Source organism: Rhodoferax sp. ZS1R25, from assembly GCF_056521335.1.
In genome coordinates this window covers 1,125,619-1,348,515 of the sequence record NZ_JBWMAZ010000001.1, presented here as the reverse complement: position 1 = coordinate 1,348,515, position 222,897 = coordinate 1,125,619, and the positions used below count along the sequence as shown (strand labels likewise).

The following is a 222,897-nucleotide window of genomic DNA, read 5'->3' as shown; positions in this document are numbered from 1 at the left end:
ACGAGGAGTACGCCAAGGGCGCGGGCATCTCCAGCCTGGGCTTGAGCGACAAACCTGAAGAAACGCCTGAATCTTTGCCCGCCGCCGATGAAAAGAAAAAAATCATCGACCTCTTCAAAAACTGATCAGGCCGTGAATTCCAATGCCATGCCGCCCTGCGCACTGGCATTGGAGGTCAGTGCCGCAAAAAACTCACCCTGCCCTTTGGTGTCCTGCCACTGTCCGTCCACCCAGCGGTAGTGGTAGCCGCCAGACTTGGCAGCCATCCATACTTCGTGCAGCGGCTTTTGCAGATTGATGATGATCTGGCTGCGGTTGGCAAAGGTCAGCGTGACCATGCCGCCGACCCGCTGGTTGTCCACATCGGCGTCGGAATCGTCGTTGATACGGTCACAGCACATCTCCACCGCCTTGAGCAAAGTTTCTGCGCGGTCCATGAATTCCGGGTCGGTCATTACAATTTCACCATGTTGAAAGCAACGCAAATTTTAGTCAGTCGCCTTGCCCTTGCCGCCAGTGTGCTCACTGTGGCCGCGTGCGGTCAGACCGGCTCGCTGTATTTACCCCCTTCCCAGGCCGCGCGCAGCACCAAGGCGAGCGCAGTCCCTGCAGCCGCGCCTGCGGCTTCCAGCACCTCCACGAACACCACCCCATGAGCCAGCCCACGCTTCCCGGACACCCCCATATTCACTACGCCAATGGCCAGCTCCACGTTGAGGGCCGTGCCGTTGCTCCACTGGCGCAGGAATATGGAACCCCCTTGTTTGTCTATTCCAAGGCCTCCATGCTGGCCGCACTGGCCGCTTACCAAAAGGGCTTTGCCGGGCGCAACGCGCAGGTCTGCTACGCCATGAAGGCAAACTCCTCGCTGGCCGTACTGCAACTCTTCGCCAAGGCGGGCTGCGGTTTTGACATCGTGTCCGGCGGTGAATTGGCCCGTGTGCTGACCGCCGGTGGCGATGCCAGCAAGATCATCTTCTCCGGTGTGGGCAAGACCCGCGCAGAAATGCGCGAGGCCCTGCGCGTGGGCATTGGCTGCTTCAACGTGGAAAGCGAGGCCGAGATCGATGTTTTGAACGAGGTGGCCGTCGGCGTAGGTACCCAAGCACGCATCAGCATCCGGGTGAACCCCAACGTGGACCCCAAGACGCACCCCTACATCTCCACCGGGCTCAAGGGCAACAAGTTTGGCGTAGCACATGAACGCACCCTGGCCACCTACCAGCGTGCAGCCGCCCTGCCCGGCCTGCAGGTAGTGGGCATTGACTGCCACATCGGCTCCCAAATTACCGAAGAAACGCCCTACCTGGACGCCATGGACCGCATGCTGGACCTGGTGGAATCCATCGAGGCCGCCGGCATTCCCATTCACCACATCGACTTTGGCGGTGGCCTGGGCATCAACTACAACGGCGACACCCCGCCCGCCGCCGATGCGCTGTGGGCCAAGCTGCTGGCCAAGCTGGACGCACGCGGCTTCGGCCAGCGCCAGCTAATGATCGAGCCCGGCCGCTCGCTGGTGGGCAATGCGGGTATCTGCGTGACCGAGGTGCTCTACATGAAGCCCGGCGAGCAAAAGAACTTCTGCATCGTCGACGCCGCCATGAACGACCTGCCCCGCCCCGCGATGTACCAGGCCTTCCACAACATCGTGCCCCTGGACGCCCGCAAATTGGCGGCCCCGGGAGGCGAGGTATTCGACGTAGTGGGCCCCGTGTGCGAGAGCGGCGACTGGATTGGCCACGACCGCGCGTTGAACGTGCAGGCCGGCGACCAGCTGGCCGTGCTGTCGGCCGGCGCCTACTGCATGAGCATGTCCAGCAACTACAACTCGCGCCCCAAGGCTGCCGAGGTGCTAGTGGACGGCGACCGCAGCTACCTGATCCGCGCGCGCGACACCCTGGCAGACCAGATGCGGGGTGAGAACCTGCTGTGATTTGCTACTGATTTAATAGCTACTCGCGCATATCCCACGGGGGCTAGCGCTGCTTTTTCTCTATGAAACGCAGCACACGCCAACCCAGCAAGACACCCAGAATAGCGGCATACACCGCCACCTCGGCAAAGTTGTGCTTGCCAGCCCGCATCCAGAAGAAATGCAGAATGGCCAGCCCGGCCACCGCATAGACCGCGCGGTGCAGGGCCTGCCAGCGCTTGGCACCCATGGCCTTGATCACACGGTTGAATGAGGTGGCTGCCAGCGCAGTTAGCAGCAGCAACGCGGTAAAGCCCACCAGAATGAATGGCCGCTTTGCGATGTCGGCCGCAATATCGGCCACATCCAACCCCATGTCGAACCAACTGTACGACAGCATATGCAGCACCGCGTAGGCGAACGTCCACAGGCCTAGCATGCGCCGCAACCTGGCCAGTGAGGGCCAGCCGGCGATGGTGCGCAGCGGTGTGACGGTCAACACCACACACAGTGCGCGCAGCGTCCAGTCACCGGTGGCACGCACCAGTGCTTCGGCAGGATTGGCGCCCAGACGATCGGCAAACGCCGCATATACCAGCCAGACCAGCGGCAAGGCGGCAAGGCAAAACACCACCGGCTTAGCCGCTCGGTGGGCTAGCCAAGAGTTCACGGACGCCACGGTTCAGTAAAACTTTTTGAGGTCCATACCGGCGTACAGTTGCCCCACTTGGGCCTCGTAGCCGTTGAACATCAGGGTCTTGCGTTTTTTGGCAAACAGGCCGTCTTCGCCAATGCGGCGCTCGGTCGCCTGGCTCCACCGCGGGTGGTCCACATTGGGGTTCACGTTGGAGTAGAAACCGTACTCGTTGGCCGCGGCCTTGTTCCAGGCCGTGCCAGGCTGCTTCTCGGTGAAGCGGATTTTGACAATGCTCTTGCCGCTCTTGAATCCGTATTTCCAAGGCACCACCAGGCGCACCGGCGCGCCGCTCTGGTTGGGCAGCACTTCGCCATACATGCCAAAGCTCAGCAGCGTCAGCGGGTGCATGGCTTCGTCCAGGCGCAGGCCTTCGGTGTACGGCCAGTCCAGAACGCGGGATCCCACAAACGGCATGGTCTTGGGGTCGGCCAGGGTCACAAACTCCACGTATTTGGCATTGCCCAGCGGCTCCACCTTCTTGATGAGTTCGGCCAGCGAGTAGCCCACCCAAGGAATCACCATGGACCAGCCCTCCACGCAGCGCAGGCGGTAAATGCGCTCTTCCATGGGGCTGAGCTTGAGCAGATCTTCCAGTGCCAACTTGCCGGGCTTCTTCACCAGCCCTTCGATCTCGACCGACCAGGGCGATGTCTTCAGGGTGTGGGCATTGACGCCGGGGTCGGCCTTGTCGGTGCCGAATTCGTAGTAGTTGTTGTACGAGGTAGCGTCTTTGTAGGCCGTCACTTTCTCCATGGCCAGCGCTGCCGCCACAGCAGAGGGTTTGGAGGCCAGCGGTGCGAGCTTGCCGGGACGATCCCCCCAGGTGCTGCCTTCGGCCAGGGCTTGGCGCGATGCCCAGCTGGCCATCCCTGCCCCGGCTACCCCCAATGCCATCTGCTTGAGCAATGCACGACGACCTTCGTAAGCCCGTAGCGGGGTGATGTCACTGCTGACGGCGTGTTGAAAGCCGTCGTTCCGGGTTTTGATCAGCATGGGGACTCCTGTTGTGGTCGTTGGTCGTCCGACAGTGCTTTTTCTTACAAAGTTCCGTAGCTGTGCAATCCGCTGAGGAACATATTCACGCCGATGAAGGCAAAGGTGGTCACCGCCAGGCCACCCAGCGCCCACCAGGCCGCCACGGTGCCGCGCAGGCCCTTCATCAGGCGCATGTGCAGCCAGGCTGCGTAATTGAGCCAGACGATCAGGGCCCAGGTCTCTTTCGGGTCCCAGCTCCAGTAACCGCCCCAGGCCTCAGCTGCCCACAGCGCGCCCAACACGGTGGCAATGGTGAAGAAGGCGAAGCCCACGGCAATGGACTTGTACATCACGTCATCCAGCACCTCAAAGCTCGGCAGCTTGGCCGCCAGGCGCTTGCGGCCAAACAGGATGCTGGCCACGATCAGCGCAGAAACACCAAAGTACACCGCCCAGTAGTCGCTCATACCACCCACGGCCGACTTGCGAAACACGATGGGCTCAAAGCACAGCACCACACCCAGCAACCACAGTGGTGCCAGCTTGTACCAGCGCGACTCTGTGGCCTGCTGTTTGATCAGGTAGGCAAACGCCACCATCGCCGCCAGGGCAAACGTGCCATAGCCAATGAAGTTGGCCGGCACATGCAGCTTCATCCACCAGCTTTTCAGTGCAGGCACCAGGGGCTGAATTTCATGCGCTTGGCGCACCACCGTGTACCAGAGCAAAAAACCAACGGCCGCACTAACCACCAGCATCACAAACGCACCCATGGCACGGGTTTTGTACTGGGCTTCAAAGTACAGGTAGAAGGTGGCAGTCAACCAGCAGAACAGCACAAACACTTCGTACAAATTGCTGACCGGGATGTGGCCGATGTCGGCACCCAACAGGTAGCTCTCGTACCAGCGCACCATGGTGCCGGTCAACGCCAACGTCACCGCAGCCCACACCAAACGCGAGGCCACGCTCTCCACCCCATCGGCCCGGCCCTTGGCAAATACGCCAATCCAGTAAAAGGCGGTGGCCATGAAAAACAGCATGCTCATCCACAGAATGGCCGATTGGCTGGACAGGAAGTACTTGAGCCAGAACACCGTCTCGGCCCTCTCCAGCGTACCCTGGTAGGACGCAATGCCCAGCAGCGACAGGCCTGCCACCGTCAGCATCAGCACCTGCAACGGCCGCCAGAACCATCCCATCCAGATAGCCGCGGGCATGGCGGCCAGCAAGATGCCTTTTTCATAGACATCCATGCTCTCGTGGTAGCGGCCCAGGGCAAACACGCCGCCTGCCACCACAAGGAGTGCAAACAGCCACTCGCCCCAGGCCCGCTGGTCGAAGTAACCAACGTTCAACGTCACGCTTGCGCCCGGGGTTGCCGTGGCGCTATTGCCAGAAATCGTAGTCATTCAGAGTCCTTCAAACCTAACAAGCGGGATTTCAAATGCTCGAACTCCCGGTCTCCATCCATGGTCTTGCGGTTGGTCGACAGCGCCATCGTCGCCTGAACATGTCCAGGCGACTGGGTATCCGGTGCCAACCACACCCACAGCCGCCGCTCCCGCACATAGAGCATGGCAAAAACACCCAAAATCAGCAAGGCACAGCCCAGATAGACCACGGTCTTGCCGGGAGCGCGTGCCACCTGGAAAACACTGGCCTGCACCTGCGTGAAGTCCGACAGCATCAGCGCCACCGGTGCAGGGTACAGCGGCACATCGCTGAGCGCCAGCACGGCCTGCGTCATAAAGGCTTGGCCACGCGCATCGGGCTCGAACGCGGGCAGCCCTGCTTTTTCACGCGCCACCAGCTCCAACTCAAACAGCGTGCCGTTGAGAATGCGCACCAAGACCTCGCCCGCCTTGTTGCGCTCGGCCTCGGGGACATTGGCCTCGATGAAATCTGCAATGGCCTGCAAGCCCGCTACGGGCTTGGCAGAGTTGCGGCTCTCCACGCCAGCGAAGAGGGCCAGCGCGCGTGCGGCGGAGGCACTCAATTGCTGCGCCAACTCAGGGCGCTTGGTGTCCACGGCCTTGGCCGCATAACGCTGCACTGCCTTGGCCCGCAAGCTGGCATCGGAGAGGGCATTGCTGAGCCGCACAAACTCATCCGGCGACCCCTTCTCGTCGGCAGGTATGCGTAAGTAGCGAAATGGTTCCGCGGGGCTTTCGCGCATGCCCAGCAAAAACAGCGGCACGCCATCGCCCATGTCCACGGGCAACATGTAGTTGTTGAATTCGCGCGCCTGGCCCGCCGCATCGCGCAGCTTGTAGCTCACGCTGGGTCCCACATTGCGCAAGTTCTTCTTGTCTTTGGTCTTGTTGGCTGCGCCTAACTGGGCATCCATGGCCGACCGCAGATCCACCGCACGCACATCCGTGCCCGCCGCAGGATCGCCTGCAAAATTCTCCACGTTGATGACGCGCAACCCGGTGTACTCCACCGTCAATGCCTCCGCACCAACCCCCTTGGTCAGCTGCGAGGCACCGCCCACGGTGCCCTCCAACTCAAAGGGTTGCACCTGACCGTTCAGCGAGACCGAATGCAAACGCAGGCTGGAGCCACCATCGTCAAAACTGGACTGGTAAATCTCGACACCGCGGTAACTCGCAGGATGATTCACCTCCACGCGCGCCGGGATGGTCTCTCCCGTCTCCTTGTCGTGGATCACGATGTCACTGGCAAACAACTTGGGCATGCCGGTGGAGTAATACTCCACGATGAACTTCTTGAGTTCCACCGCAAAAGGCAGCTCCTGCAACAGAATGCCGTCTGACTGATTCACGATGGCCGTGCTGGACTGGGTACCTTCAGCCACCAGCAAATTGGCGCGGAACGTAGGGTTGCGTTCACTGAGCCGATGCTGGGGCGCCACATCGGCAATCATGCCGCCACCGGTGTAGGGCGTTTTGCCCCCCAGCAGCATTTGCGCACGCACAATCAGATCCCCATCCAGTAACCCACCCAGGCACACCAGCACGATGGCGCTGTGCGCGGCGATGTAGCCGACCTTGTTCACCGCGCCAGCCTTGGCCGCCACCATCCAGCCTGGGCCACTGGGCGTCTCGCGCTGCTGCAGCTTTACGCGCCAGCCACCGCTGACCAGTAACTGGCCAATGCGGTGAGCCGCTGGTTCCGCGGCCTCTTGCAACGTGGCCTGGGCACGGTGGCCAAAGGCCTTGAGGCTTTGCTCGCGGATATTTTCCTTGTAGGACTTCAGGTCGCTGATGATCTTGGGGGTGTTACGGATTACACACAGCGACGTGCTCAGCACCAAAAAGCCCAGGATCAGCAGAAACCACCACGCGCTATAAACGTTGTACAAGCTCACGGCACCAAAAAATTCGGTCCAGAAAGGGCCGAACTGGTTCACGTAGTTGTTCAGTGGCTCATGCTGCTTGAGCACGGTACCAATCACCGAGGCGATGCAAATCACCGTCAGCAAGGAGATGGAGAACCGCATGGACGACAGCAACTCCACCGCGGCGCGCCAGGTGCGCGAGCCGGATCGCAATTCAAAACCTTCGGTGGAGACAGTCATACAGGCAGAGGCAATAACTCAAAAAAAAAGGCAGGCCATCGGAGGATGGTCCCGCCCAGTTAGGGTGAATTCACGCGCTTTGGTTCCGCAGAACCCGTGAAGTCTTCCCCGGGTTTAACGCAAGCCCGCCACGTAATCGGCTACGGCCTTGATCTCGCGATCGTTCATCTTGGCCGCCACCTGGGTCATTTGCACGCTGTTCTTGCGCACGCCATCGCGGAAGGCTGTCAGCTGGGCCACAGCGTAATCCGCATGTTGGCCGCTCAAACGGGGGTATTGCGAGGGAATGCCAGCACCGTTGGGGCTGTGGCAGCCAGCGCAGGCTGGCACCTGGCGGTCAGCAATGCCGCCGCGGTAAATGCGTTCACCCAAGGACACCAATTCCTTGTCTTTGGCGAATCCGGGCTTGGCCTTTTTAGAGGTCACCCAGTAGGCAATGTTTTTCATGTCCTCGTCGCTCAATGCCGAGGCAAAGCCCTTCATGACCGCGTTGTTGCGCTTGTCGGACTTGAACTCTTGCAATTGCTTGACCAGGTATTCAGGGTGTTGCTGCGCCAGCTTGGGATATGCGGGCGTGCCCGAATTGCCATCTGCACCGTGGCAGGCGGCGCATACCGCGCCGAAGCTTGCCTCGCCCTTTGCCAACTCAGGCTTCACCACCTTGGCGGCCTCGTGCTTGGCTTCTTCCGCAAAGGAAGAAACAGAAATAACGGCAACGGCGGCCGCGAAAAACATGTGGGCAATCAACTTCATAGGGATGTTGTGTCTGGTGAGCAAAACAGCGCCATTCTACAGTGCGGCGCTTGTTTCAAATTGAGCCAGCACGCGTGCCTTCAACTCGGGGTTGTACGTGTCGCCCTCAATGCCCGCGATTGCTGCCCACTTGATTGGGTCTTCGCCAATACCCATCGCCATGTGTGCCGCCATGGTGGGGCTTAGCTTCCCGCGCTTACGTGCCTGAGTGATAGCACTCGGGTCGAGATGCATCTCTTCACACCAGCGGACGGCGCGCTTGTTTTCGAGTGCTCGGTTTAGCAGTTCCATCGTGTTGGGCATGGTCGCTCCTTGTTGACGTGAAGTCAGTTTATGACCAAAGGTCAAAAAATAAGTTGACGAAAGATCAAATGTTGACGTTTAATCCATTTATTGATTTTTCGTCAACAACTGGAGTCGTCAACCATGCAAAACCCATGCGCCGCGGCCAATGCCGCGCTCAGTGAGCTCAATGATGGTCTCGCTGAGCTGTTGAGTGAATTCGATGCTGACCGCAAGGCGCGGCGCAACAGTTGTCCTCCCGTGGGTGCAAAAGAGGGGCCGTCCAGTTTGACGACTCCCGGTCTCTCCGGCCCACGGGTGGGCACCAATCAGCCCCGTAGTTCTTTCTCAGACACCAGCACCCACTTGAAGCCCTCGGGTGCAGGTTCTCTCCCTCCCCCCGATTGCCAGGACACCGGTTCCGGCTTTGCGCCAAAGAACACGATCAGTCCTTTGATTACGCCAAGTGCCAGTAGCACGGCAACCCCCCAGACCACGCTCGATGCGATGCAGATTTGTCCTACCTTGCCGCACGAGCTGACAAGTGCGCTGGTAACGAATTCAACGGCCATTACTGGTCCCTCCTTGTTGTCACGAAAGTCTAGCGCCCGCCTCTCCAACCTCGATATGAATGACCGCTTGGTCAAACGCGGCGTAACCATCTCCTTTCACGGCCTGCGCTACGTCGTGAGCAAGACCAATCGCGGGTACTGCTATTGCAAAGTCATGTCGATCTCTGGCCGCGTGCTTCCAAACACGCTGCTGGTCATGTATCGGTGTGAGGCCGTCCAAGTCGTCGCATGAGCACAGCCACTAGCCCATTCCAGCAGTGGGCCTGTGGCCGTGCTTACACGGCGTCAATCAATTAACCAATCGAAAGTCAACATGCCAAAAATCCAAATTCTTCTCGTCAACGAAATCCGCGACCTGCCCACAAAAGCCGGTGGCACCTTCCAAGTGCAGGACGCTGAAACAGTCATCCTCGATGACGCTGGCCAGCCCGTAGTGGTCGGTCCATTGGGCGTCCCTCGCGATCTGATCGGCAAGGTCAAGCCCGGCCTTTATGACGCAGTTTTCAAGTGGGAACGCCACTACAAAACCGGACGCCTTGAAAACGCCCTGCAGGCCCTTACTGAGGTCACCAAGACCCCGGCATCCCGCGCGGCCGCGACCCCTGCAGTAGGCGCTTAAACGGCCATGGCTGACACCGTAATCACCTGCACGGTGTCGCCCTGCACCGTAGTCCTGCAGCTCTCACACCCTCTGCTCGACATCACCCCCGAGCAAGGCGCGGAAATCGCGATTGCCGTCATCGCGGTGTGGTCCATAGGAGTGGTCTACCGACTGCTCTCAAAGGCCATCAATTCAGACGGCGAAACCTTAACCATTGAAAGAGAGTGAATATGAAATTGAAGACATTGGTCGCTGCCCTCGTGGTCGCTATGGGCACTGTTGCACTGCCTGCATTCGCGGTCGATCCCACGCCACCCGATGGCGCCAACATCGTGACTTACATCGCGGCTGCAGGCGTCACCATGGGCCTCGTGGCTAGCTCCAAATTCCTCATGGAGCTGGGCATCAAGGCATGGCACTGGATTCGCAAAGCGCTGGCCTGATCGATTGATCCTGTAGGTGATTGGGGACGCCCAGTCGCTTATGGAATCAAAGGGAGTGGCACACATGGGCTGGTTCGTAATCATTGCAATGCTGGGGTGCGCATGGCTCGTATTCAACGACTGATAGCGGCGCTGTTGCTGTCACTGTGCGTCAGTGCATACGCGTCCTTCCCGGCCACACAAACCGGTGGCGGTGATGGCTATTCCGTGAAGGACAGCAGTGGGTCCACGATCCTCGCCGGGCCCTACGCAACTGCGGATGCTGGCTGCAACGCTGCAGCGGCGAAATACCAGTCGACAACGCCTTACGCAAATATCACGGCATTGGGTGTGGGATACAGCACACCAGGTGCGTGCGCCATTGGCTACAACGGCGGCTTCTGGTTCAACGTGTATTTCGTGGAGGTCAGCAGCCCCGCCACGTACAGCTGCCCTGCAGACGCAACGCTGAGCGGGTCGACGTGCTCATGCGGCACAGGGTTCACGCAATCCGGCAATGCCTGCGTTAACAGCAATGTTCAAAAGTGTGCGGATGCAAAGGACGGTGTGGATCTGTTCACGGGGTTCAAGACACTGCCGACATTCGGGGGGTCGTTCTGTCCTAGCGATGGTGCTGCGTCTAGTTGTGCGGCAAAGGTGTCTGGGGGCTTCTGCGTGGTCAAAGCGGGCGTTAAAACCTGTACCCATGAGGTGACTTACACAGGCGGGACCTGCACCCCTCCAGCGCCTGCAGTGGGGGAGACAAGTCCAACACCAACGCCGTGCAAGGGCACGTACGGGCAAGTGAACGGCGTCGACGTGTGCTTACCCCTTGGTACTGACCCAGGTGCAACGGTCGAGACTGGCAAGAAAACTGAGACAACGACCACGCCCAGTGGTGGCGGTGGGTCCACTACAACCAGCACAGATGAGAAGGCCACGTGCATCGGTTCGATGTGCACCACGGAAAAGGCCACGACGACAACCGGCCCCGATGGCGTGCCCAGCACAACAACGGAAAAGAAGACTGAGAGCAAAGATGACTATTGCAAAGCAAACCCGCGTGCGCCGGTCTGCATAACGTCGAGTTACGGCAGCGGCACATGTGGCACACAGTCCAGCTGTGACGGTGACGCGATCCAGTGCGCAGTGGCGTCGTTCACGTTCAAAACACAGTGCGCGTTGACCACTGCGCCTAGCTCGGCGGAGATTACGAAATACACCACGGAATCCGCAAAGTCGCAGGGCGATCAGACGGGGGATATCACTGCCACGGTGAACATCGGCGCAAGCAACTTCGATCAAACGGATGTGCTGGGCGCAAGTGCCGGGTTGCAGGATCAAGTGGTCAGCATCGCGGGACAGTCCGTGACCATCCCATGGTCGCAAATGAACACGCTGTTAACGCGTATCGGGCTGGTCATGCAGGCGTGCACGTTCCTGCTGTGCGCCCGTATCGTCATGAGGGGGTAACGTATGCCGTGGCTTGGTGCATTGATAGCAGGCGCGCTGCTCAACATCGCGGGGTCGCTGGTTAGCCGGGTGCTGACGGCGTTGGGGTTGGGTGTGGTGAGCTACGTCGGCATCAACACCACCATGGGCTGGCTCAAAACCAATTTCGTCAGCGCAGCGCTGGCAATGGACCCGACCGTCATCGCAGTCATGTCGATGCTGGGCGTGGGTCGCATGGTGTCCATGGTGTTCTCGGCAATGATCGTGCGGGCAACCCTGCAGGGCATGCAGTCCGACACCATGAAGGCATGGGCTAAAAAGTAATGCTGTACCTTCGCACCGGGGGCAATGGCTCCTGCAAAACACTGTTCACGCTTGAGGACGTGCGCAAGCTCCAGCTGGAGACAAATCGGCCCGTGTGCATCAACGCGCGATTCAAGATGTACCCCGAAAAGCTGGCTGAGTTCGGATGGCGCGTCATCGAATTCAAGGATTGGCAAGACCAGCCCGATGGCACGATCTTCCTGATCGATGAATGCCACAACGACCTGCCGCTGCGCCCCAATAGCGCACCGGTGCCGGAGCCTGTGCGTATGCTGGCTGAGCATCGGGCACGCGGGTTTGACTTCTTCCTGCTCACGCAACACCCGATGAACATCGACGCGTTTGTGCGCAAGTTGATCGCAGCGCCGGGCTGGCACCAGCACTTGAAGCGCCGCTGGGGTGCGAGCGATACAACGACGGTGCTGCAGTGGCCAGCGGTACGCACCGATTGCGAGAAGGACGGTTCGGGAAAGAACGCGCAGTCATGGGCACGCAAGCAGCCAAAGCACGTGTATGACTGGTATCAGTCCGCAGAGCTGCACACGGGTAACGTACAGATTCCCAAGCAGGTGTACGTCGGCATCGCGTGTTTGGTGGGGATGGTCATTCTCATCTTCGCGGCCTACCTGCGATTGAAGCCGGCCGACAAACCGCAGGCAAAGCCCGCAGAGGCCCACAGTACGCTGCAGGTCCCTACACCCCCGGCCCAGTCCACACAGGCCAATGGCGGCCCGGAAAAGCGCATTGCCACGACCGCTGAGCTGGTAGCCAGCTATCAACCGCGCATAGAGGGCTTGCCGCAGACTGCGCCGCGGTATGACAGCCTGACCGCACCGACAACAGCGCCCTACCCTGCGGCCTGTGTCCACATGAAGCCGCGGTGTCAGTGCTATAGCCAGCAGGGGACAAAGATCGATGTGCCGATGGCCACGTGTGTGCAGATCGTGGAACGCGGCTTCTTCGTCGACTGGCAGGCCGGGCCAACCAATGCAGCACAGCCGGTGAACCACTCGGTATCGACACCAGTGCAGGTACAGCAGTCAACCGCAGCGGTGCCGGTGGCCATCGCTATGCAGGTTGGCTCCAAGGCCTCGCCCTGAGCATGTCCACGAGGACGCCAATGCCCTATGCGCCCTCTTACTGATAGACAGATGGCCCCACTGCGTCAAATACCGTTCCTGATGGCCTTTAGGCCATGTGGCGAAGCCTAAACAACCTGCCTTTGGAGCTGCTACGCAAGACACAAAACGGCGTAGCCGTCCTCACCCCCAGAAAAACACAAATGCTCCGCTTCCCAATGCCACTTAAGACACAAAACGGCGTAGCCGTCTTCACCCCCAGCAAAGCAAAAATGTTCCGCCCACGGGCTCCCGGTTGCGAGCGTGCGGCCCGGCCAAAGCGCAGCGGACGGGCCGCGCGCAGCGCGGCCCTAATTCATTACTAGGACACTTTCCGACACAGCGGTATTTCCGGCGCGAAAAAAGGCCCAGCGTGGATTGCAGTCCACCCGGGCCAGTGACTGATTCAAAAAGAGGTTGAACCAATGAAAAAGATTATTACTGGTTTCGGCGATCCGATCCAGCTTGAGGGCTCCTACAACCCCACGTCATGGGTTGTTCGTGTCTTTGAAGTCAATGGGCATCGGGAGATATCGGCCCGCAATACGATTGACTGGGAAGAGGTGCCCTACAAGCCCGTTCTAGACCTTTTCCCAGACCAGCCATCCCTGCAGCAGCTGCAGGACGCTGAGGACCGTAGGCAGGCCAATCTCAAGCGCTCGGCCAGCAGAGCACAGACCACAGCCCGGCGCGTGATTAAGGCTGAGGGTTTCAATGAGATGCTGACGCTGACGTACAGGGAAAACCAGACCGATCGCGGCCTGTGCAAAGCTCACTTTGAGAAGTGGGTTCGGCGGATGAAAAAGGCACTTGGTGACTTCCGCTACTGCGCGTCATTTGAGGCTCAAAAACGGGGTGCAATGCATGTCCACATCGCTACGCACAAGCTGCCCCTGCACGCTGAGTACAAGGGTGTGAAGATCAAGGCATGGCAGCTTGGCACGCGGATTTGGCGGGACATTGTTGGCACTGACAACGGCCTGTGTTACGTGGGTGGCAAGAGCAAGTTTGGTGCGCCTCGGCGTGAAACGCTGTCGCTCGGGAAGATGGCTGCATACGTCTCCAAATACATCATAAAGGACTTCGCTGAAGCGCCCGAAGAATCAAACCGTTACAGCAGGTCAAACGGTACGCAATTGCCAAAGCCGGTCACGATGTACTTTGCAAATCTGTCCATGATGGAGATTCTCGAAATGGCCTTTGAGTGCGGTGAAGGCGACGTGATCCTGTCGCACCGTGTTGACATCGAGCGCGGTTCGTACTGGCTTTGTACAGAGCCAGCTCCACCACCGTTACACTAAGCTACAAAATAGATAGCAGGGGGTGATTTCGTACGTGCGAATGATCGGCTATGCCCGCGTGTCCACTACGGCGCAAGATACCGCGCTGCAGCTCGACGCGTTGAAGGCTGCGGGTGTTAAGACTGTCTTCTTTGAGTCGGCGTCAGGCGCTGGTCCGCGTCCCGAATTGCGGCGTGCGCTCTCGTCGCTGGTCGTTGGTGATGTGCTCGTAGTCTGGAAGCTCGATCGCGTGGCGCGTGGCCTGATAGACCTGCTCAACATCATGTCAAGCGTGAAGGCTGCGGGGGCTTGTGTGAAGTCGCTGACAGAGCCGATTGACACCACCACGCCGCTTGGTGAATTTACGGTCCAGATACTCGGTGCTGTTGCGCAGTTAGAGCGTTCAATGATCCGCGAGCGCGTGGTAGCCGGTCAGACTGCGGCAAGGGCCAGGGGGAAGAAATGGGGTCAGCGTCCGCACTTGACCCCCGATCGTGAAGAGCAGCTAATAGCGCTATTCGTAGAGGGTGGACACACCATTAAATCGGTTGGTGCTGTGTTTGGTGTGGGGGAGTCTGTGGCTAAGCGAGTGATTGCAGCGCGTTTTCCGCCCTCGCTGTTTAGCAGGCCTGGTAGACCCCGTAAAACTAGCGTCTAAGTACAATGCGGCTCTGGGTTTACCTTTCAAATCAATGACCAACACCTCAAACCCACCCGGCACGCCGCCCGCTAAATCGGTCGCCGACGCTCCCGCCAAATCCCCCGCCGTCGTGGCCATGGGTTGGTTGCATACGGCGCGCTTCCTCACCACGGCGCCCCAACTGCACTTTTTGCCCGAACTGGATGTGCCGGAAATTGCATTCGTGGGCCGCTCCAACGCGGGCAAATCCACCTGCATCAATACGCTGACCCAGCAGAAGCAACTGGCTTTTGCCTCCAAAAAACCGGGCCGCACCCAGCACATCAACCTGTTTGCTTTGGGCAAACAGGGTGTGACCGATGCCGTGCTAACCGATTTACCAGGTTACGGCTACGCCGCTGTGCCCAAGCAGGACAAGATCCGCTGGCAACAGGTCATGGCCAACTACCTGGTCACCCGCAAGAACCTGCACGCCATCGTGCTGATGTGCGACCCACGCCAAGGCATGACTGAGCTCGACGAAATTTTGTTGGACGTGATTCGCCCCCGCGTACAGGCAGGCCTGAAATTCCTGGTCATCCTCACCAAGGCCGACAAGTTGACGCGTATGGAGGCCGCCAAGGTGCTGTCCATCACCAAGCTGCAGGCGGGTGGTGGCGAAGTCAAATTGTTCTCCGCCACAAAACGGATCGGCGTGGAAGACGTGGCCCAGCTGCTATGGCAATGGGCCCACCCCGCAGGCGCCCCCGCGGCGGTCACCGCAGAGCCCACTGCCGAGGCATGATCGAAACCTTTCTCCAGCCGCTGGAACATGGGATTACCCTGAGTTGCCGGGCTGCTGGGGAACGGGGGCGCCCAGTGCTGCTGTTTTTGCACGGCTTCCCTGAAGGGGCTTTTGTCTGGGACGCTTTGCTGGAGCACTTTGCCCGCACTGAACACGGCGGTTACCGCTGTGTGGCCCCCAATCTGCGCGGGTATGAGCGCTCCAGCGCCCCCGATGACGTGCAGGCCTACCGCCCCAAACACTTGGTACAGGACATTGCAGCCCTCGCGCGCATCGAGGCCGGTGCGGACACCCCGCTGGCGGCTTTGATTGCCCACGACTGGGGCGGTGCCGTGGCCTGGAACTTTGCCAATCAGTTGCCAGAGCATGTGCGGCAACTCATCATCCTCAACTCGCCCCACCCTGGCACATTCTTGCGCGAGTTGAAAACCAACGCGGCGCAACAGGCCAGCAGCGCTTACATGAACGCACTGGTTCTGCCCACCGCAGAGGCCCATTTGGAAGCCAATGATTTCGCGGCCTTGTGGCCATTTTTCAGCGCCAAGGGCCCTGCGGGCCAGCGTCCTGCGTGGCTCACACCCGCAGTGCAAGACCAATACCGCGCGGTGTGGTCCCACGGGCTCACAGGGGCGTGCAACTACTACCGGGCCTCACCCCTGCGCCCTCCCCAAGCCCATGACCCGGCTGCGTTAGCCATCGTGTTGCCACACAGCATGTTGACCGTGAAGGTGCCCACCCACGTGATCTGGGGCATGGAAGACTGGGCCCTGCCGCCCGCACTGCTGGACGGCTTGGACGAGTACGTACCCCAACTGATGCTGCACCAGGTACCAAACGCTGGCCACTGGATCGTGCATGAGCAACCAGCGCAGGTGCAGCATTTGATTGCCCACAGCTTGGCTGCGTCCGCAACCCTGCCGCCCTAGTACGGAGCGGCTTCGCCCGCGGGGCGATCCTTGAACCGCTTGTGCACCCAGTAGTACTGGTCTGGCATGCCGTTGATATAGCCTTCCAGACGCTGGTTCATCAGCGCCGTGTCCGCCAGCAAATCCCCCGTCGGAAAATCGTCCCAAGCGGGTAAGACGCGCACCTCATAGCCGTACTCCGTCAACCGCGTCACCACGGGTATCACCTGGGCACGCCCCAGTCGGGCGAAGCGTGAGAGCGATGGCACAGTGGCCGCGGGCACACCGTAGAACGGCACGAACACCGACTCTTCGGGGCCGAAATTCATGTCTGGCAGCAGGTACAACGGCTCGCCGGCTTTGAGGCCCGCCAGGATGGGCTTGACCCCCTCAATGCGGCCAAACAGGCGCGCATGGCCATAGCGCTTGCGCCCCGCCAAGATCCAGGCGTCCGCCACCTTGTTGGCCTGGTCCGTGTAGATGGTGGTGAAACGGCGCGGCAGCTGCTGGGTCAAGGCGGTCCAGCCCGCGTCCAACCCCACAAAATGCGGCGCGAAAATCACCGTGGGCGCGTCCCCCGACAGTGCGCCCACCTCTCCCACCAATCGCAAACGGCGCAGCGTGGTCGACGCAGACGCATGCCACAACCAGCCCCGGTCCATCCACGCCTGGGCAAAGAAGACAAAGGCGCGCAGCGCATGCCGCCGCCGTTCAACAGCGCTCCAGTGCGGGAAGCACAGCGCCAAGTTGATCTGCACCACCCTTCGGCGAGAGGGCACCAAGCCGTACAACACGCACCCAAGAATGGCGCCCAGAAACCGCACCACGGGCAACGGCAAGTAGCCAATCACCACCAGACACTGCAAGACCAGACGACTCCACATAGGCAAATGCTCAGCTCCAACGGTTACGCCGCATCACGCGGCGTTTTGTAGCGGGCATAGCCCCACAGGTATTGTTGCGGGCACTGCGCGATCAGGGATTCCATGGCCGCGTTCAGCTGTGCGGCGGCGGCCGTCAGGTCTTCGTCCAAGGGCTGCCCCAAAGGCAGCACATGCACCACATAGCCACGCCCCCAGGACAAGCGCTCGCCCCAGGCCAGCAACACACTGGCACCGGTCTGCTGCGCCAGCCGCGCTGACAATGTCATGGTGTAGGCCGACTTGCCAAAGAATGGCACCCACACACCCTGCGACTGGGGCGGCACCTGGTCAGGCAGCAGGCCCACGCATTGGCCCGCCTTCAGCGCTTTCAACATCTGTTTGACGCCCGCCAGCGTAGTCGGCGCGGTGTGCATACCGGGGCGGGCACGAGAACGGGTGGCCACCTCGCGTAGCCAAGACTGGCGCGGCGGACGAAACAGCACGGTGATGGGCTGCCCACCCTGGCCAAATTGTTGCGCATAGGCCTGCGCGGTGATCTCGAAACAGCCCAAGTGCGGGGTTAGAAACACCACACCGCGCCCAGCTTGCAGTGCGGCTTCTACATACTCTCGCCCTACCCATTGCACGGCCACCGGCCGGCCCAGCCACAGCCGCGGCAGCTCGGCCGCCAGTTGGCCCGACTGGCCGACGGCCCGCCGCAATTGGGCGCTGGTCAATCCCGCTTGGCGCGCGTTGGCAAAAAAACGCTTGCGGTAGGTGGCAGACCCCAAAAACGCCAGCCAGCCCACGCCCCAGCCCAGCCCATGCAGCAGCCACAGCGGAAAGACAGCAAGCAATTTGAAAACAAGGGTCATTGGCTGGGATAAAATCGCGGATGTCGCTGAGTTACGGAACTACTTGCAGGGCGACACCCACAGGGCGGTCCTGAAAGGAACGCCATTGTGCCTCGTCAATTCTGGCGAATCTGCTAAAGCGTTCGCTGTAAGCTCCAAGGCCCAAGCAACGCGACTTGATGTTTTTTTGGAGACAAAACTATGGCGAACGATTTTCTCTTTACTTCCGAGTCTGTTTCTGAAGGCCACCCCGACAAAGTCGCCGACCAGATCTCTGACGCAATCCTTGATGCCATCTTCAAGCAAGACCCGCGCAGCCGCGTCGCCGCTGAAACCCTGACCAACACCGGCCTGGTCGTGCTGGCTGGTGAAATCACCACCAACGCCCATGTGGACTACATCCAGGTCGCGCGCGACACCATCAAGCGCATCGGCTACGACAACACCGAATACGGCATTGACTACAAAGGCTGCGCCGTGCTGGTGGCCTACGACAAACAATCCAACGACATCGCCCAAGGTGTAGACCACGCGTCCGACGACCACCTGAACATTGGCGCTGGCGACCAGGGCCTGATGTTCGGCTACGCCTGCGACGAAACACCCGAGCTGATGCCTGCGCCTATTTACTACGCCCACCGTCTGGTGGAGCGCCAAGCACAGCTGCGCAAAGATGGCCGCCTGCCGTTCCTGCGCCCTGATGCCAAGAGCCAGGTGACCATGCGCTATGTGGATGGCAAACCCCACAGCATTGACACCGTGGTGCTGTCTACCCAGCACAGCCCTGACCAGTCCGAGAGCCAGCACAAGATGAAGGCCAGCTTCACCGAAGCCATCATCGAAGAGATCATCAAACCCGTGCTGCCCAAGGAATGGCTGCAGAACACACGCTACCTGATCAACCCCACCGGCCGTTTCGTCATCGGTGGCCCCCAAGGCGATTGCGGCTTGACCGGTCGCAAGATCATTGTGGACACCTACGGCGGCGCTTGCCCCCACGGCGGTGGCGCGTTCTCCGGCAAAGACCCCTCCAAAGTGGACCGCTCCGCAGCCTACGCCGCACGCTACGTGGCCAAGAACATCGTCAAGGCCGGTCTGGCCAAGCAGTGCCAGATCCAGGTGGCCTACGCGATTGGCGTGGCCAAGCCCATGAACGTGACCGTCTACACCGAAGGCACTGGCGTGATTTCGGACGAAGCCATCGCTGCGCTGGTGAACGAGCACTTTGACCTGCGTCCCAAGGGCATCATCCAGATGCTGGACCTGCTGCGCCCGATCTACGAAAAGACAGCCGCCTACGGCCACTTTGGCCGCGAAGAACCAGAGTTCACCTGGGAACGCACCGACAAGGCAGCGGCCCTGCGTGCGGCTGCGGGCCTGAACTAATGTCTTTGCGGGATAGATCTTTAGCTCTGTCCCCCACTGACTAGACGCCTATGAATATCCAGACACAACGCTTCATTGACCGCTGGGCTGGCCAGCTCCTGTGTGGCGCGGTGTCGGGATGGGTACGGCTCGCCGGCGCGTTCGGCGCACCGGCGCGCATGCAAGCGGCGCCCAAGAACATCCTGGTCATCCTGCTCTCCGAGATGGGCAGTATCGTGCTGGCGGGCCCCATGTTTGCTGCGCTGCGCAGGCAGTACCCGGGTGCGGCCATCCACATCCTGCAACTGAAGAAGAACCAGGAGGTCTCCAGGCTCCTGTCGCTCACCGCGCCCGAGTACATGCACACGCTGGACGACAGCTCTGGCGGGGCTCTGATTGGTGACATCCTCAAAGTCAGCCTGGCCATGCGCAAGCTGGGGCTGGACGCGGTGATTGACTGCGAGTTGTTTTCACGCGTGAGCGCCCTGCTCTCGTTCAGCACCGGTGCCCCCGTGCGCGTGGGCTTCACGCCGCACACGCAAGAAGGCCTGTACCGCGGCAGCTTCATCAACCACAGCATTCCGTACAACCCCTACCAGCACATCAGCAAACAGTTTTTATCGCTGGTGGATGCGCTGCAGTCGCCCGAAGGCATGCCCCGCAACCGCGCGGGCCCCATCCGCGAGATTCCGGCCGAGCCTGAGCTGCATGTAGCCTTCACCCCCGACGAGCTGGCCACCTACCGCGACAAGGTAGAAGCCGACCACCCGGTAACCCAGGCGCGCCCGCTGGTGCTGGTGTATGCGGGCGGCGGCATCCTGCCCGAACGGGCCTGGCCCGCCAGCCACTACGCCCGCGTGGTGCAAGGCCTGTGTACCTCTGGTTACGCGGTGGGCTTGATCGGACTCAAGGACGATGCCGTGCTGGCGCGTGACCTCAAAACCCAGGTGGGCAGCGAGGCCTGCATCGACCTCACCGGCTACACCAAGAGCATCCGCGAGCTGCTCATGCTCATGCATGCCAGCGCCCTGCTGATTACCAATGATGGTGGCCCCAGCCATTTCGCCACGGTCACTCCCATCCAGACCATGGTGTTCTTCGGCCCCGAGACCGGCAAGCTCTACGGCCCGCTAGGCAAACGCACCATCATTCTTGAATCGGGCATTGCCTGCTCACCGTGTCTGACCGCCTACAACCACCGCCTGACGTTTTGCGATGGGGACAACCAGTGCCTCAAGCGCATTGCGCCGGACCCCGTGCTGGACCAGGCCCTGGCCTTTTTGCGCAGCAGCGTGGGCGCTGCCGCATGAGCGCCGTGCAGCGACTGGTGCTATGGGCACTGGGCTGGATGGAGCGCTACCGCTACATCAAGTTCGGCATCGTCGGCGCCAGCGGCACAGTAGTGAACCTGGTGGTGCTGCACCTGGGGCACGAATTCCTGTTCAATGAACTCGAAGCCGCCTACAACAAACCCTATTTCTCGCTGGCACTGGCCATTGCCGTGGCCACGCTGAACAACTTCACCTGGAACCGGCTGTGGACCTGGTCGGACCGCGTGAAGACGCTGGAAGCCGAAGAAGCACAACCCGTCAGCCTGCGCCTGCTCGGGCTGGAGTTTGGCCAATACATCACGGCCTCGGCCTTCGGCAGTGGCCTGCAGTACGTGCTGACCCTGCTGCTGTCGGGCAGCATGGACTACCGCGTGGCCAACATCATTGCCATCGTCGCGGCCAGCGTGAGCAACTTTCTGGCCAACGACCGCTGGACCTTCAAGCGCAACCAAGACTGAGCGCGTTCAGCGGCACCATGCAGGCCCACGCTTTGTCACACCGCGCACCGACCTGGCCCTGGCTGGCCCTGGTGTTGTTGGCGGCCGCCCTCTACCTCTTCGGCCTGGGCAGTTTTTACGCCCCCACCAATGGCGATGAGATGGTGTACATCCACATCGCCCGCATGACCGCCGAGAGCGGCCATTGGCTGCCGCTGCAGTCCGAGCTGGTGGGCACGCGCAATACCAAGCCGCCGTTGCTGATCTGGCAGGCCATGGTGGCCGGCGGCTGGGGCCAGCACTGGAGCCTGTTCGCGCTGCGCCTGCCCAGCATCGTCTACACCTTCGCCACCGCCACCCTGCTGGCCTTCTTTGCCCACCGCATGGCACCCGTGCCTGGCAAGCTGCGCACCGCCTGCATTGCCGCCGCGCTGTACCTGCTGTACTTCTCGACCTTCCGCTACGGCCGGGTGTACCTGACGTCGGCACCCGAGACTTTTTGGCTCGCGCTACCCATGTGGTGGCTGCTGTGGCTACACCTGCGTGCGCCCATTGCTGCGTCGCCCGCTCAGCAGCTGGGCACGCTGGCCTACACGCTGATTGGCGTTGCCATGGGTCTGGGCGCGGCCTACAAGTCGTTTGCGCTGGTGGCGCCCACCGCCGCCGCGCTGTGGTGTGCTGTGCTGCTGAGCGAGCCCTGGAGCTGGCGCAGCGCGCTGCGCACCACCGTGGGCGTGACCTGGAGCGCCCTGCTGGGCTTGGGTATTTTTGCACTGTGGTTTGTGCTGGACCCCAACCCCGCCGAGGTATGGCAAGAGTTTGTCGTGGCCGAGAACGCCGGCAAGATGTCCAGCAGCCTAGGCTACTGGCAGGCTGCACTGTACGGCGCCTACCCCATGTGGACGCAGCTGCTGGCCTACCCCGCCAATGGGGGCCTGCTGGCGCTACCGGTGCTGGGCTTTTGCCTGTACGCCGTGCGGCGCGGCTGGCGCCCGCGTCAGTACGCACACCTGAGCCCCACGCTGTGGGTGCTGCTGGCCTGGCTGGTGGTGTGGCTGGTGGTGTTCACCATTCCCAACCAGCGCTCCGAGCGCTACGTGATTCCTGCAATGCCCGCACTGGCCATTGCCATGGCACTGCTGTGGGACCGGCTGCATCGCGTCTGGTTTGCCGCCACGCTGCTGATCACCGTGCCCGCGCTGGTGATGCTGGGCCGCATCGGCTGGGTCATGGGCAGCCTGGGCATGGCCAGCCCGTTCGAAGTTGCTATGACTTTGCTAGCTGCTGGCGCAGGATTGGCGGGGGCTACAGCTGGATTTATTCGATTTTCCTGGGTGCGCAATGCGACACTGCTGGCCTGCCTGGCGGTGTATGGCTGCTTCACACTCATGGTGCAACCGATCTCGGGCGATCGCGCCAGCTACAGCACCGACGTGCAACAGCAGATGCGGGGCCAGCGCCTGGCCGTGCCCAATGGCTTCACCGGCCAGTACGAACGCTTCCACTTTGTGCTGCCCGGCGCGCGCATCACGCCCTATGACGCCGAAGGCCGTAACACCGGCGCGCTCTACCCCGAACTGCCGCCCACGCAACGCCTGGACCGCTTGCTGAAAGAATTCGACGCCGTGGTATGGCTGCAAGACGACCTGGATGAACAATCCAGCTGCCTGCCCCGCTGCGTGCTAGTCGCCCAGCGCTGGCATGTAAAAAGCCGCCACAAGGACGGCGAAGTGACGCTGGACAACCTGTGGCAACCGCAGCAGTGGCTGTTCCGCCGCGAATGGTTGCTAACCCCCGCCGGGGGCGGCTGATCAGTACTGCAGCGTAGCCACTGCGCGCAGCTCCTCGGGCGTGGTGCTGGGCAAGCCAAAGAACTCCAGGTAGGCGGGGATCTGCTCGAACAGCATGTCTGACCCGACCTGCACCCGGCAGCCGCGCGCCTGTGCCGCGGCCAGAAAGGCCGTGGTCTCTGCTTTCATCACGACCTCGCCCACAAAGGTGCTGGGCGACAGGCGCGACACATCCAGTGGCATGGCATCGCCCGCGTTCATGCCCAGCGGCGTGGCGTTGACCACCAGGTCAAAACCCACAGGGTCGGTGGAACCCGTCGTCACGTCCAAAGCTGGGTAGTGCTGGCGCAGCCGGTCCGCCAGCCCCTCTGCGGCCTCCGGGTTGACGTCGAACAACGCCAGTGCCGATAACCCTTCGGCCGCCAGAGAGGCTGCGATGGCTGAGCCCACGCCGCCACTGCCCACCACCAGCGCCCGTGCGCCCTGCAGCACCAATCCCTTGCGCAGTACGCCGCGCACAAAGCCGGCACCGTCAAACATATCGCCCTGCAGCTGCCCGTCCGCCCCCAGGCGCACCGCGTTGCAGGCCCCCGCAATGGCTGCCGTGGGCGACAGCTCGTCCACCAGCCCCGTGGTGGGCACCTTGTGCGGCATCGTGATCAGCGCGCCGCGGATGTTGGAGAGCTTGAACACGCTGCGCAAAAAATCCGCGTAGTCCGGGCTCCTGCAGCCCATGGGCACCACCACCACATTGGCCCCGGCCTTTTCAAACCAGGGGTTGTAGATCATGGGTGCCTTGAAAGCATGCGTGGGAAAGCCGATGTGCGCAATGAGTTCGGTGTGGCCGGTGATGGTCATGGCTGTGCGGCCCCCCAAGCCATTACTTGCGCAGTTTGGCCAGTTCGGCCATCACTTCATTCACCGTGGCTTCGCCCACGTTCACGCTGTACTTGGCAACCACAGGCTTCATCTTTTCACGCAACTTGGCCAGTTCGGCTGGGGAGAACTCGCTCACCGTCATGCCGCCTTTTTTCAGGCCATCCACAGCCGCTGCGGCTTGCGCACGGGACTGCTCACGCTGGTACTTGGTGGCGTCGTCCGCGGCATCGTCAATCAGCTTCTTTTCAGCGGCGTTCAGCGAATCCCAGAACTTCTTGCTGATGATTACCGACTGGGGGTTGTACTGGTGGTTGGTCAGCGTGACGTACTTCTGCACCTCGTACAGCTTGTTCGCATTGATCACAGTCAGGGGGTTTTCCTGACCGTCAATGGCCTTTTGCTCCAGTGCGGCATACACCTCGGGGAAAGGCAGTGGTGTGGGGTTGGCACCCAGTGCCTTCACCCAGTCCACGTTGATGGGGTTGGGGATCACGCGCAGCTTCAGGCCCTCAATGTCTTCCACCTTGAGGATGGGGCGCTTGCTGTTGGTGATGTTGCGAAAACCCAGCTCCCAGTAAGACAGCCCCACAATGCCTTTTTCTTCCAGCTTGGCATGCAGTTTCTTGCCCACGGGGCCGTCCACCAGCGCATCCGCCTCCTGGCTGGTGCTGATGAGGAAGGGAAAGTCGAAGATCGCCAGCTCTTTGGCCACGCTGGCCAGGATGCCGGTGTTCAGCACCACCATCTCCAGCGTGCCACCCTGCAGGGCCGACACATTGGCCTGGTCGCCCCCCAGCACGCCGCCGGGGAACAGGTTGACCTTGATCTTGCCGCCCGACTTCTTGCTCACATTCTCGGCAAAGCGCTCCATGCCCAGCACCATGGGGTGGCCCTTGGGATTTTGCGTGGCGAACTTGATCGTGTGCTCGCGAATCTCTTGTGCTTGCGCCACGCCGAAGGTGGCGAGTACAACGGCTGCGGCAATGGCTTTGAGGACGGTACGTTTCATGGCTTGTCTCCTGAATAAAAGTAAAGGCAATGGGTAGGGAAAGCGGAATCAATAGAACCAGCGTGCGGGCACCATCACCAGCTGCGGGAACAGCACCATGAGGAACATCACCAGGAACTGCACCACCATGAAGGGCAGCACACCGCGTGTCACATCGTCCATGCGCATGCGCCCCACGCCAGCCACGACGTTGAGCACGGTGCCCACGGGCGGCGTGACCAGGCCGATGGAGTTGTTGATGATGAACAGCACACCGAAGTACACGGGGTCGATGCCCGCGGCTTTGACGATGGGCATCAGCACGGGCGTGAGGATCAGAATGGTGGGCGTCATGTCCATGGCGGTACCGACCACCATCACCAGCACCATGATGGCCATCATCAGCAGGGTCGGGCTGCCCAATAGCGGTTCCAGCAAGGCGACGATTTGCGTGGGCAGCTGGGCCACCGTAATCAACCAGGCCGAGACCATGGCCGCGGCCACCAAAAACATCACCACCGCGGTCGTTTTGGCCGCTGCAAGAAACACTCCCAAAAACTGCGCCCAGTTCAGCTCGCGGTACACCACCCCGGCGACAAACATGGCATACACGGCCGCCACCACGGCAGCCTCGGTCGGGGTGAACACGCCCATACGCAGCCCCACCAAAATGATGACCGGCAACATCAGCGCCCAGCCCGCGCTGCGCATGGCGACCAGCACCTCCTGCCAGCTCTTGCGGGGGGGTGTTGCCAGTTGCTCGCGGCGCGTCAGAAACCACCAGGTGCCCCAAAGCCCCACCGCCAGCCATATGCCGGGGAAGATGCCCGCGAGGAACAGTTTGGAGATCGACACGTTGGCCGCCACCCCAAACACCACAAAACCTATGGACGGCGGGATGATGGGGCCGATCACGCCGCAGGCCGCAATCAAACCGCCACTGCGCGCCTTGTCATGACCGGCTTTCACCATCATGGGCAACAGCAAGGCCGTCAGCGCGGCCGCATCGGCCACCGCGGACCCTGACAGCGCCGACAGCAGGCACGCCGCAATGATGGCCACATACCCCAGTCCACCGCGGATATGGCCGACCAGGGCCATCGCAAAGTCCACAATGCGCCGGGACAGGCCACCGGTGTTCATCACCTCGCCGGCCAGCATGAAGAAGGGCACGGCCAGCAGAGGAAAGCTGTTGGCGCCCTCCATCACGTTTTGCGCCAGCACCTGGGCATCAAAAATGTCCAGGTGCCACATCAGCGCAGCACCGCACAACAGCAAGGAGTAGGCAATAGGAATTCCCAGCGCCATGGCGGCGAGCAAGGAACCCAGAAAGACAGCAATGGTCATGGTCTTGTTTCTCTGGAGGTTGTTATTTCAGCGGTTGCGGAATGTCGATGGGCTCTTCTTCAGATTCGCGCACCCCAATCAATTCATCGTCCGCCAGTTGGCCGCTCAGCAGCATCCACAGGTGGTTGAGCAGGATCACCGCACTGAGCACCGCGCAGGCCATGCCGCTGGCGTAGAAGAAGCCGACCGACACCTCCATGGCGGCGCTGGTGGTGTCCCAGTTGATCTTGACTTGGTCCCATGCGCCCCGGAACATCAGCCAGCAGATGAACAGCATGAGCACGTGCCCGATGGCCAGGCAGGCCTTCTGGCCACTCACGGGCAGGCGCGACACCAAGGTATCCGTCCCAAGGTGAGAGCGCTCGTTCAAGGCGATCACGGCGCCCAGGAAAGTAATCCACACAAACAACCAGCGCGACAGCTCTTCGGACACGGTGAAACCCGAGTTGAAGGCGTAGCGCATCACCACATTCCCAAACACCAGCACCACCATCACTGCCAGTGCGGCGGCGATCAGGTAGCCCAGCCATCGGCAGTACCCATCAATGATTTTTTTAACCACGCACGTCTCCAAATATTCGTACTTTCAATAATGTACGAACTAGTTAGTTTTTAAATCTGCGGGTTTTCCCTGAACCTGCTGTGCATAGCAGGGAAAGCTGTTATGCCGAAAGTGAATTACGCGCGCACGAAGCGCACCACCATCTCGGTGACGCTGGCGCGGCGGGCCGCAGACTGCGCGGTTTGCGCCTGCCCCTGGAAGATCAGGCCAAAGGTGTGGCGGTTGGAGACATTGAAAAACGCCAGCGCCGAAATGGAGGCGTGGATATCTACCGGATCCAGCCCGCGACGGAACACGCCCTGTTGCACGCCCCGGTCATAGAGGAAGCGGATCGCCTCGATGGCCGGCACATTGAGCTCCTGGATAGTCCGGCTCTGGGCCAGGTAGGTGCCCTGCTCGATGTTTTCATTCATCACCAGGCGGATGAAGTCTTCGTTGCTCGCGTGCTGGTCGAACGTGAACTCCACCAGCCGACGCAGCGCTGCCTCGGGCTTCAGGTCTTCCAGGTGCAGCGCCCCTTCAATCTCGCGCATGCGTCGGTACGACTCTTCCAGCACGGCCAGGTACAGGCCTTCCTTGTTGCCGTAGTAGTAGTAAATCATGCGCTTGCTGGTGTGCGTGGCTTCGGCAATCGCGTCGATGCGCGCGCCGCTCAGGCCCTTGGCCGCGAACTCTTGCGTCGCCACATCCAGAATGCCAGCCATAGTGCGCGCAGGGTCGTTCGTGCGCGAGGGGGCACTGGCCTTCTTCGCCGCCGCAGGCGCTTTGAGCTTGGCCTTGGTCGTCCCTACAGAATGTACTGACTGGTTCATTCCGCGAGTATAGGAGGCCGCCTGCCTAGCCCCAAAGCACCGAACGCATGGAAATGGATGCCGACTGAAACCCCGTGTTGAAGAAGCGCGGCATCTCGCTGGCGCGGGCCGCACCCGCCGCATAGAGCAGCGGCAGGTAGTGGTCATGCGAAGGGTGGGCCTGCTGCGCCACAGCGCCCAGCGACTGGAAGTTGGGTAGCGCGTCCAGCTGCCCCTTTTTGATCTGGTTTTGCACCACGGTGTCGAATTCGGTGGCCCAGTCGTAGGCCTCGTTGGCGGCCGTGCCGTCGCGCGTGGCGCGCAGGTTGTGCACGATGTTGCCGCTCCCCACGATCAGCACACCGCGCTCGCGCAGCACCTGCAGTTGTCGACCCAGCGCATAGTGCTCGGCAGGGGCACGGCTGTAGTCCATGCTGAGTTGCAACACGGGAATATCCGCTTTGGGAAACATGGGCTTGAGCACCGACCAGGTGCCGTGATCAAAGCCCCACTGCTGCGTATCCACACCCAGAGCCGCGCCCGTGGCGGGCGACTTGAGCGCGTTGGCTAGACTGCGGGCCACGGCGGGCGCTCCGGGCGCCGGGTATTGCTGGTCCATCAGCGCCTGCGGAAAACCGCCAAAGTCGTGAATCGTCTTGGGGCTCGCCATGCCCGTGAGCTGCCAGCCTGGCGTGAGCCAGTGGGCCGAGATGCAGAGAATGATCTGCGGCCGCACGCCGCGCGCCAGCAGCTCCGTGCCCATGGCCTGCCAGCTGCGCCGCCAGGCGTTGTCATCAATCGCGTTCATCGGGCTGCCATGCCCCACAAACAGCACAGGCATGCGCGGCGAGGGCTTGAGCGCCTGCAGCAGTGGCTGGCTTGCGGCGCTGGCGAGCGAAGTAGTGATGAGGCTGGGGAGTGCGGCCAGAGCGGCCAGAGTGCTTCTGCGTTGCATGGGTGGATGGAGCACGGCCGAAGGGGTGAAGTTCCCGCATCTGCACATCTGGCGCATCCCACGGCCTTGCCCAGACGTAAAAAAGCCGACCCAAGGTCGGCTTTTTCTTAGCAAGAGCTAACGGGAGGTTAGCGCTTAGTAGCGGTTGCCGCCACCGTAACCACCACCGCCACCACCTTCGCGACGGCCACCGCCACCGCCGCCGCCAAAACCGCCGGTACGGGGTTCCATGGGGCGCGCTTCATTGACCACCATGTCGCGGCCGTCAACGTTTTTGCCATTCATGCCGCCGATAGCCGCTTGGGCTTCTGCGTCGCTGGACATTTCCACAAAGCCGAAGCCCTTGGAACGGCCGCTGTCGCGGTCCATCATGACCTTGGCCGACGACACAGTGCCGAACTCGGAGAAGTTTTGGTTCAGGGATTGGTCATCTACCGAGTAGGAGAGATTGCCGACGTAAAGTTTCTTGCCCATGGTGGGATCTTTCAAAAGGCGTCCGCAGTTTCAAGGAACCACGCAACGCAGGGGGAATGACGGTCTTGGTTAAAAACCATCGCATGCTGAAGGACTAGAGCCTCTGCGCCGGAAGTGCATCCGGTGCTTGGGGCTCAGGTCAGGAATTTTGGTGAAGAGGAAAAATAGAACCGGAGTAAAGCTCGCCGCTGGGGGAGTTTGACAACCGGGAGGGCCGAGACGATCGGCCAAAAAGGTGCGGAGGCGGCGTGTGGGGTGCCGCAGACCGTGTCAGACTGCAGACACTGCAAAGGTAAGCAAATTGCAGCGTCACCCGCGATTTTACCCTTGATCCGGAGCGCCAGGCCACAGGCAGCCCATAGCCACGAGCATTCTCTGCAAAAAAACAGATGAAACATCCCCTAAGCCCCCGTGGAATATGCGCGAGCAGCTATCAATTCAATAGCGCCGAAACACCACCCGTACGAGGTATCCGTGCAGGCCCAGCCAGAGCCAGGGGTCCAGCACGGCATCCCACACATTGCCGGTGGGCAGGCGCAGCGCCACAAAGGCCACCACGGCCAGCGGCACGGCCCAGGCCACGGGCCGGCTGCCCACCTGGGTGCTGGACAGCACCAGCCCCAGGCTCACCCAGGCGACCAGCGCTACCGCCAGCGGGCTAAAGCCCAAGGCGTACAGCGACAGGGGCAATGGCAATAGCGCGAAAGAATCCAGCAGCAACGCCCAACCCAGCACCACACCGGCAAACGCCAGCGGAGCCAGTCCCCGGGTGGGCTGCGGGGGGCGGCGCATGGCCCAGGGCGGTGCAGGCTTGCGCAGGCGCCGCAACAGCAGGCGTGTACACAGCAGCACGAGCACGAGGCTGGGGTGTTGGAAGGCCAGCCCCAACCAATAGGCCGGCGACCAGGGATCGGGCAACCACACGCTGACCAGCAGCACCGCAGCCACCGTAAGCAAGGCGGCACGGTGCGGCTGCCACCACCCCACCAGCACGCAGCCCAGCCAGGCCAACACCAGGCCCCAGCCCAAGTGCAACCAGAGCTGCGTGAGCCCCAGTGCTGGCAGCGCGGGTGTTTCGGTGGCGCCCACCGCGGCTACCAGGTGCAGCAGTCCGCTCCACAGGCTATCGGGGCTCATGGTTTGCCTCCTGCTGGGGTTGGGGCAAAGCGTTGCCAGGCCAGGCGCTGCCGGTCTACCGTGTAGCTCACCCACAGGTTGCCGTCGGCCCAGGCCAGTGCGGGGTAGGAAAACTCGTCTTCGCCGCGGCCCTTTTCCAGCGTCTGCAACAGGTCCCAGTGCACGCCGTCAGTGCTGTGGCTGAGGTCGAGCTGGGCGCGCGTTCCGGGGGAAGAGTTGTGCGCCAACAGCAGTTGCCCTGGTGCCAGCGCCAGGCCGCCCACGGAGGCATCGGGGTTGTCCAGTGCCAAGTCTGGCAAGTCGCGCCAGTGCCTGCCGCCGTCGTCCGTTTGTGCGGCCAGCACCTTGCCTTGCGCACGTTCGTCACGCAGCAGTGCCAGCCACTGCGTGGGCGATTGGGCCAGCAGCGTGGGCTGCAGCGCGTAGGGCCGGGACGACATGCGCACCAGGCCCTTGAAATTGCCGTCGGCGTCAAAGCGCAGGGCCGCCGGGTACTTGATGCCAAGCTCGAAATGCACGGGCAACACCATGCCACCATCGGCCAGCGGCAGCGGCGCATTGCGCACCAGGTAGCTGGTGTTCCACAACCAGGACAGCGGCAGCACGCCTACCGGTTCGAAGCGCAGGTCTTGCAGGCCTTGCTGCGCGCTGCTCTGGCGCAGGTGCAGTACCCGGCTGGCGGCCCAGCCACCCCAGCCAGTGGCCACCACAAACAAGTGGATGCGGCCCTGGCCATCGCGCCAGGCCACGGGGTTGCCCAGGCGGCGCAGGCCAAAGCCGATGTCGTCGCCCATGCTGTGGCGGTTGACCACAAACTGCGGGGGCGACCAGGCCTGCGTGGCACGGTCAAACTGCGAGGCCGCAATCTGCACCAGCGGGCCACTCTCGCGCTCGCCCGAAAACCAGAACACCGTGAGTGCGGACGGGCTGTCGGGCGGCATCGCCAACAGGCTGCTGGCGTGCGCCGCCTCGGTGCCCGCCGGCATGGGAATGGCGCCTTGCGCCACGCGGTGCAAGTTGGCCGCAACGGGTGCGGTACCCGTTGCCACGGGCAGCACGGCCTGCGCCACACCCGGCACGGCCGGGCGCTGCACCAGCTCGGCCACCAGCACCGCCGCAGCGATGGCCAGCGCACCCAGGCCGCGGAAGAAACGCGATGAAAGCAACATGGGCCGATCTTAGTAGCAGGGCTGAGGGCTTTGGCCACGTCGCCGGCAAAAAGTGGTGCGGCCAGAGACAATGGCGTCAGTCTCTTGTCTTGACCATCCTTCACCCTGGGGTTCTCTACATGTCCACCATCCTTTCCGTCGCACCGCTGGGTTTTCCCTGGCAAACGATCGACCCGTTTTTGTTCTGCGTGCACCACAACGACGCCTACCCGGCCGGCGACGCCAACATGGCGCCCCAAGCCTCATTGGCCGGCCGCAATATCGGCCAGGACTTCGCGGGCAAAGACGGCTGGAGCATGTACCACGGCGACACCGTGCCAGGCTTCCCTTCGCACCCGCACCGCGGCTTCGAGACCGTCACCATCGTGCGCAGGGGGCTCATCGACCACTCCGACTCGCTGGGCGCCACCGCGCGCTTTGGCGGTGGTGATGTGCAGTGGCTCACCGCGGGCAAAGGCATCGTGCACTGCGAGATGTTTCCGTTGGTGAACGCCGACCAGCCCAACCCTACTGAGCTGTTCCAGATCTGGCTGAACCTGCCCGCCAAGAGCAAGATGGTGGAGCCGCACTTCACCATGTTCTGGCACGAAAGCATTCCGCGCACCACGGCCACCGATGCCAACGGCCGCATGACCGAAGTGGTGTGCATTGCCGGCGCGCTGGGCGACCAACGCGGCCTTCCGCCTCCACCCGACTCCTGGGCCAGCGAGGCCGACAGCGACCTGGCCATCTACACCATCAAGCTGAGCCCCGGCGCCAGCTGGACCCTGCCCGGCGCAAGCAACGCGGCCACCCGACGCCAGCTGTATTTCTTCCAGGGCAACACGCTCACCGTGGCGGGCGAGTCGGTGCCCGTCAAGTCTGTGTTGGAAGTGCGCGCGACGGATGATTGCACCTTTGTGAACGGCGATGGGGAGAGCGAGTTGCTGGTGCTGCAAGGCCGCCCGATTGGTGAACCCGTGGCGCAGTACGGCCCGTTTGTGATGAACACCCAGCAGGAAATTCACCAGGCCTTTGCCGACTACCGCCGCACCGAGTTTGGCGGCTGGCCCTGGGGTGCGAATGACCCCGTGCACCCGCGCAACAAGGGCCGCTTTGCCAAACACGCGGATGGCAAGGTGGAAGAACGCTAAAAGGCGCTAGCCCTTCTTCGCGTCCACGCCAAACGCACCCACCAGCCCTGCCATCGCAGCGCCGGCTTCGTTGCCCAGGCCGTGCAGCCCCTGCTGCACGGTGGCCTGGTTGGCCTCGGTCTGGTTCTGGCTGACTTTCCATTTGCCCACCAGTGCATCGATGGGGATCTCAATGCCCACCACCGCGCCCAGCAGTTTGTCGGTGTAGTCAGGCGGTGCATCGTCCACGCGCCAGGGGTGGGCCATGCTGGCTTCCTGCTGGCCGGTCAGCTCCACCATTTGCGCGCGTATCCAGGCCGCGTCGTCGTGCACCTGCAGGCTGCCCTTCGCATGCACCACCGCATAGTTCCACGTAGGCACCACCTTGCCGTGCTCGGCCTTGCTGGCGTACCAGCCGGGGCTGATGTAGTGCTGCGGGCCCTGGAAGATGGCCAGCACGGGGGTGGCCAGGTCGGTGTCTTGCCACAGGCGGTTGGCGCGTGCCACATGGCCCACCAGGGTGGGTCGCTCCACGCCCTTTGTCCGCAGGTACAGCGGAATGTGGTTAGCCTCCAGCCCCCGTGCGGTCAGGGTCACCAGCGTGGCCAGCGGGTGGCTGCGCAGCAGCGCGTGCAGCACCTCGGGGCGGGTCTCTTCAAATTGGCTGTTGTTGTACATGGGCCCTCGCCTATTGCATGGTCAGGTTCAGCTCGGCCTGTGGCTTGGCATCGGCCACCGAGCCACTGGTCTTGATGGCCCCCAGAAACAGGCGCTCGGCAGGCACCTTCTGCGTGGCCAGGTAGTCCTTCACGGCCACGCCGCGCTGCAGCGCCAGCTCGCGGATGGTGTCGCCAGTGACCGTGATGTTGGCCAGCAGCAGGGCCTCCATGTCGGGCACCTCGATGTCCTTGGTCAGGCCCATCAGGTTGCGCGGCTTGGTGATGTCGGCACGGCGGTACACGGCCCGCAGCAGCACGGGCATTTCTTCTGGCGTGTAGCTGGCCACCGTGGCGGCGTCTTCGCCCTGGCCGCTGGCGCGGCGCCGTTTTTCGGCCAGCAGCAGGCCTTTGAGTTTCTCGCGCTTGACGGCTTCGCGTTCGGCCTCCAGCTGGGCCTGACCCACCACGGTGAGCGTGAGCGCGGGGCGCTCCACCAGGGCCTTGGCCACCTTGTCCAGGCCCGAGCGCGCGGCATCGTTGAGTGCACCACTGCCCGGGGCAAACGCCACGGTGCTGAGCTCGGCACTGCCGCCACCGCCGAACGCATTGGCCAACAGACTGAAGGGAGAAGTGATGGCCTTGACCACCAGGTTGGTGATGACCTTCCAGATCACTGGGCCGATGCGGAACTGCGGGTCGTTCAGCGAGCCGCTGATGGGCAGGTCCAGGTCGATCACCCCATTGCGGTCAGCCAGCAGGGCTACGGCCAGTTTCACGGGCAGGCTGTTGGGCGCGCCCTCCACCTTGTCGCCAAAGCTCAGCTGGTTCAGCACCAGCTTGTTGCTGGCGGTGAGCTGGCCATCGGGCTGCACGGCGTAGCGCACGTCCACACTCAGCTTGCCGCGCTCGATGCCATAGCCCGCGTACTTCACCGCGTAGGGCGAGAGCGGTGGCAGCTCCAGGTCGCGCACCTTGCCTGCAATGTCCAGCGCCAGCGGCTTGGCCAGGGGGTTGAGCTTGCCGGTGATCTCCAGCGACGCTGTGCCCTCGGCGCGGCCGCGCAGCTCCAGGTCGGCCAGCTGCACCACGCCATTGCTGGGCTGGCTGGAGAACTGGCTGAGCTTGCCGGTCAGGTCGCTCAGGTCGGCCGTGTAGTTGGGCTGGATAAAGCGGTCCGAGAACAACACCTTGCCGTTGACCAGGCTGATGGGGCCCACGGTGATGATGGCGTCGGGTGCTGCAGGGGTAGCCGCCGTTGCGGCCGAGGCGGCGGGCGCGGGTGCGGTAGGGCCGGTGGTGGCGGCTGCATCGGCCTGCGCCGGCGTCTTCATCAGATCCTGCAGGTTCAAGCGACCTGTGGGGCTGACGATGAGCCGCGCATAAAAGTCAGACAAGGCCGCCTCACGCACGCTGACGCGCGTGGCCGTTCCGGGCACCATGGCCAGATCAATACCGGGCACGTTGAGCGCCTTCCAGCTCAGCAGCTCTTCGGCAATGCCCCCGCTGGGGCTCTGCACGGTGTTGGCGCGAAAGTCTTCCAGCTGCGCATCCCCCTTGAGCGCCACCTCAGGCCCTTTGGGCGTGCTGGCAAAGCGCAGTTGGCCCTTGAAGCTGGCATCAGCGCGCAGCACGTCCAGGTTGATCTGGTCAGCAAAGTACGGGATCAGCGCGTGCAGTGGCAGCTCCAGCAGCTCCACGCTGCCCTGGGCCTGCACCGGGTCCCAGGCGGCGGTGCCCTGGTAGCGCAGGCTGCCAGCCTCGGCCTGGCCAGACTTCACGCGCGCAGTCAGCGTCACCGGCACGGGCTTTTTGCCATCCAGCTGCGCGTCCTTCACCAGCAGATTCAGGGCCGACAGCTCCAGCCGCACAGGGCGGGCGTGGGTGCGGTCTGACACCACGGCGCTAGCGTCCTGCACATTCAGTTCGCCCAGTGCCACCTTCCAGGGGGCCGTTGCTGCGGCGGCTGGTTTGTCGGTTGTGGGCTTCAGCCAGCTCTGGAACATCCACTGCCCATCGGCATCGCGCCGCACACCCGTGCTGGCACGTTGCAGCAGCACCTTGCCCACGCGGGCGGTGCGCGCCGTGGGGTCGGCCTGCACATCGGTGATCTCCAGCAGCTTGAACTGCGGCAGATCCGACGACGAGGGACCGTTGGTCGCGCGGGCCGTGCCATCGCCTGCCGCGGGCTTGCTGACCACCAGACCGGCGTCGCGTACGGCCAAGCGCTGCACGGTGGCCTTGACCTGGTCGCCTTGCCAGTTGGCGCCCACTTGGGCATCCAGCAGGCCACGCACCGCGGGTTCGAGAAACTGCGCCGTGTAAGGCGCGGCCAGTGCCAGCGACAGGTCATTCACCGTGGCCTGGGCGCTGCCTTGCTGCAGCGTGCCATCCAGCTTGAAACCCAGGCGGGCTGGTGTGCCCTTGCCGGGCACCGTGGCCGAGCCCTCGGCGGTGACCGGCTTGTCCATGGGCCACTGCAGGCCCTGGGCGGTAAACGCCACGTCCGCCAGTGTCAGCTTGGCTGCTGGCTGGGTCTGCTGGTCCAGCCAGTCCACTGCGCCACCCGTCAGGGCCAGGCGCTCCAACTGCAGGGTCCAAGGCGCCGGGGCAACTGCCGCAGGCGATTGCGCATCTTTTTGGCCTGTAGCCCCCGTGGAATCTGCGCGAGTGGCTCCTTTTTTAGGAGCATTCTCCGGTGACTTGCCACTGGCCAGGTCCAGATTCAGGTGGCCGTTGCGGGCGCGGGACACTTGCAAATGCGGGTTGGTAAGGGTAATGGCCGAGAGCTTGACGACTTGTTCCAGCGGCCGGACATCGGCCAGATCGGCGCGCACCGTGTCTACCGCCAACAGCGGCGCACCGGCCGCATCATTCACGGCCAACTGGCTGACCGTCACCACGCCCGACAGGCTGACCGTGGTTTGCGGGGTTTGTACAAAGCCAAGCTTGAGTTCGGCGTCCACCACCGCGTTTTGCGGCTTCACCGGCAGGCTGGCAGGCAGGTAGGCCAGGTAAGGCTTCAGGTCGAACTGGCTGATCTTCAGTTGCGCCTCGCCCTTGCGGGTCTGCGCAAATGGTGTGCCCTGGGCCGCCGTGTCAAACGCGCTGCCATTGAGCACAAAGACCAGGCGCGGCGAGACCAACACATCGCGCTGCGAATCGAAGTTACTCAGAAACGGCACGCTGAGTTGCAGGTCGCGCAGCGTGTGCTGGCGTGCAGGGCCCTTCTGGCTCTGGTCCGCGTAGTCCACACTGCCCCCGCTCAGCGTGACGTTGTAAACCGCAAAGCGCGGCAAGGGGCCAGGCGGCGTGTCCGACGGCGCGCTCAGGCGCTGCACGATGTCGTCGATGTCGTAGCGGCCATTGCCCAGATGGGTCAATTGCAACTTGGGGCCCTCCACCGCCACCGCGTCCACCACAGGCGCCAGGCGCAGCAGCGACTGCAGCTCGCCATCCACATAGATGCGTGCCACGCTGAACTGCGGGCCGCTGCCGTCCGCCTTGGCCACGGCCAGGTCGCGCAGCGTGAGCTCCAGCGACCAGGGCGCAAAGTCCACCCCGCCTACCGTGACAGTGCGGCCCAGCAGCGCCGACAGGCGGGTTTGCGCCTGGCTTTTGAGCAAGGGCGGCACGGCCAACCAGGCCAGGGCCCAGAGCAGCACCAGCCCCGCGGCCGTCCAGGCCAGTCGGCGCAACCAGGTCAGGGTACGGGGGGAGAAAGAGGTCATGGCACAACGATTCCTAAAGGCTTGGACATGGCACCACCGTGCCCAGCCATGATGGTAACGGGCGACGGCGACCACGACCGCCATTGACCTGCATCAAGTGCGCAGGCCGCCTGCCGTGGGAAGCTGGTGCGCCCCACCCCGGAGACCCGCCATGCACCAAAACAGCCTGCAAACCATCAAAGACGAACACGCAGCCCTGCGTGCCATGCTGCAGTCGCTGCTGCTGATGCTCGACCGCGGGCCGGGGGACGCGCCCGAGTGCTTCTTCGATGTGCTGCGCGCCATGCTGTTCTATATCGACGAGTTTCCCGAAAAGCTGCACCACCCCAAGGAGTCCAACCTGCTGTTCCCCCGCGTCGCGCGGCTGGCTCCGCAGACCATGGACGTGGTCGTGCAGCTGGAGCAGGACCACGCCCAGAGCGAAACGGCGGTGCGCGAGCTGCAGCACCTGCTGCTGGCCTGGGAGCTGGTGGGTGACAGCCGCCACGTGGCCTTTGACAACGCCGTGCGCCGCTACGTGGCCAGCTACCTGGCCCATATGGCGCTGGAAGAAACCGCCATATTGCCGGTGGCGCAGGCCATGCTGACCAAGGCCGACTGGGCCGCACTGGACGCGGCCTTTGCCACCAACTGCGACCCGCTCACCGGCAAGCAGCCGCGCGACCCGGTCTACGACCGCCTGTTCACCCGCATCGTCATGCGGGCACCCGCGCCCATTGGCGTGGGCGGTGGCTAAGCGATATCCAGACTAGCGCGTCAGCTTGAGCCCCAGTACCTGCTGGGCCACACAGCGCCCCTGCACCTTGCCGCTCTCGATGCCGCTGCGAAAGTGGATGCCTGCGTACATGCGTGAGATGGCCGCTTCATCGGCCGCCACGCGGAAGCTGGCGAAAGTGCGCGGGCCCCAGCCCCGGTCGTTGTGGGTGTTGTCGGTGAAGGGCTTGTTGGCGCCAAACGCTGCCTCCAAAATGTCCGCCGCCGCGCTGGACTGCACCGAGTGGCCCGACGGGAATTCCGGGAAGGCTGGCGTGTGCATCAGCGTGGGCACCCAGTTGCTGTCAATCACCAGTTGCACATAGGTGACCGGGCGCAGCAGGCTCACGGTGTATTTGGTTTTCCACCCCGCGATAAAGGCATCGGCCATGGCCATGTTCAGGCGCACCATGGTTTGCGCGGCCTGGGCCAGGCTGGCCTTTTGCTGCTTGAGCAGGTCGTTGGCAATGTAGACCCAGTGGCCCGCGGGTGTGGGGGTCTTGAGAGGATCATCCGCCCAGTACAACGCCACCTGACGCTGTTCTTGCGTGGCCTTGTTGCTCACCTGGTAGACCTCGTTGGCCTCTTTGTAGAAGGCCGATCCGGGGCTCTCGGAATACGGTGGCGGCAAGGGTGCTGCGCAGGCACGGCTGGTCTTGAGCACAAAGGGACGCACGTCACCCCACCAGGGCAGCAGCGCGGGCGCAAATGCCGGCGGTGTGGCCGACCACTGGCCCTCGCCACTGGGCGGCACGTAGTTTTGCTGGCTGCGGCGCAGCGGGCCCCAGGCCTCGTGGCCCCCGTCGGTGCGGGCCCAGGTCATGATGGCCATGGCCATGAGCTTGCCAAAGGTTTCCGAGCGGTTGGTGATGTCGGGCGTCACCGTGTTGGGGTCAAAGTCCTGGCTGTACTTGAGAGGCAGGCTGCGCTCCAGCAGGTCAATGCGCGCCTTGTTCTCGACACTGGCCGTGGGGAACATCATGCGCGTCATCGTGGCCATCGAGGCATTGGCCACGGTGGGCCAGTGCAGCACTTCATCGGGCTGGGCCCAGGGCAGCGACTGCAGTTCGTTGAGCTGGCCCGCCAGGCTCTGCTGCTGCGGCATGCCGGGTACCACCGATTCATACAGGGTCAGCCCCATATAGGCAAACGCCCGGGACGCGACGGGCGGGCTGAAGCCAGGCGTCTGCTGGGTCAGCAGCAGCGCCAGGCTGAACCACTCGGTGGCCACACTGGCGCTGTAGGCACTGGCCGGGCGGGCTTCGGGTGCGGCCTGCTGCGCATGCACGGGCAGGAGCGCGCTGGTCCAGGCGCAGAGCCCAGCCAGGCACAAAGAGAGCAATCGGGTTTTCATGGGGCTTTCCAATTCACGAGACCTTGGGGGCTGAGGGTGTAGAGGGCGTTGGCCTTGGCAGGCGTCCAGTCGCTCCAGCCGCCGTGCGGCCACTGCACGCGCAGCTGCACGTCGCTGGCGGCGCCCAGGCCAAAGTGCATCCAGCCCAGGTGGCCGCTGGCGTGGCCACCGCCCACCGTGAGCTCCTGGCGGATCACGCGGGCGGCATCGCCCTCGCCCAGCTTCACTTCCACCCAGGCGCCCACGGCGTCGCGGTTGCCGTCGGGTTGCTGCAGGCGCAGCTGCAGCCAGTGGCCGGCCTCCGCAGAGGCTCCGCTGTTTGTTTGGCGCCAGACTTGCGCCTTGTCCCAGCGGTTCACCACCAACACGTCCAGCAGGCCATCGCCATTCAGGTCCACGACCATGCCGCCGCGTCCACGCTTGAAGCTGGCCAGGCCCGCTTGGCTGCCGGCTTCCATAAAGTTGCCGTCCGCCTTTTGCAGCAGCAGGTTGTTGGGGTCCAGCGTCGCGAAATCAGGCATGGTGGACACATTGCCCTTGACCACAAACAAGTCGGTCAGGCCATCGTTGTTCATGTCCGCAAACTGCGCATGCCAGGCGGTGCTGGGGTGCACATCGCCGCCCACATAGGGCCGGTGGGCTGTCACGCCGCGCTTGAATGCGATGTCGGTGAAGCGGGGTTGGGCCGCACCGGCTTCCAGCGTTTGCAGCTTGTTGTCGGACATGCTGGTCAAGAACACCTCCGGATAGCCATCCCCATTGAGGTCGTGGCTGGCAATGCCCATGCCCCAGATTTGCAGCGGCTTCCACCCCTGGGCCGCGGTGTAGAGCGCGGGCGCGGCACCCGCAGGCACTTGCCAGAGCTGCTCTTCGCCGCCCTTGTAGTACTCGCGGTCGTTGCTCACGCGCAGCGCCGCCGTGCCGGAACGATTCCAGTCCGAAAACAGCATGGACAGTGCGCAATGGCCGGGTACCAGAGGCAGCGCGGGCTGGTAGCCGCCGCCCTCTTTGGGGCGCAGCAGCAGGCCGGGCGTGCAACTGCCCCAGGGAAACTCGGGCTTGCTGCGGTCCGTGTAAGTGCCGATGGCCAGCGAGGGCCAGCTTTGGCCTTTCTCCCAGGTGGCAGAAAACGCGGTGTGCCAGCCGTTGCCCGTGTGAATATTCCAGGCATCGTTGGCTTTCTCGAACTTGCACTGGCCCAGACCCTTGAACACCTGCACCTCGCCCACACGCAGCACCACCAGGTCGGTCCGACCATCACCGTCGATGTCCAGCGGGTAGGCGCCCACGGCGTTGGTCAGCTCCAAACCCGAACGCTCTTCCTGCAGCTTGAGCGCGCCACCACGCGCACTGCGGTTGCGGTAGAACTTGGCCTTGTTCACGCCGGCGGTGACATAGACCTCGGGCAGGCCATCGCCATCGCAGTCGAAGGTGGCCACACCGCCGCCCACCATGTATTCGCCTTCGCCTTCAAAGCGGCTTTGCAGGCCGGCAGTGTCGGTTTCTTCGACGAAACGGGGGACCGCAGGAAGTGGTGCGGGGTCGGCCGCGTGTACCAGGGGCGCGAGGTACAGCGCAAGCAACAGCCAGCCCGGCCGGGCGCGCAAACGAAGTGGCGGGAGTTTCACAAAAAGCCTTGTGCAATGAAGTGACAGGCACTGAATGTAATAAATTCGACCAAAAAACTAAGTCGGGTTTACACCAATACCTTCGGCGCCCCGCGCCTTGACAATGACCTCCACCTTCGCAGCGGCCCAAGCCCGCGCGGCACATAAGTTGGAGATGCAGACATGAAGTTGAGGACCCAAATCATTGCGTTTGGTCTGGTGGGCACCTGCCTGACGGTGGTGGTGGGCGGCATCGGCCTGCTGTCGGCCAAGCGCATGGACCGCACGGTGCAAAGCACCGCCGTGGCCTCCGGCGCCATGGAAGCCAAAGAGGTGCTGAGCCGCATGCACATCGCCATTCGCAGCGATGGACAACTGGCCCTGTTTGGCGCACAACAAAAAAGCCCAGAACGCATTACCGAAGCCGAGAAAAACCTGAAGGGCCACATCGAGGCGCTCAACCAGGCGTTGGCCAAACTCAAGGCACAGGCCGTGGACGAGGCGACGCTAACGGCCCTGACCACACTGGAGCCGCTGCTGAGCCAGTACGTGGACATGGCCAGCCTGACGGTGGACTCGGCCAACATTGATATTGGTATGGCAGAGAACAAGCTGGGTGGTCTGCAGAACACCTATGGCGAAATCGACCAACCGTTAACCGACCTGGCCAAGATCATCGAATCCCACGCCCAGGCCGTGGCGCAGGATGCCCAGCAAAGCGTGAAACAAACCACCGTGGCCATTGGCATGGCGGTGGCGGTGGCTGGGCTGACCATGACCCTGGCCGCCCTGCTGCTGGCGCAGCACATGACGCGCCCCATGGCGCACGCCGTCAGTGTGGCCGCACAGCTGGCCGATGGCGACCTGACCACCACCATCGTTCCCAGCGGGAACCACGAGACCGTGCAAATGCTGGAGTCCATGCAGCGCATGCTGGGCAGTTTTCAGACCATCGTGCGCAATGTGAAACACAACGCGCAGGCCGTGGAGAACGCCAGTACCGAAATTGCCCAGGGCAATAACGACCTGTCCGAGCGCACCGAGCAGCAGGCCAGCGCACTGCAGGAAACCACCTCCTCGGTAGAGACCCTGAGCGAAGCCGTACGCCACAACGCCGACTCTGCCCAGCAGGCCAACCAGATGGCCATGAGCGCCTCCAGCGTGGCCCACCAGGGCGGCACGGTGGTGGGCCATGTGGTGGAAACCATGCGTGGCATCAACGAATCCAGCCGCAAGATTGCCGACATCATCAGCGTGATCGATGGCATTGCGTTTCAGACCAATATCCTGGCGCTGAATGCTGCGGTGGAAGCGGCCCGTGCGGGGGAACAGGGCCGCGGTTTTGCTGTGGTGGCCAGCGAGGTCCGGGCTTTGGCAGGACGCAGCGCCGATGCCGCCAAAGAAATCAAGCACCTGATCTCCACCAGCGTGGAGCGCGTGGAACAAGGCACACGGCAGGTAGACCAGGCCGGTGCCACCATGGCTGAAGTGGTGGAGGCCATCCGCCGTGTCACCGGCATCATGCAAGAGATCAGCGTGGCCAGCAGCTCCCAATCGGCCGTGGTGGCGCAGGTGCGCGATGCCCTCTCGCAGTTGGACCGCGTGACCCAGCAAAACGCGGCACTGGTGGAGGAAATTGCGGCCTCCGCCGTAGGCCTGCGCAACCAGGCCGGAGAGATGGTGCTGGCCACTACCGCCTTCCGCCTCGATGAGGCCACCCTGCTGGAGTCGCCTGCCACAGCCATGCTGTCGTTGGCTTAGCTATTTTGTTTGATTAACAAACTAATAAAAAAGGAACACACCGTGCGTATCAATCGAAGAGCAATGGTCAGTGGCTTGCTGGCTGGACTGACCGGCCTGCCCGTCCGGGCCCAGCAAACCAAGGCCGAAGTCGGCCTGTCCATGCCCACCCTGGCCTTGCAGCGCTGGGTGGTGGATGGGCTGGCGCTGGTGCGCTCGCTGGACAAACTGGGTTATTCCTCCGACCTGCAATTTGCCAACAACGAGGTGCCCACCCAGATTACCCAGATCGACGGCATGCTGCAAAAAGGCATGAAGCTGCTCATCGTGGCCCCCATCGATGGCAGCACCCTGGGGCCCATTCTGAAAAAAGCGGCAGAACAAAAGGTCAAGGTCATCTCCTATGACCGCCTGATCCGCAACACACCCCATATCGACTACTACGCCACCTTCGACAATTTCCAGGTCGGCGTGCAGCAGGGGACGGAAATCGTCAAACGGCTCAAACTCGAAGAGAACAAGGGGCCACTCAACATCGAGCTGTTTGCGGGTTCGCCCGACGACAACAACGCGTTCTTCTTCTACGACGGTGCCATGTCGGTGCTCAAGCCGCACCTGGACAAATGGGCATGGACAACGTATCGACCAAGGCATGGAGTGGCGCCACAGCACGCCTGCGGTTTGAAAAGCTGCTGGACAAGGTGTACGCCAAACAGCGGCTGCATGCGGTGCTGTCGCCCAATGACGGCATTTCCATTGAACTGCTGGCCGCACTAAAAAAGGCGGGCTATGGCACGGGTGGTATGCCCCTGCCCATCGTGAGCGGGCAAGACGCGGATTTGCAATCGGTGCGCTCCATCATTCGCCAGGAGCAGGCGTTCACCATCTTCAAGGACACGCGGGAGCTGGCCCAAGTGACCGCCACCATGGCCCAGGCCATCCTGACCCACAAGAAGCCGCTGATCAACGACGAAAAAACCTACAACAACGGCGAGAAGCTGGTCCAGTCCTACCTGCTCAAACCCGTGGTGGTGGACCTGGGCAACTGGCGCGAAGCCCTGGTCACTTCGGGCTACTACAAGGACTACCTGTTCCGCTAGACCGACCTGCCCAGGCTCGGGTTGACGCAAATATATTGTTCGATCAACAAACTATGTCGGGTTTTCACTAATAGAATTTGCCGCATTCCTGCAGACAATTAGTTTGTCGCTCTAACTAACAAAGTCCCCCAAGGCCTGGTCATAGCGATGACTCTTACGAGCCTCACACAACCCCAAAAGGCCTTCCATGGCCACTATCCGGAGACAAGAATGAAACTGAAGACAACCCTGACCGCCTTTGCCTTGAGCATGGCAGCTGCTGGTGCATTTGCCCAAGTCGTGGGCGTGAGCTGGTCCAACTTCCAGGAAGAACGCTGGAAAACCGACGAAGCCGCCATCAAGGCGCAGCTGGCCAAGTCAGGCGCAAGCTATATCAGTGCTGACGCCGGCGGCTCCCCCGAAAAGCAATTGGCTGACATCGACAGCTTGATCGCCAAGGGTGCCAAGGCGTTGATCGTTCTGGCCATGGACAAGGACGCGATTCTGCCCGCCGTGAACAAGGCTACCCAGCAAAAAATTCCCGTGGTCGCCTATGACCGCCTGATCGAAGCGCCCGGCGTGTTCTACATCACCTTCGACAACGTGGAAGTGGGCCGCATGCAAGCGCGCGCCATCTTGGCCGCCAAGCCCAAGGGCAACTACGTGATGATCAAGGGCTCCCCTACGGATCCCAATGCTGACTTCCTGCGCGGTGGCCAGCAAGAGATCATTGACGCTGCGGTGAAAAAGGGCGACATCAAGATCGTGGGCGAGGAATACACCGACGGCTGGAAGCCTGAAGTGGCCCAGAAGAACATGGAACAGATCATCACCAAGACTGGCGGCAAGATTGACGCCGTGGTGGCTTCCAACGACGGTACCGCCGGTGGTGTGGTGGCTGCTTTGACTGCCAAAGGCATCAAGGGCATTCCCGTGTCCGGCCAGGATGGTGACCATGCTGCGCTGAACCGCGTGGCCCTGGGTAGCCAGACCGTGTCGGTGTGGAAAGACGCACGTGACCTGGGCCGTGATGCAGCGGCTGCGGCCGTGGCACTGGCCAATGGCAAGAAGGTTGCCGGCGCCGTGACCTGGAGCGGCGGTGCGAAGAAGGTGCCTTTGGAATCCCAATTCCTGAAGCCCATTCCTGTGACCGCAGCCAACCTGGACCTGGTCGTGAAAGCCGGCTGGATCAAGAAGGATGAACTGTGCAAAGGTGTGGACGCCGCCAAAGGCCCTGCAGCTTGCAAGTAATTCACACATCGGTCTGAGTCAGTTGTAGCCCTTAAACCGCGGGCTGGGGTCAGCCCGCGGTTTTTTTATGTCCTGCGGAGAACGCATGTGAATCCCGTTTTGAATTCGCTCAAACAGGCCGCCATCGACTGGCGCCTGGTGATGATGGGCACGGTACTGGCAGCCATTGCCATCGTGTTCAACATCCTGTCCGGTGGACTGTTTCTGTCCCCTGAAAACCTCTACAACATTGCCCAACAAACCGCCGTCGTCGGCGTGGTGGCTACTGTCGTCGTGCTGATCATCGTGGCCCGCCATATCGACCTCTCGGTGGGTTCTGTCATGGGCTTCGTGGGCGTGCTGATTGCCACCCTGATGTACACCGCCGGATGGCACTGGGTGTCCGCTTCGCTGGTGGGCCTGGCCGTGGCCATTGCCGTGTCCATGTACCAAGGCGCATTGACCGCCATGCTGGGTGTGCCCTCCTTCGTGGTCACCTTGGGCGGCCTGATGTCGTTTCGCGGTGCGGCCTTTCTGGTGGCCGATGGCAAGACCCAACCCGTGAACGACCAGTTCTTCCAGCGCCTGGGCGGCGGCTTTGACGGTGCCATTGGCGTGAACGCCAGCTGGATGTTGGCCGGCGTGATTGTGCTGGCCCTGATCGTCCAGATGTGGGCCAAACGCCGCGCCAAGGCCTCGTACGACGTGCCCAACAACCCGCTGTGGCTGGACGCTGCCATTGTGTTGGTCCCCGTCGTCATCGTGCTGGCCTTTGTGGCCTCCATGAACAATTACCAAATTCTGAACAAGGACGTGCCCCAGGGTGTGCCGATTCCCGTACTGATCTGGGGTGCCGTGGCGCTGGTGCTGTCCTTCATCGTGCACCGTACCCGCTTTGGCCGCTATGTCTTCGCCATGGGCGGCAACCCCGAGGCTGCGGCGCTGGTGGGCATTCCCGTGCGCCGTGTCACCCTCATGCTGTTTGCGCTGATGGGCGTGCTCATCACCATCGCCGCGATGGTGTCCATTGCCCGGCTGAACGCTGGCACCAACTCGCTGGGCACCAGCATGGAGCTGTATGTCATTGCGGCTGCCGTGATTGGCGGCACCGCACTGGCCGGAGGCAGTGGCTCGATCATGGGCTCCGTGCTGGGCGCACTCATTATGCAAAGCATTGACAGCGGCATGCTGCTGCTCGACGTGTCCATCGGCGTGCGCTACGTGATCATCGGCCAGGTGCTGATTGCAGCCGTGGTGTTTGACGTGATTTACCGCCGCCTGACAGGAGACACCGTATGAGCGCCGTGAACGCAAAGCAGGCGCTGGTCGACATGCGCAATATCGGCAAGTCCTTCGGCGGCGTGCACGCCGTGGACGATGTGAGCATCCAGCTCTACCCTGGCGAAGTGGTGGCCCTCTTGGGCCACAACGGCGCGGGCAAGTCCACGCTGATGAAGATGCTGGCCGGGGCCTACCCCATCGACAGCGGCGAGGTATTCATCAACGGCGAAAAGGCCCACATTCGCACCCCCGTGGATGCGCAGCGCTGCGGCATCGAGTCCATCTACCAAACCCTGGCCCTGGCCGACAACCTGGATGCCGTGGCCAACCTGTTCCTGGGCCGTGAATTGCTGACCCGCTGGAACACGCTGGACGACCACCGCATGGATGCGGACGCCCGCAAGGTGTTCCACCGCCTGAACAAGAACTTCAAGAACGTGCGCACGCCGGTGCGCCGCCTCTCCGGCGGGCAGCGCCAGGTGGTAGCCATCTCCCGCGCAATTTACTTCAACGCCAAGATCCTCATCATGGACGAGCCCACGGCGGCCCTGGGGCCGGAGGAAACCGCGATGGTGGGCAACCTGGTGCGCCAGCTCAAGGCCGACGGCGTGGGGATTTTCCTGATCACCCACGACATGCCGGACGTGTTTGGGCTCAGCGACCGCCTGGCGGTGATGAAAAACGGCAAATTGGTGGGAAGTTATCGCACCAGCGATGTGAACGAGGACGAAGTTCTTGGCATGATCATCGCTGGCAAACAACCTGAAGGCAAAGCGCAGACCCACAGCCAGTGAGTGCTGCGCCCCTCCCCCACCATGAAAACCACCGGCGACCAACAACTTGTCAAACGCATCAACCGCAGCGTGCTGCTGCGGCTGCTGCACAGCCAGAGCGGGCTCTCCCGCGCCCAGCTGGCGGTGGAAAGTGGGCTGACCAAGTCCACGGTCAGCCTGCTAGTGCGGGAGCTGATTGACGAAGGCTGGCTCACCGAAACCGACGTGACCGCTGCCCAGGGCCTGGGCCGGCCGTCCACCCCGCTGCAGATCGATGGCCGCAGCCGCGGCATGATCGGTGTGGAAGTGGCGGTGGAAGCCCTGCGCGTGGTGGGCGTGTCGCTCACCGGCCAGGTGCTGTGTGCGCTGGAAGAACCGCTGACCGGCACCCAGGTAGAAGACGTGTGCCGCCAGGTGGCACGCCTGGTGGCCCGCACCCGCACGCAACTCAAGCGCCGCGGCGTGCAGTTATCGGGCGTGGGCGTGGGCCTGCCCGGTGCATTTGACGAAGCCACCGGCATGCTGCGCTTTGCCCCCAACCTGGGCTGGCGCAATGTGGACTTTGTGCCCCTGATCACCAAGGCCCTGGCCCAGGCGGGCGTGCTCCAGGTGCCAGTGCATGTGCAAAACGAAGCCGACACCGCCGCGCTCAGCGAATACGAGTTTTCCGAAGGCGATGCCAAAGACTCCCTGATCTTTGTGACCTGCGGCGCCGGTGTGGGCGCGGGCATTGTGCTCAACGACCGCCTGTTCACTGGCATCCAGGGCATGGCCGGCGAAATTGGCCACAGCATTTTGCAGATTGACGGGCCGCTCTGCTCCTGCGGCCGCAAAGGCTGCGCCGAAACCTTTTTTGGCGCGCGCACCCTGAGCAAACTCAAGCAACCCGCCCAGGGCGGCCACTACCTGGGCGTGGTGCTGCAAAACCTGTGGACCACCTTCAACCCCAGCGCGCTGGTGGTGGGCGGCCCCTCCTGTGAACAGTACCCCGGCATTGTGGAGGTGGCCAAGGCCACGCTGCAAAGCTATGCAGACAGCGCTGGCATGGCCGCGCCCGCGGTGCGCACCGCGCGCTACGGGCTGCTGGCATCGGCCGTGGGCGCGGCCGCCCTGGTGCTGCACCACGACCTGCGCCCCATGCATACCCGTGCCCCCGCGTCGGTGGCCCAACCCAGCGACGCGACCGACCCGATTTCAACCACCACCCCTGAAACTGCATAACCATGTTTATCGGCATTGACATTGGCACCTCCGAAGTGAAGGTGCTGCTCCTGGCCCCCGACCACACCGTGGTCGGCTCGGCCGGCAGCGCCCTCACGGTGCAGCGCCCGCACCCCGGCCACAGCGAACAAAACCCGCACGACTGGTGGGCCGCCACCCAGTCCGCCCTGGCGCAGCTGCGCGTGGCTCACCCCAAGGAATACGCGGCCGTGCAAGCCATTGGCCTGTCGGGCCAGATGCACGGTGCCGTGCTGCTCGATGCGCAAGACCAAGTGCTGCGCCCCGCCATTTTGTGGAACGACACACGCTGCGCCGCCGAATGCACCGAAATGATGGCCGAGCTGCCCACGCTGACCGACCTGGCCGGCAGCCTGGCCATGCCCGGCTTCACCGCGCCCAAGCTGCGCTGGGTGACCAAGCACGAGCCCGCGATCTTTAAACAAGTGGCCAAGGTGCTGCTGCCCAAGGACTATGTGCGCCTGCAGCTGACCGGTGAGTATGTGAGTGATATGTCAGACGCCAGCGGCACGCTGTGGCTGGATGTGCAACAACGTACCTGGTCGGACGCCCTGCTGGCGCTGACCGGGCTGACACAGGCGCACATGCCACGCCTGGTGGAAGGCAGCGCGCCTGGCGGTTATTTGAAAGCCGATGTGGCGCAGGCCCTGGGCCTGCCCACGGGCATCGTGGTGGCCGGTGGCGCCGGTGACAACGCGGCCAGCGCCGTGGGCATGGGCGCGGTGGACGCGGGCCAGGGCTTTTTGTCGCTGGGCACCAGTGGTGTGCTGTTTGTCGTCACGCCCAGCTACCAGCCCAATGCGGCCAGTGCCACGCATGCGTTTTGCCATGCGGTGCCCGGCCGCTGGCACCAAATGAGTGTGATGCTCTCGGCCGCCAGCAGCTTGCAATGGGTCACCGATTTGTTGGGCGCACCCAACGCCGGTGTGGTGGCCGGCAAAGCCGCCGATCTGTCATTGGCCGACCGTGCGACCTGCCCCCTGTTTTTGCCCTACCTGGGCGGCGAGCGCACCCCGCACAACGATGCGAATGTGCGCGGCAGCTTTCACCAGTTGAGCTTTGACACCGACGCTGCCCGCCTGGGCTACGCGGTGATCGAAGGCGTGACCTTTGGCCTCAAGGATGGCCTGGCCGCACTCAACGCCGCGGGCAGCAGCGTGAAACGCCTGTCCCTGGTGGGCGGTGGTGCACGCAGCGCCTTCTGGGCACAGCAATTGGCCAGCGCTTTGGATGCCGAGGTGGTCACGCATGGCAGCTCCGCTGTGGGCGGCGCCCTGGGTGCCGCACGCTTGGGCTGGCTGGCCACCGGCGCGGCCCCAAGCACCGTGTGCCAGAGCCCCGAGGTGGAAGCCAGCTACCACCCCAACGCCGCAGAACAAGACCTGCTGGCTGCGCGCTATGCGCAGTTTCGCAGCCTGTACCGCGCTTCGTAATTTGACCTTCTGCCCCCATTTTTTCAACCCGAGAATCCCATGAGTACCTATTTCTCCCCCGTCTCCCCCATTGCCTATGAAGGCCCCACCTCCAGCAACCCGCTGTCGTTCAAGTGGTATGACAAAGACCGCATCGTGCTGGGCAAGCGCATGGAAGATCAATTGCGCTTTGCCGTCTGCTACTGGCACAGCTTCTGCTGGAACGGGCTGGACCCGTTTGGTGGCGACACCTTCCAGCGCCCCTGGCAGCACATGGCCGACCCCATGGCTGCAGCCAAAGCCAAGGCCGATGTGGCGTTTGAGTTTTTCAGCAAGCTGGGCGCGCCCTACTACTGCTTCCACGACCGCGACATCGCCCCCGAAGGCGCTACCCCGCGTGACAGCGTGAACAACTTCCGCGAGATGGTGGACGTGCTGGGCAACAAGCAGGCGACCACCGGCATGAAGCTGCTGTGGGGCACGGCCAACCTGTTCAGCCACCGCCGCTTCATGTCGGGCGCCGCCACCAACCCCAACCCCGAGATCTTTGCGCTGGGCGCCCTGCAGGTCAAAGAAGCCATGGACGCCACGCTGAAGCTGGGCGGCGCCAACTACGTGTTGTGGGGCGGCCGGGAGGGTTACGAGACCCTGCTGAACACCCGCATTGGCCACGAGCTAGATCAGATGGGCCGCTTCCTGAACATGGTGGTGGAGTACAAGCACAAGATCGGCTTCAAGGGCACCATCCTGCTCGAACCCAAGCCACGCGAACCCTCCAAGCACCAGTACGACTTTGACAGCGCCACGGTCTACGGCTTCCTGTGCCGCTACGGCCTGGAGAAGGAAATCAAGGTCAACATCGAAGCCAACCACGCCACACTGGCCGGCCACAGCTTCGAGCACGAAATCGCCACCGCGGTGGACCTGGGCATCTTCGGCTCCATCGACATGAACCGCGGCGACATGCAGTGCGCGTGGGACACCGACCAGTTCCCCAACAGCATTCCCGAAACCGCGTTGGCCATGTACACCATCCTGCAAGGTGGCGGCTTCGTCAATGGCGGTGTGAACTTTGATTCCAAGGTGCGCCGCCAGTCCATCGACCCCGAAGACATGTTCCACGGCCACATTGGCGGCATGGACGTGACCGCCCGCGCACTGCTGATCGCTGAGAAGATGATCAACGACGGAAAACTGGCCAAGCTGGTGGACGACCGTTACGCGGGTTGGAAAGCACCGTTCGGCCAAAGCCTGCTGGACGGCAAGATGAGCCTGGACGCATTGGCCGCCCATGTGGTGGGACACAACACCGACACCCAACCCGTGTCGGGCCGCCAGGAGCATCTGGAGAACCTGCTGAACTCGTACATCTGACGTCCCGTCGGGCTCAAGAAAAAACCCCGGGTGCCTACGCCCCCGGGGTTTTTTGCATCAAATAGGCCTACCGCCCCCGTAAACAAAGCACCGGCAGCTACTCAATTGATAGCAACGGTCCTTACTTTGCGGTGGGCATCACAAACTCCGCACCCTTGCCAATGCTCTCGGGCCAGCGCTGCATGATGGACTTTTGCTTGGTGTAGAAGCGCACGCCCTCTTCGCCGTAGGCATGCATATCACCAAACAGACTCTTCTTCCAACCGCCAAAACCGTGCCAGGCCATGGGCACGGGAATGGGCACGTTGATGCCCACCATGCCCACCTGCACGCGGCGGCTGAACTCGCGCGCCACATTGCCGTCGCGCGTGAAGCAGGCCACGCCATTGCCGAACTCGTGGTCGTTGATGAGCTGTAGCGCCTCGGCAAAACCAGGCACGCGCACACAGGCCAGCACCGGGCCAAAGATTTCTTCCTTGTAGATGCGCATGGCGGGTGTCACATGGTCAAACAGCGTGCCACCCAGCCAGAAGCCTGCGCCACAGCCCTCACCCGCTGCGCTACCGTCAAAGCCACGGCCATCGGCCAACAGCGTCGCGCCTTCCTGCACGCCCAGATCGATGTAGCCGCTGATGCGCGCATGCGCCGCAGGCGTGACGATAGGGCCCATCTCGGCGGCCAGGTTGGTCCCGTTGAGCACCTTGAGCGTCTTGGTCCGCGCCAGCAGTTTGGGCATGACCTTGTCAGCCACATCGCCCACCAGCACCGCCACGCTGATGGCCATGCAGCGCTCGCCAGCCGAACCGTAGCCCGCACCGATGAGAGCGTCGACGACCTGGTCGATGTCTGCATCCGGCATGACCACCATGTGGTTCTTGGCGCCGCCCAGGGCCTGCACGCGCTTGCCATGGTGGGCGCCGGTCTCGTAGATGTAGTTGGCGATGGGCGTGGAGCCCACAAAGCTCACGGCCTTCACGTCGGGGTGCACCAGCAGCGCGTCCACGGCTTCTTTGTCACCCTGCACCACGTTAAACACGCCGTCGGGTAGGCCCGCTTGTTTGAGCAGGTCGGCCATGAACAGGCTGGCAGAGGGGTCGATCGGGCTGGGCTTGAGCACAAAGGTGTTGCCCGCCGCAATGGCGACCGGAAACATCCACATGGGCACCATGACCGGGAAGTTGAAGGGTGTGATGCCCGCCACCACACCCAGCGGCTGGCGCAGCGTCCAGTTGTCAATGCCGGTGCTGACCTGGTCGGTGAAATCCCCCTTGAGCAGCTGCGGAATGCCGCAGGCGAACTCGACGATGTCGATACCGCGTGAGACTTCGCCTTGCGCGTCGGTGAACACCTTGCCATGCTCGGCGGTGATGAGGTGGGCCAGTTCGTCCTTGTGCTGGTTGAGCAGCTCCAGGAACTTGAACATCACGCGCGCACGGCGAATGGGCGGCGTGTCCGACCACTTGGGGAAAGCGGCTTGGGCCGAGGCTACGGCCGCATTCACCTCGACCACGTTGGCGAGTGCGACAGAGCCGGTGACCTGGCCGGTAGCGGGGTTGAAGACGTCCTGGGCGCGCCCGCTGGTGCCGGGCGTCACTTGGCCGTGGATGTAGTGAGCGATAGAGGTAACGTGGGACATGCAGTATGTTTCTAAAAAGGATCAGGTGCTGGCGGCAGGGGCCAGCATCCATTCGTGGGCGGGGTCGTTCTTGAAGACCCAGAAGCGGTTGGGGCCCGCCATCACATTGAGGTAGTACGAGTCATAGCCATGGGGCGCCACGACGGGGTGGTAGCCCTTGGGCACCATCACCACGTCGTGGTTCTCCACGGCGCAGGCTTCGTCGATGCTGCGGTCGTCGGTGTAGACGCGCTGAAAGGCAAAGCCCTGCGGCGGGTTCAGGCGGTGGTAGTAGGTTTCTTCCAGCAGGGTCTCTACCGGGGGCTGCTCCACATCGTGTTTGTGCGGCGGGTAGCTGCTGCTGTGGCTGGCCGGTGTGCGCACCTCCACCACCAGCAGATGCGCGGCGGTGGGGTCATCGTGCGGCAGGATGTCGCAGACATAGCGCGTGTTGGTGCCCTTGCCGCGCACGCTGCGACGCATGGTGACCGGATCGATCACACGCACCGCGCGGTCTGTGGCATCGCTGGGCGCGCTGCACAGGCCGACTTCGGCGTTGCGCACGGCGCGCACCGTCACGATTTTTCCGGCGGGCACATACACAGCCGCAGGCGATGTGTCGTCAAACACGCTGTCGCGCGTGCCGAGGTTGGCATAGGTAGTGCCATCAATGCTCACATCAACAGCGCCCGTGAGCACCACCACGCACAATTCACGTGCGCCGGTAGCGACTGTTTCTATAGCGCCAGCTTCCAGGCGCACGGCCCGAAAGCCCACGTGCGTCCAGCCCGCGCGCTCCGGGGTGACGTTGACAATCTCACGGCCCGTCGGGGCGGCTTTGGCGAGTAAGGGGCTAACCATGGCGGCGTCCTTTGCAAATCAGGCCAGGCTTTTGACCAGGCCACTCAGGGTCTCGAAACCCTTCTTGGCGTACTGGTAGCTGGGGGCGACCGCCGGGTCTTGTTCCGCTTCCACCACCAGCCAGCCTTCGTAGTTGGCGTCACGCAGCACCCGGAGCGCCGCGGCGTAATCAATGCTGCCATCGCCCGGCACAGTAAAGGTGCCGTTGATGACGCCATTCAAAAAGCTCCAGCCATCGTTGCGGGCCTGTGCAATCACCGGGGTGCGCACGTCCTTGCAGTGCACATGCACCACGCGCTTGACATGCTTTTTCAGCAGCGCCACCGGGTCGGTGGCCCCACCGAAGTAGGCGTGGCCGGTGTCGAACAGCAGAAACACCTTGGCCGGGTCGGTCAGTTGCATGAGCTTGTCCACATCGGCAGGCGACTCCACATAGGCGCCCATGTGGTGGTGGTAAGCGAGCTTGATTCCGTACGTCTTGAGGAGGTGCTCGCCAAAGGCGTTAAGGCGCTCGGCATAGGCCAGCCACTGCGCATCAGAAGAAAACTTGGGGCGCTTGCTGACGGGCGTGTCAATCTGGCCCTGCACGGTACCGGCGCATTCGCCATAGACCACGACCGTTACTCCGTTGTACTGCAGCTTGGCCATGTGGGCCTTGCAGCGCTCGATCTCTGCAGCGACTGCTTGTTCGCTGGTCTGGCCGATTTCCACTTCGGCGAGAAAACCGGAGTACCAGCCCGACACGCAGGCCAGACCGAATTCGTCCAACTTGGCTTTCAGGCCGGGGCCGTCTTTGGGGAACTTGTTGCCCAACTCAAAGCCTTCGTAGCCAATCTCCTTGCCTTCGCGCAGCGCGGTTTCCAGCAGCGTCTCACCGCCCAATGAGGGCAAGTCATCGTTCATCCAGCTCAAGGGGTTGATGCCGATTTGTACATTCCAAGTCATGGTGCTTCCTGCAGATCAATAGAAAAAATTAACGAAACTGACCACTGAACCGCTCGACTTTGTCGACGTTCAGCTTGTTCACAAACCCCGGGCCGGAGTGAATGTGGCGGCCCTCGCCCGCCTTCAGGGAGAGGCCATAGCGGGCCATGCGCTCATGCAATTTTGGAAGGGAATACAAGATCAGCTTGCGCATGCGCATGCTGCTGGATTCGTCTCCTCGCAATTGCTCGGCCAACATGCCCACCGACAGATACCCTTGCAAATACGGCTGCTGGTCGATAGCAAATGCCACCTTGCTAGACCGAATACCGCCCACAATGTCCGATGACAAATCGAAGGTCACCAGCATGGGAGCCCGAGCTCCGGCGGTGTGTGCATAGGCCAGAAAAGGGTGCGCCGATGTGGGCCCCAAGGCCAAGGCCACGTCAAAGGGATCGTTTTGCCGCAACACATTGGAAACAGTGGCCTGGTTTTCACCAGGGGTTCCGGTGAGCTTCACCGTGAGCATGCTTCCCTTGCCAAGCCCTTCCCGAAACCCATCACAACGCTCCATGGACGCCGGGTTCGAGGGGTAGTGGTTAAAGCAGACCAGGGCTGCGCCGGGCTTAGCAAAGTACATGCCGGCCTCTCGCCCTGCGACGGACTCGGGTTGCCCGATGTGCATCAATGCGCCGACCTGTTCACTCTGCGTTTCTGTACCGGAGTTCACGGTGATCAAGGGCAGCTTCTTGCGCACCACACCACGCAGGGGTTCTGCCAGTGCCGAAAAATCTGCGATGGTGGAGACCACCGCCGAATACGTCGACGGCGACAGGCCGTCCAGAATGTGGGCCATTTTGGCAATGCTGCCGTCGGCAGGATTCAAATAATCCACCGCTACCCCGAAGTCCTGCGAGGCATGGCCCAGCGCATTGCGAATCGTGTTCCACCAGGTGTCAGTGTCTGGCGCATGGCTGACAAAGGCAATGCGGGGCACGCGGGTCTGCGACCAGGCGCCGGAAGAAAAGGCAGACGGCAATACCAATCCCAAACCTTTTAGCACCTGCCGGCGTGCCAAGGCATGCGCCATGTCTTTCACCTCAAACACGCTGCACTTTCTTGTCGTCCACGTAGCGCGCGTGGGCGTCGAGCACCTCGGGGCGTTCAGACACTTCGGGAATGGCAACCTCCCACCAGCAACCACCCTCTGTGGTGCGGGTGTGGGTGGTGTCAATCACCAGCACCTGGCTGCGCTTGGCAGCCCGTGCTTGCACCATGGCGGCCTTGAGCTCGGCCACGTTAGCCACATGCACCGCGTCGGCCCCCATGCTGCGGGCGTGCATGGCGAAGTCGATGCTGCTGGCCTCGCCGCCTTCGGGCACACAGTCGTCCAGCAGGTTGTTGAAAGCGGGGCTGCCCGACGCCGTTTGCAGGCGTTGGATGCAACCGTAGCCGCGGTTGTCCAGCACCACCACAATGATCTTTTTGCCCAGCATGACCGAGGTGGCCAGCTCGGAGTTCATCATCATGTAGGAGCCATCGCCCACCATGACGATGACTTCCTGTTCGGGCCGTGCCATCTTCACGCCCAGGCCACCGGCAATCTCGTAGCCCATGCAGGAGTAGCCGTATTCCATGTGGTAATTGCCCGGCCTGCTGGCACGCCAGAGTTTGTGCAGCTCCGCCGGCAAGGTGCCTGCGGCGCAGATGGCCACGTCGTGCACACCGCTATCGCCACCGGCATCGTTGAGCGAGTCGCGCACCGCGCCAATCACCTCGGCGTCGTAAGGCAGCACACCGGCTTGCGGTGCGGCGGTGGTCAGTTCGGTCACCCGGGCATTCCACAGCGCGGCCTGTTGCCGGGCGCGTGTGGTCCAGGCGGAATCGGCCTTCCAGCCGGTCAGCGCGCTGCTCAGGGCTTGCAGGCCCACCAGCGCATCGGCTACCAGGGCGGCTCCGTTCCACTTGCTGGCGTCAAAGCTCTGCACGTTCAGGCTCAGCAGCCGGGCATTGGCAAACAGCGCATGCGAACCGGTGGTGAAGTCTTGCAGGCGGGTGCCTACGGCAAACACTACATCGGCCTCGCGTGCCAGCAGGTTGGCATTGGGCGCACCGTCCACGCCGATGGCGCCCAGGTTCAGCGGGTGGTCCCAAGCCAAGCTGCTCTTGCCACCGTGGGACTCCACCACGGGCACGCCATGCGCTTCGGCAAAGGCGCGCAGGGCTTCGCCCGCATGGCTGTAGAGCACCCCCCCGCCGGCCACGATCAGGGGCTGCTTGGCAGTCTTGAGCAGGGCCATAGCCTGCTGCAGCTCGCGCGCATCGGGCGGAGGGCGGCGGAACTGGATCAGCGCGGGGTGCAAAAAACTTTCCGGGCAATCAAAGGCATGCGTCTGGATGTCCTGCGGCAGGGCCAGACACACCGGGCCGCAGTTGGCGGGGTCCGTCATGATCTGGATGGCGCGGGGCAAGGCCGTCAGGATCTGCTCGGGCCGAGTGATGCGGTCAAAAAAGCGCGTGACGGGGCGGAAGCAATCGTTGGCACTCAGGTCGCCCTGCTGAAAGCTCTCCACCTGCTGCAGCACTGGGTCGGGTGCGCGCGAGGCAAAGGTGTCGCCGGGCAGCAGGAGCACGGGCAGGCGGTTGACGTGGGCCACCGCGGCGGCGGTGACCAGGTTGGTGGCACCGGGGCCAATGCTGGTGCTGACCGCCATGATGCGCCGGCGCAAATGGGCCTTGCTGTAGGCAATGGCCGCATGCGCCATGCCCTGTTCGTTGTGCGCGCGGTAAGTGGGTAGCGCCTGGCGCTCGGCCCACAGGGCCTCGCCAAAACCAGCCACATTGCCGTGGCCAAAGATGGTGAACACCCCGCCGCAATAGGGCTGGATGCTGCCGTCGTGCATTTCCACGCGCAGGGCGGCCAGATGTTTCACCAGCGCCTGCGACAGCGTGAGTCGTTGGGTTGTTGTCATGGTTAGGGTTGTACCGAAAATTCAGGCGGCCGCGCGCACCGGGGTCCGGCGGTTGCGCCAGGCATCGACCAGGATGGTGAAGTTGCGCGCCACCTCGCCCACAAAAGACTGGTCATTGATGTCGCCCGCCAGCCAGCGCAGCGAGGCATCCACCCACAGGCTGCGCCCCACCATAAAGCCTTTGACGACCGGGTTGGTGGCATCGCGAAAGCTGTCCACCAGATGGTCGATCGGTTGGTTCAGGCCCAGGATGACGGCGCCACGGCAATACGGGTCGCGCTCGGCCAACATGGCCTCCAGGGCGGCCCAGCCTTGGGGCTGCATCGGGGCCAGCTTCCACCACTCGGGCTTGACGCCGAGGTTGTAGAAACGCTTCACAGCGCGCAGCACAGCCTGGTCCTCGGCACCGGTCACCGTCAAAGCTTTGGGCAGAATGATTTCGAGCAGCAGTTCGTTGCCGCTGGCGCGGGTTGCCTCCCACAGTTCCAACACCTTTTGCTCTTGCTCCAGGCGGAGGCTGTAGTGGTCGTCCGGGTGGTAGTGCACCAGGCACTTCACCACCTGCTCGCTGGGCCAGTGCGTCAGCGCACTGCCCACGGAGCGGGTGCCATCAAAACGCAGCGGGCGCGAGCCCGGCAGTTCCACCGGGCGGCCCACCCACCAACCGCGGCCAGTGGCGCTGGCCAAGGCATCGGCGCCGTAGCTGCCACCATCCACCAGCACGCCCGTGCCGCCCTGCAACTGCGAGCGCTCTTCCACTTGCGCGGCCGCCTGCACCAGCAGTTTCTTGAGCGCAGGAATGCGCGATTCGGGCGCACCTGCTTCCACACACAGGTCGTAGAACTGGCTGCGGTGGTCAAACGCCATCACACACAGCTCATTCCACTCGGGCCGGGCCGCACTCACGCGGTGCAGATGGGCGAGTTGCGCGTCGGCATCCACCTTGGGGTTACGCGTTCCACCAAACCAGTGGGCTAACTCCGCGGGGGTTGGCATGGCGTCGGAACAGGCATGGCGCGACACCACGATGGCACCACAGGCATTGGCCGTTTGCGTGGCTTCTGCCCAGTCCTTGCCCTGCAGCAGGCTGGCCATCAGGCCCGACAAAAATGCATCGCCCGCGCCCAACACGTTCAGCACCTCTACGCGTTCGCCCTGGAAGGTAGGCGCATCGTCAATGGCAGTGGGAACCGCGCCTTCGATCACCGAACAACCTGCCGCACCGCGCTTGACCACGAGGACGGCCTGGCTCAGCGCGCGCACCGCGCGCAAGCTGGCCATCAGGTCATTGGGTACCCCGCCAGCAATAAAGAATTCTTCTTCGGTGCCCACCAGCAGATCGAACTGCGGCAGCATCTCCTGCAGCTGCTGTGTCACGGCCGCATCGGGCACATACCGGTTCTCGCCCGCGCCGCGGCTGGTCAGGCCCCAGAGCACCGGGCGGTAGTCAATGTCCAGCACGCGGACGACGCCGTGCTTGTGGGCGAACTCCAGAGCGCGTGTGGACGCGGCGCGTGTGCCCGGTGTGGAGAGGTGCGTGCCGGTGATGGCCAGTGCGCGGCAGCGGGCGAGGAAGGCCTCGTCGATCAGCGTGGCGTCGATAGCCATGTCGGCGCAGTTTTCCCGCACAAACAGCAGCGGGAAGGTGTCGCGGTCCTTGATGCCCAGCAGCACCAGGGCCGTGAGGCGCTGGGGGTCCACCTGCACCTGGCTGGTGTCGCAGCCATTGGCCTGCAAGGTCTTTGTCAAAAAGCGCCCCATCTGTTCATTGCCCACGCGCGAAACCATGGCGCTGCGCAGCCCCAGGCGCGCCACGCCAAAGGCCAGGTTGGCAGAACTCCCGCCCAAGTACATGGCCATGCTGCGGGCGTCTTCCAGCGCACTGCCAAACTGCTCCGCATACAGATCGACCGCGAGGCGGCCCAGGCAGGCCAGGTCGATGTCCCGCCCCTGTGGAAATTTCAAGTGTGTCATGGTGTCTTTAAATCGTTACGCCTTCAAGGTCGGCCATGAGTTTTTGCATTTCTTCGCCACCGGCCATCATGTCCAGCACTTCGTCTTTGCTCACGTCTTTTTTCAGGTAAGTGCCCAATGACTTGCCACGGTTCAGCAGCGTGAAGCTGTCCGCAATCGGGTAGGCATGGTTCACGTTGTGGGTGATGAAAATGACCGAGATGCCGCGAGCCCGCGCCGTGGCAATGAGTTTGAGCACATTGGCCGATTGCTTGACGCCCAGGGCTGCGGTGGGCTCGTCCAGAATCAGAACCTTGGCGCCAAAGTGGATGGCACGCGCAATCGCCAGACACTGCTTCTCGCCGCCCGACATGGTGCCCACCATCTGGTTGGCGTCGCGGATGCGGATGCCCATGTCGCGCAATTTGTCACCCGCCGTCTGGGCGGCCAGGGCGTGGTCCATGACCGGAATGAAGCCTAAGAGTTGCTTGATGGGTTCGCGCCCCATGAAGAAGTTGCGTGCCACGCTCATCAGGGGCACCAGGGCCAGGTCTTGGTAGACGGTGCCGATACCTGCGTCCAGTGCCTCGCGCGGCGAGGCAAAGCGCACCGGCTTGCCTTCCAGGAGGTATTCGCCCTTGTCGGGCGTATGCACACCGGCCAGAGTCTTGATCAGGGTGGACTTGCCGGCGCCGTTGTCGCCGAGCAGGCAGTGCACCTCACCGCGGCGCAGGCGCAGTGTCACACCGCCCAGGGCAATGACGGAGCCGAAAAATTTGCTGATGTCTTCGAGCTGAAGGATGTAGTCGCTCATGGTCTGTCTCTCGGGGTTTAACGACGGCCTGCTGCGAAGCGGGAACGGATGTAGTTGTTGAACAGCACGGCAATCAGCAGCATCAGGCCCAGGAAGACGCGGTACCAGTTGTTGTCGATGCTGGTGTAGCCAATGCCGATTTGCACCATGCCAAAAATCAGCGCACCAAACGCCGCACCAATCACCGAGCCGTAGCCGCCGGTCAGCAGGCAGCCACCAATGACCGCGGCAATGATGGCCTCAAATTCTTTCTGCAACCCGCGGTCGGCGGCAGCAGAGCCGGCGTCTGCCACTTGCAGCACCGCAAACACGGTGGAGCACACCGCCATGACAATGAACAGGCTTATCTTGACCTTGGCCACCGGAATGCCCACATTCTTTGCGGCATTGGCGTCACCGCCCACCGCCTGGATCCAGTTGCCCATGCGGGTGCGGGCCAGCACAAAGGCGCCTGCCGCCGTGAGCACCAGCCACCAGACCACCGCCTTCGGGATACCGGTTGCCAGGGCAGTGCCATCGTCCCGAGCCGCAATCACGCCCATGCGGGCCAGGCTGTCGAACACACCGGTCAGGGTGTAGCCGTTGAACAAAAAGGAAATGACGGGGTCCTGGGCGAACAGGTCATGCAGCACCAGATCACCATTGCCGCTCAGAATGGTCTTGCCGGTGAAGATGACCGACACGGCCAGCGACAGGCCGCGCAGGATGAAGAAGAAGGCCAGCGTCACGATGAACGATGGCAATCCGGTACGCACCACCAACCATCCGTTGAGCCAACCCAAACCCATGGCCACTACAAACGCAAAAATCACGGACAACCAGATGGGCCAACCCCAGTACAGCGCGGGGATGGCCAGCAGCATGCCGGCAAAGCCGATCATGGAGCCCACCGACAGATCAAACTCACCGGCAATCATCAGCAGTGCAGCGCCCACGGCCAGCACACCCAGGTAGGCTGCCACGGTGCTCCAGTTGATGATTCCTTCCGGATTGAACATGCCGGAGCCGCCGGCACTGAATGCAAACATGGCAAAGACCAGCAAGGTGCCGGCCAGCGCGCCGAATTCCGGGCGCGCCATGAGCTTGCGCAACAGGCTGACCTCACGAACCCGGTCGTCGACGGGGGTTTTGGAGTCAAGGGTGGGGGCGATGGGGGTCATAAGAATCACACTGGAATACAGGGAAAAACAAAACTGTAGGCAACAGACAGGGAGCACGCGCTCCCCGTCCGCCGCGGTTGCAAGTGCTTAGCGGTACTGGCCTGCGTACTTCTCCACCTTGCCGATGTTGTCCTTGGTCACAAAACCGGGACCGGAACCAATGTGGCGAGGGCCGTAGGCCGGTGCCAGGCCGTATTCGGTGAAGCGTGCCGTCGTCTTGGCGTTGCCCTTCACGGCGGCGGACACTGCGGCCAGGTCCGTGCTCTTCATGGACTTCATGGTGGCCAGCACAGCGACAGGGATGTAGCCTTGCAGGTACGGTTGCTGATCAATACCGAACTTGATCGAGCCGTCCTTGATGCCCTTGGAGATTTCGTCGGACAGGTCAAAGGTGGCCATCCACATCTTGCCCTTGATGCCGGCTTTTTCCAGCGCCTTGAGCGTGGGGTGTGCAGAGGTGGGGCCCAGCGTCAGCACGGCACCGGTGCTGGGGTTCTGGCGCAGGTAGGCAGACACCTTGGCTTCAATGCCAGTGGGGTCATCACCCGAATCGATGGTGCTCTTCTTGAAGTCTGCGCCAATGGCCTCGGCAAAACCGCGGCAACGTTCAAACGAAGCGGGGTTGGTAGCGTAGTGGTTCACGCACAGGAAAGACTTCACACCGTCGGCCTTGGCGCGCATGCCAGCGCCCTTGCCGGCCTCAAATTCAGGCTGGCCCACGTGCATCACAGCGCCCAGCTTTTCGCTCTGCTCAATGGTGCCGGAGTTGATGGTGATGACAGGAATCTTCTTGTCAGTCAGTTTTTTGATGGAGCTTTGCAGCACGTTGTAGTCGGCGATCGTCACCACCACACCGTCATAACCCTGGGCTGCAGCCTGTTCGATCAGGCGGGCCATGTCGGCCAGATCGCCGTTGGGCGGGTTGCGGTAATCCACCTGCACCCCGTAGTCTTCTCCAGCCTGTTTGACCGAGTTCTTGATGGTGTTCCACCAGGAGTCGGAGTCAGGTGCGTGGCTGATCAACGCGATTTTGGACTGCGCAGCGGCCAAGCCGCTGACGGCCAGCAGCGCGCTCAGCAGCACGGTTTTTGCAAATGTCTTGCGGGACAACTTCAGGTTCTTCATACGGTCTCCAATTTTTTAATGTCACTGGGGTGAGGTGAAAACTTCACTGCAAAGCAGCGGACGCTGGGCTTGCCGGCATCTGCGAAGAAGTTTATCTATTTCGACTCAAAATAGAAATATATTTCTAATAGGTAAAAACCCTAGAACAAATTTTCGTTCTACAACACAGCCCTGACGGATAATTTGTTCTAAAAATAACCTGCACCGCATGAGCACACCCACCCCACCCCAAGCCCCCGCGAGCGAAGAAGCCCTGATTGCTGCCATGGCCCGCGAGTACCCCGGCCTGAGCCGGCAACTCAAGCAAATCGGCACCTATGTGGAACAACACCGCGGCCAGTTGGGCATCCAGTCCATCCAGCAGGTGGCAGAGCTCTGCGAAGTCCAGCCCTCCGCCGTGGTGCGGTTCGCCAAGCATTTCGGCTTCAGCGGTTTCACCGAAATGCAAAAGCTGTTTCGGGACGGTCTGGCCAAGCAGATTTCCCCCAGTCGGGACTACCAGTCGCGCATCCGCGGAGCTATCGAGTCCGGCGCCAAGGACCTGAGCAGCTCAGACATCGTGCATGCGGTCATTGGCGGCGGCATCGCCGGCATGGAAGAGCTGCAACGCAGCCTGCAGGAACCGGCGTTTGAAGCCGCGGTGGATTTGCTGTTCCGTGCCGACACGGTGTGGCTGATGGCTTCGCGCCGCTCGTTTGCCATTTCCACCTACCTGACCTACGCGTTGCAGCACACCGAAAAGCGCGTGCAGCAGATCACCGCCATGGGCAATATGCAAGACGGCCAGCTGCGAGGGCTGCGCCCCGGCGACGTGATGGTGGCCATTTCATTCGCCCCCTACGCGCCAGAGACTGAAAGCATCGTCTCTGAAGCCCATGCGCGTGGCGCACGCGTCATTTGCATCACCGACAGCAGCCTCAGCCCCATGGCGCGCTACGCCCACACCTCGATTCTGGTGAACGAAACCAGCGTTTTCGGCTTTCGCGCACTGACCAACACCATGGCCGTGGTGCAAAGCCTCTTCATGGCCCTGGCCTACCGGCTGGAGCTGCAGTACCAACCCACACGTCCCCGCCCTTCTCACTCCTGAACTGAAGTCACCATGAAAAAAGTAGCCCTCTTTGGTGCTGGCCGCATTGGCCGCATCCACGCCGCCAACCTCGCCGCCATGCCCGGTATCGAACTCACCGCAGTGAGCGACCCTATGGCCGCCAATGCCGCCGCGCTGGCACAGGAGCACGGCGCCCGCGTGGACAGCGTGGAAGCCATCTTTGCCGACACGTCCATTGACGCCGTCGTCATCGGCAGCCCCACCACCACCCACAGCGACCTGATCACCCGCGCCGCGCAAGCCGGCAAGCACATCTTTTGCGAGAAACCCGTGGACCTGTCCGCAGAACGCGCCAAGGCCTGCGCCGCGGTCGTGGCCCAGGCCGGTGTGGCCTGCATGATCGGCTTCCAGCGCCGTTTCGACCCGACCTTCAACGAAGCCAAGACGCGCCTGGACCGCGGTGACATTGGCAACCCCGAGATGCTGGTCATCACCAGCCGCGACCCTGGCGCGCCACCCGTTGAATACATCCAGCAGTCCGGCGGCATCTTCCGCGACATGCTGATCCACGACTTTGACGTGTTCCGATGGATTCTGTGTGGCGATGGCGACCGCGCCGCCTGGCTCAGCGCCACCGGCTCCTGCCTGACCGACCCCGCCATCGGCAAGGCCGGTGACTTTGACTGCACCGCCGTCACCATCAAGACCGTGAAGGGCCGCCTGTGCCAGATCAACACCACGCGCCGCGCCGCCTACGGCTACGACCAGCGCTTTGAAGTGATCGGCTCCGCGGGCATGCTGCAGTGTGGCAACCACCGCCCCAGCGAAGTGACCCAGGCCATGGCCCAGGGCACCCAGCAGGACAACCCCGAGGCCTTCTTCCTGCAGCGCTACGCCGCCGCCTACCGCCTGGAGATTGAGCACTTCTTCACGCAGCTGCAAAACGGCGGCAGCTTCCGCACCACGGTGCAGGACGGCGTGAATGCGCAAATCCTGGCCGACGCTGCAGCGCAGAGTGCTGCCAGCAACCAGATCATCACGTTCTGAGGCGCGCCATGACCACTTCTTTGAGAATCGGCATCGTCGGCCTGGGCCGCCTGGGCCAGCGCCATGCGCAAGCTCTGGCGTTCAGCACCCGCAACTGCACCCTCACCGCCGCTTGCAGCCCGGTGGAATCCGAGCGCGTTTATGCGAGCGAGCAGCTCGGCATTGCGCAACTCTACTCCCGCTATGAAGACCTGCTGGCTAACCCCAACATCGATGCGGTGGTGCTGGTCACCCCCACCTCCCTGCACGCCGACCAGGCGATTGCGGCTTTGCAGGCGGGCAAGCATGTGTTCGTGGAAAAACCCCTGGCCCTGAACGTGCCCGATTGCGAACGGGTATTGGCAGAAGCGGCCAAGCACCCCGAGCTGGTGGCCATGGTGGGCTTTGTGCGCCGCTTTGACCCCAGCTACCGTGCGGCGCAGGCCAGCATTGAGGCAGGTGAAATCGGCCGCCCCTTCATCGTCCGCTCGCAGACCTGCGACCAGAACGACCCCGATGGGTTCTTTGTGCGCTTTGCGCCCACCTCGGGCGGCATCTTCATGGACTGCAGCGTGCACGACATCGACCTGGCGCGCTGGATGCTGGGCCGCCCCAAGGCGCTGCGCGCTTACGCCACTGGCACCATCGCCCTGCACCCCGGCCTGGCCGAGTTTGGTGATGTGGACAACGGCCTGGCCATCGTGGACTTTGAAGGCGGCGCCAAGGCCGTCTTCTACGCCTCGCGCACCATGGCCCACGGGCACGAGACCCACACCGAAATCATTGGCACCGCTGGCAAGCTGCTGGTGGGCGAGCATGCGGCCCGTGACCGCGTGGTACGCAGCGATGCCCAGGGTGTGCGCCATGCCGTGCTCAAGGACTTCTACGAGCGCTTTGAAGCCGCGTTTGCGGCCGAGATGAGCGACTTTGTGGCCGCCTGCCTAGGTGAGCGCGCCCTCACGCTGACCCTGGACGATGCAATGGAAGCTACGCGCATTGGTTTGGCCATTTCTCGCTCACTCGCCAGCGGCATGCCGGAGATTGTCTGAATGCACGTACCACACCCATCTCGCCTGTCACACCAATTGGCTCTGGCGTTTGGTGTGGTTCTGGCACTCTTGCTAGCGTTGCTGATAACCGCACTGGCCACACAGCACGCCGTGGTGGCACGCATACAGCAAACGGTGGACAGCGACGGCGTTAAAGCCGAGCGGGTCGTCGACGTTGTACAGCATGCATACGCCAGCGCCCTGTCCATGCGCAACCTGAGTGTGATCAACAACCCCAGTGAGTTGGGCGATGAATACACACGACTGCTGACGCATATCAAGGCTTACGACGATGCTATGGCGGGCTTTACGCGCTTGTTGGAAACTGCTGGCAGTTCTGATGAAGAGCAAACCCAGTTGGGCAAGGTCCGCGAAACAGCTTCTGCCGCCCGCGAAATCATGGCGCTTGCCACCGCAAGCGCCCAGGGTACTGCGCCCGATGACTTCGCAATCGGCATCCGCACGGAACTGCGACGTGACTTGGCCCGCTGGAATGACGCTTTGGCCCAATGGATAGGTAGCATTAATGCCCTACGCCAGATTGAAGTCGAACGGACCCATGGCAGCATCTTCGCCATTAACGATGAGGTTTCGACATCACGGATTGCGTTAGTTTTCATGGCAACAGCAGCGCTGATCATCGGGGCATTCGCTGCGTGGTCAGTCACGCGAGCCATCAGCAAACCCATCTCTTCCGCCGTCGTGTCCGCCAAACGCATGGCAACAGGTGATTTATCGGAATCCATTGATGTCGTTGGGCGCGGCGAGGTCACGCAACTGCAGTACGCATTGAAAGACATGCAAGCCAGTCTGACGAATGTGGTGTCCAAGGTTCGCATGGGTTCCGAGGGCGTTGCCACTGCGAGCACTGAGATTGCGCAGGGCAATAGAGAGCTCAGCAATCGTACGGAACAGCAGGCCAGCGCCCTGGAAGAAACCACGGCCTCCATGGAAGACCTCAACACCCGCGTCCAACAAAACGCTGACAGTGCGCACCAAGCCAATCAACTGGCGATTAGCGCATCGGCAGTGGCCACAAAAGGTGGAGATGCTGTGGGCCGCGTGGTAGACACGATGCGAGGTATCAATGCGGCCTCACGGAAAATATTCGACATCATCAGCGTTATTGATGGCATCGCTTTTCAAACGAATATATTGGCACTCAATGCGGCAGTAGAAGCCGCGCGCGCAGGAGAACAGGGACGCGGTTTTGCAGTTGTGGCTTCAGAAGTGCGTAACCTGGCAGGCCGTGCAGCGGATGCTGCCAAGGAAATCAAGAACTTGATTAACGCCAGCGTTGAACGCGTCGAACAAGGGAGCACATTGGTCGATCAAGCAGGAGAAACCATGGCGGAGGTTGTTAAATCGATTCAACGCGTCACAGAAATCATGCAAAAAATCAGTGCCGCCAGCAATGAGCAGGCCCTAGGCGTTTCACAAATTGGTGAATCCATCAAACAGATGGACCATGTCACCCAACAAAATGCGGCTCTGGTAGAAGAGATCGCTGCATCTGCAACGGGCTTGAAGCATCTCGCTGACGAGCAGGTAAGGTCTGTATCAGTGTTCCAGCTTCCGCTTGGTATACCTGCCTAAGACGCAATACCAGACTGGGCCAGCCCAGTGGCATGCCAGAGATCATTTAGCCCTCTAGCCCCCGTGGAATATGCGCGAACAGCTACAAAATAAGTAGCACGCTCGCGCCCGTCCACGCGGACGCAGGCCCTACACGACCACGAAGGTCACCCGCACTTCCACCGTGTGGCTCTCCAAATCGTCGGCCAGCAGCACCTCAGGGGCCGCCTGCTCGCTGCCATCCAGCCACACGCGCACGCCGGGCTGTGCACCCTCGACTTTGTTGACCGCGATGGCGTAGGTGGTGCTTTGGTAGCGGTAGCGCAGCGTGAAGCCCGGCCAGTCTGCGGGCAGGCAGGGCGCAAAGTGCAAGACCCCGGCCTCCAGCCGCACCCCCAGCAGCGACTCCAGCACCAGGCGGTACATCCAGCTGGCCGAGCCGGTGTACCAGGTCCAGCCGCCGCGGCCGCGGTGCGGGTCCACCGCATACACGTCGGCCGCCACCACATAAGGCTCTACCTTGTACTTGGCAATGCTGGCGGGCGTGTTGCCGTGGTGCACCGGGTTGATCAGGTCAAAGCACTCCCAGGCGCGGCGTGCATCACCCGCCGCGGCAAACGCCATGGCGGTCCAGATGGCCGCGTGGGTGTACTGCCCACCGTTCTCCCGCACGCCGGGCACATAGCCTTTGATATAGCCCGGGTTCAGGTCCGAGGTGTCAAACGGCGGCGTGAGCAGTTGGATCAGCGCATCGTCGCGGCGGATCAGGTGCTGGTCCAGCGCATCCATGGCCAGGCGCGTGCGCGCCGGGTCACCCGCCCCTGACAACACCGACCAGCTCTGGGCCACCGCGTCAATCTGGCATTCGGTGTTCTGGGCAGAGCCCAGCGGCGTGCCATCGTCAAAGTAGGCGCGCCGGTACCAGCCGCCATCCCAGCCATGCTGGTCGATGGCGTGGCGCAGCTTATCGGCTTCGGCCAGGCACTCTTGGGCAAAGGCCTGGTCGCCCTGCGCACCTGCCAGGCTGCTGAAGCGCACCAGCGTGTCGTACTGGAAGAAGGCCAGCCACACGCTCTCGCCCTTGCCCTGTTGCCCCACCATGTTCATGCCGTCGTTCCAGTCCCCCGTGCCCATGAGGGGCAAGCCCCGCTCACCGCGCGTTAGCCCCCTGCGGATGGCACGCACGCAATGTTCGTACAGCGTGCCCACCGTGGTCGATGGGGTTGGCAGGTCGTAGTACGACTCGTCCTCGGGGTTCACCGGGCGACCTTCCAGGAAGGGAATGCGCTCCTCCAGCACCTGGCGCTCGCCGGTGGCCAGCACGTAGCGGCACACCGCCTGCGCCAGCCACAAGAAGTCGTCCGAGCAATGGGTGCGCACGCCGCGCCCCTGGGGCGGGTGCCACCAGTGCTGCACATCGCCATCCACAAACTGGTGTGCCGCACAGCGCAAGACGTGTTCACGCAGCAGCTGCGGCTGCGTATGCACCAGCGCCATGCAGTCTTGCAGCTGGTCGCGAAAACCAAAGGCGCCGCCCGACTGGTAGTAGCCGCTGCGTGCCCACAGGCGGCAGGCCATGGTCTGGTAGACCAGCCAGCCATTGGCCAGCACGTTCAGGGCGGGGTCGGGCGTTTGCACCTGCACCGCGCCCAGCGTATGCGCCCAGTAGGTGTGCACGGCCTGCAAGGCCCGCTGCACCGCCTGGGGTTCGCGCAAATGCTGGGCCATCGCCGTGGCATCGTCCAGGCCCCGGCGTCCGGTGGCGCCCAGGCGAAAGACAATCTCGCGCTCCTGCCCATCCACCAGCTCAAACGGCACTTGCAGCGCCGCACAGGGGTCCAGCCCGGCACCCACCCGGTTGGACAGCTGGGTGCGGCCCATGGCGGCCGGGTTCTTGAGCGTGCGGTTGCGGCCCAAAAATTCCCGGCGGTCCGCCGTGTAGCTGACGTTGGCACTGCGCGTGGCACCGTTGGCATCGAAGAAGGCCACGCGGTCGCCAAAGTCGGGGTTGTAGGGGTTGCGCGCCAGAATGGCGCCGGAGTTGGGGTCTACCTCGGTGCTGATGTACATGGCCGCCTTGGACCGCAGGTCGCCCATCACCCACTCCACATAGCCGGTGGCCGAGAGCCTGCGTGCGCGGCCCGACTGGTTGCGCACCTTCAGCACCGAGAACTTGATGGCCGCCTCCAGGTCCACAAACACCGTCAGCTCGCTGCGGATGCCGTCTTCCTCATGCTCAAACACGCTGTAGCCAAAGCCATGGCGCGTGACATACGGCGTGGGGCCGCCGCAAGGCAGCTGCGTGGGCGACCAGAAGGCCCCGGTTTCCTCATCGCGCAGGTACATGGCCTCGCCACTGCTGTCGCCCACGGCGTCGTTCGCCCAGGGGGTGAAACGGAACTCGTGCGCGTTCTCGCTCCAGGTGTAGGCCGAGCCGCTCTCCGAGATCACGGTGCCAAAGCGGGCATTGGCAATCACGTTCACCCACGGTGCCGGTGTAGCCTCCCCGCGGCGGGAGGTGATGACGTACTCGCGCCCATCGGGCGAGAAGCCGCCCAGGCCATTGAAGAACTGCAGCTCGGCCGACGTGGTGCTCGGCAGCGCCACGGCATCGGCACGGCGGACCACCCGGTTGGCGGGCAGGCGCGGCAACGGTGCCTCGCGCTGCTCCTTGGCGTTGCGCCGGTTCACCTGGTCGGCCAGTGTGCCCCGAGTGTCGGTGATGACCACGCGCGCCACGGTCTGGAACAGGGTGCGGTCCTCGCTGGAGATCTGCTCCGCCGCGCGCACAAAAATGCCGCCGGGCCGGTCGGTGAAGTTGGCCTCCATGCCCGCGGCGATCAGGCCCATGATCTGCTCCTGCAGCAGCTGGCGGTAGCCGGCGTGGTCCTCGTTCCAGATGACCAGGTCCACAGCCAGCCCCTTGAGGCGCCAGTAGGCATGGGCCTGCACCAGCTGGCGCACCAGCTCGATGTTGGCCTGGCTACCAATCTGCAGCAACACGATGGGCAGGTCGCCCGAAATGCCGTACCCCCACAGGCCGGATTGCCCACGGCGGTTGCGCGCCTGCACGGACACCTCGGCGCGTTGGGTGGGGTTCACATAGATCACCGAACTGGCCAGACGCGCATACAGCTGCGCATCCGATTCCGAGGCATTGATCTGCTGCAGGTTGACCCAGCTGTGGGTCCAGGCCAGGTCAAACACGCGGTCGGCCAGATGCCGGTCACGGTACTTGCCCACCAGGGCCTGCACCGCATCGCGCGTGCTGCCTACGCCGTACACCATGTCGATGGTGACGGTCTGCTGCGGCTCCAGCATCACCTGCTTGCGAATGGCCACGATCGGGTCCAGCACCGCACCCTCGCTGTTGGACAGCGCGGCCGTACTCTCCATGGCCAGAGGCGCATCCACGCCACGCGTGCGCCCCACGAAGCGCATGCGGTCCGTCTCGTACGACGCCGCACCGGACTCCGCACCGTGCACGGCCATCAGGTGGAACATCCATGGGGTCTGCTCCGTGTGGGAGCGGGGGCGGCGGTTGCACAGAATCGCCTGGCGGTCCGGCAGGATCTCTGTTTGCACAAACAGGTTGCTGAAAGCCGGATGCGCCGCGTCTGCCGCCGCCGAGCCGAGCACCACTTCGGCGTAGCTGGTGACTTCAATGAACCGACGGGTGCGCGAGCGGTTGGTGATGCGCAGGCGCCGCAGCTCCATGTCATCTTCGGGCGACACCGCGATTTCGGTGTGCGTTTCAAAGTCGTGGTCGCGGCGGCGGAACTCGGCCCGCCCTTCGGAAAAAATGGCTTCGTAGTTGTCGGCTTTTCCCAGCGTGGGCTGGTGGGCGGTGGACCAGAATTCGCCGGTCCCCATATCACGCAGGTAGCAGAAGTTACCCCAGTGGTCGGTGGTGCCGTCCTCGCGCCAGCGTGTCACGGCCAGGTCTTTCCATCGGCTGTAGCCGCCGCCCGCCTGGCTGACCATCACGTGGTAGCGCCCGTTGGACAACAGCTGTACCTCGGGAATGGCGGTATCGATGTTGCGCAGCACACGCATGGGCATCTCGGGGCCAGTGGAGGGCATGCGCACATCGGCAATTTCCGGGTTGCGCACATGGAAAGCCACAGCGCCCGGCGCGCGCTCCTGCAGCAGCAGGTCGGTGGCGCGGAACATCGGGTCGGACTGGAAGCGCTGCTGCATCGGTTGGTCCAGCAGCACATAGGCCATGGCCAGGAACCCCATGCCTTGGTGGTGCACCATAAAGGAACGTACCACCGCGCTGGCTTGGCCGCGCGGCAAACGTGCGGCGGTAAAGTCCACCGCCTCGTACAGACCGTAGTCGCCCTTGAACCCCATGGCCGTGAGGCGCTCCAGGTTCTGGCAAGCTGCCTGCGGGTTCACCATCAGTGCCATGGCAGATGCATACGGTGCGATGACCAGGTCTTCGGCCAGCCCCCGCTTGAGACCCAGCCCTGGCACGCCAAAGGCGCGGTACTGGTAGTTCAGCGCCGCGTCCACGGCGTTGTAACCCGACTCGGATATGCCCCACGGCACACCGCGAGTGCTGGCGTAGGCCATTTGCCGCTTCACCACCGCCAGACAGGTCTGGTCCAGCAAGGTGTTGGCGTAGGTGGGCATCACCAGCATGGGCATCAGGTACTCAAACATCGAGCCACTCCACGACAGCAGGATGGGCTCGCCCCCTGAAACCGTCAGCAGGCGCCCGAGCGCAAACCAGTTGTCCTGCGGAATATCGCCCTGGGCAATGGCCAGGAAGCTGCACAGGCGCGCTTCTGAGGCCAATAGGTCGTAATGCGCGGCATCGCGCCGGTGTTCGTCCACGTTGTAGCCAATGGTGAGCAAGTGCCGGCCCGTGTCGTACAACAAGGCGTAGTTGGCACGCGCCAGGGTGGTGGCCTGCGCCGACAGCGCCTCCAGGCTGGCGATGCGCTCCTGCGCACGCTGGCTGGCCAGCGCCACCTGGGGCAACAGGTCGGCCAGCAGCGCGTCCTGCGGCTGTGATGGCGTGGCACCGGTCAGCGGGTCACGCTGTTGGTCCAAGGCGTGGTTCAGGCTGTCCTGCAGGGCGGCTAGCTCGCGCAGCGTAGCCATGCCCCCCAGGCCGGGCAAGGCTTGAAGCCACGCGGGTAGCGCGGGCAATGTCTTCCACGGCACCAGAAAATCCAGCTCGGCCACATGGGCCTCGCACTCACCCTGCAAACTGACCGACCATGCGGCCAGGTCTGTGCTCACCAGCCCTGCAGCGGGCTGGCCCAGTGCCTGGTTCAGCGCCACACAGGAGGCAGCAATAGTTTGCAGGCAGCGCTTGGCTGCCACGGTCGTGGCGGGCTTGGCGTCGCAGGCCGACTCAATGTCGCTCTGCACCTGGGCCACTGCACGGCTCAGTTCGAAATGCACATCTGTGCTCATGGCCTCACGCAGGTTGGCCAATGTGTGCCCCATCCCTTCGAACAGACGTGGGTTCAGGATGGGGTGATCGGCCAAGCCGTTGAGACCGGCCCGCAGGGTTAGCAAATGCCCCGAAAGGTTGCCGCTGTCCACCGACGAGATATAGCGCGGCGCCAGCGGGCTCAGCGTCAGGGTGTCGTACCAGTTGTAGAAGTGGCCTTCATACCGTTCCATGGTTTGCATGGTCCGCAGGGCATCCGCCGTGCGCGTGAGCAGCCCGCCGGTGGGGATGTAGCCGAAGTCATACGCCGCCAGATTGGCCAGCAGAGCCAAGCCCATGTTGGTGGGCGAGGTGCGGTGCGCCACCACGGCCACCGGGTGCTCCTGAAAGTTGTCCGGTGGCAGCCAGTTTTCTTCGGCGTTCACAAAGGTGTGGAAGTAGCGCCAGGTTTTGCGCGCCAGCGTGTGCAGGAACTGCGCCTGCTCGGGCTTGAAGCGCGCGGACCGCTCTGGCAGCGGCCGACTGAGCCACCAGGCCAGGGCGGGAGAAATAAACCACAGCGCCAGCACCGGCGCAGCCACCCACAGGGCCGTGGCCCGGGTGCTCACCAGCAGCGCTGCCATGCACAGGGCGAGCACGGGCCCGGCCCACATGGTGGCCCAGGTCTGCACCAGGTCGCGCACGCCACCGGGCGCCCACGTGCGTGCCGGGCTGCGCGGCTGCAGGCTGGCCGGTGTGCTCGCGGAGCTCCACTCCAGCAGCTTGCGGCGCGTGATCAGCATGCGTGCTGCGGTGCGAACGATGGCGTCCAGGCTAAAGTAGGCTTCGTACGGCAGGCTGGCCAGCGTGAAAGCGGCTTGGGCCAGCCTGCGCAGCGCGGCTTGCAGCACCGCGGTGGCGTGCTGCCCCAGGGACAGGCCCTTGGGCTTGCGTACCAGGCCCACCACGGTGCTCAGCGCGGGCTCAAAAAACAGAATGCCCAGGAGCGCGGCCGTCCAGGGCCCAAACGCGACGATGTGGGTCCAGCCCAGCGCCAGCAGGCCCACGACGCTCACGGGCACCAGGCTGCGGCGCAGGTTGTCCATGATCTTCCATTGCGACAGCCGCGACAGTGGGTTGCGCACCCGCTGCGCACCCGCCCCCGGCACCTTGGGCAGCAGCCAAGCCGCTATTTGCCAGTCACCGCGCGTCCAGCGGTGGCGGCGCTGCATGTCCGCGTCATAGCGCGTGGGGTAGTCGTCGTAGAGCTGCACATCGCTGATCAAGCCCGCACGGGCGTAGCAGCCTTCCAGCAGGTCGTGGCTAAGGATGCGGTTCTCGGGGAAGCGGCCATTGAGCGCACGCTCAAAAGCATCCACGTCGTAAATGCCCTTGCCGATGAACGAGCCCTCATGGAACAGGTCCTGGTACACGTCGGACACCGCGCGGGTGTAGGGGTCCATGCCGGGGTCGTTGCCGCACAGCTGGGCGTAGCGCGAGCGGTTGGTGCCCGGCAAGCTCACCGCCATGCGGGGCTGCAGAATGCCGTAGCCCTCGGTCACGCGCTGCAGGGCCGCGTCAAAATGCGGTCGGTTCAGCGGGTGGGCCAAGGTGCCGGCAAAGGCGCGCGCCGCATCGCGCGGCAATTGCGTGTCGGTGTCCAGGGTGATCACATATTGCACCTGCTGCAGCACGGTGACGTCCCCCACGGTGTGGGAAAACGCCTGGGTCGCGCCACCGCGCAGCAAGGCATTGAGGGCGGCCAGCTTGCCGCGCTTGCGTTCGTAGCCCATCCAGAGGCGCTCTTGCGCATTCCAGCAGCGGGGCCGGTGAAACAGAAAGAAGGTGTCGTTGCCCGGCCGCGGGTATTTGGCATTGAGCGCCGTGATGCCCTGCACCGCCTGGGCTTCCAGCGCCGCATCGCAGGGCAGAGACTCCTGTGCGGCGTCCAGCAAATCGGTCAGCAAACCGAAATGCAGGTAGGTGTCCTGGTTGGCCAGGTAGCGCACCTCCAGGTCCTGCAGCAGCGCGTCAATGCTCTCGCGGCTGTTCAGCATGGTGGGCACCACCACCAGCGTGCGCGACGTGGGCGCAATGCCTTTGGAGAAATCCATACGCGACAAGGTGCGCGGCACCGTGACAAGTGTGGCCAGCCAGTTCACCAGCGTGACGGCCAGCTGGCTGGTGGCCAGCAAGGCGGCAACGCCCACCAATGCCAGCATGGCAAAGCCCAAGCCCTGCCCGTAGGCGCGTGCCAGCAGGCTCCAGGTGAACCAGGCCGTCAGCACGGCAATGCCCCCCAGATAGGCGGGCACCGGAAACCGGCGTACCAGCCGCATCAGGCTCTCGCCCAAGCCCAGTGGTGCCTGTGATGCGCGCTCCAGCTGGGCCAGCCCCTTGTCTACCAAAAAGTACCCCACGTGGCTGCGGCGCACATCGCCCGAGGCATGGGAGGTGATGGGTTGGTGGGCCAACTGGATGGCTTTGCGCGCCACATCGGTTTCTGACAAATGGGTGCGGCGGGCGATCTTTTCCACTGCGTGGCGGTAGCGGTCGCGCGTGTGAAAGTCCATCTGGGCATAGACCCCACCGGGGTCTTCGCGCAGCTTGTGGTCCACCATGCTCATGGACTCGACAAATTCGCGCCAGTCCATGGCCCCTAAAAACCGCAGGCTGCCAATGGTGTTGCTCATGCAGACCTGGTTGATGGCCTGGTTCTGGGTTTCGGCGTGCACCATCTGCTCGGTGGTCTGGCCTGACTCGTACAGGCGCTGCTCTATCCAGGTGAGTGGCAGGGCCAACGCCGAGCTGTGCCCCTGCAAGCGACGCGCCAGCTCGGCCACAAAGGCATTCACCAGCGGGGGGTTGGAGCGCGCCATGTCGGCAATCACCAGGATCAGGCTGGTGGGGTCGCGCTCGGCCACCTCCATCATCTGGTCGGCCCAGGTGGCCGCCAGGTTGCGCTCCACCATGGACTGGGCCACCCGCGCGCTGATGCGGCGCAGGTTCTCAATCAAGGCCAGGCGCAGCATGATGGGAATGGCCCACAGCTCCCCCAGCTTGAGTACCGAGCTCTTTTGGTAGGCGGCCACAAAGCGGTTCAGGTTCTCGGGGTCCACACGCCCGTCGCCGTGCGAGATCACCTCCAGCGCAATGTCGTACACGCGTGGCAAGCCCTTGGAGGGCCCACTGGCCAGCAGCGGCAGGCCGCGGCTGTAGCCCTTGGGAAAATGCCCGCGCGCGGTCAGCATCTGCTCTTCGATGAGGTAGAAGTTGTCCAGCAGCCACTCCCCCGCCGGGGTGATGCGTCGGCCGGTCTTGACGGCCTCCATCAGCAGGTCGCACGCATCGTGCAGCACGTCGTCGTTGTCGGCAAGTCGGTCCAGCAATTGCTCGCGTCCGCGGCCGCGCTGCAGCGTGTGGCTGGCGGCCAGGGTCTTGCCGTGGCGCTCCATTTGTTCGGCGTTGAACAGCTCGGCGCGCAGCGGAGCCCCGGTGGTCAGTGCGGGACTGCTGCCAACCAGGGTGCGCATGCGCGCAATACCGCGCAGAACGCTGGCATGCAACTCGGGGTAACTTGCTTTCAAAGGTCAGGCCTCTCACGGGTGGACAGCCGGTAGACCTGCGTGGGGATCACGACAAGACCCGTCTCAGTCTTCAGGACAGCGTAGGCAAGCCCTGCCCCGGGGTCTGTGCGTACACGCACAGACCCCGCCCAACCCAGCGCAGACGATGCCTGCATCGCCCACTTCATCAGGAGATTCGTATGTCTGTTCGCCCCTCTTCCCTCACCCTGCTCGCCTTGGCCGTTGGCCTGGCGTTCTCTGCCGTTGGGTGCTCGCCCAAGCCCGATGCCCCGGCAGTCACCGCCGCGCCCGACACCACGGTGGGCATGGAAATTGACGACACCGTGGTCACCACCCGGGTCAAGTCCGCGCTCATCGAGCACGACGAAACCAAGGGCTTTGACATCAAGGTGGAAACGCGCAAGGGCCTGGTGCAGCTCAGTGGCTTTGTCGACAACCGCAGCCAGGCCGACCGCGCTATCGGCATTGCGCGCGGGGTGGAAGGTGTCAAAGGCATCACCGATGCGATGACGATCAAGGAAGGCCAGGTCACCATCGGCAACGCAGTGGACGACACGGTGGTCACCACCCGGGTGAAGGCCGCCCTGATCGCGGACCCGACCATCAAGAGCTTCGAAATTGCCGTGGTGACCCGCAAGGGCGAAGTGCAACTCAGCGGCTTTGTCGCCACCCAGGTGCAGATTGACCACGCCGTAGATGTCGCCCGCGGGGTCGAAGGCGTGCAGACCGTGGTGAACAAGATCGCCATCCAGAAGTAAGTAAACCCTGAACCTCGCCTTCGGGCGGAGTTCAGGGTCAAATCAGGCTCTAGCCCCCATAGAACATGCGCGAGCAGCTATCAAATCAATAGCTGCCCGCGCATTGTTTTGGGCGGGGTACGCCGCTTACTTGGCCGGCGTGACGGTCTTGGTGCCGGACATTTCCACTTCGACGCGGCGGTCAGGCTGCAGGCAGGCGATCAGCTTGGCGCTCTTGCGGCCCTTGCAAGACGCGGTCTCGGGGGTGGGTTGGGTTTCGCCCAAGCCCTGGGCCTCAATCACATTGGCGCCCACGTTCTGGCCCACCAGGTAGTCACGCACGGTCTGGGCGCGCTGCACCGACAACTTCTGGTTGTAGGCACTGCTGCCCAGGCGGTCGGTGTGGCCAGTCACTGTCACCTTCTCGTAGGTGGCGCCCTGCAGCTCATGCACCAGATCGTCCAGCACGGCTTTGCCTTCGGGCTGCAGCCTGGCCTTGTCGAAACCAAACAGGGCGTCACCGGAGTAGCGCAGTTTTTGCGTGACCGGTGCCACGGGCACCGGGACGGGCGTTGGCGTGGGCGCGACGGCGACCGGTTCTGGTGTGGGCGCAGGTGCGACGACGACCGCCTTGATCACCGGGTCGCAGGGCTCCATGGCCAGCGCCGGTGTCCAACTGCTGGTACGCCAGCATTCGCCCGAAGCGTTCTTGTAAAACTCGCCGCTGCTGTTGCGCCAATAGCCGTTCACAGGTTCCGCAGCAAAGACATGGACAGGCGCCAGGACCATGGCGGCCGTTGCGACGGCCAGAAGGGTTGAGATTTTTTGCATGGAGCATCCTTGGTTAACGTAGAAATGGGAGAACACACCACTCGCAATGCAAACACTGCTGGGGGTAGCGGGAGACTATTGCGCCCACCGCCCTGCGTCTGTGCGATGGCATACCGAATGGACTATGTCCTGTATGCGCTAGCGCACGGACGGTAGAGAACACCGGGCCCAAGCTGTGCACTCCACTCCGTGAATGCACCTGAAGAAAGGAGCCCCCCCCCATGCAACCCCAAACCGCTGAACGCTCTGCCCGACCCATTGCCACGGTGGCGCGCCCCAAGTCGCTGTTTGAGAGCCGATTGACCGATGCCTATCGCCAGCAGTGGGCATCCGACGAGGCCGCCGTGCTGGACCTGGCCCACGTAGCCGTGGGGTTTTTGCGCCAAGCCGAGGCCGCCCTGGCACCCATCATTGGACACAAGAGCGTGGGTGCGCTGTACCAGCGCAGCCTGTACCTCACCCGTTCCGAGCATCCGTGGCTGGCCGTGGCTTATGGCGAGATGCCGGTAGATCCGTTTGTGGTGTTGCAAAAGGCGGTGTCACGCCAGACCCTGAGCAATGCCCAAGCCGCCGTGCACGCCTTGCTGCACACGTTTCGCTCCCTCTTGAGCAGCCTGATCGGCCCGTCGCTCACCGCACAACTGCTACAGGCCTGAGGCCTACCCCGCGCCAGCCGCGTCAGTGCATGGCGTTGCGGTCAAACAGCAGGGCATTGATGCGGTCAATCTCGCGGCGCAGCACACGGGCCGCGGCCTGCGATTCATAGGCTGCCTTGCGCAGGTCCGCAGACTGCGCATGGCGCTCCGCCATTTGCGCTTCCATCTGGGCTTGTTCGGCCAGATCCTGCGCGCGGGCATAGTCTCTGGCCGTCAGCGCCTTCAATGCACAAGAGAGTTTGTCTTTGGCCACATCCAAACGACTGTCCTCCCCAGCATGTCCGGTGGTCTGGATATCGGAGTGGGTTGCAGTGTTCATACCCTCTAAGGTAGCCCCGGCCACCGCCCCCGTATGTATGCTAGCGAACCCTCGATAACTTATTTTTAAGGCCCCGTGCCTCCCACTCCGGTGGCGTGAAAGGCGTAGCGTCCACCGCCCTCGCGCTTGGAACAGTACATGGCCGCATCGGCCAGGCTGATCAGCGTGGCCGCATCTTCACCATCGCTGGGGAACATCGCAATGCCCAGGCTCACCGACAGTTGCAGGGTGTGCCCCTCGATCACGGCGGGGGCCGCAATGTCGAGCAGGATTTTCTCGGCAATCACCGTGGTGTCGCCGGGCTTGGAGACCTCGGGCAGCAGCACCAGGAACTCGTCCCCCCCGTGCCGCCCCACGGCATCCGAATCGCGCACAGACGCTTCCAGGCGGCGTGCCACCAGTTGCAGCACGGCGTCGCCCACCGCATGGCCCAGCGTGTCATTGATGGTCTTGAAGTGGTCCACATCGAGAAAAAACACCGCCGCCAGCGTGCCACGGCGCTGGGCCATGCTGATGGCGCTTTGCAGGCGGTCCAGCATCAGGGTCCGGTTGGGGGTGTCGGTCAGCCCATCGCGCTGGCTCAGGCGGGTCAGTCGCTCCAGGTCTGCATTGGCCACATCCATGGCGGCCTGCGCCGCCAGCGCGGCTTGCACCAGGTGGGCGTTGGCCTCCACGATCTGCAAGACAAGCTCTGGCAGCGGGTTGGCTGCGGAGGACGGGGGCGTGTCGGGTGGATCTGCAGCGGTGCTCATAGATGCACAGGTGGAGGCGGTCTCAAGGCATCGGGGTCATCGCTTTTCAGGTGTCCCAGCACATGAAAGGGGTCGCCATGGGGAATCTCGGCCAGCAGCCGGTCGAACTCCAGTTTGACAACGGCATAGCACTCGCACACGCGGCGCTCCAGGCCCGGGCGGTCCAGCACATCAATGTGGCCCCGGGTGTAGCGGATCAGGCCTGCCCGCTGCAGCTTGCCCGCGGCCTCGGTGACGCCCTCGCGGCGCACGCCCAGCATGTTGGCAATCAGGTCTTGCGTCATGGTCAGCGAGTTGGTGGGCAGGCGGTCCAGGCTCAGCAACAACCAACGGCACAGCTGCTGCTCGATCGAGTGGTGGCGGTTGCACACCGCGGTCTGGGTCATCTGGGTGATCAGTGCCTGGGTGTAGCGCAGCAGCAGGCGCAGCACGGGCCCGGCGCGGTTGAACTCCGTCTTGATGATGTGGGATTTGAGGCGAAAACCGAAGCCCGCGCTTTGCACCACCGCGCGGCTGGGCGTGGTCTCGCCCCCCATGAACAGTGAAATGCCCAAAATGCCCTCATTGCCTACTACTGCGATTTCGGCAGAGGCACCGTCCTCCAGCACGTAGAGCAGCGACACGATGGCATTGGTGGGGAAATACACGTGGTTGAGCAGGCAACCGGATTCGTAGAGCACGTCGCCCAGGGGCAGCGACACCAACTCCAGGTGGGGGGACAACCGCTCGAACTCCGCTTTGGGCAAGGCGGCGAGCAGGTGGTTTTGAAAGGGTCTGGGTTGCGTGGGCATAGGCTGCTGTGAGGCCTTGTCTGCCTGCGGGATGCAGTCCAGTGGGGGGCGGTTACTCGTTGCAGCTTACGCTTTTTACAAGTTAGTTATGTACGTTTGCGTACATAGCCCCCCCCCCATTGCATCAAAAAAACGTCTTAGTAAATGCGTTTACTGCTCGTGGCGGTGGCGTTTTTCCATGCCATAGCAAAGGCAAGCCCCCGCTTCCAGCCCTGGACCGTCCACTATTTCGATGTGCCCGCGGCTGTAATCGATCAGCTGGCGTTCTTTGAGCGCCTGCGCTGCCCCGGTAACACCGGCACGGCGAACCCCCAGCAAATAGCCCAAAAACTCTTGGGTCAGCTGCAAGTGGTCGGATGACAGGCGGTCACGCGTCATCAGCAGCCAGCGGGCCAGACGCTCTTCGATGCGGTGAAAACGGTTGCAGGCGGCCGTTTGGGCAATTTGCAGGGTCAGCGTGTTCACATAGCCCAGCACCGCCTGGCGCAACAGGGCGTTTTGCTGAAACTCCCAGACAAACACCGCGGTCGGCATGCGCAAAGCGCTACCAGAGACCTGCACCAGCGCCCGCATGGAAGATGTAGTGACGCCCAGCACAGCGGAGACCCCCACCAGGCCTTCGCTACCGACCAACCCCACCGCCAGCGCACTGTGCTTGTCCGCGAGCGTAAGGAGGCTGATCAGCGCATCACTGGCGAAGTACACATGGAGAATGGGCTCACCAGCCTGGTGCAGCACCTGGCCCACAACCAGCTCCACCGGCTCCAGCTCCAGCACAAGGCGCTGGTAATCTGATCGTGCCATGGCGGCAAGCAGCCGGTTGGGAATGGGCAATTGACTGGGCAGCATCAGGCACTCTCTGGTAGTTATCTCGTGCCACCAAAAGCAGCGCACGGTATCCGGAGAGGCCAACACAGGGTCAGAGCTACGTCACACGTGAAGGCTATCGCAGAACAACGCCGCGCACGCCATATGTCCAACAACGTACATAGCCACCACCTTCACACTCTGCTGCCGTGGCGCCCCTTGACCATTTCATAGCAAGAGCAGGCCACGTTCTCCAGTCCATGGCCATTGATGATCTCCAGATGACCTCGGCTGTAGTCGATCAAATGCTGCTGCCTGAGCGCATGGGCCGCATTGGTCACCCCCACACGGCGCACCCCCAGCATGTTGCTGAGGAAGTCTTGCGTCAGGAAGAAATGGTCGGCGCCCACGCGGTCACGCGTCATCAGCAGCCAGCGCGCCAGGCGTGCCTCGATCACGTGGAAGCGGTTGCAGGCGGCCGTCTGCGCAATCTGCGCCATCAGGCCGTGGGTGTACAGCAGCACCTCGCGCTGCAGCGACAGGCCCTGGCGGAACCCGCGCAAGAAAGGCGCGGCCTTCATGCGCATGGCCGAGCCCGTTCCCTGCACCAGGGCACGCACGGGCGACACCCCCACCCCCAATGCCAAAGCGGTCCCCAACATGCCCTCGGGCCCGACCATGCCCACCTCCAGTGCGGAATGGGCATCCACCAGGGTCAGCAGCGACACCAGTGAATCGTTGGGAAAGTACACATGGGCAATGGGTGCGTCGACTTCGTACAGCACCTGACCGAATTGCAACGGTACGGTTTCAAGATGGGGCTCCAGACGTTGGTATTCAGCACGGGTCAACGCGGCCAACAGGCGATTGGCAATGGGGGTGTGGGTAGTGGGCAAAGCATTGGCTTTACAGCCGCCCAGTGAGCAGCAGCACGATGAGCACCACCACGACCAGGCCCAGGCCACCACTGGGTCCGTAGCCCCAGCCCTTGCTGTGGGGCCACGTAGGAATGGCACCTACCAGCAACAAAGCCAAGATCACCAGCAAGATAGTTCCGAGACTCATGGGGTACTCCTTTGTGAGGTACCAGCCCCTGCAACAACGACTTCTTGCAGGCCTGGTGGTGGCGATCTTGCAGACTGCAAGGGGGCGTGTCGGTGCGGCACGGCACATAGCTTGGGCGCGCGCGATTGGCCTGGTTTTAATCATTCGGATGCAATGTGGCTCACCGTACATATGTCGTTGATCGGCACCTTTAGCCTTCGCTCGGATCACTGATTCCTCAGGCGTCAGTGGTCCACACGAAACTCAACCCATCAAGGAGCCCTTATGACATTGACAGTGAAAAAAAGCATGATCGCCCTGGCCGTGTTGGCCGCATTCGGCAGTGCACATGCCACCAACCTGGTCATCAACAGCCCGACGGCTAGCGTGGACTACTCGGCCACGTCGTTTGGTGGAACACTGCTGGCCCAGATCACCACCAATATCAGCAACACCAGCTACAACGGGATTGCCCGTACCGCGGTATATGACACAGGCACTGGCCTGGATTTCTACTACCAGTTCACCAACAATGCCAGTTCCAAAAATGGCATTGAGCGCTTCACGGGTTATGACTTCAGCAGCCTGGGTGCTTCTGCCGTGAGCGTGTACCAGACGGACGCGGCCTTTGGCCTGTTTGTGACCGGTACTGAAAAATCCGACTATGCAGACCGCACCGCTTCGGGCGTTATCGGCTTCAACTTTGTGCCTAACGGATTGTCAAAGATTGAGCCAGGTACCACCAGCTTCACGCAAATCATCCGCACCAATGCGCGCAACTACCAACCCGGCAACTTCGGTCTGCTCGATGGCATTGGCGACAACGCAGTGGGCTTTGCCGCAGCGGTGCCAGAACCTGAGACCTACGCCATGCTGTTGGCCGGCCTGGGCTTGATGGGAACGATTGCACGCCGCCGCAACAAGGGCAAGGCAGCGCCCGAAGCAGACACCGCCGCTTGAACCCATAGGCGATGTGAAGCCCTGGTCTCGTGAGGGGGACCGGGGCTTTTTGCTATGTGTCGCAGCGTACATACGTGCGCGCTCGCACCAATCACCATGACGGGGCCCATACCAATTCCATCTGAGGGAGTCCCGACATGCCGCTGCCAATGACCCGTGACAAGTACACCAAGCGAATGAAGGCGCAGCTCTATGACCTCAACCTCACCATTGCGTCGCTGGAGAGGCGAGCCTTGGAAAGACCGGCCCTGACAACCGCAGGGGAGATGCGTGACTCGCACTACCAGGATCTGGTGGAGCTGCGCCACCAGTCACGCATTGCCATCGCCAAGTTGTACGAGGCGAAGTCTGCGAACGAAGACTCGTGGGAAAAAATGGTGACAGAGATGGACCGGCTGCGCGATGCCTTTGTCCGATCCTTTAACTACTTCAAGACACAGTTTTAAAGCAAAACCCCCATTGCGCCTTGGGCGCACTGGGGGGTGGCAGTGTGGTTTTACCGGCGATGCAGCGCCAGGCCCAACAACACGCCCGTGGCCAGCGCCACTGCAACGGCCGCCAGCGGATTCTCTTGCACCGCGTCACGGCACTGCGAGGTCACGCGGGACTGGGTTTCCTGCAGCTTGTGGCCCGCCTGGTCCAGCTTTTCTGCGGTCTGGCTGGCAACACCAGCCAGCTTGTCGAACGCGCCTTGGACGCCAGCTTCCACTTTGGCGACGCCATTGGCAACGGTGTTTTCGGGGCTATTCAAATCGGTCATGGTTATTACTTTCATAAAAGGGTGAGGAAAAGGTTTAGTTCTGGCCAAACTTGGTTTTGGCGTCCTTGATGCAATTGGCCTTCACGTCCGCGGCAAAGGCATCGCATTTCTCTTTGGCCAGCACATAGGCAGCCTCCTGTTTGTCCACGGCTGCGCTCTTCTGGGCATCCGCGTTCTTGTCATTGGCGACCGCCTTGGCATCGTCAATTTTTTTGCGCGCGTCGGCATTGTTTTCTGACTTGGTTTCGCTCAGCTTGGCCTCGGCAACAGCAGCCACATGGTGGCTTTTGGCCTCCTTGCGGCAAACGTCTTTTGCATTGCCCGTGGCGTCATCGCATTTTTCCTTGGCCACGGAGAAGGCTGCGTCGGCCTTGGCGATGCGGACGTCATAGCTGTGCTTTTCCGATGGGCTGTAGTTGCTCTCCAGTTCGGCCTTGGCTATGTCTTCACGGCCTTTGGCTTCTTCAATGCAAATGTCCTTGGCGTTGCCCTTGCTGGCACCACACGCGGTCTTGTCTGCTTTGTACTGGGCGGAAATCGCCTCTTTGGCGGTCTTGTATTCCACCTTGGACATGGGCGCTGCGAACACGCTGGCGCTGATCGCCAGCAGGAGCACGGCAGGCAGGGTGGTGGTCAGGGTGTGCATGGGCTTTCTCTCGCGGTGGTCAGTCATGGTTTTCTGGGTCATGTAGATTCCTTTCGGGGAATGAAGAAGGTTGTGGGAACACACGGTGTGTGCGGCTCTGGGCTCCACGTTAAAAGAAGCCATCCCCAGGGTCTGTGCGTCAACTCACATACTTCCAAAGCCGATACAAAACACGACGGACTGCCAGCGTGCGGCAGCGTACATACCGGGGATGGGGGCGCCACCTATGCTGGATGCATCCCTCTCTTGGAAAGCAATGCACATGCTGACGTCCGCTGCACTGCAACCCGACCGTCCCTCTGCGGATCACACGGTGCTGGACCGCATCCGAAAGCCTATTTTTCTCATCGACATGAACCGGGCCATCCGGTCCTGCAACCAGTCGGGGCGAAGCATGCTTGCCGAAGACTCGGCACCGCTGCACACGGTAGGAGGGCGTTTGCATGGACGTGTTGACGCGCTGGAAAATGCCATCACGCTGCAAATCGCTGCGCTGGACCGGTGGATCAGCCTCCATGTGCCAGACCAGTTCTTTCCGGTGGAACCGGCCATGCGGTCGCACTGGGTGGCCGTCAGCGTGTCTTGCCTGTGTGCGCCTACCGGCACGCAAGGGACCGACCAGGAACGGCACGTGATGCTGGTGGTCCATCCCGTGGTCAGTATTCGCCCCGTGGAGCCGGCGCTGTTACAGGCGGCACTGACCCTGACGCGCCAGGAAGCCCAGGTCGCCGCGCTGATTTACGCCGGCCACACCCTGCGCGAGACAGCGTTGAAAATCGGCATTGGCCAATCGACGGCCAAGACCCATCTGCAAAACGTCTTCAGCAAAAACAAAATCAGCAAGCAGACCGAACTGGTTCACCTGGTGGCCAGCCTGTCTTCGGTCTGAAGCGGCCGCGTGCTGCCCTTACTGCCGAATGAAAAAAAGCAGGTCCTCACTGAGACGGTGTTTATGGGTGGCGAACAAACCATGCGGCGCGCCGTCGTACTCACTCAATGTGGATTTGGCAATGCCAACATAGGCAGCCTTTGCGGAGGCCGCAATCGGGACCGTCTTGTCTGCGATGCCATGGAGGATGAGGGTGGGCACCTGGAACGCAGCCAGGTCGGGGCGAAAGTCGGTGGTGGAAAACGACTTCACACATTCCAGCGTGGCACGCAGGCTGGCTTGCATGGCCTGCGTCCGGGCCCAGTCGATCAATTCGTTGCTCACCGGATGGGCCAACATGCCCATGCCAAAAAAGTCTTTGAAGAAACTAGCAAAGAACTGCGCCCGGTCCTCCCGAATGCCAGAGGCCATGGCATCGAACACCGATTGCTCGGTGCCATCCGGGTTGTCATCAGACTTCAGCATGCAGGGCACCACGGAGGACACCAGCACGGCCTTGCTCACCGACTTTCCGTTGTGGCGGGACATGTAGCGCGCCACCTCACCGCCCCCCATCGAGAAGCCCACCAGCGTGGCGTCTTCTGCGCCGGTCTGCTGGATCACTGCGGCCAGGTCATCCGACAGCGTGTCGTAGTCGTAGCCGCCCCAAGGCTGGGATGACCGGCCAAAGCCCCGCCGGTCGTACGCAATGACGCGGTAGCCCGATCCAGCCAAGACCATGGCCTGGTCGTCCCAGCTGTCGGCGCTCAGGGGCCAGCCCGACAGCAGGATCACGGGCTTGCCAACGCCCCAGTCCTTGACGTAGAGCGTGGTTTTGTCGGGCATGGTGACGTGGTGCATGGCGGGCCTTTCTGACGATGGAAAACCCATCATGGGCTGGGTCCGTGGCGAATTCAGTGCGGCATCGCACGGACCACTGGCGGTGGCCTCTGCACACTGCGCCTACCAGCCCAACCACCACCCTAGGAGACCGATGGCCGACACCCTGCCACCCCACATGCCACTGTTGGAGCGTGTTGGCCGCAGCGCCGAAGCCCAGTGGCAACAGGCTTTGGCCATGCTGAGTTTTGTGGGCGAAAGCAGCATGGCCTTGGTGGGCTGGTTCGCGCACCCGACACGCGTGCGGTGGCGCCCCATCCTGTTCAACCTGCGCAGCGCGGGGTGGGACGCCCTGCCCATCGTCGGTTTGCTGTCGTTCTTGTTGGGCATCGTGGTGACCTACCAGGGCGCAGGCCAGTTGCGGCAGTACGGCGCAGGCATTTATGTGACCGATTTGGTGGGGCTGTCCATGCTGCGCGAGTTCGCCCCGCTCATGAGCGCCATCATCATTGCCGGGCGTTCCGGCTCTGCCTATGCCGCGCAGATTGGCACCATGGCGGTAACACAGGAGATCGATGCCATGCGCACCCTGGGCATTGCACCGCTGGAGATGCTGGTGTTGCCCAAGGTCATTGCGCTGGCGATCGCCCTGCCCTTGCTCACGGTGTTTGCCGATGTGTTGGGGGTTTTCGGCGGCATGCTGATGGCACGCGTGCAGTTGGGCATTCAATTCAGCGAATTTCTGGACCGCTTCCCCCATGCCGTCAGTGCCACCTCGTACCTGGTGGGGATCGGCAAGGCCCCAGTGTTTGCGGCCATCATTTCCATGGTGGGCTGCTTTCAGGGATTTCAGACCCAGGGCGGGGCGGACAGCGTGGGGCGACAAACCACGCGCGCCGTGGTGCAGTCCATCTTTCTGGTCATCCTGGCCGACGCCCTGTTCTCGGTCGCCTTCAGCGTGCTGGAACTCTGACATGGCGCCCCCTGCCGCAGCCCCCCCTTTGGTCATCGACATGCACGGTGTGGTGACGCGCTTTGGCAGCCACGTGGTGCACCGGGGCGTGGACCTGCAGGTGCAACGTGGGGAGATATTTGCGGTGATCGGCGGCAGTGGCTCCGGCAAATCCACACTCTTGCGAGAGATGATTCTTTTGCACACCCCCAACGAAGGCAGTGTGCGGGTGCTGGGTGCCGACCTGGCGCGTCTCCCCGCGGCAGACGCACTGGCGCTGCGCCAACGGTTTGGCGTGTTGTTCCAACAAGGGGGTTTGTTCGGCTCGCTGACCGTGCTGGAAAACATAGGCCTGCCGCTGCGCGAGCACCGCAAGCTGGGTGACGCCGAGGTCGACGCCATCGCCACCTCCAAGCTATTGGCCGTGGGCCTGCAGGCGGAGGTGGGCCTGCAGCTACCTTCTGAGATCAGTGGCGGCATGCTCAAGCGCGCCGCACTGGCCCGGGCACTGGCCCTGGACCCCGAGCTGCTATTTCTGGATGAACCCACGGCAGGCCTGGACCCGCACAGCGCCACAGGCCTGGACGCTTTGCTGCTGAAGCTGCGCGCAGAGCTGGGGCTGTCGGTGGTCATGATCACCCACGACCTGGACCTGCTCTGGCAGGTGGCCGACCGGGTGGCGGTGCTGGCCGAGGGCACCGTGCAGGCGGTGGGCGCGATGGAGGCGCTGGCGCAGATGGAACTACCCACGGTACGCGCTTTTTTTGAAGGGCCACGCGCACGCGCAGCCCAGCCCCAGGAGAAACCACCATCGAAACCAAAGTGAACTATGCCCTGGTGGGGGCCTTCGTCCTCACCCTGGGTGCCGTGCTGGTCGCGGGCCTGCTGTGGCTGGCCTCGGGTGGCGCATGGCAAAAGCAGTACGACGTGTACCTGGCGGTCGAGGACGAGTCCGTGTCGGGCCTGAACGTGGACGCGCCCGTCAAATACAACGGCGTGAACGTGGGCCGGGTGCAGGGCATCGAACTGGACCCCACGCACCCCCAGCGGGTCAATTTGCTCTTTGCCATCGAACGCGGCACGCCGGTCAAAGAGGACACGCTCGCCATTCTGAAAACCCAGGGCCTGACGGGTATTGCCTACGTCGAGCTCAGCGGTGGCAGTGCGTCGTCCCCGGCGCTGCTGCCGCAGGCGGGCGCGCGGTATCCGCAAATCAAAACAGCGCCGTCTCTGGCGGCTCGGCTGGAAAACGTGCTCACCAGTGTGCTGGCCAAGCTGGACAGCACCTCCAACAACATCAACGCGGTGCTGAGCCCTGACAACCAGGCCGCGTTGCGCAGCACGCTGGCCGACATGGCCGCGGTGGTGCACACCGTGGCGGCCCGCAAAGACAGCATCGACAGCAGCCTGTCGGACGCCGCCACGACCCTGAAGAACACCGCCCGGGCCAGCACCCAGCTGGATGGGCTGGCACGACGCATAGGCAACAGCGCAGACGCGGTGCAAAAAATGGGGACCGAGGTGGCCAAGACCAGCGCAAGTGCGGGCCAGACGGTGGACGTGATTGGTGCCGATGTCAAACGCTTCAGCGCGGAAACACTGCCTGAACTGGAGCGCTTGCTGGGCGAACTGAGCACGCTGAGCAGCTCGCTGCGCCTGTTGTCGGAACAGACGCGCCGCGACCCCAGCGGCCTGATCTTTGGGCGCCGCGCGGTACCCAACGGCCCAGGTGAATCAGAGGACAAGCCATGACAGCAACAGCACACCCGTCCACCCCACGTAGCATCGCAAGCGTACTCATCCTGCTCTGTGCAGCGGCCCTGGGCGCCTGCGGTTCCCTGCGCCCCGCCACGTCCAATCCGCCCACCTTCTATTCGCTAGACACCCCACACGCTGCTGCGCCTGCGCGCCCCACCGCCGCCCCCTTGCGCACGCTGCCCACGCTGGTGGTGACACCGACTCGCGCGGCCTCAGGCTTTGACGGCCAGCGGATTATTTTCGTGCGCACCGACCACCAGCTGGAGTACTTCGCCCACAGCGAGTGGGTGGACACCCCTGCCCGCATGCTGAGGCCTTTGCTCGCCACGGCCCTGGAGCGTACAGACGCCTTTGCCGCGGTGGTGCTGACCCCGGCCAGCGCCGTCGGCGACCTGCGACTGGACACCGAGATCATTCGGCTGCAACACAGTTTCCAGACCCACCCCAGCCGCGTGCAATTCGCACTGCGCGCCTACCTGGTGGACGACAAGACCCGCAAGGTCGTGGCCTGGCACGAGTTCCAGAGTGAGGCGGAATCTGCCAGCGAGACCCCGCAGGGGGGCGTGGCCGCCGCCAACGTAGCCGTACAAGATGTGCTGGCACAGCTGGCTGATTTTTTGCTGCAACAGAAACGATGACGCCATGAATACCCCTGTCGTAGTGCGTGCCCTGGGCAAAGTGGTGGCCACCCTAGTGGCTGCGGTGTTGCTGTGCGTGCTGACTATCGCGCTGCTAGGCTGGAACTGGCTGCGCCCGCCGCTGGAGCGCTTCGTACTGCAAAAAACCGGGCGGGAGCTGGAGATCCAGGGAGACCTGACCGTGCAATGGGGCTGGCCTGCCGCACGATTGCATGCCGCCGGCGTCACCTTTGCCAATCCTGCGTGGGCCAAAGAGCCGCAGATGCTGTCGGCCGATGGCGTGGGGGTATCGGTCGATGTGCTGCAGCTGCTGCAAGGCCACGTGGCCTTCCCCGAAGTGGCACTGGAGCAGGCGACCGTGTTCCTGGAAAAAGCCAGCGACGGCCGCAAAAGCTGGCTGCTGGACCTGGAACAGCGGGATGACAGCGCCCACATGGCGGTCGGTCGCGTGGTGCTGGATAGCGGCACGCTGGGCTATGACGACATAGCCCAAAAGACGCACTTGCGCGCAGCGGTATCCACATCAGACAACATCGCCACGCCGCTGAGCTTCACGGTACAGGGCCGGTACAAAGACTTGGCGGTCAAAGCACAAGGCAGCGGTGGCCCGGTGCTGGCGCTGCGCGACACCAGCCGCCCCTACCCCCTCACGCTGGATGCCAGCGCGGGTCGCACCCGCCTGCGGCTGAATGGCACGGTGACGGGCCTGCTGGCGCTGGCCGCCGTAGACATGCACATGAAACTGCAGGGTGACAGCCTGGAACAGCTGTACCCGCTGCTGGGCATTGCCTTCCCCACTACGCGTGCCTATGCCACCGAAGGCCATCTGCTGCACAGCGAATCCACTTGGCGCTACGAGCAATTCTCCGGGCGCGTGGGCGCCAGCGACATCGCTGGCTTTGCCCAGGTGGTGACCGGCGGCAAGCGCCCGGCGCTGACAGCTGAGCTGCGCTCGGAGTTGCTGGCTCTGGATGATCTGGGCCCCATGATTGGTACACGCCCTGCGCCTGCCGCAGCACCGACGCCCCAGGCAACGGCGCCCGGCCACGTGTTGCCCGACCTGCCCTTCCATGCCACGCGCTGGGACTCTGTGGATGCCGAAGTGCAGCTGCGGGCCAAAACCCTGCTACGGGCCAAAGCCTTGCCACTGGAGAATCTGGACACCCATCTGCAACTGCGCGATGCGGTGCTGACGTTGGACCCGTTGAACTTCGGGCTGGCGGGAGGGCAGTTGCACGGCAAGGTCACGCTGGATGGGCGCACCACCCCCATCAAGGCACACGCCCAGGTGCGCGCCCGCGGCGTCACTTTGTCCAAGCTCTTCCCCACCATTGCGGCCAACCGCAACAGCGTGGGCCAGGTCTATGGCGACCTGGACCTGACGGGCACGGGCAACTCGGTAGGCAGCATGCTTGCCACCTCCAGCGGCACGCTGGGCCTGGTGGTGGACGGCGGCCAGATCAGCCAGCTGATGATGGAGAAGGTGGGCTTGCACGTGTGGGAAATCGTGGCCTTGAATCTGACCGGCGACCGACTCGTGAAACTGCGCTGCGCCGTGGCCGACTTTGCAGTCACACAAGGCAAGATGCAAACCAAGGCGCTGGTGCTGGACACCCAGGTCACCACCGTGCTGGGTACGGGCAGCATTGACCTGGCACAGGAGCAGCTAGACCTGACCCTGAGCCCCAAAACCAAAACGACCAGCCCCTTGGCGCTGCGCAGTCCGTTGTATGTGCGCGGCAGTTTTTCGCAGCCCACCGTGACGGTAGACAAAGGCCGCGTGGCCTTGCGCGCGGCGGGCGCCCTGGCCCTGGGGGTGATCAACCCGCTGCTGGCATTGATTCCGCTGGTCGATGCGGGGCCTGGCAAGGACAGCGACTGCGCACAGCTGGTGCGCGAGGCCAACGCACCGCAGTAGGTGTATTGGGCCTCGAGCGAACAACCAGACCGTTACGCCAGCTCCGACTGGATGTGAATCTCGCCACTCAGCAGCTTATGGATCGGGCAACTGTTGGCAATCTCCAGCAGGCGCTGGCGGTCCGTTTCAGCAACCTCGCCTTCAATGAAGATGCGGCGCTGCATCTGGTAGCGCACCACGCCCTGCGCGCTCTTGTCTTCCACATGGTCGACGGTCACGCGCAAGTCGGTGACCGGCATTTGCTTGCGGCGAATGTAGAGCTCTAACGTCAAGGTGGTGCAGGCCGCCAGGGCCGAGTCCAGCAAATCGTGCGGTCCCGGCGCCCGGTCGTCAGAACCCAGGGTTTTGTCTACATCGGCATTCCAGACATGGCGCCCGTTGCTCAGTGTGGTGAGCGCACCGTTGGCGCGATGCAGTTTGGCTTCTATGGTCATGACTGTTCGCCCTAGCCGAACGACGCCACCGGGATTGGCAGGGCACTGTCCAGGTACAGCTCGTACTCGTCCCATTCGCCAGCGCCAAAGTTATCGTCGCATTGCTGCGCCGTGTCCTCAAAGGAGGTGAACTCGGTGCAGAACATCAAGGTGCTGAACACCCGGCTGAACGGGCGGCCCGCGTCATCGCGCAGGTCGCCATCGGGCTTCATCACGATCTGGCAGCAATGCACCCAGACATACTCGCCCGCCAGCGCAAGCTCCACCTGCCGCGCGCTGATCGCCTCTTCGGCCTCTGACGGGTCGGCCGGGGGCCGGGTCAGCCGGTAGGTGCGGCCATAGTGGGGGTGGCGGGGGTCCAGCTCCAGGTCGATGGTCTGCCAGTCCGGGGAGATCTGATCCGCCACCTCCATCAGCTCCTGCTGGGTGATGTCCCCCTCCCAGTGCACGTCGGTGATGTGGATGGAAGTGCCAACGTCTCCAAACCAGAGGCTGGCCTTGTGTTTCATGGTGTCAGGGTGCATGCGTGGGCTCCAAAGTACGTGGGCAGACTGTACCGCCCTTCACTCAGACAGGTATTGCACAGCCGGGTGGGGATGGGTAGATTCGCTCCATGCACGCATCCATCGGCAACATCAAAACCCTGCTGGGCACCTGCGCACTGGCCCTGCCCATGGCGATTCCCCTGGGCGCTGCTGCCAACGAACCAGACTGGAGCATGGGCGCCTATGTCGGGCAGTACCACGATGCCGAGCCCGCCGGTGCCATTGCCGGCCGGGCCAACTACCTCAACCACTACCTGCTGGCGGTTACCGGCAGCAAGACGCTATGGCGCTCCAGCACACTGCCGCTGTCGATGGAGCTGGACGCCATGCTGGGCCAGCAGTGGGGCCTGGCCAGCCTGACCGAGGTGGCGATTGCACCCGCCGTGCGCTGGAGCGGCTTTCCCTGGCGCGACACCTTGCGCACCGATCTGCGGCTGGCGCCGCTGGGCATTTCGTACACCAGCCGCGTGAGCCCACTGGAGCTGGGGGCCGATGGCCAGGGCAGCCGCACGCTGAACTACCTGTTTGTGGAAGTAGCGTTTTCGCGGCCGCAGGCGCCGTCTGACGAGTTTTTTGTTCGCCTGCACCACCGCTGCGCGATCTACGATTTGCTCAACAGCTTTGGCGCCAACGGCGAAGATTTTTTGACCGTGGGCTACCGCTTCCGGTTTTGAACGCTCAGTGAAAGTCCCGGCTGGTGGTGATCAGCTCGCCCAGCATGGGCGTCAGGTCCACCAGCCGCTTGGCCACCACATGGCGCACCTGGCCACCGCTCTCGTCGTCGCGCTGCCATATGCCGTACACCGCCATCAGCCGTGCGCGGTACAGCGCATCGCGGAACTGCTCGCGCACGCTTTTCCACACAATCACGTTCACGCTGCCGGTTTCGTCTTCCAGCGTTACGAAGATCACGCCCTTGGCGGTCTGCGGCTGCTGGCGCATGGTGACGATGCCGCAGGCCCGCACCAGCCGGCCGCTGGGGTAGTCGCGCATCTGCGCGGCGGTCAGCAGCTTCTGTTTGGATAGCTGCTCACGCAGCAGCAGCAAGGGGTATGAGCGCAACGTGAGCCCCACGGCGGCGTAGTCAAAGGTCACCTCTTCGCCCTCGCCCGCCGCGGGCAGCGCCAGATCGTCTTCCTCAATCGGCACGCCCTGCAGCAGCGCGGGTGCGGGCAGCAAGGCCGATGCGTCCCACACCTGCTGGCGGCGGTGGCCGCTGAGCGACTGCAGCGCATCGGCACTGGCCAGGGCCTTGAGATCGCCCGCGTCGAGCTGGCAGCGCAGCGCCAGGTCTTGGGTGCTGGTGAAGGGCGCGTGCAGGCGCTGGTCCGCAATGCGCTCCGCCACCGGTTTCGTAAACCCGCTGACCAGCCGCAGGCCCAAGCGAACATCGTCCCCCTCCAGCGTGCAGTCCCAATCGCTGTGCGCCACGTCCACCGCCCGCACCGTCACTCCATGGCGCTGCGCGTCCTGCACCAGCTGCGCCGGGCCGTAAAAGCCCAGCGGCTGGCTGTTGAGCAGGGCGGCCAGAAAGCAGGCGGGCTCGTGCCACTTGAGGTAGCTGCTGATGTAGACCAGCAGCGCAAAGCTGGCCGCGTGGCTCTCGGGAAAGCCGTACTCGCCAAAACCTTCCATCTGCTTGAAGATGGCCTCGGAAAAGTCCGGCGGGTAACCGCGCTCCACCATGCCGCCCACCAACCGGTCGTGGTACTGGCTGACATTGCCGTTGCGTTTCCATGCGGCCATGGAGCGGCGCAGCGCATCGGCCTCGCCCGGGGTGAAGCCGGCGGCCAGCACGGCGATCTGCATGACTTGCTCCTGAAAAATCGGTATGCCATGTGTACGCTCCAGCGCTTTCTCCAGCGCGGGATAGGGCGACTTGGCAGCTTCGGGGTCTTTGCGCGCCTTCAGGTACGGGTGCACCATGCCGCCCTGGATGGGCCCCGGCCGCACGATGGCCACCTCCACCACCAGGTCGTAGTACTTGCGCGGCTGCAAGCGCGGCAACATGCTCATCTGCGCGCGGCTCTCGATCTGGAACACACCCACGGTATCAGCCGCACAGATCATGTCGTAGGTGGCCACATCGTCACGCGGAATGTCCTGCATGCGCAGCGGTGTGGCCAGGCCACGCCGCTGCGTCACCATCTCCAGGCAGCGGCGAATGGCGCTGAGCATGCCCAAGGCCAGCACGTCCACCTTCATCAGGCCCACAGCCTGCAAATCATCCTTGTCCCACTGGATGATGGAGCGGTTTTTCATGGCCGCGTTTTCCACCGGCACCAGGCGCGTGAGCGGGCCCTGCGTCAGCACGAAGCCGCCCACGTGCTGGCTCAGGTGGCGCGGGAACTTTTGCAGCTCGGTACTCAGCTCCAGCCATAGCTGCAGCCGCTTTTCAGAAGGAAAATCACCCCTAGCCCCCGTATCCTCTGCGCTACCAGCTACTCTTTTCATAGCATCTTGCAGCCGCCCCACCATCACCGCGCGGCTGTACATGCCCGGATGCTCCTTGGCCATGGCGATGATCAGGTCCTGGGGAATCTCCAGCGCGCGGCCCACGTCACGCAGCGCACTGCGTGGGCGGTAGTGGATCACCGTGGCCGCAATGGCGGCGCGCTCGCGGCCGTACTTGGCGTAGATGAACTGGATCACCTCCTCGCGGCGCTGGTGCTCAAAGTCCACATCGATGTCGGGCGGCTCGTTGCGCTCGCGGCTGATGAAGCGCTCGAACAAGAGTGAGGTCTCGCCCGGGTTGGCCTCGGTGATGTGCAGGCAGTAGCAGACCACCGAGTTGGCCGCTGAGCCGCGCCCCTGGCACAGGATGCGGATGCTGCGCGCAAAGCGCACGATGTCGTGCACGGTGAGGAAGTACATCTCAAACCGCAGCTCGACAATCAGCGCCAGTTCGTGCTCCACACGCGCACGAATGTCCGCGGGCACACCGTTGGGGTAACGTTCCTGCGCGCCCTCTTCCACATACTGGCGCAGGGTCTGTTCCGCCGTCTGCCCCGGCAGCACGGCCTCCAGCGGGTAGTGGTAGGCCAGCTCGTCCAGGCTGAAGCGGCAGCGCTGCGCCACGGCCAAGGTATTGGCCAGCCACTCAGGCGGGAACAGCGTGGCCAGCCGTGCACGTGAGCGCAGGTGCGCCTCCGCATTGGCCAGTAGCGCAAAGCCGCAGGCCGACACTGGCTGGCCCAGGCGCACGGCGGTCAGCACATCGTGCAGCGGCTTGCGCGAGCGCACGTGCATGCGCACGCCACCCGTGGCCAGCACCGGCAGGCCGCTGAGCGCGGCCACCTGCTGCACGCGCAGGCGCTGCGTGGCATCGTCCGCCACCAGCCCCACACTGGCCGCCAGCCAACAATGCATGCCAAACAGGCACCTAGCCCGCATGGATATTGCGCAAGCAGCTTCTATTTTGATAGCAGACGGAAAGACCAACAGCACCTCGCAGTCCGCCAGCAAGGCCCAGGGCGACTCGGCCCAGGTGGTGCGGTACTGCCCCTTGGGTGCGGCCATGCGCGCCTGGGTGATGAACTCGCACAGGTTGCCCCAGCCCAGCAGCGAGTGCGGCAGCGCCACCAGCGTGAAGTGGGCCCCATCTGCCAGCGCCACCGAGAACTCGGCACCCGGCAGCAGCTGCAGGCCCAACTCCTTGGCCCTGACATGCGCGCGCACCACGCCGGCTACTGAGCATTCGTCGGTGATGGCCAGCGCGCGGTAGCCCAGCGCGTGGGCGCGCTCCACCAGATCTTCCGGCTGCGAGGCGCCACGCTGGAAGCTGAAGTTGCTGATGCAGTGCAGCTCGGCATACGCCGGCGCACTGCGGTCAGGGGGTGGGGCGGAGGCCATAAATACTGTTTAAATAAACAGTATACAGAGGACTCCGCGTTTTTGCTGGCGTTAGAGCGCCTTGGGGTGGAAGTAGGGGTCGCCCTGCACCGCAGTCAGCGGCAGCACCAGGGTTTTGAGCGGCTCCATGGGCGGCGGGCCATCGCGGGGTTCGTCCTCATCATCCGGATCGGCCGAGCGCACGCGCGGCTTGCCGGGCAGCAGCACGGGGGACACGCAGACATTGCGGATCTCGTCCACCAGCGCTTTGGGCAGCACATCGCGGCTGCCAAAGCGCTGGCCATCCACCTTCAGCTGGTCGTCCTGGATCTTGGCCACCAGGTTCAGCGGCGGGCGGGCCTGTTGGGTGTTGAAGCCAATGCGCACCATGCCCGCACCGCCCTGGGCGGTGGGCAGCTGGTACTGGGTGACGCGCAGCTGCAGCGGCTTGCCGCGCGCATCCATCTCCACATGGCCGATGTAGAAGTAGCGCGCTGCCGCACGCTCCATGGGCGGCAGCTGGTAGCTCTCGGCCCAGCTGTGGTTGTCGTCGCCAAACAGGGGGCGCAGCGTGCGCGGGGGCTCGGCCGTGGTGGACACGCCGAACACCGGCGCGTTGGCCTCGCCCAGCGTGTAGCCGTGGAAGTCAAACACCACGTCCTTGCCGGCGGCGGGTTTGGAGAATGCGGGGAAGTTCGTCTTCTGCGGCAGCCGCACCTCCTGGATCTGCACACCCGCATCTTTGCCGGGCAGGGCCTTCCAGCGGCCGGCCACCATCATGTCCAGCGAGCCCCCCATGAAGCGAAAGCAGAAGGTGTTGTCGTCCAGCAGCATGAGCTGGCTTTGCGTATCTACCGAACTCTGGGTATAGCCGCCCAGGTAGGCGCGCTCGGCCGGGGTGAGCGCGTGGGCGCCTCCGTGCAGCGCCAGCAGCAGCCCGAGCAGGCGGGCGCCTGCGGGTCGTTTCATCATAGTTTTCTCCCTCTTATTGGGGGTTGACTATAGGACACGTCTGGGCCACGCCATACCCCTTTTGCCCACGCAGGAAACGCCTGCGCGCCCGGTGCCGTGGAATAATGGGTGATGCATTTGTTCAAGCTTCCGGCTATTCCCGTGTCCCCCGCGTTGCACGCTGAAATCGAAGCGCTGCTGGGCCCGCACGAGTCTCTGGCCGGGTTTGTTCAAAGCGCCATTGAAGAGAGCCTGGCGCGCCGCCGCCAGCAACAGGTCATCGACCACGCGCAAGCCGCACTGGCGGTGGCCGCCCTGCCCCTGAGCGTGTTGGTGGTGGACGACGATGACTTCAGCCACACCCTGCTGCGCGAGGTGCTGGCCAGCCTGGGTGTGCATGCCGTGCACAGCGCGATGGATGGACGCAGCGGCGCCCAGGTGCTGGACCAGATGCAGCGCCCACCGGACTTTGTGATTTGCGACATGCTGATGCCCGAGACCGATGGCATCGACTTTTTGGGCCAGTTGGCCAAGCGCCAGTACCAGGGCGGGGTTATCTTGCTCAGCGGGGAAGACAGCCTGATGCTGTCCATCGCGGCCGAGGTGGCCGTGTCCGACGGACTGAAGGTGCTGGGCTCATTCTCCAAACCCCTGCGCCGCCAGGACCTGGCCGATCTCATGGGCCTGGCCCACGAAGCCTGAGCGCCTGACGCCGCCTAGGCTGGCGAACCGCGCCAGCGCCGCACGGTCTGCACGATGGCCGGGCCATACATGATCATGGCCAGTGCGCCGCCAATCAACGGCAGTGCCAAAAACACCCAACCGGTGAGCAGCTCCTTGCCGATCACCACGCCCACCACCAGCGCCACCGCAGGGTTCACAAACGAATAGCTGCCCGCCACCGCGGCCGTGGTGTTTTGCAGCAGCCACAGGTAGGCGTTCAGCGCCACCAGCGTGCCAAACACCAGCAGGTACCACCAGGCCAGCCAGCCCTCATGCGTCACGTTGCTAAGGGAACCTTGGGGTTCGATCAACGACGCAGCCACCACGCCCATCAACCCGCCGGCCAGCCATTCGGTGGCGGAGGCCATGGCCGGGCCCGGCAGGTCCAGCTTGCGGGATGCATACGAGCCCACGCTCCAACACAGCGGCGCGCCAAAGGCCGCCAACGCACCCAGCCAACTGGCCGAGAAATCGCCTTCCAGCGCCAGCAGCAGCGCACCGGCCACACCCAGCACCAGGCCCACCCAGCTGGTCACGGGCACGCGCTCGCCCCCCAAGCGCGTCCACAGCGCCAGCCACATGGGCATGGTGGTGATGACGGTGGCCATCAGGCCCGAGCCAATGCCCTGCTTTTGCGCAAACACCACCAGGTTCATGGACACAAACACCATGAGCCCGCCCACCAGCGCGGCATTGCGCCACTGGCGCCAGCTGGGCAGCTTCTCGCCACGCCACAGCGCCCAAGCCAGCATGATCACGCCGGCCAGCGTGAAGCGCGTGGCATTCATCCACAACGGAGGAAAGCTATGCACCGCAATTCCAATGGCAAAGTAGGTGGTACCCCAGACGATGTAGACCAGCCACAGCGCCACCATGAGGCGCCAAAAAGGAGACAAACGCCAGCCGTGCTGAATATTGAGTGCCGAAATCATGAATAGTCCGTAAAATTTACGGCAACAAGCGCCGATAGGCGTGATATTACTAAAAAATCCGCCCAATGCAAGTAATTATTCAGACAGATGCCATCGACGCCAAAATTCTTACGGCCTTGGGGGAAGATGGCCGTCGTTCTTACGCCGAGGTGGGGGCCGAGGTGGGCCTGTCTACCGCCGCCGTGCATGAGCGCGTGAAGAAGATGCTGGAGCGCGGCGTGATCCGCCGCTTCTCCATCAGCGTGGACCCGCTCACCGTGGGCCTGAATTTCACGGCGTTTGTGGCCATCCGCAACGACGGCGGCGCACACTGCCGCGACATTGCAGCGCGCCTGCGCGAAGTGGGCGCCGTGCAAGAGCTGCACAGTGTGGCCGGGGAATACGATTTGCTGGCCAAGGTGCGTACGGCGCACGCGCGCGACCTGGAGGCCGTGCTGCTACAGATCAAGGCCATTCCCGGCGTAGCGCGCACCACCAGCACCGTGGTGCTGAACACAGAGTTTGAAGACCAGCCCCTGCGCCTGGGCGAAGGCTAAAGCACCCCCCTCACACCAGCCACTGCTGCATATCCAGCGTGCCGCGCTGGCCCACGGCCCCAGCATGGTCCGCCAGCCACTGCTGGCCGCGCTGCAGGCCCTGGTCGTGCAGCAGGTTCAAAAAAGGCGCGTGCGCCAGCATCTTGGTCTCGCTGCGCTGCAGGCTCTCCAGGTTGCTGGAGTCAATCATGTGAAAACGCACGCTTTGCAGGCGCTGCTCCAGCGGGCCCCGGTGCTGGGTGGCGTGGGCTGCGTCCTGCACGCGGGCAAACATCTGCATCTCGCGCATGAAGTGGGCCTTGAAACCCAGCTCCTCCATGCGCGCCTCGATCTCTTCCTTGGTGTGCGGCGTGCCCTGGTGCTTCAGTGGCGCCAACAGCACCAGCAGCACATCCCCGGCCGCGCAGTCGTAAAACAGCGGGAACACTGCGGGGTTGGCCGCAAAGCCACCGTCCCAATACGGCTCGCCATCAATCTCTACCGTGTGGTGGATCTTGGGCAGGCAGGCCGAGGCCAGCAGCATGTCCACCGTCAGCTCGTGTTCGCGGAACAGGCGCAGCTTGCCGGTGTTGACCTGAGTAGCGCCCACGAACAGCTTGAACGGGCTCTCGGCGCGCAGGCGCTCAAAGTCGATCTGGCGCTTGAGCAGGCTACGCAGCGGGTTGATGGCCAGCGGGTTCAGCTCGGTGGGCGAAAAGAACCCTGCCCACTGCGCCAGCATCTTGGTGGCGGGCGACAGGCTGATGGCGTCGCCCCCGCCCGTGGTCAGCATGCCCCAGGGCAGCTGCTGGCTCACCTCGGTCCAGAACTGGGCCAGGGCTTCGCGTGCGCCTTCGCGCCCACCGGTCATCCAGCCCTGCGCCATCACCACCGCATTCATGGCGCCGGCACTGCTACCGCTGATGCCCTCGATGTGCATGCGCGGGTCTTGCAGCAGTGCGTCCAGCACGCCCCAGGTGAAGGCGCCATGCGCACCGCCGCCTTGCAGGGCCAGGTTCAGCCGGGCGGGAGACGGGGTGGTGAGGCGCGTGCGCCACAGCCGCTTGAAGAGGCCGCCGCTGGTCAACGGCAAGAGGCGCCGGGCGGAGAGAGGGAGGTCGATCACAGAAGGTCCTTTCGGTGCACAAGAGGACATGCAACTGTGAATCAGTATAGGGTTATCCCTTAGGTTGTGCCGCTGGGCCGGGTCTGGCGGAACTTCTGCTCCAGCTCGTGGCGCAGCTGCTTGCGCAGCTGGGCCGCCTCAAAGCGGCGCACCTCATCAGGCGTCTCGGGCTGCAGCGGTGGCACGGGGGCGGCTTTGCCGTGGTCGTCCACCGCCACCATGGTGAAAAAGCAGCTGTTCACATGGCGCACTTCCTGGGAGCGGATGTTTTCGGCAATCACCTTGATGCCGATTTCCATGGACGACTTGCCGGTGTAGTTGACGCTGGCCAGAAAGGTGACCAGCTCGCCCACATGGATGGCCTGCAGGAACAGCACCCGGTCCACACTGAGCGTGACCACGTAGCGCGAGGCGTAGCGGCTGGCGCAGGCGTAGGCCACCTGGTCCAACAGTTTCAAAATGGCGCCGCCGTGCACATTGCCAGAGAAGTTGGCCATGTCGGGCGACATGAGCACGGTCATGCTGAGTTGGTGGGTGGGGAGGTTCATAGACAGGAGTGTAAAAGAGCGCCGCGCGGGTGTACCCTTGCGCCAGCGTGAGGGACTTGCATGAAGACTCGGTGCTATCTGCTGCTGGTGAGTGCGGCCTGCGTCCCTTGGGCCGTGTGGGCCGACGCGGGGCTGCCAGACGCGGGCGCACTCTGGGTCAACCTAGGCGGCTTCTCCAGCCACGTGAACCGCGACAAAAACTACAACGAGAACAACGTGGGCATGGGCGTGGAGTACCGGCTGCAGCCCGACGTGGCGCTGATGGCCGGCGCGTTCAACAACAGCATTCGCCAAACGACCACCTACGCTGCCGTCAACTGGCTGCCCCTGTCGCTGGGTGGCTGGAAGCTGGGGGCCGCGGTGGGCGTGATGAACGGCTACCCGGCCATTGAGAACGGCGGCGTCTTCTTTGCCGCCCTGCCCATGGCCACGTACGAGGGCACGCGCTTTGGCGTGAACCTGGGGTTGATCCCCAATGTGGACAAGGTGGACGGGGCACTGGTCGTGCAGTTCAAGTTTCGGATGCGTTAGGCGCGCTCAGGCAAACAGCCCATGCAGGTACCAGGCCTGTGCCCCCATGCGTTCACGGAACACCCACACCAACCCGGCCTGCGGGCTGCGCGCCACAAAGTAGTCGCGCAGCGCGGGCTCGCCCTCCAGCCAGCCGGTCTCCAGCCGCTGCGGGCCGGCCAGCAGCGTGAGCGCCCCCTGGTACTGCGGGCACTGCTGGCGCACCGCCAGGCGCTGCGGCGTGGGCAGCAGCCAGGTGGGGTACAGCGCGGCGGCCTCATCCAGCAGTTGAGAGTCTTTTAGGCCACCAGCCCCCGTATTCATTGCGCCAGCAGCTCCTGATTTAGGAGCGCCCTTATTCACGTGGGGCGCCTGCCAAGGCACCCAGCGCTGCATGTGTTCGGGCCGGTGGTCGGCCAGGGGATGGGCGCACAACACGTGATCAGCCCCCAGCCGCGCGCCCAGGCGCTCCAGCGTTTGGTGCAGGCTGTCGCCCTTGCGCAGGTCGTCGGGCAGCAGGCTGTGGCTCTCGCCCGCCAGCGGCTGGGTTTGCAGGCTGCGCAGGCGCAGGTACAGCACGGGCGCGGGCAATGTGACGCGGGCCAGTTGCTCGCCCAGCAGGCGCTGCAGGTGGGCCATGTCTTGCGTGGCCTGGGCGGTACGCAGCTCCAGCCGGCCCTGCTGGCCGCCCGTGTGGTGGGCATCCACATGGCGGGTGTTGGCGCGGCGTGCGTCCAGGTCCCACAGCAGCTCCAGCGCCAGCACGCCGCGCTGCCGTGCGCGCAGCCACACCAGCAGCTGCGCCAGCAAACGCCGCGCGCCAAACAGCAGCGCTGGGGCCGACTCCACGCTGGCGGCCAGCTCCAGCGGGGCGTCAAACACCTCGGGCAGGGTGCACCAGGGGTAGACCTCGGGCCCCTGGCCATAGGCCTGGTCCAGCGCATCCACTAGCCCGGCGCCAAAGCGGCGCACCAGCCCACCGCGTGGCAGCGCGCGCAGCTGGCCCCAGGTGCGCACGCCCAGGCGCGCCAGCGTGGGCAGGTGCGGCCGTGTTGCGGCCAGGGTGTACACCGGCAGGGCATCGGGCGCGGCCTGCGACTTGCTCCACAGCCGCGCCATTGCTACTAAAGATGTAGCGCCTTGCGCAGTGTCTACGGGGGCTAGTAGCTCATTGGGCATTAAGAACTGCTGCAACAGCGCCGGGCGGCCACCAAACAGCCGTTCGCTGCCCGAGACCTCCAGCACCAGCGTGTCTTCCACCTGCGCCACCAACGGCGTGAAGCGCAGCGCCCACCAGGCCAGCGCGGTCAGCGGGTCGGCCAGCGCCGCCGTGTCGGGACTGGCCACGGCATCCGGCTGTGGTTCAGGCGACAGCCGCAATGCGATCCAGTGCATGGTCCACCTCCCTCACCGCAGGCCCCATCGCCGGCCGCGGGCTGGCCGCCAGCCACACGGCCAAGCGCGCCGGGCGGGCCTGCAGCACCAGTGGGTCTGCCAGCGGCGGGCCACGGCGTTTGAGGATGTGCACAGCCAGCGTGTCGCTGCCCGCGCCCTGCGCGGGGGACTGGGGCACCAGCTGCAGGCGCAACAGCGCGGGCGATGCATCGGCCTGCGCGTTCGGGGGCCGCATGACAAACAGCAGTTTGTGGTGCTCGGCCGCGGCCATTTGCAGGCGGCGCAGCTGGTCGCCCCGGGTCTGGGGCAGCCAGGCCAGCACGGCGTCCACCTCGGCGCAGCGCAGCGCCTGCTCGGCCGCCCAGAGCCGGGCCGTGGCGGCTTGCGCCGTGACCCACACCAGCCGTGCCACCGCCAGCCCCTGCGCCGCCAGCGCGGGCACAAATGGCGGCTGCGGCGCCCCCACCAGCACCACCGGGCCCTGCCCGCTGCGCGCCAGCGCCGGCAGCAGTAGGCGCCATTCGCTGTGCACACCTGCGGGCTGCAGCAGCTCGATCAGCGCGCCCACAGGCCAGCCGCCACCGGGCAACTGGGCGTCCAGCCGTGCATCACCCGTGGGCTGCACGGCCTGCGGCGCCGAGGCCAGGGCGTGCGCGTGCCAGACATCGGCGTGGATGCCTTGCAGGTCCGGCGAACCGGAGGAGAAAATGCGCGCAACGCTAGACATGGCAAGGGGTTTGACTGGTAACTGTATTTATAACCAGTATATGGAAAACACCCCTGCTATCAAAATCAAGAACAGGGTTTCAAGCCCCCGCGGGGGCTGCAGCGGCCCCGCGTTTGCTACCCGCTAGCGTTTGCCCCAAATTCGCCTGTATTCGGTTCGATAGCCATTGTCCGGATCAAAATTATTGTTTTGGCCTCCATCAAACAGAATCGTTTGGGGGGTTACCAAATGCACCGGGGTGTTGTACCCACTGGGTGGCTTCCCGGACATGGCGCGGTTGAGTTCATCCACAATTTGCCAGCCGTGCAGGTTCAGCGGCTCCGGCACAGTTCCGGCTTGGAATTGGTAGGTGCGGATACGTTCATACGCAGAGGTAGAACCATCGCCTGCCGACAGGTTCATAGGCCGAAAACTGGCCGCCTCCAGCGTTGGTTTCATAAAGTCAAAATAGACATCATTGATGGCGAGCGTATGGGTCCATTGCGAACCATATTTCTGCATGAGCCCTGCCGTCAGCGACGGCATAAGCTGCGCCGCGTTTGCCATGGGTATGTTTTCAATACCCAGCAACGTACAGCCGCGGCAGTTCTTCACGACTCGAGCCATCGCGTCTGACTTTGCCAATGCAATGGAGTACGTGGAATCCGTCATGATGACAACGCCCGCGTTGCCCCGCGACTCCAAAACTGCATACAAAGCCGTTGTCTCGGCAACATCCTGCGAATTGGTCGCCACGTTGTAGAAAAGCTCCGGCGCACCGGCCGCCGTGCTGCTGGAATGCCACCCGACCACTGGTATTTTTTTCTTGTTGGCTTCCTTCAGCGCAGTGGGCTGCTCATTTGCGTCAAAACCCCCTAAGACGATGCCATCCACATCAGCCTTCAGTGCTTTCTGGAATGCCAAGGTTCTCATCTCAACGGACCCCTGACCATCCAAAACCTGGCAGCGCCACCCCACCACCAGGCAGGCTTCATTCAATCCATGAGCAACCCCGGACACCCCCCCATTGCGCAAGTCAGCGGCAATGTAGATCACTGTCTTGCCCTGATTGGCGATGGGCCCCGCAGTCGGACCATCCCACATCTTTTTTCGGGCCAGCGAACCCAGAACGCGCCGTTCAACATGCCGGGTGTACTGGTCTCGAAGAACCCCAATATTGGCAGACACCGCATTGGATGAAGCTTCAGTTTTGGGTGAAGCAGACGCTGCCTGCGCATGAACGTTCTGCGCCGAAATGCCAAGGACCATGGCAACCCATGGGGCCAATAAAATTTTTGTCACAGGAGATTTCATAACAATCCAATGGAGTCTTCGCGAGGAGGGGAGATCAGACTTGGCAGACGATGTCCTCAGGCAGCAAGTGCTGGCCTGGACAACCGAAAGACGTTGGCGACTTGCAAAAGATCCGCCGCCTGCTTGCCGGTACTTGCAGCGGCAGATGCCATTTCCTCCACAAGCGCCGCGTTCTCTTGTGTGAAAGTTTCCATAAACTTGATGGAATCCCATACTTGATTCACATCTCTGTTCTGGCTGGCTCCGCCCGCATGGATCTCTGAGATCAGCGCATCGAGAGAACCAATAGATTGGGAAATAAGCTGGACGGCCTCACCCACCTTCGCAATCTGTGCATTGCCTGAATTAACCCGTGAGGTACTGTCGTCGATCAATACACGTATGCCCTTGGCAGCATCAGCGCTCTTGCCAGCCAGGGAGCGGACCTCTGAGGCCACAACCGCGAACCCGCGCCCGTTCTCTCCTGCCCTGGCGGCTTCCACGGCTGCATTGAGGGCCAATATATTGGTTTGAAACGCGATGGAGTCAATCAACCCTGTGATATCAGAGATCTTCTTCGAAGACTCATCAATGCTCGCCATCGTTTTAACCATCTGGTTGGCGATTGCGCGTCCAATTTCGGCTTGCTGGTTGGCCTGCTTGGCCAAGGCAGTGGCTTCCACCGAACTCTTGACGTTGCTCGAAACGGTGACCTTGAGATCTTCAATCGAAGATGTCGCTTCTTCAACGGTCGCGGCCTGACTCTCTGTGCGGTTGGACAAACTCAGTGAGTATTCGCACCAACTCCACCACTGATTGGCATAGCAAATCCGCCATCGATTCGCATTTGGAATCCGCCACTGAATGGCATGTAAACCGCCAGTAGATCGGCTACACAGTGAATCAGTCCGATTCGACTTCACCGTCGCTCTGGCCGCAACCACGCGGCCTTTTTCTTTCTTGCGGACGGTGCGAGACCCGTATTCGCTGCTTACTGCGCCGGGGCGTCTGCCCGCAAGATGTCGGGGACGTGCAAGCCGATAAACGCCAACAGAGAGAGCGTTTTCAAGTAGTTGTGCCTGGTGCCGTAGAGAATGTCACGGCCATGCATGATTTCATGCCGATTCGGAGCGTGAGGGAATTCGTGCATGTTTTCCTCGGAAGCATTGAAGCCGCCGTTCTGCATCAGCGCAGCCAGGAATTTCTGATCGAACTCCGCAAGCGCCATCTCGTCAATGCGGCCCGCTGCCTGTGGACGTTTCTTCACACTCTTGAAAAGCTTGCCGCCCACGATATCGACGGCAATTCCATCGGCTTGCGCCAGCAGAACCGGAATCGAAACAAAGTGCAGCCCCTGTGATTCCGCCAAGAAGGCCTGGCGCAAAGGCTCCGCTCGGTCAGGATAGGCGACAAGCAATCGCTCTTGCAATCCTGCAGCGGATTTCTCGTAGTGAGTGATGAAAAAATCATCGACCTCAGCCACCTTGTCTTTTCGCACCCATTCCAAGATGTCCCAGAAGTCGGAGCTGTAGAACTGTAAGTCGTAGAACCAACCGAGTTTGGCAAGCGCTATGCTGCCTTCTCGAACCACCTCTGGAAAGGCGTTCATGCGCTCGATGACGTGGTTTACCTTCGGTAGAAATGCAGGCAATGCCTGCATCGCAGCACCGACAATTTGGCCGATAGCCTGCATGGACGCAGCTACGGGCTCCAAAGCCTTTAAAGCATCTCCGAGCCCGAGGTGAGCCGGTAACACCCCTAATCGAATTGGCTTGTCTACGTCTGCGCTCATATTGGCCTCTCTCAGTTTTATTGCAAAAACATCATCTCAGTTTGGCGTCACGACCGTCCTAAGCGGGTGTCATATTTGTTTAATATAATATTTCTAGAATTGTTGAAGTGATTGCCAGATTGCCCCTGGTGACACCCGTCAGATCCATCAATTCAAGGAATACGTATGAAACACCGTGCACTGTTGAACCTCACTGCTTCCGCCCTCGTAATCGCCGCTGGCTGGGCAAATAGCGCCCAGGCGGAAACCGTGATGGAGACGATTTCCCACAATCCCAATCTGACCACGGCCGCCAAGTTGATCCAGGATGCCGGCCTGGCTGACTCTCTGGGCGGTGCCGGTCCCGTGACCGTGTTTGCGCCCAGCAACGCAGCGTTCAGCGCCATTCCAGCAGGCAAGCTGGCCGAGCTGGCCGGTAACAAGGAATTGCTCAAGTCCGTCCTGGGCTACCACGTGGTGGCCGCCAACCTGACTTCGGACTCCATCAACAACGGCCCGCAGAAGACCGCCACCGGTGACAGCATTTCTTTGTACAAAGCCGGCACCTTCTTGACGGTCGAAAGCGCCGTGGTCACCCAGGCCGATCTCAAGGCGTCCAACGGTGTGGTGCAGGTGATTGACACAGTGTTGATGCCTCCCAAGAAGTAACCCCGGGCACCCCAGGCCGACACCACTACCAAGATCCAAGAGGAGACCGATATGGACGCAATACAAACGGTGAAGGCCCTGGGCGCCTTGGCCCACGAAACCCGCCTCTCGGTGTTCAGGATGCTGGTGCAGGCCGGGCCCGAGGGCCTGACCCCCGGCGTCATCGCCGAGACGTTGGAAATGCCAGCTCCCCCTCTGTCTTTCCATCTGAAAGAACTGACCCAGGCAGGGCTCATCGTGGCCCGCCCTGAGGGCAGAAAAATCCACTACAGCGCCAACTTCGCCGCCATGAATGAGCTGGTCGGCTACCTCACAGAAAACTGCTGCGGTGGCCAGACCTGTGAGGTGGATGCGGCTGGCGCCGCTTGCTGCTAAGCCTGGTATCAGGCCTTCAACAAACCCATTTCTGAAAGATTCCCATGTCCGAAAAAGTCTACAACGTGCTCTTCCTGTGCACCGGCAACTCCGCCCGCAGCATCCTGGCCGAGGTCCAGCTCAACGAGCTGGGCCGTGGCAAGTTCAAAGCCTTCTCTGCAGGTAGCCACCCCAACGGCACGGTAAACCCGTTTGCCATTGAGTTGCTTCAGAACAATGGTTTCTCCACACGAGGCCTGCGCAGCAAGTCCTGGGACGAGTTTGCGGTTGAAGGTGCACCGGTCATGGACTACGTGATCACGGTGTGCGACCAAGCTGCCGGCGAGCAGTGCCCATTCTGGCCAGGCCAGCCCATGTCGGCCCACTGGGGTGTTCCTGACCCAGCGGCCATCGAAGGCACGGACGACCAAAAGCGCCGTGCTTTCCGGGACACGGCAGCCATCATGCGCAAGCGCATCGAGCTGTTCACCGCGTTGCCGGCGTCCTCACTGGACCGCATGAGCCTCAAATCCAAAATGGACGAAATCGGCAAGACGGTATGAACTGGCGCAAGGAGTTTGTGGCGGAGTTCATCGGCACGGCCATGCTATTGGCCACGGTGGTGGGCTCCGGCATCATGGGAGAGCGGCTGGCGGGCGGCAACGTCGCCGTTGCGCTGCTGGCCAATACCCTGGCCACCGGTGCGGCTCTGATCGCCTTGATCGCCACCTTTGGGCCAGCCTCGGGTGCGCACTTCAACCCCTTGGTGACATTCACCGAGGTGGCATTGAAGCGTGCAACCTGGGGCAAGGCGTCCGTCTACCTGGTTGCTCAGGTGCTGGGTGCCATCGCTGGCGTGATGGCGGCCCACTACATGTTCGAGCTGCCACTGCTGATGGAGTCCACCCATGTGCGCACGGGCTCCCACCAGTGGTGGAGTGAAATCGTGGCCTCGTTCGGCCTGCTGACCATCATCCTGAACGTCGCCAAGACCCGGCCCGACTTCGTCCCGGTTGCGGTGGGGGCGTACATCACGGCAGCCTACTGGTTCACCGCGTCCACCTCGTTTGCCAATCCTGCCGTCACCATCGCACGGTCATTGACCGACACCTTCTCCGGTATCCGGCCCACAGACGTGGCCGGCTTCATCGTGAGCCAAGTGGTGGGCGCGGCCTTGGCCCTTGCTCTCTTCAAATGGTCGGAAGGCGCACCGGCTTCGACAACCCCAACTTCCCACAAGCCTGACTGAACCCATGTCCATCACGATTTATCACAACCCTGCCTGCGGCACATCCCGCAACACCCTGGCTTTGATCCGCAACTCTGGCGAAGAACCCGAAGTCATCGAGTACCTGCAAACACCACCGAGCAAGGCCACGCTGCAGACCCTGATCGCGGCCATCGGTATCAGCCCGCGTGCATTGCTGCGAGAGAAAGGCACACCCTATGAAGAGCTGGGCCTAGCCGATCCCAAGTGGACCGATGACCAACTGGTGGACTTCATGCTGGCGCATCCCATCCTCATCAACCGCCCGGTGGTCGTGACGCCCTTGGGCACCCGGCTGTGCCGCCCCAGTGAAGAGGTGCTAGACATACTGCCCAACCCCCAGCAAGGTGCGTTCACCAAGGAAGACGGCGAGAAGGTAATTGACGACAAGGGCCAACGTGTCTGAAATCCTTTTGCCTTCCAGCAACCTGGACGCTGCGTGCTTCCAGACTCCAAGCCAAGCGCCACTGCAACCAGCCAAGGTATCTACCCACGCGCCGCGGATTTTGATGCTCTATGGCTCGCTGCGGGAGCGCTCGTACAGCAAGCTCCTGACGCTGGAAGCGGCCAAGCTGCTGGAGACCATGGGTGCAGAGGTCCGAATCTTCGATCCCGCAGGCCTGCCACAACCCGATGGCGCCCCTGAGAGCCACCCCAAGGTGCAGGAACTCCGAGAGCTGGCAACCTGGTCCGAAGGCATGGTGTGGACTTCGCCGGAGCGCCACGGTGCCATGACCGGCATTATGAAAAGCCAGATCGACTGGATTCCTTTGTCACAAGGTGCCGTGCGCCCCACCCAGGGCAAGACGCTTGCGGTGATGGAGGTCAGTGGCGGCTCGCAGTCCTTCAATGCGGTCAACCAGATGCGCATCCTGGGGCGCTGGATGCGCATGATCACCATCCCCAACCAAAGCTCCGTGGCCAAGGCTTTCGCGGAGTTTGACGAAGCGGGCCGCATGAAGCCGTCTGCCTTCTACGACCGCGTGGTGGACGTGATGGAAGAGCTGGTGAAGTTCACGCTGCTGACACGCGATGTATCTCCCTACCTGGTGGACCGCTACAGCGAGCGCAAGGAAACGGCTGCGGAACTGTCCAAGCGGGTGAATCAGCGAGCCATTTGAAGAAACTGATGGCAGACGCCGGCCGGACCCGCATTGTTCTGACCTTGGGCACGGCCCAGACCCTGGCTTGGGCGTCTACCTACTACCTGCCTGCCATCCTGGCGGCGCCCATCGCCGCCGAGTTGGGGATCAGCGTGGCCACAGTCTTTGCCGCCTTCTCGGTTGGGCTGGTCATTTCCGCGCTTCTGGGCACGCATGCTGGTCGGGCCATTGACCGGTTTGGTGGCCGCCCGGTGCTGGCATCCACCAACCTGGTCTTTGCTGCGGGCTTGATCGGCCTGGGCCTAGCCAGCGGCCCCATCGGTCTGTTTGCCGCCTGGATCGTGCTGGGTGCCGGTATGGCGGCCGGGCTGTACGAAGCCGCGTTTGCCACGCTGGTACGGATCTATGGGCATGACGCCCGCAACATGATTACGGGTATCACTCTGCTGGCGGGGTTCGCCAGCACCGTGGGTTGGCCGCTGTCCACCGCGCTGGATGCATGGATAGGCTGGCGGGGGACCTGCTTTGCGTGGGCAGGCCTGCATTTGCTGCTGGCACTGCCACTCAACCTGTCCTTGCCCAAGCTGGCGGATCAGGCGACTTCCAAGCCAACCGTCACGCCGCACGCTGGACAGCCTGGTAAAGACATTCTGCCGGGCGCACCGGTGCCCATCGGTAGCGCCGTGCTGCTCTCTCTGGTGTTTGCCATTACCTGGTTCATAAGCACCGCCATGGCCGCCCATTTGCCGACACTGCTTGCTGCCGGCGGAGCCACTTTGGGAGTGGCATTGACCGCCGGGGCGCTGATTGGACCAGCCCAGGTGGCCGGGCGACTGCTGGAGTTTGGCGTCTTGCGCCGCGTGCATCCGTTGATCAGCGCGCGGATCGCGGCCTGCCTGCACCCCATAGGTGCCATCGGCCTGGCATTGCTGGGCGCTCCTGCAGCGATCTTCTTTGCCCTCGTGCACGGCGCCGGTAACGGCATCTTGACGATTGCCAAGGGCACGCTGCCGCTGGTGCTGTTTGGCCCCCAGGGTTATGGAGAGCGACAGGGCTTGTTGATGGTTCCCGCACGACTGGCCCAGGCTTTGGCCCCATGGCTGTTTGGTGTGTTTATGGCGCAGTACGGGATCAATGCATTGTGGATCTCGACTGGCATCGGGCTGGTCGCAGCTGTTGCCCTGCTGCGTCTGGCTCCGGTTCAAACCCGTTAACCACAGCACACGGTAGCCGCTATGAACCACTGCGCTGTCGAAAACTGCTATCCCGTGGCGGAGACTGATGAAGCCCAGGCAGGGCTCTATCGGCGCCCGCTGCCGGAAGGACTCGTTGCCTTCTCTTCCCCGGCCGGCCGCACGCTGTTCCGTGAGGCTCTGCTGGCTGGCGGCATGGAAGGCTACTTTCCGCTGGCCGAGCAGTTCCAGACCCAGGTGGAGCCCACCTACTGCGGCATCAGCAGCCTGGTCATGGTGCTCAATGCGCTGGAGGTCGATCCCAAGCGGCTATGGAAGGGAGTCTGGCGCTGGTTCAGCGAGGACATAGCCGATTGCTGCGACCAACTGAGCAGCATCGAGGCCCAAGGGATCTCGCTAGAGGGCTTAGCCAAGCTGGCCCATTGCAACGGGGTCGCCGTGGAAGTGACACATGCGGAGCAAAGCTCAATCGCGCAATTCAGGGCGCTGGTTCAGATGGTGTGCGGCGGTGGCAGCAAGCAGGCCTTGATCGCTTCCTACTCACGTCAGGCGCTGAGACAAACTGGGGAGGGGCATTTCTCACCCATTGGGGGTTATCACGCTGAGAAGGATCTGGTCTTGCTCATGGATGTGGCCAGGTTCAAATACCCCCCTCATTGGGTCTCTCTACCGCTGCTGTGGTCTGCCATGGGCAGCTTGGACAGTGTGACCGGCAAGACCCGTGGTTATGCGAAAGTCTCTCGATAGTTGCTAGGTAAGCGCGGGCAGAGACAATGGCTAGGTTCGGCAATTCAAATGATGAAGGGGCGGTATGAAATTCGTCATGACGGCGTTCACGAACCTGGATCTTGCGTTGAAGCTGCTCGCGGTGGCCGAGGATGGTCAACTTACCCGTGCCAGCATCAAGGACGGTGAACCCATTACTTGGCAAAGCGGGAAGTCTTTGGTCGTGTTGCCAGATCAATCATTTGACTCGGATGGCGATTTCATCCTAGCGCTTCAGAACAATGTCACCATCGCATTTGGAGCAGCGGCGATCACGTTGAATGTGTGCCGCGAAGAGATTGGGATCAAATTGCCAGACCCGATCCAATCAGCGCACGACCATCTGGTAGCCCTCATCTACCAAATTAGAAACTGCTTCGCCCATGACATTGCTGAGCCAAAGTGGGTCATGGCTCCACGCTACCAACTGGTATATGACCTGGGCTACAAGCAAATCGACTTACGCGACGTAAATGGCAAACCATTTGAATACGATGACATAGGTGGGCTCGATACGCTGGCCGTGCTACGCCAGCGCATGATCGGGCAGTGAATACCCTTCGATACATACAGCGACCTCAAAAAGAAAAGGCCCCGCAAGGCCTTTGGGAGCCTCAAGGGCGGGCTACTTCGCCGCTGACCGGCCTTTCTTTGCAGTCGGGTTTCTGGACTTGCGCATCGATTCCCCGGACAGTTGCATGTGGTACGACCCATGGATGATGCGGTCCATCAGGGCGTCCGCCACCGTCTTGTTGTCAAACGCGTCGTGCCAGACATTCAGAGGGAATTGGCTGGTGAATAAAACCGAACGCTTGCCAATCTCGTTGTCGATCAGCTCCAACAAATCGTTCTGTGCCCGCTTGTTGAACGGCTCGATCCCCCAGTCATCCAGAATCAGCAGATCGAATTTCTTGATACTCGCCAATTTTTGACTGAATACTGCAGTGGCTCTGGCCGCCACCAGGTTCTCCATCAGCATGGGAACACGGACGAAATAGCAGGAAAGCCCTTGCCTGCAGGCCTGGTTGGCAAGCGCGCTGGCCAGCCAGGATTTACCGGTACCGGTTGGGCCGGTGATCACCAAGCTGTGTTGGCTCCTGATCCAGTCCAGCGAGCACAAGGTTTGAAACTCGGCCTTGTCCAGACCGCGTGGTGCCCGATAGTCCACATCCTCAATACTGGCGTTCTCCGGCAAGCAAGCCTTTTTGAGTAGCTGCCCGAGTCGCTTGTGATCGCGCAGCGTGATTTCATGGTCCACCATGCTCCGTACCCGATGCTCGAATGCGAGTTCATGGGCCGTGGGGGTGGTCAGTTGGCGCTCCAGTTCATCGGCCATCCCAAACAGTTTGAGGGATTGCAGTTTTTCAATGGTGGCGTTGTTCATCATGATCAGGATTCCGTTTCTGTGTTCAAAATGCGGTCGTAGTAGTGCGCGCCGCGAATGTTTTCGTGTTTCAAATCAGGGGGAGAGGCGTCAGGGGAGTCCTGGGCCAGCAGCTTGTCCAAGCGCTTGTCCAGAATGGCTCGGAGTTCTGGCATCCCGGAAACGCTGTTGGCCAGCGCATAAGCACAGGCCTCCTCCAGCCTCTGGGGGCCATGTGCTTTGGCCAAGGACTTCATGGACTGGGTGATGCGATACCCCATGTTCATGCCATGGACCTGCGCAACCTTGATCCGCAATAGCGCCTCAGTGCTGCGGCCGACAGTTGCAGCCCAGGAGCAGGCATCCTCTTCATTCCAACCCTGCACGGCCTGGTGTGCTGGCGGTCGATGCGCATCCAATGTGAATTTGCCCTCCGCCTCGTAGCTGCGCCGATGGGTCGCCAGAGAGTTGCCCTGGAAGATCAACTCCACCACCTTGTCCGTCATCCGGTATTCAAATTCATTGCCCCGCATCTGGTAGGGCACGCTGTAGTGGTGGTTATCAACCTTTACGTGATAGTCGATTCCTGCTCGTGCCTTGCCCCATTCGGCAAACTCATAGGGCGCTGACGGCAGGGGTTGCAGCGTGGGCAGCTCGTGCTCCAGCCAGCGGGTGTAGCGGCTTCCAGTCAATTTCTGGAAGGGCTTGCGATTCAGTTGTTCGAGCAATGCACGAATTTCCCGATTGGCTTCTTCCAGGGAGAAGAACTTGCGTTTGCGCAGTCTGAACAAAATCCAGCGCTGAGCCAACAGCACTGCGCCCTCTGCGCGTGCCTTGTCCTTTGGCCGATAGGCGCGGGCCGGCAGTGGCACAACATCGTAGTGTCGGCACATGGCCCGATAGCTCTCATTGAGTACCGGCGAAAACCTGTCAGCCTTGGTGACGGCGGCCTTCAGATTGTCTGGTACGACGATGCGCGAAGTGCCACCGAAATATTCAAACATGCGCACATGTGAGCCAAGCCAGTCACGGGAGCGTTGCGTCCAGGTCGCTTCGCAATAGGTGTAGCTGGAGCCTCCCAGCACACCAATGAAAATTTGCGCTGTGCGGATTTCTCCGGTGTGCGAGTCGGTGATGTCGATGGTCTGTCCAGAGTAATCGACATAGGCATTTTCTCCATAGACCTCGGTACGCCGCATCGATAGGCGCAATGAGCGCGTATAGGCCTTGTAGCGCTTACAAAAATGTGCATAAACGATGTGATCCTGGGGTGGTGCTTTCTCCAACCACTCGGTGTGCAAAGCAGCGAGTGTGGCACCGCGCCTTTGCATCTCCGCATGGATTTCGCTGAAGTCAATGGGAACACTCGTCCCTAGTTCGCGTTCCGGGCTGCTGGGTTTGGCAAACAGCAAATTCTCCAGTGCGGTGTCGTCTAAATCGGCCGGCAATGGCCACTGCAAGCCGACTTTTACGAACCGCGCCAGGTAGTCGGCGATGGTCGAATGGTGAAGGCCGGTGATGGTGGCAGTTCGTCTGTTTGAAAATCTTCGCTCGAAGCGATTGGTCAATACGTCGCGGATCTTCCGCATATTGATCCTCCTCTTGGTCATGGTTGGTTCTGCCTTTTGAGATCAGCAGGCACATCGCCTTAAGGACAACTACTGCACCAATCGCATGGGCGAGCAGCGTCCTCCGGGCGGGTTCGGTATTGACAGGGGAAGGGGGAAGGAAGATACTCAGACGCAGATCGGTGTCCAAAACCTGGTCCAAAGGGCTTGTGAGCTGCAATTCACAGGCCCTTTTTTTCTGCCTTCCTGCAGGCTAGGTCATAGCGTTTCTCCTTTTGCAGGTTGGTTGAATTGAGCGACGGCGCGCGCACGCTGTGTCGCAAGCCAGGCCGCCACATCTTTCGTCAAGGCAAACCTGCCACGCCGCTTTTCGATGCCGAAGATCGGTATGGGCGTCGTCTTTCGCGCGACCGCCTGGCGAAACGCCTCTTTGGAGGGGTAACCAAGCGCAATCCGCAAATGCTCCCCCGTCATCATGGGTCCATGCCGACTCGATAGCTCGTGCTCAAGCACTGCGGCCATGGGTTCAATGAAGTGGGGGGAATTCATATTTGGGTCACGCACAGTCACGCATTAATAGTGACTTGATGCTACCAACGACGCCCCACGCGCGCCACCTATGCTTTAGCCCTTAAAGTTGCTCTTTCTTGGGCTTGAATATGAGCGCAACCCATTGATTCATATGGAAATCAGTGGTTTTTCTTAATACTTTCATACAAACAAATAATGGTTTCGCGAGCACCAAAAAGGGACGAAGATGTAGACGCTGCCCGAACCATCTATTGGTTCTACTGGCTGGGCATTCGCTTGGGGACGCTCATACCGCGGGAGGTTCAACGTGCCATCGCGCCTGAAACGTTGAATCTCGATCTCCGTGTGGCGCCCATCAAAAACAGCAAATTCCTGGGCTACGAGAGGGGGGACCATGTTCCGCATCCAGCCTTGGTTTTGCAAGCAGAGGAAATCGTCCCCTGGTCCGGCCGGGTGTTGAACCATCCGCTGTGGAAAGTCCTGCGGTCAAAGGGCCCAATCAGGAAGAAAGCACTGCAGTGGATACAACAGCTTGATCAGGAGATCCAGGCGGCGGTGCTTGGGCCCTTCAACCAGATCGTGGGCGGCGCCAGTCGGCATACCTTGGGTTCACTGGAGCGTAGGGCCAGCTTGGATAGTCTGGCGGCGCTCACGATTCTTCTACGCCTGCGCCATGAAGAAAACGAACCTGAGTGGGTATGGCTTTATGCGCTCAGCATCTTCCGAGTCCTGCTCATGATTGGACCGCAACTGGAAGAACATGGGGTCGCGGACAGGGTGTTCGACCTCTATGTCCAGCGTGTTTTTAGCCTGGCAGTGTTGGAGAAGCAACGCATGGTCCCGGCCAAATATCAGTATGTGCAGTTTGCGCATCTCCTGGCGGAGTTGGTGGATCGCATGCAAAGCAAAGACCCGAGGGCGCTGAATCGGAGGATGCCAACCTTCTATGCAATCCAGATTCTGGATGGACGCTATCAACAAATTTTCAAGGAGTATTTTGAAATCCCGATAGTCAATACTGACCAGTAACAGTGGCGGTTTTGAAATGCGAACCGGTGGCGGGTTTCCAATGCCATTGTGTGGCGGTAATGCAATGCCACATGCTGGCGGAATTCATGCAAATACTCACTCAGATTGCCTTGTGCGATTTCAGCGGATGCCAGTGCCACGTGCCCCGCCCCCGCTTGCACCGTCGTCACAATTTCTACCAGTTTCTCCTGCATCAGGCCGACTTCTTTCAAAATTTCAGCCACCTCATCATGGCCGCTGAAGGCCACTGTCGAGGTCAAATCCCCCGTGCCAATTCGACTGACACAATGCTTGACTTGCAATAGTCCGCGAACCACATACTTCGCTACACGGACACTGGTAAACAACGAAACCAATAGGCCAAAGAGAAGAATAATTCCCCCTGACAGGTACAGGCGTTTAAAGCCCTGGTTCAAGCCGTCGTGGGCCTGTCGTGCCTCCTCCGCTTGCATATCAATGAGTCGCTGCGACTTGAGGTTCAGCTGATTCACAACATCCAGGAACTGGCTCTGCAACATTTCTCTTGCAGCCCCTACATCGCCCTCCGAACGGAGCTTGAGCATCTCTTTTTGTAAATTTCCCCAACCATCGATGAGCGTCTGGTGTGCCTTGAACTCAGGAGCCAGATCCACAGAGATTCCTTCGGCGGTGAGGGCGGCCAGATCCTCATTGATCCTCTGTGCCGAACTGGCAAGATCTTTTTGGAATAGCCCCAAGACTGTGCTGCCGTCCGAGAAACCAATGGCAATGGAACGCACAGAGTTTTGCCGAATCTCTTTCTCCAGAGCACCCAGTTTTTGGGTCAATGAGTTGGTCTTCAGGAGGCGGGCTGAGGCTTTGGATACCTCCGATATTTCGTACGCAGTGACTGCTGCAAAGGAAAAGAAAAAGAACAGAACCGTGCCGAACGCAAGGGTAAGTCTCTTGGCAATGGACATATGCATGGTTCCAACCCTTTTTAATGTGGACTCGGCTACATCAGGGATTTGTTCCTTGAACTAACGACTAGGCCAAAACATAGGATGTCTTCACCGTGGTGTAGAACTCACGGGCATAGGCACCCTGCTCCCGTGGGCCATAACTACTTCCTTTTCGTCCTCCGAATGGCACGTGGTAGTCCACACCCGCTGTGGGTAAATTCACCATGACCATGCCGGCTTGTGCGTGGCGTTTGAAATGTGTTGCGTGCTTGAGCGATGCAGTCGCTATGCCTGCCGACAAGCCGAATGGGGTGTCATTGGAAATAGCCAATGCCTCTTCGTAATTCTTGACACGAATGACGCTGGCCACAGGACCAAAGATCTCTTCACGATTGATCCGCATGGAATTGGTACTCTCCGCAAAGAGCGCGGGGGCCAGAAAATAACCCTCTGTCGACCTTTGGAGGCGTTGTCCGCCCAACACCAGCCTTGCCCCCTCGGACTTGCCGATTTCGATGTAAGAGAGATCCTGGTCCAGCTGCGCCTGCGACACCACGGGACCGATATCGGTGCCGATCTCGCAAGCATCACCGACTTTGATCCGTTCCATTCGCTTCTGCATCGCCTCGATGAAATCGGGATAAATCTTCTCGGTAACAATCAATCGGCTAGACGCAGTGCATCTCTGCCCGGTCGAATAAAAGCTGCTCTGAACGCTGAGTTCCACCGCTTGCGCTAGATCCGCATCGTCCAAAATAACTTGGGGGTTCTTGCCACCCATCTCCAGCTGCACTTTTTTGAGGCTCTGTGCGCAAGTCTGCGCAATGCGACTCCCCACTCCCACAGAGCCTGTAAAGCTGATCGCCGACACATCGGGATGATTGACCAGTGCGTCACCAATGATCCGACCCGGCCCCATCACCAAATTGAAGACTCCAGCAGGCAATCCGGAGCGTGAAATGATCTCTGCCAGTGCCCAAGCGCAACCTGGCACTTGGTCTGCAGGTTTCAAGACCACGCAGTTGCCAAACGCCAATGCGGGAGCCACCTTCCACGCGGGGATAGCAATGGGGAAGTTCCATGGCGTGATCAGTCCGACAACGCCGACAGGCTCTCGGGTAATTTCCACACCAATATGGGGGCGAACCGAGGGGAGCGTCTCACCTCCTAAACGAAGGCACTCGCCCGCATAGAACTTGAAGATGTGCCCCGCCCTGGTCACTTCGCCAATACCCTCTGGCTTGGTCTTTCCCTCTTCCCGCGCAAGCAGCGTGCCCAACTCTTCCTTGCGAGCCAAAATCTCATTGCCGATTTTGTCGAGTGCATCGGAGCGGGCCTGGATGCCTCCATAGCTCCACGCCGGAAAGGCTGCAAGGGCTGCGGCGACCGCAACATCCACATCCTCTGCATCCCCCTGGGTGAACTCTCCGATCAGATCGGACAAGTTGCTGGGGTTGAGATTCTGGCTTGTCGTGCTTCCCGCAACCCATTCGCCATTGATATAGTTTTTAAAGATAGTCATGAAGCTCTTCACTTTGTGGTTGTCTCGGTGGTGTTTTTATCTATCGTGACCAACGCAGCACCAGAGGGTCCAAGCGCTTGGCCGTGTCCAAAAGCCCACGGCGGACCTCCGGGTGCATGGACGGAAATGGATGGCGCGGCGCATCAGAAGCGATGACGCCCCCCGCTTGCATCAATGCTTTGGCCGTGAGAATGCCCCCCTGGCGGTTCTCATAGTTAATGAGAGGGAGCCAACGCTGGTACGCCTGCGTAGCGGCATCCACATCGCCAGCCATCCACGCATCCATGATCTGACGAATGCCATCTGGAAATGCACCACCCGTCATGGCCCCGGTGGCGCCTGCATGCAGATCAGGCAAAAGGGTGATCGCCTCTTCACCATCCCAAGGTCCTTCAATTGCTGTCCCACCCACTCGAATCAGCTCACGCAACTTGGATGCAGCGCCCGGGGTCTCAATCTTGAAATAAGCAACGTTTTCAATCTCTCGGGCCATGCGCGCCAAGAACGCCACTGACAAGGGGGTGCCACTCACAGGGGCATCCTGAATCATGATGGGAATGTCAATGGCGTCAGAGAGACGTGCATAGAACTCATAGATCTGTTCTTCTGGAACGCGGATCGTGGCGCCGTGGTACGGTGGCATCACCATGACCATGGCAGCACCGGCGTCTTGGGCGCGCCTGCTGCGCTGGGCGCACACCTGCGTAGCAAAGTGCGTGGTTGTCACGATGACAGGGACGCGTCCCTTGACATGCTCCAAAATGGTGGATGTCAGCACGTCTCTTTCGGAATCTGAAAGCACGAACTGCTCTGAGAAGTTGGCCAAAATACAGAGCCCGGTCGATCCGGCATCGATCATGAAGTCAACACAACGTTTTTGACTCTCCAGGTCCAGTTCGCCGAACTCGGTGAAAGTGGTAGGAACGACGGGGTATACACCTCGGTAGCGAGGCGAGGAAGGAGAAATCATCTGCGCCTCAATAGTTTTCATTGACGTTCTTGAACGGGCCAAACTTGGCGCGCTGATACGCCTTGGGTTGGTCTACAAAATGCTCGGGAATCGCGAAACCTTGTGGACGCAAGGCTGCATCGGTGTACAGCTTTATGCGATTGGGATTCTGACCACGCGGAGTGCTGTCGTCGTTGATATATGCCGCAATATCAAGTGCTTGTGCAGGGGTCAGCTGGGGCCTGTCGGCTTGCGTTCCAAAAGGCATGGACGCGCGTATGTACCGTGCCAACAGTGGGATGGCAAACATATGCCCTGCGTTGTCGTAGGTGTCGTTGCCAGCCAATGGGGGGAACAGGTAACCAGCGCCGGTATCAAAGTCGGATTTGCGTTGTCCGGTTGCGTCGGCACCATGACAACTCTGGCACTTGCTTGCATAAAGCACTTTTCCGCGCGCCGGGTCCGCGGTTCGCCCAATTGCCTTCATGGGAAGTAAACCCACCCCCACCATGGCGCGCTCTGGTTGTGCCTCTGAGTTCAACCATCGCAAGTAGGCCATGATGGCCTGGAACTCCGGCTTGTCTACCGTCATCTTCACCGGTGCCGAACCGAACATGCCCAGTGCACGTTGCTCCAGCGAAATGATTTTTCCCGATTTGGTGTCAAAGCGCGGGTAGTCGTTCACAGCATTCACAAGCGCGAGCGCGAACTTCTTGGTGCCAGGCAAACCCGATGGCCCTGCCTGGTGACAGTTGACGCAGTTCAAACTGTTCCAGTTCAGGCGTTTGCTTTCATCGGGTGCGCGGTTGCCAACACGCTGTGACGTATGCAGCATCAGGTCTATACCTTCACGTATAGCGTCTCCCTCCGGGCCCGCCGGAATCTTGGCAGGATCCGGCTCGCGCCAAGGCTGCTGAGGGCGACTGGCATATCTGCTCAGCATGGCCTGTGCATCTTCAGTGGACAAGGCATCACCGACCTTGTGAGGGGAAACGTCGTTTGCGTGGGAGACCTCTGCCACCAGAAGCAGGGCGCACAGACAAAACAATAGTTTGCTCATGACGCTACTCCGTGATGATGAAGTGTTCCAGGTACTCAGTCTTCAGCGTCAAACCGAGTCCCGGCTTGTTGTCATCCAATTGCAGAAACCCGTTCTCCGCTGCAGGATCTCCATCAAAGATGTAATAGAACAGCTCGTTGCCGACCTCAACATCAAAGATAGGGAAGTACTCGCTGATGGGGCAGTTCAAACTGCTCATCGTGAGGTGGTAGTTGTGCATTTGCCCAGCGTGTGGGATGACCGGTACGCTGTAGGCCTCGCAAAGCGCATTGATCTTGTGCGCCATCGTGATACCGCCCACCCGGTTGGTGTCGTATTGCACGACAGAGACGGCTTTGCGATCCAGTAACTGCTTAAAGCCATACAGGCTGAATTCGTGTTCACCGCCAGAAATCGGAATGCTGGTGAGCTGGTTCAGTTCAGCGTATCCATCAATGTCATCGGCAATGACGGGCTCTTCCAGCCAGCGCGGCTGGTACTTCTCCAGCTTGGGCAGAATTCGCTTGGCGTATTCCACATTCCAACCCATATAGCATTCCAGCATCAGGTCGTTGTCATACCCAATGACTTCGCGAACCGCCTCCACTGACTTCAGGTTTTCAACTACACCCAATTGGCCATGGGCGGGACCATAGCCAAAACGCATCTTGAACGCCTTGAAACCCTGGTCTTTGAACTTCTGCGCTTCTGCCTGCATCTCCTTCAGATCGGTGCGGTACAGCTTGCTGTAGTAGCAGGGAATTTTTTCCTTGGTGCGGCCACCCAACAACTTGAAAACGGGCTTGCCCACGGATTTGCCTAGGATGTCCCAAATGGCGATATCGATGGCAGAAATAGCCGCCATGCCTACACCTTTGCGCCCCCAAGCCTGCGTCGCGCGGTACATGCGTTGGTTCAGGTACTCGTAGTCCCATGGATCCTGGCCCAGAACGAGTGGGGTCAGGTATTCGTCGATGATGGCCTTGGCAATGCGAGGTGCCAAGGCCACGTTGCCCAAGCCCACAATGCCGTCGTCCGTTTCCACTTCCACGACCGTCCAGCAGTGAAAGCGGAATGTGTTCATGGTGTCGGCCCCAGCGGCATGCTGGTTGGCCTTGTTGTCATACACCAGATCCATGGCGTTGGAACAGAAATTCCCTTGTGGAGGGACAGTCTTGCCCTTCCATTCATAAACACGTGCACGTACAGATTTGATTTTCATGGGAACCCTGATTGAAAAATAAAATGATTCGAAGCGATTTAGGCTGCAACTTGCTCTCGCAAACGGGCCAGGCCCATACGGCAAGCGATCTTGAAAGCATTCGCTGTGGCGTCTACATTGGCTTTGCCCTTGCCGGAGATATCAAAGGCAGTACCGTGCGCCGGGGTCGTAATGGGTATAGGGAGGCCACCTTGAACCGTCACGCCCTGAGAGAAGCCCATTAACTTGATGGCAATTTGGCCCTGGTCGTGGTACATCGTCACGATCGCATCGAGCTCTCCATCGCGCGCTTTGAGGAAGATGGTGTCGGCTGGAAAGGGGCCTTGCACAGGGATACCCATGTGAGCGAGCGCGGCTACAGCTGGCGCGATGATGTCGATCTCTTCCCGACCGCATGTCCCGCCGTCACCGTTATGGGGGTTGAATCCGGCGACTGCAACACGAGGAGAGACATTGCCGTTGCGTTGTAGCGATTTGTAGATCAACGATGCGGCATCGATGATGCGCTGCTTGTCCAAGTATTTGGGAACGTCCTTGAGAGGGACATGCGAAGAGATTCGCGAAGTCCACAAACCGTTCAGTGTGTTGAATTCACAAAAGTAACTCTTGACGCCGAGGTGCTGTGCAAAGTGATGCAACTCATCCTCATGTTTGAGCCCCCCAAGTTTCATGGAGTGTTTGTTCAGAGGTGCAAACGTTATCGCATCGATATGGCCCGCCAAAGTCGCGTCCATGCAGCGGTCCAGCACAGACAACACCGAGGCGCCAGCTGCGGCTCCAGGCTGGGACCTCGTCACCTGCGAGGCATGCACTGTGTCCGTCTCCAAAAATGCAGGCACAGATAGCATGGTCCGATCACGCACCTCGGCGAAGTCGGCCACTGGCGCAGTTTGAACCTTGACACAAGCTATTGCCTGCCCCTCTTCCCACAGCCAACGATCACCAACCAATACGACGTTGGCCAAACGCATTAAGTCTGCACGCGAAAGCAGCTTGGCCACCAATTCAGGGCCAATGCCAGCAGGATCCCCCAGTGTCACAGCGACTACGGGTTTGAGAGCGGTTTCTGTCATATCAGTCTTTTTTTGTGAGTTGGAAAATTGGGCTGCAACCATGTGCGTTGCAGCCCGTCTGGGTTACTTCGCCCAGATTTTTTTGTACTCGTTGCGATAGCCGTTGTCTGGATCGAACAAGTTCTTAGGGCCACCGTCTTTGCCGACGTTGTCAGCAGTCACCAAATGCACTTTTGGGATGTAACCAGACCAGTTGACTTTGTTGAAGGCGCGGTTCAACTCATCCACAATCTGCCAGCCCTGCATGTTGAGCGGCTCTGGCACCGTACCGGCTTGATAACGCTTGCTACGAATACGCTGGTACGCGGCTTCAGAGCCGTCACCGGCAGAAACAGCTTTGGGGCCACCATCTCCTTTTTTGCCTGCTGCAGCCAAGGAGCTGCCCATGAAGTCAAAATACAGATCGTTGATGGCCAAGGAGTGTGTCCATTTGTCACCGAAGCGCTGCAGCAACGAGGTGGTCAACTGCGGCATGCGGGTAGAGCTTTCAGCAATAGGACTATCCTCAAAGCTCAGAACTGTGCACCCGCCACACTTCTTGATAACGGCTTCCATGGCACGGGCTTTGTAGACCGCAATGGCGTATTGCGAGTCAGTAAAAATCACCACACCGGCCTTGCCACCCGAATCAGCCACAGCAGACAGCGCGGCCACTTCGGATACGTCGTCCGCTGTCGTGGTCACGTTGGTAAACAAACCTGCAGTCGCATTGGGGCCTGGTTTTTCACCAGAATGCCATCCCACCAACGGGATACCGGCTTTGGATGCACTTGCGAAAGCCACCTTCTGTTCTGTGGTGTCAAAGCCACCGACAACGATGCCCCCGGGCTTCAAAGCAAGGGCCTGATTCAGCGCCGCTGTGCGCGCACTGACGGACCCTTGACCATCGAGAACACGAACTTTCCAACCAATGGCGGCCGCAGCTTCTTCAACACCTTTGGAAACACCCAAGATGCCACCGTTCTTTAAGTCTGCTGCGACAAAGACAATGGTCATGCCTTCCGAAGCCTTTGGACCTGTCGTGGGGCCGTCCCAAGTGCTCTTAGACATAGTTGCTACTTCGACTTTTTTCTTTGCAGCGTCCAAAAATTCGTCAGCCAATACGTGGCTAGAAAAACTTGCTGCAGTCAGTGCAATCGCAATCGCTCCAAGGCGAAAATTGAGTCTTTTCATTGTTGTCTCCAAAATAGTCTTTGTTTCAAGGGAAGATGAATACCGCTTACCCAGCGGTGGAGGGGGAACCAGGGACCGCTGCAGGAGCCGCGTCATTGAGTTGGCGCTCTGCAATGCGCCGTTTAATGGATTGGTTTCGGCGCTGCTGCGCCCAACCGGCGATGCCAATTGACACCAGCAATGTCAAACCATTGAACAAAGGCTCAACAAAGAATGCACCGCCAAACTGCTGAATGCCGGAGATACCAATGGCTAGGATGGCAACCCCCACGAGGGTTCCCCATACATTGACCCGTCCGGGACGAATCGTGGTCGAGCCCAAAAAGGCGCCCACCAAGGCAGGAAGCAAAAACTCCAGCCCTACGCTTGCTTGTCCAATCTGCAACCGGGAGGCCAGCAATACGCCGGCAAAACCAGAAAGTGCACCCGACGCGACGAACGCTCCCATAACGTGCTTGCGCACTGCAATGCCATTGAGCTGCGCGGCCTTGGGATTCGCACCAATGACATACAACGCCCGTCCCAGTGGGGTGAACTCGGTGATCAGCCATATGACGACACTTACAGCCAGCACATAGAAGGCCCCAATGGGTAAGCCCAGGAAATTGCCGCCGGCGATATCGACAAAGCCTTCGGGCAGTTCACCCACCACCTGGCGGCCACCGCTGTGCCACATCGCTACTGCGTAGACCACCGTTCCGGTGCCCAGCGTTGCGATGAAGGAGTCGATCTGAGCCATCTCCACGAGCAATCCATTCAGCACACCAAACAGCCCCGCGCAAACGATGACGATCGACACGGCAACGGGCCAAGGGATACCAAATTTAGTCTGCAGACTAATGGCCAGGATGTGCCACAGAACGATTCCGTACCCGACCGTGAGGTCGATCTTCCCGGTGATCATGGGAATCGTCGCGGCCAGAGCCAAGATGGCAATGACAGACTTGTCCGCCAGAATGGCGCGCAGGTTGAAGAGCGTAGGAAACGTATCAGGCAACATCACCGAAAACATTGCCGCCAGAAGAGCGGTCAAAACGACCAGTCCATAGACAGGCATTGCACGTGTGAATCGCTGCACCAAAGTAGCGGCATCACCGTCCAAAGAGTGATCCGGCTCCAGCGCGGTGGATTGGATTGAGGTTGTCATTTTTCTGTCTCCATTTCTTTAATCTCTTGTTCACTTTGCGCAGATCCGCCGGCCGCCAGAGTCAACAAGCTCTCCACCGTGATGGAGTCGCCTTTCAGTTCTGCGGCGATCAAACCGTTTCTGAATACCAGTACACGCGTGCACACCGTGGCGACTTCTTCAAAGTCCGTCGATACCACTGCAATAGCGGTACCCCTATCGGCATGCTCCCTAAGGATTTCGTAGATCTGGCGCTTTGCACCAACGTCGACCCCGGCGGTAGGCTCTTCGAGGACGACCAAGTCCTTCTCCAGGTTGAACCACCGGGCCAGAACCACTTTTTGCTGGTTGCCACCAGAGAGTTGCTGCGCTTCCGCCATGGGTGCAGGAGGATTTACGTCAAAAAGTTTGATGAGGCGCATGGCATTGGCTGCCTCCCGCTTGCGTCGATCAAATGCCAACCCCTTCTCGCCCGTAAGTCTTGGATTGGGAAAGAGGTTCTCCAACACACTCATGGCTGGCGCCAAGTTTTCGTCAAGGCGTTCACTTGCGACATACGCAATACCTGCCGCAATGGCGTCAGCGCTAGTCTGAAACGTTACCTGCTTGCCGGCTAATTTCATTTTTCCGGCAGAGAGGGGTTCGCGTCCGAAAATTGCGCGACTGATAGCTTCATGCCCCGCCCCACGCAAACCGATCAAGCCGACGACCTCTCCCTTGCGTATGGAGAAGTTCAGTGGCCCAGCATTGCCACTGGCCGCATTCTCCATTTCAAGAACTGCAGCTCCGGAGCCATCCGATTGGGCTTTGCGTACAGACTTGGACAGCGATTTGCCAACAATCAGTTGAACCAGCTCGTTGGTATCCGTTTTGGCTGTTTCTTTGATATCAACCAACTTGCCATCTCGCATCACAGCGGCGCGGTCCGAGATTGCCATCACTTCGTCCAGACGATGGGACACGTAGATCATCGCCATGCCCTGCTGACGCAGCTCTCGCAGCACACCGAAGAGCCGCTCCACATCCGACATGGGCAGACTGGCCGACGGCTCGTCCAGCACGAGAACCTTGGCCTGCACCTCAAGCGCCCGGCCAATAGCCAGCAATGACTTTTCGGCACGGGTTAGCGAGAAAATCCGACGACTAGGATCAATGTTGCATCCAACACGCTGCATCACACGCCGCGCGCGTTCGTCAGCCGCTTTCCAGTCAATCAAACCGAATCTTCTGGCATAGCCCATTCCCAGAGCCACGTTCTCCGTCACAGTCATCCATTCAACCAACCCCAGGTCTTGGTGAATAAAAGCGACTGGCTGCTTAGAACGGTCGTTGCTTCTCCAGCGAGATTGGGGCCGTCCGTCAAACAGAATCTCACCGCTGTCTGAAGGGTAGATGCCAGCCAGCAACTTGATCAGCGTGGATTTTCCTGCCCCGTTCTCACCCAACAACGCCAGGATTTCCCCACCGCGTACATCGAAGGTGATGTTGCTGACAGCTTGGGTGCCACCAAATCGCTTGTTCAGCGCTTGAAACTCCAGAATTTTGGTCATCACAGCACCACAACCTTTGAGACATCAGGTTCCTTCTGCGTTGCGATAAAACGCAGAATCTTCAGACTGTTGATGTCCAGGACAGCGACTCGATCAGAGTCAAGCGAAATAAAAGCCAGTGGCTGGGAGGGATGGAACGTCAAGGCAATGGCCCTTCCATCGAGCTTCAGATACGCCGTCTCTTTCAACGTCAGCGGGTCAACAACCGAAATACTTCGATCGCCGTAGTTGCTGGTAAAGAGACGCCCATCTGCAGATCTGTAGATACGAGTCACATCCTCGCGTGAAGCTGCCGAATAGCGAACCACCATGGTGTCCGTATCGATAGCACTGAGCGTGTTGCTCCATCGATTGCTCACAAACAGTGTCTTCTCGTCCGCACTGAGGCAGTACCCCTCTGGTTTTTGCCCTGGATGGCAGGCCACCGGCGCAAACAGAGGATCCCAAGGCTTGACCTTCGTTACCGTATGGCTCAACAAGTTCATACAAAACGCCGTTTGACCGTCCTGCGTGAGCGCAAATAAATGACTCTTAATGCCACCGGAGGGAACCGCTCTACGCGCGGCCGTATCCGTAGCTGGCTGCTCCAAGACAAGCAGCGTGGACTTCTCTTCACTCAATGCATACAGCCTGTCCTGATCATCCATCTGCAATCCGTGGATGCGATTGAAGGGCAACAGGTCTATAGACCGTACCAGTTCAGACGAACGAATATCAATTTGGAGCAGGGAATGGCCTCCTTCGCCAACATGGCCAGATGTCTCAACGCCATAGTGACCGACATAGGCATAGCGCTCCGCGCGATCTGTGACAAATTCGTGCGGAAAATTCGGGAGTTGCACGGAACGCAGTCGCTCTCCACTGGCAATGTCGTACCAACTAAAGCAGTGCGAACATTTTTCGACCAACAACAGGGTATCTCGGGCCATAAAATTCCTTAAGGAGTTTGAATACCACTTGTGTTCAAGCGGATGCGATACAAAGAAGTACTGGCGCAGATATAAAGTTCGCTGCGCATTGCCCCACCAAACGTGAGATTGCCGACCTTTTCAGGAACATAGATTTTTGCGAGTAACGCTCCATCCGGATGAATAACTTGCACACTGTCAGCACTGCTGGTGAAGATCCAGCCTTGGCGATCAAGGCGAAAGCCGTCTGACAGACCCGGCGAAATCTCTGCCAACACTTCTGGATTGACCAGTTCTTTCCCATTGACCACGTCAAAGCGAACAATGTGGTGATTGCCGGCACCATCTTCGCGCAATGCCGCTGAGGTGTCAGATACGTACAAGACTGATTCATCCGGTGAGAACGCAAGCCCATTCGGCTCTTCTACAAAGTCCGTTGCAATTGAAAGCTCCCCACTGCTCGGCTCAAATCGAAACACGTAGTTGTCATCCAACTCTGAATCTGCCTGATGACCTTCATGGTCAGACGCGATGCCATAAGGTGGATCGCTGAACCAAATGGTTCCGTCACGTTTAACGACCACGTCGTTGGGGGAATTTAGTCGCTGTCCATTGAAACGGTCTACTACGACCTCATCGACCGATTTATGAGGTCCAACCGGTGAACGGGTTCTGATGATTGCCCTGTGCCCATGCGAGCAATGCAGAAGTGATCCATCAGCCTCACGGTAGTGGCCATTGGTGTATTCGACATGATCACGCCACACCGACTGCCCTTCGGTGGCGTGCCAACGCAATATGCGGTTATTGGGTATGTCGCTCCAGAGGACACTCTGATCCTCGTGCATCCACACCGGCCCCTCACTCCAGCTTGCGCCAGACGCAAGCCGCTCTAGCTGGGCATTGACTGGCACCAACGAACGGGCACGATCATCAAAAATGTCAGCGCAGTTCATTCTCAGCTCGCCATTTCTTTCATGGTCGTCTTCTGGACCTGATCTAAATGCCCGCGCATTGCCGCCACTGCCGCGTCGGGATTGCGCATTTTCAACGCCTCAACGATCTCTTTGTGGTCCTGAACGCTGTGCTTGATAGCCCCTGGTCGTTGCAGCGCTCGGCGGCGATATTCAAGCGCATAGTCATAGAAGTCAGAGACAACATCTACGAGTAGCGAGTTGCCACAGCTTTTATAAAGAGTGGTGTGAAATTCGCGGTCTGAAATTTGAAATCCCACAGGATCTTTCAGCATCAACTCTTGCTCTTTGACTAAGGACGATAGACGCGCAAGTTCATTGTCCGTAATCCTTTGGGCGGAAAGCCATATCACTTGGAGTTCCACCGCTGCACGGGCCTCCGCAACTTCTTCAAAACTGCGATCCTTGAGATTCCCCAAGGTGCTGACCGACTCGTGCATGGGAAGTAGGCCGGGCCCCACGACTTTGGTTCGCGCACCTTGGCTTACATCCACCATTCGGCGGGCATGCAAGACGCCAATCGCAGCCCGTACAGTTTCCCGCGAAACCTCTAACGTTGTCGCAAGCGTGCGCTCTGAGGGCAACTCATCTCCAGCGCGCAACAATCCGGAATGGATCATGTAAGCGAGCTTGTCACTGATCTGATCCTTGACCGTGCGCTTGCTAACGCGGCCATGCTCTCCCGGGATTCGATCAATGAGTTCCATATTTGAAATTGGGCATACAAGTGGTCAACTGGTAGATCCATCGTACCAGTTTGCATTCAGTTCAAATTCAGGGTTTTCCCTTAGATTAAATCAATTCATTGCGGAATCGTATGCACCCGCTGCGGGCGACAAAAAGGAGCACCTGCCCAGGGGTCAGTAGACAAACTCAAACCACCTCCACCCTCTGCCCAATCTCCGGCCACTGCCGCCGGATAAACACCCAAGCCCCCAGCCCCAGGCACATCATCAACACCGATGACGCGGCCAGCGCCACGGTGGAGTGCATCACCAGTGGCGAGATGACACCGGCCACGATGCCGTTGGCGGTCGACCCCACAAACATCTGCAGACTAGACGCCATGCCGCGCCGCTCGGGGTGCAGGTCCAGCACCAGCAGGGTGACCACGGGCACCATCATGGCCCAGCCAAACGCGAAGATGGCGATGGGGAACAGGGCCCAGCTCACGTGCGCCTTGAAGACCAGATTGGCTGCCAGGTTCAGCAGGCCAATGATGAGCATGATGAGGAAACCGTTGCGGATCTGCCGCTTGGGTGGGGTCTTGCCAGCCACGCGGCCACTGACAAAGGCGCCGCCCATGATGCCGCTGATGGTGAGGATGAAGAACCAGAAGAACTGCTGGGGTTGCAGCCCCAGGTGGTCGCCCAGAAAAACAGGCGCGCTGAGCACGTACAAAAACATGCCGTTGAACGGAATGCCACTGGCCAGCGCCAGCAGCACAAAGCGTGGGTCCGAGCCCAGCTTCCAGTAGCCGGCCATCAGGTTCTTGATGTGGAAATGCTGGCGCTGCGTAGGGTGCAGGGTCTCGGGCAGCAAGAAGAAATTGGCCACCCACAGGAACACGCCCACGCCAGTCAGGAACCAGAAGATGCCGTGCCAGCTGGCGTGTACCAGCAGCCAGCCGCCCACCATGGGCGCAATGGCGGGCGCCACGCCAAAGAAGATGGTGACCTGGCTCATGACCTTTTGCGCCTGCGAGGGCGGATACACATCGCGGATGACGGCACGCGACACCACAATGCCGGCACCGGTGGACAGGCCCTGCATGGCGCGAAAGAAGATCAGCTGCCCAATGCTTTGCGCCAGCGCGCAGCCGATGGACGCGATGGTGAACGCGGCCAGCCCCCACAGCACCACGGGACGACGGCCAAAGCTGTCGGAAAACGAGCCGTGGAACAACGCCATGAAGGCGAAGCCGAACAGGTAGGCCGACAGCGTTTGCTGCATCTGCACCGGCGTGGCCCCCAGCGACTGGCTGATGCCCGCGAAGGCAGGAATGTAGGTGTCGATGGAGAAAGGACCGAGCATGCCCAACAGGGCCAGCAGGATGGAGAACGCCCATTGCGGGGCGCGCCAGAGTTTGAGGGCTTCGGGGTTCATGAAGGGTCGCAGATTGAGCCAAAAAAGCAGCATACTCCGCAAAGTTGGAAATCCGCCGAACCCACCACAATGAAAAGAATGGAATGAAACGATTCATATCCGCCTTGCTGGGACTGACATGCGCCGTTGCGGCCTGGTCTGCAGACATCACCGTCTTTGGCGGGGACAGCTCTGCGCCCAAGATGTTTTTGCAGGATGGCCGCGCGCGCGGCATCCTGATCGACATCCTGAAATACGCCGACCAAGAGCTGCGCGAGGACAGCTTCAAGATCGAGCTGTACCCCTGGGCCCGCTCCTACCGCTATGCCACCACGGGTATTGGCGGCATTGTGGGTCTGTCGTGGACGCAGGAGCGCGCTGTGCTGTTTGACTACTCCGAACCCGTGTATGTGGACGACGTAGTCATCGTGGTGCACAAAGGCAAGGAGTTCAGCTTCAAGGAGATGGCCGACCTGGCGGGCAAGCGCGTGGGCCTGGGGCGCGGCGGCAGCTATGGCGAGGCCTTTGAGAAAGCCCGCGAGGCCGGCCTGTTTGTGGTGGACGGCGACAGCGGCGCTGTGGATCGCCTGAACAAGCTGGTGCTGGACCGCATTGACTGCGCGCTGTTCAACGCGGGCAAGGCGGGGTTTGAAGAAATCCTGCGCAGCAACAAGGGGCTGGAGGCCCTGCGCGACGCGCTGGTGGTGCTGCCCGTACCGCTGCGCAGTGATCCCAACTTTTTGGCCTTCCCCAAGAGCATGCAAATGAAGACTTGGCTGAATGACTTCAACCAGATCATCAAAAGAGGCTACGGGCGCGGCGACATCCAGAAGCTCATCGCGCAGAACCTGGGCCCCTGAACCCGCCACCGCGCGCGGTGGCGACCGGGTCACGAAACTAGGTATCGAAAGATGCCCGCGCAATACGCGCGCCCCAAATTTCAAGCTCCATACTGAGTGCATAGCTTCGGCTGCAACCTCATGTATTTCTGGAGAATATCTGTGGTGAAGACATTCATCGGTATCGGGTTGGGACTGTCGTTGGTCACCTCCGTCTGGTCTGCCGACATCACGGTGTTCGGCAGTGACAGCACGCTGCCCAAGATGTTTCTGCAGGAGGGGCAAAGCCGCGGCATTCTCATCGACATCCTCAAGTACGCCGACCAGGCCTTGTCGGACGACAGCACGGTGAAGGTGGCGCTGTATCCCTGGGCGCGGGCCTACCGCTATGCATCGGCCGGTGTGGGCGGCATTGTGGGTGTTTCGTGGACGCAAGAGCGCACCAAGACGTTTGACTTTTCAGAACCGGTGTACGTGGACGATGTGGTCATCGTGGTGCTGAAGGGTTACGAGTTCGACTTCAAAAAACCGGCAGACCTGCAAGGCAAACGCGTGGGCTTGGGCCGGGGCGATAGCTATGGAGAGGCGTTTGAGAAAGCGCGCACCGCAGGCGTGCTGACCACCGAAGAAGACAACAGTGTGGCCAACCGCCTGACCAAGCTGATCATGGGGCGCATCGACTGCGCGCTGTTCAATGGTGGCAAAGAAGGCTTCGAGGAACTGCTGCGCCACCACCAGGTGCCCGCTGCGGTGCGTGAGGCGCTGGTAGTGCTGCCCGTGCCGCTGCGCAGTGAGCCGAACTTTTTAGCCTTCCCCAAAACCATGCAGATGAAAACCTGGCTAGCCGAGTTCAACCAAGTCATCAAGCGTGGCTATGCCAGTGGCGACATCCCGCGGATCATTGCGCAGAACCTCGGCGTAGCGCCTGAGGCGGGGCGCAGCGCTGCCACACCCGCCGAAAATCCCGCGCCGACCCAAACCCACAAGCCTGGGCCAAGCGCTCTTGCGACAGCGTGGGGTTGTGCGCCAGCATCTCTTGCGCCCGGGCAATGCGCAGCTGCTGCTGATAGGCCACAACGCTGATGCCGGTGTGCAGCGCAAACAGGCGGCTCAGGTGGCGGGCGCTTACACAGGCCACCTCGGCCAGCTCTTCCAGGGTCCAGGCGCGTTCGGGTTCGCGCGCCACGGCGTCTTGCGCGCGGTGCACCGCCGGGTGCATGTGGTTGCGGTGGGCCAGCCAGGGTGACATTTGCGGGTCGTGCGCGCCACGGCGCTGGTACATCACCAGCCGGCGCGCCACGCGGGCGGCCAGCTCGGGGCCTGCCGCCTGCTCCACGATGTAGAGCGCGAGGTCAATGCCAGTGGTGATGCCGGCACTGGTGAGCACCGGGCCATCGTCCACAAAGATGCGATCCGTCACCACCTGCGCGCTGGGCGCACATGCCTGCAGGTCGGCGATCAGCGTGTGGTGGGTGGTGCAGTGCCGACCGTCCAGGCAGCCCGCCTGCGCCAGCAGCAGCGCGCCCGAGCAGATGCTGGCCAGCCGTGTGTCGGCCTGCGGCGCGGTCTTGAGCCACTGCACGACGGTGTGTGCAGCTTCGGTGGCGTAGTCCACCACCTCGTTGCTATTGCCCACGATGAGCACCAGGCTATGCGGTGGTAGCTGCGCGGGCAAGGGCTCCAGGCCCGACAGGCTGGTGCTGAGCGAGGTGGTGATGTGTGCCTGCGGCCCGCAGGTGTGCAGCGCAATGGGGGCGCCCATGTCGGCAGCCATGCGCAAGGCCTCAGCCGGGCCGGCGTAGTCCAGCATCAGCACATTGGGCGTGAGCACCAGGTAGATGGAAAGTGTCAGGTCTTCCATGTCATGGCTTTGCAGTCGTGGCTTTCAAGCGCGCAAACAAGGGCGCACCGAACACATTCACCAGCAGCCCCGCCATCAACAGCGCGCCGCCCGCAAAGTGAATGGGCCGCAGCGCCTCACCAAACACGACCCAGCCCGTGGTCAGGCCAACGATGGGCACCAGCAGCGTGAACGGGGCCACGCGGTTGGTGGGGTAGCGGGACATCAGGTGCGTCCACAGCCCATAGCCCAACAAGGTGGCGGCCCAGGCCAGGTAAGCGATGGCGCCTACGGCGGCCAGATCGATGTGCTTTAGGGCTTGCAGCATGGCGTCTGGCCCCTCCAGCCATGCCGAAAGGCCCAGAAATGGCAGCGGCGGTACCAGGCTAGCCCAGACCACAAACGCCAACTGGTTCATGGGCCCATAGCGCCCCACCGCGCGGGTGACGATGTTGCCGCAGGCCCACATCACAGCGGCTGCGATGGTGAGCAAGAAACCTAGCAACGGCATGGATACGCCATTCGCCGCGCCGCTCGCGCTGCCGATCAACACCAGGCCCACCGCAGCCAGCAGCAAGCCCGCCATCTGGTTGGCCTGCCAGCGCTCCTTGAGCCACCAGGCGGCCAGCAGCAGCGTGAAGAAGGACTGCGACTGCAGCACCAGCGAAGCCAGGCCGGAAGGCATACCCACATGGATGGCACTGAACAAAAATGCAAACTGCCCCACCGAGATGGTGAGGCCATAGGCCAGGTACAGCCGCAGCGGCACCTTGGGCGGCTTGAGGAACAGCAGCGCGGGAAACGCCGCCAGCATGAAGCGCAGCGCGCCCAACAACAGCGGCGGGATGCCTACCACTCCGACCTTGATAACTGCAAAGTTCACACCCCAGACCACGATGACCAGCAGGGCCAGCGCCAGGTCTTTGGGTCGCATGGGCAGGCTGCCGCTCATGCGCTCACCGGGGCAGGCTGCGGCGGCGTCACACAGCCCTGGGGCTTGAAGATACGTTCGGTCGACGGCGGGTTATTGGCCAGTTTGCCGACCGGGCGAATCGGGCGTGGCACAAAGCCACCGCCGCAGTTGGGGCACACGCCCAGCAGGCGGATGTCCACACAGTCTGCACAAAACGTGCATTCAAACGAGCAGATGCGGGCGTTGGTAGCTGCGGGTGGCAGGTCCACATTGCAGCATTCACAGTTGGGGCGCAGTTGCAGCATGGCAATTCCTTTTAAACAGCCAGATCGGCCAGGCAAGTATCCACATCCACGATGCGCGCAAAGCGATCGGCCAAGACCAGCTCGGTGCGGGTTGTGATTTCTTCAGCGCTGAAGGTGCGGCCGCTGCCTGCATGTGTCATGGGAAAAGTCAGCGTGGCTTCGGACACAAAGTCCACGTCGTAGCCCAGGTCCGAACCCACGCGAGCCGTGGTCTCGCAGCACTGCTCGGTACGGATACCGCTGATGATGAGCTTGGTCACGCCCTGGCGGCGCAGCCACAGGTCCAGGCCGGTGTCGGTGAACGCGTTGTGCGTGTGTTTGTCAAAGCGCACAGAGGGGTTGCCGGGCAACCAAGGCAAAGGTTTGACAAAGCCGGACTCGGGCAAAAAGGGACCAGCGCGCCCCACGTGGTAGATGTGCACCACGGGCACACCAGCAGCGCGGGCTCCTGCGTCCAGCTTCAACAGCGCCTGCTGAAACGGGGCGTGGATGCCTTGCGACCAGAAGGGCATCTGGGCGAAGGACTCCTGCACGTCGATGATGATGAGAGCGGATTTGGGTTTGGCAGAAGAGGACATTTGAGGACACCAGTGAGTTGCAATGCCCTCACTGTAGTCCTCTTAGCCTTGGCGCAAAAGGTCCACCTCCGCCAACTTTCGGACAAAAACCGCCAAGCACTCTTTGACCAGGCTAAATCAGGGCGTCCGCCTGTAATTCCCGCTTGGCATAGGCGTAGTAGAGCGGCGCAGAGACCAATCCGGCCACGCCAAAAATGGCCTCCCCCACAAACATCACCGTGAGCAGCTCCCAGGCCGAGGTGCCCGTGCGCTTGCCCACTACCTTGGCGTTGATGAAGTATTCAAACTTGTGGATGGCGACCAGAAACAGCAAGCAGGCCAGCCCCACGGTGGGCGAGATGGACACACCGGCCAGCGTCAGCACGCTGTTGCACAGCAGGTTGCCCACGATGGGAATGAGCCCGGCAAAGAAGGTAAGTGCGACCAGCGAGCTGGCATAGGGCATGTTCACGCCAAACTGGGGCAAGGCCAGCATGAGAAAGATGCCGGTGCACACCGCGTTGAAAGCCGCAATCCAGAACTGCGCGATCACGATCTGTCGGAAAGATTCCATGAAATGCGTGGCCCGGTCGCGCATTTGCAAGCGCAGCGGCGCGTAACTAACGGCAGACGGCGTGCCCACAATCAGCGCCCCAATCACCAGCCCCACGTACACAAGCAGGCCCCCATGCAGGCCGGCCGAGCCAATGCCGGTGAGTGCGTGGGCCTGGGACTGCAGGTAGCTGGCCAGCCAGGTTTGCGCCGCCACCAGTTCATCGGGCAGGTGGCTGGCCAGGTCGGGCGGGAGCTTTTGCCGGATTTCGAGCACCGTGCCGGCCAGGTGGCGTAGCAGCGCCTGGTACTGCGTCACCGCGCCGAACACCATGCCTTTGGCGTTGGCCATGAAAAAACCAATGGCCACGATGGGCATGAGGATGACCAAGGTAGCCGCCCAGATCGGCGAGAGGCGCAAGCGCCCCACGCCGCGCCATCGGGCCAGCCCCGCGGTGGCCAGAAAGCCCACGCACACCGCCAGCAGGCCCGGCAACAGCCCGTACACCAGCACGGCCACACAGAGCAGTGCGGTCAGTATCTGGCTGGAGACCTTGACGATGGGAACGGAGAGGCTGGGGCGGTAGGCGTGGGCGGTGGGTTTGGGCATGCGTGGCTCAAAGAGGGCAGAAGCTGCGAATCTAACCGACCACGGGTGCTTAGTTGTCCCAGTCGTTGGAGCCGCTGTCCACGGAACCGCCATCGTCCCAGGCGTTGCCATCGGTCACGCCAAAGTCTTGGCCACCCATATCGGCATTCCCCGCCATGGGCTGGTAGCTATCGCCAGACAGGCTGTCTGGCGATGGCGTGGAATGGCGCTCGCCCATCAGGTTGCGGCCAATGGCCTCGGCCGCCATCACGCCCGCGCCCACGGCCAGACCCGTGGCCACGCCGCCCAAAATCTTGCCACCCAGGCCGCTGCCAGCGGGCTGGCCGTAGGGCGTGGGGCCATAGGTGGGTGACGTGCCAGCACCGTTGCCAAACAGTTGGGGGCCGTTCAAGCCCGAGCCATAGCCCGCGGGCTGCAAAGCCGCGGCCGGCGAACGCCGGCGAAACAGGAAATACCCCGCCACCAGTACCAGGCCGGCCAGTAGCGCCGGTAACAGCCAGTTGGCCTGGCTGGTAGGCGCCGCGGTGTGGCCTTGCACGGGGTGGGCCACCCCAACTGCGGGCGACGCCAGCTGCGCGCGCAGGGACTGCACCGCCTCAGGCTTGGCGAAGGGCAGACCGGGGGCCAGCTGCTCGGCCTTGGCCAGCGACTCCTGGGCCCGGGCGCGGTTGCCCTGGCGCGCAAACAACTCGCTCTGCACAAAATAGGCCTTGGCACTGCCGGGGTGCGACACCAGCACCTGCTGCATCATTACCTGGGCTTGGTCGATCTTGCCGGCCTGGGCCGTGGCGTAGACCTCATTGAGCGTGGGCTCGGCTTGGGCTATGGCCAGGCCGGTGCCCAGGCACAGCGCGATGACCATGCCTCGCAGTGCGCGTTGAAGCAGGGGTATGTATTGCATAAGCGTTCCTCACAAAGTTGGCGGGCTGCACCCAGCCAGTTGGCGGCCCGACCCGAAAATTCAAGCCGCGTGGCGGTGAAGCTTGTGTAAAGCCCGCGCTTGCCGCCTGGGCTAGACAGCAGCAAATTCACCTGGACGGTCTGCGGCCAGCGTGTCCATGTGCGCAGCAATGGCGCCGGGCGTGGTGAACCAGATATCGCCCCGGTCGCGCGCCCGGGCCAAGTGCGTGAGCGCGGTGCGCAAGTACCGCAGCCGGTAGGGTTGGCCCACGATATAGGGATGCAGTGCCACCCCCATCACCAGTGGTTGGGCTGCCGACTGCGCCAGCATTTCGTCAAAGTTGTCGACGACCATGGCAGCAAAATCTTTTGCATCCATGAGCCGCCCCATGATCATGGGGATGTCGTTGAGCTCCTGTGGATAGGGCACAGACCAGATGGCGCCGCCGTCACGCGTGCGCATGCGCACGGGCTGGTCGTCGTGGCACCAGTTGAGGGTGTAGCCGTAACCCGTCTCGGCCAGCAGATCCGGGGTGAGGCGGCTCTCTGAAATCCAGGGCGACAACCAGCCTTGGGGAGCCTGACCGTTCTCGCGCTGCATGCGCGTGCGGCAGCTTTGCAACAACGCTCGCTCCTCCACTTCGTCCAATCCGCCTTGTCGTTCCGCATTGCTATGGCCATGGCCAATGAGTTCGTCGCCACGCACCACACAGGCCTGCACCAGCTCGGGACAGTGGTCGTACACGGCGGTATTGATCAGCGCGCCCGTGGGCAAACCCAGGGCATTGAAAAGCTCCAGGCAGCGCCAGGCACCGACCCGATTGCCGTATTCGCGCCAGCCGTAGTTCAGCACATCGGGCTGGGGGGATGCCGGGCCAATGGCGGCACCCAGGCCTTCGCCAAACGCGAAATGCTCGATATTGAATCCCAGGTACACCGCAAGCCGCGCACCGTTGGGCCAGGCGAAATCTGGCCGGCGCGTGATGGGCAGGTAGTCGAAGCGGTGGTGGTGCGGCAGCAGCCCGGGCCAGGAGGGGGTCACATGTGCAATCGTTGAGGGCATGGGGTTATCGCTCTTTCAAAACACGGCGAGCACGGGGTACGCCACGCCGACAGGCCAGCAACATGCATGCCACTTACCAGCCCGGCAAGGCCGCCTGGCATGCGGTTTGCATCCCCATCCGCATGACCGCCCTCCACCCTCGCAACGCCATTTCCACCCGCGGCATGGTCACCAGCCCCCATGCACTGGCAACCCAGGCCGGGCTGGGCGTGCTGACCCAAGGCGGCAACGCCATTGAGGCCTCCATTGCCATCACCGCCTGCCTGTGCGTGACATACCCTCACTTTGCTGGGTTGGGGGGCGATGCGTTCATGCTGATCGCCGACAAAGACGGGACAGTGCAAAGCATTTCCGGCATCGGACAGGCGCCTCGGGTGCTACCCAACCTCAGCGGTGGCATTGCGCAGCGCGGGCCGCAGTCCATGCTGACCAGCGCGGCGGCGGTGGACGTGCTGGGTCAGGCGTTTGATATCAGCCGTGGCACCTGGGCGGGTCAACACAGCTGGGAACGGCTGCTCACCCCGGCCATTGCCCTGGCGCGGGATGGCTTTCCCATGTCGGAATCAGAGCGCTTCTGGCTGAATTTTCGGCTGCCGCAAGCGGAGCTGCTGCCGGACGTTTACAGCACTTTGGGGGTGAACGGCCACGTGCCCGCACCGAATTCGATGCGCCATCAGCCGCAGCTGGCCCACACGCTGGAGATGCTGGCCGCCCGCGGCTACCGCGACTTTTACGAGGGCATGCTGGCCGCGCGGATTGCCCATGGCTTGGCGCAGGCCGGCTCGCCCCTCACCGCGGCGGACCTGGCCAGCACCCGTGCCCGCGTGGAGGTGCCGCTGCAAGTACCCTACCGCGGCGGCACGCTGGTGGCGCACCGCCCACCCACCCAGGGCGTCACCACGCTGGAGATCATGGGCATTCTGGAGCGCTTTGACCTGCGCGGCATGGCCGAGGGCAGTGCGGACCATTACCACCTGATGGTGGAAGCGGTAAAGCAGGCGTTCAACGACCGCAACCGCTATGTGGCGGACCCGGACCATGCTGCGGTGCCCACCGAACGACTCCTCTCACCCGAACATCTGGACCAGCGCGCCCGGGCCATCCGCATGGACCATGCCCTGCCCTGGCCACAGCCATTTCAAACCGGGGACACGGTCTACATCGGGGCGGCCGACAGTGCAGGCAATGCGGTCTCCATGCTGGCCACCATTTACTTTGACTGGGGCAGCGGTGTGCTGGTGGGCGACACCGGCATGCTGTGGCACAACCGGGGCGCGGCATTCTCCACCGACCCGCAACACCCCAACTGCGTAGCGCCCGGCAAACGCCCCTTTCACACCCTGAACCCCGGCATGTACCTGCAGAACGGCAAGCCCAGCATCCTATACGGCACGCAGGGCGCGGACGGTCAACCGCAAACGCTGGCGGCCATCCTCACGCGCATGATCGACTACGGCATGGACCCGTACACCGCGCTGGCGCAGCCGCGCTTTTTGCTGGGTAAAACCTTTTCGGACACTGCGGACTCTCTGAAACTGGAAGAAGACGTGCCAGCGGAGGTGCGCCACGCACTCGAGCAGCGTGGCCATGTGGTCAGCATCCTCCCCGCACACAGCCCGCTCATGGGTCACCCAGGTGCTATCCGCCTGGACCCGCGCACGGGTACCATGTACGGCGCCCATGACCCGCGCAGTGACGGGTTGGCCATGGGCCTGCCAGACCTTGATTCCACCCCAGCCTTTTCATGACACGTTCCCGTTTTCTACCCGACAACTTCACCCTGGCCCTGCTCGCCGTAGTCGCCATTGCCAGCGTGCTGCCTACGCAAGGCGCGGTGGCACACGGCTTTGAGATTTTGACCACTGCAGCCATTGCGCTGCTGTTCTTTCTACACGGCGCCAAACTCTCGCGAGCGGCTGTGGTGGCGGGCCTGAGCCACTGGCGGCTCCATCTGCTGGTGCTGCTGTGCACGTTCGTGATGTTTCCCATCCTCGGGCTGCTGTTGCGCCCTGCATTCAACCTCGCGCTGACGCCGGACCTGGCTACAGGCATGCTGTTTTTGTGTGCCCTGCCGGCCACCGTGCAATCGGCCATCGCGTTCACGGCCATGGCGCGCGGCAATGTGTCGGCTGCGGTGTGCAGCGCATCCGCGTCCAGCCTGATTGGCGTGTTCGTCACACCGTTGTTGGTGGGTTGGCTGGTCGTGCCCGGTGGTGTGTCAGGTGCCAGTGAGCTGGATGCGGTCTTCAAAATCATGCTGCAACTGATGCTGCCTTTTGTGGCCGGCCAACTGCTGCAACCCTGGGTGGGCGGCTTTGTGAAGCGCCACGCTGCAGGCCTGAAGTTCGTGGACCAGGGTTCCATCCTGCTGGTGGTCTACACGGCGTTCAGTGCCGCGGTCATTGAAGGCCTGTGGAAGCAAGTTCCCCTGCCCGTTTTGGCAGGTCTGGTGGTGGCGTGCTGCGTCTTGCTAGCCCTGTCACTGGGGATGACCACCTGGGCCAGCCGCGCCTTGGGCTTTAACAAAGAGGATGAAATCACCATCGTCTTCTGCGGCTCCAAGAAGAGCCTGGCCAGTGGTGTGCCCATGGCCAAGGTGCTGTTTGCCGCACCCGTTGTAGGGGTGATGCTGCTGCCGCTGATGCTGTTTCACCAGATCCAGCTTATGGTGTGCGCCGTGTTGGCACAGCGCTACGCCAAGCGGGAAACCTGAACGACCAAGCGGCTTGTGCAGCACTTTGTGTCAGAATTTATCCCACCCTTTATTTTCTGGAGTATTAGATTGAACAAAGCTGGATTGATTGAAGCCCTGGTCAAAGAGACCGACGTGTCCAAGGCCGCCGCTGGCCGCACCATTGATGCGCTGGTGCAAATCATCACCAAGACCGTGGCAAAAAAAGAAGACGTGCAGCTGATTGGCTTTGGCACCTTCAAGGCCACCAAGCGCGCCGCACGCAAGGGCAAGAACCCACGCACTGGCGAAGCACTGAAGATTGCCGCCGCCACTGTGCCAAAATTCACTGCCGGTGCCGCCTTCAAGGCCGCGGTGAACAAAAAGAAGTAAACCGGTCAGTTTCAAACAGAGAGGCGGCAGTGGTACATCACCACTGCCGCCTTTTCTTTTGATGGCGTTTAGTAATGTTTCAGGACTACCATCTTCTGTATGAGCTCATTGATCAATTCCCTCAAGTCTGAAATCGCCCGTGTGGCCCGCAAAGAGCTCAAAGACGAGCTGCTGGCCTTGCGCAAAGCAACAACGACACATCGCTCGGAAATCGCGGCGTTGAAACGGCAGGTCAAGTCACTGGCCTCGGCACTCAAGGCCAGCACCAAAGCGTCCCGTGCCAACAGCAAAGACACGGCGGCTGATGAGCCAAGCACCCCCGGCATCCGCTTCAGTGCTGCACGCCTGGCCGCCTTGCGCGCGAAGTGGGGTATCACCCAGGCCCAGATGGCGACCGTGTTGGACGTGTCCTACTTGTCGGTACACAAATGGGAGGCGGGTGCAGCGAAGCCCCGTGCGGCGCAATTGCAGAAGATTGCCGTAGTCATGAAGATGGGCAAGCGCGAAGTGCAGAAGAAGCTACAGGCGTAACTGCGCCTGCAGCGCTATCTGATATTCATGCTCTTCAAGGCTCTGAAAGCGCGCCCCGTCCCATCGCACACTGGGGTGCTGGGCGTGCTTTCGGTCTCCGTGGCCTTGTGTGTGCTGACAGGATGCGCCACGGCGCCCCAGTCAGCGGTTGAGACCAAGCCGCCTGCGACCATCGCGTCGCGACTCACGGGAGAACAGGCCAATGAGGTCACGCTCATGGCCATTGGACTGGTGGGCACACCTTACCGCTACGGGGGCAACACGCCTGCGGGAGGATTTGACTGCAGCGGCCTCATTGCCTATGTCTACAAGCATAGGGGCGGTGTACTGGCCCCGCGCTCAGTCTCCGCACTCGTGGGTTGGGGGCAGGCTGTGCCGGCAGACTCCATCAGAACCGGCGACCTGGCCATCTTCACGCAGGACGGGCGTGCCACCCATGCAGGCATCTATGTGGGCGAAGGGCGCTTTGTACACGCACCGTCTACAGGCGGTGAAGTGCGATTGGACCAATTGCAGTCCAGGTACTGGTCCAAGCAGCAGGTGAGTTTTCGTCGCCCTTGAAGTTGCCTAGCTCATGGCTATGGCGGTCACAAAGCAGGCTTTGACCACCAACCAGGTCAGCAAAACCAGCACCCAGCTTTTCCAGTTCACGCGTGGGGTGTTGAACTTGTTTTCTGCGAGGGTGAAGACCACCGCGGCGGCAACTCCGAACAAGGCGCCTAGTGCGGCCTGAATAGCTTTGAGCTGCCAGACATGCTCGGAATCTTCTTGTATCGGTTGGAATACACCGACGACCACGCCAAACACCAGCCACCGGATCAGATAGCCCCACCATCGCGTCCAGAGTCCCGTACCGACCTGCGGCCAGTGTTCTTTGCTTGCGTCTGAGTTATCCATGCGCCGAGTCTACAAAAACTGTATGACAAGCTTTAGATCGACACCTTGAAGAACTCAGTTTCTACTGGAGCGGTTACTCTTTTTCACACTTGATTGGGCATTCGTCGGTGTGTGTGTGAAGACGCACGGACCCTTCTTCGGTGCTGCGGCAAATTCGGGGTTCGCGGCATGCCAAGCCCATCTACCCAACTGGTCTTGTCATGCTACTTTTTCCTTTATTGAAAGAGAGTAAACCATGTCAATGTCTAAAGCTTCCCTTATGACTTCTTACACCCAATATGTGCGGCCTGCGTTAGTAGTCGCCACATTGGCCATGGGTGCTGCCGCAGTGCATGCGGCAGGCAGCGATGCAGGAACCACTTCGCCAGACAAAGATCAGAAAATGAGCCAGTCACAAGGCGAGGGCTCGCGCGACGTCAACCGGAAAAAGGAGGATGTCGACTTGCAAGCAACCGGAAAGGCAGTATCCGACACGTGGATCACCACCAAGGTGAAGTCAGAAATCCTGGCCAACAGCGCCGCCAAGGGCCTGAAGGTCAATGTGACTACCAAGGGCGGTGTGGTTGCGCTCAAGGGCAAATTGGCGACGCAAGACGCCGCTGATCTGGTGAAGGAAATCGCCCAGAACGTGAAGGGTGTTCAAAGTGTGGATGTCTCCGGCCTGACTGTGGATAGTTCGAGTCGATAGTCGGATCCCAACGCTCATTGCTTAAAGCGGCTCAGCCAACGCATGTTCTTGCGTTGGCTGACGTTCGATACCGCACCCACCGGGAGAACACCATGTCGTCAATTCCAGATACCCAAACACCGAATTTCCATAAGCCACGGCCAGTGTCCAATCTCTTCGAAGGCACAGCACCTTCTCTCAGCGCCGTTTCGTGGGGCGCAGTCTTTGCTGGCGCTATTGCCGCCGCTGCACTGTCGTTGATCCTTCTGTTCCTGGGCTCTGGCTTGGGATTTGGAGCCGTCTCGCCGTGGGCTGCAGAAGGCATGCATGCCACCACTTGGGCCATTTCCGCCATTGCATGGCTCACTTTCACACAATTGGCGGCTAGCGCTTTGGGGGGCTACCTGGCGGGGCGTCTGAGAACGCGGTGGGTCGATATCCACGGCGACGAAATCTATTTTCGCGACACAGCCCATGGCTTCTTGTCGTGGGCGGTTGCAACCCTGCTGACCGCGGGACTGTTGGCTAGCGCCGTAGGGTCCGTAGTCAGTACCGGAGCCCAAGTCGGCGCAGCAACTGCCGCAACCTCGGCCACGGCTAGCGGGGCGCTGGCAACCAATCCCCTGCATCCCCAGGGAGCAGCATCCGGCGGCGACGACTCTAGTGCAATGCCTTACTTGGTCGACTCGCTCTTCCGCAAGGATGCAGCTGCAGCCGGTACGGCGCCCGCGGAGTTTGCCAACGGCGATTCAGCGCGTCTATCCGCACCCGAAGCCACGCGTATTTTTGCCAATGCTGCGCGCGCCCAAACACTGCCACCGGCGGACGTGACCTATCTGGGTCAGCTGGTCGCGCAGCGCAGCGGTTTGTCCCAGGCGGATGCGGAAAAGCGCGTTAACGACACGTTTGCCAAGCTGCAGGCCAATATCAGCAACGCCGAAGCTGCTGCGGCCGAAGCCGCGGACAAGGCGCGCAAGGCCAGTAGTTACGCCGCTCTGTGGCTGTTCATCTCTCTGCTTGCGGGCGCATTTTTTGCCAGCTTTGCAGCCACATTCGGTGGCCAGCAGCGCGACGCCTAGTCTGGGCCGCGCTATTTTCAACCGTATAAGAAAGCGAGAAACACCATGCGATCTCTATTGCTGCTTTTGCTCGGCATTCCCCTTCCCATCATTATTTTGATTGCCATCTTCGTCAGGTAACTCCCGACAACCTTGAAAGTCAACCATGGTCACTACGCCAAAGAAAACTCCCCGCAAGACAGCGCCAACGCCGGCCAAGCGCGCCTCAGCCAAGAAAGCGGTGCCAAGGAAGCAAGATGCCATTGCCATGCTGCGTGCCGACCATGTGTTGGTCAATGGGCTGTTTGCCGACTACGAGAAAACACGCACGGCCTCCAGAAAAAAGGCATTGGTCACCAAGATCTGCGATGAATTGGGTGTCCATATGCGGTTGGAAGAAGAGATCTTTTACCCAGCAGTGAAAATGGCTTTGCGCGACAAAGAGCTGGTGCCAGAAGCCACGGTGGAGCATGCGACGCTGAAGGAGCTTATCGAACAGGTGGACGGAGAAGAGCCCGACGGCGAGATGTTCGACGCCAAGATCAAGGTCATGGCGGAGTACGTGAAACACCATGTGAAAGAGGAACAGACCGAAATGTTCCCCAAGGCCCGCGGCACCACGCTGGACTTGGTGAGCTTGGGGGAGCGCATGGCGGCGCGTAAACAAGAGCTGAAACCCCAAAAAGCCGCCAGACCCCGGGTCTTGGCCACGATCAAGGAGGCGCTGGCGACGATGGTGTGAGCGGGAACCGAAGGGCCATTTCGATGCTCCTGAAGCCCTGAATGTGTAGATCTGCTCCAAATTGCGTCACTGTTTCCGCGATTTTTTTACCTCCATTCCCAGCCAGATAGCCACCTTCTCGACCTAGAAATCGAGCTTGCTTGAGCTGACCCGTTTTGCGTAGGCGGGCGCCGTCTCATCGGATAGAAGGTACTTCTTCACTGTGTTGCTCGCCAAGCCTGTACGCCTGGAAATCTCGCGGATGGACAGGTTTTTCGCAATGCCCAACGCCTGATGACATTCAATGTCGCAACGTTTATCACTCCTAAGTTCCCTGCTTGAAAACTAGTAGGGTTGGTTCCTACGTGGTTCCACTTTGGATGGACATTACTGTTCTAAGTGGGTCAGATTCGGCGGAGATCCACAGAGAAGGATCTCCCGCATAGACGGTGTCCATTCTGTACGGATGTCCAGGAGCCCGCTGTCCTGCGCAGACGCGGCATGCCCCTCTCGATGACATGGAGCTTCTCTTTGTATGAAGGCCCAATCAGCGGATCAGTTTTCAACGGAAATAAACCTGGTGATAGAAACGCTGACCCCGCCTACGCAAAGGGGCTCAGGTCAAGCAAGCTCGATTTCTATGCCAAAAAGCTAGTCTGCTGGCTGGAACCAGAAGCAACAAAATCTCGGAAACAGCGGCGCTGTTTCAAGCAGATCGACACACACCATATCGGTAGTTGCCATCTTTTCAGGGTAAACCACTAGAGTGATTGATTTATTATTTTATATATTAATTGAATAATTAAACCATGCAGAATGAGGCTACTCATGCGCCAATCGTTGAAGTATCTGAGGGGTTTTTTGTTGATTCTTGCAGCGCTCGGCAGCGCTGCATTTGGTCAAACCAAGCAATTGACGATGTGTTGGGCCGCATGGGATCCGGCCAACGCACTAGTGGAACTTTCCAAGGACTTCACTGCAAAAACGGGCGTGCAGATGAAATACGAGTTCGTGCCTTGGCCCAGTTTCACCCAGCGCATGACGACCGAACTCAACGCGAAAGGCAAGTTGTGCGACTTGCTGATCGGAGACAGCCAATGGATCGGCATGGCGGCCACCGCGGGGCACTACGTGAAACTGAATGCGTTCTTTGACAAGAACAATATCCACATCAATGACTTCAGTCCGGCAACGGTAGAGGGCTATTCGACCTGGCCCAAGCAAAGCACCAACTACTGGGCGCTGCCGGCCATGGGCGATGCCGTCGCCTGGACCTACCGCAAGGACTGGTTCGCACGTCCAGAGATCCGGGCTGCCTTCAAGACACGGTTTGGACGCGAGATTGCACCTCCCACGACATGGGACGAATTGAAGGATCTGGGCCAATTCTTCCAGGGCCGCGTGATCGATGGCAAAAAGATTTTTGGTGCGGCCCTGTTCACGGAGCGGGGATCGGAGGGCATCACGATGGGGGTGACATCGGCCATGTATGCCAATGGTATGCAGTACGAGAACCCGCAGAAAGCCTATGACATGCAAGGCTTCATCAACGGCAAGCCGTCGGTCGATGCGTTGAAGGCCTACAAGGATATTTACGACTGCTGCACCCCCCCCGGCCACTCCAATGCCTACATGGCTGAAAACCTGGACACCTACAGATCCGGGCAAGTCGCCATGCAGATGAACTTCATGGCCTTCTTTCCGGGCATTGCCAAAGACCCGTTGGTGGGCGGCGAGAAGACCGGTTTCTTCACTAATCCCAAGATGAGCACGGAGGGTGCAACCTTGGGTGGACAAGGCCTGTCGGTGGTGCAGTACTCCGACAAGCAAGATCTGGCCCTGGAATATGTGAAGTGGTTTGCGCAGCCCACTATCCAGCAAAAGTGGTGGGACATGGGGGGGTTCAGTTGCCACAAAGCGGTCCTGGAAAAACCCGGTTTCGCTAGCAGCACGCCGTACGCCAAGGTGTTCCTGGAGTCCATGAAAATAGTCAAAGACTTCTGGCAAGAACCCAGCTACGCAGAGTTGCTGCAGGCCATGCAAAAGCGGGTGCACAACTACGTGGTGGTCGGAGAAGGCACCCCGCAGGCAGCCATGGACGGTCTACTGAGCGATTGGAACGCGACCTTTGCGCGCGAGGGAAAGACGGGCAGCGCCGCCCCCCAGAGCGACGCAAAACTGTTGCCCAAACCTCTGCTCGTCGGAGGTCAGGATCGGTCCATATTCATGGTCGCCGCCGCACTGCTATGTCTCGTAGCGCTAGGGGCACTCGCGATACGCAAAAGACGCCGCTCGGCCATCCGCCTAGCACCGCCTGGTAAAGCCAATCACTGATTGCTTGGCCGACGGCACGCCCGGGGCATGCTTGCCCCCCAACGCGCCATCGAATCATCCCTCCCCCTTGTGTCTGAAGGACCCAAAATGCAGCATCCCATTCAGCCTACCGCCCGTTCCCGCCGCACCGTATTGGCGGCCTCAGCTGCCTTACTATGGGGTCCACTGAGCTTATCGCGGTCGGCCCAGGCGCTGCCAGCCGACAGATACACCATCAAACTGGGGCAATCTGCGCCGATCACAGGACCCCTAGGGCGCCTCAGCTTGGCTTTTGGTGATGCTGCACGTGCAGTATTCAACGAGGTGAATGTGCGCGGTGGCATTGATGGGAAAACCATTGAACTCATCACGCTTGACGATGAAAATCGCCCAGAACGCACCGAACTGAATGTGAAAATTCTGGCGTCAGAACACAAGGTGCAGGCCCTTTACGGATTCATCGGAACCGGGGCACACCGTGCGGGCGCGCGTGCGGCGGTCGCCGAAGGATTGCCCTACATTGCGGCCGTCAGTGGTGGCATGGAGTTGCGTGCTGGCACCCTGCCGGGGATCTTCAATATGCGGGCCAGCCATGACGACGAGATTGGGTCAGTGGTCCGCCACATGCAGCGAATCGGGATTGAACGCATGTCATTGGTTTTCGAATACAACTCCGATGGCTGGGAAATCCGGGATGCTTTAATCGCCGCTCTGGAGCAACAGGGGAACCATGTCGCATCCATGAGCAGTGTGGACCACGAGGGTAGCGACTTCAGCTTGCTCGGCGCAGTGTCATCCGTTCTTTCTGGCAAACCCCAGGCGGTTCTGTTGGGCGCGGATTTTATGGCAAGCGCGCGCTTTGTCATGGCCGCCCGCAAGATGGGATATACCGGTAGCTTTTACACTCTGTCCACGGTAGGAGGAACCGCGCTGATCGAAACCCTGGGGCCGCTGGCCGCAGGGCTGTCGGTCACCCAGGTCGTACCGTTTCCATGGACGGCTTCGACTAAGGTTGGCCGCGATCTGCAGGCCTTTTGTCTGCGCAACAGTATCGAATTGTCATTTGCCAGCATGGAGGCGTATCTTTCATCCAGCCTAGTGGTGGCAGCCCTGCGGCGCGCCAAGGAAACGGCGTCACCGCAACAGTTGGCCATCGCTTTGGAAAGTCTGCCGGAGCAAGACTTTGGTGGCTACCATGGCTCGTTCTATTCCAAATCCCGAAAGAACCCTGGCCAGGTTGACTTGACCGTCTATTCCCGGTCCGGGAAATTCCTGAAATAGCGGCTAAGCACAAGGCTCGTCAGCATCAAGACGGAGCGATGCTTTACGGACGCTGTATCAGTTCAATCTTGTAGCCATCTGGGTCGGTAACAAAGGCAATGATGGAGGTCCCGCCCTTCGTCCGTCCCGGCTCACGGCTCACAAAGCCACCCGCAGTCTTAATGGCATAGCAGACACTGTAGATATCAGCAACGCCTATGGCAATGTGCCCAAACGCATTCCCAATATCGTAATGGGTCACACCGTAGTTCTCGGTAAGTTCGATCTCAGCGTGGTCAGGATTTTTGCCGTAGCCCATAAAAGCCACGCGGTATTCGTATTTGACATTTTCCGTTCTTCGAATCAGGTGCATGCGCATGGCATCGGTATAAAACGCAATGGATCGCTCCAGGTTACCAACACGCAACATCGTATGTAGTATCCGCATGTGAAAGACAACTCAGTCAAAGTCAATGATTGAAGTTGTCAATAGCAACCCGCCATGGCCACTAGCGACCTGGGGCGAATTTTCGATCCCTGACCCGCACAACCGAAGGCCTCAAACCGCTCCTTTGCGATGCTGCGGGCGGCCGCCTTTGCAGCACCGAAAATTCTCCTTGGATCAAATTCTCCGGGGTTTTGGGCCAATGTCTGGCGCATCGATCCGGTCATGGCCAAACGAATGTCGGTATCAATGTTCACTTTGCGAACTCCCATGCGGATCCCTTTCTGAATTTCTTCAACAGGCACGCCATAGGTATTCCTGATGTTGCCCCCAAAATTCCGAATAATGGACAACCACTCTTGCGGCACACTGGAACTTCCGTGCATCACCAAATGCGTGGCAGGGATGCGGGCATGTATGGCTCTGAGCGTCTCCATGGCCAAAATGTCGCCCGTCGGAGTCTTGGAAAATTTGTAAGCGCCGTGACTGGCTCCAATGGCGACAGCGAGTGCGTCAACGCCGGTTTTTTCAACGAAGTCCGCCGCTTGGTCTGGGTCGGTCAGCATCATGTCATGTGTCAACCGCCCTTCGGCACCCGACCCATCCTCCTTGCCGGCTAGCCCCGTTTCCAAGGACCCCAAACACCCCAACTCGCCCTCGACCGAAACACCGAGCGCATGCGCCAGCTTACAGACACTGCGCGTCACTTCCACGTTGTAGTCGTAGCTGGAGGGAGTACAGGCATCCTCCATCAACGAGCCGTCCATCATCACGCTGGTGAACCCCGATTGAATAGACTGCAGACACACGACTGGCGAAGCCCCGTGATCCTGGTGCAGCACCACAGGTATTCCAGGATGGGCCTCTACGGCTGCCCTTACCATGTGTCGCAAATAGGGTTCTCCTGCATACTTGTTTGCGCTGGCGGAGGCTTGCAGAATGACAGGGCTATGGGTCTCCTGGGCAGCCTCCATAACGGCTTGAATTTGCTCCAGGTTGTTCACATTGAACGCCGGAACGGCGTAGGCAAACTCGGCGGCATGATCTAGTACTTGGCGAAGCGTAGCAAAAGCCATCACATGCTCCTTAGATGTTGGTTGGGGGAATCCGCGTAGTAGCGGTCAATACGGTCAACCTCCGCCTTGGAGCCAAACATCAGGCCAATACGTTGGTGCAACGATGTGGGCTGCACGTCCAAAGTGGGATAGTCGCCCATACTTGCGCGACCGCCCGCCTGCTCCATGATGAATCCAATGGGATTGGCCTCATACAGGAGCCGCAAACGCCCGGGTTTGCTGAGGTCCTTCGTGTCGCGTGGGTACAAAAATATGCCCCCTCGCATCAAAATGCGGTGTGCCTCGGCGACCATGCTGGCAACCCAACGCATGTTGAAGTCTTTCTCTCGAGGGCCGCTTCTGCCTGCAAGGCATTCGTCAACATAGCGTTTGATGGGGGCCTCCCAGAATCGGGCGTTCGCGCTGTTAATCGCGAATTCCTGTGTATCGTGGGGTACCTGCATCCAAGGATGCGTCAGCACAAACGCCCCCAAGTCCTGGTCCAGCGTGAATCCGTGAACACCATCACCGACCGACAGCACCAGCATCGTTACGGGTCCATACAACGCGTAGCCAGCCGCGATCTGCTCACGACCCGGCTGCAAAAAATCGGCCTCCACGACATCGCGGCCGGTGTCGATGGCATCCTGAGGTGCGCGAAGGATGGAGAAGATGGACCCCACCGACACATTGACGTCAATGTTGCTGGAGCCGTCTAGCGGATCAAAGACCAACAGATATTCCCCGCGCGGATAGACGGGAGGGATTTGGTGTGGCAAATCCATCTCTTCAGACGCCATGCCGGCAAGACTCCCCGTCGACTCTGTGCCCCGAATGAACAGCTGATTGCTCAGCACATCAAGATGCTTTTGCACCTCGCCTTGCACATTGATAGCGCCACCATGTTCGGACGCACAATTCCCTGCTGTGCTGCCGAGCGCCCCCAAAGAAATTGTCTTTGCAATGCTCATGCAAGCATGCGCAACGTGGAGAATCAAGGCGTTGCAATCTGCGCAACCCTCCGGCAGTCCCTGGGCGCTTTCCAGTAAAAACCTCTGGAGTGTGGTGCGGTGAATCGTTGACATAAAGCGTATTTCCAGACGGTATAGGCGTGTTGCTCCCCCGCATACAAACCCGTACGCTTTGAAGAAGCATCGGAATGGCCCGATGCAACCAGGCGACTACAACTCGCTTGATTGCCGGGGGGCCGCTTGGAATTACATGCCCCAGCGCAACGCCGGCGTACATACCGCCGCGTCCCACAGAGCCAGGAATTCGTCGTTAACGGCAGTAACGGTAATGGAGCAGCCCGCCATTTCGAGCGATGTGACATAGGAGCCGGTCAGGAACCGCACCACGCGCACACCCGACTTGACCAACACTTTGCGCGCAGCCTCCACCATCAGGTACAACTCCAGCATGGGCGTACCACCAAAGCCGTTAACCAGCAAAATCACTTCCTGGCCGACATTCAGTGACAGATCCTCGATCACCGCCGTTGTCAGCTCGTTGGCGATGGCATCAGCACTCGCCAGCGGCACACGGCGGCGCCCCGGTTCGCCATGGATGCCGACTCCCACCTCCATATCCGTGGCACTGATTTGAAAGGTCGGCTTGCCAGCTGCCGGCACTGTGCACGAACTAAGCGCCACGCCCATCGTTGCCGTAGCCTTGTTGACCGCATCACCGAGAATTTTGAGTTCTTGCAAGCTGTCACCACGTTCCGCAGCAGCCCCCAAGATTTTTTCCAAAATCAGTGTCCCGGCCACACCGCGGCGACCGGTGGTGTGGGTTGAATTCTCGACTGCCACATCATCGTTCACAATGACAGTCGCATTTTCCTGGTCCAGGATTTCCGAGGCCATGTGAAAGTTCATCATGTCGCCCGAGTAGTTTTTGACGATGAAAAGAACGCCGGCCCCACCATCTACGGCCTTCGCTGCATTGAGCATCTGGTTGGGCGTTGGAGATGTAAAGATTTGCCCTGGACATGCCGCATCCAGCATGCCATACCCGACAAAGCCCGCATGCAGAGGTTCGTGACCAGATCCTCCGCCGGAGATCAGCGCAACTTTTCCTGGTTTCACGACTTTGCGTCGGATGAATTCATATTCCTCTCCCAGCACCACCAGATCCGCATGTGCCGCAGCAAACCCGTTCAATGACTCTTCCAGCACTGAGTCCACGCGATTAATGAAATTTTTCATAACTCACCTCTATGGCAGAACAGTTGGTTTAGTAGGTTGGCTGAGCCTGAAGCAGGGTATCGCAGACCGAGCCAATAATCAACGCCATGGAACGCGATCCTGGATCAATGTGGCCCTTGGCACGGTCACCCAAAAAAGAGGACCGTCCACGGGAGGCGTCCATATCTGCTGTAGCTGCAGCGCTATCATGGGCGCACTGCCGCACACGAGCAATCAGGTCAGCACCGCCGTCCGCTAAGACCTTTTGTACCGGGTCCAGCACGTCCAACAGCGTTTTCTGCCCCACTTCGGCCTTTCCCAAGCGTGTCAGGGCTTCGATGCCGGCGCGCAATGCCAGCGCAAAGTCTTGGGCCGTTGGCTGGCTTGGTAGCTCCTTGCCCAACGTCATCAGCAAGGTGCCAAACACCGGACCGGACGAACCACCAATCATGGCGATGCAGGTTTTGCCCATGGTGTTGAGCACCTCGTTCAGGCTGGCGTCCTGCATGCTCGCGAGTTTGGCCTGGATCGCTTGTGATCCCCGTTTCATGTTCAGGCCGTGGTCGCCATCGCCAATGGCTTGGTCCAGGGCGGTCAGTTCATCGAGATGGTCGACAAGGGTTTGCGTGGCGTTTTGAATGATCAGTGGCAATGTCATAAGAATTTCCTTTCGAAAAGCATTAACTGCGAACACGTTGGCCGTCGGCATCAAACCAAAGGCATTGGGACAGGTCTAAGCCCAGGACTTCTCCGGGCTCAAATGAGGCGCCCGGTGGAACCGAAGCGATAACGTCATGGGGACTTCCCACCAAACCTAGATGCACCAAGAACTGGTCGCTCAAGCGCTCGGTGCGCTTGACTTGGCATTGCGTCAGGGTCGAACCCTCGACATAGCGCGGATACAGGCGCATGTGCTCGGCCCGCACACCCAGCGTGACGACCTTGGCCGGCGCGGCCTGCGACGGGAAGGCGGCGCGCGGAACTAGGTTGATGCGCGGTGAACCCAGGCGGCTGGCGACACTGACGCTGCAAGGGTCTTCGTACACCTGCTGTGGGGTCCCCAACTGCACAAGCTGGCCATGGTCCAGCACGCCAATGCGCGAGGCCAGCGTCATCGCTTCCACCTGGTCGTGGGTCACGTAGAGCATGGTCGCGCCCAAGTCATGCTGGATATGTTTCAACTCCAGGCGCAGATCGTTGCGCAGCTTGGCATCCAACGACGACAGCGGCTCGTCCATCAGGTACACGGCCGGGCTGCGCACCAGGGCGCGGCCAATGGCCACGCGTTGCATTTGCCCGCCCGATAGTTTGGTCGCGGAGTTCTGCAGCTTGTCTTCCATGCGCAGCAGACGGGCGACCTCGGTGACCTTGGTCTTGATGTCGGCCTCACTGGTTTTGCGCAAACGCGAGCGCAACGGGAAGGCCAGGTTGTCGTACACGCTCAGGTGCGGATACAAGGAATACTGTTGGAAGACAAAGGTAACGTCGCGCAACGCAGGGGCTACTTGCGTCACATCACGACCGCCAATCCAGACCTGCCCTTGGTCCGGCGCTTCCAATCCGGCCACCAAACGCAGCGTGCTTGTTTTTCCGGCCCCGCTAGGGCCTAGCAAAACGATGAACTCGCCGCTTGGAATGTCAATGCTCAAGCCCCGAACCGCGGCCGTGGCACCAAAGCTCTTGCTGACGCCAACAAGTTTTAAATCAGCCATGGTGGGCTCCTCGTGCAGCGGCCGTAGCCACTGGAATATCGTCGCGCATGGTGTGTATGGCTTTACCGGTTAGCTGGTCAAACAAAGTAACCTGTGATGCATCAAAGGACAGGCCCACGTGGTCTCCACGCTTGACAGGGAGGTTCACGTCCACCTTGGCGCGCAACGTGCACCCTGTCGCGCCGTTCACAGTCACGACCTGGCAGGTGCCCAGGTATTCGGTGCCCAGAACCTCGGCACGCAGGGACGAGTTAGCGTCCAAGCTGACATGCTCGGGTCGCACCCCGTACAGCAGTTGTCGCATCACAACAGCCTCGCGCAGTGCGGGCAGGCCCACGGTGGCGCCACCAATCGTGGCGACCGTGGCCCCTTTTTCCAGGCCCGCCTCAAATGGGATGAAATTCATCGCCGGCGAGCCCATGAAGTCCGCGACAAACACCGAGGCCGGTCGGTCATAGATTTCCTGGGGAGCGCCCAGTTGCTCGATGACGCCCTGATTCATGATGGCGATCTTGTCGGCCATGGACATGGCTTCGCGCTGGTCATGGGTCACGTACACGGTAGTCGCATGCAGGCGGTCGTGCAAGTTTCGCAACTCTTCGCACATGATTTCGCGAAACTCGGCGTCCAATGCGCCCAGAGGCTCGTCCATCATGAAGGCCAAGGGGCGGCGCACGATGGCGCGCCCCAAGGCCACGCGTTGGCGGTCGCCACTGGTGAGTCCGGAAACGGACTTTTTCAGCAGGTGGGTGATTTGCAGGATGCGTGCCGCGTCTTCCACCCGCTGGCGCACTTCTTTGCGCGGCGTGCCTTGCGACAGCAGCGGGAATGCAATGTTTTGCGCCACGTTCATGTGGGGATACAAGGCAAACATCTGGAACACCATTGCAATGTCACGTTGCGATGCGGGTTTGACGGTGACGTCTTCATCGTCCAGAAAGATCTGGCCCGATGTCGGTAGTTCCAAGCCAGCGATCATGCGCAGCGTCGTCGTTTTGCCGCAGCCCGATGGTCCTAGCAAGCAAAAGAACTCGCCGTCGTTCACCGTGAACGTGGAGTTCTTCACCGCGGTGAACTCGGCAAATGCCTTGTAGAGGTGGTGAACACGAATTTCAGCCATGGTAGTTCTCGTGTTGGGTTTTATTGGGGAAATTTCGAAACCACCATGAACATCACGGTGCCTCCGAGCATGGTGATGAACGACCAGGTGTACAAGAACAAGGCCAGCGGTTGCAGCAGCATCAGAATGCCCAGGCTGATCAAGCCGCAGGCCACCAGCTCCAGGGGACCACGCCGCAGCAGCTTGGGCCACTGGCTCGCCGGAGCAGACGCCGGGTCCGTCGGTGTGGGGGAATGTGAATTTGACATAAGAGAGACCTTGAAGTTGCTACTTGCGCACCGCGCCGAATGTGATGCCGCGCAACAAATGCTTGCGCATCAAAACCGTGAAGAACAGAATGGGCGCCAGGAATAGCGTCGTGCCGGCAGCCACTGCGGGCCAGTCCTGCCCCCCCTCACCGATGATGATGGGGATGAACGGGGGTGCGGTCTGCGCCTCGCCGGAGGTCAACAGAACCGCAAAGGCGTACTCATTCCAGGAGAAGATCAGGCAAAAGATGGCGGTCGCAACAATGCCCGTGGTGGCCTGCGGCAACACCACCTTGAAGAAGGCCTGCAAGCGGGTGTAGCCGTCCACCATCGCGGCCTCTTCGTACTCGCGCGGTATCTCGTCAATGAAGCCCTTGAGCAGCCAAACGGCCAAGGAAATATTGACGGCGGTGTAGAGCAAGATCATGCCGAAACGCGTATCGGACAGACCCAGTTCCCGGTACATCAGGTAGATAGGAATGGCCACGGCGATCGGCGGCATCATCCTGGTGGACAGGATAAAGAACAGCAGATCGTCCTTGAGCGGCACCTTGAAACGCGAGAACGCGTAGGCGGCCATCACACCAAACCCGACGGACAGAACCGTGGACCCGACCGCAATGATTAGCGAGTTCACAAACCGCGGCAGGTAATTGGTAGAACCCGCAACAACCATGCTGTTGTCGCGTGCGACCTGCTCACACGTGCCATTTGCCGGCGGCAGCGTAGCAATGTATTCGGGCGACTGGCGTGAGCGCGTCGTAAACAAATTGCAATAGCCTTCCACGCTGGGCGCAAAGACCACCTTGGGCGGATAGCTGATGGAGTCGGCAGGTGTCTTGAAGCCAGTCAGGATGATCCAGACCAGCGGAACAATGGCCACCAGTGCGTACAAGACCACCAGAAATCCGGCGACCCAGCGAGCGCCGGCGGAAGGCTCGACCACCGAGTGGGCTGTGCTGATGAGTTTGGGCATGATGGTCTACCGGTTCTTGACGTAGTTGAGGGCTTTGACATAAATGTTGGCCATGCCAAACACGGCAACGAACAGCACGATGGCAAAGGCAGACGAGTAGCCGGTGCGCCAGCTCTCAAAGGCCTGGCGCTTCAACGTGATGGATGCCAATTCGGTCGCCGACCCAGGCCCACCGGACGTGAGCAGATTGACCATGTCGAACATCTTGAAGTTTTCAATGCCACGGAACAGCACGGCCAACATGATGAAGGGCAGGACCATGGGTAGCGTGATGCAAAAGAACTGGCGCAGCTTGGATGCACGGTCGACTTCGGCCGCTTCGTAGATGTAGTCCGGTATGGAGCGCAAACCCGACAAACAGATCAGCATCACATAGGGCGTCCACATCCATGTGTCCACGATGATGATGGCCCATGGCGCCAGTTGGGTGGAGCCCAGCATTTCGAACGACGAGGCAGGGACACCAGACAAATAGGACACCGCGTAGTTGAACAGGCCCACTTGCGGCTGGTACAAAAAAGCCCAGAAGTTCCCCACCACGGCCGGCGACAGCATCATGGGGACCAAAATCAATGTCGTCCAAAACCCATGTCCGCGAAACTTGCGGTCGATCAGGTACGCCAACGAGAACCCGATTAGCATCTGCAGCAAAATCGTCCAGAACAGAAAGTGCGCAGTGGTTTGCATCGCAAGCCAGATATCTGGATCGTTCAGCACCGAAACGTAGTTGTCGATGCCCACCCCCATAACCGTCGCATTGGGCCTATTCGCCTTGAAGTTGGTGAACGAAAGCTTGATAGTCCATATCAAGGGAAAGATGTTGATCGCCAACAAGATCAGCATCGTCGGGCCGATGAACAGCCATGCAATGGCCCGGTCCGAGAGTCCGCGCAATGCCCCTGCCAGTGGTGACGGTGTCACTCTGGCAGCGCGATCGGCAACACGTTTGATGTTCATGGTATTAACCATCCGTTTCCGCAAAGGCGGTCTATATGAAAAAAATTACAGGTGACTGACCGGTCAACCTGTGCTCGACAAAGCGTATGGGGAGCACCGTGGTTGGCCAGTCAGATCGCGGATGCGCCTACTGTTTTCCGTCTTCCTTGAAGATCTTCTTCCAGTCGACCACCAGGGCATCGAGCGCTTCCTTCGCAGTACCCTTGTCGGCCACTACGTAGTCGTGGATTCGCTTTTGCTCAGCTTGCAACAACTGCGCGTAAGACGGTTCGGCCCAGAAGTCCACCACCATATTCATGGAATCCAGGAACGCTGCGGCGAATGGAGAGCTCTTGGGGTAGCCCGGTGCGTTCAACACGGCCTTGGCTGCTGACGACCCACCAATGTCTTGCCACTTTTGCTGAACTTTGGGGTCCGCAAACCACTTGATGTATTGCAATGCCGCATCTTTGTTCGGGGAATACGACACCACCGATATGCCTTGGCCGCCGAGCTGTACGCCCTTGCCTTTGGGGCCAGCCGGATTGGCAAAGAAACCAATCTTTTCGCCCCCCACTGCTGGGTCTTTGGCCAAGCCAGGGAAGAAGGCAAACCAGTTCATTTGCATGGCAACTTGGCCCGACTTGAACGCGTCCAGACCTTCCCCCATATAGGCGTTGGTCATGCCAGGCGCAGTGCTGCCCTTGTACAGAGCTTTGTAGAACTCCAAGCCTTTGACGGCATCCGCGGAATTGACGAAACCGTCCATCGAGTAAGGCTTCTTGGGGTCTTGGTATTTGAAGCCATAGGGGTACAAAACGTTGGAAACACCCATGGTGATGCCTTCAGAACCACGCTCTGTATAGATGTAGGCACCATAGACCTTCTTGCCATCGATCATCCGTTGTTGGAAGAACTCAGCAATTTCCTGCAATTCGGCCATGGTCTTTGGAGGAGCCAAATCACGGTTGAATTTCTTCTTGAATTCAGCCTGGATTTCGGGCTTGGCAAACCAGTCTTTGCGATAGGTCCAACCCACCGCATCGGCCATGGCGGGCAGCGCCCAGTAGTTGGGCGTGTTCTTGGGCCACTCTGCGTACCCCGTCACTGTGGCGGGCGCAAAGTCGGTCATCTTGATGCCTTCTTTGGCAAAGAAGTCATTCAGCTTGACATAGTGACCGCTCTCAGCGGAACCACCCACCCACTGGCTGTCGCCGATGATCAGGTCGCACAGCTTGCCCTTGGAATTGAGCTCGTTGAGCATGCGGTCGGCAAAGTTCGGCCATGGCACGAACTCAAACTTCATTTTGATACCGCTCTTGGCAGTGAAGTCTTTTGACAACTCCACCAGCGCGTTCGCGGGGTCCCACGCTGCCCAGCACAGCGTGATAGTTTTGTCTTGGGCATGCGCACCTGAGCTACCCAACGACAAGGCTGCGGCGATTGCCATCGCAGACAATCCAGGTATTTTTTTGAGTACTTGTTTCATTTCAGTCATCTCCAATAAAGTTATTTCAGACAGTCAATACAAACTCACCTACACACACATCAGGCTGCCTAATCAACGAAGATTCTCGGCAGTCAAGATCTCTATCCGTGGCTGAACGACGTTCAGCGCACCACGGGCGTTTACACACAATTTCCGAAGAACACTGGCCGCATTCATGACGCAATAGTGAATGTCCTGGTGCAACAAATAGCTGACTGCGCCACGCATCAAGAAGCGGGTATGCAGCTCGGTCAGGTCGTGCATTACCACTCCCTGTTCTCCTGTGATATCGAGCTGCGCCAGCGCCCGCATCAGGCCGACAGTGCCCGGGCCGACGATGTAGATGCCGGCCAAGCGCGCGGGGTCTATCTCCTGCTGGAAATACTCCAACATGGTTTCGCACACACCGTCGTCCGATTTCGGCAAGTCCGTAATCCGCAAAATGCGCATCAGCGGAAAGCACTCTTCCAACACTTGTGCAAAGCCGATCCGACGCTCGATTTCCGAAGACAGGCGCGTGCCTTGGGACAACAACAGCATCAGGTCTCGATCGGGCGCCCCGGCCATATTGCCCAACAACAATCCAGCGGTTCTGCCGGCGGCGCGGTTATCTGCACCTACGAACAACTGCCGTGCGGAGCCCGCGACGTCGGAGAACAGCGTCACGACATGCACACCGGCCTTCACCAGTTCGGCGATGGCACGCTTGACCACCGGCACATCGACAGCCAGCACGGCAACACCATCGCAATCGCTCACTTGCGACAGGTCAGCGGCAAATTTCGCGGAGTCATCGGCGCTAAAGCGACAGACGACGGTCGTAATGTGCTGGTGTCGAAAATCGCTCGCACCATGCGCTACCTGGCGCTCAACCGCGTCAAAAAATGAAGACCCTCCGTCCGGAAGCACGTAAGCAAATCGCAGCCCGTCATCTTGGCGGGGACGCCCCAATGGCGGGGTGGATTCATCCACATGGGAAATCACTTGCATGACCCTGGCCATCGTCTCGGCGTTTACACCCGGACGCCGGTTGACGGCACGGTCAACCGTGGCGGTGCTCACGCCAGCCAGCCGGGCGATTTCTGCGATGGTGAGAGTGGTGGAGGTAGCCATGACAAAATTTATTTGATGTTATTATTCTGATTTATATAAATAATAAATCAATCAGTACAAACACCTAGTTAAAGGTGGACACCAGCTCCGCTGCGGGCATGATCGCCAGGTGCGGCCTGGCCATCGGCGCTCTTTCAAAAACGGAGTGCTGGCCGGGCAATTTGAATGCGGCGACGGCTTGAACCTGCTGCCCCGCCAAGCTGCTGAGGTTGGTGGCTGCTGCGGCCATTTGCTCCACCAAGGCGGCGTTTTGCTGCGTTGTGGTGTCCATTTGGGAAACGGCTTCGCCGACCTGGTAGACGCCCGACGCCTGCTCATTGCTTGCCGTGCTGATCTCAACCATGATGTTGGTGACACGCTGGATCGAGTGCACAAGTTCGGTCATCGTTGCGCCGGCTTGGTCGACGAGCGTGGTGCCGCGTGCGACCCGCTGTACGCTGGTGTCGATCAGCCCTTTTATTTCCTTGGCGGCCTGGGCGGAGCGACCCGCCAGGGAGCGCACTTCGCTGGCGACGACGGCAAAGCCACGGCCTTGGTCACCCGCCCGTGCAGCCTCGACCGCTGCATTCAGTGCCAAGATATTGGTTTGGAAGGCAATGCCATCGATGACGCTGATGATCTCGGCGATCTTGCGCGACGACTCGTTGATGCCCTTCATCGTGTCCACCACTTGGGCAACGACTTCTCCACCGGTCGTCGCAACCGAAGAGGCATTCAAGGCCAGTTGATTCGCGTGGCTTGCGCTTTCCGCGTTTTGTTTGACGGTGGAGCTCAGTTCTTCCATAGACGCCGCGGTTTCTTCCAAGGCGCTGGCTTGCTGTTCGGTGCGTGCGCTCAAGTCCCGGTTACCCTGCGCGATTTCTCCGCTGGCAGCGGCGACACCTTCCGAAGCCGTGCGCACGTTGGAGACCACCTGAACCAAGCTGCTTTGCATCTCACTCAGGGCACTGAGCATCATGGCGGCCTCGGTGTGGCCCGTGCCATCAATGCTTTCCGTGAGATCCCCCGCTGCAATGGAGCGCGAAATACGGAGAATCTGCGCAATCAAGCGCTTCAGGCTGCGTGCCATCAACCAGCCCGCCAGGGCACCGATCAGCGCGGCAACCGCCGCCAGTACGATAAGAAACGTGCTGGTCCGCTCGGACTCGGCCGTTGCGTTGTTACCGAGTTCGACGACGAGTTGCCGCTGCAATGCGCGGGAATCCTCGACTGCTTTGAAAATAGTGTTTTGCAGCTTCGCTACATCCCCAACCAGCAGCTGTCCCGCGCCCTGGATTCCGCCATCCATGGCCATTTGCAAAACTTTGTCGACGTTTTGGTTGTAGGGGCCCAAGTTGTTGACAATGGCGCCAAGCCACTCCCGCGCCTGGGGCTCTTCCACCGTCTTGTCGAGCTCGGCCAGGATTTGTTGGTTAGCGGCCCTAGCTTCCAGGATCTTCTGTTTTGCATCGGTGCGCAGCCCGGTGTCCCAACTGATGACGAAGTTCCGGGAGTGCTGGCCCATAGCATGCAGGTTGTTGGCGAGCTGGGTGTACTGCTCGACCTTGACCATAGGTCCATCGGCCATCGCGCGTATTTGCCGCGCCAGAGCATTGGTGATGAAGGTACCCGCCAACGCGATGCAGACGCCGATGCCGGCCACAACAAAAAAAGCGATGAACAACTGTGTGGACATCTTGATGCTCAAATGTTTCATGCTTTTGTCTCCAACGGGTCATGGAACTCAAAAACCGCCCCAGACAAGGCACGCCTACTCTGCCCCCCCCCACACGCCCAATCGATTTCGCCATGCTTTCGATTGGTTTGACAGAATTTCTGATGTTTATGATTGATTTATTGATGCGGTTTACAGTTTGAAATACTAATCAGCACCAAACAATATTCAATCAGGGTATTCCCTAGGCAGCTTTACCCCCTGCGATAGAGCGCGGAGGCCACCGATTGCAGCGGCGCGCGCATCCACCCGCGTTACGGCGCAGTTGTTGGGATGCCTGGTAGGGCTAGGGGGAGGGGAGTGGCGTTGTGCACGTGAAGCACGCGCACTCAATGGTAGTTTTCGGCCGTCAGTATTTCGATACGCGGCTTGACCACCTGGAGCGCACCGCGCACGTTTTCGCACAGTCCACGCAAAACTCGGGCGGCGGTAGAAATGCAGTATTGGTTGTCTTGGTCCAGCACATATGCCACGTCACCGCGGCTTAGCAAGGTCTGATGGATGTCCGTTAAGTCGTGGACGATGACGCCCTGTTTGCGCTCCAAGCCCAGCTCTTTCAGGGCGCGCACGACACCGGAGGTGCCTGCTCCGCCACTGCCATAGATGCCCGCCAGGCTCGCAACATCCATTTCCGACTGCAGAAACTGCATCAGAACTTCGCATGTCCCGTTATCATCCAGCGGCAGATCCGGCGTGCGCATGATGTGTAGATGGGGGAAGTCCTCCTCAATGATTTGAGAAAAACCAATGCGCCGGTCGATTTCGGAACTGAGCCGTGTGGCATGCGACAACAACAACAAGGTATTCTTGGCCGGCGCGCCCGCCATACGCGCCAGCAACAAACCGGCCGTGCGGCCAGCCGCCCGGTTATCGGGCCCCACATAGACCTCGCGCATGGATCCCGCGACATCCGACAACAGGGTGACCACATGGACACCCGCTCTCACCTTTTCGTTGATCGCCTGCTTCACGGCCGGCAGGTCGGGGGCCAGTATGGCGATGCCTTCGCAGTCTTCAACCTGCATCAACTCCTGCGCAAAGCTCTCCGGATCTTCCGCATTGAAGCAGTACGTGACTTCGGTGATATTTTGGTGGCGAAACTCCCCCGCCTGTTGCGCGATTCGGCGCTCCACCATATCGACGAACTTGGCATGGCCATCCGGCAACACGTAGGCAAACCGCAGATTTTGCTGCTTGCGTGGACGACCGCGGACGACCGCGGGTGTGCCAAGGTCAGCGACAGCTTGCATCACTTTCTTTGTGGTCTCGGCGTTCACTCCTGGGCGGCCGTTCAACACGCGATCAACCGTGGCCGTGCCAACCCCAGCGCGACGCGCAATGTCAGGAATGGTGATGGGCGATGAGTTGGTCATGGAAAGCTGGCGATGGTATGGCGCAAATGTTTCAGCTTAAAGTCGAGCAATTAATTCAATCAATCTGCGAAAGGCACTGCGATACATCATATCTCCAAGTTGCACACTTTTGAGATCAGACCCATCGATCAATCACGGATCAGTGAAGACTAGGTGAAAACACTGATTGATTTAAATTTTATTTAAATCAATATAAATGCCATACTACATCAACCTATTCGATGGGGAGTTCTGCATTGGAGTGACATCATGGTCAATATTTCACTTTGGGTAGTGCTGTGTACGATGATGGGAGTGGTTTTGGTATGCGCACAATTCTGGATCCAATGGCGCGAATTGCACTCCAAACTTGGCGGTTCGGTGCAAGAGTTGAATCGCCACATCGTCCGCTTGGGCCGAGGGGATTTCTCCGGTGCAATTGCGGTCCCCCCCCGGGGCAGGCACAGCATCATGGCTGGCCTGTCTCAGGCTCAAATCAAGCTCAGCACCATTGATGCGCAGCGCAAGGACGCCGAGAGTCGAAGCCAACGCTTGACACAACTCTACGCGGCACTGAGCCAGTGCAACCAGGCAATTGTGCGCTGCAGCAACGAAATGGAATTATTCGGCAAAGTCTGTGAATTGGTCGTATGCCATGGCGGAATGAAAATGGCATGGATCGGCGCACTCAACCATGACGATCACCAGTTGGAGCCCGTTGCAGCATATGGCGCGGGCATGGAGTACTTGCAAGGCCTCCATATATCTGTAGAGGCCAATGACCCGTCATCGCACGGTCCTACCGGCACGGCATTTCGGGAGAATCGCCCCGTATGGTGCCAAGACTTTCAACATGACCCTACCACGGCACCATGGCATACGAGAGGTGCCAAGTTTGGCTGGGGAGCGGGGGCAGCATTGCCGCTTCAACGCACCAAGGGCAGCGCAATGGTTATGACCATGTATGCAGAGGCACCCAACGCCTTCGATAAGGAGGCCTGCGCTTTATTGCAGGAGATGGCCCTTGACATTGACTATGCCGTTACGGTTTTGGATCAAAAAGAGCTCCATAGACAGGCTCAGGAGCGGATTCAGTATCTCGGTCGCTTCGATGCGCTGACGGGGCTCCCCAATCGCACAGAGTGGGAGGCCCAAGCGAGCCAAGCTATTTCCTTGGTACGTCGTCAGCCAGTTCCACTAACAGTCATGTTTCTGGACCTGGACCACTTCAAGGACATTAATGACTCACTCGGCCACTGCGCTGGCGACGCATTGCTGATAGAGGTGGCCAGTCGACTACGCTTGGCTCTTCGCCGGGAGGACACGGTTTCACGCTTTGGCGGGGACGAATTTGTGTTTCTGTTGCGCGGACTAGACGCTTCGGCCGCCTCCAAGGTGGCTCAGCACCTGCTGAACGTCATCTCCGCACCGTTTTTGATTGAACATTGCGAGCTCAACATCACCGGCTCCATCGGAATTTCTATGTTTCCTGGCGATGGCGAGGATGTCTCTACACTGTGCAAAAGAGCCGACACGGCCATGTACCGGGCCAAAAAGAATGGCCGCCAGGACTATTGTTTCTTTACGACGGAGATGCAGGCACGCGCCGCACGCAACTTAAAGATAGTGAACGCACTACGCCATGCCTTGGATCATGACCAGTTGTCTCTGCACTATCAGGCACAAGTCTCACTGGCAACCGGTTGCGTTGTTGGGGCCGAAGCACTATTGCGTTGGAAACATCCCGAGTTGGGCAATGTATCACCTGCCGAATTCATCCCCGCTGCGGAAGAAAGTGGGCTGATAGTACCTATTGGGGAGTGGGTGCTACGGCAAGCCGTACGCCACGCCAACATCTGGCGCGTCAAAGGCCTCCCGACCATGGTTATCGCGGTGAATCTTTCCGCGGTTCAGTTTCGCCACCACGACATGCAAAACTTGGTCACAAAGATACTCTCAGAAGAGGATTTTCGGCCAGATTGCCTGGAGTTGGAGCTGACTGAGAGCGTTGCCATGCACGACCCACAAAGCGCTATTGCGCTCATGAATGATTTGCACCAACGAGGCATACGCATGTCTATTGACGATTTCGGCACGGGCTACTCTTCATTGAGTTATCTGAAAAAGTTCAAAGTTTGCAAACTGAAGATCGATCAATCCTTTGTGCGGGATATCGATACCGATGCAGAGGACCGGGCCATCGTCAAAGCAATCATCCAGATGGCCGGGAATTTGGGTATTCACACCATTGCAGAGGGCGTGGAGACAGCCGAGCAGTTGGCCTTCCTGCGCGAAAATGGATGCATCGAGATACAGGGCTACTTGGTCAACAAACCATTGCCCGCGGATGCATTCGAGGCATTTGTGCTGCGCTCTGTCACAACTTCAAACGCATTCTTTGCAGAAAAACAATCCGCAACTAGCTCCTTGCGTCCCACACAAACTAAGCAGGTTCGATTGCTGGAACGGGAGATCGAAGACTTCTTTTGATTAAAGGGCCGAGTGTGGTTCCACACTCGGCGATGAAATTGCTTCACTGAATTTGCGACAACTCGCGGCAGCCTCAAAGCTGTTCAACTGCCCCGCTACACAAACCACAGGCGCCAACATCCTTTTTCTATCCAGGACATTGAACTAAGCAATTAGCACTCACTCATAGAGAGTGCTAATATTTGTGATACGAACACAAGGAGGTTCTGAATGTCCGCTTTGCTTGCTACCCCCCACACCGCTCTGGCCGTGGCCAATCCGTGGTCGCTGGTGCCGCCGCTGGGGAACTTGGACGCCTATATTTCCGCCGCCAACCGCCTGCCCATGCTCACGCTGGAAGAAGAGCAGGAGTTTGCCCGCAAGTTCAAGAATGACAACGACCTTGAGGCTGCCGGTAAGTTAGTGCTCTCTCACTTGCGCCTGGTGGTGTCCGTATCCCGCCAATACCTGGGCTACGGCCTGCCCCACGGCGACCTGATCCAGGAAGGCAATGTGGGCCTGATGAAAGCCGTCAAGCGCTTTGACCCTGACCAGGGCGTGCGCCTGGTGAGCTACGCGCTGCACTGGATCAAGGCCGAGATCCACGAGTACATCCTGAAGAACTGGCGCATGGTCAAGGTGGCGACCACCAAGGCTCAGCGCAAGCTATTCTTCAACCTGCGCTCCATGAAGCAACGCTTCAAGAGCGACGATGCAGCCGCCGACCTGGGCACGCACCGCGACACGATGAACCCTGAGCAGATCAACGCCATGGCGCGTGAGCTCAACGTGAAGCCGGAAGAAGTCATTGAGATGGAAACCCGGCTGTCGGGCGGCGATGTGCTGTTGGACCCCTCGCCCTCCGACGACGGCGAAGACGCGTTTGGCCCCATCGCTTACCTGACCGACACCAACCACGAGCCTGTGGCCATGATCGAGGCACGTCAGCGCGACGTGCTGGCAACCGATGGCATTGCCACCGCGCTGAACAGCCTGGACGAGCGCAGCCGCCGTATTGTGGAAGAGCGCTGGCTCAAGGTGAATGACGACAACTCGGGCGGCATGACGCTGCACGACCTGGCCGCCGAATACGGCGTGAGCGCTGAGCGCATTCGCCAGATCGAGGTGGCAGCCATGAAGAAAATGAAGACTGCCCTGGCCGAATACGCCTGAGCACACCGCGGCGACACTTCGTGTCACGCGCTTGGTACACAATGCCCCCTGCCGGCTTCGGCCACAGGGGGCATTTTTCCGACTGGAGACTTTTTTCATGCGACGCAACGCCGCCAAGATTGCTACACTTTTTGTAGCTGCCTGCGCAATATCCACGGGGGCTATCGCCCAAAAAGACACTGAAACCACTGCACCATGGCCAAACCGGCCGCTGCGCATCATCGTGGGCTTCCCGGGCGGCTCGTCGCCGGACCTGACCGCCCGCGCCTTTGCCGACCCCCTCTCGAGGGCACTGGGCCAGCCTGTGATTGTGGAAAACAAGGTGGGGGCGGCTGGCAACATCGCGGCCGACTACGTGGCCAAGGCCACGGACGACCACACCATCGGCCTGATGATCAACGGCAACATGACGATTGCCAAGCTGCTGAACCCCAAGCTGCCCTACGACCCGCTCAAAGACCTGCAGCCCATCAGCCTGATTGGTGTCTCACCCTTGGTGCTGGTGGCGCCCTTGAATGCGCCTGGCAGCAATGCTGCCGAGTTTCTGGCGGCGGCACGCAAGTCGGGGGACAAGTGGAACTACGGCACACCCGGCGTGGGCACCGTGGGCCACCTGGGCATGGAACTGCTCAAGACCAAGACGAAGATGGCACCCCTGCATGTGCCCTACGCGGGCTACCCGCAGGTGGCTACGGCCCTGATTGCGGGTGACCTACAGCTCAGCCTGCTACCGCCCGCGCTGGCCAATGCGCAGATCAAGGCCGGCAAGCTCAAGGCCATTGGTGTGACCGCCAGTGTGCGCAGTCCGCTGGCGCCAGAGATTCCCAGCCTGTCGGAGGCGGGGGTGAAAGACTTCAATCTGGAGATCTGGAATGCTGTGGCTGCCCCCCACCACCTGCCCAAGCGCGAGGCGGTACGGCTGGCCAGCCTGTTCAGCGAGATTGCCCGCTCACCCGAGATGCGGCAAAAGCTGTTCCAACAAGGCTGGACGGTGCTGGGCACGTCGGCCGAAGGCCTGAGCAACCGCGTGAAGGCCGACACGGCCTTGCTGGGTGGCATCATCACCAGCCAAAAGATCACGATCGATTGAACTTACGCCGACAGACGCTTGCTTCATCGCCGGGCGGTCCGCTATTTCCGTGTTTATGCCGCCAGGGGCATGGGCAGCAAGCGGCGGTATTCTTTTTTGGCCGAGGCATAGCACTCGCAGGTCTGCTTTTCCAGGCGATTGCGGTCCAGCACGACGATGTGGCCGCGGTGGTAGCGAATCAGCCCGGCTTCCTGCAGTTTGTGGGCCGCGATGGTGATACCTTCGCGGCGCACGCCCAGCAGGTTGGCGGCCAGCTCGTGGGTCATGTTCATCTCGTCGGAATCCGACCGGTCCAGCCCCAGCAGCAGGCGGCGGCAAAGTTGCTGGTCAATCGAGTGGTAGCGGTTGCAGACCGCCGTTTGCGCTACCTGCCCTAGCACCGCCTGGGCGTAGCGCAGCATGAGCTTAGCAATGGCGCCGGAGCGCTCTACTTCGCTTTTGAAAAAGACGGCGCTCAGGCGCAGCGCCCTGCCCGCGCTTTGCACCACGGCCTCGCTGGGCGCCGAGCCCCCACCTAGCAGCAGGGACACCCCCACCACGCCATCGTTGCCCACCACCGCCACTTCGGCGGAGGCGCCCTCCTGCGTCAGGTACACCAGGGAGGCAATCGCAGTGGTCGGAAAGTACACATATTCGGGCGTGCTGCCTGCGGCGCAGAGCACCTGGTTCAAGGTCAGCTCCACCGGCTCCAGCTGAGCGCGCCAACGGTCAGAGTCGGCCTGGGGCAAGGCAGCCAATAGCTGGTTTTGCTGTATGTCGCCGAAATAGCGGTAGGTAGGTTGCATGAGGCTCTCCCTGTGTGGATGAATGCCTCTATGGTCTCGAATTCGGGTTACTACCGATATCAGTGGGGGCCGCTTGCTGAGGTCGGTCTAGTCCTACAAAGTACGGTACTGCGCATTCAGGATGTCTGCTTGAACAGCTGGGCGATGTCCGCCGCCAGCACCTTGGCGCCGCTGCCGTAGCGCGTGAACAGGCGCAGGCGGCCCTGGGTGTCGTACACATAGCTGCCCGCGGAGTGGTCCATGGTGTAGCTGGTGGGGGTCTTGCCGTCCACGCGCTTGTAGTAGACCTTGTAGTCCTTCGCCAGCTCGGCCAGCTTGTCGGGCGTGGTGGTGAGGGCCAAAAAAGTGGGGTCGAAGTTGCCCATGTAGCCCTTGAGCACCTCCGGCGTGTCGCGCGCCGGGTCTACGGTGACAAACAGGCCCTGCAGCCGCTCGCCGTCCTTGCCCAGCAGCTGCTTCACCTCGGCCAGCTCGGCCATGGAGGTGGGGCACACATCGGGGCATTGGGTGTAGCCGAAAAACATGACCACCACCTTGCCCTTGAAGTCCGCCAGGTGGCGCAGCTGGCCGTTATGGTCCGTCAGCGCAAAGTCCTGCGCGTAGGTGGCGCCCGTCACGTCAATGGACGCGAACACGGGCTTTTGCTCGGAACAGGCAGAAAAAAGGCTTGCAGCCCCCACAAGCATTGCGCTGGCAGCTACAAATTTAATAGCACTTCGTTTGTTCATCAGAGGCTCACAACAAGTAATGGTCCAGCAGCAGCGCGGCAAACAGCACGCTGAGGTGGATCAGGGAGAAGCGGAAGGTGGCGCGCGACAGTTCGTCCGAATAGCTGCGCAGCAAGCGCACCGCGTACCAGCAAAAGCCCAGGCTCAACACCACGGCCACCACCAGGTACAGCCACGAGCTCATGCCGTACACAAACGGCAGCAGGCAGGCCGCCAGCAGCATGAAGGTGTAGAGCAGAATTTGCAGGCGCGTGAACTCGCTGCCGTGGGTCACAGGCAGCATGGGCAGGCCGGACTTGCGGTAGTCCTCCACCCGGTACAGCGCCAGCGCCCAGAAGTGCGGCGGTGTCCACAGAAAGATGATGAGGAACAGGATGAGCGCCTCGGGGCCCACATCACCCGTCATAGCAGCCCAACCCAGCACCGGCGGCATGGCGCCCGAGGCACCGCCGATCACGATGTTCTGCGGCGTCAGCGGCTTGAGGATCACTGTGTAGACCACGGCGTAGCCCACAAAGGTCGCAAAGGTCAGCCACATGGTCAACGGATTAACCCAGACGTACAGCAGCACCGAGCCCGCAATGCACAGCGCGGCCGAGAAGATCAGGGTCTGCGTGTCGCTCAGCTCACCGCGCGCCGTGGGCCGCCAGGCGGTGCGCTTCATCTTCGCGTCAATGCCTTTTTCCACAATGCAGTTGAAGGCCGCGGCCGCACCGGCCACCAGGTAGATGCCCAGGCAGGCCACAGCCGCCAGGCCGATTTGCGGGAAGGTGGGCACGCCGGGCACGGCCAGCACCATGCCGATCAACGCGCAGAACACGATGAGCTGAATCACCCGAGGTTTGGTCAGCGCATGGAACTGGCGCAGCACCGACGGGGCAGTGGGAGAAACGTTGGCAGTCATTCAGAAATTCCAGTTGAAGAGGGCGTGGCCGCCCGGGTGCGTATCCACACCAGCGTGACCAGCAGGGCACCAGCGCCCCCGGTGTGCATCACGGCGGCCAGCAGCGGCCAGCCCAGCACCACATTGCTCAAACCCGTGGCGAGCTGCAACAGCAGCAAACAACCCAGCCAGCGCGCGGGGCGCTGCAGCGGGGGCACGCCGCGCAGCCGCAAGGCCAAACCACCCAACACCAGCACCGTAGCCCCCGCCAACAGGCGGTGCGCCCAGTGGATGGCCGTCAGCGCTTGAAAGCTGATGGGCGTGCCGTCTTGCGACAGACCCAGCGGGCGCCACAGCGTGAAGCCGCCCGCAAAGTCCATGCGGGGCCACCAGCTGTTCTGGCATTGGGGAAATTCGGTGCAGGCCAGCACCGCATAGTTGGTGCTGACCCAGGCGCCCGAGGCAGCCTGCAGTACCAGCATGGCCAGCGCCACCTTGGCAGCCAGCGCCACCCACGGCGGCACCCGTCCGGGCACGGCAGCACTGCCGCGCGCCACCTGCAAGGTCAACAAGGCCAGCAGCACATAGGCGCCCAGCAAGTGCAGGCTCACGATGGCGGGGAACAACTTCATGGTCACGGTGAGCGCACCAAACGCGCCCTGCACGCACACCCACACCAGCGTGAGCGTGGGCAGCCAGGGATTGGGCGTGGCCCACGCGGGGCGCTTGCGGCCCAGCCAGGCGGTCAGCGCCAGCACCAGAATCAAGCCCCCCACGCCCGTGGCCAGGTAGCGGTGCACCATCTCGATCCAGGCTTTGCTGTGCGTCACCGGGCCGGTAGGCATGGCCTCCTGGGCGCTGGCAATGTCGGCATGCGCACCCAGCGGGCTGGCGCTGCCGTAGCAGCCCGGCCAGTCCGGGCAGCCCAGGCCGCTGTCGGTCAGGCGGGTAAACGCGCCAAACAGGACCAGGTCGAATGTGAGGAACAAGGTGATGATGGTGAGGGCCTGAAAGCGCCCCACCGCAGGACCAGAACTGCCGCGGCCGTGGCGCAACACCACCCACAGCAGCGGGCCCGAGGCCAGCAAGGCCCCCACCAGCAGCACACGCAGCAGGGGCGAGAGATCGTACAAAGAAGCTTGCATGCGGGGCTCAGAGGGCCTTCAGCGGCCGGCTTTGTCCCACGACGCGGCAGCGCGCAGCAGGCGGTCCATGTCGCGCTTGGCTTGAGGGGCGGTTTCGGGCGTCAGGTTGGGTGGGAAGCGCATCATCAGGTTGCCGATGGGGTCGACCAAATACAGGTGCTCCTGCAGTTGGGCACCGTCTTGTGGGGGCAGCCATTGGGTCAGCGCGTCAGCGGGCAGGCGCAGCACGGTGGCTCCCTGCAAGGCGGGTCGCAGGGCCTCGGGCACAGGGGCTGCGTCGCTGATCAGCCAGACCCAGTCCACACGGTCTTTTTCCTTGCCCAGGGTTTCACGCAGCTGGCGCTGCAGGTACAGGCGCTGGGCGCAGGCGTCATCGCAGGCCGCGCCCGCCACGCTGATGAACAACCACTGGCCCTTGAGGTCGCGCAGGTTCACGGGCTTGCCGTCCAGGGCCGTACCCACCACATCGGGCAAGGGGCGCTGGGGCTCGACCAGGGCGCCAAAGTTGCGGCGTCCTTCGGGGCGCACCACGTAGTAGGTGAAGTACGAGGCCACCACGGGCGCGGCACACACCAGCATCACCAGCAGCATCTTCCAGCGGCCCAGGCGGGTGCGCACCACGGCCTGGGTCAACCCCTGGTCGGCCAGCGGCATGGAGTGCACAGTCATCCCCAGTGGGTGGTCGTCTTGGGGGTTGGCGCTAGACATGGGAATCCTTGATCACTTGAAAATACGGTCGAATTTGAAACCAGGCAAACAGCACCACGATCAGCAAAGCCAGCGCAAACCATTGCGCCGCGTAGCCATAGTGCTTGTCCACACCCAGGTTGATGGCAGGCCAGTCGCGCAGCAGCCCTTCGCTGGCCGCGCCGGTCTGCTGCAACGTGATATCGGTGCGCAGTGGCAGGCCGGTCTCGGTGCGGAACTGGTCCAGGTCGAGATTTTGCCGGATTGCGCCCAGTGCAGGCGCGCCGGGCTCGTAAAGCTTGGAAGGTGGGGGGGCAATGCGCCCATGGACCTCCACCGTCCCCACAGGGGTCGACAACGCGGGGAGTTGGGTGCGGTCCTCGAAGTTGCGCGGCAACCAGCCACGCTGCACCATGACCACGGTGTCCGAACCCGCCAACCGCAACGGCGTGAGTGCAAAGAAACCCACGCGCGCCTGCATCTGCCGGTTGTCCAAAAATACCGTGTGCTGCGGCAGCCAGGTACCGGCGAGCACCGCCGAACGGTGCACCAAGGCCTGCACCTGCGGGCCTGGGGCTGCCGCCAGCAACTCGGCGGCTGGCAGTGGCGCCAAGGCGCCCTGCTGCTCGATGGAAGCCGCCAAGGCCTCCTTTTGTGCGGCCCGGTCCAGCTGCCAGCGGCCCAGCGACACGGTCACGCCCACCCCCAGCAAGGCCGCCAGACCCACCAGCAGCAAACGGCTGCGCGCACTCATCCGATAATCCTGTTCATGACCTACCTCGTAATCTTGGCGTTCGTCGCCATTCTGGGCAGCCTGGCCACAGCGCTGTACTTCATGCTGCGCGGAGGCAAAACCGCCACCTCCAAGTCCCGCGGCATGGCCCGCGCACTGGCGTTCCGCGTGGGATTTTCCATTCTGCTGTTTGTCTGCATTCTGGTGGCCTGGCAACTGGGCTACATCCACCCCACCGGTATTCCACCGGGCCGGTGAGCCGCAAGCCCCCTCCCCCGCAGACCTCCATTAAAAAAGGCACCGCATGCGGTGCCTTTTTGTTGTGCCGTTGGCGGCTTAAAACCAGTACACCAGGATGTACAAGCCCAACCACACCACGTCCACAAAGTGCCAGTACCAGGCAGCGCCTTCAAACCCGAAATGCTTTTCGGGGGTGAAGTGCCCCTTTTGCAGGCGCAGGGTGATGAACAACAGCATCAACATGCCCACGAACACGTGGAAACCGTGGAAGCCGGTCAGCATGAAGAAAGTGGAGCCGAACACGCCGGAGCTCAACTTCAGGTTCAGCTCGGTGTAGGCCTCGTGGTACTCATAGCCTTGCAGGCACAGGAACAACACACCCAGCAGCACGGTCACCCACATGAAGCGGATGGTCTTGCTGCGGTTGCCGTCGATCAGCGCATGGTGGGCAATCGTCAGCGTCACGCCAGAAGACAGCAGCAGCGCGGTGTTGATGGTGGGAATGGGCCAAGGACCCATCGTGGCAAACGACTCGACGATGCCGCCAGGGGAAGCGGTAGCACCGGCCGCGAGGCTGGGCCACACGGCCTTGAAGTCAGGCCACAGCAGCGCATTGTCCAGGCTGCCAAGGGCAGGCACCGAGTGCGAGCGAGCCCACCACAGCGCAGTGAAGAAGGCACCGAAGAACATCACTTCAGAGAAGATGAACCAGCTCATGCTCCAGCGGAAGGAGATGTCGATCTTGCGACCGTACTGACCGCCTTCGCTTTCGCTGATCGCCTCACTAAACCATTGGTACAACACCGCCAGCCACCAGACCAAGCCCAGCGCCAAGGAGTACTTGCCCCAGTCCGCGCCATTGACCCATTGGCCTGCGCCCAGAATCACAAAGAACAGTCCGGCTGCCGCCATGACCGGGTGACGCGAAGGACCCGGTACAAAGTAGTACGGCGTGCCACCATGTGTTGTAGAACTCATTTTTGCTCCATTCCTTCTCTAATCCAAATCTCTGAAATCGGGTGGGACCTCACTCAGGAGGCCACCGCCCATTTCGCCAAACTGATCAAAATCACGACCAGCAGCAAGGCGCCAACGATGCCCACCACCACCACGTGCATGGGGTTGACCTTGGCCAGGTCATCGCGGTAGCCCTTGTTGCTGCGAATACCCAAAAAAGACCATGCCACCAGCTTCACACTGTGAAGAAACGAGGCCTTGGCGGGCACCTTCGGCGCCATCACGAACCTGCGCTTTCCAGCACCGGCACCTTCACACTGGCCACGGGCGCCGCGGGCGTTTTACCACCCACTTCGAAAAAGGTGTACGACAGCGTGATGGTGCTCACGTCCTTGGACAACTTCGGGTCAATCACAAACACCACGGGCCAGGCCTTCTTCTCACCGGGTTCCAGCGTGTACTGGTTGAAGCAGAAGCACTCCAGCTTGTTGAAGTGTGCAGAGGCTTGCAGCGGCGCATAGCTGGGAATAGCCTGGGCCGACATGCGGCGGTTCTGAATATTCTGAAACTCGTACATCACCGTGGTGATTTCACCGGGGTGCACCTGCACCGAGCGCTGCGCGGGCTTGAAATCCCAGGGGCCACGCGAGTTCGCATCGAACTCCACCGTGATGGTGCGCGAGGTATCCACCTGCGTATTCACCACATTGGCCTTTTGCCCCGACACCACCTGCTCGCCCAAGGCAAGGATGTTGATGCCGGTCATTTCACAAATACTCTTGTAAATCGGCACCAGCGCGTAACCGAAGGCGAACATGCCAACGGTGATCACCGCCAGCTTGCCCACCATCCGGGAGTTTTCGCGCTTCAGACCCATGGTTTATCGGCTCAGCACAATCATCTTGGCCATGAAGCCAATGAAGAACACCGCTGCCACCGAGGCCAGAATCAGGCCCAGGCGCACATTGGCTTTCTTTTGCTCAGGCGTTGCCATGGCTTATCCGATCACCTTGGTGGCGGTAGCGTCCAGCTTGGGCGGGTTCTCAAAGGTGTGGAACGGTGCGGGCGATGGCACTTCCCATTCCAGACCTTCAGCAGCTTCCCAAGGCTTCTGGGCAGCTTTTTCGCCCTTACCCAACATGATGGGCAGCACTACGAACAGGAAGAAGTAAACCTGTGCCAGACCGAAGGCGAATGCGCCCACCGATGCGACGGCGTTGAAGTCGGCGAACTGCATGGGGTAGTCGGCGTAGCGACGGGGCATGCCGGCCAGACCCAAGAAGTGCATGGGGAAGAACGTCACGTTGAACGCGATCAGCGACCACCAGAAGTGGATCTTGCCGCGGGTTTCGTTGTACATCACACCGGTCCACTTGGGCGACCAGTAGTAGAAGCCAGCGAACATGGCGTACAGCGAACCGGCCACCAGCACATAGTGGAAGTGGGCCACCACGTAGTAAGTGTCCTGCAGTTGGATGTCGATGGGCGCCATCGCCAGGATCAGACCGGTGAAGCCACCCATGGTGAACACGAAGATAAAGCCCACAGCGAACAGCATGGGGGTTTCAAACGTCATGGAGCCTTGCCACATGGTGGCGATCCAGTTGAAGATCTTCACGGCGGTCGGCACAGCAATCAACATCGTGGCGTACATGAAGAACAGCTGGCCTGTCACCGGCATGCCGGTGGTGAACATGTGGTGGGCCCACACGATGAAGGACAGGATGGCGATGGAAGACGTCGCGTACACCATGGAGGCGTAGCCGAACAGCTTCTTGCGGGCAAAGGCAGGAACGATCTGGCTCACGATGCCGAAGGCCGGCAAGATCATGATGTACACCTCGGGGTGGCCGAAGAACCAGAAGATGTGTTGGTACATCACCGGGTCGCCGCCGCCAGCGGGGTTGAAGAAGCTGGTGCCAAAGTGGCGGTCCGTCAGCGTCATGGTGATCGCGCCAGCCAGCACGGGCATCACGGCGATCAGCAAGTAGGCAGTGATGAGCCAGGTCCAGGCGAACATGGGCATCTTCATCAGCGTCATGCCGGGAGCGCGCATGTTCAGGATGGTCACGATGATGTTGATCGAACCCATGATGGAAGAAGCACCCAGGATGTGCATGGCAAAAATGCCGGCGTCCATGGAGGGGCCCATCTGCAGGGTCAGCGGTGCGTACAGCGTCCAGCCGGCAGCGGGTGCGCCACCGGGCATGAAGAACGAGCCCACCAGCATCAGCGCCGCGGGAATCATCAGCCAGAAGCTGAAGTTGTTCATGCGCGCAAAGGCCATGTCGGATGCGCCGATTTGCAGCGGGATCATCCAGTTTGCAAAGCCCACGAAGCCCGGCATGATCGCGCCGAACACCATGATCAGACCGTGCATGGTGGTCAGCGAATTGAAGAGCTCGGGATTCACCAATTGCAGACCGGGCTGGAACAGCTCGGCGCGGATCAGCAGGGCCAAAATGCCGCCGATGATCAGCATCGTGAAGCTGAACAGCAGGTACAGGGTACCGATGTCTTTGTGGTTGGTCGCAAACACCCAGCGCTGCCAGCCCGTGGGGGCGTGGTGGTGGTCGTCATGGGCGTGGTCGTGATGGTCTAGTACGGCGCTCATTCTGCTGTCCTTCTCAATTCTCTTCGTTCAGTCTGGGGAACATTACTTGCGCAATGCCAACACGTCGGCTGGCTGCACCAGTTGACCCGTCTTGTTGGACCAGTTGTTCTTGGTGTAGCTGATGACCGCAGCGATATCGGTGTCGCTCAAAGCCTTCCAGGAAGGCATGGCACCGTTGTTTTGGCCATGCAGCAAAACCGCGATTTGCTTGCTCTTGTCAGCATCGAGCACCACGGCAGCACCGTCCAGGGGTTTGACCGGGCCAGCGCCCTTGCCGTTGGCCTGGTGGCAGGCTGCGCAGTTTTGTGCGTAGACTTTTTCGCCGCGCTTGGTGATGTCGTCCAGTGTCCAGACCTTGGTGGGGTCATCAGCCTTGGCTGCCAGCTTCTTCTGCTCCACAGCCACCCAGGCCGAGTAGTCTTCTGCCGACAGCACCTTCACGTGGATGGGCATGTAGGCGTGTTCTTTGCCGCACAGCTCGGCGCACTGGCCGTAGTAGTCACCCACTTTTTCAGCACGGAACCAGGTGTCGCGCACGAAGCCGGGAATCGCATCCTGCTTGATACCGAAGGCCGGCACCATGAAGGCGTGGATCACGTCGTTGGCGGTGGTGATGATGCGGACTTTCTTGTCCACGGGCACAACCAGCGGGAAATCCACCTTCAGCAGGTAGTTGTCAACCGACTCGCCCTTTTTGGGGCCGCCTGCATCGGACATGGCGCGCTGGTCGCTGTCCAGGGTGGAGACAAAGCCAATACCTTCGCCTTCGCCCTTGAGGTAGTCATAGCCCCATTTCCACTGCATGCCGGTGGCCTTGATGGTCAGGTCGGCGTTGGTGGTGTCTTTCATGGCAACCACCACCTTGGTGGCGGGCAGGGCCATCAGGATCACGATGACGAAGGGGACGATGGTCCAGATGATTTCAACGGTCACCGACTCATGGAACGTGGCCGCCTTGTAGCCTTGCGACTTGCGGTGCTTCCAGATGGAATAGAACATCACCGAAAACACGGCCACGAAGATGACCGAGCACATGATGAGCATGAACCAGTGCAGCCATTGCTGCTCGCGAGCGATGTTGGTAACCGCGGGCGCCAGGTTCAGCTGGTTCACAGCCGGCCCACCAGGCAAATCATTCACGGCATGCGCCAGGGTGAATGCTGCAGTGCCAGCCCATGCACCTGCTGCCAGCAGCAGTGAAGCCAATTTGTTCAATATGCTCTTCATCGTGTTCACTTTTCTAAGCCCCAAAATTACCAAATGCGCAGACCGCGCATGCCCCATCAGGCGGCACGCAAGGCAAGCCGGATTTCACGGGCCAGCAGCGGTCGCAGCTCTGGCCGGATGAAACGCCCTACCTGGATGGTTCTACCCCGCCCAGACAACTCGATCAATGATCCGTCCCCCGCACGCGGCTCCACCCTGACCCAATCTCTCTGAAATTCGGCGCGCTCGAGCCTGCCAGCATTTTCCAATTCGACGACTAGCTGCCCCTCCTGCAAGGAGATGCGCTCGCCGTCGGTGGCATGCCGGGCATAGACCACGAACGCTATTCCCACTGCCACCAGTTCAAGTGATGCAAAGGGCATCACCAGTGTTGCGCCCTGGGACCAGAAAAGCATTCCGATACCCAAAGAAACTACACACAGTGACACATACAGCCAGGCCAGTTGGACAGGCGAAACCGAACAGTTGCGCCTGAGAAACCACTGAACGTGCCGCCCTTGTACCGTCGCAAAGCGAAAAACTAGATTCGTCATGCGTCTTGCCCGAAATGGACCAGCCATTCACAGGCGAGTCGAGACTGCAGGGGAAATGCCGTTACCTCTATTACCCCGCATTGTAGTCCAGACGGCCTCTGAATCTGCCCCAAAAAGGCAAAACTGCGGCCCCGGATCGTCGCTCAGGCGCCCGTTTTGGCGCCCGTTGGGCCGTGCTTGAGAACGGATCGCATCTGTTCCAGCGACACCGTGGTCTCGGGCTGCACCTTGAGCCGAGGTCGGGGTTTGAAGGCATGGCCGTAGACGATTTCGAAGGTCACCTGCAGCCGCCCATCGCCCGCGGATGTGGCCAGCCCCTGTGACAGTGCGGCGTGCAAACGCGCCAGCCACGCGCGCGAACGCAGGCCGGCAAACCGCTGCGGATGCAGATTGCGCCCCAGGCCGCGCAGCTCGACCAGCAAGCTCTGCGGCGTGGAGTAGGTCAGCGTGATGCGCTCCATGTCCATCACCGGCTCGGCAAAGCCTGCATGGACCAGCATGTCGCCCCAGTCGTGCATGTCGGTGAATTCATGGCCGGGCACGGGCCAGCCCATGCGCGCGTACACCGCATGCAACTCGCGCAGCGTGTCGGGCCCCAGACAGGAGAACATGGCAAAACCATCGACCGCCAGCAGGCGGTGCCACTCGCCGATGAGGGCTTCCGGGTCGGCGGCGGTGTGCAGCGCCATATTCGCCCACAGCATCTGCACCGGCTGCGCGGGCGCGGCAAAGTGCAGCTTGGGGCCACGCCAGCGGGCGGGCTGCCACCAGGGCTTTGCTATCAAATCATGAGCTGCCCGCGCACGTTCCGCGGGGGCTTCGAGCACAAAACACTCGGAATCGGGGTAGCGCTGGCTTAACAGCGCCTGGGCCTGCACGCCGCCCTGCAACGGGCCCCAGTGCACCCATTGCTGGGGCTTTTGCACGATCCACTGCAGACGGTCTTCCATGCGGCGGGCCACTTCCTCATGCAGCCAGGGCGACGTCTCGCCGGGCACCGGGCGCCGCTGGGCCCAACGGGTGGCAGCAACGGGGTCGATAGTAGGGGGGCGCTGGGTGCTCATGGGGAGGGTGCAAAAGGCGGTCGCGAGTATATTGCCTGCATGTTCCGCCAGCTGCTTCAGGGGGTATCGCGGCGGCTGCCCAGCCGTTGCGCCGTGTGCCATGCCTGGCCCGCCCAGGCGGTGTGTGAAGATTGCGTGGCGCAGTTTGCGCAACCCGTGCACCGCTGCGCGCACTGTGCCCTGCCGCTGCCTGCGGGCATGGCGCGCTGCGGCGCCTGCATCACCACCCCACCCCCGTGGGATGCGGCCCTGGCCGCGGTGGCCTATGCCTACCCGTGGTCCGGCCTGGTGGTGGACTTCAAATTCCAGCAACACCCGGCCTGGGCCGGCACCCTGGCCACTCTGCTGCACAGCGCGCCGTGGGTAGAGCCCGCGCTGGACGCGACCGACCTCGTACTGCCGCTGCCCTTGTCACGCCAGCGCCTGCAAAGCCGTGGCTTCAACCAGTCGCTGGAGTTGGCGCGTCGCCTGGCGCCGCACAAGCTGCGCACCGACCTGCTGCTGCGCGTTAAAGACACCCCGCCCCAAAGCAGCCTGCCACGCAAGGAGCGGCTGCACAGCGTGCAGGGCGCATTCGCCGTGGAGCCCCTGCGCGTGGGCGAACTGCGCGACCGGCGCGTGGTGTTGGTGGACGATGTGATGACGAGCGGCGCCTCGCTGCACGCGGCCAGCACGGCCCTGCGCGGTGCTGGCGTGGCCCACATCACCGTGCTGGTGTTTGCGCGGACAGAGTAACCGGTCCGCGGCGGGCCGCTCAGTGCAGGGTTTCGATGGCCAGGCGGTGGTAACGCTCGGCCAGCACAAAGGACACGTGGTGGATGGCCTCTTTGACGCGCTCGGCGCTGGCCTCGTCGGGCGTGGCCAGAATCAGGAAGGTCGCGCCGTCGTGGGCCGCGTCCAGAAACGCCTGCAGGGTCGAGAGGCTGGTGCCCAGGCTGGCCAGAAAGCCCGCCTCGTGAATGTTTCTTTCCGCGAACTCGGCCATCTGCTCTGGGAGTAGCTCCATGGAGTCGCTCGCCGCCAGCCCGTGCGCGCGCAGCTCGTGCAGCACTTGGTGCGCGTCCTCCAGGTCCTGGAACGCGACCACCGTGTGGCCCGTGGGATAAAACGCACCGAAGTCTTTGTGCAGCTGGTCCAAGGTTTTCATGGCACACCCCGAAGTGATGACTCTTCCATAGTAGGCAAATCCTGGAAATTCTCCAGTGCGGCCGCGCGACAATACCGCCCATGTTCCATATTGTTCTGGTCGAGCCCGAAATCCCCCCCAACACGGGCAACGTCATCCGCCTGGCGGCCAATACGGGCTGCACGCTGCACCTGGTGGAGCCGCTGGGGTTCTCCATGGATGACAAGCACATGCGCCGGGCCGGGCTGGATTACCACGAGTACGCGGCGCTCAAGCGCCATGCCAGCTGGCAAACCTTTCTGGACACCGAGCAACCCGCCATGGACCGCATGTTCACGCTGACCACACGCGGCACCCGCAGCCCCTATGCGGTGGCGTTCCAGCCGGGCGACTGGCTGGTGTTTGGGTCCGAGACCAAGGGGATTTCAGATACGGTGCGCGCCGCGTTTGACGCCCCGCGCAGCCTGCGCCTGCCCATGCTGGCGGGGCAACGCAGCTTGAATCTGTCCAACGCCGTCGCAGTGACCGTATTTGAAGCCTGGCGACAGCAGGGCTTCGCCACCCTCAGCGCTTAAGGGTATTGGCGCGCCAACGACTCGGCCACGCAGACGGGCTTGGGCGAACCCTCGCGCTCCACGGTCACTTCCCATGTCTGCTGGCGACCGCCATTGTCGATGGGGTCGCTGGCCAGCAGCTTCATCTGCGCGCGCAGGCGGCTGTTCACGGGAACCGGGGCGATGAAGCGCACCTTGTTGAGCCCGTAGTTCACACCCATGCGCGCCTCGGTCACGGTGAGCGCGCTTTCAAAAAAATGCGGGATCAGCGACAGCGTCAGAAAACCATGGGCAATCGGCGCGCCAAACGGGCCGGCCTTGGCGCGCTCCACGTCCACATGGATCCACTGGTGGTCGCCCGTGGCTTGGGCAAACAGGTTGATGTGCTCCTGGGTGACGGTGACCCACTCGCTGGTGGCGACGTGTTGGCCCACCAGGGCGGAGAGTTCGGCAAGGGTGGCAAAGGTTTTCATGCCGCCCACTGTAGCCAGCCGCGGCGCACCGGCGTGTCCGCCGGGTGACAAAGCTGGCCTGGCGCTTACGTGGACCTATTTGGCATCCAGCCAATGGCAGATGGGCTGCCACTGCGCCAGGTCGCGCTCGACGCGGCCCGGTGTGACGTCAAACACCGTGAGCCCGCGGGCGGCAAGCTGGATGTAGTTTTGCGTATCGCGCACAAAGCCCAGCACCGGCAGGCCCAGGCTCTGCACAAAGGTATGCAGCTGATCGGCGGCCCGCGTGCGCTCGTCCACGCGCATGCCCACAATGCCGATCTGCGTTTTGGCAGCCTGGGCGCTGTCGGCCAGTTCGTCCAAAAAGGCGCGGGTGGCGAAGATATCAAACACGCTGGGCTGGAGCGGTACCACCACCTTGTCGGCCAGCTTCAGCACCTCCTTCAGGCGCTTGCCATGCAGGCCTGCCGGGGTGTCCAGCACCACGTGGGTGGTGCCTTTGGGCGGTTTGGCGATCTGGTCGTCTCCCACGTCCCAGCTGGCAATGGGCCGGGCGGCTGGGGGACGCAGTGTGAGCCAGAGCCTGGAGGACTGTTGCCGGTCGGCATCGCCCAGCATGACGGCGTGCCCCTGGGAGGCAAAGTAGCCCGCGATCTGGGTGGACAGGGTGGACTTTCCCACCCCGCCTTTGGGATTGGCGACAACAACCACGGGCATACACGACTCCTTGGAGGGTGGAACTGCGCTATGTTATCGGGATGGACACCGAACACCAAGCACCGCCCGCCGCCACACCCAGCACGGCGCCCGCCCGCCCCATCTACGTGGTGGCGGCCCACCCCAACTGGCGTGAATCCCGGGTCAACCGGCGCCTGCTGCAGGCTGCGCGCGCCGCCGACACCGCCACGGTGTGCGACCTGTACGCCCGTTACCCCGACTACAGCATTGCCGTGCCCACCGAGCAGGCCCGGCTGCAAGACGCCCAACTGGTGGTGCTGCTCCACCCGGTGCAGTGGTACTCCATGCCCGCGCTGCTCAAGCTCTGGCTGGACGATGTGCTGGCCCACGGCTGGGCCTATGGCGGTGGCCATGCGCTGCAGGGCAAGGACCTGTGGCTGGTAGCCACCACGGGCGGGCCAGAGGACTCCTACCACCCGCAGGGCTACAACCGCTATTTCTTTGACGCTTTCATGCCCCCCTACGAGCAGACCGCCGCACTGTGCGGCATGCGCTTCCTGCCGCCCATGGTGCTGCACGGTGCGCACAGTGTGGGCGCGGCCGAGGTGGACGCCCATGTGGCCATGTTCACCGAACGCCTGGCCAGCTACCCGCAGTGGCCCGAGCTGGACGACATGGAAAGCTGCCCGGCCTGCGTGGTGCCTGACACCGACCGGCCCACGCACGACACCGTGGAGGTCAAGCTCTGATGGAACACGCACCGACCTGGCTGATCAACAGCTTTATTTACCTGAGTGCGGCGGTGATCGCCGTCCCGCTCTCCAAGGCCGTGGGCCTGGGCTCCATCATTGGCTACCTGGCCGCCGGCATTGCTATCGGCCCCTGGGGCTTGGGCCTGGTGACCAATGTGGAAGACATCCTGCACTTTGCCGAATTTGGCGTGGTGCTGATGCTATTTCTGGTCGGCCTGGAGCTGGAGCCGCGGCGGCTGTGGAACCTGCGCCGCTCCATCTTTGGCTGGGGCAGCATGCAGGTGCTGGGCTGCGCGCTGCTGCTCACCGTGGTGGCCATGGCCTGCGGCGTGGGCTGGCGCCTGGCGCTGGTGGCCGCGCTGGGCCTGGCCTTGTCCAGCACCGCCATTGCGCTGCAGGTGATGGACGAGCGCAACCTGCTGCCCACCGGCAGCGGGCAGGCGGCGTTTTCCATCCTGTTGTTCCAGGACGTGGCGGCCATCCCCATCCTGGCGCTGCTGCCGCTGCTGGGCGTGGTTGCGGTAGAGAATGAGGCCTCAGCCCCCGTCGAATATGCGCAAGCAGCTATCAAAATCATAGTGGTCATCGCCGGCATCGTGCTCGGCGGGCGGCTGCTGATGCGCCCGCTGTTCCGCTGGATTGCGCGCTCCAAGACGCCCGAAATCTTCACCGCCACAGCCTTGCTGCTGGTGGTGGGCATTGCGGGGCTGATGCAGTTTGTCGGCCTGTCCATGGCGCTGGGGGCGTTTTTGGCCGGCGTGCTGCTGGCCGAGAGCGAATACCGGCGCGAGCTGGAAACCGACATCGAGCCCTTCAAAGGTCTGCTGCTGGGCCTGTTCTTCATTGCTGTCGGCATGAGCATCGACTTTGGCGTGTTGATGCAATCGCCCGGCGTGATGGCACTGGTGGTGGTGGGCTTTCTGGCCATCAAGGGTGTGGTGATCTACGCGCTGGCGCGCCACATCAAGCTGCCATTTCAAGAGCGCCCGGTGTTCACGCTGCTGCTGGCGCAAGGGGGTGAGTTTGCGTTTGTGGTGTTCCAGGCCGCGGCCGGGGCCAATGTGTTCCCGGCGCAGACGGCCTCGCTGCTGATTGGCGCGGTGGCCGTGTCCATGCTGCTGAGCCCATTGATTCTGGTGGTGGTGGACCGGCTGGTGCTGCCGCGTTACGCCCACTGCGGCGTGCCCGCCATGGAAGAGATCTCCGAGCAGCAGGAGGCCCCCATCGTGATCGCGGGCTTCGGCCGCTACGGACAAATCATTGCGCGTGTGATGCTGGCCGAGGGCATTCCGGCCACCGTGCTGGACCACGACGCCGAGATGATTGAGGTGGCGCGCAACATTGGCTACCGCGTGTACTACGGCGATGCTACGCGGCTGGACCTGCTGCGCACCGCCGGTGCTGCCAACGCCAAGGTGCTGGTGGTGGCGGTGGACGATGTGGAGCAGTCTCTGGAGATCGTGGACCTGGCGCAGGCGCACTTTCCGCAGCTGCAGATCGTGGCGCGCGCGCGCGACGTGATCCACTGGAACAAGCTGCGCGACCGCGGGGTGATGCTGGTGGAGCGCGAGCTGTTCGAATCCAGCCTGCGCAGCGCGCGCAGTGTGCTGGAGCTGCTGGGCCACGAGCCCCATGCGGCACGCCAGACCACCATGCGCTTTCGCCAGCACAACCTGGAGCTGTTTGAGAAGCTGCACCCCCACTACAAAGACAGCTCCAAGCTGATCGCCGTCATCAAGCAGGGCCGCCAGCAGCTGGAAGAGCAGATGGCGCAGGAGCGTGCTGAAAATGAAAAGCGGCGACCACACGGGTGGGACAACTAGGGCCCGCTGGAGCGGTTCAACCGATCAGGCCAACCCATCCCACAGCAGCTTCACGCCGGTCAACAGCATGCCGGCGTAGAGAAAGCGGTAGAACACTTTCTGGCTGATGCGCCGCGCCAGGCGCACGCCGATCCACACCCCCACGGGGGCAATGGGCAGCAGCACCAGGCTGGTGGCCATGTTGCGCAGGTCCAGCAGTCCCAAGAGGCCGTAGGGTATCCACTTGCTGAGGTTCACCACAAAGAAGAAGAACGCCATGGTGGCAGTGAACTTGATGGGGCTGAGCCTGAGCGGGATCACATAGGCGTTGATGGGCGGGCCGCCCGCGTGGGCGATGAAGCTGGTGAAGCCCGAGGTGGTGGTGAGGACGGCGCCCAACCAGCGGGGCGGCGGCGCGCTGTCGGGCTTGGGCGGAAACAGCAGGCGCTGCGCCAGAAACAGCAGCGTGAAGCCGCCCACCATGGCCGCCACCGTGTGCGGGTTCAGCACCTTGAACAGCAGCGCGCCGATGGCAATGCCCAGCATGCCAAAGGGAATCAGGAACTTCAGCAGCGTGAGGTCGAAGTCTTTGCGGAACGCCGCCATGCCCAGCACGTCCATCACAAACAAGATGGGCATGAGGATGGCCGCCGCATCGGGCACGGTCACGGCCAGCGCCATCATGGGCACGGCCAGCGAACCAAAGCCCGCGCCAAAGCCGCTTTTGCTGATGCCCAGCAGCAGCACGGCGGGGATGGTGACGGCGTAGAAAAATGGATCGGTGATCAGCGGGAAAGTCATCTTCAAGAATGTACGCTCTCCAGCACCACGGCAATGCCCTGCCCCACCCCAATGCACATGGTGCACAGGGCGTAGCGCCCGCCCAGCGTGTGCAGCTGGTTCACCGCCGTGTTGGCCAGGCGCGCACCGCTGGCGCCCAGCGGGTGGCCCAGCGCAATGGCGCCGCCCCAGCGGTTCACGCGCGCGTCTTCGTCCGCCAGCCCCAGCAGGCGCAGCACCGCCAGGCCCTGGGCGGCAAAGGCTTCGTTCAGCTCAATCACGTCCATCTGCGCCAGCGTGAGCCCAGTCTGCGCCAGCACCTTTTGCACTGCGGGCGCCGGGCCTATGCCCATGACGCGCGGCGCCACGCCGGCCGTAGCCATGCCCACCACGCGGGCGCGGGGGGTGAGGCCATGGCGCGTGGCGGCCTCTTCACTGGCCAGCAGCAGCGCGCAGGCACCGTCGTTCACGCCACTGGCGTTGCCGGCCGTCACCGTGCCGCCGGGGCGCACGATAGGCGCCAGCTTGGCCAGTGCTTCCAGCGAAGTGGCGCGGGGGTGCTCGTCCTGGCGCACCACGACAGCCTCGCCCTTTTTGGCCTTGAGCGTGACCGGGGTGATTTCGGCGTCCAGATACCCCGCCTGCTGCGCCGCCAGGGCCTTTTGCTGGCTGGCCAGCGCAAAGCGGTCTTGTGCGTCGCGGCTGATGCCGTGCTCGGCCGCCACGTTCTCAGCGGTCTCCGGCATGCTGTCGGTGCCGTACAGGGCTTGCATCTGGGGGTTGATGAAGCGCCAGCCAATCGTGGTGTCGTAGACCGCGTTGCTGCGGCCAAAGGCGGCGTCCATCTTGGGCATGACAAACGGGGCGCGGCTCATGCTCTCCACGCCACCCGCTATCAAAAACTGAGCTTCTCCCGCTTTGATGGCGCGGGCTGCCGTGCCAATGGCATCCAAACCCGAGCCACACAGGCGGTTCAGCGTGGCGCCCGGCACGTCCTGTGGCAGGCCCGCCAGCAGGGCGGCCATGCGCGCCACGTTGCGGTTGTCTTCGCCGGCCTGGTTGGCGCAGCCCAGCAGCACCTCGTCCAGCTGCGCCCAGTCCACCCCGGGGTGGCGCGCCATCAGCGCCTGAATGGGCACGGCCGCTAGGTCGTCCGCGCGCACACTGCTTAGGGCGCCGCCGTAGCGGCCTATGGGGGTGCGGATGGCGTCACAAACAAAGGCGTGGGGCATGGCAATCGTCCGACAAGAAGAGGTGCCCGCACTGTAACCAAGGACACGCCCGGTGGCTGACACCAACGTGGCAGGCGCATGCTAACCTTGGCTCCCATGTTCAGCCCCTCCCAAGAAGACGTACGTCGATTTTTTTGCTCTACCTATGCCAAGGCCCGCACGGGCGTTGCGCTGGAAGCTATTGAAACCATAGCATCCCAGTGGATGGACGAGCACCCCGAGTACGCCGCCGACTTTGCCGATGTGGATCTGGCGCTGGCCACCATGTACGAGGCGACCGAGGGGCGAACCAACCCGTTTTTGCATCTGAGCATGCACCTGTCCATCAGCGAGCAGTGCAGCATCGACCAGCCGCGCGGCATCCGCCAGGCGGTGGAGCTGCTCACGCACAAGCGCAACTCGCTGCACCAGGCGCACCACGAGGCCATGGAGTGTTTGGGCACCATGCTGTGGGAAAGCCAGCGCGCCGGCCGCCCGCCGGACGGCGACGCCTACATCGCCTGCGTGCAGCGGCACGCCACCAAGGACTGAGGCGCCTGGCGGCACCCCGCCCGCCAGACGCACTTTCATTGAACCGTCACATCGTTTGTCACGGCTCTGCCATCAAGCAGCGATAGCATGATTTCTCCCTTTGAAGGAGACTTCTCGCATGCAGGAATTTCTCAAACAACTCCAGATTCAGCGATGGGATGACCACCGCTACTACCACCACAGCCGCATCAACCAGGCGTTGCATCTGGTGAGCGCCATCAGCTTTGTCGTGTCCTACGCATTGCTGTTCAAGGACCCGGCGCTGGCCGCACTGGTCGCCTGGCTGATTTCCATGACCTCACGGCAGTCGGGGCACTTTTTCTTTGAACCCCGCGGGTACGACGAAGTCAATCAGGCCTCGCACGAATACAAGGAAGAAATCAAGGTGGGCTACAACCTCCAGCGCAAGGTGGTGCTGATGGTGATCTGGGCTGCCGCCCCCCTGCTACTGCTCGCTGACCCCACTCTGTTTGGCCTCTTTGACGCCCACAGCACGTGGGAAGGCTATATGCGCCACACGGGCGAACTTTGGCTGGCGATCGGGGTGGGTGGTTTGGTGTTCCGCACTGTGCATCTGTTTTTCATCAAAGACGTGATGTCGGGGCTGGTGTGGATGACCAAAATCCTGACAGACCCGTTCCACGACATCAAGCTGTACTACAAAGCTCCTTGGGCCTTGCTGCGCGGGGAATTGATTGAACCCCGTCGCAACATGGACCACGCCCCCAGCTAAACCGGCCGCCCGGTTCTGCCCCTCTCGGGGTCAGAACCGGGCCACCAACATCTCCCGCAGAATGCGGCGCTTGATCGCCTTGTGGGTCTGGTTGCCATCGTTCCACCACCAGCCATCGTTCTGCATTGCTCGTCCCGCCAATAGAAACCGGCGGGTTACCTCATTGAAATCCGCGTCACTAAAGTTCAGACTGAAAATCATGCGACCGGTACCCACCCAACTCAAGGCCAGCCCTTGCATGCGCAAATAGTGCTGGAACATCCAGTGGTAGCAGCCTGGCTGGGGATACAGCACCGTCCATATGGACGACATGTTGGCGACGCGAACCGGAAAACCCGCCACCTCCATCGCATGGTTCAGTTGGGCCGCCCTGCGATTCCAGACGCTGTCCAGGCCTTGGTAATTGGCGGCTACTTCGGGCTTTTCCAGTTGGCGCAAGAAAGCGTTCATGGCCCCCATGACGTACGGGTGCGAATTGAAGGTACCGCGCGCAAAGCAAATGTCCGCGGGCGCGTTGTCGCGGAAACGGCGCATCCACTCGCGCTTGCCGCACAGGGCGCCGATGGGCAGCCCACCACCCAAGGTCTTGCCGTAGGTCACCATATCGGCGCGCACGCCAAAGTATTCCTGTGCCCCGCCGGGTGCCAGGCGAAAGCCAACGAACACCTCGTCAAAGATGAGGGCAATGCCCCGGGCATCACAAATGGTGCGCAAGGTTTGCAACCAGGCGGTGTACTGCTCTTTGTTGAAGGCCGCCTTGCGCGAGCCATCGAGCAAAGACGAATCACTCGGTGCCGCCATATTGGGGTGCAGCGCCTGCAACGGATTGACCAGAATGCAGGCGATGTCTTTGCGCTTGCGCAGTACCCGCAGGGTGCCCTCGCCCATTTCGGACAGTGTGAAGGTGTCTTTGGCAGACATCGGGTTGCCAATGCCGGGCTGCACATCGCCCCACCACCCATGGTAAGAACCACAAAACCGCACCACCTTGTTGCGACCGGTGTGGTAGCGGGCCAGGCGCACCGCCTGCATGACCGCTTCGGTGCCGGACATGTGGAAGGACATTTCGTCCATGCCGGAAACCTTGCGCAGCCGCTGCACGTTGTCCACCATCACCGGGTGGTAGGCACCCAGCACCGGCCCCAGGTCTCGGGCGATGTCGGCCCCCTCGTCGATGCAAGTCTTGTAAAAGTCGTTTCCCATCAGGTTCACACCGTAGGAGCCCGTCAGATCGTAGAACACATTCCCGTCCAGATCGGTCACGGTAACGCCTGTGGACGATTGCAAGAAGGACCCGATCTTCAGCCCCTTTTGCACCATGGCCTTGAACTGAAAGGGCACGCGGTAAGCGCTGACAAATTGCATGTCCGACAGACCGTCCACCACCGAGGCTCCCGCGCTCAGCGTCAGGGGGAAGCGCTGTGCGATCTCCTGCACCAAATGGTCGAAAGCCGCCTTGCGCCTGGCAACCACCTCCGCTGGGGCGCCGTCTACCGCAAATACCAGCTGTTCGTCGTAGCTGTAGTTGGGCAACAGCTCCGCGATTCGGCGTGCCGTGCGCGGGTGCCCCGCCAGGGAACGGTGCTTGGCCAGCGACAGTTCGGCGCGCGCCTTGACTTTGCGGAACGCAGCAAACAGCGCCGCACTGCCAACGCCTGCCAGCAGCACCATTTGCATATCTAGAGATTCATTCACCGGTTCTGCCTTTCACATCCATTTACCAAAGATTCACGCCATGCGTCTACGCGAGCAAATCCAAAAAATCCTGGCCCACGAAGACTTGAACTTCCTGCTGACCAACCGCATCCCCCGGCAGACGCTGACCCGTTTTCTGGGCTGGTTCAGCAAAGTGGAACACCCGTGGGTGCGGGATGCCTCTATTGGCATCTGGAAGTTTTTCAGCGCGCTGGACTTGAGCGAAGCCAAGAAAACGCGGTTTTCCAGCATGCACGACTGCTTTACGCGCGAACTCCAAGAAGGTGCTCGCCCCATTGCCGGAGATGCGAACACGATGACCAGTCCGGTGGATGCCATCGTCGGAGCGTTTGGCCCCGTGGAGGGCACCCGCGTCTTTCAGGCCAAAGGCTTTCCCTACACGCTGGAAGATTTGCTGGGCAAGGACGCGCCTGTCGACGAATGGCGCGACGGCTTCTTTGTCACGCTGAGACTGACGTCCAGCATGTACCACCGATTCCATGCCCCGCACGACTGCACCGTGGAAGAGGTGCGCTACTTCTCCGGCGACACCTGGAACGTCAACCCCATTGCGCTCAAGCGCGTGGAGAAACTGTTTTGCAAGAACGAGCGCGCCTACATTGGCACCCGACTGAAGGGGCCCGCTCCGCTGCAGGGCAAGCGGGTTGCGCTGGTTCCGGTAGCTGCGGTGTTGGTCGCCAGCATCCGGCTGCATTTTCTGGATGTGCTGTTCCACCTGAAGTACAAAGGCCCTCGGGTGATCTCCTGCAACGCAGACTTCTCGCGTGGGCAGGAAATGGGCTGGTTTCAGCATGGGTCCACCGTGATCGTGCTGGCGCCCAAGGGGTTTACGCTTTGCACGGCGCTAGTGCAGGGGCGGCACGTGCGAATGGGACAACCGCTCTTGCGCTGGCAGGACTGAGTTGCCGGGACGCAGCGCAATGGGCGACGCAAACGACCGTCCGTGGCGCTCCAGCACCGACCGCAAGGTGAGCAGGAAGCTCTCGCACACGGCGTCCCAGCTGCGGTGTGCCACTGCCTGGGCCGCGGCCTTGCGGTAACGCTGGACTCGCTCAGGATCGAGTGCCAGCTGCACAGCGGTGTTGACAAATGCCACATCATCACCCGCAGGCACCAGAACCCCATTGCTCCCGCTTTCGATCAACTCAAGCGCCGCCGCGCAGTCATAGGAAAGCACGGCAAGGCCACTGGCCAGGGCTTCGGGCACCACATTGCCATAGGTTTCCGTGACACTGGGGAAAAGAAAAATATCTGCGGACGCATAGTGCGCGGCAAGGTCTGCCCCTTTCCGAACCCCTGCAAAATGGGCTTCCGGGCAGGCCTCCGCCAGCGATTTGCGCAAAGGACCGTCACCCACCAGCACCAGGTGGGCGTCCGGCAAACGGGCCTGGATCGCCCGAAAAGCGGCAATGACCAAACCCACATTTTTCTCCTTGGCCAGGCGCCCCACCAGCAGGACAACCGGTGCATCCCCTTGCACGCCCCACTGCCGACGCAGCGCCAACGAACGGTGCTGTGGGCCAAACTGCTGGAGATCCACGCCCCGCGACAGCAACGTGACATTCTCATAGCCACGCGCCGTCAGATCCTGTACCAGGCTTCTGGTGGGCACCATGGTGGCCTGGGTCCGGTTGTGCAGCTTGCGAAGGTAGGATTCGATGGGGGTTTTCAGCAGGCCAATGCCGTAGTGCTGGGAATAACTCTGGAAGTTGGTGTGAAAGGAACTGGTGATCGGCAATTGCAGCTTGCGCGCCGCAGCCACCGCCGACCAGCCCAACGGCCCTTCGGTGACCACATGCACGATGTCCGGCCGACGTTCACTCCAGAGCTGGATCAAACGATTTTTGGAGGGCATGCCAAAGCGCAGCTCCCCATAGGCAGGTACCGGAACACCACGGGACAGCACTTCGTCGAATCGGTCCTGCTGCACTGCGGGTGCCTCCCGGGATTGGCGTGGGCGCACCACTTGCAATGAATGCCCCTTTTGCAACAGGCCGGCAACCAACCATCCCAAGGTCATGGCGACGCCATTGATTTCAGGGGCAAAGGTTTCAGTCACCACGGCAATCCGCAAACTCGGTGTTTGCGGGGCGTAGGCTTCAACCAGGAGTTCGTCTGAGGTTTTCACAGCCGCGAGACTAGGCAATCAAAATAACAACTTGATGATGTTTTTTTGACAGTTTGACGTCGATCAAGCCGTCGAAGCGGGCAACCAATGCCCATGGTGCTTCGCGCAGATGCCGACCATTCCCAGCGTTACCAGCGCACCAAAGCCCAGAATCAGTGTCGGCAGAGGCAGGTGTAGTCCTGTGGCACCGGCGTACACCCCCAGCATCAACAGCATGCCTGCGTTTTCATTGAAGCCCTGCACGGCGATGGAGCGGCCCGCGGTCAGCAAGACATGTCCACGGTGCTGGAGCAGTGCGTTCATGGGAACCACGAAGAAGCCCGCCAATGCCCCAACCAGCACCATCAACACTGCGGCCATGGCCACTGACTCCACCAGGAGCATGAGGGGAATCATGGCCCCAAGGAGTGCACCCAGCGGCAGAAGGCGCACTGCCCGGTCAAGCACGACATACCGGCTGGCCAAAACGGCACCGACCACCACACCCAGCGCCGTCACACCCTGCAAATACGCTGCTTGGTTCAAAGGCAAACCCAGTGCTTCGTGCGCCCACCGCAGCACCACCAACTGCAAGGTTGCACCGATTCCCCACAGCAGGGTGGTGACCGCCATGGACATGCCACCCAGAATGTCGCGCCAGAGGAGTATGTTTTCCTGCCAAAAGCGCAGCACCAACGCCTTCGGGTACAGGGAATGGCGTTCATACCTGGCACTGCTGTTGGGTACAACAAAGCACATTGCCGTCGCCAGCAGGTTCAGACACAGCAGAACCCACATACCGGCTACCAGGGCGCTATCTGGTTTGGCATGCACCTCCCACGGAACAGGCCAGGTCAGTCCCAGCATCAGTGGGCTGATCAAAACGCCTCCCAAGACGGTGCCCAGAATCACCGCGCACACGGTGGCACCTTCAAAGAAGCCATTGGCGCGCACCAATTCGTGCGAAGGCAGCAATTCTGTGATCAACCCGTACTTTGCAGGCGCGTACAGCGCTGCGCCCCAACCCGCCACCACAATGGATAACAAGGGGTCTACCCCCGCCAACAGCAGCCCCATGGCGAGAACCTTGAAAGCGTTGGATAGCAGCATGACCCGCCCTTTGGGAAAGGCATCCGCCAAGGGCCCCACCAAAGGGGCCAACAGCACGTAGAACAGGGTGAACCCGATTTTCAGAATGGGGATCCGCCAGTCCGCCTCAGCCAGCTCCATGACCCGCGCGATGGCAAGAATCAAAAAAGCGTTGTCTGCCAGGGTGGAGATGAATTGGACCGCAAGGAGTATGAAGAACGCGCGCGGTATCTGTCGGGAATCTGAAGGCATGCCTCTGAGACAAAGTAGGTGCCCGCATGGTGCCCATGCCATATGAACAAGCGGTGACACTCCATGTGAAGATTGCGTGTCACGGTTTTGCCGCATCCGCTCCTTAGGATTCCTGGGCGATATGGAGGAAAACCGGATGCAGCATCGATTTGCCAAACTCGCGGCGTGGCTCGTCATTGGCAGCGCGTACGCCGCCTTGCCCATTGCCCCTGTTCTTGCCAGCGCGATTTTCTGGCGCAGGAAATACATCGCCCAGTACGGGCAAACCGTGCGCAAGGCCCGCCAGCACATCGACGCGATGCGAAAGGGCCCGGCACTTCACTATTTCAAAGATGTGGTGGGTCAGGTCAGCTTGGTGCCTGAGGACATCGCGGGAGAGTGCGTGCAGTGCGGCAACTGCTGCATGAACCACCAATGCATGTTTTTGGAGGCCATCGGGCCTTCCAAGTACCAGTGCGGCATCTACCACTCCGCATTGCGCAGGGCGTCCAACTGCGGCTCGTTTCCCTTGCACGGGCATGACATTGAACGCTACGCCTGCCCCAGCTACTTCATGGTGGGCACCCAGAAAACCGTGATCCCCATCCACCCCGCAAGTCCGTAACAGCAGTTTCAGCACCCTGTAAAAAAGCCGCTCGATGAGCGGCTTTTTTACAGGGTGCTGGGTGGCGGCTTAGCGGAAGCGGCTTTGTGGCACGGTCTTCAGCTCGGTGGGCAGGCTGCCCATGTAGTTGGCCAGTTCCTTCAGTTCGGCGTTGGAGAACTGCTTGGCCACGCCGCCCATGATGGCGTTGCCGCGGCCGATGTTGGCGTTGCCTTCGGTCTTGTAGGCCTTCAGGGCGACATACAGGTAGTCGCTGTGCTGGCCGGCGATCTTGGGGTAGGTGGGGTCGATGGGCTTGCTGAACGAGTCACCGTGGCAGGACGCACAGTTGCCCTTGGTCAGCAAGGCGTTCACTTTTTCGGAGCCTGCAGCGGCCTTTTCCAGGGCGGGGGCACCTTGCACGGCACCACTGGCTTCGTAAAAGGCGGCCAGGTCAGCGATGTCCTGGTCAGACAGCGAATCGGCAATACCGCGCATGGTGGGGTGCTTGCGTTCGCCTTTTTTGTAGGCATTCAGGGCGGAGGCAATGTACTTGCCGCCTTGGCCCGAGATCTTGGGGACCTTGTGGATTTCAGGGAAGCTGGCTTGGTAGCCCACGATGCCGTGGCAGCCAATACACATGGCGTTCTTCTTTTCGCCAGCCTTGATATCTCCTTGGACGCCCTCGGCGTGGGCAGCGAAAACGGTCACGGAGGCGACAAGCACAGCGGACAGGGACAAGAGGAATTTGTTCATTTTGCGGGGACAATCAAGACGGTGATTGGTATAAATCAGCTAGCCGATTATATCGACCGCCACCTGCGCCCTTTGCAGCCTTTCTGCATTGTTTGGTCCGACCACCCATTGCCCCGCCCGCCCACGCCATGAAATTCCACGGAACCAAGAATTACGTCGCCACCCAGGACCTGATGCTGTCGGTCAACGCCGCCATCACGCTGCAGCGCCCGCTGTTGGTCAAGGGCGAGCCCGGCACCGGCAAGACCATGCTGGCCGAAGAAGTGGCCCAGGCGCTGGACATGCCGCTGCTGCAATGGCACATCAAATCAACGACCAAGGCGCAACAAGGCCTGTACGAGTACGACGCCGTGAGTCGTCTGCGCGACTCGCAGTTGTCTGACATTGACGGCGGTGAACGCGTCAAGGACATCCACAACTACATCATCAAAGGCGTGCTGTGGCAGGCCTTTACGGCCGACAAGCCCGTGGCGCTGCTGATCGACGAGATCGACAAGGCCGACATCGAATTCCCCAACGACCTGTTGCGCGAAATCGACCGCATGGAGTTTTACTGCTACGAGACGCGCGAACTGATCAAGGCCAAGCACCGCCCCCTGGTGTTCATCACCTCCAACAACGAGAAAGAACTGCCCGACGCCTTTTTGCGCCGTTGCTTCTTCCACTACATCAAGTTCCCCGATGCCACCACCATGCAAAGCATTGTGGAAGTGCACTTCCCCGGCCTGAAGAAAGAGCTGTTGGCCGCGGCGATGAAGACCTTCTTTGAGGTGCGCAGCCTCCCGGGTCTGAAGAAAAAGCCCTCTACCAGCGAGCTGCTGGACTGGCTGAAGCTGCTGCTGGCCGAAGACATACCGCTGGAAGCGCTGCACAGCAAGGACGACAAGATGGCCGTGCCCCCGCTGGTGGGCGCGCTGCTGAAGAACGAGCAGGACACCACGCTGTTCGAGAAGCTGATGTTCATGCAACGCAACAACCGCTAAGGCCCCATGAATCACAAACTGTTGCTGGAAGGCGTGTCTGACGCGGTGGGCTTTGTGGGGGGCGCGCTCCTGGCCTTCTGGATCAGCCGCTGGCTGGGCTGGGACATTTTTGCACCGGGCTACAGCAATGCCAGCATCGGCGGCATCGTGCTGGTGGGCTTTGGCGGCGGCCTGGGCTTGCAGCTGGCCCGCCGCTGGCGTGGCCGCCACGGCAATACCCCCAAGGAGTAAACCCGCATGGCATTTGTAGAACCCGTGACCCTGACCGCCCGCGGCGTGAAGCTGGTCCCCCTGGGCCTGGAGCATGAAGCCGGCCTGCGCGCCGCCGCCGCCGATGGCGAGCTGTGGACCCTGCGCATCACCTCGGTGCCCGAACCCGAGCAAACCCGCAAGTACATCGAAGACGCGCTGTCCATGCGCAAGGCCGGCAACCGCTTTGCCTTCGCCGTCACCGATGAGGCCACCGGCCACGTGCTGGGCTGCAGCAGCTACCACGACATCGTGCCCGCGGTGAAGCGCGTGGAGATTGGCTGGACCTGGTACGGCCAAAGCAGCCAGCGCAGCCACGTCAACACCACGGCCAAGCTGCTACTGCTGACGCATGCGTTTGAAACTCTGGGCTGCCACGTGGTGGGCTGGCGCACCGACAACTTCAACTTCAAATCCCAGGCCGCCATCGAACGCCTGGGCGCCAAGAAAGACGGCGTGATCCGCGGCCACGCGCTGCGCCGCGACGGCACCATCCGCGACACGGTGATGTACAGCATGCGCAGCGGCGAATGGCCCGAGGCCAAGGCGCAACTGCTGTATTTGCTGGACAAGCCGCGCGCCTGACGCACACACGGAGCCTGCCATGCTGCTGGACTTTTTCTACACCCTGCGCTCCGCCAAGCTGCCGGTCTCGGTCAAGGAATACCTGACCCTGCTGGAAGCCTTGCAAAAAGGCGTGGTGGGGCCCAACAGCCCGCAGCCCGAGGACGACGCCGAGCCCAGCGGCTACAAGATCGACGACTTCTACTACCTCAGCCGCACCACGCTGGTAAAGGACGAGAAGCACTACGACAAGTTCGACCGCGCCTTTGCCGCCTACTTCAAAGGTGTGGAGATGGTGGCCGACTTCACCAAAGACATTCCTGCTGAATGGCTGCGCAAAAATCTGGAAGGCATGCTCAACCCCGAAGAGCTGGCCAAGCTGCAAGCCATGGGCTGGGACGAACTCATGGAGACGCTCAAAAAGCGGCTGGAAGAGCAAAAGGAACGCCACGAAGGCGGCAGCAAGTGGATTGGCACCGGCGGCACATCGCCCTTTGGTGCCTATGGCAACAATCCGCGAGGCGTCCGCATTGGCCAAGACAAGAGCCGAAACAAAAGCGCGGTGAAGGTATGGGACCAGCGCGCCTACAAGGACTACGACGACACGCAAGAACTGGGCACGCGCAACATCAAGGTGGCGCTGCGCCGCCTGCGCAAGTTCGCGCGCGAGGGCCATGAGGACGAGCTGGACCTGGACGAAACCATCAGCAAGACGGCGGCCAATGCGGGCTACCTGGACATCAAGATGCGGCCCGAGCGCCACAACAATGTGAAGGTGCTGCTGCTCATGGACGTGGGCGGCACCATGGACGAGCACATTGCGCGCGTGGAAGAGTTATTCAGCGCCACCAAGACCGAGTTCAAGCATCTGGAGTTTTATTACTTCCACAACTGCGTGTACGACTACATGTGGAAGAACAACCGCCGCCGCTTTGCCGAGAAGTTCAATACCTGGGACATCCTGCGCAAGTACAACAAGGACTACAAGCTGATCTTTGTGGGCGACGCGACCATGTCGCCGTATGAGATCCTGCAGCCCGGCGGCAGCGTGGAATACAACAACGAAGAGGCCGGCGCCGAATGGCTGCAGCGCCTGACCAGTACCTTCCCCAAGTTCGCCTGGATCAACCCCGAGCCGCAGGGCGTGTGGCAGTACCGCCAGAGCATCAGCGTGATCCAGCAGCTCATGCACAACAAGATGTACCCGCTGACCCTTAAGGGGCTGGAAGAGGCGATGCGGCAACTCACCAAATAGCCACCCTTACAATCGCCGCTCGCTGGTCTTCGTAGTTCAATGGATAGAACGGCCCCCTCCTAAGGGGCAGATACAGGTTCGATTCCTGTCGAGGGCACCAGCACCCTACCCTCAGAGCGACACCGTTTCAGCCAGATGCCGAAACACCGCAGACACCCGCCGCAGATGCCGTGACTCAGGATGCGTAAGCAGCCACAGCTCGGTCTGGCATTCGTCCAATGGCTCTGTCAGCTGCACCAGATCGCTGCGCGTCTGCGCTAAAAACTGCGGCAGCACGCCCACCCCCAGGCCCGCGGCCACCAGCTCCATCACGGTCAGGATGCTGCCCACGCAGTAGCGCGGCACCACCTTGGGAAAGTGCCGTTTGCGCCAGACCACCGAAGGGTGTTCGGGCAAGCCATCGTCGGGACCAATCCATGACGCCTTGCCGGCCTCCACGTCACCATAGTTGCGCGCCGGGCCATTCTTCGCGCCATACAGCGCCACGCGGATGGGGCCCACATGCTTGCCCACCAAGTGCTGGGGCGGGCGCTTGGTCGCCCGCAGCGCAATGTCGGCATCGCGCCGCGTCAGGCTGGTGAGTTCATTGCCCGCGTGCAGTTCGTACGTCAGCAGGGGGTGGAGCGTGGCCAGCGTTTTGAGCGCGGGCGCAACCAGGCCGTGTAGCAAGGTGTCTGTGGTGGTGATGCGAACCATGCCCGACACCAGCTCCGGCGTGGCCTGGGCCGCGGACCGTGCGCGTTCCAGCTGAGCTTCCACCTGCTCCGCATGTTCTGCCAGCGATTGCGCCAGCCCCGACGGCGCGTAGCCCGCGCGGGAACGCTCAAACAGGCGCTGGCCCAGGCCGCGCTCGATGCGGCGGATGGACCGGAACACCGTGGACGCGTCCACGCCCAGCCGCTTCCCCGCTCCCGCCAGGTTGGCCGCGCGCAGCATGGCCAGGATGACCTCCAGGTCAGCCGCGCTGATGGTGTATTGCGTCTTTGCAATCATTAAATGCACCTATGCCCATTTTCATTGCACTTTGACAATATTACAGTCGCGGCCTCTCAACTGCATTTGGAGATGCCATGCACCCGCCCTTCGTCCTGATTTCGCACACCCTGTGCCCCTACGTGCAGCGCGCCGCCATTGTGCTGGCCGAGAAAAATCTGAGCTTTGAGCGCCGCGACATCGACTTGGCGAACAAGCCTGACTGGTTTCTGCGCATCTCGCCCCTGGGCAAGACGCCGGTGCTGCTGGTCGATGGCGAGCCGATCTTTGAGTCGGCCGTGATCTGCGAATTTTTGGATGAAACCGCGCCCCCGCGCCTGCACCCCGATGCGGCCCTGGAGCGGGCCCAGCACCGGGCCTGGATGGAGTTCGGCTCGTCATTGCTCAACACCATTGGCGCGTTCTACACCGCCAAGGATGCGGAGGGCCTGGCGATGCAGGTGCAGCAGATTCGGCTGCGCCTGCAGCAGCTGGAAGACGCGCTGGGCGCCGGCCCCTACTTCGGGGGCCACCGCTTCAGCCTCGTGGATGCGGTGTTTGGCCCGGTGTTTCGGTACTTCGAGGTGTTTGACGCCATCCAGGACTTTGGATTCTTCGATGGTCTGCCCAAGGTGCACGCCTGGCGCACCCGCCTAGCGGAGCGCCCCTCGGTACGCCAAGCTGCGCATGCGGAGTACCCGGCGCTGCTGCAGAAGTTCCTGCGGGCCAGGCAGTCGGCTTTGTCCCGACTGATGGACTGCGCGCCTGCGGATTGCTACTAAATTGGTAGCTGCTCGCGCAATGAATACGGGGGCTAGAGACCTATTTACCTCTTAAACCTTGTCGTTCAGTGTCACGTCGCCACGCAAATTCACAATGGCCTGGCGCAGGTCGGCCGCCCAAGTCCGGCGGTCTCGGCCGTCGGCAGTCTGCGCTGTGCCAAAGCTCACCACGGCCTGCAGGTTCTGGGTCTTGAGCGTGCGCCACAGCGAAACGAGCAGGGTGTCATCGCCGATATAGCAAGGCGCAAAGCTCACGTGGCCAGTGGTCGCGTCTGAGAAATGCAGAGCCACGGGCTGCACCGGGGCGTGGGCTGCAATGGCGGCTTGCAGCATGTTGGCGTGGAACGGCTGGACGGTGCTGCCGTCACCCGTGGTGCCTTCGGGAAACACGCCCAGCACGTCACCCGCCGTCAGGCGTTCCGCCATGTGGTGCACCACGCGCATGGCGTCGCGACGAGATTCGCGCTCGATGTAGAGCGTGCCCGCAGCGTTGGCCAGCGTGCCCACGATGGGCCAGTGCTGCACCGCGGCCTTGGAGATAAAGCGGCAATGGCGCGCGGCGTGCATGACCACGATGTCCAGCCACGAGATGTGGTTGGACACCAGCAGCATGGGGCCGGCGCTGGGCGGGGTGCCGTTTACTACCAATTTGATAGCTAATCGCGCAAGCATGGCGCGGGCCCAGGCCTGAACTTCTGCATCCCGCTCGGGCTGCGTCAGCTTGGGGAACACCCAGTGGATGCGCCACGCGCCCGCCAGCACATGGAGCAACACACGCCACAAACGCCAGCAGGCCTGGATTCGGCGCATGTCAGGCCGCAAACGCTATGCGACCGGCCACCAGCGTGGTGCGCACGCGGCCTGGCAGCTCGTAGCCACTGAACGGGGTGTGGCGGCCCTGGCTGCGCAGCGCCGCGGGCTCCACCACCCAAGCGGCTTGCGGGTCAAACACGCACACATCCGCCGCACCGCCCACAGCAAGGCGCCCCACCTGACTGCCCAACCCGGCCCCCAACACCTGGGCGGCCTGGCTGGTGACCACCGCCAGCGCATGAGACAGGCCCAGCTTGTGGTCGGTCGCCCATTTGAGCGACAGGCTCAGCAACAGCTCCAGCCCCGTGGCGCCGGGCTCGCTCTCGGCAAACGGCAGGGCCTTGGCGTCTTCGTCTACCGGCGTGTGGTCCGACACCAGGGCGTCAATGGTGCCGTCGGCCAGCGCGGCGCGCAGGGCGTCGCGGTCGCGCTGCTGGCGCAGTGGCGGGTTCACACGCATGCGGCTGTCGAAGTAGCCCATGTCCACATCGGTCAGGTGCAGCGAGTTGATGCTCACATCACATGTGATGGGCAGGCCCTCCGCCTTGGCCTGGCGCACCAGTTCCACGCCCGCGGCGCTGCTGATGCGGCACAGGTGCACACGCGCCTGGGTGGAGCGCACCAACTCGAAGATGGTGTGCAGGGCAATCGTCTCGGCCGCTACCGGCACACCCGACAGGCCCATGCGCGTGGCCAGCGGGCCGCTGGCGGCCACGCCCTTGCCCAAGTGGTATTCCTGCGGGCGCAGCCACACGCTGTAGCCAAAGGTGCTGGCGTATTGCAGGGCGCGCTGGGTCACCTGGGTGTTGACGAGCGGCACTTCGGCCTGGCCAAAGGCCACGCAGCCGGCTTCGGTCAGCGCCACCATTTCGGTGAGCACTTCGCCCTTGAGCCCGCGGGTCAGCGCGCCCATGGGGAACACACGCGCCTGGTGCAGGCGCTCGGCGCGGTAGCGCAGCATTTCCACCAAACCGGCTTCGTCCAGCACGGGGTCAGTGTCGGGCGGGCAGACCACGCTGGTCACCCCACCGGCCACGGCCGCAGCCAGCTCCGAGGCCAGCATGCCTTCGTGCTCCAGCCCGGGCTCGCGCAGGCGCACCGACAAGTCCACCAGGCCGGGGGCGACCACGCAGCCCGTGGCGTCCACGGTCTGTTCGGCCACAAAACCAGCGGGCGCAGCCCCGATGGCCAGCACCTTGCCGCCGGCAATCGCCACATCGGCCTGGGTGTCCAGCGACGAGGCCGGGTCGATCACGCGGCCACCTTTGATCAGAATATTCATGGTGTCAGGTCTTTCTGTCTGTGGCCATCAGGCGTCATTGCCGGCAACGATGCTCATCACCGCCATGCGCACGGCGATACCAAAGGTCACCTGCGGCAGGATCACACTCTGCTTGCCATCCACCACCGCAGAGTCGATTTCCACCCCGCGGTTGATGGGGCCGGGGTGCATGACGATGGCGTCGGGCTTGGCCAGCTGCAGCTTTTCAGGTGTGAGGCCAAAGCTCTTGAAGAACTCGTGCATGGAGGGCAGCAGCGCGCCGCTCATGCGCTCGTTCTGCAGGCGCAGCATGATGATCACGTCGCAGTCCTTGATGCCTTCTTCCAGGGTGTGGCAGACGCGCACACCCATTTGCGCCATGTCGGACGGCACCAGGGTCTTGGGCCCCACCACGCGCACCTCGGCACAGCCCAGCGTGGTCAGCGCATGGATGTCGGAGCGCGCCACGCGCGAGTGCAACACGTCGCCCACGATGGCGACCGTGAGGTTGGAAAAGTCTTTCTTGTAGTGCCGGATGGTGTACATGTCCAGCAGCCCCTGGGTGGGGTGGGCGTGGCGGCCATCGCCCGCGTTGATCACATGCACATGGGGTGCCACGTGCTGCGCGATCAGGTAGGGCGCACCCGATTCACTGTGGCGCACCACGAACATGTCGGCGGCCATGGCACTCAGGTTGGCAATCGTGTCCAGCAACGATTCGCCCTTGGAGGCACTGGAGCGCGCGATGTCCAGGTTGATGACGTCGGCGCTGAGGCGCGTGGCGGCAATCTCGAACGTGGTGCGGGTGCGCGTGCTGTTCTCGAAAAACAGGTTGAACACGCTCTTGCCACGCAGCAGGGGCACCTTCTTCACTTCGCGGTCGTTGACGGAGACGAAGTTGGAGGCGGTGTCCAGGATGTGGGTGAGGATGCTTTTGGGCAGGCCTTCGACCGACAGCAGGTGCACCAGCTCGCCGTGCTTGTTGAGTTGGGGGTTGCGTTTGTAGAGCATGTCAGGCTTCCTGCACGTCGAAAGAGAACACGCCCGCGTCGCTGCGCGCGAGCGCCAGCGACTGGGTGGGCGCCACGCTCACGCGCGCCGCCGCAAAGTCGGGTTGGATGGGCAGCTGGCGGCCGCCACGGTCCACCAGCACCGCAAGCTGCACCGAGGCGGGGCGGCCAAAGTCAAACAGCTCGTTGATCACTGCGCGCAGCGTGCGGCCGGTGTAGAGCACATCGTCCAGTAGCAATATCTGGGCGCCGTTCACATCGAAGGGCAGCTGCGTTTGCCCGCCCGCCGACAGGCCACGTTGGGCAAAGTCGTCGCGGTGCATGGCCGATGAAATGGTGCCGGCCTTGCCCGGCAGTTTCAGGTCCGCCTGCAGGCGCTCGGCCAGCCAGGCGCCGCCCGAGGTAATGCCCACCAGGCGGGTATCGGCGTTGCACAACTGCTGCACACCGCGCAGCAACTCGCGGTAAAGCGCCTCCGCATCCAGAGCCAAAGTACTCACGTCAAACTCCTCAAAAACTGTTCCAGGATGATGCAGGCCGAGGCTGCATCGGCATCCTTCGCGCCCGAACTGATGGCCTCGGTGGTGCTGTAGCGCTCGTCCACCTCAAATACCGGCAGGCCAAAGCGGCCATTCAACTGGCGGCCGAATTTCTTGGCCCGCGTGGTGTTCTCATGCGGCGCGCCATCGGGGTGGTAGGGCACGCCGATCACAATCGCGTCGGGCTGCCATTCCTTGAGCCTGGCGGCCACGCCGTCAAATCGGGCATTGCCTTCGGCGTGAATGGAGCCCTGTGGCTGGGCGGTCTTCAGCAGCCGGTTGCCCACCGCCACACCGGTGCGCTTCAGCCCGAAATCAAAAGCAATGAACGTCGTCAGGTGGGCCGGCACAACCGCAGCCGGTGCGCTCATGCGTGCCCCGCTTGGGTGGAGATCATCCAGGCCTGCAGGCCCAGCAAGGCCAGGGCCTTGTCGTAGCGCTGCTCCACCGGCGTGTCAAAAATAATGGCTTGGTCAGCGTCCACCGTCAGCCAGCTGTTCTCGCCCAGTTCAGTCTCCAGCTGGCCCTCGCCCCAGGCCGAATAGCCCAGCGACACCAGCACCTTGCGCGGGCCGGACCCGCTGGAAATGGCTTCCAGCACATCCTTGGACGTGGTCATCTCCAGTCCGCCGGGAATCGTCATGGTGGAGGCGTACAGCGCCTGCTCGGGCTTGCTATCGAGCGCCCAGATGGCTTCGTGCAGCACAAAACCGCGCTCGGTTTGTACCGGGCCGCCCTGGAACACGGGGTTGCCGTTGAGGTCTGCACGCGTTAGCGGCAGGTCAATCTTGTCAAACAGGGCGTCGAGGTTGATGTCAGAAGGCTTGTTGATGACCAGCCCCAAGGCCCCGCGTGTGGTGTGCTCGCAGACGTAGACCACGCTTTTGGAGAACATGGCGTCCTCCAAGCCGGGCATTGCAATCAAAAAGTGGTTGGTCAGATTGATGGGTGCAGAATCGCCGGGCATATCTTGATTTTAACGGGTGCCATGCCAACACAATTCACTACCGGACTGGTCTGGTTCCGCCGCGACCTGCGCCTGCACGACAACACCGCCCTGCACACCGCTTTGCAACAGTGCGAGCGCGTGTTTTGCGCCTTTGTTTTTGACCAGGACATCCTGGCGCCCCTGCCGCGCGCCGACCGCCGGGTGGAGTTCATCCGAGAATCGCTGGTGGAGCTGGACAAGAACCTCGGGGGCAAGCTGGTGGTGCTGCAAGGGCGGCCCCAGGCCTGTATTCCAGAACTGGCGCAAGCATTGGGCGTGCAAGCGGTGTTTGCCGCCCGCGACTACGAGCCCCAGGCCCTGGCGCGGGATGCCGAGGTGCGCGAAAGCCTGCGCGCCTTGGGCGCGACACTGGCGCTGGTCAAAGACCATGTGATTTTTGAAGAGCGCGAAGTGCTCACGCAAATGGCCAAGCCCTACGGCGTGTTCACCCCCTACAAGCGTGCCTGGCTGGCCCGGTTGGAGCAGCACCCGCTGGCGCAGCACGACAGCACGGCGCTGCTGCACAAGCTGGCGGCCAAGCCACCGGGCCATGCCAAAGCGGTGCCTACACTAGAAGAACTGGGCTTCGAGGCCACCAACCTCCAGCAGCTCAGCATCCCCACAGGTGAGTCCGGTGCCCAGCAGCTGCTCACCAATTTTGTGGACCGCATGGGCCGGTATGACCAGACCCGTGACTTTCCGGCAATAAAAGGGCCTAGCTACCTGAGTGTGCACCTGCGCTTTGGCACGGTGTCGATACGCCAGCTAGTGGCCCTGGCCCAAGAGCAATGCGCACAGGGCAGCCTGGGCGCGGCCACCTGGCTGGGCGAGCTGGTGTGGCGCGATTTTTACTTCCAGATCCTGGCGAATTTTCCACAGGTCGCCACCCAGGCCTTCAAGCCCGAGTACAACCACATCGCCTGGGAACAGGGCGAGCACGCCCAGCAGCTTTACGCCGCCTGGTGCCAGGGGAAAACCGGCTACCCGCTGGTGGATGCGGCCATGGCACAGCTGAACCAGACCGGGTACATGCATAACCGCCTGCGCATGGTGACTGGCAGTTTTCTGGTGAAACATTTGGGCTTGGATTGGCGCTGGGGTGAGCGCTACTTTGCCCAACAGCTCAATGACTTCGACCTATCCGCCAACAACGGCGGCTGGCAGTGGGTGAGCTCCAGCGGTTGCGATGCGCAACCTTACTTCCGCATCTTCAACCCCATCACGCAGAGTGAGAAGTTTGATGCTAAGGGCAAATTCATCCGCCGTTATCTGCCGGCCTTGGCCGCCTTGGGCGCCAAAAGTATCCACGCGCCCTGGTTAGCCAAACCATTGGAGCTGAGTGCCGCAGGCATTACGCTGGGCGAGAACTACCCGCTGCCCATCGTTGACCATGCCACCGCGCGTGCACGCACGCTGCAGCGCTATGGCATCGTCAAGAAAGCCGACTCAGACAGCTAGCGCCGTGCTGCAGTAGCTGCGCACCAGGCCCAGCAACTCGTCTTCGTTGTAGGGCTTGCCCAGGTAGTGGTCCACACCCAGATCACGTGCGTGCTCGCGGTGTTTCTCCGCAATGCGCGAGGTGATCATGATGATGGGCAGGTGCTTGAGCTTGTCATCGCCACGGATGTTGCGTGCCAAGTCAAAACCGTCCATGCGCGGCATTTCAATGTCGGACAGCACCACGGCAGGAATTTCTTCCTGCAGACGCTCCAGCGCTTGCAAGCCATCGTTGGCCAGCGCCACACGGTAGCCTTCGCGCTTGAGCAGGCGCTGCGTCACGCGGCGCACGGTGATGGAATCGTCCACCACCAGCACCAGCGGCAGTTGGTCTGCCGCCTCCATCATGGAAGAGTTGCTGGCTTCCGCAGCAGTCGTACTCTCGCCCGCTGCGGTTTCATCGGCCACCGCTGCGCCCAATGCGCGGGCTTGCTCGCCATACACCGCGGCCAAGGCCACAGGGTTGTAGATCAACACCACGGCGCCAGACGCCAGCACGGACATGCCAGCCAAGCCAGGCAAACGTGCCAGTTGAGGGCCCAAATTCTTCACCACCACTTCGCGGTTGCCCAACACTTCGTCCACGTGGACGGCCAAGCGCTGGCCCGCGCTGCGGAACACCGCCACTGGCATGGTCTTGCTCTTGGGCTCGCGGCTGCGCGCAGACACTTGCAGCAAGGCCCCCGCCCAGAAGAATGGCAAGGCCTGGCCCGCCATGTCAAAGGCCTGGTCGGCATAAGACTGTTCCAGCTTGTCAGCGGGAACGCGCAGCACCGTTTCCATGATGTTGGCGGGCACGCCCACGGAGAACTCGCCCATGCGCAGAATCACCACCTGCGTCACGGCTGTTGTAAGTGGCAGCACCAGCTTGAAGGTGGTGCCCTTGTCTGGCTCAGTCTGGGTTTCGATGCGGCCACCCAAGGCATTCACCTCGGAGCGCACGACATCCATACCGATACCACGACCCGCCAACTCGGTCACCTGATCGGCGGTGGAAAAGCCTGGCATGAAGATCAGGTTGGCAGCATCGCTATCGCTTAGCTCGGCATCCACCGCCACCACGCCATTGGCAATGGCTTTGGCGCGAATGCGGTCCAAGTGCAGGCCGCCACCGTCGTCACTGAAGGACACGGACACGTCGTTGCTTTCCTGGTGCACCAAGATATTGATGGTGCCTACGGCGGGCTTGCCCGCAGCCGCACGGGCCTCTGCCGACTCAATGCCGTGGGCGACGGCGTTGCGCAGCAAGTGCTCAAACGCAGGGGCCATGCGGTCCAGCACACCGCGGTCCATCTCAATGGAGCCACCGGTAATGTCCAGTTTGACCTGTTTGCCTGCGTCCTTAGAGGCTTGGCGCACCACACCGTAAAGACGGTCCGAGATGCCTTCAAACTCCACCATGCGGGTACGCAACAAATCGCGCTGCAGCTCGCGGGCCTGGCGGCCCTGGGCGATCAAATCGTCTTCGGTGCCTTCCACCGAGCGCTGCAAATTGCGCTGCACGGTCGCCACGTCGTTCACCGACTCCGCCATCATGCGGGTCAATTCCTGCACGCGGGTAAAGCGGTCAAACTCCAGCGGGTCGAAGGACTGCGCGGAATCTTTGGTTTGCGCCAAGCGCGATTGCATCTGCGACTCGGCCTGGAGTTCCACGTCGCGCAGCTGTTGGCGCAAACGATCCAGATTCCCACCGAGCTCGCCCAGCGAGGACCGCAGCTGGTTCAGGCGCGCATCCATGCGCGACCGCGTGATCATGACCTCACCCGCTTGGTTCACCAAACGGTCCAGCAAGTGCGAGCGCACGCGCACCGATTGGTTGCTGCTGGCCTTGGGCAAAGCGGTCAGTGGCGTGTGCACCACAGGTTTGATCTTCAAGGGCGCGGGTGCCGCAGCCTCTGCGACATCACTTGTCTCCACATCAGCATCTTCTGCTTCCAGCAGCGGTGCCGGGGCTTCCTCAGCCTCTGGTTTGCCCAGTGCAGCGAACACTGCTTGCAACGTGTCAAAACGCGTTAGCAACGGCTCCAGCTGCACGGCTTGCAAGGCCTCGGTGCCAACCTGCTCAATGGAAGACTCCATGCGGTGGGCCATTTCGCCCAAGCGCATGGCACCCGCCAAACGGGCACTGCCCTTGAGCGTATGCAGTAGCCGCAAAATTTCGTTGCGTGCCCCCATGTTGTCGGGGCGCGCCACCCACTGGCGCAGTGCCGTACCCAACTGGGGCATCAGTTCTGTGGCCTCTTCTTCGAAGATGGGCAACAGATCCTCGTCCAAGTGGTCCTCGGCGTCGATGTCTTCGTCTTCGGCGTCCACGATGGTCAGCGGTGCGGCACCCAACGATGGCACATACACAGGCTCCTGCACGGGCGCAAGAACGGCAACGGGAGCCGACGCCTCTTCTTCCAGCAGCGAATCCAGATCGTCCAACACCGAATCGTCCAGCGATTGGTGCGACGCACTCTCCAGAGCCGGCGCGGGGAATTCGGTTTCTGTGATCGCGTGCAGGGCGGACAGCACCGTCGCATCCGCGTCCTTGAGGAACCCGGCCGCAAATTGGTGCAACAAACGGCGAATGTCTTCTGCCGCGTCATTGAACACGGCGGCCTGCTCTGCAGAACCCTGACGGTGCAACTGCACGTGCTGCAGGGCCTGCTCCAAGGCACGGGCCATGTCAGACAGGGCCACAAAACCAACCGTCGCAGAACTTCCCAACAAGGAATGCGACAGCGCGATCACAGAGTCCGGCACGGTCTTGGGCAACTCAAGCGCCCACTCGCTGAGCTCAGTCTGCAAGCGGCGCGACCACTCGTCCGCCTCATTCAGGTAAACGTTGTACAGCGGGATGCTCAGGCGCAGGGGGCCAATAATCTTCAGTCCATCGTCGGGCTCCATGAGCGGCGACTCGATCAAGGGCTCTTCTTCTGCCTGCTCTGCAGACAGCTCAACCAAATCAGAAATCACGGTGTCCGGGCCAGAATCTGACTCGATTTCTTCCTCGACGTGGACTTCCACCACCTCTGCGGCGGGCTGCGCCGGTGCGGCTGGCGCATCGAAGCTGCCAAAGTCAAAGTCGCCCAAATCCACTTCACTGACTTCGGTACCACCATGCGCATCCATCGCATCCGCCTTCGCGGTGGGTACTTCGAATGCCTGCGTGGTGTCAAAACTGAAGATCTGCGTCGACACAAAATCTGGAGGCGGCACAGCGGCGGGCTCTTGCACATCCAGCCCCGAGAACAACTGGGTTGATGCGAAGTCGGCCTGCTGTGGTTCGGGCTTGGCATCCAGCGACAGGCCGGGGGACAACTGGGTCGATGCAAAGTCCGGCCAAGCAGCCTCAGGCTCTGCTGCGGGTGGCAATGCAGCACTTGCGGGCAACGCAGGCACCTCCACAGCCAGCTCAGCGCCGGGTGTTTGCAGAGGCTGCAGCGTGTTGTGCAAACGTAGCGCTTCTGCCGTTTTGCGGAACTCCGAGGCACTCCAGGGAACGTCGGCGCCAGAGGCAATGTCTTCGACCCAGCGGCCAAACGCCTGCATAGCGTCACCGGATACAGACACGAGGTCATCGCTGGCCGGGCGCTGCTCGGCCAGGGAGGTATTGAGCAATTGCTCGAACGACCATGCGGCCTCACCAAACTCATTCAGCCCGACCATGCGCGAGCTGCCCTTGAGGGTGTGGAAAGCACGGCGCAGCGTGGTTTGCTCGGCAAGATTGGTGGGGTCTGCACGCAGCGACTCCACTGCGGCCAATCCGTTCTGCACCACCTCACGCGCTTCTTCCAGGAAGATGTCGCGCAACTCTGCGTCGTCATCAGCGTCTTCGGCAGGAGCGGGGCTTGGGACGGCAACAGCCACCGGAGCCACTACCGGCACGGCCATGGCGACGGTGGGAGGTGCAACCGCTTCAGGCTCCGCAGGCGGGGCCGCCGTCAACATTTCGAGTGCTGCCACATCCGATGCCACATCAGCTTGTGGCACAGGGTCGGCCTCTTGCACGGCTGCACGCTCACGGCCCATCAAGGGCTTGAACTCACCGAGCTCTTCGTCGTACACAAACAAGGTCTTGGCCAGCGCGCGCTGGTAGCTGAGCATGTCAATAAGGAAGCCCATCGCCCCCAAGCTGCTACCAATCTTCTCAAAAATTCCGGTGCGTGCGGTCGCTTCGTCGATGTCATCCACCAGAAACTGCTCCACACTGGCACGCATGCGGATGGCCGCAATCGAAGGCTGGTCCAGCCCCAGCACGGAGAAAACGCCACGCATTTGCGCCAACTGGCTGGGCACTTCACGCAGGGGCGATTTGTCGCGGGGGTCACGGAAGAACTGGTCCAGTGATTTTTCCACTTCGGCCAGATTGGTTCGCAGTTCGTCCACCACACTGCCCATGGTTTGGCGGTCGCTGACCCGGCGGTACAGCTCTTCCATCCAGGACTCCAGCGGCTCGGGATCACCCCCCGCGCTGACGTGTTCAAGGCGCTGCGCCAAGCGAGCACTGCGGTCCGCCATCTGGCTGTCGGTGGGGTCCAAGTCTTCGTACGCTGCTTCCAGATATAACACCGAAGTAGCCACTTCCATGGCCACAGCGGGCGCGGGCGCGGCACCGGAACGCACGGTGGCCTCGATGGCGCGGGACAGCGCTTTGGCCAAATCACCACTTTCCGCGTGCAGCTTCACCACGGCATCGGCCACGGCTGCAAATTGTTCGCCCGCTGCTTTCAGGCGGTTGGTATCACCACCCGCCAGCGCAGACCACGTCTCCGCCGCGGAGGCGATGCGCTTACGCGCCAACACCAGCAGCGCAGGGTCAAAGCGGCCGAACTGCTCTGTGTCGTAATCTACCGGCTTGGTGCGCGTCAGGCCATAAGCCTTGCGCACCGCCAGCAAACTTGGCGAAGAGGCAGCATCCTTGGGCGTCGCTCGCGAGCAGAAAAATACCAGGTCCTGGGCCAGGCGTTCGGAGACCGACGCACCACCCTTGGCCAAGGCCACATACTGTTGGAGGATGCGCGATGCGGCGCGCTTGGTGTACACGTCACCTGCGAACAGCCCTTGGGCCATGGCCTCAAAGTAGCCAGCGCACACCATCCAGAAGGTTTTCGTTTCCAGATCGGTCGCTGCGGCAGCAAAACCGTGGCTGATGTCACGCAGTCGCTGCGCAGCCTTGACGTCACCGCTCTTGACCAGACGCAGCACGGCTTGGTCCATGTCGCGGCGCACATCGGCGCCATAAGCCAAGGGAGCCACTCCAGCAGGCGCGGCTATCGCCACCCAGCGCCACTCGGGCGGCCACAGGTCAGCGGGATGAATGCGGTCCGCACCAGCCAACTCTTGCAGAGCCCGGTACTGCGGGAACAACGCCACCGACGATGCGGTTTTGCCTTTGAGTACGCCTTCGAGGTATTCGGTCAGCGCAAAGCTGGCACGTTCCATACGGTTGGCGGCGTCATCGCTGCACAACTCAGGGCGCTGCACAAACTTTTGCGCAAGTGACTCCATGGAACGCAAAAACTTGGCAGGTGCCACCAGCCCAACCATCTCCAACGCGCCTACCGCCTGGTGCAACTGCTGGCGGGCAATGCGAAGGTGGCTGGCATCGAGTTCTGTGAGGTCCGAGCCGCGAGCCAGCTCCGCATCGCGCACGAACCGGCGCATCGCCTTGGTCGCCCCGTCTAGTGACTTGCGCAGCTCATCAAGCACCCAGGCCAAAGGCCCAAGATCATTGACCGCTAGTTCGTTGTCGCCGGGAGCGGCTGTGTTCGATGACATGGGTTCAAGCTCTCCTGGATCTCACGGGGCGGGGTGGATGCGACGCATGGCCTATCAGGCGATCTTGAATCGAGACACCGACTGGCGCAGTTCTTCCGCCATGCGGGACAGTTCGCGCACCTGGTTGGCCGTAGCGCGGGTACCTTCCCCGGTTTGCTCGGTCACCGCAAAAATGTGCTGGATGTTGTCGGCCACCACATTGGCCAGACCGGCTTCGCGGGATGCCGAGTTGGAAATCTGCTCAATCAGATCCGCCACGCGGCGTGACACGCGGTCAATCTCGGTCAGCGCCGTACCTGCATTATCGGACAGCTTGGCCCCTTCCACCACACCCTGGGTGGAGCGTTCCATAGCGCCGATGGCATCCTGTGTGTCCGTCTGAATGGCCTTCACCAGTGCAGCAATCTGACGCGTCGCATCGGCGGAACGCTCCGCCAGACGCTGCACTTCTTCCGCCACCACCGAGAAGCCGCGACCGGCTTCACCAGCGGATGCGGCCTGAATGGCAGCGTTCAAAGCCAGCACGTTGGTTTGTTCGGTAATGTCCGAGATCAGCTCGGTAATTTCACCAATCTCTTGCGAAGATTCACCCAGGCGTTTGATGCGCTTGGAGGTTTCCTGGATCTGGTCACGGATGGAGTTCATACCGCCGATGGCGTTTTGCACAGCTTGCAGGCCGGACTCGGCAGCTTGCAGCGATTGACGGGCCACCGCGGCAGACTCTTGCGCCTGGGCAGACACCTCGTTGATTCGCCCCGCCATATCCACTACGGACTTACCGGTTTCACGAATCTCGTGCAGTTGTTCGTTGGAGGCTGCCAGCAGCTCGGTCGATGTGGCATCCACATCGGCCGTCGTCTGGGCAACCCGTGCCGCCGTGTTTTGCACGTTGGACACCAGCGAACGCAGTTCTTCCACCGTGTAATTCACCGAGTCGGCAATGGCGCCGGTAATGTCCTCGGTCACGGTGGCTTCCTGGGTCAAGTCACCCTCAGCCACCGTTTGCAGCTCGTTCATCAGTCGCAAAATGGCGGCCTGGTTCGCGTCGTTCACGCGCTTGGCTTCTTGTTCCTGGCGCTCGGCTTCCAGACGCTGGTCTTCGGCCATCACCTGACGCTTGCGGCTGTCTTGCAGTTGCACATACGACAGACCACCAGCGCACAGCAGGGCGAAGGCAGCGGAAGCTGCCAGCAAAGCCAGCGACGCGCCACCGATACCGGCCTGGCTGGACAGCTTGGCTTGCAGCTCTTCCAGGTTACGGCGCAGCGGTTCGCTGTCCGCAATGATGGCGCCTTGGGCTTCACGTGCCGAGACCAGACCCTGCAAGTTGCCCAGAATGGCGCCAGCTTGCACACGGGTTTCTTCGTACATCTTGATCAGGGCTTCCAGCTGCTCACGGGTGGCCGGGTCCTTGGTGGCGGTCAGGCGCAACTCGGTGCTGCCGGACAGCAAGGCTTCGGAAATTTCCTTGAAAGTGTTCAAGTCCTTGCCCAGCAAGAACACGGCCTCAGGGCTCACGCCTTCTGCGGTCAAGAACTCGTTGGACGACTTGCCGATACGCTGGGTCAACATCACCAACTGCCCAACCGCGGAAATTTCCACCGCTGGCGCGTTTTGTTGCAGCTTGAGCGACGCCACGGTTTCCGCGATTTCCAGCAAGTCAGACGACTGGCGGTTGATCAAGCGCAGCGCAGACCCGATCTGGGTCAGCATTTTTTGCTGGCCCATCACGGCCTTGGCATTCTTTTCCGCGCGCTCGACCAGCGGCGCGACTTTATTCAGCTCAGGCGCGTAATTTTCATCCAGCGCGTTGATGCGCATTTCGTCGTCACCAGCCTGCAGACCTTTGACGGATTTACCCAAAATACCGGCACTTTCCGACACGTCAGGGAAGGCCTGCGCACTGCCCACCACGGCCTGCGATACCGACTTCGCCAGACGTTGCGACTGCATCAGCGACTGCCCCGTCGCACCCAGCTGTTGGGCCACCCGGTCCGACTGGTTCAACGCCACAAAGGTCACACCCGCCAGCACGATCAGCGCGCCACCCAGCAGAATCGACAGTGTGCGCTGGTGCTGCACCACGGTGCGTCTGCCCAAGCCGGGGATAGAAATCAGGTCCGCCTCATTCACCTGCTGCTCGACGGGCGCCTCTTTCGCAGGCTCAGCCGACGCCGCTTGCAGCGGCGAGTTTTGCGATGGCGACTCTTGCAAGGTTTCGTTGCCCCCGCTGTCCACTGTGGCGTCCGGCATAGCCAAACTCAGACGCGAATCCAGTTCGGACTCTGGCGGCTTTTTGGAGAACAGGTTTTTTAATTGATCGACAACAGACATGATGGGACCTTACGGGTGAACTAAGCGCTGATGCTCAAAAACTGGGGGGTGAGGGACAGGGTACGCAAATTGATTTCTTGCCAATGCTCGCCAGCCGAATCGACAAACTGGTTGCCAAAAAACGGAGGGGCATCGGCCTCGGGCGGCTTGGAGGCGGAAAACGCGTCCGGGCCACGCAGCCCGGCCAACACATCGACCTGCAAGGCGCAATTGACTTCCAGTGCGGCGTTCATGGTGACCACGCTGGGCTCGGCCACCGCTGGCTCCAGGCGCTTGGCGGCGCCGCATGCAGTCACAAACGCGGCCAGATCCACCACGCCAAACAAGCCGCCGCGGATGTTGAGCACCCCGCGAAACCAGTCCAACGCATAGGGCACCGGTTGCAAATGGCTTACGGGGACGATTTCACCCGATTGGCCCAGTGGAAAAAGGTAGTTGTTGCCCCCCGCCCGCACCGCGAGCCAGGCCACAGACATGCCCTCGGAACGGGCCGCTTGCAAGCGGCTCGCCAAACGGGCTTGGAGTTCTCGAAGTGCTTCTCTGTTGGCCATGGAGCGAGCGAATCAGTCCAGAGCCTTGATTTTGGCGAACAGCTCAGCGGCATCCACCGGCTTGGTGATGTAGTCCTTGGCGCCCTGGCGCATACCCCATACGCGGTCTGTCTCCAAGCTCTTGCTGGTGCAGATGATGATGGGGATTTCGGAGTATTCAGGGGTGCGGTTGATGGCACGGGTCAACTGGAAACCGTTCTGGCCCGGCATCACCACGTCCATGAGAATCAGATGCGGCTTGTCTTCGGCCAGGCGCTTGAAGGCCTCGTCGGCGTTCTCGGCAGAGCGCACGGTGAAACCGTTCTTCTGCAGCAGCTCGGTCAAAAACATCAACTCGGTTTTCGAGTCGTCCACGATCAGTACTTTAGTTATTGCCATCAAATAGCTCCTTGCAATACGGCCCCAAACTGCTGCACAGCCTGCAGCAATTGGTCTTTGGTAAAGGGTTTTGTCAAATAGTCCTGCGCGCCGACCATGCGACCGCGCGCCTTGTCAAACACCCCGTCCTTGGAGGACAGCATCACCACCGGAACCCCAGAAAACTTGGCGTTGCGTTTGATGATGGCGCAGGTCTGGTAACCGTCCAGACGCGGCATCAGGATGTCGCAAAAAATCAGGTGTGGCTGGTAGTCATTGACTTTGGCCAGCGCGTCAAAGCCGTCTTCAGCCAGCATCACTTCGTGGCCACCTTGCTTGAGAAAAATCTCTGCACTGCGCCGAATGGTGTTGCTGTCGTCAATAACCAGAACTTTGAAGGTGGGTGCTGTCGTGCTCAAGGGGCGTTGCTCCAGTACTAGCGTGGACGGTCAGGATGGGCCATTACCGCAACGGCGGTGCATCAAATCTGCACCATTTCAAAATCTTCTTTGCGCGCACCGCACTCGGGGCAAGTCCAGTTCATGGGCACATCGGCCCACAGGGTTCCTGCTGCAATTCCGTGGTCGGGCGCGCCGGTGGCCTCGTCATAGATCCAACCGCAAATCAAGCACATCCAAGTTTTAGTATCGGTCACAGCTTATAGGGCCTTCAAATAGAATGCAACGATTGTATAGAGCCGCTATTGCCAAAAAGCACGCCGCCCGCTGAAAGATCGCCATTCTGCATGAAGACAAACCCCAATACAGGCCTCTAGATGTCGGCAACTCCCGCCCCCGCTCCTGAAGAAGAAATCGACGACGACGGCCCCTCGGCCTGCGTCATGGCGTTCAACGCCAACGACCCCAGCGGAGGCAGCGGTACCGCCGCCGACTTGAGCGCGATCGCCTCGGTCGGCGCCCATGGCTTGCCGGTGGTGACGGGCGCCTACGCCCGCGATACCTCAGAGATCGTGGACCATTTCCCCTTTGACGACGAGGCGGTGAGCGAGCAGGCACGCGTCATCCTGGAAGACGTTCCGGCCCAGACCTTCAAGGTCGGGTTTGTCGGTACGCCAGAGAACCTAAGCGCCATTGCAGAGCTGGCGTCGGACTACGCCGACGTGCCGCTGGTGGCCTATATGCCCGACCTGTCTTGGTGGCAGGAAGACCAGATTGACCTCTACCAGGACGCCTGCACCGAGCTGCTGTTGCCGCAGACCACGGTGTTGGTTGGAAACCACAGCACCCTGTCCCGCTGGCTGCTGCCGGACTGGAGTTCCGACAAAAGCCCGACCGCGCGCGACATCGCCAAGGCTGCCAACGCCTTTGGCGTGCCCTACACCCTGGTCACTGGCATCCCCCTGCCCGACCAGTTCATCGACAACGTGCTGTGCTCGCCCACTGCGGTGCTGTGCAGCGAGAAGTTTGAGCGCTTTGAGGCCGTCTTCACCGGTGCTGGCGACACCCTGTCGGCCGCGCTGGCCGCACTGATTGCCAGCGGCACCGAACTCACCGAGGCCGTGACGGAAGCCCTGAGTTACCTGGACCGCTGCCTGGAAAGCGGCTTCCGCCCCGGCATGGGCCAGGTCATCCCCGACCGCCTGTTCTGGGCCCACCCCGACGCCGAGGGCGAAGACGCCCCCGAAGAAACCGACTTTGAAGTTCCCCCCCATGCCACCCGCCACTAATACCGACACCACCGACCGCAACCAACAGCTCTTTGACCGCGCCAAGCGCGTCATCCCCGGCGGCGTAAATTCGCCCGTGCGCGCCTTCAAGGCGGTGGGCGGCACGCCACGCTTTGTGCAGCGCGCGCAAGGCGCCTACTTCTGGGACGCCAATGGCAAGCGCCATATTGACTACATCGGCTCCTGGGGTCCGATGATCCTGGGCCACGGCCACCCCGCGGTGCTGGAAGCCGTGCAGAAGGCAGCGCTGGACGGTTTCTCGTTTGGCGCCCCCACCGAACGCGAAGTGGAGCTGGCCGAAGCGATTTTGGAGCGCGTGCCCAGCATGGACATGGTGCGCCTGGTCAGCAGTGGCACCGAAGCTGGCATGAGCGCCATCCGCCTGGCGCGGGGCGCCACCGGTCGCAGCAAGATTCTGAAGTTTGAAGGCTGCTACCACGGCCATGCCGATGCGCTGTTGGTGAAAGCGGGCTCGGGCCTGGCCACCTTTGGCAACCCCACCAGCGCTGGCGTGCCGCCCGAAGTGGTGCAACACACGCTGGTGCTGGAGTACAACAACATCGAGCAACTGGAAGAAGCCTTTGCGCTGCACGGCAAGGAGCTCGCCTGCCTGATGATTGAGCCCATTGCCGGCAACATGAACTTTGTGCGGGCCAGCGTGCCCTTTATGCGGCGCTGCCGCGAGCTGTGCACACAGTACGGCGCACTGTTTGTGTTTGACGAGGTGATGACCGGCCTGCGTGTGGCTTTTGGCAGCGCGCAAAGCGTGTACGCCCGCAGCATCCCCGGCTTTGAACCGGACATGACCGTGCTGGGCAAGGTGATTGGTGGCGGAATGCCACTGGCGGCCTTTGGCGGCAAGCGCGCGGTGATGGAGCAGCTTGCGCCACTGGGCCCGGTCTACCAGGCCGGCACCCTGTCGGGCAACCCCGTCGCCACGGCATGCGGGCTGGCCACGCTGAAAGAAATTGGCAAACCTGGCTTCTATGAAGACCTGGGCCGCAAGACCCAGCTGCTGATCAGCGGCCTGCAAGCCGAGGCCGACAAGGCCGGCGTGGACTTCTGTGGCGACAGCGAGGGTGGCATGTTTGGCTTCTTCCTGTTCAAGGAATTGCCACAGAACTACGCCAAGGTCATGACCACCGACAATGCCCGTTTCAACACCCTGTTCCACGGCCTGCTGGACCGCGGCGTCTACATCGCCCCGGCGCTGTACGAGGCCGGCTTCATGAGCGCGGCGCACACCGACGCGGACATTGCCGAGACGGTGGCTGTGGCGGGCGAAGTGTTCAAGCTGCTATCAAAATAGAAGCTGCTAGCGCATATTCCACGGGGGCTAGATGCCAATTGGGTATCTAGCCCCTGTTTCTTTTGGGCGCCGCACCACATCCGCCCGCAAGCCTCACTCGCCGATGTAGTTCTCGGGGAAGAAGTGGCGTTCGATGAGCTCAATCAGGATGTGCAGCACCTTGATGTGCAACTCCTGCACGCGATCGGCGTAGGTACCGCCGGGCGTGCACACGTACACGTCACTCAGGGGCTCCAGCTTCTCGCTGCGTTTGCCGCTCAGGATGATGACCTTCATGCCCAATGCCTTGGCGGCCTCAGCCGCCTTGATCACATTCTTGCTGGTGCCGCTGGTGCTCAGCGCCACCAGGCAATCGCCCGGCCGGCCATGGCCTTCGATGTAGCGGGCAAACACCTGGTCGTAGCCATGGTCGTTGCCCACACAGGTCAGGTGGCCGGCATCGCTGATGGCGGTGGCGCCCAGGGCCTTGCGGTCCTTGCGGTAGCGGCCTGTCAGCTCTTCGGCAAAGTGCATGGCGTCGCACATGGAGCCGCCGTTGCCGCAGGAATACACACGGCCCTGGTTTTCGAAGGTGGCAATCAGCAACTGCGCGGCGTGCTCCACAGACGCTAGCGCCACCGGGTTTGCCAGCAACGCAGCCAGTGCGGAGGATGCCTCTTGCAGGCTGGATTCGATATGGTGTTTCATACCGCGATTATTCCCGGCCCCGCCGAAACCTTGCGGTAACCACGGGTTTGGCTATCCGGTGTGTCAATCGACCCGCGCGCCAGTGGCCTTGACCACCTTCTCGTACTTGGCGCGCTCGGCCTTCATCAGGGCATCAAAGGCCGCGGGGGTGGTGGGCGTGGGCTCGGCCAGCAGCGTGGCAAAGCGCGCCTTGGTCTCGGGCGCCTGCAGGGCCGCCACAAAGGCCTGGTTGAGTTGCGCAATGCGCTCCTTGGGCGTGGCGGCCGGGGCCACGAGCCCCCACCAGGTGTCGATGCCAAAGCCCTTGAGCGTTTCCGCCATGGCGGGCACATCGGGCAAGGCGCTGCTGCGGGCTAGCGACGTGACGGCCAAGGCCTTGAGCTTGCCGGAGCGGATGTTGGGTGCGGCGTTGGCCAGGTTGTCGAGGTTGAAGTCCACCTGGCCGCTCAGCAAGGCCATTTGCGCCGGGTTGCCTCCGTTGTAGGGGATGTGCAGCGCGAAGATGCCCGCTTCCTTCTTGAACATCTCGCCTGCCAGGTGGCCGGCACTGCCATTGCCGCCGCTGCCGTAGTTGAGCTTGGCCGGGTTGGCCTTGGCATAGGCAATGAGGTCGGCCAGGGTGTGGATGTGCAGGCGCTGCGCCGCTTCGGCATTCATCACCAGCACATTGGGCACCCGCACCATTTGCGTGATGGCGGCGAAGTCGGTGGCCGCGTTGTAGGGCATCTTCGCGAAGAGCCAAGGATTCACCGCGTGGGTGGCCGTGGCCGCAATGCCGATGGTGTAGCCGTCGGGTGCGGCCTTGGCAATCGCATCCGCGCCAATATTGCCGCCGGCGCCGGGGCGGTTGTCCACCACCACCGTGCCCAGGCTGTCTTTCACGCGCTCGGCCAGCACGCGGGCCGTGATGTCCAGCGGACCCCCAGGCGCGTAAGGCACGATCAAGCGAATGGGCTTGTCGGACGCCTGGGCCCACACCGCAGACACTGCCAGCAGCAGCGACACGCCGGCCGCGAGAGATCGGGAAAACAGCATGGGCAACTTTCTTAGTGGCGGAAGTGGCGCACGCCGCTGAACACCATGGACACGCCACGCTCGTTGGCCGCGTCAATCACCTCCTGGTCGCGCATGGAGCCGCCGGGCTGGATGACGCAGGTGGCGCCTTGGTCCACCACGACGTCCAAACCGTCGCGGAAGGGGAAGAAGGCGTCGCTGGCCACCACAGTGCCTGCCAATGACAGGTTCGCGTGGCCGGCCTTGATCGATGCGATGCGCGCCGAGTCCAGGCGGCTCATCTGGCCGGCGCCCACGCCCATGGTCATGCCGCCCTTGCAGAAGACGATGGCGTTGGACTTGACGTACTTGGCAACCGTCCAGGCGAACAATAGATCGTTCAGTTCTTCGGCCGTCGGCTGCTTGGTGGTGACCACTTTCAGGTCGCTCAGCGCCAGCTCGTGGTTGTCGGCGGTCTGCAGCAGGATGCCGGAGCCGATGCGTTTCATGTCCACGGCGTTGCGGCCTTGGTCCCATGCTGTGGCTCCGCCCTTGGGCAAGTCGATCTGCAGGATGCGGACATTGACCTTGGTCTTGAACACTTCGAGCGCGGCGGGTGTGAAGCTCGGGGCCATCAGCACTTCGACGAATTGCTTGGAAATCTGCTGCGCGGCCGCTTCATCCAGCTCGGTGTTCAGCGCGATGATGCCGCCGAAGGCCGAGGTGGGGTCGGTCTGGAAGGCCTTGCTGTAGGCCTCCAACGCATGGGCACCCACGGCCACGCCACAGGGGTTGGCGTGCTTGACGATGACGCAGGCCGGGGTGTTGAAACTCTTCACACATTCCCAGGCCGCATCGGCGTCGGCGATGTTGTTGTAGCTGAGTTCCTTGCCCTGCAATTGCTTGGCGGTGACCAGCGAGCCGGGCGCGGGGTAGAGGTCGCGGTACAGCGCGGCCTGCTGGTGGCTGTTTTCCCCGTAGCGCAGGTCCTGCACCTTGACGAAGCGGCCATTGCTCTGACCGGGGAACAGGTCTAGTGTGGGAGCCTTGTCGCCTGCGGGCACATCGTCACCCACCTGGATGGCGGACAGGTAGTCGCTGATGGCGCCGTCGTATTGGCTGATGCGGTTGAACGCGGCAATCGACAGACCCAACTTGGTCTTGTCGCTCACCTTGCCGCTGGCCTTGAGCTCGGCAATCACCGTGGTGTATTGCGCGGCGTCGGTCAGCACCGCCACGTCTTTCCAGTTCTTGGCCGCACTGCGCACCATGGCGGGGCCGCCGATGTCGATGTTTTCGATCGCGTCTTCCAGCGTGCAGCCGGCCTTGGCCACGGTGGCTTCAAACGGGTACAGGTTCACCACCAGGAAGTCGATGGTGTTGATGGCGTGTTCTTTCAAAGCCGCCATGTGCGCGGGGAAGTCGCGGCGGGCCAGCAAGCCGCCATGCACACGGGGGTGCAGGGTCTTGACGCGGCCGTCCAGCATTTCAGGGAAGCCGGTCATCTCGGCCACCTCGGTCACGGGCAAGCCCTTCTCGGCCAGCAGCTTGGCGGTGCCGCCGGTGGACAGCAGCTTGATGCCCTGGGCATGCAAGGCCTGGGCGAGTTCGACGATGCCGGTTTTGTCCGAGACGGACAAGAGTGCTGTTTGGGGTGCGTTCATAGTGCGGGAGTGAAGTAAAACCAAAAAATCAAAGGGCCCCGCAGCACCGCACTGGGCGGCCCTACCGGGCAGCGGAGCGTCAGGGAACCAGCTTGTGTTCCAGTAGTTTCTTGCGCAGGGTGTTGCGGTTCAGGCCCAGCCACTGGGCGGCCTTGGACTGGTTGTTGTCGGCCTGGGCCATCACCACCTCCAGCAGGGGCCGCTCTACGGCGCGCACCAGCATGTCGTACATGCCATCGGGCTCGGTGCCACCCAGGTCTGCGAAATATCCTTCCAGGCTCGCGCGAACGCACTCCTCGATGTGCTTCTTGCTCATGCTGCCATTTCCATCATGTCATGTCCCCTTGCCAGACCGGACGCTTGCTCCCGGCGCGGGATGCGGTCCATTTTTTCATTCAATCCATCCAAATACTGTTCCACTGCCGCCACCTGTGCCTCGCTGTCTTCCAGCAGGTTCATCTGGCGGCGAAAGTCTTCGCCTCCGGGCAGCTCACGCAGGTACCAGCCAATGTGCTTGCGCGCCGAGCGCACGCCGATGAACTCGTCGTACAGGCTGTAGTGGTCCTGCAAATGCTCGACCAACAGGCGTTTGACTTCGCTCACCAGCGGTGGTGCAAGGTGCGTGCCAGTGGCCAGAAAATGCGCCACCTCGCGAAAGATCCAGGGATAGCCCTGGGCGGCGCGGCCAATCATGATGGCGTCGGCGCCTGTAGCTTGCAGCACCTCACGGGCCTTCTCGGGCGTGGTGATGTCGCCATTGGCCACCACCGGAATCTTCAGCGCGGCCTTCACGGCGGCAATGGTGTCGTATTCGGCCGCACCCTTGTAGCCCTGCTCGCGCGTACGGCCATGCACCGTGACCATCTGCACGCCGGCGGCCTCGGCCGCGCGTGCCAGCACCACCGCGTTTTTCTCGGCCTGGCACCAGCCGGTGCGCATCTTCAGCGTGACCGGTACGTTACGCGGCGCGCAGGCGTCCACCACCGCTTGCACAATTTCGATGGCCAGCTGCTCGTCTTGCATGAGCGCGGAGCCGGCCCATTTGTTGCACACCTTCTTGGCGGGGCAGCCCATGTTGATGTCGATGATCTGCGCGCCGCGGTCGATGTTGTAGCGCGCGGCGTCGGCCATCATCTGCGCCTCGGTGCCGGCAATCTGCACCGCGATGGGGCCGGGCTCACCGTCGTGGTTGGCGCGGCGCGAGGTCTTGAGTGTGTCCCACAGATCGCGGCGCGACGTCACCATCTCGCTCACCGCATAGCCCGCACCCAGCCGCTTGCATAGCTGGCGGAAGGGGCGATCGGTCACCCCCGCCATGGGCGCGACAAAGAGGTGATTCGCCAGAGCGAACGGGCCAATGTGCATGGACGACAACTGAAACGGGAGTGGGTATAAAAGACAAGGGCCCCAAGACGTTGGGGCCTGGGCACAATTCTAACTGCTCAAAATTTCAGCAATTGAAATTTACCTGCTGCACCGCAGCGAAACCACGGCCTGCCTATACTGCCTTCGCCATGGACTCCTGGATACCCACCCTTCTGCATCTGCTTGCGCTGCCCGAATACAGCCTGGCCACCGTGTTTGTGGTGTCCTTTGTGTCTGCCACCTTGCTGCCCATGGGCTCCGAGCCTTTGGTGCTGGGCCTGGTAGAACTCAACCCCGCATTGTTCTGGCCTGTGATCGGCGTGGCTACGGTGGGCAACACCCTGGGCGGGGCTGTGAGCTGGTGGATGGGGTTTGGGGCGCACAGGGTAGTGGACAAATACGGCCACTCGGCCCACCACCTGCGGGCGCTGGACTGGTTACGCCGCCTGGGCCCCAAGGCCTGCCTGCTGGCCTGGCTGCCCATCGTCGGCGATCCGCTGTGCGCGGTGGCGGGCTGGCTCAAGCTGCCGTTTTGGCCCTGCCTGGCCTACATGGCAGTGGGCAAGCTGGCGCGCTACGTGCTGATGACCGCCGCACTCACCGGCCTGCTGCGCCTGTGGTGACGCCGCACTAGAACTTACAGCTTGGCCACCAGCGCGTCGGCGCTGTCCAGCCAGGTTTGCAAGGGTGCGGGGTACCCCGTCTCGTCCCCCAGGCGCCAGCGCCGCTTGGTTTGCCGTGTCAGGGCACGCAGCTGCCACAGCGCCTCCTGCGCC

The 222,897-nt window shown here is 61.6% G+C and carries 220 protein-coding genes, 1 tRNA gene and 3 pseudogenes (1 of these 224 only partly in view); 90 read left to right on the top strand and 134 right to left on the bottom strand.

Annotation, left to right across the window (positions count from 1 at the left end; genetic code table 11):
• A protein-coding gene (locus AC097R_RS06445) for a penicillin-binding protein 1A (RefSeq protein WP_479596821.1) crosses the window boundary here: on the top strand, positions 1 to 125 show its final stretch. Its footprint begins 2,251 nt before the window's first position; only the last 125 of its 2,376 coding nucleotides appear in the window; the start codon falls outside the window, past its left edge; its stop codon occupies positions 123 to 125.
• Here AC097R_RS06445 and cyaY read toward each other — a convergent pair whose 3' ends face one another.
• Entirely contained in the window at positions 126 to 455 is a 330-nt protein-coding gene (cyaY, locus tag AC097R_RS06440) for an iron donor protein CyaY (RefSeq protein WP_479596819.1), read from the bottom strand.
• A 12-nt stretch (positions 456 to 467) separates the two neighbouring features.
• Between cyaY and lptM the strand changes: the two genes are divergently transcribed.
• Positions 468 to 656 (top strand): LPS translocon maturation chaperone LptM, encoded by a 189-nt coding sequence (lptM, locus tag AC097R_RS06435; RefSeq protein WP_479596817.1) that lies wholly within the window; start codon positions 468 to 470, stop codon positions 654 to 656.
• Positions 653 to 1,936, top strand: coding sequence for a diaminopimelate decarboxylase (lysA, locus tag AC097R_RS06430; RefSeq protein ID WP_479596815.1), 1,284 nt, complete (start codon positions 653 to 655; stop codon positions 1,934 to 1,936). The genes lptM and lysA overlap by 4 nt, the downstream gene beginning before the upstream one ends.
• Positions 1,937 to 1,979: 43 nt before the next feature.
• On the opposite strand, the gene AC097R_RS06425 is transcribed toward lysA, so the two are convergent.
• From AC097R_RS06425 to AC097R_RS06400, 6 genes are all read right to left on the bottom strand, one after another.
• Positions 1,980 to 2,585: a protein-methionine-sulfoxide reductase heme-binding subunit MsrQ gene (locus tag AC097R_RS06425; protein ID WP_479596813.1), complete on the bottom strand. Its 606-nt coding sequence runs from the start codon at positions 2,583 to 2,585 to the stop codon at positions 1,980 to 1,982.
• Between the two features lie 12 nt (positions 2,586 to 2,597).
• Complete coding sequence (gene msrP, locus AC097R_RS06420; RefSeq protein ID WP_479596811.1) at positions 2,598 to 3,605, bottom strand: protein-methionine-sulfoxide reductase catalytic subunit MsrP; 1,008 nt, start codon at positions 3,603 to 3,605, stop codon at positions 2,598 to 2,600.
• 44 nt (positions 3,606 to 3,649) lie between these two features.
• On the bottom strand, positions 3,650 to 4,999 hold the full coding sequence (gene ccsB / locus AC097R_RS06415; protein ID WP_479596809.1) for a c-type cytochrome biogenesis protein CcsB: 1,350 nt from the start codon (positions 4,997 to 4,999) through the stop codon (positions 3,650 to 3,652).
• The gene (locus tag AC097R_RS06410; RefSeq protein WP_479596807.1) at positions 4,996 to 7,131 is read right to left on the bottom strand and encodes a cytochrome c biogenesis protein ResB; all 2,136 of its coding nucleotides are present in this window, start codon (positions 7,129 to 7,131) and stop codon (positions 4,996 to 4,998) included. The genes ccsB and AC097R_RS06410 overlap by 4 nt, the downstream gene beginning before the upstream one ends.
• A gap of 114 nt (positions 7,132 to 7,245) precedes the next feature.
• Positions 7,246 to 7,884 carry a c-type cytochrome gene (locus AC097R_RS06405; RefSeq protein ID WP_479596805.1) on the bottom strand — a complete coding sequence of 213 codons (639 nt, stop codon included), beginning with the start codon at positions 7,882 to 7,884 and terminating at the stop codon, positions 7,246 to 7,248.
• A gap of 36 nt (positions 7,885 to 7,920) precedes the next feature.
• Positions 7,921 to 8,187: a hypothetical protein gene (locus tag AC097R_RS06400; protein WP_479596803.1), complete on the bottom strand. Its 267-nt coding sequence runs from the start codon at positions 8,185 to 8,187 to the stop codon at positions 7,921 to 7,923.
• Between the two features lie 123 nt (positions 8,188 to 8,310).
• On the opposite strand from AC097R_RS06400, the gene AC097R_RS06395 reads away from it, so the two are divergent.
• The 11 genes from AC097R_RS06395 (at position 8,311) to AC097R_RS06345 (ending at position 16,285) form a co-directional block, all read left to right on the top strand.
• Entirely contained in the window at positions 8,311 to 8,970 is a 660-nt protein-coding gene (locus AC097R_RS06395) for a hypothetical protein (RefSeq protein WP_479596801.1), read from the top strand.
• An 81-nt stretch (positions 8,971 to 9,051) separates the two neighbouring features.
• Positions 9,052 to 9,357, top strand: a complete 306-nt coding sequence (locus AC097R_RS06390) for a hypothetical protein (protein WP_479596799.1) — start codon at positions 9,052 to 9,054, stop codon at positions 9,355 to 9,357.
• A gap of 6 nt (positions 9,358 to 9,363) precedes the next feature.
• The gene (locus tag AC097R_RS06385; protein WP_479596797.1) at positions 9,364 to 9,567 is read left to right on the top strand and encodes a hypothetical protein; all 204 of its coding nucleotides are present in this window, start codon (positions 9,364 to 9,366) and stop codon (positions 9,565 to 9,567) included.
• Positions 9,568 to 9,569: 2 nt separating this feature from the next.
• Positions 9,570 to 9,782: a hypothetical protein gene (locus AC097R_RS06380; RefSeq protein ID WP_479596795.1), complete on the top strand. Its 213-nt coding sequence runs from the start codon at positions 9,570 to 9,572 to the stop codon at positions 9,780 to 9,782.
• Between the two features lie 102 nt (positions 9,783 to 9,884).
• Positions 9,885 to 11,234 (top strand): hypothetical protein, encoded by a 1,350-nt coding sequence (locus tag AC097R_RS06375; RefSeq protein ID WP_479596792.1) that lies wholly within the window; start codon positions 9,885 to 9,887, stop codon positions 11,232 to 11,234.
• Positions 11,235 to 11,237: 3 nt separating this feature from the next.
• Positions 11,238 to 11,537 (top strand): DUF2523 domain-containing protein, encoded by a 300-nt coding sequence (locus AC097R_RS06370; RefSeq protein WP_479596788.1) that lies wholly within the window; start codon positions 11,238 to 11,240, stop codon positions 11,535 to 11,537.
• Complete coding sequence (locus AC097R_RS06365) at positions 11,537 to 12,637, top strand: zonular occludens toxin domain-containing protein (protein WP_479596786.1); 1,101 nt, start codon at positions 11,537 to 11,539, stop codon at positions 12,635 to 12,637. The genes AC097R_RS06370 and AC097R_RS06365 overlap by 1 nt, the downstream gene beginning before the upstream one ends.
• Before the next feature lie 443 nt (positions 12,638 to 13,080).
• On the top strand, positions 13,081 to 13,956 hold the full coding sequence (locus AC097R_RS06360; RefSeq protein ID WP_479596784.1) for a rolling circle replication-associated protein: 876 nt from the start codon (positions 13,081 to 13,083) through the stop codon (positions 13,954 to 13,956).
• Between the two features lie 40 nt (positions 13,957 to 13,996).
• Positions 13,997 to 14,593, top strand: coding sequence for a recombinase family protein (locus tag AC097R_RS06355; protein ID WP_479596781.1), 597 nt, complete (start codon positions 13,997 to 13,999; stop codon positions 14,591 to 14,593).
• Between the two features lie 34 nt (positions 14,594 to 14,627).
• Positions 14,628 to 15,359 carry a ribosome biogenesis GTP-binding protein YihA/YsxC gene (gene yihA / locus AC097R_RS06350; protein WP_479596779.1) on the top strand — a complete coding sequence of 244 codons (732 nt, stop codon included), beginning with the start codon at positions 14,628 to 14,630 and terminating at the stop codon, positions 15,357 to 15,359.
• Positions 15,356 to 16,285, top strand: a complete 930-nt coding sequence (locus tag AC097R_RS06345; RefSeq protein ID WP_479596777.1) for an alpha/beta fold hydrolase — start codon at positions 15,356 to 15,358, stop codon at positions 16,283 to 16,285. The genes yihA and AC097R_RS06345 overlap by 4 nt, the downstream gene beginning before the upstream one ends.
• On the opposite strand, the gene AC097R_RS06340 is transcribed toward AC097R_RS06345, so the two are convergent.
• Both AC097R_RS06340 and AC097R_RS06335 read right to left on the bottom strand, forming a co-directional pair.
• Entirely contained in the window at positions 16,282 to 17,148 is an 867-nt protein-coding gene (locus AC097R_RS06340) for an LpxL/LpxP family acyltransferase (protein WP_479596775.1), read from the bottom strand. The genes AC097R_RS06345 and AC097R_RS06340 overlap by 4 nt on opposite strands.
• Before the next feature lie 23 nt (positions 17,149 to 17,171).
• A complete protein-coding gene (locus AC097R_RS06335; RefSeq protein ID WP_479596773.1) occupies positions 17,172 to 18,002 on the bottom strand; it encodes a lysophospholipid acyltransferase family protein in 831 nt (276 codons plus the stop codon).
• 180 nt (positions 18,003 to 18,182) lie between these two features.
• Between AC097R_RS06335 and metK the strand changes: the two genes are divergently transcribed.
• From metK to AC097R_RS06315, 4 genes are read left to right on the top strand one after another with little or no spacing between them, the layout of a single operon-like run.
• Entirely contained in the window at positions 18,183 to 19,367 is a 1,185-nt protein-coding gene (metK, locus tag AC097R_RS06330) for a methionine adenosyltransferase (RefSeq protein ID WP_479596770.1), read from the top strand.
• Between the two features lie 50 nt (positions 19,368 to 19,417).
• The gene (locus AC097R_RS06325) at positions 19,418 to 20,656 is read left to right on the top strand and encodes a glycosyltransferase family 9 protein (RefSeq protein ID WP_479596768.1); all 1,239 of its coding nucleotides are present in this window, start codon (positions 19,418 to 19,420) and stop codon (positions 20,654 to 20,656) included.
• Positions 20,653 to 21,135, top strand: a complete 483-nt coding sequence (locus AC097R_RS06320) for a GtrA family protein (RefSeq protein ID WP_479596766.1) — start codon at positions 20,653 to 20,655, stop codon at positions 21,133 to 21,135. The genes AC097R_RS06325 and AC097R_RS06320 overlap by 4 nt, the downstream gene beginning before the upstream one ends.
• Before the next feature lie 17 nt (positions 21,136 to 21,152).
• On the top strand, positions 21,153 to 22,925 hold the full coding sequence (locus AC097R_RS06315; protein WP_479596764.1) for an ArnT family glycosyltransferase: 1,773 nt from the start codon (positions 21,153 to 21,155) through the stop codon (positions 22,923 to 22,925).
• Here AC097R_RS06315 and AC097R_RS06310 read toward each other — a convergent pair whose 3' ends face one another.
• From AC097R_RS06310 to AC097R_RS06270, 9 genes are all read right to left on the bottom strand, one after another.
• Entirely contained in the window at positions 22,926 to 23,762 is an 837-nt protein-coding gene (locus tag AC097R_RS06310) for a shikimate dehydrogenase family protein (protein WP_479596762.1), read from the bottom strand. It abuts the gene before it with no gap.
• Between the two features lie 22 nt (positions 23,763 to 23,784).
• A complete protein-coding gene (locus AC097R_RS06305; protein ID WP_479596760.1) occupies positions 23,785 to 24,792 on the bottom strand; it encodes a TRAP transporter substrate-binding protein in 1,008 nt (335 codons plus the stop codon).
• Positions 24,793 to 24,840: 48 nt separating this feature from the next.
• Positions 24,841 to 26,118 (bottom strand): TRAP transporter large permease, encoded by a 1,278-nt coding sequence (locus AC097R_RS06300; RefSeq protein ID WP_479596758.1) that lies wholly within the window; start codon positions 26,116 to 26,118, stop codon positions 24,841 to 24,843.
• A gap of 22 nt (positions 26,119 to 26,140) precedes the next feature.
• Positions 26,141 to 26,680, bottom strand: coding sequence for a TRAP transporter small permease (locus tag AC097R_RS06295; protein WP_479596756.1), 540 nt, complete (start codon positions 26,678 to 26,680; stop codon positions 26,141 to 26,143).
• 116 nt (positions 26,681 to 26,796) lie between these two features.
• Complete coding sequence (locus AC097R_RS06290; protein WP_479596754.1) at positions 26,797 to 27,492, bottom strand: TetR/AcrR family transcriptional regulator; 696 nt, start codon at positions 27,490 to 27,492, stop codon at positions 26,797 to 26,799.
• 25 nt (positions 27,493 to 27,517) lie between these two features.
• Positions 27,518 to 28,426: a 4,5-DOPA-extradiol-dioxygenase gene (ygiD, locus tag AC097R_RS06285; RefSeq protein WP_479596752.1), complete on the bottom strand. Its 909-nt coding sequence runs from the start codon at positions 28,424 to 28,426 to the stop codon at positions 27,518 to 27,520.
• Between the two features lie 135 nt (positions 28,427 to 28,561).
• Positions 28,562 to 28,900 (bottom strand): RNA recognition motif domain-containing protein, encoded by a 339-nt coding sequence (locus AC097R_RS06280; RefSeq protein WP_477889586.1) that lies wholly within the window; start codon positions 28,898 to 28,900, stop codon positions 28,562 to 28,564.
• 438 nt (positions 28,901 to 29,338) lie between these two features.
• On the bottom strand, positions 29,339 to 30,037 hold the full coding sequence (locus AC097R_RS06275) for a hypothetical protein (protein ID WP_479596750.1): 699 nt from the start codon (positions 30,035 to 30,037) through the stop codon (positions 29,339 to 29,341).
• Positions 30,034 to 31,206 (bottom strand): exo-alpha-sialidase, encoded by a 1,173-nt coding sequence (locus AC097R_RS06270; RefSeq protein ID WP_479596748.1) that lies wholly within the window; start codon positions 31,204 to 31,206, stop codon positions 30,034 to 30,036. Before AC097R_RS06270 ends, AC097R_RS06275 begins: the two co-directional genes overlap by 4 nt.
• A gap of 119 nt (positions 31,207 to 31,325) precedes the next feature.
• On the opposite strand from AC097R_RS06270, the gene AC097R_RS06265 reads away from it, so the two are divergent.
• On the top strand, positions 31,326 to 32,339 hold the full coding sequence (locus tag AC097R_RS06265) for a pirin family protein (protein WP_479596746.1): 1,014 nt from the start codon (positions 31,326 to 31,328) through the stop codon (positions 32,337 to 32,339).
• 6 nt (positions 32,340 to 32,345) lie between these two features.
• Here AC097R_RS06265 and AC097R_RS06260 read toward each other — a convergent pair whose 3' ends face one another.
• Together AC097R_RS06260 and AC097R_RS06255 are read right to left on the bottom strand one after the other, a co-directional pair.
• Entirely contained in the window at positions 32,346 to 32,996 is a 651-nt protein-coding gene (locus AC097R_RS06260) for an FMN-binding negative transcriptional regulator (RefSeq protein ID WP_479596744.1), read from the bottom strand.
• A 10-nt stretch (positions 32,997 to 33,006) separates the two neighbouring features.
• Positions 33,007 to 36,705 (bottom strand): DUF748 domain-containing protein, encoded by a 3,699-nt coding sequence (locus tag AC097R_RS06255; protein WP_479596742.1) that lies wholly within the window; start codon positions 36,703 to 36,705, stop codon positions 33,007 to 33,009.
• Between the two features lie 151 nt (positions 36,706 to 36,856).
• Between AC097R_RS06255 and AC097R_RS06250 the strand changes: the two genes are divergently transcribed.
• Positions 36,857 to 37,441 (top strand): hemerythrin domain-containing protein, encoded by a 585-nt coding sequence (locus tag AC097R_RS06250; protein ID WP_479596740.1) that lies wholly within the window; start codon positions 36,857 to 36,859, stop codon positions 37,439 to 37,441.
• A 12-nt stretch (positions 37,442 to 37,453) separates the two neighbouring features.
• On the opposite strand, the gene AC097R_RS06245 is transcribed toward AC097R_RS06250, so the two are convergent.
• Together AC097R_RS06245 and AC097R_RS06240 are read right to left on the bottom strand one after the other, a co-directional pair.
• Entirely contained in the window at positions 37,454 to 38,812 is a 1,359-nt protein-coding gene (locus AC097R_RS06245; protein ID WP_479596738.1) for a vanadium-dependent haloperoxidase, read from the bottom strand.
• Positions 38,809 to 40,440 (bottom strand): CRTAC1 family protein, encoded by a 1,632-nt coding sequence (locus AC097R_RS06240; protein WP_479596736.1) that lies wholly within the window; start codon positions 40,438 to 40,440, stop codon positions 38,809 to 38,811. The genes AC097R_RS06245 and AC097R_RS06240 overlap by 4 nt, the downstream gene beginning before the upstream one ends.
• 162 nt (positions 40,441 to 40,602) lie before the next feature.
• Between AC097R_RS06240 and AC097R_RS06235 the strand changes: the two genes are divergently transcribed.
• The 8 genes and pseudogenes from AC097R_RS06235 to xylA all read left to right on the top strand — a co-directional run bounded on the left by AC097R_RS06235 (position 40,603) and on the right by xylA (position 50,547).
• Positions 40,603 to 42,180 carry a methyl-accepting chemotaxis protein gene (locus AC097R_RS06235; protein ID WP_479596734.1) on the top strand — a complete coding sequence of 526 codons (1,578 nt, stop codon included), beginning with the start codon at positions 40,603 to 40,605 and terminating at the stop codon, positions 42,178 to 42,180.
• Between the two features lie 63 nt (positions 42,181 to 42,243).
• Positions 42,244 to 43,259: pseudogene (locus tag AC097R_RS06230) on the top strand (substrate-binding domain-containing protein).
• 210 nt (positions 43,260 to 43,469) lie between these two features.
• The gene (gene xylF / locus AC097R_RS06225; protein WP_479596732.1) at positions 43,470 to 44,489 is read left to right on the top strand and encodes a D-xylose ABC transporter substrate-binding protein; all 1,020 of its coding nucleotides are present in this window, start codon (positions 43,470 to 43,472) and stop codon (positions 44,487 to 44,489) included.
• 141 nt (positions 44,490 to 44,630) lie between these two features.
• On the top strand, positions 44,631 to 45,767 hold the full coding sequence (locus tag AC097R_RS06220; protein ID WP_479598100.1) for a sugar ABC transporter permease: 1,137 nt from the start codon (positions 44,631 to 44,633) through the stop codon (positions 45,765 to 45,767).
• Positions 45,764 to 46,543, top strand: coding sequence for an ATP-binding cassette domain-containing protein (locus tag AC097R_RS06215; protein WP_479596730.1), 780 nt, complete (start codon positions 45,764 to 45,766; stop codon positions 46,541 to 46,543). The genes AC097R_RS06220 and AC097R_RS06215 overlap by 4 nt, the downstream gene beginning before the upstream one ends.
• Positions 46,544 to 46,564: 21 nt before the next feature.
• A complete protein-coding gene (locus AC097R_RS06210) occupies positions 46,565 to 47,743 on the top strand; it encodes an ROK family transcriptional regulator (protein WP_479596729.1) in 1,179 nt (392 codons plus the stop codon).
• Positions 47,744 to 47,745: 2 nt separating this feature from the next.
• Complete coding sequence (xylB, locus tag AC097R_RS06205; protein WP_479596728.1) at positions 47,746 to 49,194, top strand: xylulokinase; 1,449 nt, start codon at positions 47,746 to 47,748, stop codon at positions 49,192 to 49,194.
• Positions 49,195 to 49,233: 39 nt separating this feature from the next.
• A complete protein-coding gene (gene xylA, locus AC097R_RS06200) occupies positions 49,234 to 50,547 on the top strand; it encodes a xylose isomerase (protein WP_479596727.1) in 1,314 nt (437 codons plus the stop codon).
• 121 nt (positions 50,548 to 50,668) lie between these two features.
• On the opposite strand, the gene AC097R_RS06195 is transcribed toward xylA, so the two are convergent.
• The 9 genes from AC097R_RS06195 to AC097R_RS06155 form a co-directional block, all read right to left on the bottom strand.
• Entirely contained in the window at positions 50,669 to 52,183 is a 1,515-nt protein-coding gene (locus AC097R_RS06195; RefSeq protein WP_479596726.1) for a CoA-acylating methylmalonate-semialdehyde dehydrogenase, read from the bottom strand.
• A 21-nt stretch (positions 52,184 to 52,204) separates the two neighbouring features.
• Positions 52,205 to 53,023, bottom strand: a complete 819-nt coding sequence (gene iolB / locus AC097R_RS06190) for a 5-deoxy-glucuronate isomerase (RefSeq protein WP_479596725.1) — start codon at positions 53,021 to 53,023, stop codon at positions 52,205 to 52,207.
• An 18-nt stretch (positions 53,024 to 53,041) separates the two neighbouring features.
• Positions 53,042 to 53,968 carry a myo-inosose-2 dehydratase gene (iolE, locus tag AC097R_RS06185; protein WP_479596724.1) on the bottom strand — a complete coding sequence of 309 codons (927 nt, stop codon included), beginning with the start codon at positions 53,966 to 53,968 and terminating at the stop codon, positions 53,042 to 53,044.
• A gap of 28 nt (positions 53,969 to 53,996) precedes the next feature.
• Positions 53,997 to 55,055, bottom strand: a complete 1,059-nt coding sequence (locus AC097R_RS06180; protein ID WP_479596722.1) for a substrate-binding domain-containing protein — start codon at positions 55,053 to 55,055, stop codon at positions 53,997 to 53,999.
• The gene (iolD, locus tag AC097R_RS06175; RefSeq protein WP_479596721.1) at positions 55,048 to 56,919 is read right to left on the bottom strand and encodes a 3D-(3,5/4)-trihydroxycyclohexane-1,2-dione acylhydrolase (decyclizing); all 1,872 of its coding nucleotides are present in this window, start codon (positions 56,917 to 56,919) and stop codon (positions 55,048 to 55,050) included. Before iolD ends, AC097R_RS06180 begins: the two co-directional genes overlap by 8 nt.
• A gap of 21 nt (positions 56,920 to 56,940) precedes the next feature.
• Positions 56,941 to 58,893 (bottom strand): bifunctional 5-dehydro-2-deoxygluconokinase/5-dehydro-2-deoxyphosphogluconate aldolase, encoded by a 1,953-nt coding sequence (locus AC097R_RS06170; protein ID WP_479596720.1) that lies wholly within the window; start codon positions 58,891 to 58,893, stop codon positions 56,941 to 56,943.
• Between the two features lie 7 nt (positions 58,894 to 58,900).
• Positions 58,901 to 59,686, bottom strand: coding sequence for an ATP-binding cassette domain-containing protein (locus AC097R_RS06165; protein ID WP_479596718.1), 786 nt, complete (start codon positions 59,684 to 59,686; stop codon positions 58,901 to 58,903).
• A gap of 17 nt (positions 59,687 to 59,703) precedes the next feature.
• A complete protein-coding gene (locus AC097R_RS06160) occupies positions 59,704 to 60,846 on the bottom strand; it encodes an ABC transporter permease (protein ID WP_479596717.1) in 1,143 nt (380 codons plus the stop codon).
• 87 nt (positions 60,847 to 60,933) lie between these two features.
• Positions 60,934 to 61,971 (bottom strand): sugar ABC transporter substrate-binding protein, encoded by a 1,038-nt coding sequence (locus AC097R_RS06155; RefSeq protein WP_479596716.1) that lies wholly within the window; start codon positions 61,969 to 61,971, stop codon positions 60,934 to 60,936.
• 208 nt (positions 61,972 to 62,179) lie between these two features.
• On the opposite strand from AC097R_RS06155, the gene AC097R_RS06150 reads away from it, so the two are divergent.
• The 4 genes from AC097R_RS06150 to AC097R_RS06135 are packed head-to-tail and all read left to right on the top strand — an operon-like array spanning position 62,180 to position 66,693.
• Entirely contained in the window at positions 62,180 to 63,061 is an 882-nt protein-coding gene (locus AC097R_RS06150; RefSeq protein ID WP_479596715.1) for a MurR/RpiR family transcriptional regulator, read from the top strand.
• A gap of 12 nt (positions 63,062 to 63,073) precedes the next feature.
• Complete coding sequence (iolG, locus tag AC097R_RS06145) at positions 63,074 to 64,069, top strand: inositol 2-dehydrogenase (RefSeq protein ID WP_479596713.1); 996 nt, start codon at positions 63,074 to 63,076, stop codon at positions 64,067 to 64,069.
• Between the two features lie 8 nt (positions 64,070 to 64,077).
• Positions 64,078 to 65,097 (top strand): Gfo/Idh/MocA family oxidoreductase, encoded by a 1,020-nt coding sequence (locus AC097R_RS06140; protein ID WP_479596712.1) that lies wholly within the window; start codon positions 64,078 to 64,080, stop codon positions 65,095 to 65,097.
• Complete coding sequence (locus AC097R_RS06135; protein WP_479596711.1) at positions 65,098 to 66,693, top strand: methyl-accepting chemotaxis protein; 1,596 nt, start codon at positions 65,098 to 65,100, stop codon at positions 66,691 to 66,693.
• A 129-nt stretch (positions 66,694 to 66,822) separates the two neighbouring features.
• Here AC097R_RS06135 and AC097R_RS06130 read toward each other — a convergent pair whose 3' ends face one another.
• The gene (locus AC097R_RS06130) at positions 66,823 to 75,648 is read right to left on the bottom strand and encodes a GH36-type glycosyl hydrolase domain-containing protein (RefSeq protein ID WP_479596710.1); all 8,826 of its coding nucleotides are present in this window, start codon (positions 75,646 to 75,648) and stop codon (positions 66,823 to 66,825) included.
• A gap of 179 nt (positions 75,649 to 75,827) precedes the next feature.
• Between AC097R_RS06130 and AC097R_RS06125 the strand changes: the two genes are divergently transcribed.
• A complete protein-coding gene (locus tag AC097R_RS06125) occupies positions 75,828 to 76,406 on the top strand; it encodes a BON domain-containing protein (protein ID WP_479596709.1) in 579 nt (192 codons plus the stop codon).
• Between the two features lie 126 nt (positions 76,407 to 76,532).
• Here AC097R_RS06125 and AC097R_RS06120 read toward each other — a convergent pair whose 3' ends face one another.
• Positions 76,533 to 77,216, bottom strand: coding sequence for an OmpA family protein (locus AC097R_RS06120; RefSeq protein WP_479596708.1), 684 nt, complete (start codon positions 77,214 to 77,216; stop codon positions 76,533 to 76,535).
• 221 nt (positions 77,217 to 77,437) lie between these two features.
• Here AC097R_RS06120 and AC097R_RS06115 point away from each other — a divergent pair, with 221 nt between their 5' ends.
• Positions 77,438 to 77,872, top strand: a complete 435-nt coding sequence (locus AC097R_RS06115) for a hypothetical protein (RefSeq protein ID WP_479596707.1) — start codon at positions 77,438 to 77,440, stop codon at positions 77,870 to 77,872.
• A 22-nt stretch (positions 77,873 to 77,894) separates the two neighbouring features.
• On the opposite strand, the gene AC097R_RS06110 is transcribed toward AC097R_RS06115, so the two are convergent.
• From AC097R_RS06110 to AC097R_RS06085, 6 genes are all read right to left on the bottom strand, one after another.
• Positions 77,895 to 78,191, bottom strand: coding sequence for a hypothetical protein (locus AC097R_RS06110; protein WP_479596706.1), 297 nt, complete (start codon positions 78,189 to 78,191; stop codon positions 77,895 to 77,897).
• 65 nt (positions 78,192 to 78,256) lie between these two features.
• Positions 78,257 to 78,943: a diguanylate cyclase domain-containing protein gene (locus AC097R_RS06105; RefSeq protein WP_479596705.1), complete on the bottom strand. Its 687-nt coding sequence runs from the start codon at positions 78,941 to 78,943 to the stop codon at positions 78,257 to 78,259.
• Positions 78,940 to 79,734, bottom strand: a complete 795-nt coding sequence (locus AC097R_RS06100) for a Crp/Fnr family transcriptional regulator (protein WP_479596704.1) — start codon at positions 79,732 to 79,734, stop codon at positions 78,940 to 78,942. The genes AC097R_RS06105 and AC097R_RS06100 overlap by 4 nt, the downstream gene beginning before the upstream one ends.
• A gap of 150 nt (positions 79,735 to 79,884) precedes the next feature.
• Positions 79,885 to 80,538: a Crp/Fnr family transcriptional regulator gene (locus tag AC097R_RS06095; RefSeq protein WP_479596703.1), complete on the bottom strand. Its 654-nt coding sequence runs from the start codon at positions 80,536 to 80,538 to the stop codon at positions 79,885 to 79,887.
• A 197-nt stretch (positions 80,539 to 80,735) separates the two neighbouring features.
• Positions 80,736 to 81,437, bottom strand: a complete 702-nt coding sequence (locus tag AC097R_RS06090) for a Crp/Fnr family transcriptional regulator (RefSeq protein ID WP_479596702.1) — start codon at positions 81,435 to 81,437, stop codon at positions 80,736 to 80,738.
• Between the two features lie 10 nt (positions 81,438 to 81,447).
• Positions 81,448 to 81,606, bottom strand: a complete 159-nt coding sequence (locus tag AC097R_RS06085) for a DUF3309 family protein (protein WP_479596701.1) — start codon at positions 81,604 to 81,606, stop codon at positions 81,448 to 81,450.
• Between the two features lie 264 nt (positions 81,607 to 81,870).
• Here AC097R_RS06085 and AC097R_RS06080 point away from each other — a divergent pair, with 264 nt between their 5' ends.
• Both AC097R_RS06080 and AC097R_RS06075 read left to right on the top strand, forming a co-directional pair.
• Complete coding sequence (locus AC097R_RS06080; protein ID WP_479596700.1) at positions 81,871 to 82,545, top strand: PEP-CTERM sorting domain-containing protein; 675 nt, start codon at positions 81,871 to 81,873, stop codon at positions 82,543 to 82,545.
• Positions 82,546 to 82,682: 137 nt separating this feature from the next.
• On the top strand, positions 82,683 to 82,991 hold the full coding sequence (locus tag AC097R_RS06075; protein ID WP_479596699.1) for a sll1863 family stress response protein: 309 nt from the start codon (positions 82,683 to 82,685) through the stop codon (positions 82,989 to 82,991).
• 50 nt (positions 82,992 to 83,041) lie between these two features.
• Here AC097R_RS06075 and AC097R_RS06070 read toward each other — a convergent pair whose 3' ends face one another.
• Both AC097R_RS06070 and AC097R_RS06065 read right to left on the bottom strand, forming a co-directional pair.
• Complete coding sequence (locus tag AC097R_RS06070) at positions 83,042 to 83,305, bottom strand: glycine zipper domain-containing protein (RefSeq protein WP_479596698.1); 264 nt, start codon at positions 83,303 to 83,305, stop codon at positions 83,042 to 83,044.
• Between the two features lie 34 nt (positions 83,306 to 83,339).
• Positions 83,340 to 83,993 (bottom strand): hypothetical protein, encoded by a 654-nt coding sequence (locus AC097R_RS06065; RefSeq protein ID WP_479596697.1) that lies wholly within the window; start codon positions 83,991 to 83,993, stop codon positions 83,340 to 83,342.
• A gap of 220 nt (positions 83,994 to 84,213) precedes the next feature.
• On the opposite strand from AC097R_RS06065, the gene AC097R_RS06060 reads away from it, so the two are divergent.
• Entirely contained in the window at positions 84,214 to 84,840 is a 627-nt protein-coding gene (locus AC097R_RS06060; protein ID WP_479596696.1) for a helix-turn-helix transcriptional regulator, read from the top strand.
• Positions 84,841 to 84,858: 18 nt separating this feature from the next.
• On the opposite strand, the gene AC097R_RS06055 is transcribed toward AC097R_RS06060, so the two are convergent.
• Complete coding sequence (locus tag AC097R_RS06055) at positions 84,859 to 85,680, bottom strand: alpha/beta fold hydrolase (protein WP_479596695.1); 822 nt, start codon at positions 85,678 to 85,680, stop codon at positions 84,859 to 84,861.
• Here AC097R_RS06055 and AC097R_RS06050 point away from each other — a divergent pair.
• The 5 genes from AC097R_RS06050 to AC097R_RS06030 are packed head-to-tail and all read left to right on the top strand — an operon-like array spanning position 85,679 to position 90,925.
• On the top strand, positions 85,679 to 86,632 hold the full coding sequence (locus tag AC097R_RS06050) for an MlaE family ABC transporter permease (RefSeq protein ID WP_479596694.1): 954 nt from the start codon (positions 85,679 to 85,681) through the stop codon (positions 86,630 to 86,632). The genes AC097R_RS06055 and AC097R_RS06050 overlap by 2 nt on opposite strands.
• A gap of 1 nt (position 86,633) precedes the next feature.
• The gene (locus AC097R_RS06045) at positions 86,634 to 87,437 is read left to right on the top strand and encodes an ABC transporter ATP-binding protein (protein ID WP_479596693.1); all 804 of its coding nucleotides are present in this window, start codon (positions 86,634 to 86,636) and stop codon (positions 87,435 to 87,437) included.
• Positions 87,434 to 88,363 (top strand): MlaD family protein, encoded by a 930-nt coding sequence (locus tag AC097R_RS06040; RefSeq protein ID WP_479596692.1) that lies wholly within the window; start codon positions 87,434 to 87,436, stop codon positions 88,361 to 88,363. Before AC097R_RS06045 ends, AC097R_RS06040 begins: the two co-directional genes overlap by 4 nt.
• Entirely contained in the window at positions 88,360 to 89,007 is a 648-nt protein-coding gene (locus AC097R_RS06035) for an ABC-type transport auxiliary lipoprotein family protein (protein WP_479596691.1), read from the top strand. The genes AC097R_RS06040 and AC097R_RS06035 overlap by 4 nt, the downstream gene beginning before the upstream one ends.
• A gap of 4 nt (positions 89,008 to 89,011) precedes the next feature.
• Entirely contained in the window at positions 89,012 to 90,925 is a 1,914-nt protein-coding gene (locus AC097R_RS06030; RefSeq protein ID WP_479596690.1) for an AsmA family protein, read from the top strand.
• Positions 90,926 to 90,957: 32 nt separating this feature from the next.
• On the opposite strand, the gene AC097R_RS06025 is transcribed toward AC097R_RS06030, so the two are convergent.
• Both AC097R_RS06025 and AC097R_RS06020 read right to left on the bottom strand, forming a co-directional pair.
• Complete coding sequence (locus AC097R_RS06025) at positions 90,958 to 91,359, bottom strand: OsmC family protein (RefSeq protein ID WP_479596689.1); 402 nt, start codon at positions 91,357 to 91,359, stop codon at positions 90,958 to 90,960.
• A gap of 11 nt (positions 91,360 to 91,370) precedes the next feature.
• Positions 91,371 to 91,883, bottom strand: coding sequence for a hypothetical protein (locus AC097R_RS06020; RefSeq protein WP_479596688.1), 513 nt, complete (start codon positions 91,881 to 91,883; stop codon positions 91,371 to 91,373).
• Positions 91,884 to 91,972: 89 nt separating this feature from the next.
• Between AC097R_RS06020 and AC097R_RS06015 the strand changes: the two genes are divergently transcribed.
• Positions 91,973 to 92,578 (top strand): hypothetical protein, encoded by a 606-nt coding sequence (locus AC097R_RS06015; RefSeq protein WP_479596687.1) that lies wholly within the window; start codon positions 91,973 to 91,975, stop codon positions 92,576 to 92,578.
• A gap of 4 nt (positions 92,579 to 92,582) precedes the next feature.
• On the opposite strand, the gene AC097R_RS06010 is transcribed toward AC097R_RS06015, so the two are convergent.
• Together AC097R_RS06010 and AC097R_RS06005 are read right to left on the bottom strand one after the other, a co-directional pair.
• Positions 92,583 to 95,756: an error-prone DNA polymerase gene (locus AC097R_RS06010; RefSeq protein WP_479596686.1), complete on the bottom strand. Its 3,174-nt coding sequence runs from the start codon at positions 95,754 to 95,756 to the stop codon at positions 92,583 to 92,585.
• 51 nt (positions 95,757 to 95,807) lie between these two features.
• Entirely contained in the window at positions 95,808 to 96,707 is a 900-nt protein-coding gene (locus AC097R_RS06005) for a hypothetical protein (RefSeq protein WP_479596685.1), read from the bottom strand.
• A gap of 111 nt (positions 96,708 to 96,818) precedes the next feature.
• Between AC097R_RS06005 and AC097R_RS06000 the strand changes: the two genes are divergently transcribed.
• Positions 96,819 to 97,388 carry a YlcI/YnfO family protein gene (locus AC097R_RS06000; RefSeq protein ID WP_479596684.1) on the top strand — a complete coding sequence of 190 codons (570 nt, stop codon included), beginning with the start codon at positions 96,819 to 96,821 and terminating at the stop codon, positions 97,386 to 97,388.
• A 14-nt stretch (positions 97,389 to 97,402) separates the two neighbouring features.
• Here the strand turns inward: AC097R_RS06000 and AC097R_RS05995 are convergent, their stop codons facing one another.
• On the bottom strand, positions 97,403 to 98,341 hold the full coding sequence (locus tag AC097R_RS05995) for an EamA family transporter (RefSeq protein ID WP_479596683.1): 939 nt from the start codon (positions 98,339 to 98,341) through the stop codon (positions 97,403 to 97,405).
• Between the two features lie 65 nt (positions 98,342 to 98,406).
• Between AC097R_RS05995 and AC097R_RS05990 the strand changes: the two genes are divergently transcribed.
• Complete coding sequence (locus AC097R_RS05990; protein ID WP_479596682.1) at positions 98,407 to 98,877, top strand: Lrp/AsnC family transcriptional regulator; 471 nt, start codon at positions 98,407 to 98,409, stop codon at positions 98,875 to 98,877.
• Between the two features lie 10 nt (positions 98,878 to 98,887).
• On the opposite strand, the gene AC097R_RS05985 is transcribed toward AC097R_RS05990, so the two are convergent.
• Positions 98,888 to 99,982, bottom strand: coding sequence for a patatin-like phospholipase family protein (locus tag AC097R_RS05985; protein WP_479596681.1), 1,095 nt, complete (start codon positions 99,980 to 99,982; stop codon positions 98,888 to 98,890).
• A gap of 59 nt (positions 99,983 to 100,041) precedes the next feature.
• Positions 100,042 to 100,530 carry an acyl-CoA thioesterase gene (locus AC097R_RS05980; protein WP_479596680.1) on the bottom strand — a complete coding sequence of 163 codons (489 nt, stop codon included), beginning with the start codon at positions 100,528 to 100,530 and terminating at the stop codon, positions 100,042 to 100,044.
• A gap of 60 nt (positions 100,531 to 100,590) precedes the next feature.
• On the opposite strand from AC097R_RS05980, the gene AC097R_RS05975 reads away from it, so the two are divergent.
• Positions 100,591 to 101,061 carry a hypothetical protein gene (locus AC097R_RS05975; RefSeq protein ID WP_479596679.1) on the top strand — a complete coding sequence of 157 codons (471 nt, stop codon included), beginning with the start codon at positions 100,591 to 100,593 and terminating at the stop codon, positions 101,059 to 101,061.
• Between the two features lie 6 nt (positions 101,062 to 101,067).
• Here the strand turns inward: AC097R_RS05975 and AC097R_RS05970 are convergent, their stop codons facing one another.
• The 5 genes from AC097R_RS05970 to AC097R_RS05950 form a co-directional block, all read right to left on the bottom strand.
• Positions 101,068 to 102,435 (bottom strand): Y-family DNA polymerase, encoded by a 1,368-nt coding sequence (locus tag AC097R_RS05970; RefSeq protein WP_479596678.1) that lies wholly within the window; start codon positions 102,433 to 102,435, stop codon positions 101,068 to 101,070.
• Positions 102,404 to 103,162 carry a translesion DNA synthesis-associated protein ImuA gene (gene imuA / locus AC097R_RS05965; RefSeq protein WP_479596677.1) on the bottom strand — a complete coding sequence of 253 codons (759 nt, stop codon included), beginning with the start codon at positions 103,160 to 103,162 and terminating at the stop codon, positions 102,404 to 102,406. The genes AC097R_RS05970 and imuA overlap by 32 nt, the downstream gene beginning before the upstream one ends.
• A gap of 123 nt (positions 103,163 to 103,285) precedes the next feature.
• Positions 103,286 to 104,455 carry a substrate-binding domain-containing protein gene (locus tag AC097R_RS05960; protein WP_479596676.1) on the bottom strand — a complete coding sequence of 390 codons (1,170 nt, stop codon included), beginning with the start codon at positions 104,453 to 104,455 and terminating at the stop codon, positions 103,286 to 103,288.
• Between the two features lie 56 nt (positions 104,456 to 104,511).
• The gene (locus tag AC097R_RS05955; protein ID WP_479596675.1) at positions 104,512 to 105,216 is read right to left on the bottom strand and encodes a methyl-accepting chemotaxis protein; all 705 of its coding nucleotides are present in this window, start codon (positions 105,214 to 105,216) and stop codon (positions 104,512 to 104,514) included.
• A 209-nt stretch (positions 105,217 to 105,425) separates the two neighbouring features.
• Complete coding sequence (locus AC097R_RS05950; protein WP_479596674.1) at positions 105,426 to 106,226, bottom strand: hypothetical protein; 801 nt, start codon at positions 106,224 to 106,226, stop codon at positions 105,426 to 105,428.
• Between the two features lie 165 nt (positions 106,227 to 106,391).
• Between AC097R_RS05950 and AC097R_RS05945 the strand changes: the two genes are divergently transcribed.
• From AC097R_RS05945 to AC097R_RS05905, 9 genes are all read left to right on the top strand, one after another.
• A complete protein-coding gene (locus tag AC097R_RS05945; RefSeq protein WP_479596673.1) occupies positions 106,392 to 106,874 on the top strand; it encodes a fasciclin domain-containing protein in 483 nt (160 codons plus the stop codon).
• Positions 106,875 to 106,925: 51 nt separating this feature from the next.
• Complete coding sequence (locus tag AC097R_RS05940) at positions 106,926 to 107,249, top strand: ArsR/SmtB family transcription factor (RefSeq protein ID WP_479596672.1); 324 nt, start codon at positions 106,926 to 106,928, stop codon at positions 107,247 to 107,249.
• A gap of 44 nt (positions 107,250 to 107,293) precedes the next feature.
• Entirely contained in the window at positions 107,294 to 107,791 is a 498-nt protein-coding gene (locus AC097R_RS05935) for an arsenate reductase ArsC (protein WP_479596671.1), read from the top strand.
• The gene (locus AC097R_RS05930; RefSeq protein ID WP_479596670.1) at positions 107,788 to 108,477 is read left to right on the top strand and encodes an aquaporin; all 690 of its coding nucleotides are present in this window, start codon (positions 107,788 to 107,790) and stop codon (positions 108,475 to 108,477) included. Before AC097R_RS05935 ends, AC097R_RS05930 begins: the two co-directional genes overlap by 4 nt.
• A gap of 4 nt (positions 108,478 to 108,481) precedes the next feature.
• Positions 108,482 to 108,901: an arsenate reductase (glutaredoxin) gene (gene arsC, locus AC097R_RS05925; RefSeq protein ID WP_479596669.1), complete on the top strand. Its 420-nt coding sequence runs from the start codon at positions 108,482 to 108,484 to the stop codon at positions 108,899 to 108,901.
• On the top strand, positions 108,894 to 109,616 hold the full coding sequence (gene arsH, locus AC097R_RS05920; RefSeq protein ID WP_479596668.1) for an arsenical resistance protein ArsH: 723 nt from the start codon (positions 108,894 to 108,896) through the stop codon (positions 109,614 to 109,616). Before arsC ends, arsH begins: the two co-directional genes overlap by 8 nt.
• 8 nt (positions 109,617 to 109,624) lie before the next feature.
• Entirely contained in the window at positions 109,625 to 110,812 is a 1,188-nt protein-coding gene (locus AC097R_RS05915; RefSeq protein WP_479596667.1) for an MFS transporter, read from the top strand.
• A 21-nt stretch (positions 110,813 to 110,833) separates the two neighbouring features.
• Positions 110,834 to 111,538, top strand: coding sequence for a phytochelatin synthase family protein (locus AC097R_RS05910; protein WP_479596666.1), 705 nt, complete (start codon positions 110,834 to 110,836; stop codon positions 111,536 to 111,538).
• A 64-nt stretch (positions 111,539 to 111,602) separates the two neighbouring features.
• Positions 111,603 to 112,109 (top strand): hypothetical protein, encoded by a 507-nt coding sequence (locus tag AC097R_RS05905; protein WP_479596665.1) that lies wholly within the window; start codon positions 111,603 to 111,605, stop codon positions 112,107 to 112,109.
• Positions 112,110 to 112,181: 72 nt separating this feature from the next.
• Here the strand turns inward: AC097R_RS05905 and istB are convergent, their stop codons facing one another.
• The 3 genes from istB to AC097R_RS05890 form a co-directional block, all read right to left on the bottom strand.
• On the bottom strand, positions 112,182 to 112,943 hold the full coding sequence (istB, locus tag AC097R_RS05900) for an IS21-like element helper ATPase IstB (RefSeq protein ID WP_479596664.1): 762 nt from the start codon (positions 112,941 to 112,943) through the stop codon (positions 112,182 to 112,184).
• A 2-nt stretch (positions 112,944 to 112,945) separates the two neighbouring features.
• On the bottom strand, positions 112,946 to 114,508 hold the full coding sequence (gene istA / locus AC097R_RS05895) for an IS21 family transposase (RefSeq protein ID WP_479596663.1): 1,563 nt from the start codon (positions 114,506 to 114,508) through the stop codon (positions 112,946 to 112,948).
• A 237-nt stretch (positions 114,509 to 114,745) separates the two neighbouring features.
• Complete coding sequence (locus AC097R_RS05890; protein ID WP_479596662.1) at positions 114,746 to 115,009, bottom strand: hypothetical protein; 264 nt, start codon at positions 115,007 to 115,009, stop codon at positions 114,746 to 114,748.
• Positions 115,010 to 115,363: 354 nt separating this feature from the next.
• Here AC097R_RS05890 and AC097R_RS05885 point away from each other — a divergent pair, with 354 nt between their 5' ends.
• On the top strand, positions 115,364 to 116,047 hold the full coding sequence (locus AC097R_RS05885) for a hypothetical protein (RefSeq protein WP_479596661.1): 684 nt from the start codon (positions 115,364 to 115,366) through the stop codon (positions 116,045 to 116,047).
• Here the strand turns inward: AC097R_RS05885 and AC097R_RS05880 are convergent.
• From AC097R_RS05880 to AC097R_RS05820, 13 genes are all read right to left on the bottom strand, one after another.
• Positions 115,993 to 116,985 (bottom strand): MCP four helix bundle domain-containing protein, encoded by a 993-nt coding sequence (locus AC097R_RS05880; RefSeq protein ID WP_479596660.1) that lies wholly within the window; start codon positions 116,983 to 116,985, stop codon positions 115,993 to 115,995. The two genes, AC097R_RS05885 and AC097R_RS05880, sit on opposite strands and share 55 nt — an antisense overlap.
• A 67-nt stretch (positions 116,986 to 117,052) precedes the next feature.
• Entirely contained in the window at positions 117,053 to 118,489 is a 1,437-nt protein-coding gene (locus tag AC097R_RS05875; RefSeq protein WP_479596659.1) for an aldehyde dehydrogenase family protein, read from the bottom strand.
• A gap of 40 nt (positions 118,490 to 118,529) precedes the next feature.
• On the bottom strand, positions 118,530 to 119,480 hold the full coding sequence (locus AC097R_RS05870; protein WP_479596658.1) for a dihydrodipicolinate synthase family protein: 951 nt from the start codon (positions 119,478 to 119,480) through the stop codon (positions 118,530 to 118,532).
• Complete coding sequence (locus tag AC097R_RS05865) at positions 119,467 to 120,498, bottom strand: c-type cytochrome (protein ID WP_479596657.1); 1,032 nt, start codon at positions 120,496 to 120,498, stop codon at positions 119,467 to 119,469. Before AC097R_RS05865 ends, AC097R_RS05870 begins: the two co-directional genes overlap by 14 nt.
• Before the next feature lie 4 nt (positions 120,499 to 120,502).
• On the bottom strand, positions 120,503 to 121,699 hold the full coding sequence (locus AC097R_RS05860) for an L-rhamnonate dehydratase (protein ID WP_479596656.1): 1,197 nt from the start codon (positions 121,697 to 121,699) through the stop codon (positions 120,503 to 120,505).
• 38 nt (positions 121,700 to 121,737) lie between these two features.
• Entirely contained in the window at positions 121,738 to 122,772 is a 1,035-nt protein-coding gene (locus AC097R_RS05855; protein ID WP_479598099.1) for a 4-hydroxythreonine-4-phosphate dehydrogenase PdxA, read from the bottom strand.
• A gap of 63 nt (positions 122,773 to 122,835) precedes the next feature.
• Positions 122,836 to 123,945 (bottom strand): ABC transporter substrate-binding protein, encoded by a 1,110-nt coding sequence (locus AC097R_RS05850; RefSeq protein WP_479596655.1) that lies wholly within the window; start codon positions 123,943 to 123,945, stop codon positions 122,836 to 122,838.
• 46 nt (positions 123,946 to 123,991) lie between these two features.
• Positions 123,992 to 125,092: an ABC transporter permease gene (locus AC097R_RS05845; RefSeq protein WP_479596654.1), complete on the bottom strand. Its 1,101-nt coding sequence runs from the start codon at positions 125,090 to 125,092 to the stop codon at positions 123,992 to 123,994.
• Entirely contained in the window at positions 125,089 to 126,621 is a 1,533-nt protein-coding gene (locus AC097R_RS05840) for a sugar ABC transporter ATP-binding protein (RefSeq protein WP_479596653.1), read from the bottom strand. The genes AC097R_RS05845 and AC097R_RS05840 overlap by 4 nt, the downstream gene beginning before the upstream one ends.
• The gene (locus tag AC097R_RS05835; RefSeq protein ID WP_479596652.1) at positions 126,621 to 127,550 is read right to left on the bottom strand and encodes a YncE family protein; all 930 of its coding nucleotides are present in this window, start codon (positions 127,548 to 127,550) and stop codon (positions 126,621 to 126,623) included. The genes AC097R_RS05840 and AC097R_RS05835 overlap by 1 nt, the downstream gene beginning before the upstream one ends.
• Before the next feature lie 8 nt (positions 127,551 to 127,558).
• Complete coding sequence (locus AC097R_RS05830) at positions 127,559 to 128,485, bottom strand: SMP-30/gluconolactonase/LRE family protein (protein WP_479596651.1); 927 nt, start codon at positions 128,483 to 128,485, stop codon at positions 127,559 to 127,561.
• A 2-nt stretch (positions 128,486 to 128,487) separates the two neighbouring features.
• Positions 128,488 to 129,210, bottom strand: a complete 723-nt coding sequence (locus AC097R_RS05825) for a FadR/GntR family transcriptional regulator (protein ID WP_479596650.1) — start codon at positions 129,208 to 129,210, stop codon at positions 128,488 to 128,490.
• Between the two features lie 166 nt (positions 129,211 to 129,376).
• Positions 129,377 to 130,609 carry a multidrug effflux MFS transporter gene (locus tag AC097R_RS05820; protein WP_479596649.1) on the bottom strand — a complete coding sequence of 411 codons (1,233 nt, stop codon included), beginning with the start codon at positions 130,607 to 130,609 and terminating at the stop codon, positions 129,377 to 129,379.
• Positions 130,610 to 130,692: 83 nt separating this feature from the next.
• On the opposite strand from AC097R_RS05820, the gene AC097R_RS05815 reads away from it, so the two are divergent.
• On the top strand, positions 130,693 to 131,448 hold the full coding sequence (locus AC097R_RS05815; RefSeq protein WP_479596648.1) for a substrate-binding periplasmic protein: 756 nt from the start codon (positions 130,693 to 130,695) through the stop codon (positions 131,446 to 131,448).
• Positions 131,449 to 131,568: 120 nt separating this feature from the next.
• Positions 131,569 to 132,279, top strand: a pseudogene (locus AC097R_RS05810) (substrate-binding periplasmic protein); the annotation flags it as partial.
• Positions 132,280 to 132,325: 46 nt separating this feature from the next.
• On the opposite strand, the gene AC097R_RS05805 reads toward AC097R_RS05810, so the two are convergent.
• From AC097R_RS05805 to AC097R_RS05775, 7 genes are all read right to left on the bottom strand, one after another.
• Positions 132,326 to 133,288 (bottom strand): GlxA family transcriptional regulator, encoded by a 963-nt coding sequence (locus tag AC097R_RS05805; protein WP_479596647.1) that lies wholly within the window; start codon positions 133,286 to 133,288, stop codon positions 132,326 to 132,328.
• A 1-nt stretch (position 133,289) separates the two neighbouring features.
• Positions 133,290 to 134,201 (bottom strand): EamA family transporter, encoded by a 912-nt coding sequence (locus AC097R_RS05800; protein ID WP_479598098.1) that lies wholly within the window; start codon positions 134,199 to 134,201, stop codon positions 133,290 to 133,292.
• Between the two features lie 14 nt (positions 134,202 to 134,215).
• A complete protein-coding gene (locus AC097R_RS05795) occupies positions 134,216 to 134,485 on the bottom strand; it encodes a DUF1272 domain-containing protein (RefSeq protein ID WP_479596646.1) in 270 nt (89 codons plus the stop codon).
• Between the two features lie 11 nt (positions 134,486 to 134,496).
• Positions 134,497 to 135,063 (bottom strand): isochorismatase family protein, encoded by a 567-nt coding sequence (locus AC097R_RS05790; protein WP_479596645.1) that lies wholly within the window; start codon positions 135,061 to 135,063, stop codon positions 134,497 to 134,499.
• A gap of 112 nt (positions 135,064 to 135,175) precedes the next feature.
• Positions 135,176 to 136,204, bottom strand: coding sequence for an AI-2E family transporter (locus AC097R_RS05785; protein WP_479596644.1), 1,029 nt, complete (start codon positions 136,202 to 136,204; stop codon positions 135,176 to 135,178).
• 49 nt (positions 136,205 to 136,253) lie between these two features.
• Positions 136,254 to 137,105, bottom strand: coding sequence for a tetratricopeptide repeat protein (locus AC097R_RS05780; protein WP_479596643.1), 852 nt, complete (start codon positions 137,103 to 137,105; stop codon positions 136,254 to 136,256).
• A 111-nt stretch (positions 137,106 to 137,216) separates the two neighbouring features.
• Complete coding sequence (locus AC097R_RS05775) at positions 137,217 to 138,167, bottom strand: polysaccharide deacetylase family protein (protein ID WP_479596642.1); 951 nt, start codon at positions 138,165 to 138,167, stop codon at positions 137,217 to 137,219.
• A gap of 122 nt (positions 138,168 to 138,289) precedes the next feature.
• On the opposite strand from AC097R_RS05775, the gene ggt reads away from it, so the two are divergent.
• The 5 genes from ggt to AC097R_RS05750 all read left to right on the top strand — a co-directional run bounded on the left by ggt (position 138,290) and on the right by AC097R_RS05750 (position 142,323).
• The gene (ggt, locus tag AC097R_RS05770; protein WP_479598097.1) at positions 138,290 to 139,915 is read left to right on the top strand and encodes a gamma-glutamyltransferase; all 1,626 of its coding nucleotides are present in this window, start codon (positions 138,290 to 138,292) and stop codon (positions 139,913 to 139,915) included.
• A complete protein-coding gene (locus tag AC097R_RS05765) occupies positions 139,912 to 140,880 on the top strand; it encodes a bile acid:sodium symporter family protein (protein WP_479596641.1) in 969 nt (322 codons plus the stop codon). Before ggt ends, AC097R_RS05765 begins: the two co-directional genes overlap by 4 nt.
• 69 nt (positions 140,881 to 140,949) lie before the next feature.
• Positions 140,950 to 141,231, top strand: coding sequence for an HU family DNA-binding protein (locus tag AC097R_RS05760; protein WP_479596640.1), 282 nt, complete (start codon positions 140,950 to 140,952; stop codon positions 141,229 to 141,231).
• Positions 141,232 to 141,330: 99 nt separating this feature from the next.
• Positions 141,331 to 141,762 carry a helix-turn-helix domain-containing protein gene (locus AC097R_RS05755; protein WP_479596639.1) on the top strand — a complete coding sequence of 144 codons (432 nt, stop codon included), beginning with the start codon at positions 141,331 to 141,333 and terminating at the stop codon, positions 141,760 to 141,762.
• 27 nt (positions 141,763 to 141,789) lie between these two features.
• A complete protein-coding gene (locus AC097R_RS05750; protein ID WP_479596638.1) occupies positions 141,790 to 142,323 on the top strand; it encodes a C40 family peptidase in 534 nt (177 codons plus the stop codon).
• Between the two features lie 6 nt (positions 142,324 to 142,329).
• On the opposite strand, the gene AC097R_RS05745 is transcribed toward AC097R_RS05750, so the two are convergent.
• Entirely contained in the window at positions 142,330 to 142,659 is a 330-nt protein-coding gene (locus AC097R_RS05745) for a hypothetical protein (protein WP_479596637.1), read from the bottom strand.
• Positions 142,660 to 142,894: 235 nt separating this feature from the next.
• Between AC097R_RS05745 and AC097R_RS05740 the strand changes: the two genes are divergently transcribed.
• The 3 genes from AC097R_RS05740 (at position 142,895) to AC097R_RS05730 (ending at position 145,126) form a co-directional block, all read left to right on the top strand.
• Positions 142,895 to 143,347, top strand: a complete 453-nt coding sequence (locus tag AC097R_RS05740) for a BON domain-containing protein (protein WP_479596636.1) — start codon at positions 142,895 to 142,897, stop codon at positions 143,345 to 143,347.
• 302 nt (positions 143,348 to 143,649) lie between these two features.
• Positions 143,650 to 144,405, top strand: coding sequence for a hypothetical protein (locus AC097R_RS05735; RefSeq protein ID WP_479596635.1), 756 nt, complete (start codon positions 143,650 to 143,652; stop codon positions 144,403 to 144,405).
• A gap of 145 nt (positions 144,406 to 144,550) precedes the next feature.
• Positions 144,551 to 145,126, top strand: a complete 576-nt coding sequence (locus AC097R_RS05730) for a hemerythrin domain-containing protein (protein WP_479596634.1) — start codon at positions 144,551 to 144,553, stop codon at positions 145,124 to 145,126.
• 126 nt (positions 145,127 to 145,252) lie between these two features.
• On the opposite strand, the pseudogene AC097R_RS05725 reads toward AC097R_RS05730, so the two are convergent.
• A pseudogene (locus tag AC097R_RS05725) lies at positions 145,253 to 145,428 on the bottom strand (IS21 family transposase); the annotation flags it as partial.
• A 505-nt stretch (positions 145,429 to 145,933) separates the two neighbouring features.
• Between AC097R_RS05725 and AC097R_RS05720 the strand changes: the two are divergent.
• Together AC097R_RS05720 and AC097R_RS05715 are read left to right on the top strand one after the other, a co-directional pair.
• Entirely contained in the window at positions 145,934 to 147,439 is a 1,506-nt protein-coding gene (locus tag AC097R_RS05720) for an ABC transporter substrate-binding protein (RefSeq protein ID WP_479596633.1), read from the top strand.
• Between the two features lie 87 nt (positions 147,440 to 147,526).
• Positions 147,527 to 148,699: an ABC transporter substrate-binding protein gene (locus AC097R_RS05715; RefSeq protein WP_479596632.1), complete on the top strand. Its 1,173-nt coding sequence runs from the start codon at positions 147,527 to 147,529 to the stop codon at positions 148,697 to 148,699.
• Positions 148,700 to 148,742: 43 nt separating this feature from the next.
• Here the strand turns inward: AC097R_RS05715 and gloA are convergent, their stop codons facing one another.
• The 14 genes from gloA to AC097R_RS05645 all read right to left on the bottom strand — a co-directional run bounded on the left by gloA (position 148,743) and on the right by AC097R_RS05645 (position 163,045).
• Positions 148,743 to 149,126, bottom strand: coding sequence for a lactoylglutathione lyase (gene gloA, locus AC097R_RS05710; RefSeq protein WP_479596631.1), 384 nt, complete (start codon positions 149,124 to 149,126; stop codon positions 148,743 to 148,745).
• A gap of 38 nt (positions 149,127 to 149,164) precedes the next feature.
• Positions 149,165 to 150,199 carry a class II fructose-bisphosphate aldolase gene (gene fba / locus AC097R_RS05705; RefSeq protein ID WP_479596630.1) on the bottom strand — a complete coding sequence of 345 codons (1,035 nt, stop codon included), beginning with the start codon at positions 150,197 to 150,199 and terminating at the stop codon, positions 149,165 to 149,167.
• Entirely contained in the window at positions 150,199 to 151,263 is a 1,065-nt protein-coding gene (locus AC097R_RS05700; RefSeq protein ID WP_479596629.1) for a class 1 fructose-bisphosphatase, read from the bottom strand. The genes fba and AC097R_RS05700 overlap by 1 nt, the downstream gene beginning before the upstream one ends.
• A gap of 132 nt (positions 151,264 to 151,395) precedes the next feature.
• Entirely contained in the window at positions 151,396 to 152,385 is a 990-nt protein-coding gene (gene dhaK, locus AC097R_RS05695) for a dihydroxyacetone kinase subunit DhaK (RefSeq protein WP_479596628.1), read from the bottom strand.
• A 28-nt stretch (positions 152,386 to 152,413) separates the two neighbouring features.
• Positions 152,414 to 153,022, bottom strand: coding sequence for a dihydroxyacetone kinase subunit DhaL (gene dhaL, locus AC097R_RS05690; protein WP_479596627.1), 609 nt, complete (start codon positions 153,020 to 153,022; stop codon positions 152,414 to 152,416).
• A 22-nt stretch (positions 153,023 to 153,044) separates the two neighbouring features.
• On the bottom strand, positions 153,045 to 154,076 hold the full coding sequence (locus tag AC097R_RS05685; protein ID WP_479596626.1) for an ABC transporter ATP-binding protein: 1,032 nt from the start codon (positions 154,074 to 154,076) through the stop codon (positions 153,045 to 153,047).
• The gene (locus AC097R_RS05680) at positions 154,069 to 155,196 is read right to left on the bottom strand and encodes an ABC transporter ATP-binding protein (protein WP_479596625.1); all 1,128 of its coding nucleotides are present in this window, start codon (positions 155,194 to 155,196) and stop codon (positions 154,069 to 154,071) included. Before AC097R_RS05680 ends, AC097R_RS05685 begins: the two co-directional genes overlap by 8 nt.
• A 20-nt stretch (positions 155,197 to 155,216) precedes the next feature.
• The gene (locus AC097R_RS05675) at positions 155,217 to 155,444 is read right to left on the bottom strand and encodes a hypothetical protein (RefSeq protein WP_479596624.1); all 228 of its coding nucleotides are present in this window, start codon (positions 155,442 to 155,444) and stop codon (positions 155,217 to 155,219) included.
• A gap of 19 nt (positions 155,445 to 155,463) precedes the next feature.
• Positions 155,464 to 156,420, bottom strand: a complete 957-nt coding sequence (locus tag AC097R_RS05670) for a carbohydrate ABC transporter permease (protein WP_479596623.1) — start codon at positions 156,418 to 156,420, stop codon at positions 155,464 to 155,466.
• Positions 156,421 to 156,426: 6 nt separating this feature from the next.
• A complete protein-coding gene (locus AC097R_RS05665; RefSeq protein WP_479596622.1) occupies positions 156,427 to 157,377 on the bottom strand; it encodes a carbohydrate ABC transporter permease in 951 nt (316 codons plus the stop codon).
• A gap of 127 nt (positions 157,378 to 157,504) precedes the next feature.
• Positions 157,505 to 158,845, bottom strand: a complete 1,341-nt coding sequence (locus AC097R_RS05660; RefSeq protein ID WP_479596621.1) for an ABC transporter substrate-binding protein — start codon at positions 158,843 to 158,845, stop codon at positions 157,505 to 157,507.
• 72 nt (positions 158,846 to 158,917) lie between these two features.
• On the bottom strand, positions 158,918 to 159,958 hold the full coding sequence (locus AC097R_RS05655; protein ID WP_479596620.1) for a LacI family DNA-binding transcriptional regulator: 1,041 nt from the start codon (positions 159,956 to 159,958) through the stop codon (positions 158,918 to 158,920).
• A gap of 64 nt (positions 159,959 to 160,022) precedes the next feature.
• The gene (locus tag AC097R_RS05650) at positions 160,023 to 161,654 is read right to left on the bottom strand and encodes a methyl-accepting chemotaxis protein (RefSeq protein ID WP_479596619.1); all 1,632 of its coding nucleotides are present in this window, start codon (positions 161,652 to 161,654) and stop codon (positions 160,023 to 160,025) included.
• A gap of 347 nt (positions 161,655 to 162,001) precedes the next feature.
• Positions 162,002 to 163,045 (bottom strand): LacI family DNA-binding transcriptional regulator, encoded by a 1,044-nt coding sequence (locus tag AC097R_RS05645; RefSeq protein WP_479596618.1) that lies wholly within the window; start codon positions 163,043 to 163,045, stop codon positions 162,002 to 162,004.
• Positions 163,046 to 163,294: 249 nt separating this feature from the next.
• On the opposite strand from AC097R_RS05645, the gene AC097R_RS05640 reads away from it, so the two are divergent.
• The 3 genes from AC097R_RS05640 to AC097R_RS05630 all read left to right on the top strand — a co-directional run bounded on the left by AC097R_RS05640 (position 163,295) and on the right by AC097R_RS05630 (position 167,756).
• Positions 163,295 to 165,514 carry a bifunctional diguanylate cyclase/phosphodiesterase gene (locus AC097R_RS05640; protein ID WP_479596617.1) on the top strand — a complete coding sequence of 740 codons (2,220 nt, stop codon included), beginning with the start codon at positions 163,295 to 163,297 and terminating at the stop codon, positions 165,512 to 165,514.
• A gap of 210 nt (positions 165,515 to 165,724) precedes the next feature.
• Positions 165,725 to 166,666, top strand: a complete 942-nt coding sequence (gene rpoH, locus AC097R_RS05635; RefSeq protein ID WP_479596616.1) for an RNA polymerase sigma factor RpoH — start codon at positions 165,725 to 165,727, stop codon at positions 166,664 to 166,666.
• A gap of 97 nt (positions 166,667 to 166,763) precedes the next feature.
• Positions 166,764 to 167,756 carry a Bug family tripartite tricarboxylate transporter substrate binding protein gene (locus AC097R_RS05630; RefSeq protein ID WP_479596615.1) on the top strand — a complete coding sequence of 331 codons (993 nt, stop codon included), beginning with the start codon at positions 166,764 to 166,766 and terminating at the stop codon, positions 167,754 to 167,756.
• A 53-nt stretch (positions 167,757 to 167,809) separates the two neighbouring features.
• Here AC097R_RS05630 and AC097R_RS05625 read toward each other — a convergent pair whose 3' ends face one another.
• From AC097R_RS05625 to AC097R_RS05600, 6 genes are all read right to left on the bottom strand, one after another.
• On the bottom strand, positions 167,810 to 168,541 hold the full coding sequence (locus AC097R_RS05625) for a Crp/Fnr family transcriptional regulator (RefSeq protein ID WP_479596614.1): 732 nt from the start codon (positions 168,539 to 168,541) through the stop codon (positions 167,810 to 167,812).
• A 116-nt stretch (positions 168,542 to 168,657) separates the two neighbouring features.
• Positions 168,658 to 169,269 carry an SCO family protein gene (locus AC097R_RS05620; protein ID WP_479596613.1) on the bottom strand — a complete coding sequence of 204 codons (612 nt, stop codon included), beginning with the start codon at positions 169,267 to 169,269 and terminating at the stop codon, positions 168,658 to 168,660.
• A 7-nt stretch (positions 169,270 to 169,276) separates the two neighbouring features.
• Positions 169,277 to 170,173 (bottom strand): heme o synthase, encoded by an 897-nt coding sequence (cyoE, locus tag AC097R_RS05615; RefSeq protein WP_479596612.1) that lies wholly within the window; start codon positions 170,171 to 170,173, stop codon positions 169,277 to 169,279.
• Positions 170,170 to 171,297: a COX15/CtaA family protein gene (locus AC097R_RS05610; protein WP_479596611.1), complete on the bottom strand. Its 1,128-nt coding sequence runs from the start codon at positions 171,295 to 171,297 to the stop codon at positions 170,170 to 170,172. Before AC097R_RS05610 ends, cyoE begins: the two co-directional genes overlap by 4 nt.
• A gap of 18 nt (positions 171,298 to 171,315) precedes the next feature.
• Positions 171,316 to 172,005, bottom strand: coding sequence for a hypothetical protein (locus AC097R_RS05605; RefSeq protein ID WP_479596610.1), 690 nt, complete (start codon positions 172,003 to 172,005; stop codon positions 171,316 to 171,318).
• The gene (locus AC097R_RS05600; RefSeq protein WP_479596609.1) at positions 171,998 to 172,738 is read right to left on the bottom strand and encodes an SURF1 family protein; all 741 of its coding nucleotides are present in this window, start codon (positions 172,736 to 172,738) and stop codon (positions 171,998 to 172,000) included. Before AC097R_RS05600 ends, AC097R_RS05605 begins: the two co-directional genes overlap by 8 nt.
• Positions 172,739 to 172,753: 15 nt before the next feature.
• Between AC097R_RS05600 and AC097R_RS05595 the strand changes: the two genes are divergently transcribed.
• The gene (locus AC097R_RS05595) at positions 172,754 to 172,975 is read left to right on the top strand and encodes a twin transmembrane helix small protein (protein WP_479596608.1); all 222 of its coding nucleotides are present in this window, start codon (positions 172,754 to 172,756) and stop codon (positions 172,973 to 172,975) included.
• Positions 172,976 to 173,053: 78 nt separating this feature from the next.
• Here the strand turns inward: AC097R_RS05595 and AC097R_RS05590 are convergent, their stop codons facing one another.
• The 8 genes from AC097R_RS05590 to AC097R_RS05555 form a co-directional block, all read right to left on the bottom strand.
• Positions 173,054 to 173,935, bottom strand: coding sequence for a cytochrome c oxidase subunit 3 (locus tag AC097R_RS05590; protein ID WP_479596607.1), 882 nt, complete (start codon positions 173,933 to 173,935; stop codon positions 173,054 to 173,056).
• A gap of 53 nt (positions 173,936 to 173,988) precedes the next feature.
• The gene (locus AC097R_RS05585) at positions 173,989 to 174,195 is read right to left on the bottom strand and encodes a DUF2970 domain-containing protein (RefSeq protein WP_479596606.1); all 207 of its coding nucleotides are present in this window, start codon (positions 174,193 to 174,195) and stop codon (positions 173,989 to 173,991) included.
• Positions 174,195 to 174,791 (bottom strand): cytochrome c oxidase assembly protein, encoded by a 597-nt coding sequence (locus AC097R_RS05580; protein ID WP_479596605.1) that lies wholly within the window; start codon positions 174,789 to 174,791, stop codon positions 174,195 to 174,197. The genes AC097R_RS05585 and AC097R_RS05580 overlap by 1 nt, the downstream gene beginning before the upstream one ends.
• A 3-nt stretch (positions 174,792 to 174,794) precedes the next feature.
• Entirely contained in the window at positions 174,795 to 174,908 is a 114-nt protein-coding gene (locus AC097R_RS05575) for a cytochrome oxidase small assembly protein (protein ID WP_479596604.1), read from the bottom strand.
• A 3-nt stretch (positions 174,909 to 174,911) separates the two neighbouring features.
• Positions 174,912 to 176,528 (bottom strand): cytochrome c oxidase subunit I, encoded by a 1,617-nt coding sequence (gene ctaD / locus AC097R_RS05570; protein WP_479596603.1) that lies wholly within the window; start codon positions 176,526 to 176,528, stop codon positions 174,912 to 174,914.
• Positions 176,529 to 176,570: 42 nt separating this feature from the next.
• Positions 176,571 to 177,755 carry a cytochrome c oxidase subunit II gene (coxB, locus tag AC097R_RS05565; RefSeq protein WP_479596602.1) on the bottom strand — a complete coding sequence of 395 codons (1,185 nt, stop codon included), beginning with the start codon at positions 177,753 to 177,755 and terminating at the stop codon, positions 176,571 to 176,573.
• 56 nt (positions 177,756 to 177,811) lie between these two features.
• Positions 177,812 to 178,288 carry a DUF2244 domain-containing protein gene (locus AC097R_RS05560; protein WP_479596601.1) on the bottom strand — a complete coding sequence of 159 codons (477 nt, stop codon included), beginning with the start codon at positions 178,286 to 178,288 and terminating at the stop codon, positions 177,812 to 177,814.
• 143 nt (positions 178,289 to 178,431) lie between these two features.
• Entirely contained in the window at positions 178,432 to 179,352 is a 921-nt protein-coding gene (locus AC097R_RS05555) for a class I SAM-dependent methyltransferase (RefSeq protein ID WP_479596600.1), read from the bottom strand.
• A 39-nt stretch (positions 179,353 to 179,391) separates the two neighbouring features.
• Between AC097R_RS05555 and AC097R_RS05550 the strand changes: the two genes are divergently transcribed.
• Positions 179,392 to 180,087, top strand: a complete 696-nt coding sequence (locus tag AC097R_RS05550) for a ComF family protein (protein WP_479596599.1) — start codon at positions 179,392 to 179,394, stop codon at positions 180,085 to 180,087.
• Between the two features lie 19 nt (positions 180,088 to 180,106).
• Here the strand turns inward: AC097R_RS05550 and AC097R_RS05545 are convergent, their stop codons facing one another.
• Entirely contained in the window at positions 180,107 to 180,499 is a 393-nt protein-coding gene (locus AC097R_RS05545) for a hypothetical protein (protein WP_479596598.1), read from the bottom strand.
• Positions 180,500 to 180,579: 80 nt separating this feature from the next.
• Between AC097R_RS05545 and trmL the strand changes: the two genes are divergently transcribed.
• Positions 180,580 to 181,053: a tRNA (uridine(34)/cytosine(34)/5-carboxymethylaminomethyluridine(34)-2'-O)-methyltransferase TrmL gene (gene trmL, locus AC097R_RS05540; RefSeq protein ID WP_479596597.1), complete on the top strand. Its 474-nt coding sequence runs from the start codon at positions 180,580 to 180,582 to the stop codon at positions 181,051 to 181,053.
• Here trmL and AC097R_RS05535 read toward each other — a convergent pair.
• The gene (locus tag AC097R_RS05535; protein WP_479596596.1) at positions 181,050 to 181,505 is read right to left on the bottom strand and encodes a MaoC family dehydratase; all 456 of its coding nucleotides are present in this window, start codon (positions 181,503 to 181,505) and stop codon (positions 181,050 to 181,052) included. The genes trmL and AC097R_RS05535 overlap by 4 nt on opposite strands.
• Before the next feature lie 75 nt (positions 181,506 to 181,580).
• Positions 181,581 to 182,201 (bottom strand): nucleotide-binding protein, encoded by a 621-nt coding sequence (locus AC097R_RS05530; protein ID WP_479596595.1) that lies wholly within the window; start codon positions 182,199 to 182,201, stop codon positions 181,581 to 181,583.
• Positions 182,202 to 182,242: 41 nt separating this feature from the next.
• Here AC097R_RS05530 and kefF point away from each other — a divergent pair, with 41 nt between their 5' ends.
• Together kefF and kefC are read left to right on the top strand one after the other, a co-directional pair.
• The gene (gene kefF / locus AC097R_RS05525) at positions 182,243 to 182,911 is read left to right on the top strand and encodes a glutathione-regulated potassium-efflux system oxidoreductase KefF (protein ID WP_479596594.1); all 669 of its coding nucleotides are present in this window, start codon (positions 182,243 to 182,245) and stop codon (positions 182,909 to 182,911) included.
• Positions 182,911 to 184,737 carry a glutathione-regulated potassium-efflux system protein KefC gene (gene kefC / locus AC097R_RS05520; RefSeq protein WP_479596593.1) on the top strand — a complete coding sequence of 609 codons (1,827 nt, stop codon included), beginning with the start codon at positions 182,911 to 182,913 and terminating at the stop codon, positions 184,735 to 184,737. Before kefF ends, kefC begins: the two co-directional genes overlap by 1 nt.
• 24 nt (positions 184,738 to 184,761) lie before the next feature.
• Here kefC and AC097R_RS05515 read toward each other — a convergent pair whose 3' ends face one another.
• Positions 184,762 to 185,517 carry a sulfite exporter TauE/SafE family protein gene (locus AC097R_RS05515; RefSeq protein WP_479598096.1) on the bottom strand — a complete coding sequence of 252 codons (756 nt, stop codon included), beginning with the start codon at positions 185,515 to 185,517 and terminating at the stop codon, positions 184,762 to 184,764.
• A 2-nt stretch (positions 185,518 to 185,519) separates the two neighbouring features.
• Positions 185,520 to 186,728: a 3-oxoadipyl-CoA thiolase gene (gene pcaF / locus AC097R_RS05510; RefSeq protein ID WP_479596592.1), complete on the bottom strand. Its 1,209-nt coding sequence runs from the start codon at positions 186,726 to 186,728 to the stop codon at positions 185,520 to 185,522.
• 96 nt (positions 186,729 to 186,824) lie between these two features.
• On the opposite strand from pcaF, the gene AC097R_RS05505 reads away from it, so the two are divergent.
• Together AC097R_RS05505 and AC097R_RS05500 are read left to right on the top strand one after the other, a co-directional pair.
• Positions 186,825 to 187,259: a DUF1841 family protein gene (locus tag AC097R_RS05505; protein WP_479596591.1), complete on the top strand. Its 435-nt coding sequence runs from the start codon at positions 186,825 to 186,827 to the stop codon at positions 187,257 to 187,259.
• Between the two features lie 118 nt (positions 187,260 to 187,377).
• Entirely contained in the window at positions 187,378 to 187,992 is a 615-nt protein-coding gene (locus tag AC097R_RS05500; RefSeq protein WP_479596590.1) for a hypothetical protein, read from the top strand.
• Between the two features lie 30 nt (positions 187,993 to 188,022).
• On the opposite strand, the gene AC097R_RS05495 is transcribed toward AC097R_RS05500, so the two are convergent.
• The gene (locus AC097R_RS05495) at positions 188,023 to 189,669 is read right to left on the bottom strand and encodes an aminotransferase class III-fold pyridoxal phosphate-dependent enzyme (protein ID WP_479596589.1); all 1,647 of its coding nucleotides are present in this window, start codon (positions 189,667 to 189,669) and stop codon (positions 188,023 to 188,025) included.
• A gap of 58 nt (positions 189,670 to 189,727) precedes the next feature.
• Between AC097R_RS05495 and asd the strand changes: the two genes are divergently transcribed.
• A complete protein-coding gene (gene asd, locus AC097R_RS05490; RefSeq protein WP_479596588.1) occupies positions 189,728 to 190,609 on the top strand; it encodes an archaetidylserine decarboxylase in 882 nt (293 codons plus the stop codon).
• Here asd and AC097R_RS05485 read toward each other — a convergent pair.
• Positions 190,553 to 191,836 (bottom strand): glycosyltransferase family 4 protein, encoded by a 1,284-nt coding sequence (locus AC097R_RS05485; protein WP_479596587.1) that lies wholly within the window; start codon positions 191,834 to 191,836, stop codon positions 190,553 to 190,555. The genes asd and AC097R_RS05485 overlap by 57 nt on opposite strands.
• 63 nt (positions 191,837 to 191,899) lie before the next feature.
• Positions 191,900 to 193,252, bottom strand: coding sequence for a lysophospholipid transporter LplT (gene lplT / locus AC097R_RS05480; RefSeq protein WP_479596586.1), 1,353 nt, complete (start codon positions 193,250 to 193,252; stop codon positions 191,900 to 191,902).
• 40 nt (positions 193,253 to 193,292) lie between these two features.
• Between lplT and AC097R_RS05475 the strand changes: the two genes are divergently transcribed.
• Positions 193,293 to 193,760: a hypothetical protein gene (locus AC097R_RS05475; RefSeq protein ID WP_479596585.1), complete on the top strand. Its 468-nt coding sequence runs from the start codon at positions 193,293 to 193,295 to the stop codon at positions 193,758 to 193,760.
• A 69-nt stretch (positions 193,761 to 193,829) separates the two neighbouring features.
• On the opposite strand, the gene AC097R_RS05470 is transcribed toward AC097R_RS05475, so the two are convergent.
• Positions 193,830 to 194,495, bottom strand: coding sequence for a c-type cytochrome (locus AC097R_RS05470; protein WP_479596584.1), 666 nt, complete (start codon positions 194,493 to 194,495; stop codon positions 193,830 to 193,832).
• Positions 194,496 to 194,623: 128 nt separating this feature from the next.
• Here AC097R_RS05470 and AC097R_RS05465 point away from each other — a divergent pair, with 128 nt between their 5' ends.
• The 5 genes from AC097R_RS05465 (at position 194,624) to AC097R_RS05445 (ending at position 197,646) form a co-directional block, all read left to right on the top strand.
• On the top strand, positions 194,624 to 195,478 hold the full coding sequence (locus AC097R_RS05465; protein ID WP_479596583.1) for an AAA family ATPase: 855 nt from the start codon (positions 194,624 to 194,626) through the stop codon (positions 195,476 to 195,478).
• A 6-nt stretch (positions 195,479 to 195,484) separates the two neighbouring features.
• Positions 195,485 to 195,709 (top strand): hypothetical protein, encoded by a 225-nt coding sequence (locus AC097R_RS05460; protein WP_479596582.1) that lies wholly within the window; start codon positions 195,485 to 195,487, stop codon positions 195,707 to 195,709.
• Between the two features lie 6 nt (positions 195,710 to 195,715).
• Complete coding sequence (locus AC097R_RS05455; protein ID WP_479596581.1) at positions 195,716 to 196,312, top strand: GNAT family N-acetyltransferase; 597 nt, start codon at positions 195,716 to 195,718, stop codon at positions 196,310 to 196,312.
• Between the two features lie 19 nt (positions 196,313 to 196,331).
• On the top strand, positions 196,332 to 197,546 hold the full coding sequence (locus AC097R_RS05450) for a vWA domain-containing protein (RefSeq protein ID WP_479596580.1): 1,215 nt from the start codon (positions 196,332 to 196,334) through the stop codon (positions 197,544 to 197,546).
• A gap of 25 nt (positions 197,547 to 197,571) precedes the next feature.
• Positions 197,572 to 197,646, top strand: a tRNA-Arg gene (locus tag AC097R_RS05445).
• A gap of 11 nt (positions 197,647 to 197,657) precedes the next feature.
• On the opposite strand, the gene AC097R_RS05440 is transcribed toward AC097R_RS05445, so the two are convergent.
• A complete protein-coding gene (locus AC097R_RS05440; RefSeq protein ID WP_479596579.1) occupies positions 197,658 to 198,539 on the bottom strand; it encodes a LysR family transcriptional regulator in 882 nt (293 codons plus the stop codon).
• A 77-nt stretch (positions 198,540 to 198,616) separates the two neighbouring features.
• On the opposite strand from AC097R_RS05440, the gene AC097R_RS05435 reads away from it, so the two are divergent.
• Positions 198,617 to 199,300, top strand: a complete 684-nt coding sequence (locus tag AC097R_RS05435; protein ID WP_479596578.1) for a glutathione S-transferase family protein — start codon at positions 198,617 to 198,619, stop codon at positions 199,298 to 199,300.
• Between the two features lie 51 nt (positions 199,301 to 199,351).
• Here the strand turns inward: AC097R_RS05435 and AC097R_RS05430 are convergent, their stop codons facing one another.
• The 6 genes from AC097R_RS05430 to AC097R_RS05405 are packed head-to-tail and all read right to left on the bottom strand — an operon-like array spanning position 199,352 to position 203,890.
• Positions 199,352 to 200,110, bottom strand: coding sequence for a lysophospholipid acyltransferase family protein (locus AC097R_RS05430; protein ID WP_479596577.1), 759 nt, complete (start codon positions 200,108 to 200,110; stop codon positions 199,352 to 199,354).
• 1 nt (position 200,111) lies between these two features.
• Positions 200,112 to 201,395, bottom strand: coding sequence for a dihydroorotase (locus AC097R_RS05425; RefSeq protein ID WP_479596576.1), 1,284 nt, complete (start codon positions 201,393 to 201,395; stop codon positions 200,112 to 200,114).
• 27 nt (positions 201,396 to 201,422) lie between these two features.
• Entirely contained in the window at positions 201,423 to 202,385 is a 963-nt protein-coding gene (locus tag AC097R_RS05420) for an aspartate carbamoyltransferase catalytic subunit (protein WP_310340200.1), read from the bottom strand.
• 1 nt (position 202,386) lies between these two features.
• Positions 202,387 to 202,884, bottom strand: coding sequence for a bifunctional pyr operon transcriptional regulator/uracil phosphoribosyltransferase PyrR (pyrR, locus tag AC097R_RS05415; RefSeq protein ID WP_479596575.1), 498 nt, complete (start codon positions 202,882 to 202,884; stop codon positions 202,387 to 202,389).
• Positions 202,881 to 203,294, bottom strand: a complete 414-nt coding sequence (gene ruvX, locus AC097R_RS05410) for a Holliday junction resolvase RuvX (protein WP_477890681.1) — start codon at positions 203,292 to 203,294, stop codon at positions 202,881 to 202,883. Before ruvX ends, pyrR begins: the two co-directional genes overlap by 4 nt.
• Complete coding sequence (locus tag AC097R_RS05405; RefSeq protein ID WP_479596574.1) at positions 203,291 to 203,890, bottom strand: YqgE/AlgH family protein; 600 nt, start codon at positions 203,888 to 203,890, stop codon at positions 203,291 to 203,293. Before AC097R_RS05405 ends, ruvX begins: the two co-directional genes overlap by 4 nt.
• A gap of 21 nt (positions 203,891 to 203,911) precedes the next feature.
• On the opposite strand from AC097R_RS05405, the gene AC097R_RS05400 reads away from it, so the two are divergent.
• Positions 203,912 to 205,369, top strand: a complete 1,458-nt coding sequence (locus AC097R_RS05400) for a cryptochrome/photolyase family protein (protein WP_479596573.1) — start codon at positions 203,912 to 203,914, stop codon at positions 205,367 to 205,369.
• On the opposite strand, the gene AC097R_RS05395 is transcribed toward AC097R_RS05400, so the two are convergent.
• The 6 genes from AC097R_RS05395 to AC097R_RS05370 form a co-directional block, all read right to left on the bottom strand.
• Complete coding sequence (locus tag AC097R_RS05395; protein WP_479596572.1) at positions 205,358 to 211,174, bottom strand: hybrid sensor histidine kinase/response regulator; 5,817 nt, start codon at positions 211,172 to 211,174, stop codon at positions 205,358 to 205,360. The genes AC097R_RS05400 and AC097R_RS05395 overlap by 12 nt on opposite strands.
• Positions 211,175 to 211,228: 54 nt before the next feature.
• A complete protein-coding gene (locus tag AC097R_RS05390; RefSeq protein ID WP_479596571.1) occupies positions 211,229 to 213,508 on the bottom strand; it encodes a methyl-accepting chemotaxis protein in 2,280 nt (759 codons plus the stop codon).
• A 20-nt stretch (positions 213,509 to 213,528) separates the two neighbouring features.
• A complete protein-coding gene (locus AC097R_RS05385; RefSeq protein WP_479596570.1) occupies positions 213,529 to 214,059 on the bottom strand; it encodes a chemotaxis protein CheW in 531 nt (176 codons plus the stop codon).
• Positions 214,060 to 214,071: 12 nt separating this feature from the next.
• A complete protein-coding gene (locus AC097R_RS05380; protein ID WP_310340219.1) occupies positions 214,072 to 214,437 on the bottom strand; it encodes a response regulator in 366 nt (121 codons plus the stop codon).
• Positions 214,437 to 214,835, bottom strand: a complete 399-nt coding sequence (locus AC097R_RS05375) for a response regulator (RefSeq protein WP_310340220.1) — start codon at positions 214,833 to 214,835, stop codon at positions 214,437 to 214,439. Before AC097R_RS05375 ends, AC097R_RS05380 begins: the two co-directional genes overlap by 1 nt.
• 62 nt (positions 214,836 to 214,897) lie before the next feature.
• The gene (locus tag AC097R_RS05370; protein WP_479596569.1) at positions 214,898 to 215,071 is read right to left on the bottom strand and encodes a rubredoxin; all 174 of its coding nucleotides are present in this window, start codon (positions 215,069 to 215,071) and stop codon (positions 214,898 to 214,900) included.
• A gap of 120 nt (positions 215,072 to 215,191) precedes the next feature.
• Between AC097R_RS05370 and thiD the strand changes: the two genes are divergently transcribed.
• Positions 215,192 to 216,103: a bifunctional hydroxymethylpyrimidine kinase/phosphomethylpyrimidine kinase gene (gene thiD, locus AC097R_RS05365; protein WP_310340224.1), complete on the top strand. Its 912-nt coding sequence runs from the start codon at positions 215,192 to 215,194 to the stop codon at positions 216,101 to 216,103.
• Positions 216,087 to 217,412 (top strand): glutamate-1-semialdehyde 2,1-aminomutase, encoded by a 1,326-nt coding sequence (hemL, locus tag AC097R_RS05360; RefSeq protein ID WP_479596568.1) that lies wholly within the window; start codon positions 216,087 to 216,089, stop codon positions 217,410 to 217,412. Before thiD ends, hemL begins: the two co-directional genes overlap by 17 nt.
• A gap of 93 nt (positions 217,413 to 217,505) precedes the next feature.
• Here the strand turns inward: hemL and AC097R_RS05355 are convergent, their stop codons facing one another.
• From AC097R_RS05355 to dusB, 5 genes are all read right to left on the bottom strand, one after another.
• Entirely contained in the window at positions 217,506 to 218,099 is a 594-nt protein-coding gene (locus AC097R_RS05355; RefSeq protein ID WP_479596567.1) for a D-sedoheptulose-7-phosphate isomerase, read from the bottom strand.
• Between the two features lie 63 nt (positions 218,100 to 218,162).
• On the bottom strand, positions 218,163 to 219,134 hold the full coding sequence (locus AC097R_RS05350) for a Bug family tripartite tricarboxylate transporter substrate binding protein (protein WP_479596566.1): 972 nt from the start codon (positions 219,132 to 219,134) through the stop codon (positions 218,163 to 218,165).
• Positions 219,135 to 219,145: 11 nt separating this feature from the next.
• A complete protein-coding gene (purH, locus tag AC097R_RS05345) occupies positions 219,146 to 220,756 on the bottom strand; it encodes a bifunctional phosphoribosylaminoimidazolecarboxamide formyltransferase/IMP cyclohydrolase (protein WP_479596565.1) in 1,611 nt (536 codons plus the stop codon).
• Between the two features lie 79 nt (positions 220,757 to 220,835).
• Entirely contained in the window at positions 220,836 to 221,072 is a 237-nt protein-coding gene (locus tag AC097R_RS05340; protein ID WP_477890657.1) for a Fis family transcriptional regulator, read from the bottom strand.
• Positions 221,069 to 222,121 carry a tRNA dihydrouridine synthase DusB gene (dusB, locus tag AC097R_RS05335; RefSeq protein WP_479596564.1) on the bottom strand — a complete coding sequence of 351 codons (1,053 nt, stop codon included), beginning with the start codon at positions 222,119 to 222,121 and terminating at the stop codon, positions 221,069 to 221,071. The genes AC097R_RS05340 and dusB overlap by 4 nt, the downstream gene beginning before the upstream one ends.
• A 149-nt stretch (positions 222,122 to 222,270) precedes the next feature.
• Between dusB and AC097R_RS05330 the strand changes: the two genes are divergently transcribed.
• Positions 222,271 to 222,744 (top strand): YqaA family protein, encoded by a 474-nt coding sequence (locus AC097R_RS05330; protein ID WP_479596563.1) that lies wholly within the window; start codon positions 222,271 to 222,273, stop codon positions 222,742 to 222,744.
• The last annotated feature ends 153 nt before the right edge of the window (positions 222,745 to 222,897 follow it).

What these genes read in the sequence shown, in the direction of transcription:
- cyaY (WP_479596819.1), bottom strand. Translation starts at nt 455, where the DNA reads ATGACCGACCCGGAATTCATGGACCGCGCAGAAACTTTGCTCAAGGCG.
- lptM (WP_479596817.1), top strand. Translation starts at nt 468, where the DNA reads ATGTTGAAAGCAACGCAAATTTTAGTCAGTCGCCTTGCCCTTGCCGCC.
- lysA (WP_479596815.1), top strand. Translation starts at nt 653, where the DNA reads ATGAGCCAGCCCACGCTTCCCGGACACCCCCATATTCACTACGCCAAT.
- msrP (WP_479596811.1), bottom strand. Translation starts at nt 3,605, where the DNA reads ATGCTGATCAAAACCCGGAACGACGGCTTTCAACACGCCGTCAGCAGT.
- ccsB (WP_479596809.1), bottom strand. Translation starts at nt 4,999, where the DNA reads ATGACTACGATTTCTGGCAATAGCGCCACGGCAACCCCGGGCGCAAGC.
- AC097R_RS06410 (WP_479596807.1), bottom strand. Translation starts at nt 7,131, where the DNA reads ATGACTGTCTCCACCGAAGGTTTTGAATTGCGATCCGGCTCGCGCACC.
- AC097R_RS06405 (WP_479596805.1), bottom strand. Translation starts at nt 7,884, where the DNA reads ATGAAGTTGATTGCCCACATGTTTTTCGCGGCCGCCGTTGCCGTTATT.
- AC097R_RS06400 (WP_479596803.1), bottom strand. Translation starts at nt 8,187, where the DNA reads ATGCCCAACACGATGGAACTGCTAAACCGAGCACTCGAAAACAAGCGC.
- AC097R_RS06395 (WP_479596801.1), top strand. Translation starts at nt 8,311, where the DNA reads ATGCAAAACCCATGCGCCGCGGCCAATGCCGCGCTCAGTGAGCTCAAT.
- AC097R_RS06390 (WP_479596799.1), top strand. Translation starts at nt 9,052, where the DNA reads ATGCCAAAAATCCAAATTCTTCTCGTCAACGAAATCCGCGACCTGCCC.
- AC097R_RS06385 (WP_479596797.1), top strand. Translation starts at nt 9,364, where the DNA reads ATGGCTGACACCGTAATCACCTGCACGGTGTCGCCCTGCACCGTAGTC.
- AC097R_RS06380 (WP_479596795.1), top strand. Translation starts at nt 9,570, where the DNA reads ATGAAATTGAAGACATTGGTCGCTGCCCTCGTGGTCGCTATGGGCACT.
- AC097R_RS06375 (WP_479596792.1), top strand. Translation starts at nt 9,885, where the DNA reads ATGGCTCGTATTCAACGACTGATAGCGGCGCTGTTGCTGTCACTGTGC.
- AC097R_RS06370 (WP_479596788.1), top strand. Translation starts at nt 11,238, where the DNA reads ATGCCGTGGCTTGGTGCATTGATAGCAGGCGCGCTGCTCAACATCGCG.
- AC097R_RS06365 (WP_479596786.1), top strand. Translation starts at nt 11,537, where the DNA reads ATGCTGTACCTTCGCACCGGGGGCAATGGCTCCTGCAAAACACTGTTC.
- AC097R_RS06360 (WP_479596784.1), top strand. Translation starts at nt 13,081, where the DNA reads ATGAAAAAGATTATTACTGGTTTCGGCGATCCGATCCAGCTTGAGGGC.
- AC097R_RS06355 (WP_479596781.1), top strand. Translation starts at nt 13,997, where the DNA reads ATGATCGGCTATGCCCGCGTGTCCACTACGGCGCAAGATACCGCGCTG.
- yihA (WP_479596779.1), top strand. Translation starts at nt 14,628, where the DNA reads ATGACCAACACCTCAAACCCACCCGGCACGCCGCCCGCTAAATCGGTC.
- AC097R_RS06345 (WP_479596777.1), top strand. Translation starts at nt 15,356, where the DNA reads ATGATCGAAACCTTTCTCCAGCCGCTGGAACATGGGATTACCCTGAGT.
- AC097R_RS06340 (WP_479596775.1), bottom strand. Translation starts at nt 17,148, where the DNA reads ATGTGGAGTCGTCTGGTCTTGCAGTGTCTGGTGGTGATTGGCTACTTG.
- AC097R_RS06335 (WP_479596773.1), bottom strand. Translation starts at nt 18,002, where the DNA reads ATGACCCTTGTTTTCAAATTGCTTGCTGTCTTTCCGCTGTGGCTGCTG.
- metK (WP_479596770.1), top strand. Translation starts at nt 18,183, where the DNA reads ATGGCGAACGATTTTCTCTTTACTTCCGAGTCTGTTTCTGAAGGCCAC.
- AC097R_RS06325 (WP_479596768.1), top strand. Translation starts at nt 19,418, where the DNA reads ATGAATATCCAGACACAACGCTTCATTGACCGCTGGGCTGGCCAGCTC.
- AC097R_RS06320 (WP_479596766.1), top strand. Translation starts at nt 20,653, where the DNA reads ATGAGCGCCGTGCAGCGACTGGTGCTATGGGCACTGGGCTGGATGGAG.
- AC097R_RS06315 (WP_479596764.1), top strand. Translation starts at nt 21,153, where the DNA reads ATGCAGGCCCACGCTTTGTCACACCGCGCACCGACCTGGCCCTGGCTG.
- AC097R_RS06310 (WP_479596762.1), bottom strand. Translation starts at nt 23,762, where the DNA reads ATGACCATCACCGGCCACACCGAACTCATTGCGCACATCGGCTTTCCC.
- AC097R_RS06305 (WP_479596760.1), bottom strand. Translation starts at nt 24,792, where the DNA reads ATGAAACGTACCGTCCTCAAAGCCATTGCCGCAGCCGTTGTACTCGCC.
- AC097R_RS06300 (WP_479596758.1), bottom strand. Translation starts at nt 26,118, where the DNA reads ATGACCATTGCTGTCTTTCTGGGTTCCTTGCTCGCCGCCATGGCGCTG.
- AC097R_RS06290 (WP_479596754.1), bottom strand. Translation starts at nt 27,492, where the DNA reads ATGAACCAGTCAGTACATTCTGTAGGGACGACCAAGGCCAAGCTCAAA.
- ygiD (WP_479596752.1), bottom strand. Translation starts at nt 28,426, where the DNA reads ATGCAACGCAGAAGCACTCTGGCCGCTCTGGCCGCACTCCCCAGCCTC.
- AC097R_RS06280 (WP_477889586.1), bottom strand. Translation starts at nt 28,900, where the DNA reads ATGGGCAAGAAACTTTACGTCGGCAATCTCTCCTACTCGGTAGATGAC.
- AC097R_RS06275 (WP_479596750.1), bottom strand. Translation starts at nt 30,037, where the DNA reads ATGAGCCCCGATAGCCTGTGGAGCGGACTGCTGCACCTGGTAGCCGCG.
- AC097R_RS06270 (WP_479596748.1), bottom strand. Translation starts at nt 31,206, where the DNA reads ATGTTGCTTTCATCGCGTTTCTTCCGCGGCCTGGGTGCGCTGGCCATC.
- AC097R_RS06265 (WP_479596746.1), top strand. Translation starts at nt 31,326, where the DNA reads ATGTCCACCATCCTTTCCGTCGCACCGCTGGGTTTTCCCTGGCAAACG.
- AC097R_RS06260 (WP_479596744.1), bottom strand. Translation starts at nt 32,996, where the DNA reads ATGTACAACAACAGCCAATTTGAAGAGACCCGCCCCGAGGTGCTGCAC.
- AC097R_RS06255 (WP_479596742.1), bottom strand. Translation starts at nt 36,705, where the DNA reads ATGACCTCTTTCTCCCCCCGTACCCTGACCTGGTTGCGCCGACTGGCC.
- AC097R_RS06250 (WP_479596740.1), top strand. Translation starts at nt 36,857, where the DNA reads ATGCACCAAAACAGCCTGCAAACCATCAAAGACGAACACGCAGCCCTG.
- AC097R_RS06245 (WP_479596738.1), bottom strand. Translation starts at nt 38,812, where the DNA reads ATGAAAACCCGATTGCTCTCTTTGTGCCTGGCTGGGCTCTGCGCCTGG.
- AC097R_RS06235 (WP_479596734.1), top strand. Translation starts at nt 40,603, where the DNA reads ATGAAGTTGAGGACCCAAATCATTGCGTTTGGTCTGGTGGGCACCTGC.
- xylF (WP_479596732.1), top strand. Translation starts at nt 43,470, where the DNA reads ATGAAACTGAAGACAACCCTGACCGCCTTTGCCTTGAGCATGGCAGCT.
- AC097R_RS06220 (WP_479598100.1), top strand. Translation starts at nt 44,631, where the DNA reads ATGATGGGCACGGTACTGGCAGCCATTGCCATCGTGTTCAACATCCTG.
- AC097R_RS06215 (WP_479596730.1), top strand. Translation starts at nt 45,764, where the DNA reads ATGAGCGCCGTGAACGCAAAGCAGGCGCTGGTCGACATGCGCAATATC.
- AC097R_RS06210 (WP_479596729.1), top strand. Translation starts at nt 46,565, where the DNA reads ATGAAAACCACCGGCGACCAACAACTTGTCAAACGCATCAACCGCAGC.
- xylB (WP_479596728.1), top strand. Translation starts at nt 47,746, where the DNA reads ATGTTTATCGGCATTGACATTGGCACCTCCGAAGTGAAGGTGCTGCTC.
- xylA (WP_479596727.1), top strand. Translation starts at nt 49,234, where the DNA reads ATGAGTACCTATTTCTCCCCCGTCTCCCCCATTGCCTATGAAGGCCCC.
- AC097R_RS06195 (WP_479596726.1), bottom strand. Translation starts at nt 52,183, where the DNA reads ATGTCCCACGTTACCTCTATCGCTCACTACATCCACGGCCAAGTGACG.
- iolB (WP_479596725.1), bottom strand. Translation starts at nt 53,023, where the DNA reads ATGGTTAGCCCCTTACTCGCCAAAGCCGCCCCGACGGGCCGTGAGATT.
- iolE (WP_479596724.1), bottom strand. Translation starts at nt 53,968, where the DNA reads ATGACTTGGAATGTACAAATCGGCATCAACCCCTTGAGCTGGATGAAC.
- iolD (WP_479596721.1), bottom strand. Translation starts at nt 56,919, where the DNA reads ATGACAACAACCCAACGACTCACGCTGTCGCAGGCGCTGGTGAAACAT.
- AC097R_RS06170 (WP_479596720.1), bottom strand. Translation starts at nt 58,893, where the DNA reads ATGACACACTTGAAATTTCCACAGGGGCGGGACATCGACCTGGCCTGC.
- AC097R_RS06165 (WP_479596718.1), bottom strand. Translation starts at nt 59,686, where the DNA reads ATGAGCGACTACATCCTTCAGCTCGAAGACATCAGCAAATTTTTCGGC.
- AC097R_RS06160 (WP_479596717.1), bottom strand. Translation starts at nt 60,846, where the DNA reads ATGACCCCCATCGCCCCCACCCTTGACTCCAAAACCCCCGTCGACGAC.
- AC097R_RS06155 (WP_479596716.1), bottom strand. Translation starts at nt 61,971, where the DNA reads ATGAAGAACCTGAAGTTGTCCCGCAAGACATTTGCAAAAACCGTGCTG.
- AC097R_RS06150 (WP_479596715.1), top strand. Translation starts at nt 62,180, where the DNA reads ATGAGCACACCCACCCCACCCCAAGCCCCCGCGAGCGAAGAAGCCCTG.
- iolG (WP_479596713.1), top strand. Translation starts at nt 63,074, where the DNA reads ATGAAAAAAGTAGCCCTCTTTGGTGCTGGCCGCATTGGCCGCATCCAC.
- AC097R_RS06140 (WP_479596712.1), top strand. Translation starts at nt 64,078, where the DNA reads ATGACCACTTCTTTGAGAATCGGCATCGTCGGCCTGGGCCGCCTGGGC.
- AC097R_RS06135 (WP_479596711.1), top strand. Translation starts at nt 65,098, where the DNA reads ATGCACGTACCACACCCATCTCGCCTGTCACACCAATTGGCTCTGGCG.
- AC097R_RS06125 (WP_479596709.1), top strand. Translation starts at nt 75,828, where the DNA reads ATGTCTGTTCGCCCCTCTTCCCTCACCCTGCTCGCCTTGGCCGTTGGC.
- AC097R_RS06120 (WP_479596708.1), bottom strand. Translation starts at nt 77,216, where the DNA reads ATGCAAAAAATCTCAACCCTTCTGGCCGTCGCAACGGCCGCCATGGTC.
- AC097R_RS06115 (WP_479596707.1), top strand. Translation starts at nt 77,438, where the DNA reads ATGCAACCCCAAACCGCTGAACGCTCTGCCCGACCCATTGCCACGGTG.
- AC097R_RS06110 (WP_479596706.1), bottom strand. Translation starts at nt 78,191, where the DNA reads ATGAACACTGCAACCCACTCCGATATCCAGACCACCGGACATGCTGGG.
- AC097R_RS06105 (WP_479596705.1), bottom strand. Translation starts at nt 78,943, where the DNA reads ATGAGCACCGCTGCAGATCCACCCGACACGCCCCCGTCCTCCGCAGCC.
- AC097R_RS06100 (WP_479596704.1), bottom strand. Translation starts at nt 79,734, where the DNA reads ATGCCCACGCAACCCAGACCCTTTCAAAACCACCTGCTCGCCGCCTTG.
- AC097R_RS06095 (WP_479596703.1), bottom strand. Translation starts at nt 80,538, where the DNA reads ATGGCACGATCAGATTACCAGCGCCTTGTGCTGGAGCTGGAGCCGGTG.
- AC097R_RS06085 (WP_479596701.1), bottom strand. Translation starts at nt 81,606, where the DNA reads ATGAGTCTCGGAACTATCTTGCTGGTGATCTTGGCTTTGTTGCTGGTA.
- AC097R_RS06080 (WP_479596700.1), top strand. Translation starts at nt 81,871, where the DNA reads ATGACATTGACAGTGAAAAAAAGCATGATCGCCCTGGCCGTGTTGGCC.
- AC097R_RS06075 (WP_479596699.1), top strand. Translation starts at nt 82,683, where the DNA reads ATGCCGCTGCCAATGACCCGTGACAAGTACACCAAGCGAATGAAGGCG.
- AC097R_RS06070 (WP_479596698.1), bottom strand. Translation starts at nt 83,305, where the DNA reads ATGACCGATTTGAATAGCCCCGAAAACACCGTTGCCAATGGCGTCGCC.
- AC097R_RS06065 (WP_479596697.1), bottom strand. Translation starts at nt 83,993, where the DNA reads ATGACCCAGAAAACCATGACTGACCACCGCGAGAGAAAGCCCATGCAC.
- AC097R_RS06060 (WP_479596696.1), top strand. Translation starts at nt 84,214, where the DNA reads ATGCTGACGTCCGCTGCACTGCAACCCGACCGTCCCTCTGCGGATCAC.
- AC097R_RS06050 (WP_479596694.1), top strand. Translation starts at nt 85,679, where the DNA reads ATGGCGGGCCTTTCTGACGATGGAAAACCCATCATGGGCTGGGTCCGT.
- AC097R_RS06055 (WP_479596695.1), bottom strand. Translation starts at nt 85,680, where the DNA reads ATGCACCACGTCACCATGCCCGACAAAACCACGCTCTACGTCAAGGAC.
- AC097R_RS06045 (WP_479596693.1), top strand. Translation starts at nt 86,634, where the DNA reads ATGGCGCCCCCTGCCGCAGCCCCCCCTTTGGTCATCGACATGCACGGT.
- AC097R_RS06035 (WP_479596691.1), top strand. Translation starts at nt 88,360, where the DNA reads ATGACAGCAACAGCACACCCGTCCACCCCACGTAGCATCGCAAGCGTA.
- AC097R_RS06030 (WP_479596690.1), top strand. Translation starts at nt 89,012, where the DNA reads ATGAATACCCCTGTCGTAGTGCGTGCCCTGGGCAAAGTGGTGGCCACC.
- AC097R_RS06025 (WP_479596689.1), bottom strand. Translation starts at nt 91,359, where the DNA reads ATGACCATAGAAGCCAAACTGCATCGCGCCAACGGTGCGCTCACCACA.
- AC097R_RS06020 (WP_479596688.1), bottom strand. Translation starts at nt 91,883, where the DNA reads ATGCACCCTGACACCATGAAACACAAGGCCAGCCTCTGGTTTGGAGAC.
- AC097R_RS06015 (WP_479596687.1), top strand. Translation starts at nt 91,973, where the DNA reads ATGCACGCATCCATCGGCAACATCAAAACCCTGCTGGGCACCTGCGCA.
- AC097R_RS06010 (WP_479596686.1), bottom strand. Translation starts at nt 95,756, where the DNA reads ATGGCCTCCGCCCCACCCCCTGACCGCAGTGCGCCGGCGTATGCCGAG.
- AC097R_RS06005 (WP_479596685.1), bottom strand. Translation starts at nt 96,707, where the DNA reads ATGATGAAACGACCCGCAGGCGCCCGCCTGCTCGGGCTGCTGCTGGCG.
- AC097R_RS06000 (WP_479596684.1), top strand. Translation starts at nt 96,819, where the DNA reads ATGCATTTGTTCAAGCTTCCGGCTATTCCCGTGTCCCCCGCGTTGCAC.
- AC097R_RS05995 (WP_479596683.1), bottom strand. Translation starts at nt 98,341, where the DNA reads ATGATTTCGGCACTCAATATTCAGCACGGCTGGCGTTTGTCTCCTTTT.
- AC097R_RS05990 (WP_479596682.1), top strand. Translation starts at nt 98,407, where the DNA reads ATGCAAGTAATTATTCAGACAGATGCCATCGACGCCAAAATTCTTACG.
- AC097R_RS05980 (WP_479596680.1), bottom strand. Translation starts at nt 100,530, where the DNA reads ATGAACCTCCCCACCCACCAACTCAGCATGACCGTGCTCATGTCGCCC.
- AC097R_RS05975 (WP_479596679.1), top strand. Translation starts at nt 100,591, where the DNA reads ATGAAGACTCGGTGCTATCTGCTGCTGGTGAGTGCGGCCTGCGTCCCT.
- AC097R_RS05970 (WP_479596678.1), bottom strand. Translation starts at nt 102,435, where the DNA reads ATGCACTGGATCGCATTGCGGCTGTCGCCTGAACCACAGCCGGATGCC.
- imuA (WP_479596677.1), bottom strand. Translation starts at nt 103,162, where the DNA reads ATGTCTAGCGTTGCGCGCATTTTCTCCTCCGGTTCGCCGGACCTGCAA.
- AC097R_RS05960 (WP_479596676.1), bottom strand. Translation starts at nt 104,455, where the DNA reads ATGAAATCTCCTGTGACAAAAATTTTATTGGCCCCATGGGTTGCCATG.
- AC097R_RS05950 (WP_479596674.1), bottom strand. Translation starts at nt 106,226, where the DNA reads ATGAGCGCAGACGTAGACAAGCCAATTCGATTAGGGGTGTTACCGGCT.
- AC097R_RS05945 (WP_479596673.1), top strand. Translation starts at nt 106,392, where the DNA reads ATGAAACACCGTGCACTGTTGAACCTCACTGCTTCCGCCCTCGTAATC.
- AC097R_RS05940 (WP_479596672.1), top strand. Translation starts at nt 106,926, where the DNA reads ATGGACGCAATACAAACGGTGAAGGCCCTGGGCGCCTTGGCCCACGAA.
- AC097R_RS05935 (WP_479596671.1), top strand. Translation starts at nt 107,294, where the DNA reads ATGTCCGAAAAAGTCTACAACGTGCTCTTCCTGTGCACCGGCAACTCC.
- AC097R_RS05930 (WP_479596670.1), top strand. Translation starts at nt 107,788, where the DNA reads ATGAACTGGCGCAAGGAGTTTGTGGCGGAGTTCATCGGCACGGCCATG.
- arsC (WP_479596669.1), top strand. Translation starts at nt 108,482, where the DNA reads ATGTCCATCACGATTTATCACAACCCTGCCTGCGGCACATCCCGCAAC.
- AC097R_RS05915 (WP_479596667.1), top strand. Translation starts at nt 109,625, where the DNA reads ATGGCAGACGCCGGCCGGACCCGCATTGTTCTGACCTTGGGCACGGCC.
- AC097R_RS05910 (WP_479596666.1), top strand. Translation starts at nt 110,834, where the DNA reads ATGAACCACTGCGCTGTCGAAAACTGCTATCCCGTGGCGGAGACTGAT.
- AC097R_RS05905 (WP_479596665.1), top strand. Translation starts at nt 111,603, where the DNA reads ATGAAATTCGTCATGACGGCGTTCACGAACCTGGATCTTGCGTTGAAG.
- istB (WP_479596664.1), bottom strand. Translation starts at nt 112,943, where the DNA reads ATGATGAACAACGCCACCATTGAAAAACTGCAATCCCTCAAACTGTTT.
- istA (WP_479596663.1), bottom strand. Translation starts at nt 114,508, where the DNA reads ATGCGGAAGATCCGCGACGTATTGACCAATCGCTTCGAGCGAAGATTT.
- AC097R_RS05890 (WP_479596662.1), bottom strand. Translation starts at nt 115,009, where the DNA reads ATGGCCGCAGTGCTTGAGCACGAGCTATCGAGTCGGCATGGACCCATG.
- AC097R_RS05880 (WP_479596660.1), bottom strand. Translation starts at nt 116,985, where the DNA reads ATGTCCATTGCCAAGAGACTTACCCTTGCGTTCGGCACGGTTCTGTTC.
- AC097R_RS05875 (WP_479596659.1), bottom strand. Translation starts at nt 118,489, where the DNA reads ATGACTATCTTTAAAAACTATATCAATGGCGAATGGGTTGCGGGAAGC.
- AC097R_RS05870 (WP_479596658.1), bottom strand. Translation starts at nt 119,480, where the DNA reads ATGAAAACTATTGAGGCGCAGATGATTTCTCCTTCCTCGCCTCGCTAC.
- AC097R_RS05865 (WP_479596657.1), bottom strand. Translation starts at nt 120,498, where the DNA reads ATGAGCAAACTATTGTTTTGTCTGTGCGCCCTGCTTCTGGTGGCAGAG.
- AC097R_RS05860 (WP_479596656.1), bottom strand. Translation starts at nt 121,699, where the DNA reads ATGAAAATCAAATCTGTACGTGCACGTGTTTATGAATGGAAGGGCAAG.
- AC097R_RS05855 (WP_479598099.1), bottom strand. Translation starts at nt 122,772, where the DNA reads ATGACAGAAACCGCTCTCAAACCCGTAGTCGCTGTGACACTGGGGGAT.
- AC097R_RS05850 (WP_479596655.1), bottom strand. Translation starts at nt 123,945, where the DNA reads ATGAAAAGACTCAATTTTCGCCTTGGAGCGATTGCGATTGCACTGACT.
- AC097R_RS05845 (WP_479596654.1), bottom strand. Translation starts at nt 125,092, where the DNA reads ATGACAACCTCAATCCAATCCACCGCGCTGGAGCCGGATCACTCTTTG.
- AC097R_RS05840 (WP_479596653.1), bottom strand. Translation starts at nt 126,621, where the DNA reads ATGACCAAAATTCTGGAGTTTCAAGCGCTGAACAAGCGATTTGGTGGC.
- AC097R_RS05835 (WP_479596652.1), bottom strand. Translation starts at nt 127,550, where the DNA reads ATGGCCCGAGATACCCTGTTGTTGGTCGAAAAATGTTCGCACTGCTTT.
- AC097R_RS05830 (WP_479596651.1), bottom strand. Translation starts at nt 128,485, where the DNA reads ATGAACTGCGCTGACATTTTTGATGATCGTGCCCGTTCGTTGGTGCCA.
- AC097R_RS05825 (WP_479596650.1), bottom strand. Translation starts at nt 129,210, where the DNA reads ATGGAACTCATTGATCGAATCCCGGGAGAGCATGGCCGCGTTAGCAAG.
- AC097R_RS05820 (WP_479596649.1), bottom strand. Translation starts at nt 130,609, where the DNA reads ATGAACCCCGAAGCCCTCAAACTCTGGCGCGCCCCGCAATGGGCGTTC.
- AC097R_RS05815 (WP_479596648.1), top strand. Translation starts at nt 130,693, where the DNA reads ATGAAACGATTCATATCCGCCTTGCTGGGACTGACATGCGCCGTTGCG.
- AC097R_RS05805 (WP_479596647.1), bottom strand. Translation starts at nt 133,288, where the DNA reads ATGGAAGACCTGACACTTTCCATCTACCTGGTGCTCACGCCCAATGTG.
- AC097R_RS05800 (WP_479598098.1), bottom strand. Translation starts at nt 134,201, where the DNA reads ATGCGACCCAAAGACCTGGCGCTGGCCCTGCTGGTCATCGTGGTCTGG.
- AC097R_RS05795 (WP_479596646.1), bottom strand. Translation starts at nt 134,485, where the DNA reads ATGCTGCAACTGCGCCCCAACTGTGAATGCTGCAATGTGGACCTGCCA.
- AC097R_RS05790 (WP_479596645.1), bottom strand. Translation starts at nt 135,063, where the DNA reads ATGTCCTCTTCTGCCAAACCCAAATCCGCTCTCATCATCATCGACGTG.
- AC097R_RS05785 (WP_479596644.1), bottom strand. Translation starts at nt 136,204, where the DNA reads ATGCCCAAACCCACCGCCCACGCCTACCGCCCCAGCCTCTCCGTTCCC.
- AC097R_RS05780 (WP_479596643.1), bottom strand. Translation starts at nt 137,105, where the DNA reads ATGCAATACATACCCCTGCTTCAACGCGCACTGCGAGGCATGGTCATC.
- AC097R_RS05775 (WP_479596642.1), bottom strand. Translation starts at nt 138,167, where the DNA reads ATGCCCTCAACGATTGCACATGTGACCCCCTCCTGGCCCGGGCTGCTG.
- ggt (WP_479598097.1), top strand. Translation starts at nt 138,290, where the DNA reads ATGACCGCCCTCCACCCTCGCAACGCCATTTCCACCCGCGGCATGGTC.
- AC097R_RS05765 (WP_479596641.1), top strand. Translation starts at nt 139,912, where the DNA reads ATGACACGTTCCCGTTTTCTACCCGACAACTTCACCCTGGCCCTGCTC.
- AC097R_RS05755 (WP_479596639.1), top strand. Translation starts at nt 141,331, where the DNA reads ATGAGCTCATTGATCAATTCCCTCAAGTCTGAAATCGCCCGTGTGGCC.
- AC097R_RS05750 (WP_479596638.1), top strand. Translation starts at nt 141,790, where the DNA reads ATGCTCTTCAAGGCTCTGAAAGCGCGCCCCGTCCCATCGCACACTGGG.
- AC097R_RS05745 (WP_479596637.1), bottom strand. Translation starts at nt 142,659, where the DNA reads ATGGATAACTCAGACGCAAGCAAAGAACACTGGCCGCAGGTCGGTACG.
- AC097R_RS05740 (WP_479596636.1), top strand. Translation starts at nt 142,895, where the DNA reads ATGTCAATGTCTAAAGCTTCCCTTATGACTTCTTACACCCAATATGTG.
- AC097R_RS05735 (WP_479596635.1), top strand. Translation starts at nt 143,650, where the DNA reads ATGCATGCCACCACTTGGGCCATTTCCGCCATTGCATGGCTCACTTTC.
- AC097R_RS05730 (WP_479596634.1), top strand. Translation starts at nt 144,551, where the DNA reads ATGGTCACTACGCCAAAGAAAACTCCCCGCAAGACAGCGCCAACGCCG.
- AC097R_RS05720 (WP_479596633.1), top strand. Translation starts at nt 145,934, where the DNA reads ATGCGCCAATCGTTGAAGTATCTGAGGGGTTTTTTGTTGATTCTTGCA.
- AC097R_RS05715 (WP_479596632.1), top strand. Translation starts at nt 147,527, where the DNA reads ATGCAGCATCCCATTCAGCCTACCGCCCGTTCCCGCCGCACCGTATTG.
- gloA (WP_479596631.1), bottom strand. Translation starts at nt 149,126, where the DNA reads ATGCGGATACTACATACGATGTTGCGTGTTGGTAACCTGGAGCGATCC.
- fba (WP_479596630.1), bottom strand. Translation starts at nt 150,199, where the DNA reads ATGGCTTTTGCTACGCTTCGCCAAGTACTAGATCATGCCGCCGAGTTT.
- AC097R_RS05700 (WP_479596629.1), bottom strand. Translation starts at nt 151,263, where the DNA reads ATGTCAACGATTCACCGCACCACACTCCAGAGGTTTTTACTGGAAAGC.
- dhaK (WP_479596628.1), bottom strand. Translation starts at nt 152,385, where the DNA reads ATGAAAAATTTCATTAATCGCGTGGACTCAGTGCTGGAAGAGTCATTG.
- dhaL (WP_479596627.1), bottom strand. Translation starts at nt 153,022, where the DNA reads ATGACATTGCCACTGATCATTCAAAACGCCACGCAAACCCTTGTCGAC.
- AC097R_RS05685 (WP_479596626.1), bottom strand. Translation starts at nt 154,076, where the DNA reads ATGGCTGATTTAAAACTTGTTGGCGTCAGCAAGAGCTTTGGTGCCACG.
- AC097R_RS05680 (WP_479596625.1), bottom strand. Translation starts at nt 155,196, where the DNA reads ATGGCTGAAATTCGTGTTCACCACCTCTACAAGGCATTTGCCGAGTTC.
- AC097R_RS05675 (WP_479596624.1), bottom strand. Translation starts at nt 155,444, where the DNA reads ATGTCAAATTCACATTCCCCCACACCGACGGACCCGGCGTCTGCTCCG.
- AC097R_RS05670 (WP_479596623.1), bottom strand. Translation starts at nt 156,420, where the DNA reads ATGCCCAAACTCATCAGCACAGCCCACTCGGTGGTCGAGCCTTCCGCC.
- AC097R_RS05665 (WP_479596622.1), bottom strand. Translation starts at nt 157,377, where the DNA reads ATGAACATCAAACGTGTTGCCGATCGCGCTGCCAGAGTGACACCGTCA.
- AC097R_RS05660 (WP_479596621.1), bottom strand. Translation starts at nt 158,845, where the DNA reads ATGAAACAAGTACTCAAAAAAATACCTGGATTGTCTGCGATGGCAATC.
- AC097R_RS05655 (WP_479596620.1), bottom strand. Translation starts at nt 159,958, where the DNA reads ATGGCTACCTCCACCACTCTCACCATCGCAGAAATCGCCCGGCTGGCT.
- AC097R_RS05650 (WP_479596619.1), bottom strand. Translation starts at nt 161,654, where the DNA reads ATGAAACATTTGAGCATCAAGATGTCCACACAGTTGTTCATCGCTTTT.
- AC097R_RS05645 (WP_479596618.1), bottom strand. Translation starts at nt 163,045, where the DNA reads ATGACCAACTCATCGCCCATCACCATTCCTGACATTGCGCGTCGCGCT.
- AC097R_RS05640 (WP_479596617.1), top strand. Translation starts at nt 163,295, where the DNA reads ATGGTCAATATTTCACTTTGGGTAGTGCTGTGTACGATGATGGGAGTG.
- rpoH (WP_479596616.1), top strand. Translation starts at nt 165,725, where the DNA reads ATGTCCGCTTTGCTTGCTACCCCCCACACCGCTCTGGCCGTGGCCAAT.
- AC097R_RS05630 (WP_479596615.1), top strand. Translation starts at nt 166,764, where the DNA reads ATGCGACGCAACGCCGCCAAGATTGCTACACTTTTTGTAGCTGCCTGC.
- AC097R_RS05625 (WP_479596614.1), bottom strand. Translation starts at nt 168,541, where the DNA reads ATGCAACCTACCTACCGCTATTTCGGCGACATACAGCAAAACCAGCTA.
- AC097R_RS05620 (WP_479596613.1), bottom strand. Translation starts at nt 169,269, where the DNA reads ATGAACAAACGAAGTGCTATTAAATTTGTAGCTGCCAGCGCAATGCTT.
- cyoE (WP_479596612.1), bottom strand. Translation starts at nt 170,173, where the DNA reads ATGACTGCCAACGTTTCTCCCACTGCCCCGTCGGTGCTGCGCCAGTTC.
- AC097R_RS05610 (WP_479596611.1), bottom strand. Translation starts at nt 171,297, where the DNA reads ATGCAAGCTTCTTTGTACGATCTCTCGCCCCTGCTGCGTGTGCTGCTG.
- AC097R_RS05605 (WP_479596610.1), bottom strand. Translation starts at nt 172,005, where the DNA reads ATGTCTAGCGCCAACCCCCAAGACGACCACCCACTGGGGATGACTGTG.
- AC097R_RS05600 (WP_479596609.1), bottom strand. Translation starts at nt 172,738, where the DNA reads ATGAGTGCGCGCAGCCGTTTGCTGCTGGTGGGTCTGGCGGCCTTGCTG.
- AC097R_RS05595 (WP_479596608.1), top strand. Translation starts at nt 172,754, where the DNA reads ATGACCTACCTCGTAATCTTGGCGTTCGTCGCCATTCTGGGCAGCCTG.
- AC097R_RS05590 (WP_479596607.1), bottom strand. Translation starts at nt 173,935, where the DNA reads ATGAGTTCTACAACACATGGTGGCACGCCGTACTACTTTGTACCGGGT.
- AC097R_RS05585 (WP_479596606.1), bottom strand. Translation starts at nt 174,195, where the DNA reads ATGGCGCCGAAGGTGCCCGCCAAGGCCTCGTTTCTTCACAGTGTGAAG.
- AC097R_RS05580 (WP_479596605.1), bottom strand. Translation starts at nt 174,791, where the DNA reads ATGGGTCTGAAGCGCGAAAACTCCCGGATGGTGGGCAAGCTGGCGGTG.
- AC097R_RS05575 (WP_479596604.1), bottom strand. Translation starts at nt 174,908, where the DNA reads ATGGCAACGCCTGAGCAAAAGAAAGCCAATGTGCGCCTGGGCCTGATT.
- ctaD (WP_479596603.1), bottom strand. Translation starts at nt 176,528, where the DNA reads ATGAGCGCCGTACTAGACCATCACGACCACGCCCATGACGACCACCAC.
- coxB (WP_479596602.1), bottom strand. Translation starts at nt 177,755, where the DNA reads ATGAAGAGCATATTGAACAAATTGGCTTCACTGCTGCTGGCAGCAGGT.
- AC097R_RS05560 (WP_479596601.1), bottom strand. Translation starts at nt 178,288, where the DNA reads ATGACGAATCTAGTTTTTCGCTTTGCGACGGTACAAGGGCGGCACGTT.
- AC097R_RS05555 (WP_479596600.1), bottom strand. Translation starts at nt 179,352, where the DNA reads ATGAGCACCCAGCGCCCCCCTACTATCGACCCCGTTGCTGCCACCCGT.
- AC097R_RS05550 (WP_479596599.1), top strand. Translation starts at nt 179,392, where the DNA reads ATGTTCCGCCAGCTGCTTCAGGGGGTATCGCGGCGGCTGCCCAGCCGT.
- AC097R_RS05545 (WP_479596598.1), bottom strand. Translation starts at nt 180,499, where the DNA reads ATGAAAACCTTGGACCAGCTGCACAAAGACTTCGGTGCGTTTTATCCC.
- trmL (WP_479596597.1), top strand. Translation starts at nt 180,580, where the DNA reads ATGTTCCATATTGTTCTGGTCGAGCCCGAAATCCCCCCCAACACGGGC.
- AC097R_RS05535 (WP_479596596.1), bottom strand. Translation starts at nt 181,505, where the DNA reads ATGAAAACCTTTGCCACCCTTGCCGAACTCTCCGCCCTGGTGGGCCAA.
- AC097R_RS05530 (WP_479596595.1), bottom strand. Translation starts at nt 182,201, where the DNA reads ATGCCCGTGGTTGTTGTCGCCAATCCCAAAGGCGGGGTGGGAAAGTCC.
- kefF (WP_479596594.1), top strand. Translation starts at nt 182,243, where the DNA reads ATGGACACCGAACACCAAGCACCGCCCGCCGCCACACCCAGCACGGCG.
- kefC (WP_479596593.1), top strand. Translation starts at nt 182,911, where the DNA reads ATGGAACACGCACCGACCTGGCTGATCAACAGCTTTATTTACCTGAGT.
- AC097R_RS05515 (WP_479598096.1), bottom strand. Translation starts at nt 185,517, where the DNA reads ATGACTTTCCCGCTGATCACCGATCCATTTTTCTACGCCGTCACCATC.
- pcaF (WP_479596592.1), bottom strand. Translation starts at nt 186,728, where the DNA reads ATGCCCCACGCCTTTGTTTGTGACGCCATCCGCACCCCCATAGGCCGC.
- AC097R_RS05505 (WP_479596591.1), top strand. Translation starts at nt 186,825, where the DNA reads ATGTTCAGCCCCTCCCAAGAAGACGTACGTCGATTTTTTTGCTCTACC.
- AC097R_RS05500 (WP_479596590.1), top strand. Translation starts at nt 187,378, where the DNA reads ATGCAGGAATTTCTCAAACAACTCCAGATTCAGCGATGGGATGACCAC.
- AC097R_RS05495 (WP_479596589.1), bottom strand. Translation starts at nt 189,669, where the DNA reads ATGCAAATGGTGCTGCTGGCAGGCGTTGGCAGTGCGGCGCTGTTTGCT.
- asd (WP_479596588.1), top strand. Translation starts at nt 189,728, where the DNA reads ATGCGTCTACGCGAGCAAATCCAAAAAATCCTGGCCCACGAAGACTTG.
- lplT (WP_479596586.1), bottom strand. Translation starts at nt 193,252, where the DNA reads ATGCGGCAAAACCGTGACACGCAATCTTCACATGGAGTGTCACCGCTT.
- AC097R_RS05475 (WP_479596585.1), top strand. Translation starts at nt 193,293, where the DNA reads ATGCAGCATCGATTTGCCAAACTCGCGGCGTGGCTCGTCATTGGCAGC.
- AC097R_RS05470 (WP_479596584.1), bottom strand. Translation starts at nt 194,495, where the DNA reads ATGAACAAATTCCTCTTGTCCCTGTCCGCTGTGCTTGTCGCCTCCGTG.
- AC097R_RS05465 (WP_479596583.1), top strand. Translation starts at nt 194,624, where the DNA reads ATGAAATTCCACGGAACCAAGAATTACGTCGCCACCCAGGACCTGATG.
- AC097R_RS05460 (WP_479596582.1), top strand. Translation starts at nt 195,485, where the DNA reads ATGAATCACAAACTGTTGCTGGAAGGCGTGTCTGACGCGGTGGGCTTT.
- AC097R_RS05455 (WP_479596581.1), top strand. Translation starts at nt 195,716, where the DNA reads ATGGCATTTGTAGAACCCGTGACCCTGACCGCCCGCGGCGTGAAGCTG.
- AC097R_RS05450 (WP_479596580.1), top strand. Translation starts at nt 196,332, where the DNA reads ATGCTGCTGGACTTTTTCTACACCCTGCGCTCCGCCAAGCTGCCGGTC.
- AC097R_RS05440 (WP_479596579.1), bottom strand. Translation starts at nt 198,539, where the DNA reads ATGATTGCAAAGACGCAATACACCATCAGCGCGGCTGACCTGGAGGTC.
- AC097R_RS05435 (WP_479596578.1), top strand. Translation starts at nt 198,617, where the DNA reads ATGCACCCGCCCTTCGTCCTGATTTCGCACACCCTGTGCCCCTACGTG.
- AC097R_RS05430 (WP_479596577.1), bottom strand. Translation starts at nt 200,110, where the DNA reads ATGCGCCGAATCCAGGCCTGCTGGCGTTTGTGGCGTGTGTTGCTCCAT.
- AC097R_RS05425 (WP_479596576.1), bottom strand. Translation starts at nt 201,395, where the DNA reads ATGAATATTCTGATCAAAGGTGGCCGCGTGATCGACCCGGCCTCGTCG.
- AC097R_RS05420 (WP_310340200.1), bottom strand. Translation starts at nt 202,385, where the DNA reads ATGCTCTACAAACGCAACCCCCAACTCAACAAGCACGGCGAGCTGGTG.
- ruvX (WP_477890681.1), bottom strand. Translation starts at nt 203,294, where the DNA reads ATGAGCGCACCGGCTGCGGTTGTGCCGGCCCACCTGACGACGTTCATT.
- AC097R_RS05405 (WP_479596574.1), bottom strand. Translation starts at nt 203,890, where the DNA reads ATGCCCGGCGATTCTGCACCCATCAATCTGACCAACCACTTTTTGATT.
- AC097R_RS05400 (WP_479596573.1), top strand. Translation starts at nt 203,912, where the DNA reads ATGCCAACACAATTCACTACCGGACTGGTCTGGTTCCGCCGCGACCTG.
- AC097R_RS05395 (WP_479596572.1), bottom strand. Translation starts at nt 211,174, where the DNA reads ATGTCATCGAACACAGCCGCTCCCGGCGACAACGAACTAGCGGTCAAT.
- AC097R_RS05390 (WP_479596571.1), bottom strand. Translation starts at nt 213,508, where the DNA reads ATGTCTGTTGTCGATCAATTAAAAAACCTGTTCTCCAAAAAGCCGCCA.
- AC097R_RS05385 (WP_479596570.1), bottom strand. Translation starts at nt 214,059, where the DNA reads ATGGCCAACAGAGAAGCACTTCGAGAACTCCAAGCCCGTTTGGCGAGC.
- AC097R_RS05380 (WP_310340219.1), bottom strand. Translation starts at nt 214,437, where the DNA reads ATGGCAATAACTAAAGTACTGATCGTGGACGACTCGAAAACCGAGTTG.
- thiD (WP_310340224.1), top strand. Translation starts at nt 215,192, where the DNA reads ATGTCGGCAACTCCCGCCCCCGCTCCTGAAGAAGAAATCGACGACGAC.
- hemL (WP_479596568.1), top strand. Translation starts at nt 216,087, where the DNA reads ATGCCACCCGCCACTAATACCGACACCACCGACCGCAACCAACAGCTC.
- AC097R_RS05355 (WP_479596567.1), bottom strand. Translation starts at nt 218,099, where the DNA reads ATGAAACACCATATCGAATCCAGCCTGCAAGAGGCATCCTCCGCACTG.
- AC097R_RS05350 (WP_479596566.1), bottom strand. Translation starts at nt 219,134, where the DNA reads ATGCTGTTTTCCCGATCTCTCGCGGCCGGCGTGTCGCTGCTGCTGGCA.
- purH (WP_479596565.1), bottom strand. Translation starts at nt 220,756, where the DNA reads ATGAACGCACCCCAAACAGCACTCTTGTCCGTCTCGGACAAAACCGGC.
- AC097R_RS05340 (WP_477890657.1), bottom strand. Translation starts at nt 221,072, where the DNA reads ATGAGCAAGAAGCACATCGAGGAGTGCGTTCGCGCGAGCCTGGAAGGA.
- dusB (WP_479596564.1), bottom strand. Translation starts at nt 222,121, where the DNA reads ATGCACATTGGCCCGTTCGCTCTGGCGAATCACCTCTTTGTCGCGCCC.
- AC097R_RS05330 (WP_479596563.1), top strand. Translation starts at nt 222,271, where the DNA reads ATGGACTCCTGGATACCCACCCTTCTGCATCTGCTTGCGCTGCCCGAA.